Annotated in this window: 194 protein-coding genes (2 of these 194 cut by a window edge); 92 read left to right on the top strand and 102 right to left on the bottom strand. The window is 62.5% G+C overall.

The genetic code is table 11. The features are described from left to right. A protein-coding gene (selD, locus tag U0O11_RS08015; protein WP_324692402.1) for a selenide, water dikinase SelD crosses the window boundary here: on the top strand, positions 1-1,662 show its 3' portion. 702 nt of this gene lie to the left of the window's left edge; 1,662 of the gene's 2,364 nt are visible here — the last part of the coding sequence; its start codon lies off the left edge, out of view; its stop codon occupies positions 1,660-1,662. A 194-nt stretch (positions 1,663-1,856) separates the two neighbouring features. Here selD and U0O11_RS08010 read toward each other — a convergent pair whose 3' ends face one another. After that, positions 1,857-2,579 (bottom strand): DUF3581 family protein, encoded by a 723-nt coding sequence (locus U0O11_RS08010; protein WP_054556084.1) that lies wholly within the window; start codon positions 2,577-2,579, stop codon positions 1,857-1,859. Positions 2,580-2,870: 291 nt separating this feature from the next. Here U0O11_RS08010 and U0O11_RS08005 point away from each other — a divergent pair, with 291 nt between their 5' ends. The 3 genes from U0O11_RS08005 (at position 2,871) to puuE (ending at position 8,682) form a co-directional block, all read left to right on the top strand. After that, positions 2,871-4,757 carry a VRR-NUC domain-containing protein gene (locus U0O11_RS08005; RefSeq protein WP_324692401.1) on the top strand — a complete coding sequence of 629 codons (1,887 nt, stop codon included), beginning with the start codon at positions 2,871-2,873 and terminating at the stop codon, positions 4,755-4,757. Beyond that, positions 4,754-7,603 (top strand): helicase C-terminal domain-containing protein, encoded by a 2,850-nt coding sequence (locus U0O11_RS08000; protein WP_324692400.1) that lies wholly within the window; start codon positions 4,754-4,756, stop codon positions 7,601-7,603. The genes U0O11_RS08005 and U0O11_RS08000 overlap by 4 nt, the downstream gene beginning before the upstream one ends. A gap of 125 nt (positions 7,604-7,728) precedes the next feature. Beyond that, positions 7,729-8,682, top strand: a complete 954-nt coding sequence (gene puuE / locus U0O11_RS07995; RefSeq protein ID WP_324692399.1) for an allantoinase PuuE — start codon at positions 7,729-7,731, stop codon at positions 8,680-8,682. 131 nt (positions 8,683-8,813) lie between these two features. Here puuE and U0O11_RS07990 read toward each other — a convergent pair whose 3' ends face one another. The 6 genes from U0O11_RS07990 to U0O11_RS07965 form a co-directional block, all read right to left on the bottom strand. Continuing rightward, positions 8,814-10,133, bottom strand: coding sequence for an amidase family protein (locus tag U0O11_RS07990; protein ID WP_324692398.1), 1,320 nt, complete (start codon positions 10,131-10,133; stop codon positions 8,814-8,816). A 60-nt stretch (positions 10,134-10,193) separates the two neighbouring features. Continuing rightward, entirely contained in the window at positions 10,194-11,048 is an 855-nt protein-coding gene (locus U0O11_RS07985; RefSeq protein ID WP_324692397.1) for an amino acid ABC transporter ATP-binding protein, read from the bottom strand. Beyond that, positions 11,032-11,685 (bottom strand): amino acid ABC transporter permease, encoded by a 654-nt coding sequence (locus U0O11_RS07980; RefSeq protein ID WP_077376658.1) that lies wholly within the window; start codon positions 11,683-11,685, stop codon positions 11,032-11,034. Before U0O11_RS07980 ends, U0O11_RS07985 begins: the two co-directional genes overlap by 17 nt. Beyond that, positions 11,682-12,407, bottom strand: a complete 726-nt coding sequence (locus U0O11_RS07975; protein ID WP_192838234.1) for an amino acid ABC transporter permease — start codon at positions 12,405-12,407, stop codon at positions 11,682-11,684. The genes U0O11_RS07980 and U0O11_RS07975 overlap by 4 nt, the downstream gene beginning before the upstream one ends. 46 nt (positions 12,408-12,453) lie before the next feature. Beyond that, positions 12,454-13,308 carry a transporter substrate-binding domain-containing protein gene (locus tag U0O11_RS07970; RefSeq protein ID WP_324692396.1) on the bottom strand — a complete coding sequence of 285 codons (855 nt, stop codon included), beginning with the start codon at positions 13,306-13,308 and terminating at the stop codon, positions 12,454-12,456. Positions 13,309-13,914: 606 nt separating this feature from the next. Continuing rightward, positions 13,915-14,916: a MurR/RpiR family transcriptional regulator gene (locus tag U0O11_RS07965; protein WP_324692395.1), complete on the bottom strand. Its 1,002-nt coding sequence runs from the start codon at positions 14,914-14,916 to the stop codon at positions 13,915-13,917. A gap of 361 nt (positions 14,917-15,277) precedes the next feature. Between U0O11_RS07965 and U0O11_RS07960 the strand changes: the two genes are divergently transcribed. Together U0O11_RS07960 and U0O11_RS07955 are read left to right on the top strand one after the other, a co-directional pair. Continuing rightward, positions 15,278-15,709, top strand: a complete 432-nt coding sequence (locus U0O11_RS07960; protein WP_279840108.1) for a hypothetical protein — start codon at positions 15,278-15,280, stop codon at positions 15,707-15,709. After that, positions 15,706-16,311: a hypothetical protein gene (locus tag U0O11_RS07955; protein WP_279840107.1), complete on the top strand. Its 606-nt coding sequence runs from the start codon at positions 15,706-15,708 to the stop codon at positions 16,309-16,311. The genes U0O11_RS07960 and U0O11_RS07955 overlap by 4 nt, the downstream gene beginning before the upstream one ends. Before the next feature lie 232 nt (positions 16,312-16,543). Here the strand turns inward: U0O11_RS07955 and U0O11_RS07950 are convergent, their stop codons facing one another. After that, positions 16,544-17,227, bottom strand: a complete 684-nt coding sequence (locus U0O11_RS07950) for a TetR family transcriptional regulator C-terminal domain-containing protein (protein ID WP_054556074.1) — start codon at positions 17,225-17,227, stop codon at positions 16,544-16,546. 405 nt (positions 17,228-17,632) lie between these two features. Here U0O11_RS07950 and U0O11_RS07945 point away from each other — a divergent pair, with 405 nt between their 5' ends. The 9 genes from U0O11_RS07945 (at position 17,633) to U0O11_RS07905 (ending at position 30,016) form a co-directional block, all read left to right on the top strand. Continuing rightward, entirely contained in the window at positions 17,633-19,162 is a 1,530-nt protein-coding gene (locus U0O11_RS07945) for a xanthine dehydrogenase small subunit (RefSeq protein WP_324692394.1), read from the top strand. Continuing rightward, positions 19,140-21,554 carry a xanthine dehydrogenase molybdopterin binding subunit gene (xdhB, locus tag U0O11_RS07940; RefSeq protein WP_324692393.1) on the top strand — a complete coding sequence of 805 codons (2,415 nt, stop codon included), beginning with the start codon at positions 19,140-19,142 and terminating at the stop codon, positions 21,552-21,554. The genes U0O11_RS07945 and xdhB overlap by 23 nt, the downstream gene beginning before the upstream one ends. After that, positions 21,551-22,600, top strand: coding sequence for a xanthine dehydrogenase accessory protein XdhC (xdhC, locus tag U0O11_RS07935; protein WP_324692392.1), 1,050 nt, complete (start codon positions 21,551-21,553; stop codon positions 22,598-22,600). The genes xdhB and xdhC overlap by 4 nt, the downstream gene beginning before the upstream one ends. Further along, on the top strand, positions 22,600-24,207 hold the full coding sequence (gene guaD / locus U0O11_RS07930; RefSeq protein ID WP_324692391.1) for a guanine deaminase: 1,608 nt from the start codon (positions 22,600-22,602) through the stop codon (positions 24,205-24,207). The genes xdhC and guaD overlap by 1 nt, the downstream gene beginning before the upstream one ends. A gap of 187 nt (positions 24,208-24,394) precedes the next feature. After that, positions 24,395-25,054: an oxygen-insensitive NAD(P)H-dependent nitroreductase NfsB gene (locus tag U0O11_RS07925; RefSeq protein ID WP_043333519.1), complete on the top strand. Its 660-nt coding sequence runs from the start codon at positions 24,395-24,397 to the stop codon at positions 25,052-25,054. Positions 25,055-25,360: 306 nt separating this feature from the next. Further along, positions 25,361-25,669 (top strand): putative quinol monooxygenase, encoded by a 309-nt coding sequence (locus tag U0O11_RS07920; protein WP_052384416.1) that lies wholly within the window; start codon positions 25,361-25,363, stop codon positions 25,667-25,669. A 307-nt stretch (positions 25,670-25,976) separates the two neighbouring features. Then, complete coding sequence (locus U0O11_RS07915) at positions 25,977-27,407, top strand: uracil-xanthine permease family protein (protein WP_324692390.1); 1,431 nt, start codon at positions 25,977-25,979, stop codon at positions 27,405-27,407. A gap of 263 nt (positions 27,408-27,670) precedes the next feature. Next, positions 27,671-29,386 (top strand): bifunctional UDP-sugar hydrolase/5'-nucleotidase UshA, encoded by a 1,716-nt coding sequence (ushA, locus tag U0O11_RS07910; RefSeq protein ID WP_279836512.1) that lies wholly within the window; start codon positions 27,671-27,673, stop codon positions 29,384-29,386. Positions 29,387-29,563: 177 nt separating this feature from the next. Further along, on the top strand, positions 29,564-30,016 hold the full coding sequence (locus U0O11_RS07905; RefSeq protein ID WP_043332694.1) for an Lrp/AsnC family transcriptional regulator: 453 nt from the start codon (positions 29,564-29,566) through the stop codon (positions 30,014-30,016). A gap of 138 nt (positions 30,017-30,154) precedes the next feature. On the opposite strand, the gene U0O11_RS07900 is transcribed toward U0O11_RS07905, so the two are convergent. Further along, entirely contained in the window at positions 30,155-30,973 is an 819-nt protein-coding gene (locus U0O11_RS07900) for a hypothetical protein (protein WP_153635703.1), read from the bottom strand. A gap of 803 nt (positions 30,974-31,776) precedes the next feature. Here U0O11_RS07900 and U0O11_RS07895 point away from each other — a divergent pair. From U0O11_RS07895 to U0O11_RS07870, 6 genes are all read left to right on the top strand, one after another. Beyond that, positions 31,777-32,868: a TRAP transporter substrate-binding protein gene (locus U0O11_RS07895; RefSeq protein ID WP_324692389.1), complete on the top strand. Its 1,092-nt coding sequence runs from the start codon at positions 31,777-31,779 to the stop codon at positions 32,866-32,868. Positions 32,869-33,077: 209 nt separating this feature from the next. Continuing rightward, positions 33,078-33,608 carry a TRAP transporter small permease subunit gene (locus U0O11_RS07890; RefSeq protein ID WP_054556072.1) on the top strand — a complete coding sequence of 177 codons (531 nt, stop codon included), beginning with the start codon at positions 33,078-33,080 and terminating at the stop codon, positions 33,606-33,608. Next, positions 33,605-34,933: a TRAP transporter large permease gene (locus tag U0O11_RS07885; protein WP_131431987.1), complete on the top strand. Its 1,329-nt coding sequence runs from the start codon at positions 33,605-33,607 to the stop codon at positions 34,931-34,933. The genes U0O11_RS07890 and U0O11_RS07885 overlap by 4 nt, the downstream gene beginning before the upstream one ends. 239 nt (positions 34,934-35,172) lie before the next feature. Further along, positions 35,173-36,012, top strand: coding sequence for a sulfite exporter TauE/SafE family protein (locus U0O11_RS07880; RefSeq protein ID WP_324692388.1), 840 nt, complete (start codon positions 35,173-35,175; stop codon positions 36,010-36,012). Positions 36,013-36,063: 51 nt separating this feature from the next. Continuing rightward, positions 36,064-37,779 (top strand): gamma-glutamyltransferase family protein, encoded by a 1,716-nt coding sequence (locus tag U0O11_RS07875; protein ID WP_324692387.1) that lies wholly within the window; start codon positions 36,064-36,066, stop codon positions 37,777-37,779. Between the two features lie 249 nt (positions 37,780-38,028). Further along, the gene (locus U0O11_RS07870) at positions 38,029-39,069 is read left to right on the top strand and encodes a type II asparaginase (protein WP_284726118.1); all 1,041 of its coding nucleotides are present in this window, start codon (positions 38,029-38,031) and stop codon (positions 39,067-39,069) included. 113 nt (positions 39,070-39,182) lie between these two features. On the opposite strand, the gene U0O11_RS07865 is transcribed toward U0O11_RS07870, so the two are convergent. Then, a complete protein-coding gene (locus U0O11_RS07865) occupies positions 39,183-39,842 on the bottom strand; it encodes an NADPH-dependent FMN reductase (RefSeq protein WP_242007785.1) in 660 nt (219 codons plus the stop codon). Between the two features lie 841 nt (positions 39,843-40,683). Between U0O11_RS07865 and U0O11_RS07860 the strand changes: the two genes are divergently transcribed. The 5 genes from U0O11_RS07860 (at position 40,684) to U0O11_RS07840 (ending at position 42,992) form a co-directional block, all read left to right on the top strand. After that, positions 40,684-41,262, top strand: a complete 579-nt coding sequence (locus U0O11_RS07860; protein ID WP_324692386.1) for a hypothetical protein — start codon at positions 40,684-40,686, stop codon at positions 41,260-41,262. 217 nt (positions 41,263-41,479) lie between these two features. After that, positions 41,480-41,899 (top strand): tetratricopeptide repeat protein, encoded by a 420-nt coding sequence (locus U0O11_RS07855; RefSeq protein WP_153635698.1) that lies wholly within the window; start codon positions 41,480-41,482, stop codon positions 41,897-41,899. Positions 41,900-41,924: 25 nt separating this feature from the next. Next, a complete protein-coding gene (locus U0O11_RS07850; RefSeq protein WP_153635697.1) occupies positions 41,925-42,134 on the top strand; it encodes a hypothetical protein in 210 nt (69 codons plus the stop codon). Positions 42,135-42,136: 2 nt separating this feature from the next. Then, on the top strand, positions 42,137-42,637 hold the full coding sequence (gene sodN / locus U0O11_RS07845) for a superoxide dismutase, Ni (protein WP_284726119.1): 501 nt from the start codon (positions 42,137-42,139) through the stop codon (positions 42,635-42,637). Between the two features lie 58 nt (positions 42,638-42,695). Next, a complete protein-coding gene (locus tag U0O11_RS07840; protein WP_172978659.1) occupies positions 42,696-42,992 on the top strand; it encodes a S26 family signal peptidase in 297 nt (98 codons plus the stop codon). Positions 42,993-43,067: 75 nt separating this feature from the next. Here U0O11_RS07840 and U0O11_RS07835 read toward each other — a convergent pair whose 3' ends face one another. Then, positions 43,068-45,164 (bottom strand): NADH:flavin oxidoreductase, encoded by a 2,097-nt coding sequence (locus tag U0O11_RS07835; protein ID WP_153635694.1) that lies wholly within the window; start codon positions 45,162-45,164, stop codon positions 43,068-43,070. 229 nt (positions 45,165-45,393) lie between these two features. Here U0O11_RS07835 and U0O11_RS07830 point away from each other — a divergent pair, with 229 nt between their 5' ends. After that, complete coding sequence (locus U0O11_RS07830) at positions 45,394-46,038, top strand: TetR/AcrR family transcriptional regulator (protein ID WP_153635693.1); 645 nt, start codon at positions 45,394-45,396, stop codon at positions 46,036-46,038. A gap of 136 nt (positions 46,039-46,174) precedes the next feature. Here U0O11_RS07830 and U0O11_RS07825 read toward each other — a convergent pair whose 3' ends face one another. The 3 genes from U0O11_RS07825 to uraH all read right to left on the bottom strand — a co-directional run bounded on the left by U0O11_RS07825 (position 46,175) and on the right by uraH (position 50,093). Next, positions 46,175-48,289: a methyl-accepting chemotaxis protein gene (locus tag U0O11_RS07825; protein WP_284726120.1), complete on the bottom strand. Its 2,115-nt coding sequence runs from the start codon at positions 48,287-48,289 to the stop codon at positions 46,175-46,177. 172 nt (positions 48,290-48,461) lie between these two features. Next, positions 48,462-49,730, bottom strand: coding sequence for a urate hydroxylase PuuD (locus U0O11_RS07820; RefSeq protein WP_324692385.1), 1,269 nt, complete (start codon positions 49,728-49,730; stop codon positions 48,462-48,464). A gap of 9 nt (positions 49,731-49,739) precedes the next feature. Beyond that, complete coding sequence (gene uraH, locus U0O11_RS07815; protein WP_153635690.1) at positions 49,740-50,093, bottom strand: hydroxyisourate hydrolase; 354 nt, start codon at positions 50,091-50,093, stop codon at positions 49,740-49,742. A gap of 381 nt (positions 50,094-50,474) precedes the next feature. Here uraH and uraD point away from each other — a divergent pair, with 381 nt between their 5' ends. Then, entirely contained in the window at positions 50,475-51,008 is a 534-nt protein-coding gene (gene uraD / locus U0O11_RS07810; protein WP_153635689.1) for a 2-oxo-4-hydroxy-4-carboxy-5-ureidoimidazoline decarboxylase, read from the top strand. A gap of 64 nt (positions 51,009-51,072) precedes the next feature. Here the strand turns inward: uraD and U0O11_RS07805 are convergent, their stop codons facing one another. Then, positions 51,073-52,410, bottom strand: coding sequence for an allantoate amidohydrolase (locus tag U0O11_RS07805; RefSeq protein WP_153635688.1), 1,338 nt, complete (start codon positions 52,408-52,410; stop codon positions 51,073-51,075). Further along, a complete protein-coding gene (locus tag U0O11_RS07800; protein ID WP_324692384.1) occupies positions 52,407-53,690 on the bottom strand; it encodes a pyridoxal-phosphate-dependent aminotransferase family protein in 1,284 nt (427 codons plus the stop codon). The genes U0O11_RS07805 and U0O11_RS07800 overlap by 4 nt, the downstream gene beginning before the upstream one ends. 471 nt (positions 53,691-54,161) lie before the next feature. Here U0O11_RS07800 and U0O11_RS07795 point away from each other — a divergent pair, with 471 nt between their 5' ends. Continuing rightward, positions 54,162-54,986, top strand: coding sequence for an inositol monophosphatase family protein (locus tag U0O11_RS07795; RefSeq protein ID WP_153635687.1), 825 nt, complete (start codon positions 54,162-54,164; stop codon positions 54,984-54,986). A gap of 174 nt (positions 54,987-55,160) precedes the next feature. Here U0O11_RS07795 and U0O11_RS07790 read toward each other — a convergent pair whose 3' ends face one another. The 3 genes from U0O11_RS07790 to U0O11_RS07780 form a co-directional block, all read right to left on the bottom strand. Continuing rightward, positions 55,161-56,225, bottom strand: a complete 1,065-nt coding sequence (locus U0O11_RS07790; RefSeq protein WP_324692383.1) for a ParA family protein — start codon at positions 56,223-56,225, stop codon at positions 55,161-55,163. 103 nt (positions 56,226-56,328) lie between these two features. Next, positions 56,329-56,994, bottom strand: a complete 666-nt coding sequence (locus tag U0O11_RS07785) for a 7-cyano-7-deazaguanine/7-aminomethyl-7-deazaguanine transporter (protein WP_043332715.1) — start codon at positions 56,992-56,994, stop codon at positions 56,329-56,331. Between the two features lie 365 nt (positions 56,995-57,359). Then, complete coding sequence (locus U0O11_RS07780) at positions 57,360-58,811, bottom strand: alanine/glycine:cation symporter family protein (protein WP_043332717.1); 1,452 nt, start codon at positions 58,809-58,811, stop codon at positions 57,360-57,362. A gap of 507 nt (positions 58,812-59,318) precedes the next feature. Between U0O11_RS07780 and U0O11_RS07775 the strand changes: the two genes are divergently transcribed. Beyond that, positions 59,319-60,920 carry a Na+/H+ antiporter NhaC family protein gene (locus U0O11_RS07775; RefSeq protein WP_287021035.1) on the top strand — a complete coding sequence of 534 codons (1,602 nt, stop codon included), beginning with the start codon at positions 59,319-59,321 and terminating at the stop codon, positions 60,918-60,920. A gap of 115 nt (positions 60,921-61,035) precedes the next feature. Here U0O11_RS07775 and U0O11_RS07770 read toward each other — a convergent pair whose 3' ends face one another. After that, positions 61,036-63,006 carry an acetate--CoA ligase gene (locus U0O11_RS07770; protein WP_324692382.1) on the bottom strand — a complete coding sequence of 657 codons (1,971 nt, stop codon included), beginning with the start codon at positions 63,004-63,006 and terminating at the stop codon, positions 61,036-61,038. A 567-nt stretch (positions 63,007-63,573) separates the two neighbouring features. On the opposite strand from U0O11_RS07770, the gene U0O11_RS07765 reads away from it, so the two are divergent. Next, complete coding sequence (locus U0O11_RS07765) at positions 63,574-63,888, top strand: ArsR/SmtB family transcription factor (protein ID WP_054556050.1); 315 nt, start codon at positions 63,574-63,576, stop codon at positions 63,886-63,888. A 167-nt stretch (positions 63,889-64,055) separates the two neighbouring features. Here the strand turns inward: U0O11_RS07765 and sohB are convergent, their stop codons facing one another. Then, complete coding sequence (sohB, locus tag U0O11_RS07760; protein ID WP_153635683.1) at positions 64,056-65,159, bottom strand: protease SohB; 1,104 nt, start codon at positions 65,157-65,159, stop codon at positions 64,056-64,058. Positions 65,160-65,731: 572 nt separating this feature from the next. On the opposite strand from sohB, the gene U0O11_RS07755 reads away from it, so the two are divergent. Next, positions 65,732-66,049, top strand: coding sequence for an SCP2 sterol-binding domain-containing protein (locus U0O11_RS07755; protein WP_043332726.1), 318 nt, complete (start codon positions 65,732-65,734; stop codon positions 66,047-66,049). 124 nt (positions 66,050-66,173) lie between these two features. On the opposite strand, the gene nudC is transcribed toward U0O11_RS07755, so the two are convergent. From nudC to U0O11_RS07735, 4 genes are all read right to left on the bottom strand, one after another. Continuing rightward, a complete protein-coding gene (gene nudC, locus U0O11_RS07750) occupies positions 66,174-66,947 on the bottom strand; it encodes an NAD(+) diphosphatase (RefSeq protein WP_107334885.1) in 774 nt (257 codons plus the stop codon). Beyond that, positions 66,947-67,768, bottom strand: coding sequence for a DNA polymerase III subunit epsilon (gene dnaQ / locus U0O11_RS07745; RefSeq protein ID WP_153635682.1), 822 nt, complete (start codon positions 67,766-67,768; stop codon positions 66,947-66,949). The genes nudC and dnaQ overlap by 1 nt, the downstream gene beginning before the upstream one ends. A gap of 149 nt (positions 67,769-67,917) precedes the next feature. Further along, on the bottom strand, positions 67,918-68,352 hold the full coding sequence (gene rnhA, locus U0O11_RS07740) for a ribonuclease HI (RefSeq protein ID WP_054556047.1): 435 nt from the start codon (positions 68,350-68,352) through the stop codon (positions 67,918-67,920). 351 nt (positions 68,353-68,703) lie between these two features. Beyond that, complete coding sequence (locus tag U0O11_RS07735) at positions 68,704-69,570, bottom strand: class I SAM-dependent methyltransferase (protein ID WP_172978657.1); 867 nt, start codon at positions 69,568-69,570, stop codon at positions 68,704-68,706. Between the two features lie 775 nt (positions 69,571-70,345). Here U0O11_RS07735 and gloB point away from each other — a divergent pair. The 10 genes from gloB to U0O11_RS07685 all read left to right on the top strand — a co-directional run bounded on the left by gloB (position 70,346) and on the right by U0O11_RS07685 (position 84,957). Beyond that, positions 70,346-71,134: a hydroxyacylglutathione hydrolase gene (gene gloB / locus U0O11_RS07730; protein WP_107334887.1), complete on the top strand. Its 789-nt coding sequence runs from the start codon at positions 70,346-70,348 to the stop codon at positions 71,132-71,134. A gap of 212 nt (positions 71,135-71,346) precedes the next feature. Next, positions 71,347-72,753, top strand: a complete 1,407-nt coding sequence (locus tag U0O11_RS07725; protein WP_242007784.1) for a LysM peptidoglycan-binding domain-containing protein — start codon at positions 71,347-71,349, stop codon at positions 72,751-72,753. 401 nt (positions 72,754-73,154) lie between these two features. Further along, positions 73,155-75,155, top strand: a complete 2,001-nt coding sequence (locus U0O11_RS07720; protein WP_242007783.1) for an extracellular solute-binding protein — start codon at positions 73,155-73,157, stop codon at positions 75,153-75,155. A 185-nt stretch (positions 75,156-75,340) separates the two neighbouring features. Beyond that, on the top strand, positions 75,341-76,429 hold the full coding sequence (locus U0O11_RS07715) for a microcin C ABC transporter permease YejB (protein WP_107334889.1): 1,089 nt from the start codon (positions 75,341-75,343) through the stop codon (positions 76,427-76,429). A gap of 1 nt (position 76,430) precedes the next feature. Then, entirely contained in the window at positions 76,431-77,555 is a 1,125-nt protein-coding gene (locus tag U0O11_RS07710; RefSeq protein WP_153635679.1) for an ABC transporter permease, read from the top strand. Beyond that, positions 77,552-79,189 carry an ABC transporter ATP-binding protein gene (locus tag U0O11_RS07705; RefSeq protein WP_153635678.1) on the top strand — a complete coding sequence of 546 codons (1,638 nt, stop codon included), beginning with the start codon at positions 77,552-77,554 and terminating at the stop codon, positions 79,187-79,189. Before U0O11_RS07710 ends, U0O11_RS07705 begins: the two co-directional genes overlap by 4 nt. A gap of 329 nt (positions 79,190-79,518) precedes the next feature. After that, positions 79,519-80,829, top strand: a complete 1,311-nt coding sequence (locus tag U0O11_RS07700; RefSeq protein ID WP_172978656.1) for an imelysin family protein — start codon at positions 79,519-79,521, stop codon at positions 80,827-80,829. A 204-nt stretch (positions 80,830-81,033) separates the two neighbouring features. Further along, the gene (locus U0O11_RS07695; protein ID WP_153635677.1) at positions 81,034-82,506 is read left to right on the top strand and encodes a di-heme oxidoreductase family protein; all 1,473 of its coding nucleotides are present in this window, start codon (positions 81,034-81,036) and stop codon (positions 82,504-82,506) included. 16 nt (positions 82,507-82,522) lie between these two features. Beyond that, complete coding sequence (locus U0O11_RS07690; RefSeq protein WP_172978655.1) at positions 82,523-83,698, top strand: imelysin family protein; 1,176 nt, start codon at positions 82,523-82,525, stop codon at positions 83,696-83,698. A 92-nt stretch (positions 83,699-83,790) separates the two neighbouring features. Then, a complete protein-coding gene (locus tag U0O11_RS07685) occupies positions 83,791-84,957 on the top strand; it encodes a DUF1513 domain-containing protein (protein WP_172978654.1) in 1,167 nt (388 codons plus the stop codon). 149 nt (positions 84,958-85,106) lie between these two features. Here the strand turns inward: U0O11_RS07685 and U0O11_RS07680 are convergent, their stop codons facing one another. From U0O11_RS07680 to U0O11_RS07670, 3 genes are all read right to left on the bottom strand, one after another. Next, positions 85,107-87,032 (bottom strand): TonB-dependent siderophore receptor, encoded by a 1,926-nt coding sequence (locus U0O11_RS07680; protein WP_240548795.1) that lies wholly within the window; start codon positions 87,030-87,032, stop codon positions 85,107-85,109. A 579-nt stretch (positions 87,033-87,611) separates the two neighbouring features. Continuing rightward, on the bottom strand, positions 87,612-89,369 hold the full coding sequence (locus tag U0O11_RS07675) for a multidrug ABC transporter permease/ATP-binding protein (protein ID WP_153635673.1): 1,758 nt from the start codon (positions 89,367-89,369) through the stop codon (positions 87,612-87,614). Positions 89,370-89,602: 233 nt separating this feature from the next. Beyond that, on the bottom strand, positions 89,603-92,050 hold the full coding sequence (locus tag U0O11_RS07670; RefSeq protein ID WP_317291920.1) for a DNA polymerase II: 2,448 nt from the start codon (positions 92,048-92,050) through the stop codon (positions 89,603-89,605). A 216-nt stretch (positions 92,051-92,266) separates the two neighbouring features. Between U0O11_RS07670 and U0O11_RS07665 the strand changes: the two genes are divergently transcribed. From U0O11_RS07665 to U0O11_RS07655, 3 genes are all read left to right on the top strand, one after another. Further along, positions 92,267-93,658: a sensor domain-containing diguanylate cyclase gene (locus U0O11_RS07665; protein WP_317291919.1), complete on the top strand. Its 1,392-nt coding sequence runs from the start codon at positions 92,267-92,269 to the stop codon at positions 93,656-93,658. A 238-nt stretch (positions 93,659-93,896) separates the two neighbouring features. Continuing rightward, the gene (locus U0O11_RS07660; RefSeq protein ID WP_242007781.1) at positions 93,897-94,988 is read left to right on the top strand and encodes a GlxA family transcriptional regulator; all 1,092 of its coding nucleotides are present in this window, start codon (positions 93,897-93,899) and stop codon (positions 94,986-94,988) included. Positions 94,989-95,116: 128 nt separating this feature from the next. Beyond that, entirely contained in the window at positions 95,117-96,343 is a 1,227-nt protein-coding gene (locus tag U0O11_RS07655) for a TauD/TfdA family dioxygenase (protein ID WP_153635670.1), read from the top strand. 87 nt (positions 96,344-96,430) lie between these two features. On the opposite strand, the gene U0O11_RS07650 is transcribed toward U0O11_RS07655, so the two are convergent. The 7 genes from U0O11_RS07650 to U0O11_RS07620 all read right to left on the bottom strand — a co-directional run bounded on the left by U0O11_RS07650 (position 96,431) and on the right by U0O11_RS07620 (position 103,353). Next, a complete protein-coding gene (locus U0O11_RS07650) occupies positions 96,431-96,877 on the bottom strand; it encodes a hypothetical protein (protein WP_153635669.1) in 447 nt (148 codons plus the stop codon). Between the two features lie 109 nt (positions 96,878-96,986). Next, entirely contained in the window at positions 96,987-97,718 is a 732-nt protein-coding gene (locus U0O11_RS07645) for a c-type cytochrome (protein WP_153635668.1), read from the bottom strand. Between the two features lie 200 nt (positions 97,719-97,918). Next, on the bottom strand, positions 97,919-98,329 hold the full coding sequence (locus tag U0O11_RS07640; protein ID WP_153635667.1) for a hypothetical protein: 411 nt from the start codon (positions 98,327-98,329) through the stop codon (positions 97,919-97,921). A 208-nt stretch (positions 98,330-98,537) separates the two neighbouring features. Continuing rightward, entirely contained in the window at positions 98,538-99,320 is a 783-nt protein-coding gene (locus U0O11_RS07635) for a copper resistance protein B (RefSeq protein ID WP_084589316.1), read from the bottom strand. Positions 99,321-99,329: 9 nt separating this feature from the next. Beyond that, entirely contained in the window at positions 99,330-101,282 is a 1,953-nt protein-coding gene (locus U0O11_RS07630) for a copper resistance system multicopper oxidase (RefSeq protein ID WP_153635666.1), read from the bottom strand. A gap of 84 nt (positions 101,283-101,366) precedes the next feature. Beyond that, entirely contained in the window at positions 101,367-102,701 is a 1,335-nt protein-coding gene (locus U0O11_RS07625) for an ATP-binding protein (protein WP_242007780.1), read from the bottom strand. Beyond that, entirely contained in the window at positions 102,679-103,353 is a 675-nt protein-coding gene (locus tag U0O11_RS07620; protein WP_153635664.1) for a response regulator, read from the bottom strand. Before U0O11_RS07620 ends, U0O11_RS07625 begins: the two co-directional genes overlap by 23 nt. 306 nt (positions 103,354-103,659) lie before the next feature. On the opposite strand from U0O11_RS07620, the gene U0O11_RS07615 reads away from it, so the two are divergent. After that, a complete protein-coding gene (locus U0O11_RS07615) occupies positions 103,660-104,466 on the top strand; it encodes a sulfite exporter TauE/SafE family protein (RefSeq protein ID WP_153635663.1) in 807 nt (268 codons plus the stop codon). A gap of 263 nt (positions 104,467-104,729) precedes the next feature. Here the strand turns inward: U0O11_RS07615 and U0O11_RS07610 are convergent, their stop codons facing one another. Then, the gene (locus U0O11_RS07610; protein ID WP_153635662.1) at positions 104,730-106,196 is read right to left on the bottom strand and encodes an aldehyde dehydrogenase family protein; all 1,467 of its coding nucleotides are present in this window, start codon (positions 106,194-106,196) and stop codon (positions 104,730-104,732) included. A gap of 135 nt (positions 106,197-106,331) precedes the next feature. Between U0O11_RS07610 and U0O11_RS07605 the strand changes: the two genes are divergently transcribed. Further along, positions 106,332-106,544, top strand: a complete 213-nt coding sequence (locus tag U0O11_RS07605) for a DUF3820 family protein (protein WP_052384432.1) — start codon at positions 106,332-106,334, stop codon at positions 106,542-106,544. A 78-nt stretch (positions 106,545-106,622) separates the two neighbouring features. On the opposite strand, the gene U0O11_RS07600 is transcribed toward U0O11_RS07605, so the two are convergent. Then, positions 106,623-107,711 carry an NAD-dependent epimerase/dehydratase family protein gene (locus tag U0O11_RS07600; protein WP_153635660.1) on the bottom strand — a complete coding sequence of 363 codons (1,089 nt, stop codon included), beginning with the start codon at positions 107,709-107,711 and terminating at the stop codon, positions 106,623-106,625. A gap of 61 nt (positions 107,712-107,772) precedes the next feature. After that, positions 107,773-108,156, bottom strand: a complete 384-nt coding sequence (locus U0O11_RS07595; RefSeq protein WP_043332759.1) for a hypothetical protein — start codon at positions 108,154-108,156, stop codon at positions 107,773-107,775. Positions 108,157-108,332: 176 nt separating this feature from the next. Between U0O11_RS07595 and U0O11_RS07590 the strand changes: the two genes are divergently transcribed. The 4 genes from U0O11_RS07590 (at position 108,333) to U0O11_RS07575 (ending at position 111,337) form a co-directional block, all read left to right on the top strand. Then, positions 108,333-108,737: an ArsR/SmtB family transcription factor gene (locus U0O11_RS07590; protein ID WP_052384434.1), complete on the top strand. Its 405-nt coding sequence runs from the start codon at positions 108,333-108,335 to the stop codon at positions 108,735-108,737. After that, positions 108,730-109,161: an arsenate reductase (glutaredoxin) gene (gene arsC, locus U0O11_RS07585; protein WP_153635659.1), complete on the top strand. Its 432-nt coding sequence runs from the start codon at positions 108,730-108,732 to the stop codon at positions 109,159-109,161. The genes U0O11_RS07590 and arsC overlap by 8 nt, the downstream gene beginning before the upstream one ends. A gap of 51 nt (positions 109,162-109,212) precedes the next feature. Continuing rightward, complete coding sequence (gene arsH, locus U0O11_RS07580; RefSeq protein WP_242007779.1) at positions 109,213-109,962, top strand: arsenical resistance protein ArsH; 750 nt, start codon at positions 109,213-109,215, stop codon at positions 109,960-109,962. A gap of 61 nt (positions 109,963-110,023) precedes the next feature. Then, positions 110,024-111,337: an arsenic transporter gene (locus U0O11_RS07575; RefSeq protein WP_153635658.1), complete on the top strand. Its 1,314-nt coding sequence runs from the start codon at positions 110,024-110,026 to the stop codon at positions 111,335-111,337. A 135-nt stretch (positions 111,338-111,472) separates the two neighbouring features. Here the strand turns inward: U0O11_RS07575 and U0O11_RS07570 are convergent, their stop codons facing one another. Then, a complete protein-coding gene (locus U0O11_RS07570; protein WP_192838180.1) occupies positions 111,473-112,405 on the bottom strand; it encodes a LysR substrate-binding domain-containing protein in 933 nt (310 codons plus the stop codon). Positions 112,406-112,722: 317 nt separating this feature from the next. Here U0O11_RS07570 and putP point away from each other — a divergent pair, with 317 nt between their 5' ends. Together putP and U0O11_RS07560 are read left to right on the top strand one after the other, a co-directional pair. Then, positions 112,723-114,207 carry a sodium/proline symporter PutP gene (gene putP, locus U0O11_RS07565; RefSeq protein WP_153635656.1) on the top strand — a complete coding sequence of 495 codons (1,485 nt, stop codon included), beginning with the start codon at positions 112,723-112,725 and terminating at the stop codon, positions 114,205-114,207. A gap of 163 nt (positions 114,208-114,370) precedes the next feature. Continuing rightward, positions 114,371-115,240 (top strand): urea carboxylase-associated family protein, encoded by an 870-nt coding sequence (locus tag U0O11_RS07560; RefSeq protein WP_054556025.1) that lies wholly within the window; start codon positions 114,371-114,373, stop codon positions 115,238-115,240. Between the two features lie 108 nt (positions 115,241-115,348). Here U0O11_RS07560 and U0O11_RS07555 read toward each other — a convergent pair whose 3' ends face one another. The 3 genes from U0O11_RS07555 to U0O11_RS07545 all read right to left on the bottom strand — a co-directional run bounded on the left by U0O11_RS07555 (position 115,349) and on the right by U0O11_RS07545 (position 119,937). Next, positions 115,349-116,050, bottom strand: coding sequence for an HD-GYP domain-containing protein (locus tag U0O11_RS07555; RefSeq protein WP_054556024.1), 702 nt, complete (start codon positions 116,048-116,050; stop codon positions 115,349-115,351). A gap of 367 nt (positions 116,051-116,417) precedes the next feature. After that, the gene (locus U0O11_RS07550) at positions 116,418-117,311 is read right to left on the bottom strand and encodes a LysR family transcriptional regulator (RefSeq protein WP_153635655.1); all 894 of its coding nucleotides are present in this window, start codon (positions 117,309-117,311) and stop codon (positions 116,418-116,420) included. Between the two features lie 475 nt (positions 117,312-117,786). After that, positions 117,787-119,937, bottom strand: a complete 2,151-nt coding sequence (locus U0O11_RS07545; RefSeq protein WP_324692380.1) for a TonB-dependent siderophore receptor — start codon at positions 119,935-119,937, stop codon at positions 117,787-117,789. 384 nt (positions 119,938-120,321) lie between these two features. Here U0O11_RS07545 and U0O11_RS07540 point away from each other — a divergent pair, with 384 nt between their 5' ends. Together U0O11_RS07540 and U0O11_RS07535 are read left to right on the top strand one after the other, a co-directional pair. Further along, positions 120,322-120,843, top strand: a complete 522-nt coding sequence (locus U0O11_RS07540) for a TetR/AcrR family transcriptional regulator (RefSeq protein WP_153635654.1) — start codon at positions 120,322-120,324, stop codon at positions 120,841-120,843. A gap of 26 nt (positions 120,844-120,869) precedes the next feature. After that, positions 120,870-121,904, top strand: a complete 1,035-nt coding sequence (locus U0O11_RS07535) for an alcohol dehydrogenase family protein (protein ID WP_242007777.1) — start codon at positions 120,870-120,872, stop codon at positions 121,902-121,904. A 172-nt stretch (positions 121,905-122,076) separates the two neighbouring features. Here U0O11_RS07535 and yghU read toward each other — a convergent pair whose 3' ends face one another. Continuing rightward, positions 122,077-122,940, bottom strand: a complete 864-nt coding sequence (gene yghU, locus U0O11_RS07530) for a glutathione-dependent disulfide-bond oxidoreductase (RefSeq protein ID WP_153635652.1) — start codon at positions 122,938-122,940, stop codon at positions 122,077-122,079. Positions 122,941-123,324: 384 nt separating this feature from the next. Between yghU and U0O11_RS07525 the strand changes: the two genes are divergently transcribed. The 3 genes from U0O11_RS07525 (at position 123,325) to U0O11_RS07515 (ending at position 125,479) form a co-directional block, all read left to right on the top strand. Next, complete coding sequence (locus U0O11_RS07525) at positions 123,325-123,894, top strand: manganese efflux pump MntP (RefSeq protein WP_153635651.1); 570 nt, start codon at positions 123,325-123,327, stop codon at positions 123,892-123,894. 237 nt (positions 123,895-124,131) lie between these two features. Beyond that, a complete protein-coding gene (locus U0O11_RS07520; RefSeq protein WP_153635650.1) occupies positions 124,132-124,671 on the top strand; it encodes a redoxin domain-containing protein in 540 nt (179 codons plus the stop codon). Between the two features lie 292 nt (positions 124,672-124,963). Then, the gene (locus U0O11_RS07515) at positions 124,964-125,479 is read left to right on the top strand and encodes a DUF3455 domain-containing protein (protein WP_054556016.1); all 516 of its coding nucleotides are present in this window, start codon (positions 124,964-124,966) and stop codon (positions 125,477-125,479) included. A 307-nt stretch (positions 125,480-125,786) separates the two neighbouring features. On the opposite strand, the gene U0O11_RS07510 is transcribed toward U0O11_RS07515, so the two are convergent. The 3 genes from U0O11_RS07510 to U0O11_RS07500 all read right to left on the bottom strand — a co-directional run bounded on the left by U0O11_RS07510 (position 125,787) and on the right by U0O11_RS07500 (position 129,757). After that, positions 125,787-126,824 carry a hypothetical protein gene (locus U0O11_RS07510; protein ID WP_153635649.1) on the bottom strand — a complete coding sequence of 346 codons (1,038 nt, stop codon included), beginning with the start codon at positions 126,822-126,824 and terminating at the stop codon, positions 125,787-125,789. Positions 126,825-127,081: 257 nt separating this feature from the next. Next, on the bottom strand, positions 127,082-128,545 hold the full coding sequence (locus U0O11_RS07505; protein ID WP_153635648.1) for a Na+/H+ antiporter NhaC family protein: 1,464 nt from the start codon (positions 128,543-128,545) through the stop codon (positions 127,082-127,084). 639 nt (positions 128,546-129,184) lie between these two features. Next, positions 129,185-129,757 (bottom strand): helix-turn-helix domain-containing protein, encoded by a 573-nt coding sequence (locus U0O11_RS07500; RefSeq protein WP_153635647.1) that lies wholly within the window; start codon positions 129,755-129,757, stop codon positions 129,185-129,187. Between the two features lie 147 nt (positions 129,758-129,904). Between U0O11_RS07500 and rhtA the strand changes: the two genes are divergently transcribed. Both rhtA and U0O11_RS07490 read left to right on the top strand, forming a co-directional pair. Then, complete coding sequence (gene rhtA / locus U0O11_RS07495; protein WP_153635646.1) at positions 129,905-130,798, top strand: threonine/homoserine exporter RhtA; 894 nt, start codon at positions 129,905-129,907, stop codon at positions 130,796-130,798. 181 nt (positions 130,799-130,979) lie between these two features. Continuing rightward, a complete protein-coding gene (locus U0O11_RS07490; RefSeq protein ID WP_240548752.1) occupies positions 130,980-131,519 on the top strand; it encodes a TspO/MBR family protein in 540 nt (179 codons plus the stop codon). Between the two features lie 216 nt (positions 131,520-131,735). On the opposite strand, the gene U0O11_RS07485 is transcribed toward U0O11_RS07490, so the two are convergent. Genes U0O11_RS07485 through U0O11_RS07470 form a run of 4 tightly spaced genes read right to left on the bottom strand, consistent with a single transcriptional unit; the run spans position 131,736 to position 136,709 of the window. Next, positions 131,736-133,253: an ABC transporter ATP-binding protein gene (locus U0O11_RS07485; protein WP_242007776.1), complete on the bottom strand. Its 1,518-nt coding sequence runs from the start codon at positions 133,251-133,253 to the stop codon at positions 131,736-131,738. Further along, complete coding sequence (locus U0O11_RS07480) at positions 133,250-134,167, bottom strand: ABC transporter permease (RefSeq protein WP_197738734.1); 918 nt, start codon at positions 134,165-134,167, stop codon at positions 133,250-133,252. Before U0O11_RS07480 ends, U0O11_RS07485 begins: the two co-directional genes overlap by 4 nt. Next, entirely contained in the window at positions 134,164-135,090 is a 927-nt protein-coding gene (locus tag U0O11_RS07475) for an ABC transporter permease (protein ID WP_054556011.1), read from the bottom strand. Before U0O11_RS07475 ends, U0O11_RS07480 begins: the two co-directional genes overlap by 4 nt. Beyond that, positions 135,087-136,709 (bottom strand): ABC transporter substrate-binding protein, encoded by a 1,623-nt coding sequence (locus tag U0O11_RS07470; protein ID WP_064503250.1) that lies wholly within the window; start codon positions 136,707-136,709, stop codon positions 135,087-135,089. Before U0O11_RS07470 ends, U0O11_RS07475 begins: the two co-directional genes overlap by 4 nt. A 339-nt stretch (positions 136,710-137,048) precedes the next feature. Here U0O11_RS07470 and U0O11_RS07465 point away from each other — a divergent pair, with 339 nt between their 5' ends. Next, positions 137,049-137,747: a GNAT family N-acetyltransferase gene (locus tag U0O11_RS07465; protein WP_176676950.1), complete on the top strand. Its 699-nt coding sequence runs from the start codon at positions 137,049-137,051 to the stop codon at positions 137,745-137,747. Between the two features lie 127 nt (positions 137,748-137,874). On the opposite strand, the gene U0O11_RS07460 is transcribed toward U0O11_RS07465, so the two are convergent. Beyond that, on the bottom strand, positions 137,875-138,717 hold the full coding sequence (locus tag U0O11_RS07460; protein WP_225996418.1) for an alpha/beta fold hydrolase: 843 nt from the start codon (positions 138,715-138,717) through the stop codon (positions 137,875-137,877). A 177-nt stretch (positions 138,718-138,894) separates the two neighbouring features. On the opposite strand from U0O11_RS07460, the gene U0O11_RS07455 reads away from it, so the two are divergent. After that, positions 138,895-139,200, top strand: a complete 306-nt coding sequence (locus tag U0O11_RS07455) for a hypothetical protein (protein ID WP_043332791.1) — start codon at positions 138,895-138,897, stop codon at positions 139,198-139,200. Between the two features lie 165 nt (positions 139,201-139,365). Here the strand turns inward: U0O11_RS07455 and U0O11_RS07450 are convergent, their stop codons facing one another. Next, positions 139,366-141,276 (bottom strand): bifunctional 2',3'-cyclic-nucleotide 2'-phosphodiesterase/3'-nucleotidase, encoded by a 1,911-nt coding sequence (locus U0O11_RS07450; protein WP_317291914.1) that lies wholly within the window; start codon positions 141,274-141,276, stop codon positions 139,366-139,368. A gap of 191 nt (positions 141,277-141,467) precedes the next feature. Further along, a complete protein-coding gene (locus U0O11_RS07445) occupies positions 141,468-142,724 on the bottom strand; it encodes an MFS transporter (protein ID WP_176676948.1) in 1,257 nt (418 codons plus the stop codon). Positions 142,725-142,880: 156 nt separating this feature from the next. Here U0O11_RS07445 and U0O11_RS07440 point away from each other — a divergent pair, with 156 nt between their 5' ends. Beyond that, positions 142,881-143,759 (top strand): helix-turn-helix domain-containing protein, encoded by an 879-nt coding sequence (locus tag U0O11_RS07440; RefSeq protein ID WP_176676947.1) that lies wholly within the window; start codon positions 142,881-142,883, stop codon positions 143,757-143,759. Positions 143,760-143,768: 9 nt separating this feature from the next. On the opposite strand, the gene U0O11_RS07435 is transcribed toward U0O11_RS07440, so the two are convergent. The 7 genes from U0O11_RS07435 to U0O11_RS07405 all read right to left on the bottom strand — a co-directional run bounded on the left by U0O11_RS07435 (position 143,769) and on the right by U0O11_RS07405 (position 151,422). Then, positions 143,769-144,488, bottom strand: coding sequence for an aspartate/glutamate racemase family protein (locus tag U0O11_RS07435; protein ID WP_176676946.1), 720 nt, complete (start codon positions 144,486-144,488; stop codon positions 143,769-143,771). Positions 144,489-144,660: 172 nt separating this feature from the next. Further along, positions 144,661-145,941 carry a TRAP transporter large permease gene (locus U0O11_RS07430; protein WP_043332797.1) on the bottom strand — a complete coding sequence of 427 codons (1,281 nt, stop codon included), beginning with the start codon at positions 145,939-145,941 and terminating at the stop codon, positions 144,661-144,663. 4 nt (positions 145,942-145,945) lie between these two features. Then, the gene (locus tag U0O11_RS07425) at positions 145,946-146,503 is read right to left on the bottom strand and encodes a TRAP transporter small permease (protein WP_043332799.1); all 558 of its coding nucleotides are present in this window, start codon (positions 146,501-146,503) and stop codon (positions 145,946-145,948) included. Positions 146,504-146,638: 135 nt separating this feature from the next. After that, entirely contained in the window at positions 146,639-147,577 is a 939-nt protein-coding gene (locus tag U0O11_RS07420) for a TRAP transporter substrate-binding protein (protein WP_213114127.1), read from the bottom strand. A gap of 168 nt (positions 147,578-147,745) precedes the next feature. Next, positions 147,746-148,954 (bottom strand): DegT/DnrJ/EryC1/StrS family aminotransferase, encoded by a 1,209-nt coding sequence (locus tag U0O11_RS07415; protein WP_317291913.1) that lies wholly within the window; start codon positions 148,952-148,954, stop codon positions 147,746-147,748. 9 nt (positions 148,955-148,963) lie between these two features. Continuing rightward, entirely contained in the window at positions 148,964-150,280 is a 1,317-nt protein-coding gene (gene hisD / locus U0O11_RS07410) for a histidinol dehydrogenase (RefSeq protein WP_064503251.1), read from the bottom strand. Between the two features lie 128 nt (positions 150,281-150,408). Then, entirely contained in the window at positions 150,409-151,422 is a 1,014-nt protein-coding gene (locus tag U0O11_RS07405; RefSeq protein ID WP_043332804.1) for a D-cysteine desulfhydrase, read from the bottom strand. Between the two features lie 407 nt (positions 151,423-151,829). On the opposite strand from U0O11_RS07405, the gene U0O11_RS07400 reads away from it, so the two are divergent. Both U0O11_RS07400 and U0O11_RS07395 read left to right on the top strand, forming a co-directional pair. Beyond that, positions 151,830-152,735: a LysR family transcriptional regulator gene (locus U0O11_RS07400; RefSeq protein WP_043332806.1), complete on the top strand. Its 906-nt coding sequence runs from the start codon at positions 151,830-151,832 to the stop codon at positions 152,733-152,735. Positions 152,736-152,843: 108 nt separating this feature from the next. Beyond that, positions 152,844-153,062 carry a TIGR02450 family Trp-rich protein gene (locus tag U0O11_RS07395; protein WP_043332808.1) on the top strand — a complete coding sequence of 73 codons (219 nt, stop codon included), beginning with the start codon at positions 152,844-152,846 and terminating at the stop codon, positions 153,060-153,062. 139 nt (positions 153,063-153,201) lie between these two features. On the opposite strand, the gene U0O11_RS07390 is transcribed toward U0O11_RS07395, so the two are convergent. From U0O11_RS07390 to U0O11_RS07325, 14 genes are all read right to left on the bottom strand, one after another. Further along, positions 153,202-154,386: a pyridoxal phosphate-dependent aminotransferase gene (locus U0O11_RS07390; protein ID WP_324692379.1), complete on the bottom strand. Its 1,185-nt coding sequence runs from the start codon at positions 154,384-154,386 to the stop codon at positions 153,202-153,204. 2 nt (positions 154,387-154,388) lie between these two features. After that, positions 154,389-155,063, bottom strand: coding sequence for a TetR/AcrR family transcriptional regulator (locus U0O11_RS07385; RefSeq protein ID WP_317291912.1), 675 nt, complete (start codon positions 155,061-155,063; stop codon positions 154,389-154,391). Between the two features lie 87 nt (positions 155,064-155,150). Beyond that, positions 155,151-155,900 carry a class II aldolase/adducin family protein gene (locus tag U0O11_RS07380; protein WP_197738731.1) on the bottom strand — a complete coding sequence of 250 codons (750 nt, stop codon included), beginning with the start codon at positions 155,898-155,900 and terminating at the stop codon, positions 155,151-155,153. Positions 155,901-156,181: 281 nt separating this feature from the next. Further along, positions 156,182-156,997 carry an NAD(P)-dependent oxidoreductase gene (locus U0O11_RS07375; protein ID WP_324692378.1) on the bottom strand — a complete coding sequence of 272 codons (816 nt, stop codon included), beginning with the start codon at positions 156,995-156,997 and terminating at the stop codon, positions 156,182-156,184. 302 nt (positions 156,998-157,299) lie between these two features. Further along, a complete protein-coding gene (locus U0O11_RS07370; protein WP_209443786.1) occupies positions 157,300-158,172 on the bottom strand; it encodes a DMT family transporter in 873 nt (290 codons plus the stop codon). Positions 158,173-158,606: 434 nt separating this feature from the next. After that, complete coding sequence (locus tag U0O11_RS07365; RefSeq protein WP_043332817.1) at positions 158,607-159,713, bottom strand: NADH:flavin oxidoreductase/NADH oxidase; 1,107 nt, start codon at positions 159,711-159,713, stop codon at positions 158,607-158,609. 215 nt (positions 159,714-159,928) lie between these two features. Next, the gene (gene bla, locus U0O11_RS07360; RefSeq protein ID WP_084589318.1) at positions 159,929-160,906 is read right to left on the bottom strand and encodes a class A beta-lactamase; all 978 of its coding nucleotides are present in this window, start codon (positions 160,904-160,906) and stop codon (positions 159,929-159,931) included. Between the two features lie 167 nt (positions 160,907-161,073). Next, positions 161,074-161,355, bottom strand: a complete 282-nt coding sequence (locus tag U0O11_RS07355) for an amphi-Trp domain-containing protein (RefSeq protein WP_054555998.1) — start codon at positions 161,353-161,355, stop codon at positions 161,074-161,076. Positions 161,356-161,375: 20 nt separating this feature from the next. Continuing rightward, the gene (locus tag U0O11_RS07350) at positions 161,376-162,668 is read right to left on the bottom strand and encodes a metallophosphoesterase (RefSeq protein ID WP_043332104.1); all 1,293 of its coding nucleotides are present in this window, start codon (positions 162,666-162,668) and stop codon (positions 161,376-161,378) included. A 279-nt stretch (positions 162,669-162,947) separates the two neighbouring features. Beyond that, positions 162,948-163,691: a histidine phosphatase family protein gene (locus U0O11_RS07345; protein ID WP_324692377.1), complete on the bottom strand. Its 744-nt coding sequence runs from the start codon at positions 163,689-163,691 to the stop codon at positions 162,948-162,950. A gap of 135 nt (positions 163,692-163,826) precedes the next feature. Further along, entirely contained in the window at positions 163,827-164,819 is a 993-nt protein-coding gene (locus tag U0O11_RS07340) for an NUDIX domain-containing protein (protein ID WP_052384349.1), read from the bottom strand. A gap of 2 nt (positions 164,820-164,821) precedes the next feature. Further along, positions 164,822-166,015, bottom strand: a complete 1,194-nt coding sequence (locus U0O11_RS07335) for an HprK-related kinase B (RefSeq protein ID WP_052384350.1) — start codon at positions 166,013-166,015, stop codon at positions 164,822-164,824. Next, positions 166,012-166,914 (bottom strand): GAK system ATP-grasp enzyme, encoded by a 903-nt coding sequence (locus tag U0O11_RS07330; protein ID WP_043332107.1) that lies wholly within the window; start codon positions 166,912-166,914, stop codon positions 166,012-166,014. The genes U0O11_RS07335 and U0O11_RS07330 overlap by 4 nt, the downstream gene beginning before the upstream one ends. Then, a complete protein-coding gene (locus tag U0O11_RS07325; RefSeq protein WP_324692376.1) occupies positions 166,907-168,706 on the bottom strand; it encodes an aminoglycoside phosphotransferase family protein in 1,800 nt (599 codons plus the stop codon). The genes U0O11_RS07330 and U0O11_RS07325 overlap by 8 nt, the downstream gene beginning before the upstream one ends. A 258-nt stretch (positions 168,707-168,964) precedes the next feature. On the opposite strand from U0O11_RS07325, the gene U0O11_RS07320 reads away from it, so the two are divergent. Then, the gene (locus tag U0O11_RS07320; RefSeq protein ID WP_279836260.1) at positions 168,965-170,191 is read left to right on the top strand and encodes an alpha-hydroxy acid oxidase; all 1,227 of its coding nucleotides are present in this window, start codon (positions 168,965-168,967) and stop codon (positions 170,189-170,191) included. Positions 170,192-170,380: 189 nt separating this feature from the next. On the opposite strand, the gene U0O11_RS07315 is transcribed toward U0O11_RS07320, so the two are convergent. Further along, positions 170,381-171,814, bottom strand: coding sequence for an NAD(P)/FAD-dependent oxidoreductase (locus tag U0O11_RS07315; RefSeq protein ID WP_324692375.1), 1,434 nt, complete (start codon positions 171,812-171,814; stop codon positions 170,381-170,383). 230 nt (positions 171,815-172,044) lie between these two features. Here U0O11_RS07315 and U0O11_RS07310 point away from each other — a divergent pair, with 230 nt between their 5' ends. Together U0O11_RS07310 and U0O11_RS07305 are read left to right on the top strand one after the other, a co-directional pair. Next, on the top strand, positions 172,045-172,881 hold the full coding sequence (locus U0O11_RS07310; RefSeq protein ID WP_225347969.1) for a FadR/GntR family transcriptional regulator: 837 nt from the start codon (positions 172,045-172,047) through the stop codon (positions 172,879-172,881). Between the two features lie 111 nt (positions 172,882-172,992). After that, the gene (locus U0O11_RS07305; protein WP_225347968.1) at positions 172,993-174,270 is read left to right on the top strand and encodes a Zn-dependent hydrolase; all 1,278 of its coding nucleotides are present in this window, start codon (positions 172,993-172,995) and stop codon (positions 174,268-174,270) included. Positions 174,271-174,397: 127 nt separating this feature from the next. On the opposite strand, the gene U0O11_RS07300 is transcribed toward U0O11_RS07305, so the two are convergent. The 6 genes from U0O11_RS07300 to U0O11_RS07275 form a co-directional block, all read right to left on the bottom strand. Continuing rightward, positions 174,398-175,159 carry a M15 family metallopeptidase gene (locus U0O11_RS07300; RefSeq protein ID WP_225347967.1) on the bottom strand — a complete coding sequence of 254 codons (762 nt, stop codon included), beginning with the start codon at positions 175,157-175,159 and terminating at the stop codon, positions 174,398-174,400. A 6-nt stretch (positions 175,160-175,165) separates the two neighbouring features. Next, on the bottom strand, positions 175,166-176,443 hold the full coding sequence (locus U0O11_RS07295; RefSeq protein ID WP_107334940.1) for a TRAP transporter large permease: 1,278 nt from the start codon (positions 176,441-176,443) through the stop codon (positions 175,166-175,168). Further along, complete coding sequence (locus tag U0O11_RS07290; protein WP_215824304.1) at positions 176,440-177,006, bottom strand: TRAP transporter small permease; 567 nt, start codon at positions 177,004-177,006, stop codon at positions 176,440-176,442. Before U0O11_RS07290 ends, U0O11_RS07295 begins: the two co-directional genes overlap by 4 nt. A 201-nt stretch (positions 177,007-177,207) precedes the next feature. Further along, positions 177,208-178,236, bottom strand: a complete 1,029-nt coding sequence (dctP, locus tag U0O11_RS07285) for a TRAP transporter substrate-binding protein DctP (protein WP_054555987.1) — start codon at positions 178,234-178,236, stop codon at positions 177,208-177,210. Between the two features lie 408 nt (positions 178,237-178,644). Further along, complete coding sequence (locus U0O11_RS07280; protein WP_244995109.1) at positions 178,645-179,613, bottom strand: LysR family transcriptional regulator; 969 nt, start codon at positions 179,611-179,613, stop codon at positions 178,645-178,647. 114 nt (positions 179,614-179,727) lie between these two features. Further along, a complete protein-coding gene (locus U0O11_RS07275) occupies positions 179,728-179,919 on the bottom strand; it encodes a hypothetical protein (protein ID WP_043332127.1) in 192 nt (63 codons plus the stop codon). A gap of 132 nt (positions 179,920-180,051) precedes the next feature. On the opposite strand from U0O11_RS07275, the gene U0O11_RS07270 reads away from it, so the two are divergent. From U0O11_RS07270 to U0O11_RS07240, 7 genes are all read left to right on the top strand, one after another. Next, positions 180,052-180,954: a LysR family transcriptional regulator gene (locus tag U0O11_RS07270; protein ID WP_213114108.1), complete on the top strand. Its 903-nt coding sequence runs from the start codon at positions 180,052-180,054 to the stop codon at positions 180,952-180,954. Positions 180,955-181,130: 176 nt separating this feature from the next. Further along, entirely contained in the window at positions 181,131-181,931 is an 801-nt protein-coding gene (locus tag U0O11_RS07265) for a putative hydro-lyase (RefSeq protein ID WP_043332129.1), read from the top strand. A gap of 193 nt (positions 181,932-182,124) precedes the next feature. Then, complete coding sequence (locus U0O11_RS07260) at positions 182,125-183,171, top strand: TRAP transporter substrate-binding protein (protein WP_225347963.1); 1,047 nt, start codon at positions 182,125-182,127, stop codon at positions 183,169-183,171. A gap of 206 nt (positions 183,172-183,377) precedes the next feature. Continuing rightward, a complete protein-coding gene (locus tag U0O11_RS07255; protein WP_054555982.1) occupies positions 183,378-183,983 on the top strand; it encodes a TRAP transporter small permease subunit in 606 nt (201 codons plus the stop codon). After that, positions 183,983-185,263 carry a TRAP transporter large permease gene (locus U0O11_RS07250; RefSeq protein WP_054555981.1) on the top strand — a complete coding sequence of 427 codons (1,281 nt, stop codon included), beginning with the start codon at positions 183,983-183,985 and terminating at the stop codon, positions 185,261-185,263. The genes U0O11_RS07255 and U0O11_RS07250 overlap by 1 nt, the downstream gene beginning before the upstream one ends. Before the next feature lie 114 nt (positions 185,264-185,377). Further along, positions 185,378-186,061, top strand: a complete 684-nt coding sequence (locus U0O11_RS07245; RefSeq protein ID WP_052384353.1) for a DUF2848 domain-containing protein — start codon at positions 185,378-185,380, stop codon at positions 186,059-186,061. Further along, complete coding sequence (locus U0O11_RS07240) at positions 186,058-187,449, top strand: amidase family protein (RefSeq protein ID WP_225347962.1); 1,392 nt, start codon at positions 186,058-186,060, stop codon at positions 187,447-187,449. Before U0O11_RS07245 ends, U0O11_RS07240 begins: the two co-directional genes overlap by 4 nt. A gap of 175 nt (positions 187,450-187,624) precedes the next feature. Here U0O11_RS07240 and U0O11_RS07235 read toward each other — a convergent pair whose 3' ends face one another. The 7 genes from U0O11_RS07235 to U0O11_RS07205 form a co-directional block, all read right to left on the bottom strand. Continuing rightward, entirely contained in the window at positions 187,625-188,053 is a 429-nt protein-coding gene (locus tag U0O11_RS07235; RefSeq protein WP_225347961.1) for an RcnB family protein, read from the bottom strand. 391 nt (positions 188,054-188,444) lie between these two features. Next, on the bottom strand, positions 188,445-188,882 hold the full coding sequence (locus U0O11_RS07230; RefSeq protein WP_225347960.1) for an RcnB family protein: 438 nt from the start codon (positions 188,880-188,882) through the stop codon (positions 188,445-188,447). A 358-nt stretch (positions 188,883-189,240) separates the two neighbouring features. After that, complete coding sequence (locus U0O11_RS07225) at positions 189,241-189,486, bottom strand: VOC family protein (protein WP_324692374.1); 246 nt, start codon at positions 189,484-189,486, stop codon at positions 189,241-189,243. A 157-nt stretch (positions 189,487-189,643) separates the two neighbouring features. Continuing rightward, positions 189,644-190,657, bottom strand: coding sequence for a zinc-binding alcohol dehydrogenase family protein (locus U0O11_RS07220; protein WP_107334950.1), 1,014 nt, complete (start codon positions 190,655-190,657; stop codon positions 189,644-189,646). A gap of 336 nt (positions 190,658-190,993) precedes the next feature. Further along, entirely contained in the window at positions 190,994-192,160 is a 1,167-nt protein-coding gene (locus U0O11_RS07215; protein WP_225347958.1) for a major royal jelly family protein, read from the bottom strand. Positions 192,161-192,284: 124 nt separating this feature from the next. Then, positions 192,285-193,025, bottom strand: a complete 741-nt coding sequence (locus U0O11_RS07210; protein WP_324692373.1) for a glycine betaine ABC transporter substrate-binding protein — start codon at positions 193,023-193,025, stop codon at positions 192,285-192,287. A gap of 100 nt (positions 193,026-193,125) precedes the next feature. Continuing rightward, complete coding sequence (locus U0O11_RS07205) at positions 193,126-193,416, bottom strand: putative quinol monooxygenase (protein ID WP_324692372.1); 291 nt, start codon at positions 193,414-193,416, stop codon at positions 193,126-193,128. Between the two features lie 122 nt (positions 193,417-193,538). On the opposite strand from U0O11_RS07205, the gene U0O11_RS07200 reads away from it, so the two are divergent. Further along, positions 193,539-194,441: a LysR family transcriptional regulator gene (locus U0O11_RS07200; RefSeq protein ID WP_225347956.1), complete on the top strand. Its 903-nt coding sequence runs from the start codon at positions 193,539-193,541 to the stop codon at positions 194,439-194,441. A gap of 175 nt (positions 194,442-194,616) precedes the next feature. Here the strand turns inward: U0O11_RS07200 and U0O11_RS07195 are convergent, their stop codons facing one another. Beyond that, positions 194,617-195,579 (bottom strand): LysR family transcriptional regulator, encoded by a 963-nt coding sequence (locus tag U0O11_RS07195; RefSeq protein WP_225347955.1) that lies wholly within the window; start codon positions 195,577-195,579, stop codon positions 194,617-194,619. 199 nt (positions 195,580-195,778) lie between these two features. Between U0O11_RS07195 and U0O11_RS07190 the strand changes: the two genes are divergently transcribed. The 3 genes from U0O11_RS07190 to U0O11_RS07180 all read left to right on the top strand — a co-directional run bounded on the left by U0O11_RS07190 (position 195,779) and on the right by U0O11_RS07180 (position 199,279). Continuing rightward, positions 195,779-197,128, top strand: a complete 1,350-nt coding sequence (locus U0O11_RS07190; protein WP_043332339.1) for an aspartate aminotransferase family protein — start codon at positions 195,779-195,781, stop codon at positions 197,126-197,128. A gap of 122 nt (positions 197,129-197,250) precedes the next feature. Beyond that, a complete protein-coding gene (locus tag U0O11_RS07185) occupies positions 197,251-198,741 on the top strand; it encodes a CoA-acylating methylmalonate-semialdehyde dehydrogenase (RefSeq protein ID WP_043332153.1) in 1,491 nt (496 codons plus the stop codon). 226 nt (positions 198,742-198,967) lie between these two features. Next, a complete protein-coding gene (locus tag U0O11_RS07180) occupies positions 198,968-199,279 on the top strand; it encodes a putative quinol monooxygenase (protein ID WP_043332154.1) in 312 nt (103 codons plus the stop codon). A 112-nt stretch (positions 199,280-199,391) separates the two neighbouring features. On the opposite strand, the gene U0O11_RS07175 is transcribed toward U0O11_RS07180, so the two are convergent. Then, the gene (locus U0O11_RS07175) at positions 199,392-200,627 is read right to left on the bottom strand and encodes a glutamate carboxypeptidase (protein WP_324692371.1); all 1,236 of its coding nucleotides are present in this window, start codon (positions 200,625-200,627) and stop codon (positions 199,392-199,394) included. A gap of 261 nt (positions 200,628-200,888) precedes the next feature. On the opposite strand from U0O11_RS07175, the gene U0O11_RS07170 reads away from it, so the two are divergent. The 3 genes from U0O11_RS07170 to U0O11_RS07160 all read left to right on the top strand — a co-directional run bounded on the left by U0O11_RS07170 (position 200,889) and on the right by U0O11_RS07160 (position 203,463). After that, positions 200,889-201,350 carry a LexA family protein gene (locus tag U0O11_RS07170; protein ID WP_324692370.1) on the top strand — a complete coding sequence of 154 codons (462 nt, stop codon included), beginning with the start codon at positions 200,889-200,891 and terminating at the stop codon, positions 201,348-201,350. Positions 201,351-201,358: 8 nt separating this feature from the next. Next, on the top strand, positions 201,359-202,633 hold the full coding sequence (locus U0O11_RS07165; protein WP_324692499.1) for a Y-family DNA polymerase: 1,275 nt from the start codon (positions 201,359-201,361) through the stop codon (positions 202,631-202,633). 245 nt (positions 202,634-202,878) lie between these two features. Then, a complete protein-coding gene (locus U0O11_RS07160) occupies positions 202,879-203,463 on the top strand; it encodes an NAD(P)H-dependent oxidoreductase (protein ID WP_225347953.1) in 585 nt (194 codons plus the stop codon). A gap of 147 nt (positions 203,464-203,610) precedes the next feature. On the opposite strand, the gene U0O11_RS07155 is transcribed toward U0O11_RS07160, so the two are convergent. From U0O11_RS07155 to U0O11_RS07140, 4 genes are all read right to left on the bottom strand, one after another. Next, a complete protein-coding gene (locus U0O11_RS07155) occupies positions 203,611-205,758 on the bottom strand; it encodes a TonB-dependent receptor domain-containing protein (protein WP_324692369.1) in 2,148 nt (715 codons plus the stop codon). After that, entirely contained in the window at positions 205,755-207,284 is a 1,530-nt protein-coding gene (locus U0O11_RS07150; protein WP_225347951.1) for a PepSY-associated TM helix domain-containing protein, read from the bottom strand. Before U0O11_RS07150 ends, U0O11_RS07155 begins: the two co-directional genes overlap by 4 nt. Positions 207,285-207,392: 108 nt before the next feature. Then, entirely contained in the window at positions 207,393-207,869 is a 477-nt protein-coding gene (locus U0O11_RS07145) for a hypothetical protein (protein WP_043332172.1), read from the bottom strand. After that, positions 207,866-208,591: an SCO family protein gene (locus U0O11_RS07140; RefSeq protein ID WP_043332173.1), complete on the bottom strand. Its 726-nt coding sequence runs from the start codon at positions 208,589-208,591 to the stop codon at positions 207,866-207,868. The genes U0O11_RS07145 and U0O11_RS07140 overlap by 4 nt, the downstream gene beginning before the upstream one ends. A gap of 278 nt (positions 208,592-208,869) precedes the next feature. Here U0O11_RS07140 and U0O11_RS07135 point away from each other — a divergent pair, with 278 nt between their 5' ends. Then, positions 208,870-209,292, top strand: coding sequence for a hypothetical protein (locus U0O11_RS07135; RefSeq protein ID WP_324692368.1), 423 nt, complete (start codon positions 208,870-208,872; stop codon positions 209,290-209,292). Positions 209,293-209,444: 152 nt separating this feature from the next. Here the strand turns inward: U0O11_RS07135 and U0O11_RS07130 are convergent, their stop codons facing one another. After that, entirely contained in the window at positions 209,445-209,882 is a 438-nt protein-coding gene (locus U0O11_RS07130) for an Sbal_3080 family lipoprotein (protein WP_084589272.1), read from the bottom strand. A gap of 285 nt (positions 209,883-210,167) precedes the next feature. Further along, entirely contained in the window at positions 210,168-210,935 is a 768-nt protein-coding gene (locus U0O11_RS07125) for an extensin-like domain-containing protein (protein ID WP_324692367.1), read from the bottom strand. Between the two features lie 288 nt (positions 210,936-211,223). On the opposite strand from U0O11_RS07125, the gene U0O11_RS07120 reads away from it, so the two are divergent. Next, positions 211,224-212,267 (top strand): LLM class flavin-dependent oxidoreductase, encoded by a 1,044-nt coding sequence (locus U0O11_RS07120; RefSeq protein WP_324692366.1) that lies wholly within the window; start codon positions 211,224-211,226, stop codon positions 212,265-212,267. 182 nt (positions 212,268-212,449) lie between these two features. On the opposite strand, the gene U0O11_RS07115 is transcribed toward U0O11_RS07120, so the two are convergent. Beyond that, positions 212,450-214,081: a BCCT family transporter gene (locus U0O11_RS07115; RefSeq protein WP_043332179.1), complete on the bottom strand. Its 1,632-nt coding sequence runs from the start codon at positions 214,079-214,081 to the stop codon at positions 212,450-212,452. Between the two features lie 576 nt (positions 214,082-214,657). Between U0O11_RS07115 and U0O11_RS07110 the strand changes: the two genes are divergently transcribed. Continuing rightward, positions 214,658-214,969 carry a hypothetical protein gene (locus U0O11_RS07110; protein WP_043332181.1) on the top strand — a complete coding sequence of 104 codons (312 nt, stop codon included), beginning with the start codon at positions 214,658-214,660 and terminating at the stop codon, positions 214,967-214,969. Between the two features lie 172 nt (positions 214,970-215,141). Here U0O11_RS07110 and U0O11_RS07105 read toward each other — a convergent pair whose 3' ends face one another. Further along, complete coding sequence (locus U0O11_RS07105; protein ID WP_324692365.1) at positions 215,142-215,879, bottom strand: HAD family hydrolase; 738 nt, start codon at positions 215,877-215,879, stop codon at positions 215,142-215,144. A gap of 272 nt (positions 215,880-216,151) precedes the next feature. Here U0O11_RS07105 and U0O11_RS07100 point away from each other — a divergent pair, with 272 nt between their 5' ends. After that, the gene (locus tag U0O11_RS07100) at positions 216,152-216,940 is read left to right on the top strand and encodes an OBAP family protein (protein ID WP_324692364.1); all 789 of its coding nucleotides are present in this window, start codon (positions 216,152-216,154) and stop codon (positions 216,938-216,940) included. 119 nt (positions 216,941-217,059) lie between these two features. On the opposite strand, the gene U0O11_RS07095 is transcribed toward U0O11_RS07100, so the two are convergent. After that, a complete protein-coding gene (locus tag U0O11_RS07095) occupies positions 217,060-217,248 on the bottom strand; it encodes a DUF3008 family protein (protein ID WP_324692363.1) in 189 nt (62 codons plus the stop codon). Between the two features lie 218 nt (positions 217,249-217,466). On the opposite strand from U0O11_RS07095, the gene U0O11_RS07090 reads away from it, so the two are divergent. Further along, entirely contained in the window at positions 217,467-218,915 is a 1,449-nt protein-coding gene (locus tag U0O11_RS07090; RefSeq protein WP_324692362.1) for an amidase, read from the top strand. A gap of 214 nt (positions 218,916-219,129) precedes the next feature. Here the strand turns inward: U0O11_RS07090 and U0O11_RS07085 are convergent, their stop codons facing one another. Next, on the bottom strand, positions 219,130-220,971 hold the full coding sequence (locus U0O11_RS07085) for a dipeptidase (RefSeq protein WP_324692361.1): 1,842 nt from the start codon (positions 220,969-220,971) through the stop codon (positions 219,130-219,132). Positions 220,972-221,232: 261 nt separating this feature from the next. Beyond that, positions 221,233-222,123, bottom strand: a complete 891-nt coding sequence (locus U0O11_RS07080) for a LysR family transcriptional regulator (protein WP_253061753.1) — start codon at positions 222,121-222,123, stop codon at positions 221,233-221,235. Between the two features lie 134 nt (positions 222,124-222,257). Between U0O11_RS07080 and U0O11_RS07075 the strand changes: the two genes are divergently transcribed. The 3 genes from U0O11_RS07075 (at position 222,258) to U0O11_RS07065 (ending at position 226,845) form a co-directional block, all read left to right on the top strand. Then, positions 222,258-223,373, top strand: a complete 1,116-nt coding sequence (locus tag U0O11_RS07075) for a 4-oxalomesaconate tautomerase (RefSeq protein ID WP_153635566.1) — start codon at positions 222,258-222,260, stop codon at positions 223,371-223,373. A 183-nt stretch (positions 223,374-223,556) separates the two neighbouring features. Then, positions 223,557-224,690 (top strand): tricarboxylate transporter, encoded by a 1,134-nt coding sequence (locus U0O11_RS07070; RefSeq protein ID WP_324692360.1) that lies wholly within the window; start codon positions 223,557-223,559, stop codon positions 224,688-224,690. Between the two features lie 175 nt (positions 224,691-224,865). Next, positions 224,866-226,845 (top strand): tripartite tricarboxylate transporter permease, encoded by a 1,980-nt coding sequence (locus tag U0O11_RS07065; protein WP_043332191.1) that lies wholly within the window; start codon positions 224,866-224,868, stop codon positions 226,843-226,845. A 125-nt stretch (positions 226,846-226,970) separates the two neighbouring features. Here the strand turns inward: U0O11_RS07065 and U0O11_RS07060 are convergent, their stop codons facing one another. Continuing rightward, the gene (locus U0O11_RS07060; RefSeq protein WP_317291882.1) at positions 226,971-227,918 is read right to left on the bottom strand and encodes a helix-turn-helix transcriptional regulator; all 948 of its coding nucleotides are present in this window, start codon (positions 227,916-227,918) and stop codon (positions 226,971-226,973) included. 509 nt (positions 227,919-228,427) lie between these two features. Between U0O11_RS07060 and U0O11_RS07055 the strand changes: the two genes are divergently transcribed. After that, positions 228,428-229,615 (top strand): CNNM domain-containing protein, encoded by a 1,188-nt coding sequence (locus U0O11_RS07055; protein ID WP_324692359.1) that lies wholly within the window; start codon positions 228,428-228,430, stop codon positions 229,613-229,615. Between the two features lie 252 nt (positions 229,616-229,867). Beyond that, positions 229,868-230,686: the 5' portion of an enoyl-CoA hydratase/isomerase family protein gene (locus U0O11_RS07050; RefSeq protein WP_324692358.1), read on the top strand. It continues 27 nt past the right edge of the window; 819 of the gene's 846 nt are visible here — the first part of the coding sequence; its start codon is at positions 229,868-229,870; the stop codon falls past the right edge of the window.

Below are 230,686 nucleotides of genomic sequence, written 5' to 3'. Positions count from 1 at the left end.
ACCACCCAGCGCCAGCTGATCAGTGCCAGTGGTGCCTGCCATCAGGCGGATGAGGCCATCTGGGTGACACGGGCCGGTGGCGCGCGCTGGCTGGAGAAGACCGGACTGAGCCTGGACGAGGATGGTTTCCTCAAGGTGCGCGATAGCTTGCAGACGCTTGAGGATGACGCCATCTTCGCCGCGGGCGATATCGCGCATCAGCTCAACCATCCCCGCGAGAAGGCCGGGGTGTTCGCCGTGCGTCAGGCGCGGCCACTGGCCGACAATCTGCGACGGGCCGTACGCGGCGAGCCACTCAAGGCGCATATCCCGCAGTCGCGCTGGCTAGCGCTGATCAGCACCGGGGATCGCGACGCCATCGCCTCACGCGGTAGCCTGGGGCTGGTCGCGCCGTGTCTGCGCCCGTGGCTGTGGCGCTGGAAGGACCATATCGACCGTCAGTTCATGGCTCGCTTCAATGAACTGCCCAGCATGCAGGACGCCACGAATACCGGCGGCCTTGCCGGGTTGCACCAGCGTATCAGCGCTGCCTGGCAGGCGCTCAGGGGCAGCGATGGCAAGCTGCATCCGCGCCTGACCGCCGAGCTGGATGAGCAGGAGGCGCATCAGGCCCTGTCCGCACTGGCGATGCGCTGCGGCGGCTGCGGGGCCAAGGTCGGCGCCAGCGTGCTGTCGCGAGCGCTGCAGAGTCTGGCCCCGCGCGAGAACCCGGACGTGCTGGTCGGGCTGCATGCTCCGGATGATGCCGCCATCGTGCGCGTACCCGAAGGACAGGCGCTGGTGCACAGCATCGACTTCTTCCGCGCCTTCATCGATGACCCCTATCTGTTCGGGCGCATCGCCGCCAATCACGCGCTGGGCGATCTCTACGCCATGGGCGCGACGCCGCACACGGCGACGGCGGTGGCCACGGTGCCACAGGGGGTCGAGCGCAAGGTCGAACCGCTGGTGCGCGAGCTGATGCAGGGCTCGACCGAGGTGCTCAACGAGGCGGGCTGCAGTCTGGTCGGCGGCCACACCGGTGAAGGTCAGGAGCTGGCGCTGGGCTTCGCGCTCAATGGTCTGGTGGAGGAGAGTCTGGCCGGCGTCACCTGCAAGGGCGGCATGCAGCCGGGTGATGTGCTGCTGCTTACCAAGGCCATCGGCACCGGCACGCTGTTGGCGGCGCACGCACGCCTGGAAGCCCGCGGCCGCTGGATCGACGCCGCGCTGGACAGCATGCAGCAATCCAGTCAGCGCGCGGCGGATATCCTGCGCGCGCATCAGGCGAGCGCCTCCACCGATGTCACCGGCTTCGGTCTGCTCGGCCATCTGGTCGAGATGACCCGCGCCAGCGGCGTGGATGCCGAGCTTGAGTTCGATGCCCTGCCGGTGCTCGAAGGCGCCGAGGACTGTGTCGCCCGCGGCGTGGTCAGCTCGCTGCAACCGGCCAATCTACGCCTCAAGCGTGCCCTGAAGGATCAGGCCGGCGTCATCGATCATCCGCGTTATCCGCTGCTGTTCGATCCGCAGACGGCCGGTGGCCTGCTGGCCAGTGTGCCAGCCGGGGAAGCCGAGTTCTGCCTGGCCGCGCTCAAGGCCGCCGGCTATCACGCCAGCGCCATCATCGGGCGCATCACGCCCCAGGGCGATGCACTGGCGCCGATCAGCATCAAGCGCTGAGCGCGGTTAGAGGGTCACACGGTGAGCCAGCCAGCCGGCGGTTAATGACAACCGGCGACTCCCAGCGATGCTTCACAAGCGTTGTGGCATTCAGATGGCAAGACGCCCGCCAGAGAATTCTCTGGCGGGCGTCTTCAAGACTGCTGACTCATGCGCGGGGCGACTGGCGACAAGCGTCAGACTGGCCGGCTATCTCAGGCTTCGGCTTCGCGCTTGAGCGCCTCGAAGGACTCCACAAACGCATCCATGGTCTCGGCGCAGTAATCCCGCAGCCCACTGACGACCAGCTTCTTGGAACCACTGCCGATGCACTGCTCGCCATCATGGATGCTGAACTCGAGCAGGGTATCGCCACGCTTGCCGTTGACCTCGAGCGATGACCCCACGAAGTCGAGGTGCAGGTCGGCGATATCCAGGCGCTCGAAACAGAACCCCATGCTGTCGTAGATCACCAGCGGGCGTGCCGGGTTGAACATCACGCCCTTCTCCAGCATCAACGGCTGCAGGAAGTGCGGGAAGTTGCGCCCGGAGAAGGCGATGTACTGGCGGGTGAAATTGGCGACCACTTCCTCGTCATGGGTGGTATCGCCGCTGCGCTCGACCGTCAGATAGACCTTGCCGGCTTCATCGCGTACCAGCAGGGACACGCCATTCTCGTCGGGGGCGTCCAGCGCTTCGAAGATCAAGGGCACATCGTTGCCGACCATGCCGCAGAAACGGATGGTCATGCACTGCGACAGACCGAATTTCGCCAGCAACAGGGAGAACAGCAGGTCGCCGGGCACACAGAAGCGTCGCGCGTCCGGGTCATGAATGGGGTTGTAATCCCCCGCCATCTGCTTGGCGAAACGACTTGCCTGCTCGGCGGTGATCCGCACGCGGCCATCTTCGACCCGGTGAAACTGATCAAGAAACATGGACTGCCTTCCTGCCCTGCTTGAATGATGATCGATGGCCCGTCCTGAACCATCGCGGAAATGCCTCCGAGGGGAGGAATCGCGGTCGACGCGCTGTCACGCCTGCCCACCTGTCGTGTCATGAAGCTTTCAAGACATGCAGATGAAACGATTTTACCACTGGATGACAGTCAGGTGGTGACTCGTGACAGGCTTTGCAAGAGATTGCAGCGCGCCAAATGGCCATATACTGTATATAACCCCATGCTTTCGGGCAAACCGCCGCACTGCCCGCCACTTCGACAGGTCGCCATGCAAGCCGCTCCCCTCGACAATCCGCGCTACTACCTGGCCAACTTCGACACCCTGATCGACTGGGTCTGCCAGTGTCACGCCGATCTGCTGACAGAGGCGGAGCGTGCCACGGTGGACGCCATCACTCGCCTGCCGGATGCGTCGCGGGCCTTGCTGGTGCGACTGCTGATGCGCAAGGGCGATCATTTCGAGCTCTCGCAGCTGCACTATGCCGAGATAGGTACGATCGAGGCCGCAAGCCAGCCATTGATCACACCGCTCGCCGACAGTGCCACGCCTGACGGCCTGTGCCGCCACAATGCCGATCTGAGTCTGGACGAGATGCTGGCGCTGGTGACCTTGCCGCGCCTCCGGGCTGCCTTTGCCGAGCTGCCCAGAAGTACACCCAAGCGCCGCATGCATGATGCCATCAGCGAGCTGCTGGGCGATGTCACGCCACGGCCACTGCCAGCGTGGTTGAACGACCCTGCCGCCGACACCTTGAGTGTCGGGCTGGGTGAGCTGTCGCGACGCCTGAGCCTGATGTTCTTCGGCAACCTGCGCCAGAATCTGTCGGACTTCGTACTCAGCGAGCTGGGCCTGCTGCGTTGCGAGACGGTCGCCCTGTCGCCGGCCTCGCGCGCCTTCACCCATCGCTGGGAGGTGGATCGCTATCTGGCGCTGGAGCAACTGCGTGAGGACTGGCAGCAAGCCAGCGAGCGGCTGGACCGCACGGCGAACGCCGAGCTTGAGTTGCACTGGCAGCGCATCGTCGCGGCGCTGGATGCGACGCCGTCCGCTGCGGTAAACGCGATCCGCAGTGAGCCGTCCACGACTCATCAGCTCACTGACGCTCATGCCACTGACGGGCGTGCTATTGATGATCGTGCCAATGCCTGGCTGGCGCAGCGGCGTGACCGCCTGCGCTTCTCGCTGGCCCGCGACGCCGAGCGTCAGGGCTGGCATCAGGCCGCTGCCCGTCAATACGCCTGTTTCGAGGATTCCGCATATGCCCCGCGTGCCATGCCGCGCCGGGTGAGAGCACTGGAGTTGTCTGGCGATATCAGCGCAGCTCACGCGCTGGCCAGCGAGCGGTTGGCGCGCGCCGAGATCACGCTGGACGAGCAGCTGGCACTCGAACGCGCCCTGCCGCGTCTGTGCCGTGGCCTCGGATTGCCCGCGCCAAGCCGCGTCAAGGCACCGACCACGCCGCAGATCACCCTCACGGTGCCCGACCTTGCCACCTCGGCGGCTGACGGTATCCACGGTGTCGAGCGCGCAGCCGCCCATGCGTTGGCCATGCCCGAGACACCGGTCTTCTATGTCGAGAATGGCCTGATTCCCGCGCTCTTCACCCTGCTGTGCTGGGAGGTGCTGTTCGCCCCCTTGCCGGGGGCCTTCTTCCACGCCTTCCACACCGGCCCGGCGGACCTCTATCGCCCTGACTTCGTCAGCCGTCGCCAGGCCGCTTTCGAGGCCTGCTTCGCGCTTCTGAAGGACGAAAGCTACCGGAAGGTGATTCGTGAACGCCACCAGCAGAAACAGGGCATTCAGGCACCCTTCGTGCACTGGGAGCTATTGAGCGAACAACTGCTGAACCACGCACTGGACTGCATTCCGCCCGCGCATCTGGAAGCCTGTTTCCGCCACCTGCTGGCCAACCCTCGCGAACATCGCGCCGGCCTGCCGGACCTGATCCAGTTCTTCCCCGAGCACAGCAGCGACCGTTATCGGCTGATCGAGGTCAAGGCGCCCACCGACCGTCTGCAGGACAACCAGCGTCAATGGCTGGCCCTGTTCGCACGCCATGCGATTCCGGCGCTGGAATGTCGAGTCGAATGGCTGAGCGCGACCGAGGCCTCAGCGGACGAATGCTCCCGACACAAGGCACCTCCTGCATCATGATCAAGGCGGACGAGACCCACGCTGAGCCCGCACGCTACCGGATCGCAGTACGCGAACTGTGTGCCTTTGCCGCGCGCGAGGGCGATCTGGACCTGCGCTTCACGCCATCGCCTACCGCCCAGCAGGGCATCCGTGGTCATCAGCGTATCGTGCGCCGACGCGGCAAGGACTATGAAAGCGAGATCTCGCTCAGCGGTGACATCGGCAATTTGACCATCCGTGGGCGCGCCGATGGCTATGATCCCAAGCGCAACTGCCTCGAGGAGATCAAGACCCATCGCGGCGACCTCTCCCGCCAGCCCGCGCACCATCGCGCCCTGCATTGGGCCCAGGCACGCGTCTACGGCGCACTGATGTGTCGCAGCCGGGACCTCGAAGGTATCACGCTCGCGCTGGTCTATCTGGACATCGCGGCGGATGCGCCCAGGGGCACCAAGAGCGAGCATGATGAGCAGAACGAGCAGAACGAGCAGACTGACCAGGCTGACCCCAAAAGCCGCAAGGCACAGCCTGATGAGCAGCGTCTGGAAGCCTGGTGGAGCCGTGAGGCGCTGGAGGCGGAGCTGGCACGTCTGGCGGCACGCTTCAGCGAGTTCGCCGCCAATGAGCTGGCCCATCGCAGTGCCCGCGACAGCGCGCTGAGCCGCCTGGCCTTTCCGTGGCCGAGCTGGCGCCCCGGTCAACGCCAACTGGCCGAGCATGCCTACAAGGCGGTGATGACCGGCCGCGAGCTGCTCGCCGAGGCGCCGACCGGTACCGGCAAGACCCTGGCCACGCTGTATCCGGCACTGCGCGCGATGCCCGCAAGCGGCACGGACAGACTCTTCTACCTCACCGCCCGCACCCCGGGCCGCGCGCTGGCACTCGACGCGCTGGCCACCTTGGCACCAGCCGCTGACGACAGCGAGGGGCAGAAAAAGACACCGGCGACACCGCTGCGCATTCTGGAACTGGGCGCGCGCAGCAAGACCTGCGAGCACCCGTCCCTCGCCTGTCATGGCGAGTCCTGCCCGCTGGCGCGCGGGTTCTATGATCGCCTGCCCGCGGCACGCGACGCCGCGCTCGCCGACCAACGCCCCCTGAATCTGGCGACGACACGCCGCCACGCCCTGGCCCACGACATCTGCCCCTACTTTCTCGCCCAGGAGCTCTCGCGCTGGGCGGATGTCATCATCGGCGACCATAACCACTACTTCGACAGTCATGCGCTGCTGTTCGCCCTGAGCCAGGCCAATGATTGGCGCACGGTGGTGCTGGTCGATGAGAGCCACAACCTCATCGAGCGCGCCCGCGGCATGTACAGCACCGAGCTCGACGCCCGCCAGTTCCACTTCCTGCTCAAGCAGTTGAGCCGCAAGGGCCATCCGGCCCCGCTGCGCTCGGCTTCACGCGCACTGGCCCGGCAATGGCGAGCGCTGGAGCAGCTCAAGCAGGGTGCTGACGGCGAGACACAGGCAAGCAAGGTCGATAGCAAGGACGCAGGCCACAAGGCGCAGCGCCTTGCACTGGAGGCGCTACCCGGCGACTTCCTCAAGGCCTTGAGCCAATGGACCGGCGCGATGGGCGACTGGTTGGCGGAGCCTGACAAGGCCGCAAACCCTGCTGCGGCCAGGCAACAGCCAGCGACAGCCACACAAGCCCCCGAACAGCTGGGCCTGATCGCAAGCGATGCCCCCTCTGCTGCTCCGAGTGCTACCGATACAGGCACTGCAACGACAGTCTCCGGCTCGGCCTCTTCCACGGCCAGGCGCCGCGTGGAACCCGATGTCGAGATGATGGAGGCCTACTTTGCGGCACTGACCCTGGCGCGACTCGCCGAAGGCTTTGGCGATCACTCGCTGTTCGAGGTCGAACTCTCCGCCACGCCCCCTGCGCGGCAGGCGTCGCTTGCCAGCGATTCAAGCTCGAGTTCCGGCGCAGCATCGGATGCAGGAACAGAAGCTGACGCGTCAGCCCGGCCACACAAGGCCCGCGGGCGCAGCGTGCGCCAGATCCAGCCGCGACTGCGCTGCGTCAGTCCGGCGCCGTGGCTGGCACCCCGCCTGCGCGCCAGTCACGCCATCCTGTTGTTCTCGGCCACACTCAATCCACCGGCCTATCACCATCGCCTGCTGGGTCTGGCGGACGATGCCGTCTGGCTGAGTGTCGATTCCCCGTTCAGCGCGGCCCAGGTGCAGGTCAGTCGTCATCGGCTATCGACACGCCTGCGGGATCGCGACGCCTCCTACCGGCCGATCGCCGAGTTGATGGCGCGCCAATACCGGCAACGCCCGGGCAACTATCTGGCGTTCTTCTCGAGCTTCGCCTATCTGGAACAGGTCGCCAGCACCCTGCAACAGCTGGCGCCGGAGATTCCCCAATGGCGCCAGACCCGCGCCATGACGGAAGCGGAGCGCACCGGCTTCATTCAGCGCTTCACGCCCGAGGGACAAGGCATCGGCTTCGCGGTGCTGGGTGGCGCCTTCGGCGAAGGGATCGATCTGCCCGGCTCGCGTCTGATCGGGGCCTTCATCGCCACCCTCGGACTGGCCGGTTTCAGTCCCGAGAATGAAGCACTCAAGCAGCGTCTTGCCACGTGGCTCGACAACGACGCACAGCGGCGTAGCCAGCCGCAACAGGCTGAAGGCGACCCACACGACAATACGCGCGCATCGCGCCCGGTCATCCAGCCCTTGAATGCCGATGACTGCACCTATCTGTACCCGGGGCTCACCAGAGTAGTGCAGGCTGCCGGCCGAGTGATTCGCAGCGAGCAGGATCAGGGCGTGATCCACTTGATCGATGACCGCTTCATGCGCCCGGAAGTCGCACGGTTGCTGCCACGCTGGTGGTCACCGACGAATTGATGCGGAATGGAAGCGTGACGCCGCCACCATGCGCCGTGATGGCACAAAGCCTGCACATCAATGGAGAGTGATGGGGTATTCATTTCGCTCTTCATTTCGTTAGCCACCCGCAAGGAAGCCGCACGATGCCAGACACCGACAATGCCCTGTGGGGCGACGACTATCCGCGTGATCTGATCGGTTATGCCGACACGCCACCGCATGCCAACTGGCCGGGTGGCGCGAAGATCGCGGTCCAGTTCGTGCTCAACTACGAGGAAGGCGGCGAGAACTGCCTTCTGCACGGCGATAGCGAGAGCGAGAAGTTTCTCTCCGAGATCATCGGTGCCGAGGCCTACCCCGCGCGGCACATGAGCATGGAGTCGATCTACGAATATGGCTCGCGCAGTGGCGTGTGGCGGATTCTGGATGAATTCAAGCGCCGCGAGTTACCGCTAACGGTCTTCGGGGTCGGTATGGCGCTGGCGCGCCATCCGGATCTGGTAGCGCGTTTCCTGGAGGATGGCCACGAGATCGCCAGTCACGGCTGGCGCTGGATTCATTACCAGCATATGGATGAGGCCCATGAGCGCGCCCATCTGGAACGCGCGGTGGAGAGCTATCGTGAGCTGGTCGGTCATGCGCCACAGGGCTGGTACACCGGGCGCGACAGCCCCAATACCCGCCGACTGGTGGTTGAACACGGCGGCTTCACCTACGACAGCGACTACTACGGCGATGACCTGCCGCTGTGGATGGAGGTGACCACCGCCAATGGTGAGCAGGTGCCGCATCTCGTCGTGCCCTACACCCTGGACACCAATGACATGCGCTTCGCCAGCGCCCAGGGCTTCAATAGCGGCGAGGACTTCTTCCAGTACCTGCGCGATGCCTTCGATGTACTCTATGCCGAGGGCGACACCGCGCCCAAGATGCTCTCCGTCGGGCTGCACTGTCGGATCGCCGGCCGCCCGGGACGCTTCGCGGCACTCAAGCGCTTCCTCGACTACGTCCAATCGCATGACAAGGTATGGATCACGCGACGCATCGATATCGCCGAACACTGGCAGCGCGAACATCCCTATACCCCCGCCAGCTGACGAACCATCCCTTCAAGCGCCATCACCAGAAACGCCGCAGCCCTTTCGGGATGCGGCGTTTCTGGTCAACTCCAGACAATGTCTGCAATCGCACATGCAAGGCAGCGCTGGTCAGTTTTCCAACATGCAGGTCAGTTTTCCAACATGCGGGCCAAGGCCAGCAGGCTCTCATCACGTCCCGGCAGGCCCAGCAATGACACGCCCCAGGGCGGGGGCGCGGATTCCTGTGGCAGGCGTGCCGCCGAGTCGGCAAGCCACGGCAGACTCAGCTGCGGCGCACCGTTCAAGCCCGCCAGCGCGGTGAGTCCCATCAGGCGATGACGATAGGCCTCCATCACCTCAAGGCTTGCGCCCAGCAGCGGTGAGGCGCCCGGCGTGGTGGGCAGCACGAAGACTGCCTCGCTGGTGGCTTCGGCCTGGGCATGAGACGCGCGACTGCCGGACTCCGCTGGCGCCTCGCTGCCTTCCTGATGACTGGCTGCCTGGCTGGCCGGCTGACTGGCCGCCAGCTGCTGGCGATACCAGCGACGAACGGTGTCTGCCTTGGCTTCTGCTGCCTGCTCGTCGGTATCGCTGAGCGTCATGCACCATTTGAGACGCGCCGCGATATCCGGGTTGAGGCGCGGCCAGCGCGATTCGGGCCCCTGCTCCGGCGTACTCAACCACCCCTGGTGAGTGCGACGAATCTCGCAGCCCTGCAGAATCCGGAAGGCTTCACTGGCGCGCGCCATGAAGGCCTGGCTCAACATGAGCCGCTCGCACTGAAAGCCGAGCGACTCAAGACGCCGGGACAGCGGCCCGAGCAGGCGCTGATAAGGCCCCGCGGCCAGCCCTTCCGGCACCAGCAGGATGATACGTGCAGGTAGACGGGTTGCTGTCGCCGCCGGCATCAACACTTCACTGACCTGCGTCAGCGTCGCCAGATCCCGCGTCATCCAGCCTACGGTGTCGAAGCGCGGCGCCAGCGGCTTGAGCCCGGTCATGCTGATACGACCATGGGTCGGTCGCAGCCCATAAAGCCCGCAGTAACTGGACGGCACGCGGATGGAGCCGCCGGTATCGGTGCCCAGCCCGATCTCCGCCTCGCCGCGCGCCACCGCCACCGCAGAGCCCACACTCGAGCCGCCCGGCAACCTCAGCGGCGCACGTGGGTTCTCCGGCGTGCCGAAATGCGCATTGGTGCCGTTGAGGCTGTAGGCCAGCTCATCGGTGGTGGTGCGGGCCCGATAATCGGCCCCTGCCTGCTGAAGCGCCAACACGCTGGGCGCCGTCTGCCGCTCGATGGAGGCGCTGTCCAGCAGGTCAGGATTGCCCTGGCCGATGCGCTCGCCCTTGATCGCGAACAGATCCTTGACCACCAGTCGCTGGCCATCAAGCGGCCCCTGTCCCCGCCGCCCCTGTCCCCGCGGCCCCGAGAAACGCGCCGGCGCTACATAGATACGCTTGTCCACTGGGAGCGACTCCTTTCGACTCATGATGTGGTCCACCGCTGTTCGCTCAAGACGCTGTGCTCATAGCACCGCGCCGAGGAACTGGCGCAGCTCTTCCGTGGCCGGATTGGCGAACAGCGTCGCGGGGTCCCCCGACTCATGCACGCGCCCCTGATGCATGAAGATCACGCGATCGCCCACATCACGGGCAAAATTCATCTCGTGGGTGACCAGAATCAGCGTCATGCCCTCACGTTTGAGCTGTTCCAGTACCTTGAGCACATCGCCGACCAGCTCCGGGTCCAGTGCCGAGGTGATCTCATCGCACAGCAGCACCTTGGGGTGCATCGCCAGAGCGCGCGCGATCGCCACCCGCTGCTGCTGGCCACCGGAGAGCTGACTCGGCCAGGCATCGAATTTCTCCCCCAGTCCGACCTTGGCCAGCATCTCGCGGGCCTCGCGCTCGGCGACATCCCGAGCGATGCCCTTGACCAGCATCGGTGCCAGCATCACGTTCTCGCCGACGCGCTTGTGGGGAAACAGATTGAAGCTCTGGAACACCATGCCGACATCCTGCGCCAGGGCGGCGGCGTCCATCTCGCTACCGTCCAGCAGCTTGCCGGCGACATGAATGGCGCCGCCGTCATGCTGTTCAAGCTGATTGATACAGCGCAGCAAGGTGCTCTTGCCGGAACCGCTGCGACCGATGATCGACACCACCTCACCCGGACGCACCTCGAGATCGATCCCCTTGAGGACCGGCAGGTCGCCGAAGGACTTGGTCAGCGCCGACAGGCTGACCAGCGGTGCCTTGGCGCTCTCGGTGTCAGGGGCGCTGTCGGAGACGGGAGCGCTCTCGGTGACAGCGGCCTTCTCGGAGACAGCGGTGTCGGATGAGGCGCTATCCAGCGCAGAAACTTCAGCGAGCAGTGACATTGAGACGTGCCTCCAGGTGGCGAGCCAGCCGCGACAGCGGATAGCACATGGCGAAATACAGCAACGCGACCAGCGCGAAGACGGTGAAGGGTTCCAGGGTGGCGTTGTTGAGCATGGTGCCGGCCTTGGTCAGCTCGACGAAGCCGATCACCGAGGCAAGCGCGGTGCCCTTGATGATCTGCACCGAGAAGCCGACGGTCGGCGCGATGGCCATGCGCAGCGCCTGCGGCAGGATGATATGACGCATGGTCTTCAGATAGCCGAGCCCCAGCACCCGCGCCCCTTCCCACTGCCCCTTGGGCACCGCCTCGACACAGCCGCGCCAGATGTCGTGCAGGAAAGCACTGCTGAACAGCGTCAGCGCCACGGCCGCCGCCGTCCAGGCCGAGACATCCAGCCCGAAGACCGCCACGCCGAAGAAGGCCAGGAACAGCTGCATCAACAGCGGCGTGCCCTGGAACAGCTCGGTATAGAGACGACAGAAGAGCGCCGCCCCCGGCCAGCGGGTCAGGCGCAGAAAGGTCAGCGCCAGCCCGACCAGACTGCCGCCGATGAAGGCGATCAGGGACAGCGCCAGTGTCCAGCGCGCCGCCAGCAACAGGTTGCGCAGAATGTCCCACAGCGTGAAGTCGATCATGAGTGGGCCTCTTTCAGGACATGGGAAGACAGACGGCTACGCGGGGCCGGCGTCAGGTGGCGAAAGCCGAACAGGCGACGCCCGATGCGGTTGAGCAAGGCGCGCATCGCGATGGCCAACAGCAGGTACATGCCTGCCGTCACCACGTAGCTCTCGAAGCTCAGGAAGGTACGTGACTGTATGAAGTTGGCCGCGAAGGTCAGGTCCGCCACGCTGATCTGGGAGACCACGGCGGAACCCAGCATCACGATCACGCACTGGCTGGTCAGCGCCGGATACATGCGTTCCAGCGCCGGCATCAGCACCACATGGCGATAGCTCTGCCAGCGGGTAAGCCCCAGTGCCCGCCCGGCTTCCCACTGGCCGCGACCGGTGGCATCGACCCCGGCACGCAGGATTTCACTGCTGTAGGCCGCCAGGTTGAGCGTCATCGCGATCACTGCGGCCATCTCGGCGCTGAGTGACAGCCCCAGCGCCGGCAGACCGAAGAAGATGAAGAACAGCTGGACGATGAAGGGCGTGTTGCGCAGCAGCTCCACCAGCATGCCCAGCAGCCGGCTGAAGAGGCTGGTCGGCGCACGATGGCGCTGCCAGACACACATCACCGCGCCGAGTATCCCCAGCGTGGTGGTCAGCGCCGTCAGCCAGACCGTCGTCATCAGCCCGGCCATCAGGTCGGGCAGATACGGCAACAGGCGCGGGAAATCCGGGAGATAGTTCATCGATCAAGCCTCACGGGCAAAGGGATCAGACGTGTGACGTCTCGATTCAGGCATCCAGTGACGGCAGCGGCGCCTTGAACCAGGTCTCGGAGAGCGTATTGAGCGTGCCATCCTCGATCCCCTGGGCGATCAGCTCATTCACGCGCGCCTTGAGCGCCGGCGTGTCATGACGCATGCCCACATAGCAGGGAGAGTTCTTGAGCGGCAGCACGCTGACCGGCACGCGGGCAGGATTGCGTTCGGCGATGGCGGCGGTGACGAGATTGCCGGTGGCGATCATCTCGACCTGGCCTGACAGGAAGGCCGACAAGGTCGTGTTGTTGTCTTCGAAGCGCTTCACGGTGGTCGATTCCGGTGCCACCTTGCTGAGCTCCATGTCTTCCACCGAGCCACGTGTCACGCCGATGGTCTTCTCGCTCAGTCCCTGCGCGGAGTCCACCTCACTGCCCTTCTCGCCGAACACGCCCAGGAAGAACGGCGCATAGGCATCGGAAAAATCGATCGCCTTCTCGCGCTCGGGATTCTTGCCCAGGCTCGAGATCACCAGATCGACCTTGCGGGTCTGCAGATAAGGGATGCGATTGGCCGAGGTGACCGGCACCAGCTCAAGCTTCACCTCCATCTCGTCTGCCAGATAACGCGCCATGTCGATATCGTAGCCACGCGGCTTGAGGTCCGGGCCGACCGAGCCGAAGGGCGGGAAGTCCTGGGGCACCGCCACTTTCAGCACCCCGCTATCTTTGATGTCACTCAGTGCATCCGCGTGTGCGCTCAGGGCGGTGGACGCCAACGTGCCCCACAGGGCCAGCAATATTCCCTTGCGGACCCAGTTGCCAAAACGCTGCTTGTTGCCTGTCTGTGTAGTGCGCTGCTGGGCCTTGCTCTCGTGACGCTTGCTCATCGATCGACTCCGGTATCCGTCAATGCCAGGCGCTGATGCGATAACGACTCGTCATGCACCTGGTGCCTTGCGGCAGTGGATTGTTGTTGGTTGTTGTTGATCGTCCCGCCGTGCTTCTTGCCGAGTGTCTCGCCGAGTCAGATCCAGTGACTCCCTGCCCCATTCGTCTTCAGAACCTGACCAATGAAACAAGTGATTCCCTTATCAATCTTTGCAACAGGTGTGCCAAAGCTTCCGCTTCGTGCTCAATAAGGTGATCGAGTTGCAGGCAGCGCAGAGTCACCTGCGGCTCACACGCCCGAGCAGGGGCCTGAGAACACGCTTGAGCACAGGCATGCAAGCCAAACAGCGAATGGAAAGAAGAAGAAGCGATACACGTCTGCGGGAGCCGAAATCGCGGATGACGCCCTCGCATGACGGCGAGACCAAGGCGCAGATACCAGCGACATGGCAGCAGATGGTGCAGTCAGGGAGGCATATGCGCCCTGCGGGTGCGCAGAGCACGGCGTGTCGAATCGGGCCGCCACACAGATCAGAAGCAAGGCAGGCGGCCCACAGGGAGATAGATAGAGAGGAAGGAAGGCAGGAGCACTTCAAGCTGGACGATCAGCCGTCGCCCAGTTCCTCCAGCGCATCGAAGGTATCGGTCACGCGGCGAATCTGGCTGCGCCCGCCGACGAGGTCGTCATGCAGCAAGCGCGTGGCCAGCAGATTGATCTGGCTCATGGCTGCGGCGTAGCTGTCGAAGGCGCTGACGCTGTCCAACGGGCAGCGCAGAACATGCTCGATACCGGCGGGGATGGTGCTCAGGCTGTCATCGCAGACCAGCAGCACCGTACATGGCGCCTGCCCCAGCCATTCAAGCAATCGGGCCAGCCCCTGCGGTCGCCGGCGCATGGCGAATACCACCACGGCATCATCGGCGCCCAGGCGTGCGACCTCCTCGCCGAGTGATTGGCCGGGTTGCGGCAACACCGCCACCTGCGCGCGCAGCTGCAGCAACTGTTGGCGCAGGTGCAGCGCCAGTGGATAGGCATTGCGAAAGCCGATGATCTGCAGCCGCTCGGCCTTGGCCAGAGCGCCGCTCAAGGCCGCCATATCGAGCATGTCCAGCGCCGCCAGCGCCTGACGCAGGTTGCGACACTCCTGCTCATAGTGACGCTGGTGATGGTCTGCCGTCGGCGCTGCCGCCACCGGAACACCCGATTGACGCAGACTGCGTGCCTGATCCCGCGCCTCACGGAAGTCCTGATAGCCGAGGCGGCGGAACAGGCGGCTGACCGTCGCCTTGGAGACGTCGGTCAGACGTGACAGTTCCGCGGCGTTGTATAGCGCCAGTTCATCCTGATGCGCAAGCAGAAAGCGCGCGATGCGCCGCTCATTCGGGGTGAGTTCCTCAAGCGAACGGGTCAGACGCTGATGCAGGCTCAGGCTCCTGGTGCCCTGCCTTGCGGCATGGCGAGCGAGACTGGTCGCAAGATTGACAGTGGCATCGGCACCGGCATCGGCAACAGGGGGAGGCGCTTCCCCATCCGGGTGCACTGCCCGGGATTCACCGGACACGTCATCCTCGGGGGGCGCGCTGTGATCTATGGGCGCTCGTGGCATGAAGACACACTCCTGAAAAGATTCTGCGTGAGCGCAGAGCAACGATTGCATCAAGACAGTGCAAAGCCTGGGCCAGGTGCTGACTGACAGTGCATAGACGAAAGGCGTAACCCTCGCGATGAGCGCTTTTTCCTCATTCTGGACACCTCTGACGCCCTCAAGCGCTGCACGACGACAATGATCCGCACAGCACCACAGACACAAGCGACTGTTTTTACTGTTCATCACATCAAATCGGCACGCAAGCCGCTTGATCAAGACTAGCCAGCCGACAGGTCATACGCCGCGCAGTAACGCCAACGACCCTTGCCGGACTGCAATATTCCCGATAAAGCGCTCGCGATGCGCAAGGAGCATTCTCATGGCCACCTCAACGATGACTGCCCTCCTCGATACCTGCCGAGCCATGACAGCCAAGGTCACGACACAGACATTCACCCTCTTGCCGCGCTCTGGTAGCGCCACCCAGGATGTCGCCAATGCCCAGTCCGCTCAATTGCTGGGCGTGATGGCGATGGGCTACGAGGCACCGCCGCTGAGCCTGAAGGCAACGGCGGCCCCCACGACGCCTTCACCGGCCCATGACACGCGCAGCCAGGCCGACATTGCCGCCTCGGCCGTGGCGGCCCAGGCCTCAGCCGAGACATCGACTCCGACAGCATCGCCCATCGCGCAACAGAAAGCCGTCTTCAATCCTGACATCAACCACAAGGCTCACGCTGACTGGGAGGCGATGCACCGCCACCACACCCTGCTGCGTCAGAGCATGACGCGTCGAGGAATGCTGGCATGAGCGTCTATACCATCGGCATGGAATGCGGCATGCACATACCGCTGGAGAACAGCATCGCCCTCGCCCCTGCGCCTCGCATCAAGCTGGAACTGACCGCCGGCCAGCATGCTGGTGAGTATCTGAGCATGATGTCAGGAGCCATCCAGCCGCTGACGGATAGCGACGATGCGTTGCTGAAAAGCCTGGAGGCGCAGCTGCCGCGCCGCAGCCTGATCTGGACGGCGCGCGGGATCACCGAAGTCGGGCGTGGCTGGCGTTGGCAGTCATCGCCCGGCCATCCCCAGGCGCCCTGGCTGGACGCCGTGCATCACAGCTGGCCGAGCCATGCGCCGCGCTGGCTACGCAAGGCGCCAGTGGTGGTAGTCACCGCCGATGCGCTGCCGCTGGCCAACCGCACCCGCCACCAACGTGACCTCGCGCGTCTGTGGGCCAGCGCCGATGCCGCGCTGATCTACCTGGCCGACGATGCCCGCGATGGCTGGCAGATGCATCAACACTGTGACCTCTCTCAATTGGAGAAAGCCGAGTTGTCGGGGGCCAAGCAAGAGGAAGAAGCCGTGCTGGATCGCGATGCTGGCATGCCCTTGGAGATGGCAAGCTGATCGCCTGATGGCCTTATCCTTCACATTTCCAGAATGACGCAAGAACGAGCGATGCAATAACGACTCTAGACTCAAGAACCAAAAACCCAGAACCAGCAACCAAAAAGCCCGCCCCGGAATCCGGGGCGGGCTTTTTGCTGTGCGGCGAGGCAGTGACAACAGACAACAGACGACTCACAGAGCGCCGAACCCGCCGGCTCAAGCGCTTAACCGCTCACGCCCCTCACGCCGCTCATGACTGTCGCGGGCACAGACCATCACATAGCGTGCTGGCCACGAAATCCGCCAGCTGCTCCCAGTCTTCATCGCTCTGCGGCGCTCCCCCCAGCTGATCGATCTGGGCGGCGAAATCCGCGTAATGCTGAGTGGTGGACCAGATGAGGTAGATCACCCACATCGGCTCCGCCTCACGCAGCTTGCCCGCGGCCATCCAGGCCTTCATGACATCACAGCGCGCCTGTACCCAGTCACGCAGGTCGCCACTGAGATAATCGCGCAGGAAAGGCGCCCCGCTGATCACCTCCGCCGCGAACAGACGCGAGGCCTGCGGTGCCTGGCGTGCCAGCTTGAGCTTGACGCGCACCAGCGCTTCCAGCACCTCACGCGGCTCGTCATCAGGCGAGATATCCTCGAGCGAGGCATTCCAGCGCGTCAGGGTCTGCTCCAGCAGGTGAACGTAGAGCTTCTCCTTGGAACCGAAGTAATAGAGCAGATTGGCCTTGGGCAACTCAGCCACTTCCGCAATCTGCTTCAAGGTGCTGCCGCGATATCCGTGACAGGCGAATACGCATTCGGCGGCCTCGAGAATACGGCTCTCGGCTTGCTCACGCGGAGAGCTGGCAGGCGGCACGCTCAATTCCGCGCTACGGGTACGACGGACTTCAGCGTAAAGGGAAGAAGGAGAATCCGCGGGCATCGGCATCACTCATCAGGTCAGAAAAAAGCATTCGAGTCTCTTGGCGACAGTCCCCTGTCTGTCTCACTCGCCTGTCAGCAGCGATGTGCGCAAGCAGGAGGCTCTGGTCAAGCGACTATCACGTGGCGTTGGAACAGCAGTGAAAACAGCCCGTTGAGACACCGGCGAACAAAATACCACAACATGGACTGACCATTTGGTCAGATTCTTGCAGGAATCACAATACGACCTGTTACATTGATAGAGACAACAGCCTGTAGACCAACGCTCGTCGCCTGGATAGAACAGGCCCGCTGGCAAGACAGCCCCAGCCCGTCGACAAGGCAGAACAAGGGCTTGAGCGTTGGAAGCACGCTGTACGCAACAAGGCACCACAATGACAATACGACCTGACAGGATGCCCGCATGATCGACTTCACCTTGAATGGGCGCGCGTGCCGACTGCCCTCACCTGCACCGGGAACGAGCGTACTCGAAGTGCTGCGCACCTCACTTGGGCAAGACGGCACCAAGGAAGGCTGTGCCTCCGGCGACTGCGGCGCCTGCACCATTGCCTTGCAGGGGCCGGGCCACAATGTGAGCACCGCCAATGCCTGCCTGATGCCCGCTCACCAGCTGGCCGGCTGCGACTTGATCACCGTCGAGGGGTTGGCGGATGCCAGCCAGACGCCAACCCTCTCGGCGGTGCAGCAGGCATTGGTCAGCACCCATGCCAGTCAATGCGGTTTCTGCACCCCGGGCATCGCCATGAGCCTTGCGGTGCTGCATGCCCGTCATCAGCGCCAGATCGATCAGGGCGAAGTGATCGATGCCAGACAGCGCGACACCATGATCGACCATGCACTGGGCGGCAACCTGTGTCGCTGCACCGGCTATCGCCCGATCCGCGAGGCCGCTCACCGTCTGCTGCAAGGCGAATTCGGGCCAGCCAGCCTGCAGGACGCTGGCGTGAGCACAGCGGAAGCGCACGACACCGCCCCAGATGACGAGCGCGACACCGGGCGTTTCTATCGGCCGATCACCTTGCAGGCCCTGCTGGCGCTGCGCGCCGAGCGCCCGGATGCCGCGCTGATCGCCGGCGGCACGGACCTGATGCTGGAGCACACCCAGCGCCTGCGCGACTTCCCGGCCTTGATCGACACCACCCAGGTCGCGGCGCTTGGCAAGATAGAGGAAGGCGAGCACGCCGGTCAGGCAGGCTGGTGGATCGGGGCCGCGGTCAGCTATCACCAGCTGATGCCGCTGCTGCGGGAACATTACCCGGATGGCGCGGAGTTGCTCACGCGACTGGGCAGTGAACAGATCCGCCATCGTGGCACCCTGGGCGGCAATATCGGCAATGCCTCGCCCATCGGGGACATGCCGCCGCTGCTGATCGCGCTGGACGCCTATATCCAGCTGATGAGCCAGGACAATGAGCGCATCCTGAAGCTCGAGGACTACTTCCTCGACTACAAGCGTACCCAGCTGATGCCGGACGAGATCATCCACTCCATCTTCCTGCCGCGCCCGCTGCCCAACCAGCGGCTGGCGGTGCACAAGCTGTCCAAGCGGCGTGACGACGACATCTCCACCCTGCTCGGCGTCTTCGCCTGGCGGCGTGATGCCAGCGGGCGCGCGCAATACTGGCGGGTGGCCTTCGGCGGCATGGCCGGGGTTCCGGCCCGCGCCCCTCACCTGGAAGCACTGCTGACGCTGCAAGCGCTGGAATCTCTCACGCCCGCCAGACTGACGACGCAGACTCGCCAGCAGATCGAGCAGGCCGTGCAGGCCGATTTCTCACCGCTCAGTGACGTGCGCGGTTCACGCGAATATCGCCTGCTGGCCGCCAGCCATCTGATTCCCCGCGTGGCCCAGCGCATCCTGAATGAGCGCCAGCCCACGACCTCCCTCACGCCACTGGAGAGCCTCGATGCGTACCTTGCACAGCCTTGAGTCCGACGCCAGCGCCGCGCCGGCCGCCCCCATTCTCCAGTCACGTCAGCATGAAAGCGCCCAGCGCCATGTCAGCGGCTCGGCGCGTTATGTGGATGACCTGCCGCTGCCCACCGGCACGCTGCATCTGGCCATCGGCATGAGTGAGGTCGCGCACGCCACTCTGGATGCGCTGGATATCGAAGCGGTACGCCGTGCCCCCGGCGTGGTCTGCGTGCTCAGCGCCGCCGACATCCCCGGTCACAGCGATGTGGGGCCGGTCTTCCCCGGCGACCCACTGCTGGTCAGTGACATCATCAGCCATCATGGTCAGGCACTCTTCGTGGTCGCCGCCGACAGCGAGCGCGCGGCACGTCAGGCCGCGCGACTGGCCAAGGTCGCCACCACGCCCCTGCCGGTGTGCCTGGACCCGCGCGAGGCGGCCAGCCGCGGTGATCTGGTGCGCCCGACCCACACCCAGGCACGGCTTGCCAATGGTCGCGCCGGCGATCTCGACAGCATCAGCACCAAACTCGCCAAATCCGCCTGGCAATTGAGCGGTGAGCTGGAAAGCGGCGGCCAGGAACACTTCTATCTGGAGAGTCAGGCCGCACTGGCCTTGCCAGGCGAAGATGACGAGATGCTGGTGCACAGCTCCTCCCAGCACCCCAGCGAAGTCCAGAAGCTGATCGCCGAAGTGCTCGGCGTGCCCTTCCACGCCATCACGGTGGAGACCCGCCGCATGGGAGGCGGCTTCGGCGGCAAGGAAACCCAGGCCGCGCCGGTGGCCTGTCTGGCCGCGATGATCGCCCGGCGCACGGGCCGCGCGGCACGCCTGCGACCGGCACGCGCAGATGACATGCGCCTGACCGGCAAGCGCCACCCTTTCCACCACCGCTATGAATTCGGCGTCGATGACAGCGGGCGCATCGAGTCCGCCATCATCGAGCTGACCGGCGACTGCGGCCACTCGCCGGATCTTTCGGATGCCATCGTCGATCGCGCCATGTTCCATGCCGACAACGCCTACTACCTGGGCAATGCCCACGTGCGCGGCATTCGCGCACGCACCAATGTGGCGTCCAATACCGCCTTCCGCGGTTTTGGCGGCCCTCAGGGCATGTTGGCGGTCGAGGCCGCGATGGAGGATATCGCCCGGCGTCTGGGGCGTGACCCGCTGGAGATCCGCAAGCGCAATCTCTACTGCGAGGGCCGTGAGACCACGCACTATGGCCAACACGTCAATCAGCACCCGCTGCTGGCGACCCTGATCGATCAGCTCGAGGACAGTGGCCGCTACTGGGCGCGCCGCGCCGAGATACGCGTCTTCAATGCCGCCAATCCGGTGGTCAGGAAGGGGCTGGCACTGACACCGGTCAAGTTCGGCATCTCCTTCACCGCCAAGCACCTCAATCAGGCAGGCGCCCTGGTGCATGTCTACACCGATGGCAGCGTGCAGGTGAATCACGGCGGCACCGAGATGGGCCAGGGCCTGCACACCAAGATCACCCAGGTCGCGGCCCGTGAATTGGGGCTGAGCGTGGACAAGGTACGCATCACCGCCACTCGCACCGACAAGGTGCCCAACACCTCGCCGACGGCGGCAAGCTCCGGGGCGGACCTCAACGGCATGGCGACGCGTGATGCCTGCCTGCGCCTCAAGATGCGCCTGCTCGACTTCGCCGCCGAGCATCTCGCCCAGCCACGCGTCAGCCTGAGCCTCACGGATGGCGAGCTGCATGGCCCGAGCGGTGTGCTGATGACCTGGGGCGAGCTGATCCAGGCGGCGTATCTAGAACGCATCTCACTGTCCGAGAAGGGCTTCTATGCCACCCCGGATATCCATTACGATCGCGCCAGCGGCACCGGCCACCCCTTCTACTACTACGCCTTCGGCGCGGCGCTGTGCGAAGTGGTCGTCGATACGCTGAGTGGTGAATACCGTCTGGAAAGCGCCGAGATCCTGCATGATGTCGGTGATTCGCTCAATCCAGCCATCGACATTGGTCAGATCGAGGGCGGCTTCGTGCAGGGCATGGGCTGGCTGACGACGGAGGAGCTCAAGTGGAACGAGGATGGCCGGCTGCTCACCGATGGCCCGGCGACCTACAAGATTCCGGCGATCTGTGACGTGCCGGCCGGCGCGCTCAAGGTGCGCCTGCTGGAGGGACATCCCAACTCGGCCGCCAGCATCTACCGCTCCAAGGCGGTCGGCGAGCCGCCCTTCATGCTCGCCATCAGCGTGTGGGCGGCGCTGCGCGATGCGCTGGCCTCGCTGACCGACTACCGCCGCGCGGTGCGCCTGGACACCCCGGCCACGCCGGAGCGCGTGATGCTGGCGGCGCGCGAACAGCGTGACTGGCAGGAGCAGCACGACACTGCTGGCGCAGAGCCAACGCAGGTGCCGTCATGAATGTCGACAAGAGTGCCGACAAGAGTGCCGTCATGAATGCAAAGAGTGCCGCGACCGGCCGCTGGTATCAGGCGCTCGCCGAGGCCCAGGCAGCATTGACGGCGCATGCACTGGCCACCGTGGTGACGGTGGCGGGTTCTGCACCGCGTGGTGCCGGCAGCAAGATGCTGATCACCCCTGATACGCTGCACGACAGCCTCGGTGGTGGACGGCTGGAGCAGCTGGTGGTGGAGCGCGCCCGTGAGAGGCTGGCCCAGGGACAGTCTGGCTGCCTGCTCGAGGAAATCGCGCTCGGCCAGCATGCCCAGCAATGCTGCGGCGGCCATGTGCAGGTGCTGATCGAGCTTTACCCGGCGCTTGCGCCACGGCTGGCCCTGTTCGGCGCCGGCCATGTCGGACAAGCGATCGTCACGCTGCTGGCACCTCTGGGCTGGCAGATCGACTGGCGGGACTCACGCCCCGAGCAGCTCACGGCCGCCACGACCCCCGCGGGTTGTGAGGGGCGTGTAGCGCGTCAGGCGTTCAATATCCTGACCGAGCCGCCGACCGCGAAAGCCGCGCCCCCCAGTGAATCACTACCCGTGATGGCGGGCAGCCATGTGCTGGTATTGACCCATGACCATGTCGAGGACCAGGCGCTGATCGCCGCGCTCGCACCACGAGATGACCTGGCGTCGTTGGGGCTGATCGGTTCCAGCAGCAAGTGGGCGCGCTTTCGCCAGCGCCTGCGCGGCGATCTCGCGGAGCATCAGATCGCCCGCGTTCGCTGCCCGATCGGCGTGCCCGGCATTCCCGGCAAACGCCCTGAGGAGATCGCGATTGGCGTCGTCGCGGAACTGCTGCAGATCGAGGCGCGGCGCAGTGACGAAGCGGCCGTGAACTCGTCCGACAAGGCCACCGGCCATGGCGCGTCTCTCCAAGGCACGTCAGCCCAGGGCACGTCACTGGACAGCCATGGACTGACGCGTCAGGGTGCCCGCCAGCTGCGCGCCCATTTTGCTCCTGACGCGATGCACCAGACAGAAACGACACAGAAGGCCGAATGATGACTGACCAAGACACGTCGCACACTGCGGCCTGCCACCTGGATGAGCAGCGCCTGACGGCAGCCCTGCGCGCGGCCGCCAAGGACGCTTCCTGCGTCAGCCTGCTGCGTGGAGCACTGCTGCATTTCGTCGCCGACCCTGAAGACGCCATGCTGAGTGAGGCGGCCTCGAGCGATGGCAACGATAAGGGAGATAGCAATCAGGGAAACAGAGACAGCCGAGCCTCTGACATGGCGGCGACCCTGGCGCGCGCCGTCGAACACTACGCCGATGCGCTGCTGGTGATGCATGCAGGCCATGTGGTCGCCGTGGGGGATCATCGCTCGCTTGCCCGGTATGAGGCCGTGGGCGAGCTGATACGGCTGTCTCCGCCGCGCAATGTCGAAGGCCTGATGATGCCGGGCTTCATCGATACCCATGTGCACTTCCCGCAGCTGGATATCATCGCAAGCTACGGCCACTGCCTGATCGACTGGCTGAACACCTACACCTTCCCCGCCGAGCAGCGCTTCGCCGACCCTGCACATGCCGCCGAGGTCGCCGATGCCTTCCTCGATGCGCTGCTGTGTCATGGCTCGACCAGCGCCCAGGTGTTCGCCACCTCACATGCCAGCAGTGCCGATGCCCTGTTCCGGGCCGCTCAGTCCCGCGGCATGCGCGTGCATGCCGGGCGCGTGATGATGGACCGCAATGCCCCGCCCGAGTTGCTGGACTCCGGGGTCGCCGCGCTCAAGGACGATGAGCGCCTGATCGCCGACTGGCACGGGCGTGACCGCCTCGGCTATGTGCTGACGCCGCGCTTCGCGCCGACCTCCACGCCCGAGCAGCTGAAGGCTGCCGGCCAACTGCTCAAGAGCCAGCCGGACCTGCACCTGCAGACCCACCTGGCCGAGAATCTCGATGAGGTGAAGTGGGTCGCCGAGCTGTTCCCCGACGCTCGGGATTATCTGGCGGTCTATGAGGATGTCGGCCTGAGCCATGAGCGCACCACCTTCGCCCACGGCATCCACCTGGACGATGGCATGCGCCAGCGCATCGCGGATCGTGGCGCCAGCATCGCCTTCTGCCCGACCTCCAACCTGTTTCTCGGCAGCGGGCTCTTCGATCGCGCCAGTGCCCGCGCCATGGGCATGAACATCAGCATCGCCACCGATGTCGGCGGTGGCTCCAGCCTGTGTCAGCTGGAGAGCCTCAAGGCCGCCTATCAGGTCGGCCAGCTTCACGGCGCGGTCGCCCATGATGTGGCGGGGCTTGAGTCACGCGCCAATCAACCGCTGACACCCTGGCAGGGCTTCTATCAACTGACACTGGGCAATGCGCGCGCCATGCGCCTGCAAGACAAGGTCGGCAACCTGCGTCCGGGCATGGAAGCCGATGTCATCGTGCTCGACCCCGCCGCCACGCCCTTGCTGGCACGGCGCACTCGCTGGGGTCAGCCCAGCCAGGTATCGCTGCAGGAGGTGCTGTTCGCGCTGATGATGCTGGGCGACGACCGCGTGATACGCGAAGTCCATGTGGCGGGCCAGTGCCGCAAGCTGCACGGCCTGATGCTGAGTGCCTCTTCTGATACGCCATCCAGAGAGCCTGCCGCAGCATTAATGCCATGAAAGCATCACAGCGATGACAAGTAATTGACATATGGCACCAATTCTCTGGATTGGTGCCATTTTTTCATCTTAAAGATGCGCACAACACGGATACTCAACGCTGAATCCACTCGCTATGATGGCGACATCTTCTTCCAAAAGGTCATGGACGCTCAGCGACTGGCCTGCCACTACGAGGACCATCATCATGACTCCCACCGCCATCATGCAACGTCGTTATTCCACCAAGGCCTTCGATCCGGCACGCAAGATCAGCGCCGCCGACTGGCAGGAACTGGAAAACGTGATGCGCCTGAGCGCCTCCAGCGTCAATTCCCAGCCGTGGCACTTCCTGGTGCTGGAATCCGACGATGCCAAGCAGCGCTTCGCGCGCGCCGGTACCGATGACAAGTACGCCTTCAACTCGCCGAAGATCACCAATGCCTCTCACGTCGTGCTGTTCTGCACTCGCTCCACCCTGGACGACGACTACCTGAACCACCTGCTGGACACCGAAGCCTCTGATGGCCGCTTCAAGAAGGATGACGAGTTCAGCGCGATGATGGACGGCGCGCGTCGACTGTTCATCGACCTGCACCGTCATGACCTCAAGGACCTGCAGCACTGGATGGACAAGCAGGTTTACCTCAACTACGGCAGCCTGCTGTATGCGGCCTCCAGCCTGAACATCGATGCGGTGCCGCTGGAAGGCATCGACCCGGTGGCACTGGATGCGGAATTCGGCCTGCGCGAGAAAGGCTTCAATGCCCTGGTCGCCGTGAGCCTAGGTTACCGCGCCGCTGACGACTTCAATGCCGAGCTGCCCAAGTCCCGTCTGCCGGCAGACGAGATCTTCACTCGCCTGTAAGGCTCGCTCTCAAGGCCGGGCACTCAAGGCCGGGCTCTCAGCAGCTGGCGCTCAAGAGCGGATTCTGAAGATCTGTTCACAGCAACTGTCCGCAAGACATCGACGTGTCCGCCTTGCGGGCCAACGGCGGGCATGGGGGGCAAGTCGCCGCCCGTGCCCGCCGCATTGCATCCCGATGGCGGACATGCCACCTTTTCGAGGCAGGCCAGCGCAGTGCATTCCCGGCGGCGATGTCCGACTTGCGTGCCTGATTCGTTTCGCCCATCTGTTACGTCCACTTCTTACGCCCACGACAGGATTCATGCCATGTCCATCAAGCTTATCGCGACACTGACCTTCCCCGCCGACCAGCAGGACAAGGCACGCGATGCTCTCGCCGAACTGGTCGAGAAGAGCCAGTCCGACAAGGGCTGCCTGCAGTACGAATTCTTCGCGATCGACAAGAACGTCGCGGAAGGTGAGCCGGTACCGGAAGGCGACTTCGTGGTACTGGAAGAATGGTGGGATGAAGACGCCATCGAAGCCCACGTGGCCACCGAGCACTTCCAGGGCTTTTTGAGCACCTTCGGCGAAGGTGAGATCAGCCTCAATATCCAGCGCCTGCTGACGCCCTGAGCCGCTGAGCCGCTGAGCCGCTGAGCCGCTGAGCCGCTGGGCGTACTTTCGCTCAGACAAGGCGCTGCGAGAGCGCAGACAGATCCCCGCCGGGCATCACGCCCGGCGGGGATCTTGCGTTTGTGGCACACGGGCTTGGCCTGCTCATCCGCTGGCCTGGCCGCGGGACACGCAACAAGTGATGGAAAAATCGATACGAGCACTGAACTTGGTTCACATCTTGCTTATAATTGGCTGCCCGCGCTGAACACTCCAGTGCCCGACACCATTTTCGCCATTGCACCGCGAGCAGAACAAGGAGCGTCACATGAGCCAATCCTCTTCCGATTCCAAGGGGATCGACGAACCACTGCTCGGCCTCGAAAGCTGCCCGTCGGTCCCCATCTCGGCACTCGCCGGCGCCCAGCATCTATTGGCCAGTCTGGCCGGTATCATTGCACCGACATTGATCATCACCAGCGCGCTGGGCCTCGATGCCTACACCGCCAGCCTGCTGTCGATGGCACTGGTGGTCTCCGGTGTCGCCACCTGGATCCAGTCCCAACGCATCGGCCCGTTCGGCTCAGGGCTGTTGAGCATCCAGGGCACCAGTTTCAGCTTCGTTTCCGCGCTGATCACCGCCGGATTGATCGCTCGTTCGCAGAATGCCAGTGACGAACAGGTACTGGCGGTGCTGTTCGGCACCTGCCTGGCGGGCAGCCTGATCGAGATGGCGCTGGGCACGGTATTGCCGTGGCTCAAGCGGGTCATCACGCCCGTGGTCACCGGCGTGGTGGTGATGCTGATCGGTCTGAGCCTGATCCAGGTCGGCATGACGGATATCGGCGGCGGCTTCGGCGCCGAGGACTTTGGTGCGCCCGCCAATCTGGCGCTGGCCGGTTGTGTGCTGATCACGGTGCTGGCCTGCCAGGTCTCGCGTCATCCGTGGCTGAGAATCGCCTCCATCTTCATCGGCATGGCCGTCGGCTGCATCATCGCCGCCATCGGTGGCCTCTATGATGCGCCACAGCTGGCCGATGCCGCCCTGCTGGCCCTGCCGCATCCGGCGACCCTGAATACCGGCTTCGATTTCTCGCTGGCCGCCTTCCTGCCGGTAGCCTTCATCTTCATGATCACCGCCATCGAGACGGTCGGTGACCTCACCGGCAGCGCACGCGCCTCGGGGCTCGCCGTGGATGATGAGCTACACCAGAAGCGTCTGCGCGGCGGCGTGCTGGGCGATGGCCTGAATTCCGCACTCGGCGCGCTGGCCGGCACCTTCCCCAATACCACCTTCAGCCAGAACACCGGCGTGATCCAGCTGACCGGCATCGCCAGCCGCCATGTGGGCCGCTATGTGGCGGGCTTCCTGCTGCTGCTGGGTCTGTCGCCCTTCATCGCCACCCTGCTGACCCAGATGCCGCGCCCGGTGCTCGGTGCCACCACCACGCTGATGTTCGCGCTGATCGCGGTGTCCGGCATCCGCATCCTGATGGCGCAGCCCATCGGGCGCCGCGAGATGATGATCATCGCGCTTGCCCTGGGGCTGGGACTTGGCGTCGGCATGGTGCCGGATGTGCTGAACGCCATTCCGGGCACCTTCGCCGATGCGCTGCGCTCGCCGATCACCATGGGCGGCCTGACCGCCATCATCGCCGAGCTGCTGCTGCCGAAGATGGAAGACGCCGAGGTGTTCAATCCCAGAGCGAGTGAGCGTGAATCCACCGACAGCATCAGCGCGGACCAGGAACACGCCTGACCCGCAGGCGCAGCAATGAGACATGAAAAGACCGGCGCATCATTGGCCGGTTTTTTCATGTCGGTCTAGAAAGTTCGCACTTCGGGTGTCGGTCATCCAATTTCCACAGCAATGAGGCAGACTGCATGGGGTTGTTCATGCCGTCCCCACCCTTCAAGCAGTTTTACCATCAACACTCTTGCAATCAGCACCCTGACAATCAGCACTCACAGATTTGAACGCGCCATTGCGCACCGGAGCCAGACACAAGGAACGTATCGCTCATGCTGAATACTCGACTCATCTCATCAAATGCGCCGGGCTTGTGCGCGCCTACCCGCTCGCGCATGGCGCTGAAGGCCCTGCTGGGGGCTGCACTGCTCAGTACGCTGAGTGCCTGTGCCAGCCAGGCGGGCCATGAATGGCAGGCCGACACCACCTATCACCTGACGGTGCTGCACACCAACGACCACCACGGCCGCTTCTGGCAGAGCAGTGATGGCGAATACGGCATGTCGGCGCGCAAGACGCTGGTCGACCGCATCCGCGCCGAGGTGGAATCCGCAGGTGGCAGCGTGCTGCTGTTGTCGGGTGGCGACATCAATACCGGCGTGCCGGAATCCGATCTCCAGCAGGCCGAACCCGACTTCAAGGGCATGAACCGCATCGGCTACGACGCCATGGCGGTGGGCAACCATGAATTCGACAACCCGCTGGCGGTGCTGCTAAAGCAGCGCGACTGGGCCGACTTCCCGATGCTGGCCGCCAATATCTACGACAAGACCAGCGGCGAGCGCCTGTTCGCGCCCTGGAAGATCTTCGATGAGCATGGCATCCAGATCGCGGTGATCGGCCTGACCACCGAAGACACCGTGCGTATCGGCAACCCCGAATACTTCAGCGATCTCGACTTCCGTGACCCCAAGGAAGAGGCGCGCAAGGCCATCGAGGAGCTCAACGAGCATGAGCAGCCGGACCTGATCTTCGCCGTCACCCACATGGGCCACTATCAGAATGCCGAGCATGGCATCAATGCGCCGGGCGATGTCTCGCTGGCGCGCTATCTGCCCTACGGCGAACTGGACATGATCGTCGGTGGCCACTCCCAGGAGCCGGTCTGCATGGAGGGTGCCAACCGGATGGCGGACTTTGCACCCGGCGATGATTGCCAGCCGGACCGCCAGAACGGCACCTACATCGTGCAGGCGCATGAATGGGGCAAGTACGTGGGACGCGCCGATTACGAGTTCCGCAATGGCGAGCTGACCATGGTCAACTATCAGCTGATTCCGGTGAATCTCAAGAAGACCGTCGAGGAGAATGGCGAGCGCAGGAAGGTGCTGGTCGCGGAGGAAATTGCCGAAGACAGCGAGCTGCGCGAATTCCTGCGCCCCTATCAGGAAAAGGGTCAGGCGCAGCTCAACGTCACGGTCGCGCAGAGCAACGGCAAGCTGGAAGGCGATCGCGACGTGGTGCGCTTTGCCCAGACCAACCTGGGACGTCTGATCGCCACCGCCGCCATGCAGGCCGGCAAGGCCGACTTCGGCGTGATGAACTCAGGTGGCGTACGCGCCTCGCTGCCCGCGGGCGAGATCACCTACAAGGATGTGCTGACCGTGCTGCCCTTCGGCAACACCGTGGGGGTCGTGACCATGTCAGGTAGCGAGGTGCTCGAGTATCTCGAGGCGGTGGCCACCCAACCGGTGGACTCCGGCGCCTATGCCCAGTTCGCCGGCGTCAGCCTGCGCGTCAATCGCGCAGAAGGCAGCGTCTCCGACGTGATGATTCAGGGCCAGCCATTGGCCATGGACGCCCAGTATCGCTTCACCGTCCCGAGCTTCAATGCCGCCGGCGGGGATGGCTATCCGAAGGTCACTGACCTGCCGGGTTACCTGGATACCGGCTTCGTCGATGCCGATGTGCTCAAGGCCTATCTTGCCGAGCAGAGCCCGATCGACGTCACGGCATACGCGCCCCAGGGCGAGATCGTCTATCAGTGACGCTTGAGGCTTCTGCTCTAAACATGCACATGACAACGGGACGCCTTGGCGTCCCGTTGTCATTTCCAGAGCCGGAATATCCTCGCCAGGGCTGCAGTCGGACTATACAAGTGCGGATCGCACAGGTTTGATACGACATGCGCACCACTACAACAAAGACCGTCGAGACCCTGGCCCATGAACCTCAACCGCACCGACAGTGAGCTGCTCAACCTGCTGATCAAGGACGGTCGCATGTCCTACGCCGATATCGCCCGCAAGCTCGGCATTTCGCGTGCCCATGCGCGCAGCCGCGTCCAGGCGCTGGTCGAGAGCGGCGTGATCGAACAGTTCACCGCCGTCATCAACCCCGACAAGCTCGGCAAGGGCATCTCCACCTTCGTGGACCTGACCGTCGCTCCCAGCGCCATCGAACGCATCGCCGAGGAGCTTTCCGCCTGCGTCGAGGTGGTCAGCCTCTATATCATGAGCGACCTGAAAAGCCTGCACATCCACACCCTCACCGACAGCTACGAGGCCTTCGATGCCTTCGTGCGCGCGCATATCTTCAATCGCGACGAGATTCTCTCCGTCGACTGCAAGTCGCTGATGACGCGCGTGAAGCATCGGCGTGGTGGCGCGCGGCTATGACATCTCTGTCTCTCTTTGTCTTTGTCTCTGCCTCTGTCTCTGCCTCTGTCTCTGCCTCTGACGCCGCAGCACCGGACGGCGCCGGGGCTGTCATTTCACTCGTCACCTCACATATCACTGCAAGCGTCACTGCAAGCATCACTGCAACCTTGCCAGCCCGCGCAGCAGCCGTAGCGCGACCCACAGAAAGCCCAGCGGGAACAGTACCGTCTGGGTGATGAACAGCATGGTCAGGTCGATCACCTTGTCGGTCATCGCATCAAAGCCCTGGGTGACACTGGTGATCGGCCCGCCGACCCAGCCTTCCATGCTGCCCTTGAACTGCTGCCACCAGCTGCGCTCCTCGTGCGCGCCACCTACCTGCTTGTCGGCGACTTCCGCCAGCTGCTGCTGCGTCACGCTCAACTGCGCCATCTGGGTATCGCGACTGTCATCGAGAAAGGCCTGACCCGCGGCGCCGCTGGCCAGCGCGACACTCAGCACCGCGAAGCGCAGTGCGATGCCCCACAGGGCCACGCGCAGGATAGCCACCTGCCACCAGCGCTGGCGGGGATGCATCCCATCGACCGATTGGCGACTGCCGGTAAGTAGCCCGAGAGCCGCCAGCAGGCAGGCACCGCTGGCGAAGGCCTTGATGATCAGCGAGCCGGAGATGCCCAGCAGCAGCTTCTGTAGCGCCAGCGAGCCGGTCGCCGCGAACATCACCCACGAAAAGCGCTCGATCATGTCATTGGCGGGGTCCAGCGCTTCCCCGGGCGAGACCTGAAAGACCTGCAGATCGATGGTCGAGGACTGCAGTACCGAGATGGTCGCGTTCAGGCCCTTGGCGATGGCGAAGGCACTGAACGCCTGACCCAGAGTGGCGTCGAGGAAATCCAGCGCCCACTGCTGCGGCATCTCCCACCAGGCAAGCACCGCCATCACCACCAGGATGGCGACCAGCAGGATGCGCGGCACCTGAGCCCCTCCTGGTGCCCCGGGCGTGGCGGGCAGGCGAGGCCCGGCAGTCTTCGTCACGCAGGTGGATGCGGCGGCAGGCGAAGACTCCGAGCGGGTGGCGGGCTCTTCAGGCTCATGAGGTGACATCTAACGCTCCATCAGGACAAAGCCGCATGATGCCACCAGCCACTCAGACTGTCGTCTATGGCGCCTCGCATGAAGACTCGATGTGGGCGTACCGAGTCTTATTGACCTGCTCTGATTGACCGATTCTGAGCGCCCCTATCCAGGTGCACCATGATCGATCGCACGCACCATCAGGTCGCGAGCATGACAATTGATCATCCCTACCCCACATTCGTGAGCCAGATGTCACCCTCCCCGTCGCTATCGGTGAACAAATGCCGCGCCAGGCGTCATCTTCTGACATTTGTCAGGCCCTGAACTTTGCCAATCAGCGCTGCCACGGCCTCACTTGGGCAACGCCAGGGGCGCGCTCACGCTCTATCAGCGAAACACAACGCCCAGAATTTCCATGCAATCGATTGAAAATAAAGAATAAATCTCCCTGCGCGCCAAATGGCACACGCCTTGCAATGTCTTCCACGTAGCCCACTGACAAATGGCAGCCTTCTGGCTGACAAATGACAGGCAACGCTACTCAAGAACATGCAGAAACACCTACACAACAAGATCGCCGGCCTCAATGTCGGCATGCCGTACAGGCGCCCCCCTTGAGACAGAAGACTCTTTCACACAGAGCATTCAAAGCAGTCTGTCGCAAGGGCATTACTGGTCATCCGTCCGCAGGAGATCCTCCCATGACATTCGATCGTCGCAAGTTCCTGGGTGCCGCACTGGCAACCTCAACCGCTGGACTCGTGATGGGTGCGCCCGCCATCGTGCGCGCGGAATCCAACAAGACCTATCAATGGAAGATGACCAATGCCTACGGTCCTGGCTCGCCCTTCTATGTCGAGGGCCCGGGCAGTCCGACCGACTTCTGCCGCAAGGTGGAGGCCATGTCGGGCGGGCGCATGAAGATCCAGCACTTCGCGGCCGGTGAGCTGATTCCGGCCCTGGAGGGCTTCAATGCCGTCGCCAGTGGCGTGGTGGAGATGAACGCCGGCAATGCCTACTTCTGGGCCGGCAAGATTCCCGCCGCCCAGTACTTCACTACCGTGCCCTTCGGCATGAATACCCAGGGCATGAATGCCTGGCTGTATCACGGTGGCGGCCTGGAGCTGTGGCATGAGCTCTACGCCCCCAAGGGGCTGATCGCCTTCCCGATGGGCAATACCGGCGTGCAGATGACCGGCTGGTTCCGCAAGCCGATCAATACGGTCGAGGACTTGAAGGGCCTGAAGATGCGTATCCCGGGGCTGGCCGGCAAGGTCTACGCCGAACTGGGCGTGGCCGTGCGTCTGTTGCCCGGCGGAGAGATCTTCCCGGCGCTGGAACGCGGCGTCATCGATGCCGCCGAGTTCGTCGGCCCCTATCAGGATCGCCGTCTGGGGCTGCAGAAGGCCGCCAAGTACTACTACACCACCGGCTGGCACGAGCCGACCAACGTCACCGAGCTGATGATCAACAAGGCGGCCTGGGAGGGCCTGCCCGAAGACCTGCAGGCCATCGTCAAGGCCGCCGCCCAGGCGTGCAACGTCGAGAGCCAGGCCTGGTGCGAATCGGTGAATGCCGAGGAGCTCAATGACCTGGTCGACAACGAAGGCGTCACCGCCCAGCCGCTGCCGGAGGCGGTAGTAGCGCGTCTCAAGGAAGTCACCGAGAAGACGCTGACCGACATGGCGGCGGCCGATCCGGACACCGCGCGCGTCCACGAGTCCTTCATGGCCTTCCGCGACCAGCACAAGGAATGGGCCGCCGTCAGCGAGAAGACCTTCCTGGCGCTCTGACGCCTGGTGTCTCGGGTCTCGCGGCTCGCACCTGTCGACTCACGTCTCACGTCTCGCGTTCAGACCCGTCGCCCGATGAACTCGCCCTTCGCTGCGCTGCGGGGGCGAACTCAAGGTACAAGCCCCGAGCGCAAACGCCTTTTTCCGTCTTGCTGCTTCCCTGTCCAACGCCACGACCTGTCCCGTCGTGGCGTTCATGAGGCCATGCCATGCTGTACGTCATCCATTTTCTCGAGGGCATCATCGAGCGACTGGGCGTCATCGCCCGTTACTCGCTGTTGGCGCTCGTGTTGCTGGTCGCCAGCAACGTGCTGCTGCGTTACTTCTTCAGCATCAGCCCCGTGCCACTCCAGGAATTCGAGTGGCACCTGATTTCTCCCATCGCGCTGCTGGGCATCTCCTACGCCCTCAAGCATCGCGCCGACGTTCGCGTCGATGTCTTCTACGACCGTTTCTCCCTCAAGGGCCGCGCGCTGGTGGATCTGATCGGTGCGCTGATGACCATCGCCATCGGCGCCGCCATCGCCTGGCTGGGCCTGAGCTACACCGAGCAGTCCTGGCAGCTGATGGAAGGCTCGCCCGACCCCGGCGGCCTGCCCTATCGCTATCTGCTGAAGGCCTTCATTCCCCTCGGGTTCGCCGCGCTTGCGCTGCAGGGCGTGGCAGATTGCCTGCGCGCGCTGCTGGTGCTGTCGGGCAAGCCCGTCGACGGTGACCTGGAACGCGAGGTGACGCCATGAGCCCGAACGAGTGGATTGCGCTGGCCATGATCGGCGGTTTTCTGGTCCTGATGCTGATCGGCATTCCGGTCGCGATTTCCCTGGCCGTGGCCGGTTTCGTGGCGGGGCTTGCGGGCTTTGGTCCGCTGCTGTTCAGTCTGATGCCGGCCCGTCTGTATGGCGTGGTCACCAACTACACCCTGCTGGCGATCCCCTTGTTCGTCTTCATGGGGGTCATGCTCGAGAAATCGCGGGTCGCCGAGGACATGCTCGAGACCATCGGGCGCGCCATGGGCGGCGTCAATGGCGGCATGGGCATCGCGATCATCCTGGTCGGCGTGCTGATGGGGGCCTCTACCGGCATCGTCGGCGCGACGGTGGTCACCGTCGGCATGCTGACGCTGCCGACCCTGTTGCGTCGCGGCTATCACCCGGGCGTGGCCTCGGCCACCATCTGCGCCTCCGGCACCCTGGGGCAGATCATTCCGCCGAGTCTGGTGCTGATCCTGCTCTCGGAAATTCTCGGCGAATCCGTCGGCACCCTGTTTGCCGCCGCCTTCGTACCGGGGCTGGCCATCGCCGTCATCTATATCGTCTATCTGCTGGTGCTGGGCTGGTGGAAGCCGGACCTCGTCCCGGCCATCCCGGAAGAGGAGCGCGCCGCCGCCGGTGGCATGAAGGAATTGCTGCGTGACCTGGCGCGTAGCGTGATTCCGCCGCTGATGCTGGTGTTCGCGGTGCTCGGCTCGATTCTGGGTGGCGTGGCCGCTCCCACCGAAGCGGCCTCGATGGGGGCCTTGGGCAGCATGCTGATCGCGCTGCTGGCCCGGCGTCTCAACTTCACCATGCTCAAGGCCTGTCTGCACTCGACCCTGACCATCACCGCCATGGTCTATTTCATCCTGCTGTGCGCGCAGCCCTTCTCGCTGGCCTTCCGCGGCCTTGGCGGCGAGAACATGGTGCATGATCTGTTCAACCTGCTGCCGGGTGGCGAGCTGGGCGCGCTGATCTTCCTGATGGTGATACTGTTCGTGCTCGGCTTTTTCCTCGAGTGGATCGAGATCAGCTATATCGCGCTGCCGATGTTCCTGCCGGTCTTCATCGGCTATGGCACCGACATGGTGTGGCTAGGCGTGCTGGTGGCGATGAATCTGCAGATGTCCTTCCTGACGCCGCCCTTTGGCTGGGCGTTGTTCTTCCTCAAGGGCGTCGCCCCGCCAGAGGTCACCACCCGCCATCTGTATCTCGGTGTGCTGCCCTTCGTGGGCCTGCAGGCTGCGGCAGTCGTGCTGCTGTTCTGCTTCCCGGGGCTCGCTACCTGGCTGCCGGAAGCGATCGGTTGGTAAGCCGGCAATCCATGTACCGGCGCGTTTCGGGACACCTGACGGGGGATTCAGCGCAAAGGCCATTGGAAAGGTAATTCAGCAACGCGTAATGTCTTGTGGCCTGCCCACCGGCTCGCCTCCCTGGAGACAGCACACCCGCCAGCGCTCCAGGGACATGCATCGACTGCCGATGGCGTTCATCGGCAACCTTCATCAGCAATGAACCACCCCGCGCCATACGGGGACGACAAGGAAACACCATGGAACTGTTCTCAGCCTATCCACTGCACTGGATTCTCGGCCTGATCGCCGCACTGATCGTCACCGGCATGATTGCCGGCGTGATGGCCGGCCTGCTGGGGGTCGGCGGCGGCATCGTCATCGTGCCCGTGCTCTTTCACCTCTTCAGCCTGCTGGGCGTCGATGAAGCGGTGCGCATGCACCAGGCCGTCGGCACTTCACTGGCGACCATCATTCCCACCTCGATCATGTCGGCCAGGGCGCATTACGCCAAGGGCAATCTGAACCCGGCGATTCTCAAGCGCCTGCTGCCGGGCGTGATCATCGGCGTCATCATCGGCGGCCTGCTGTCCAATCTGTTCAGCGGTGCGGTACTGATGGGGCTGTTTGCCACCGTGGCCTTCCTGGTCGCGCTCAACATGTTCCGCCGTCAGTCCACCGTGCTGGGCAGTGGCCTGCCGGGCCCGCTGGGCAGCGGCGCACTGGGCACCTTCATCGGTGGCGTCTCGACGCTGATGGGCATCGGCGGCGGCACCCTGAGCGTGCCGACCCTGAGCACCCTGGGCACCCCGATGCACCTGGCCGTCGGCACAGGCGCGGCGCTGGGCCTGGTCATCAGCCTGCCGGGCACCGCCAGCTTCCTGCTCAATGGCATCGGCGAACCGAACCTGCTGCCGGGCTCCATCGGCTACGTCAATCTGCTCGGCTTCGCCGCCATCGTGCCGGCGACAATGCTGTGTGCTCCGATCGGTGCGAAGCTGGCCCACGCGATGGATGCCGCCAAGCTCAAGAAGGTCTTCGCCATCTTCCTGATGTTCACGGCACTGCGCATGTTCTACGACCTGTTCACCGGTAGCTGAGCCGCACTGGACGCGCAATAACAACAACGGAATCCTCAGGAGCAAGACGCCATGATTCATACCCGACGTGGTTTTGGCGGCGCCTGCGCCGCGCCCCATCATCTGGCGGCGCAAGCGGGCCGCGATATTCTGCGCGATGGTGGCAACGCCATCGAGGCGATGGTCGCGATGGCCGCGACCATCGCGGTGGTCTACCCCCACATGAACGGCATCGGCGGTGACGGCTTCTGGCTGATCAAGCGTCCGGGGCTGGCGCCGCTGGCGATCGATGCCTGTGGCCCGGCGGCAGGGCTTGCCAGCCGCGAGTTCTATGCCGAACACGGCCATGGCTTCGCGGCTGACAGTGAGGGGGCTGCTCCCCTGGCCAACGGCAGCAGCATCCCGACCCGTGGGCCGCTGTCGGCCTTGACGGTGGCCGGCACCATCGGCGGCTGGCAGGAGGCGCTGGCCTTCTCTGCCGAGACCTCGGCGGATGAGCGCTCGCCCCTGCCGCTCTCGACATTGTTGAGCCATGCCATCCGGCATGCCAATGATGGCGTGGCCGTCAGCGCCAGTCAGAAGGCACTCAGCGAAAAACACCTGGCCGTGCTCTCGCAGCAGCCCGGCTTCGCTGAGCGCTATCTGGGTCAGAGTGAGTCAGGTGAGCCGATCGCGCTGGAAGAAGGCGCGCGACTGCGTCAGCCGGCGCTGGCCGCAACGCTCTCGCGTCTGGCAGATGCCGGACTCGATGACTTCTATCGTGGTGAACTTGCCACGCGCATGGCGCAGGAGCTGGAAGCCGCCGGCAGCCCGCTGCGCCTGGCAGACCTCAACGGCTATCGCGCCCAGCGCGTCACGCCGCTCAAGGTCCGCCTGCGCGACAGTGAGGTATACAACCTGCCCGCCCCGACCCAGGGCCTCGCGACGCTGATGATTCTGGGGCTCTACGATGCATTGAGCGCGACGCATGGCATCAGCGAAGCGGACGGCAACACCCCGCGTCACCTGCATGCGCTGATCGAAGCCACCAAGCGCGCCTTCCTGGTACGCGACAGCCTGATCACCTCACCGGAATGCATCGAGGGGGCACTCGAGGATAGCCTCGAAGGCAGCATCGCCACGCAACAGGCACAGCTTTCCCCGGAGGCCCTCGCCGGCCAGGCTGAGATGATCGACATGCAGTCCGCGCTGGGCTGGCCGCACGAGCCCGCCGAAGGCGACACCATCTGGATGGGCGCGACGGACAGTGACGGCACCACCGTCAGCTTCATCCAGAGCGTCTATTGGGAATTCGGCAGTGGCATGGTGCTGCCCAGCAGCGGCGTGATGTGGCAGAACCGCGGGCTGGCGTTCGACCTGGCGCCGGACAGACTGCGCAGCCTGGCACCGGGCCGCAAGCCCTTCCATACCCTCAATCCATCACTGGCCTGCTTCGATGATGGCCGCGTGATGGCCTTCGGCACCATGGGCGGTGAAGGCCAGCCGCAGACTCAGGCGGCTGTCTTCACGCGCATCGCCCGCCACGGCATGCCATTGCAGGCCGCAATCAGTGCGCCGCGCTGGCTGCTCGGCCGCACCTGGGGCGATGTCAGCACCAGCCTCAAGCTCGAATCGCGCCTCGCGGGCGAGATGGCTCAGACACTCTCGGCCATGGGCCATGAAGTGGAAGTCCTCGATGAGGCCTTCAGCGACACGCTGGGGCACGCCGGCGCCGTGATGTGCCACCCGGATGGGCAGGTCGAGGCGGCCCACGACCCGCGCAGTGATGGTGGCGCGGCACTGACGTGATGCAAACCGGCCAGTGTCATGTCACGAACTGGCCGGCTTCTTGCTTGATTTGATGGGGGATGAAGCCTTTCGTCTGACTACCGCCTCCACCCCATGCTGAGCATCAATCGCCACACAAAACGACAAGGAGAACTGACCTCTTAAATTTAGATATTCCTTATTCATGAATAATGAAAGATTGAAAAACGACCTTCATTTCCACTCATAACAACGACAGAGCGACTCACCACAATGACAACAGCTGACTTCATGACTCCCCGCCGCCTTGTAGCTGCCATCTCGATCGCCGCCTGTTCCCTGGCCTATGGCATTCAGGCCAACGCCGCGGAACACCCGGGGGTGAAAATCTATGCCACCGGCGGCACGATTGCGGGTAGCTCTGCCTCCTCCACGGACACCACCAACTACAAATCCGGCAGCCTGGGGGTGCAAGCGCTGCTGGACGCCGTACCAGAACTGGCCGATGTCGCCGAGGTGACCGGTGAACAGATCGCCAACACCGGCAGCAGCAATATCGATCAGGAAATCCTGCTCAAGCTGTCGAAGGCGATCAATGAAGAGCTCGCGACGGACGCCACCCACGGCGTGGTCATCACCCACGGTACCGACACGCTGGAGGAGACCGGCTTCTTCCTGGATCTCACCGTCGACAGTGACAAGCCGGTGGTAATGGTCGGCGCCATGCGTCCGGCGACTGCCATCAGTGCCGATGGCCCCTTCAACCTGCTGGAGGCGGTCACCCTGGCAGCCGATGAAGGCGCGGAGGGACGTGGGGCGATGATCGTGCTCAACGACCGCATCGGCTCGGCGTATTACACCACCAAGACCAATGCCATCATGATGGACACCTTCAAGGCGACCGAGCAGGGTTACCTCGGTGCCTTCATCAGCGGCAAGCCGCACTTCTATTACACACCGGCGACACCGACCGACAAGCCTCGCTTTGACGTGACATCCCTCGATGGCCTGCCGAAGGTTGATATCATCTACGCCCACCAGGATATGGACCCGGCGCTGTTCACCGCCGCCCTCGACAACGGTGCCAAAGGCATCGTGATCGCCGGCAGCGGCAATGGCTCGATTCCAGAGACCGTCAAGCCGCTGGTCAAGCAGGCCATGGCGGATGGCATCCCGGTCGTGCGCAGCACCCGTACCGGCAATGGTATCGTCAGTGCCAAGGAAGAAGGCATCGGCAGTGGCGCCCTCAATCCTCAGAAGGCGCGCATTCTACTCTCGCTGGCGCTGACGGAGACCGATGACATGGACAAGGTGCGTGGCTACTTCGAGTGAGCCGGCAGTCACATGACGAAACGTGACTGACTATCAATGCAAAAAGGGACTGCTCAGGCAGTCCCTTTTTGCTGCGTCACCCGTTTATCGAGGCGTGGAATGCTATCGCTCCTTCAAGGCGCGTTGCGCTGCGAGGGGCTGCGCGTGAAGGCGCCGGGGCGCTTCTCACCGTCTTCGCTCTCGTGATAACGCCTGGCGGCATTCGCCCACCAGGCAAGTTGTTCGAAGGCGCGCTCGAGATAGCCGCCCCATTCCTGGGCATCCTGATTCTCGGCGTAGCCGCCATCTTCATTGAGCACTTCCTGCGCCCGAGGCACGTGAATCATCGCCGAGACCGGCAAGCAGCCCAGCTCCGAGAGGAAGGTGCGCATGTTGACTGCTGCGCGTACCCCGCCCCACTGTCCTGCAGAGTAAGTCGCGATCACAGAGGGCTTGTAGGAGTAAAGCGAGCTGCCGAAGTGATTCAGAAGATTGGCCAACGCCGGACTCATGGAATGGTTGTACTCGGGGCTGACCATCACGTAACCATCCGCCGCTTCGATCTGCTGGGCGAGATTGAGCAAGTCCTGAGGGGCATTGCGCTGCGCATAGGAGAACAGCGGCTTGAAGGGGTCTGCCAGATCGTAATCGAGTGGATCGATCAGCACCGCCTCATGGCCACTTTCCTCGAGCTGTGCGACGCAGCACCTGGCAACCCTTTCCCCAAGACGTGCAGGTGCGGGGGGTGTGCTGGTCCGCACCGACCCCAGAAAGACCAGAATCTTCAGTGCCATTGCTCTCTCCTTGTTGCGAGCCACATGAATTGGATTCCTGTGCTCGATATTCACTCTTGCATTGCATCATATCCCGGACTCTGAACACCGGTGCGCTGCATCGCAAGATACTGCATCAATCTTCAGTTTGCGCCTGACACAGATCACGAATGTGCATATCCAGCCATGCATGCCCTTACATGAATTTTCTGCCACGAACTTCTTGCCTGCGGCTTTACCACCTTCCCCATTCTTTCCTTGTTTGCTGCGCCAGCACCCTTCCAATCCCCGCAGGGGCATGACCTGCTGGCATGAACCATATCACCCTCAGTATCTGCAATTGGCGACTGATGCCCCTCTGCGAAGGTAGCGTGTCGGAGTCTTTGGTGTTGCGGCAGCAGACCCGCCATTTCTCATGACAATACCGATCTCGCATCTCGTGGGGCCAAGGCCTCAAGGCCATACACAAGTCAGTCCCAGGCAATGCGGTAAAGCGCAGCTTCATCTCTTTTTGCCTCATGTTAGCCGCCCATATCGAGATTATCGTGACATGCGGACATCATCCGCCACGGCGGTTTCATTTCGTCGGTGCGCTGACAATCCTGCTATCTGGGCCATCTTCGCCATAGCCAACTCCGCGTCATGATGCTGCAACAAACATGCACTAAAACTAATTAAGTGTTAGCTTCGTCATCCCAAGAGCATGAGAAAACTAACCAACCTCATGACACGAGGAGACAGAAAGGGAATGCAAGACACTCAGGACATTGCCGTCATCCAGCAGTTCACCGCTTCTTTTACGCATCAGACCCATCGAGAGACAGTGTCTTTCTTTGGTCACAATCACCCGCTCTTCCGCTAGGTGCGCACGCTACGTGAAGACCACCACAGCGCCTCGAAGGCCTATCTACAGAAGCACCGTGATCACGATGATGTGATCGACAGCAACAGCCAGCATATCTGCCTGATGGACACCCAGCACGACACCCTACTGGGCAGCATTCGCGTCACCCCCGGTAGTCTCGAGTCGCGCACGCTCTTCGATGACAGCGATGCGGTGTCCATCCCGGAGGGCGCCATCTATGAGTTCAGCCGGCTGGTAATGGCCCCGGAGGCCAAGCGATTCGCCCATGGCAATCTGCTGATGGCTGCTGCGGCACGTCATGTCAGATCCCGAAAAGGCGATGGCATTCTGGCCTTGTGCAAACGCGCCAACATGAAGATCTTCAAGCGTTTCGGTCTGGCGCCACTGCACGATGCCACGCTCAGGACTGACAAGAACCTGGGAGAACTCTACATGGTGTATGCCAGCATGGAGACCATCATGCACACGGCGAAACAGCGCTATTCCTCGCCCGAGCAAGCGCCACAGCCAGCGGAACTCTCACCAGACGCTACCTCGCTCTCGCCGGGCCCGGGCCTCGCAAGCCAATCGCTCTGAACCTAGAACGCTCACCAGCACCGCGTCGCCCGCCAGTCTGTGCGCTGACAGTTCGCGTCTGATCTTGCGCGCATTACCCGGGGCCAAGCCGCCTTCCCCCTGATTTACCATCCCCTCTTGCAGTCGCTGAGGCTTTGCACCACTATTGAATGATAATGATTATCATAATCATGGCGATTTGCTTAAAGAAATCGATATCCGGTCACGGGAGGGCCTCATGGACGAATGGAAGCGTGAAACACAGGCAGGCAATGCATTGTTCGAACAGGGCGACTACGCCATGGCAGAGCAGCACTATCTCAGCGCCTGCCATTTTGCCGACATCTTTCTGATGCCCTGTGCAGACCCGGATGGCGGCGTCGCGGCACTGGTCGTGAGCTACCAGAATCTGGCGGAGCTCTACCGCGCCCAGGGCCAACACCCGCAAGCGATGCGCTCCCTCCAGGCTGCTCATGCGCGCCTCTCCCATGCGCTCTCCGCCCCGGGTCTGTGCCATGCCCATCAACAGGCCTTGCTGCGCGGCAGCGGCCAGGTACGCACGGAGATCATGAACACCGTGCAATGGCTCGGCGTTTCCACGCGACGGACTCACCAGGCGAACCCCGCGGGACACTCCACGACGCGGGTCCATCACTGACTCTCACCCTCACAGGAGATACGGCATGAAGAAAACCCTTACCGCGAGCGGACTGCTGTTGCTGACCGCCGCCAATACGGCCCTGGCCCACCCGGGACATGACCACAGTGACTGGAGCAGCCCGCTCGTTCACACCCTGTTCTATGGCGCCATCGCAGCCGTCATCGGTACCGCGTTCTTCGTCATTCGTCAGTCGCGTCACAAGCGCCAGAACACTCAGCAAAAGGAGGATTGAGCATGATTCACGCCCTGCTCCGCGGCATTGACCGCCTGGTATCAGTCCCTGCGGCTTCCGCGCACTGTGATATTCCCTGCAAGATCTACGACCCGTCTGCTGCGCAGATCGCCGCACTCAGCGTGATTCGCTTCATGGATCTCATCAATGAGCTGGGCCAGAAGGACAGCCTGACGCTGGCAGATCAGGCCTTGTTGGCGCGTCTGGTGGAGCAGAAGGAAAGCCACGCCGAGAAAGCCAAGCATGAGATCCGCATCATCTGGGGCGATTACATCAAGCAACCGCAGCGTGATGCCTATCCCAACATCGATGCGCTGGTCCACAGCATCATGCTGGCTGGTTCTGCCTGCAAACAAGGCATCGAACGCGACAAGGGCGAGAAGCTGCTGACCCTCATCAACGAGTTCGCGGCGGCGTTCTGGGATACCAAGGGTGTCACGACCTTTACCGCGACCTGCCCGTATCCGCCATCTGAAGATGTCGCCTATCCGAAGCTGGATTGAGGCAACGACATGATGCGCCTAAGAACTGATGAAGAGTGAATTGATCAAGAGTGAACGGATGCCGATCGGACTCTATCGCATCAATGGACTCAGCATGTCTCCCGGCCTTGCGCCGGGAGATTATGTCGTGACGCTGAAACGCTGGAAATCGCGCTATCGCATCGGCGATATCGTGGTAGCACAGCATCCCCAGTTCGGCCGCATCATCAAGTGCATCCGCGCAATACAACCAGACGGCATGCTCTGGCTGGAAGGCACCCATCCTGACAGTACCTCTACTGACAAGATGGGCTTGATGAGGCGCGAGCGGATCCAGGGGCGAGTGATTCGATCCATTTCTCAAAGCACTATGTGAGACTTTTCACGCCACCCTGTGAGACTTGCCCAGCCCGTGTCATGCCTCTGCAGTGACGCCCCTTATCTCCCCCCCTCACACCACCTTCATCAGCCTCAACGCGTCATGGATCGCCGCATGGGTATTGCGGGTCGCGACGGCGTCGCCGATGCGATAGAGCTGGAAGCTGCCCTCTGCTGCGCGCTCGGTGTGTTCCGGACTCGGGCCGTCCACCGGTTGGGCGAGGCCTGCGATCAGGGCGTCGTAGTCCACTGCCCCGCCATTGCGTGAGTGAGGCTTGAGTTCGAAGTAGAGATCTTCCATCGGGCGGGCGCCGTAGTTGACCACTACCTGATCGACGAGGCGCTGATCCGCGTAGGCACCGGTGCCCTTGCCCTGCGCCACGGCGTCATCCAGATAATCACTGCCGATATGGGCGATCAGCTGGCCCTTCTCACTGCGCGTGACGCTGCCGAGGCGATAGGTCGGCGTGAAGGTGACGGCGAGACGCTGCAGGCTGCGCATGTAGGGCACCAGGTTCATGGCCATGATTTCCGGCGCGAAGGTGCGGTCTGGCGTCATCATCTCGAGCCTGGCACCGGAGTTGGCGATCATCTCGGCGGCCTGTAGCGCAGCGTGGTCACCGGTGTCATCAAACAGCAGCACGTTGCGGCCAGGCATGACATGGCCCGAGAGAATGTCCCAGCTGGAGACGACCAGCTCGCTGCCGACCTGCGGCATGTCTTCCTCGGGATAGCCACCGGTGGCGACGATGACGACATCGGGTTGCTCCGCCAGCACATCCTCGGCCTCGGCGAAGACGTTGTAGCGCATCTCGACGCCGAGCGCCTCACAGCGACTGATGCGCCAATCGATGATGCCGATCATCTCGCGTCGCCGCTCGCTCTGGGCGGTGAGGCGAATCTGGCCACCGGGTTGATCGGCCGCTTCCAGCACTACCACCTGATGCCCACGCTCACCGGCGACGCGTGCGGCCTCGAGCCCTGCCGGGCCCGCGCCAATGATCACGACCTTGCAGGTGACCTCGGCAGGCGTGATGTCATGGGGTTGCTCCAGCTCCCGCCCGGTCGCAGCGTTATGGATGCAGTAGGCGGAGCCACCCTGATAGATGCGATCCAGACAATAGTTGGCCCCGACACAGGGGCGGATGGTCTCCTCCTGCCCGGCCATCAGCTTGCGCACGATGTGCGGGTCCGCCATGTGGGCGCGCGTCATGCCGACCATGTCGACCTTGCCAGTGGCGATGGCGTGACGTGCGGTGGCGATGTCCTGAATCTTGGCGCCGTGGAAGGTCGGGAAATCCATCGCCTCGCGAATCTGTCCGGCGAAGTCGAGATGCGGCGCACTGGCCATGCCCTGGATCGGGATGACATCGGTGAGGCCCGCATCGGTATCGATATGACCGCGTACCACATTGAGAAAATCGACCTGACCGCTATCGCGCAGCAGGCGCGAGACCTCCAGGCCATCGCTGGCATCCAGCCCACCACTCAGACACTCATCTCCGGTGTAGCGGACACCAACGATGAACTCGCTGCCCACCCGTGCGCGAATGGCGCTCAACACTTCCATGGTGAAGCGCAGCCGATTCTCGAGACTGCCGCCGTAGGGGCCCTCCAGGGTATTGGTGAGCGGCGACCAGAACTGATCCATCAAGTGGCCGTAGGCCTGCAACTCGATACCGTCGAGGCCGGCTGCCTGCATGCGCTCGGCGGCGTCGGCGTAGTCCTGGATCAGCCGTGCGATATCCCAGTCCTCGACCCGCTTGGGAAAGGCGCGGTGCGCCGCCTCACGACGATGGGACGCCGAGACCGCCGGCAGCCAGTCGGCCTTGTCCCAACGTGTGCGGCGTCCCAGGTGAGTGAGCTGGATCATCACCGCGGTGCCGTGCTCATGACAGGCATCCGTCAGCTCGCTGAGCCACGGCACCACCTCATCGCGATACGCCAGGATGTTGTTGAACACCGGCGGGCTGTCCTTCGCCACCGAGGCGGAGCCCGCCGTCATGGTCAGGGCGATGCCGGCACGCGCACGCTCCTCGTGATAGGCGCGATAACGCGCCTTGGGCATGCCATCTTCCGGATAGGCAGGCTCGTGGGAGGTCATCATCAAGCGATTCTTGAGGGTCAGATGCTTGAGCGTGAACGGCGTGAGCAGCGGGTCCTGAGCCATGTGGCCTCCTGATGAGCAGACAGCTAGAACAGGGGTGTCTTTATTGCGTACACCTGTGTACATACGCTGACTATAGTCCTAGGCTTCAGGCCATGCGTCACCGGACACGCCGTTCTCGCCCGCCTGACGCAGCCAGACTCGTCGCTGTCGCAAACAGCATGCTCTTGGCGTCATCGCACGATCGACCTCACATGAGCCTCACCATCCCCCGCCTTTCAGGAGACCGCCGATGCCAGAGTCCCCAAGCGTCCCCCCGGCAAGTGACGGCGCCCAGGCTGCCGGGCGCGGCAAGGCCGAGGACTGGCTGGAAGCCGCCTATCAGCAGCTGTTGCTGGGCGGCGTGGATTCGGTGCGCGTCCTGACATTGGCCAAGACGCTGGGCCTGTCACGCACCAGCTTCTACTGGAGCTTCAAGGACCGCGACGCCCTGCTCACCGCGCTGCTCGCACGCTGGGATGCCCACAATACCGCCGGCCTGATCGGGCGCTGCGAGCAATACGCCGCCACGGTGGTGGAAGCCATGCTCAATGTCTTCGACTGCTGGCTGGATGCGTCACTGTTCGATTCACGCTTCGAGCTGGCGATCCGCAACTGGGCCTCTCAGAACGCGGAGGTCGCCGCTGCCGTCGCCCGCGCCGATCAGGCACGCATTCAAGCGCTGACCAGCATGCTGATGCGCTACGGCCAGCCCGAGCAACTCGCCAACGTGCGGGCACGCACCACCTACCTGACCCAGATCGGCTATCTGTCGATGCGCACTCAGGAAAGCGTCAGCGAGCGCATCAGCCGCGTCGCCGAGTATGTCGAGGTCTTCGTCGGCGAGCGCTGCGAGCCTCAGGAGCTGGCACGCTTCGCGGCCCGTCACCCGGCCTGAAAGGACAAAGCCCTCACCGACGGCAGTCGGCAAGGGCTTGGCAGAAACATCAACGGCTAGCTGTCACATTCAATGGCACTCGAGCCAGCTCTTGGCGCAGGATCGAGCTCAGGGGTCAGCTTGGAGTAGAGCGCGCTCAGAAGGCTTCCCACTCCTCCTCTTCACGACGCTGGGAACCGCGCGGGGCGCTTGCCGGCGGCGGGAAAGCCGTCTGCTCGCCATCCGCCATCGGCTGAGTGTTCATGTGCGACATGGACTGATGCGACACGGATTGGCGCGACATGGACGATGTTGCCATGTCCTGAGCGCCCGCCACCTTGAAGCCTGCCATCAGCTGCTCCAGTGCCTGAGCCTGTGCGCTCATGCTGCGCGCCGCGCCACTGACCTGATTGACCAGGGTGGTATTCTGCTGCGTCATCGCATCCAGCTCGCTGACCGCGGTATTCACCTGGCCGACGCCGGCACTCTGTTCACGCGCGCCGGCGCTGATCTCGGCGATCATGTCGTTGACACGCTCGACACTGGAGAGAATCTCGGCCATCGCCTGACTGGCGTCCTTCACCTGCGCCACGCCCTGCTGAGTGTGCGAGATCGACTCATCGATCAAGCCGCGAATCTCGCGGGATGCATCACTCGAGCGCGTCGCCAGGGTGCGCACTTCCTGCGCGACCACCGCAAAGCCACGCCCATGTTCACCGGCCCGCGCCGCTTCCACCGAGGCGTTGAGCGCCAGAATGTTGGTCTGGAAGGCGATGCCATCGATCAGGCTGATGATCTCGCTGATGCGCTCGGCGGAGCGATTGATGTCTTCCATGCTCGCCTGCGCCTTGCGCATGTCGTCATTGCCGCGGCGGGCCTGCTCGGAGGTCGAATTGACCAGCTGACTGGCCTGCTGCGCGGAATCGGCACTGTGCTGCACGGTGGTGGTGATCTCCTCCATCGAGGCCGAGGTTTCCTGCAGGCTGGAGGCGGACTGCTCGGTGCGTGCCGAAAGCTCCTCGTTGCCCTGGGCAATCTCGCCGGCGGCCTGATTGACGGCGCCCGTGGTGCCCCGCACCTGACCGACCACTCTGCTCAAGTCCTCGCCGACGCTGTTCATGGCCGCGGTCAGCTTGCCGATCTCATCCTGACGCTGACTGGTGATGCGCTGGGACAGATCGCCCCGCGCCAGCGCCTGAGCCAGTGACACCAGCGCATCCAGCGGACGACTGATCAGACGCCGCTCGAGGAAGTAGAGGATGCCGGCCACGGCCAGCGCCAACAGCAGTGCCAGCCCGAAGACCTGATTGCGGACCTGCGTGATGCCCGCCGTCACTTCCTGCTTGTCGATCGTGGTCGCCACCACCCAGTCCCAGGCGGGATAGTGCTGGAAGCTGGTGATGCGATCACTGTCTTCACCCGCCAGGCGGTAATCGATCTGACCGCTGTCGGCGGCGAAGAGCGGCGCGAAGGCCGGCTCGCCCTGCGCATTCTTGAAGTCCATCAGCGAGCGGCCCTGCCACTGACCCGTCGTCAGCACCTTGCCCTGCTGGCCCGGCGCCGTGCTCGCCACCAGACTGAAGTCCTTCTCATGCAACTGGATATTGGTGATGGTGGCATACAGCTCATCGATCTGCTCGCCGACATCCACCCCGATGAACGAGGCCCCGATGAGGTTGTCATTGAAGTCGGTGATCGGACGATAGCGCGTCATGTAGTGACGGCCCGCCAGATAGAGCATGCCGGTATAGGGCTGGCCGGCATTCAGCGCATCCTTGACCCCACCACTCAGCGTCAGCCCGAGCAGGCTTGAGCCATCTTCGGTCTTGAGGGTGGTGGCAATGCGCACGAAATCCTCACCATCGCGCACGAAGAAGCTGACCGGCGCACCGGTTCGATTGGCGAAGTCGGCCAGATAACCGGATTGATTGTTGAGCATGAAGCCGGCATTGAGCAGCGCCGGTGCATCACGCTCGCCGATCGGCAGACGTCGGTCCTCGATCAGCGTGAAGTTGTCAGGAATGGTCGCCAGGAAGGCATTGAGCATGCGCGTCACGCTGGACTGCATGGTGGTGTCGAACAGCTCGATGGTGTTGGTGATCTGTTGCTGCTGCTGAGCGAGAGCGCGTTCGGTGCCCTCTTCTACCTGCATCTTGCTGGCCGTCGAGAACACCAGGCCCAGCGCCGTGAAGGCCGCCATCATCAACATCAATACCAGCAAGGCGAGCTTGCTGCCGACACTGGCGCGGGCCAGACGCTTTTTTATTGTCATCACTACGCGATACCCCGATCGATCCATGAGAGAAGTATCACGTCTATCGGCCACCGGACTCAGAACTGTAGCGTTGCTGCTGACGAGTGGGTGCTGACGAGTACTGACGACTGGGCTCAGACCAGCGGCGACTGGAGCGCCGCTGGTCAGTACGCCCGCATTCATGACTCTCTCAGCCATCGCCCCTCAGCGTGTCGCGTGTCGCCTGCCACCAGTCATCCAGCATCTGGCGTTCGGCATCGGTCATCTGGGTCATGTTGGCCAGCGGCATGCTCTTGTCGACCACCGTGCGCTGGTGGATACGCATGGCCTGACGCTGGATGTCATCCCAGCCATTGAAGGCCACGCCGGCTGCCGGAGCCGTCAAGCCGATCAAGTTCGGCGTGTCACTGTGACAGCCGGCGCAGCGTTGCTCGACGATATGACTGACCTTGTCTCGCAAGGCCTGATTCTCCCCCGGGGCCTCATTGTCAGCGGCGCTGCTGGCCGCCACAGTTACTGAAGGCGCGCTTGTCTCGGCAGTTGCAGGCGCCGTCTGTGAGCGCGGCGCGCAGAGCAGGATCACGCCGATCAGCGCCAACACTGCCCCTACGGGTACCCACAGGCGCTTGACGTCCTTGTGGTGATCCACCGTGGCGATGCGGATCAGACCGCCCGTCACCAGCAACAGCAGAATGACGCCCAGGCGATAGTCATTGGCATACAGCAGCGGGTAGTGGTTGCTGATCATCATCAGCACCGCAGGCAGCGTGATGAAGGTGTTGTGCACCGAGCGCTGCTTTGCGCGCTGGCCGTGGATCGGGTCCGGCGTTTCCCCACGCTGGGCAGCAGCCAGCAGAGCCTTCTGACCCGGGATGATCACATTGAAGACGTTGCCCGCCATGATGCTGCCCATCAGCGCGCCCATCAGCAGGAAGGCGGCACGCCCCGAGAACAGTTCGGTCGCCACCCACGCTGCCAGCGTCAGCCACACACCGACGGCGACGAACAGCGCCCCGGCATGGCGCTTGAAGGGGCTGCGACACAGCGCCTCGTAGCCCAGCCAGCCGCCGACGAGCACGCCCAGAGCGCTGCACACGGCGAGCGTGCCGCTCATCTCGAACACGCGCGGGTCGATCAGGTAGGCGTGCGGCTGCAGCAGGTAGATCAGCGTGAAAAGTCCCATCCCGGAAAGCCAGGTGACATAGGCCTCCCACTTGAACCAGTGGATCTCGCTGGGCAGCGTTTCACTGACCCCATCATGGCGAAACAGATGATAGAGACCGCCACCATGCACCGCCCACAGCTCGCCGCCGGGGCGGCCATCTACCGCATGAGCAGCAGGCTTTCGCCGGTTGTCGAGCCAGATGAAGAAGAACGATGCGCCGATCCAGGCGATCCCCGCCATGACATGCAGCCAGCGGGTCAGCAGCATCGCCCAATCGAGAAGATATGCGCTCATGCCGGCTCCTTAGCTGCCGCGGTAGACACTGTAGGCCCACGGAGTGACCAGCAGCGGAATGTGATAATGGCCACTGGCCTCGAGGGTGAACTCGACCGGCACCCGGCCGAGCATGCCCTTGCCCACCGTGCGGCTGGCAAAGTAATCCCCGACCTGAAACGTCAGACGATAGACGCCGGAGAGATCAGCGGAAGCCTCGGTTTCCTCAAGCAGCGGCGCATCGAGACGCCCATCGGCATTGGTCGTGACCTGCGCGATCTCGTGAAAGTGACCCTGCGCATCCTGGCGCTCCAGGGTGATATGCACACCGCTGGCAGCGATGCCTTCGGCCTGATTGAGCACATGCGTCGTCAGTCTGGGCATGGCGATTTCCTGTTCTTGTGTGGATGTGGCGGGTACGACTCGAATCTGGGCAGATGGAAGCTGTACGAATGAAGACTGTGTTCTGTTTTCTGGCCAGGCCTGCTCTGGCCTGCCGTCAGCGGTTGGTGGTATTGCACCCGATGAGTGCATTGCTGCATTCTGACCGATCGGTCAAGGTGCAGGCCGTATCGCCCCATGACAGACGCCGCTCGGCGCCGTCAGGCAGGTCAGTGGCGATACAGCCTTGTCGTCAACCGCTGGCATGGCGATGCAGCGTGTGACACAGCGTTGGTCAGACGCGTTGCCAGCGACGGCATGCGCCTTGCAAGCTGATGATTCCGTGAGCTTTTCAAACCTATCCCCCTCTCTGGAGCAAGGCGCATGCCAATCGAGACCCCGATGCACTATCTGGTGATGCTGGACACGCTCAACGCCCTGCCACCCGAGGCGCTGGCACGACGCTTGAGTGGTCTCTATGAGCACTCGGACTGGGTGGTGGAACGCGCCGCGGCAGAGCGCCCGTTCGCGAGCATGGAAGTCCTGCTGACGGCGTGTGCCAATGCGGTACGCCAGGCCAGTGATGCCGAGCGCCACCAATTGATTCTGGCCCATCCTGAGCTGGCTGCCGGCAAGCTGGAGACCCTGACGCCCGCCTCGCAGGGCGAGCAGCGTGGCGCAGGGCTCGATCAGCTCGATGACGCCACCCGTGAACGCTTCCTGACGGCCAATGCCGACTACCAGGCGCGCCATGGCATTCCGTTCATCATCTGCGTCAAGGGCCACAGCGCCAGCAGCATTCTCGAGGAACTGGAGCGCCGCCTGCCGCAATCCACCGAGGCGGAATACCAGGAGGCTCTGGCCCAGATAAATGCGATCGCCGCAGTGCGCCTGCCGGGGCTGCTCGAGGCTAGTTAGTGACCAGCGCCCCTGCGGCCGCCAATGGGTGCTGTCTTACGCGTTCTGTCTCATGCGTGCTGTCCTACACGTGCCTGACGGCCACGGCCTCGATACTGGCGATCAGTGCCGCCAGGGCCTTGGCGACATCGTCTTCGGTCACCGCCTCCAGCGGGTGGTGGCTGATACCGCGCTCACAGCGCAGGAACAGCATGCCCACCGGACACAGATGACTGACCGCCATGGCGTCATGCCCGGCACCACTCGGCAGCCGGAATGGCGCCTGACCGGTAGCCGCGATACCGGCATCGACGGCCTGCATCAATCCCTCGTCACAGGCCACGGCATCGGCCGCATGCGTCTGCTCGCAGTGGAAGGTGAGGCCCCGTCGCGCCGCGATTCTATGCGCCTCGTTCAAGAGTTCATCCAGCGCACGATCCCGCTGCGCATCGTCCAGCGCGCGGATATCCAGACTCAGTGCCGCCCCCCCGGGGATGACATTCACCGCCCCGGGACGCAGCTCGCAACATCCCACGGTCGCGACCAACGAGTGGTCCGCCATGTCAGCGCGCTTGCCCGCCTGGACATCACACGCCAGCGATTCCACCGCCAGTGTCCACTCCGCCGCCGCACACAGCGCATCCTGACGCAGCGCCATCGGCGTGGTGCCGGCATGCCCCGCCTGGCCGACGAAGTTGACCGCGAAGCGTCGCGCGCCGGCGATGCCGGTCACGGTGCCCAGCGCCAGATTCTCGGCTTCCAGCACCGGGCCCTGCTCGATGTGTACTTCCAGATAACCCAGCGGCGGATTCGCCTGCAGGCTGGCCCTGGCAGCCGTCTGCCCGGAAAGCCCGAAACGTTCGAGCGCGTCGCCAAGCGGGATGCCGTCCTCATCCTCTACCCGCTCCCAGTCCGACTGCCAGCGTCCGGCGATGGCATGGCTGCCGAGCAGGGTCGCACCGAAGCGGGCGCCCTCTTCATCACCGAAACCGACCACTTCCAGCGCGAAGGGCAAGCTCTGCTCGCCGGCATCGGCGCGCTGCCTGAAATGTGTCAAGGCGGCCACCCCGAGCAGGACACCAAGAATGCCGTCATAACGGCCGGCGTCCGGCACACTGTCCAGATGCGAGCCGATCACCAGTCGCGGCACGCCGGCTTCGCTGTCAGCGGCAGCGATGAGAGCGGGTGGACACCAGCGGCCCCAGAGATTGCCGGCGCCATCCTGCCAGCTGCGCAGACCGGCAGCCTTGAGCCAGCCAGCCGTGGTGGCATTGGCGGCGGCGTGTTCCGGCGTCAGATAGCGGCGGTTGATCCCGCTGTCGCTGCTCGAGATCGCCGCCAGGGTGTCGCAGGCGGTCAGCACATCGGCGGCCGTTTCCAGCGGCGCGGTGACGTCCGGGGGTATGGATCCGGCATCACTCATGACTGGCCTCCCGCGCTGGGATTGGCACGGCCATTGGCCGCCTGTCTCTGATGCTCCTGATAGAAGTCCAGCGCGGCGCCAACGCCACCGCCGGCCACTGTCTTGACGCCACCCCGGCGCAGAGTCTGCTCCAGCGCCGCCAACGTGGTCAGTACGGTATCGCGACGCGCGTTGTAGCCCATCACGCCGAGACGCCAGACCTTGCCGTGCAGCGGGCCGAAGCTGGTGCCGATCTCGATGCCGAAGTCCTCCAGCATGCTGCGGCGCAGACCATCGCCATCCAGGCCGTCGGGAATCATCACCGCGCTGACGTTGTTCATGCGGTGGGCCTGATCGCCGAACAGCGCAAGCCCCAGCCCCTTCAAGCCTTCGACCATCGCCTGACCATGCAGCGCATGGCGCGCGATGGCGTTGTCCATGCCTTCATTGACCAGCAGGCGCGCACACTCACGTGCGCCATACAGCATGCTGGTGGCTTCGGTGTGGTGATTGAGGCGCAGCTCTCCCCAGTAGTCGAGCACCATGGAGAGATCGAAATAGTTGGAGCGGATGCGCGCGCCCGGCTCCGCCAGACGATCACTGCCGCTGCTGATGCCCGCCTCGACATGCCGCCGGGCATGCACCACCTCCACCGCATGCGGCGACAGCGTCAACGGCGAGCTGCCTGACGGCCCCGCCAGACACTTCTGCAAGCCTGCGGTGACGGCGTCCAGCCCCCACTCATCGGTCTTGAGCGGATTGCCCGCCAGCGAGGCCGTGGCATCGCTGTAGAACAGCACGCCTTCGCGGCGACAGATGGCGCCGATGTCTTCCAGCGGCTGGCACATGGTGGTCGAGGTATCGCCCTGCACCAGCGCCAGCACACTGGGCTTGACCTCGCGAATGGCGGCTTCGATCTGCTCCGGGCGGAACACCTGGCCCCACTCGCATTCCAGCGTATGCACCTCGGCACCGCAGCGCTCGGCGATCTCGCGCAGCAGATGACCGAAACGGCCGAAGATCGGCACCAGCACACGCTCCCCCGGCTGGATCAGCGAGACCAGCACCGCCTCGATACCGGCACGCGAGGTGCCATCGATCAACAGGGTGGCATCATTGGTGGTCTCGAAGACGCCGCGATAGAGCTGCATCGTCTCGTTCATGTAATACGTCATCGCCGGGTCGTACTGGCCGATCAAGGGAGCGGAAAGCGCTCGCAATACACGCGGGTCCGCATTGATCGGACCGGGGCCCATCAGCAGGCGCTGGGGAGGATGAATCTGGTCAAAGGTCGGGCTCACGGTCGCTCCTCGTGCAGCAGGGCATGGAATGCAGGAAGACTCGCCAACTCGCCGAGCCTCATGCTCAGACTACTGCAACAAGTGCGCCAGAATTTCAGAAATGAAACAAATGTTGAATTTCTGATGTATTCGACGGGCGCCCCCGCCCTGTCATGGCGTGCGCATCGAGGGGCAAAAGGCAACCTGGCAACCGAGTGACAGAAAGCCAGCTCGGCAAAAAACGGCATGCCTGCAAGATAACGCTATAACTCTGGTATCCACACTGACCGGTGTCGCTTTGACAGTGCATCCCTTGCCTGCCAGGCACCATGACGGGGCATGAATGAGCTGAATCGACGCTTTCATTACCTGTTTCATGCGCCGGCGCTCACTGCCCGAGGCTGAACTCGCCACATGAGTCTGTTATACAAGGAGGCATCGGATGAGTGAGGGTTGCCTCATCCGACCTGATCATCGCTGCCGGAGAGCCACATGACGCTGGAACAACGCCTGGAACGAGCAACGGAACTGGCCAGACAGGCTGGTGAACGCATGGTGCAAGCGCGCGAGGAGCAGGGTTTCGCGCACCATTACAAGAAAGGCGATGAGCTGGTCACCGACATCGACGTGGCGATCGATACCTTCCTGGCGGAAGCGCTCAAAGCCGAATTTCCCGAGGATGCGCGCCTTACCGAAGAGCTGTCACCCGAGCGGGATGTGATTGGTACCAAGGGTGGCCTGTGGGTGATCGACCCCATCGACGGTACCGTCAATTTTGCCCATGGTCTGCGCCATGTTGCCGTGTCCATCGCCTGGTGCGAGCGCGGCAAGATCCAGATGGGGGTCGTACATGCGCCCTTCCTCGGCGAGACCTTCACCGCCATCCGCGGCAAGGGAGCCTGGCTCAACGGCGAGAGCATCTCGGTCAGCGAGACCGATGAGATGAGCCGCGCGCTGGTCGCGACCGGCTTCCCCTACAACCGTGACAGCCGTCCGCCGCTGCTCAAGCGTCTCTCGGCCATGCTGCTGGTCTGTCAGGATGTACGCCGCAACGGCAGTGCCGCGCTGGACCTCTGTGATGTGGCGTGCGGACGTATGGATGCCTATTACGAAAGCGTTTCCCCCTGGGACTTTGCGGCGGGCCTTCTGATCGCGCGTGAAGCCGGTGCGCGCACGGGGCACCTGTATCGCTGCCCGGACGGCATTCCCGATGAGCTTTATGGCGAGAATATCGTGGTGGCCTCACCGGCCTTGCATGCCCCGCTCAAGCGCCTGCTGGAAGAGGCCGATGCAAGTTCAGGGCTGCCGGGGCTGTAGTGAAGAACTCACATACAGGACTGTAGTGACGCGGCTGTGATGACATGACTTTCATGACCTGACTTTCATGACATGACTTTCATGACATGAGTTTAATGAAAGACTGCCGCTGCAATACGCAAGAGCCCCGCCAATTGGCGGGGCTCTGTGTTTCTGGCTGGCTGACACTCGGCATCAATCGCCCAGGTTACCGCCCTTCTTCTTGCCCTTGGCGGCCGACTTGCTGGTCGCCTTGCTGCTGTCTTTGCTGGCGTCTTTGCTGGCAGAATCCTTGCTCGCCGGTTTCTTGTCAGTGCTGGGCGCTTTCTTGCTAGAAGCTGCCTTGCCGGCAGGCTTGGCCGCTGGTTTGCTTGATGCTTCCTTGCTGGCTGGCTTGGCGGCGGACTTGCTGGCCGCTTCCCCTTTGGCGCTGGCCTTGCCGGTGGCAGCACCTTGAGGCGCGGTGGCGGTTGATCCAGCCTCAGCAGTCTTGGCAGCGGCTGGCGCCACCGTCGGCTCCTTGAGCAGGCTCAGCCGTTGGCCGATTTCCTGCCACAGGCTGCGATAGCTGACCGCCGGTGAGCTGTTGCGCGAGAAAGTCCCGATGGGCTTGCGCTCGATTCCCATGCGCTCGACCACGCTGGAATACGGGATAAAGCCACTGAGCTGCAACGGATAATCCTGCTTGAGCGATTCCATCACATCCTTGTGCAATGTCTTGCGGCGATCCACCAGAGTGAAGAACGGCCAGACGGGCACATCGAGATCGATCTCGGCCAGATAGGCGTTCAATTGCTCCAGGGTACGCAGCGACAGAACCGTGGGAATGATCGGCACCAGCAGGGTATCGGCAGAGGCGAAGACCTGCTCGGAAAGACTGGAAATGCTCGGCGGACAATCGAGGATGACGAGGTCGTAGTCATCGCGTACCGGCTTGAGGACCTTGCGCAGTCGGGTGCGCTTCTCTTCCTCGAGTATGTGGTCGAGATTGCGGTAGGAGAATTCCGCCGGCAGGACATCCAGGTTCTGATAATCCGTGGAACGGATCACGCGGGACATGTCCTGCTTGCCGCTGATCAGCTTCTCGACCCCGCCCTTGAGCTTGGGCTTGGTACGCACGTAGAAGGTCGCAGCGGCCTGCGGATCAAGATCCCACAGCAACACACGCAGGCCACTGTTGGCGGCACAATGCGCCAGATTGATGGCAGAAGCAGTCTTGCCCACGCCCCCTTTGATGCTGTACACCGCAGCGATTTTCATGGCTCCCTCCCGTCATTCCAGTTTGTGCAACGTTAGCACAATCCGGCGCCATGTCCCTGACTGACAACGGCGAAACGGGAGAAAATGATATGACAGTTTTATGTCAGACAGGCTCTCGCTCATCGACCAGGCCGCGCTTGAGCAACTGGTTCGTGAGGCGATTGAGCAACAATCCGTACATCGGCAGGAACAGCAATATCGAGATGGCCAGCTTGATCGCGTAATCCACCCAGGCGATCTCGATCCAGTGAGCCGCCATGAAAGCATCGGGCCCATTGCGGAACGCCACCGAGAAGAAGGCAAAGGTGTCAGCGAGATTGCCGAACAATGTCGACGCCAACGGCGCGATCCACCAGTGGGCATTGCGACGCAGACGATCGAACACCTGAATGTCGAGCAACTGACCGATCACGTAGGCAATGAAGCTTGCCAGCGCGATACGGGCCACGAACAGGTTGAAGTCAGCCAGTGCCTCTACCCCGGCAAAGCTGCCCGCCTGAAACATCACCGACACCATGTAGCTGACCAACAGCGCCGGCAGCATGACCAGCGCAATGATGCGCCGCGCCTGATGCTTGCCGAACAGACGCACCGTCAGATCCGTTGCCAGGAAGATGAACGGGAAACTGAAGGCGCCCCAGGTGGTATGGAAGCCGAACAGGGTCATCGGCAACTGCACCAGGTAATTGCTGGCGGTGATGATGAGGATGTGAAACAGGGCCAGGGCGACGAGTGCGCGCTGCGTCTGGGCAGACGAGAGGAGTAGCATTGCAGGTCCTTTTTGGATCAAAGCCGTCGTCCAGGGGTGAGGGAACCCTGTCACGAGCGTGTTGAGGTTTGCGTCGTTGATGCTGACATCAGCTGCCATGGCCTGACATCGGCCTTGACGCCTTGTCGCAGCGATTGAGCGCTGCAGGCATGCGTCAGCCGACATGCTTCACTGACAACCGCCGCGAGGCTTGCACATCGCCAGAACGCAAAATGGCCGCGCATCGTATCACGATGCGCGGCCATTGACAGGTACCTGCGGGGAAAATCTGGCCAGATGGTCAGGCCGTCAGTCTCCCCCGGCGCCCCTTACGTTGCAAAGACAGCGATGCAATGAAATCCATGCAATGAAAGCGAGTGTCAGAGTCACTTCTTCCAGATGCTGGCATCGACCTTGCCCTTGAGCTCCGGGAACTGCTCCGGATCAAAGGTCGGCTCCTTGCCGGCCTTATGCTGACGGTCGTAATCCTTGAAGATACGGAAGGCCAACGGCGACAGCAGCAGGATGGCGATCAGGTTGATCAAGGCCATCGCGCCCATCGACAGATCAGCGAAGTTCCAGATGTTCTTCAGGCTGGCGACAGCACCGAGCATGACCATGCCGAGCACGGCGAAGCGGTAGACCATGATGACGGCCTTGGCGTTCTTCTTGCCGGCGATGTACTCGATGTTGGACTCGCCATAGGAGTAGTTCGCCACCAGTGAGGTGAAGGCGAACAGCAGAATGGCGATGGCCACGAAGCCGCCACCCCAGCTACCGACCTGTGAGGACAGCGCTGCCTGGGTGATCTGGATGCCGTCATTGCCGCCATCGTTGCCCAGGGTGCCGCTCATGATGATGATGGCCGCGGTCGCGGTGCAGATGACCAAGGTGTCGATGAACACGCCCAGCATCTGGACGAAGCCCTGGGACGCCGGGTGCTTGGTGGTCGCCATCGCGGCGGCGTTCGGGGCGGAACCCATACCCGCTTCGTTGGAGAACAGCCCCCGCTTGATGCCGTTCATCATCGCTTGGGCAATGGTGTAACCCAGCGCGCCACCTGCGGCCTGCTCAAGACCGAAGGCACTGCGGAAGATGGTGCCCAGCGCCGCCGGCAGCTCGGTGATGTTGATGGCCACGACGAAGATGGCCAGCAGCAGATAGAGCAGCGCCATGAGCGGCACGATCAGCTCGGCGGTACGCGTGATGCGCTTCATGCCACCGAAGATGATCGGCACCATGACCACGACCAGCACCACCCCCATGATCCACGGCGGCACGCTGAAGGCCTGCTCCATGGCCAGTGCGATGGAGTTGGACTGCACTGAGTTGAAGGCCAGACCGAAGGCGATGATCAGACACACGGAGAACAGGATCGCCATCCAGCGCTGACCGAGGCCCTTCTCGATGTAATAGGCCGGGCCACCACGGAAGGTGTTGTCATCGTGGGAGACCTTGTAGGCCTGCGCCAGGGTGGACTCGATGAAGCTGGTGGACATGCCGACCAGCGCCGTCATCCACATCCAGAAGATGGCGCCCGGGCCCCCCAGGGAAATCGCCACGGCAACACCGGCAAGGTTACCGGTACCGACGCGCGCCGCCAGAGAGGTCGCCAGTGCCTGGAAGGAAGAGATGCCGCCTTCGCTGCCCTGACGAGACGTGGCCAGCAGCTTCCACATATGTCCGAAATAACGGAACTGGATACCCTTGGTCATGACCGTGAAGAAGAGACCCGCTCCAATGAGCAGGTAAATCAATACACTGCCCCACAGCAGGCCATTGCCTGCATCGATCAACGCCAGAATCGGCGCTGGAATGATGGACGTTGTTTCCGACATGTCGGTCTCGCTTTGGCGGGTTTTTGGTCTTGTCGACGCTGCCAGGGCAACGGAAAGCCCATGGCTTTCCTGCGACTGACAGCGAGCAACCACTACGATCGGGCTGCTCGACATGCTTTGGTGAGCGCCATTCTTCATATCCCACGGGGATAAGCAAGAAGAGCCCACTGTAAAGCGGACTTCTACGCCCGAATTCTAGGGGAAAAATAGCGCAACGGCGGTGTTTTTCACTGCCACCTAGACTTTAGATGAACACGGTAATGTTTCACGTCTTGTTTGGCTCGGGCATAATGCGCCCCCTTCCGGAAGTCGCCGCCTGCCAGTGGCGGCCCAGGACTTATCGGGCGCAGGCTCGCGACTCATCGATTGCCGTTGCGCAACGGCGATCCCGCGAGTGTGCGCTGCGATCAGGCGGTGCAACTCCCTGACACCCACGCACCATAACCGCCATAACGGCACCCGGTAGCGCGCTTTGTCCCGGCGCCTGCCTTTGATTACAGGTGATACATGGAACTGACCAGCTACGCGGCGTCCCCGCTTTCGCTGCTCGCCCCGATCATAGCCATCGGTCTCGCAATACTGACACGTCGTGTCATGCTCTCCCTCGGGCTGGGTATCGTGTCAGGCGCCCTGCTGCTGAATGATTTCTCGCCGCTCGTCACGCTGCACTATCTCTGGCAGCAGCTGGTGGCCGTCTTCATCGAGATGCCGGACAGCGGTCAGCTTGCCGAGGCCAGCCTCAACAGCTGGAACGTCTATATCCTGCTGTTCCTGCTGGCACTGGGAGCCATGGTCGGCGTGATCACGCTGGCAGGCGGCACCCGTGCCTTCGGCAACTGGGCGCGGGCGCGTGTCACTACCCGCCGTGGCTCGCAGCTGATGACCGTGCTGCTGGGGGTATTCATCTTCATCGATGATTATTTCAATAGTCTGGCAGTGGGCAATATCTGTCGTCCGCTGACCGATCGTCAGGGGCTGTCGCGCGCGCGCCTAGCCTATCTGATCGATTCCACCGCCGCGCCCATCTGCGTGTTGACGCCGATCTCGAGCTGGGGTGCCTACATCATCAGCCTGATCGCCGGAATCCTGGCGACGCACCACATCACGGATGTGAGTCCGTTCGGTGCCTTCCTCGAGCTGTCCGCCCTCAACTACTACGCGATTGCGGCGCTGGTGCTGGTGATCGCCTCGGCGTGGTTCGACATCAACTTCGGTGCCATGCGCCGTCATGCCATCGCGGCGCGCGACGGTGAGCTTTTCGATGCCAAGCGCGGCAATCCGCCGGGCAACACTCACGTGGAAGAATCCGAGCGTGGCCGCCCCATGGACCTGCTGATCCCGATCATCGTGCTGGTCATCGCGACCTTCTTCATGATCGTGCAGACCGGCGCCAGCGCACTGGCCGCCGAGGGTGAGGCCTTCGGCCTGATTCGCGCCTTCGAGCTGACGGATGTCGCCAAGTCGCTGATCATCGGCGGCGCCATCGGCCTGCTGGCCGCGGTAGTGATGCTGCTGCGTCATCGCATGGGCGCTGGTCGCAGCCTGAGCGCCATCGCCCAGGGCGCCAGCTCCATGCTGCCGGCCGTCTATATCCTCGTCTTCGCCTGGTTGCTGACCGGCATCATCGGCTCTCTGGGAACCGGCCAGTACCTGGCCACGCTGGTCGAGGGCGTCGTGTCTCCAACCTGGCTGCCGATGCTGCTGTTCGTGCTCTCCGGCCTGATGGCCTTTGCCACCGGCACCAGCTGGGGCACCTTCGGCATCATGCTGCCCATCGCCGGTGACATGGCGGCCGCCACCGAGCTCGCCATGATGTTGCCGATGATGGGCGCGGTGCTGGCCGGCTCCGTGTTCGGGGATCACTGCTCGCCGATTTCCGACACCACCATCCTGTCCTCGACGGGGGCCAGCTGCCATCACATCGATCACGTGATGACCCAGTTGCCCTACGCCCTGCTGGGTGCCGCTATCTCGCTGATCGCTTACCTGGTGATGGGCCTGACCGACAGTACCCTGTTCGGCTGGTTGAGCCTGGCGGGTCTGCTGGTCATCAGCATTGCCTGGCTTGCACGCCGCGAGATGGCCAATCCGGTCGTGGCACGCACCTGATGCAATAATCGCTGCCTTGCTGAAAAAAAGCCCCCGCCATGTCTCATGGCGGGGGCTTTTTCATTATTGGAGCAGCGCGGGCCGCGTCATGCGTCCGCGATATCACTTCTTCGACTCACGCGCTACGTGCCTCACTCGCCTGACCGACGCCCGCCTCGCTCAGCGCCTCACGCACATCTTCCAGGCTTGAGGGGTCATCTATCGTCGAGGGCACCTGGTATTGCTCGCCCGCGGCGATCTGACGGATCATCTTGCGTAGTATCTTGCCTGAGCGCGTCTTGGGTAGACGCTCGACGATCAGCACCTCCTTGAGCGAGGCAAAGGCCCCGATTTCCTGGCGTATCCGCTGGGCAAGCTCGGCGCACAGGCTGGCTTCATCCCCCTGCCAGCCATCCTTGAGAATCACCAGTCCCAACGGCATCTCGCCCTTGAGCGAATCCTCGATGCCGATCACCGCACATTCCGCGATCGCGGCATGTGCACCGAGCACCTGCTCCATTTCACCCGTCGACAGGCGATGCCCCGCCACGTTGATGACATCGTCAATGCGTCCCATCACGAACAGATAGCCCTGCTCATCGAAGTAGCCGCCATCACCGGACAGGTAATAGCCGGGGTAGGCGGCAAGATAGGCAGCATGGAAGCGTCCGGGGTCCTGATAGAGTCCGGTCAGGCAGCCCGGCGGCAGCGGCTGACGCAGCACGACATTGCCCTGCTCTCCCATGGGCACCTCATCCCCCATGCCATCGAGAATCTGCACATTGAAGCCCGGCAACGGCCAGGTGGCGCTACCGGCACGCGCCTCGGCCGGCGCCTTCACCTCGCGGCTGCCTTCGGTGAACATGTCGAGGCCCAGCAGGTTGCCGGCGATGGGCCAGCCGGTTTCGGTCTGCCACCAGTGATCGACGACCGGCACCGGCAGGAGATCGGCGAGCCAGTGATAGGTCGGCGGGTCCAGTCGCTCTCCGGCCAGGAACAGACTGCGCAGGCTGGAAAGGTCGTAATTGGCCATATGACTGGCTTCCGGGTCTTCCTTCTTCATGGCACGAAACGCCGTCGGCGCAGTGAAGAAGCAGTTGATGCGGTATTCCTCGATCAAGCGCCAGAAGGCTCCGGCATCCGGGGTCTTGACCGGCTTGCCCTCATACATGACGGTACTGGCCCCCATCAGCAGCGGGCCATAGACGATATAGGAGTGCCCGACGACCCAGCCGATGTCCGAGGCCGCCATGAAGGTATCCCCGGGGCGGGTCGCATAGAGAAGCTCCATTGAATAATGCAGCGCCACGGCGTAACCGGCGTGATCACGCATCACTCCCTTGGGCTTGCCGGTGGTGCCGGAGGTATAGAGGACATAGAGAGGTTCGCTGCCCAGCATGCTGACCGCTTCGGTGGCCTGGGCGCTGGCCAGACATTCATGCCAGTCATGATCACGCGGCCCGAGTGTCGCCCGCTGCTGTTCACGCTGCAGGATCAGACAGGCTTGCGGGGTATGCTCGGCAAGCTCGATGGCTTCATCCAGCCAGGGCTTGTAGGGAATGATGCGATCGACTTCCACCCCGCAGGACGCCGCCATGATCACCTTGGGCGCGGCGTCATCGATACGTACCGCCAGCTCCTTGGGGGAAAAGCCGCCGAAGACCACTGAATGCACCGCCCCGAGACGTGCACAGGCCAGCATCGCCATCATGGCCTCGGCGACCATCGGCATGTAGAGCACGACACGGTCGCCCTTCTCCACCCCGAGATTGCGCAATGCCCCCGCCAACAGGGCCACCTCATCACGCAGCTCACGAAACGTGTAATGCCGCTTGCTCTGGGTGACCGGCGAATCCCAGTACAACGCGACCTGATCCGCGCGCCCATTGGCGACATGATGATCCAGCGCGGCATGGCAGATGTTCATCTCGCCATCGATGAACCAGCGTGCATGCTGTTGCTCATCCCAGGCCAGAATGGTCTGCGGCGGGCGAAACCAGGCGATGCGTTGCGCCTGCTCAGCCCAGAAGTCTTCTGGCGTCTCGTTGGCTCTCGCCGTCAGAGCTAGATAACGCTCGCGTGCACAGGAGTGATTGGCGTCGGGCATGGCGTACCTCGTGATCCACGAATGGCTTTGTGGGCATCTCTTGCCTGCCCTGACGCAAGGCCTTGTCTCCGGGGCCCGTTGACCGGACCTCTTTTCATGTCGTCATTGATGTCGCTCGCCAACGGCGATGCGACAGACGACGATGGAGGAAGGACAGGCAGTACAGAGACACCTGAACCGATAGTTACGTTGAAACCTTAGGCCAAAAATCGCCCTTCAAACGTGCTCGGCTCACCGTTTTCAGCGTCTGATGGTCTTATACTCAATCCTTGGTCGCAGACGACCTGACAGCATGAAAGGCGTCATTCGCGCAATAAAACATACGCTTGAACGCGGTCTCACAGCAGATGCGACAAAAAGTCAAAGCCTGAGAACGACAAAGTCGATGATTTATCGTTTAAGATTGTCTTGGACGTAGCACGCGGAGTTATTGATCATTCACTAAAACAAGGTTAGGTCATAACAACATGCCAATGGCCCATTGCGTCCCTCGGGATGCACCAAGATAGACCGACCGGGAGAGACCGCATGAACGCAACACTTTCTACAGCTGCAAGGAATAACCCCATGCCAGTGTCCAGCGATGCCATCACCCTGCACCAGGCCGGTGACCGCGTCATCGAAGAAGCCACTGCCCTGCTCAAGGCGATGGGCAACGAGAACCGCCTGCGCATCCTGTGCCTGCTCAGCGACAGCGAAATGTCGGTGAGCGAGCTCAACTCGCGCCTGGAACTGTCGCAGTCCGCGCTGTCGCAGCATCTGGCGATTCTGCGTCGTGAAGGCATGGTGCGGACGCGCCGCGCTTCGCAGACCATCTACTATTCGCTGCAAGGCCCCAATGCCGCAGGTGTCATTCGTGCCCTGCAGGACCTCTATAACTGAAAAAGGGCGCCAGCCGGTGACTGACGCCCTTTGAGGGGAATGTCGCTGAGTCACGCTGATCGTGACCCGCTAGACATCTGTATCACTCGCCGACTCCAACAAGATCGGGCAGGCCACGGAATGGCCTTCCAAGCCTCTTCTCTTCGCCCGCGACGGCAATCTGTCGCTTATTGCTGATGCCAGCGCGACTCCGCATTGCGCTCCAGCACGCGATCCAGCACACGATCCAGACTCGAAGTCACGCCCTTGCCGAAACGGTCCATCACGCGGCGCGGCTTCTCGAGACTCACCTCGAAGATCTTGACCTCTTCCTTCAGATAGCGTGCCAGCAACGCCTGACTGGTACCGACCTCGTCGATCAGACCGATATCGATGGCCTCACTGCCATACCAGATATCACCCTGGGACACTGCCTCGACGTCCAATTGCGGGCGACGGCTGCCGACATGCTGCTTGAACAGCTCATGGGTGCGCGCCAGGTCCGACAGGAACTTCTCACGCCCTTCTTCACTGTTCTCGCCGAGCATGGTCAAGGTGCGCTTGTAACGCCCCGCCGTCAGAATCTCGACATCCACATCATGCTTCTTGAGCAGACGGTGCACATTGGGCACCTGCGCCACGACACCGATCGAGCCGATGACCGCAAAGGGCGCTGCCACCACGTGGTCCGCCGCACAGGCCATCATGTAGCCGCCACTGGCCGCGACCTTATCGACCGTGATCGTCAGGCGCGCGCCACTGGCACGCAGACGGTCCAGCTGTGCCGCGGCCAAGCCATAGGCATGCACCAGGCCACCACCGGACTCCAGTCGCAGCACGACCTCATCCTGCTGACCCAGCACGCCTTCCAGTGCCGTGATCTGCTCCGCCAGGCTTTCCACACCGCTGGCCTTGATGTCGCCGACGAAGTCGAGCACGAAGACCCGACGCCCACGCGTACTGGCCGGCGCATCGTCCTTGTCCGCATTGTCGCCCTTGTTGGCTTTCGCCTTGGCCTTGAGCGATTTCTTAAGCGCCTTGGCTTCCTGCTTGTGCTTCTTGGCCCGCGCCTTCTCCTTGGCGGCGTACTCGGCCTCTTCCAGGCCGGCGTGGCTCAATTCGCGTTGATAGCCCTTGATGCGCTCATGCCAGGGACGAATCTTCAGCTTGGGCTGGCGCTCCCCCGCTTCCCCCTGTCGTGCACGTGCAATGATGAGCACGATGGCCGCGATCGCGACCACTACGGTGATCGCCTGGGCCAGAAATAGGCCGTACTGTGAAATCCATTGCATGCACTTGCTCCTGAAACATTGAAGAAGGTGTCTGATCTCTCGCCTGCACGTGAGCGGCGAACGCTCGCTCTCGAGTGCATGGTTGTCAGGCAGAAGGTCAAGGCATCTGCCACACGACCAGGACCCCATAACGAAATCACCGGCTAAAGGGCCGGTGCGGGATGGTACTCGATATGGGGGCAAGCTTGCCCGCCTGCAAGGCTGGCAAGCGCTTGGGTAGATTTCATACTACTCGTATTGTCATGGGACTGGCGTACCGCCTGCGCGGGCTCTCAAGGTGGCCTGGATGCCATCCGTACGTTGTCTCTGTACGCTACTTCTGCACATTATCTCTGCACGTTACTTCTACAGGTTCAGAGCTGGGCGCTGAAGCGCGGAACACGCCAGATCGATCACACGACTTGATTGGAACGCTCGTTTGAAATAGTCTGATGTCAGTCTTGAAGGTCAGCAGCGTGATCACTTCATGGTGAGCAAGGTGATGAACGACACCTTCCCCCTTGCCATGCACGTCATCTTTCCCCGTGATCATTGGCCTTTCTCCACCGCTAGCACTGACAAGGAATATCACCATGGCCGACGCCAACGCCGTCATCGACATGCTCAAGAGCCGTTTCAACCCCGAAGCTGCCAAGGGCATGGATGAGGTCTTTCAATTCAACATCACCGACAGCGATGACTACTACATGGTCGTCAAGGACGGCACTCTGGACGTCGGCGAAGGTGAGCACGATGACCCGTCCGTGACCCTGAGCACCGACAGCGATACCCTCAAGGGCGTGATGAAGGGCGAAGTCGACGGCATGCAGGCCTTCATGACAGGCCGCCTGAAAGCCACCGGCAACATCATGCTGGCCACCAAGCTGACGTCTCTGTTCCCGAACAAGTAAGCGTCTGCTTGAGCAGGTGCATCGTTGCGAACAAGCCCGATGGTAAGGTTCGCTTTATGCACCAGCCAAAGAAAACGCCCCGACCAATGGTCGGGGCGCTTTCTTTGGGGAGAGGCGCGCACTATCAGCGGCCCGTCGCGACCGAGCGCAGGAAGTTGTCGATCAAGGCATGCGAGATCGAGAACTTCGGTGGCAGCCCCGGCAAGTCTTCCGGCGTGAACCACTGGGCATCCTCGATCTCGACACCATCGATGGTGATGTCGCCACCGGCATATTCCGCGTAGTAGCCCAGCATGAACGAGTGCGGGAACGGCCACGACTGGCTCTGGAAATAGCTGACTCGCCCGACCTCGACACCGACTTCCTCGTGCACCTCACGCCGCACGGCTTCCTCGGCACTTTCACCGGCTTCGATGAAGCCCGCCAGGGTCGAATACATGCCCGGCCCGAAGCGCGGACTGCGGGCCAGCAACATCTCGCGGCCCCGGGTGATCAGCGTGATGATGCACGGCGAGATACGCGGGTAGCTGCGATGCTGACAACCGGTGCAGTGCATGGCGAATTCATGCTCCAGTCGCTTCATGCGCTTGCCACAACGGCCACAGAATCGATGGTCGCGCAGCCATTTGAGCACCTGCAACGCACTGGAAAGCAGCGGAAACTGATCACGTGGCAGCGTATGCAGCCACTGACGTGCGGCGGGCCAGTCGGCACTGCCATTCTCACCGAACACCGCAATCGGCGCGCCCTGCCATTCCCCGAGGGCCACGGCGCCGCTGGGCCAGTCCGCGATGGGCTGGATGATGCCGCCATCCGGCGCAGGTGCCACGCCATCACGCCCCACGCGAATCAGATAACCATGGCGCTGGGTCACACGCGAGAGATCACGAATCAACATCAGGCGTCGTCTCCGCGGTTGCCTCGGCTGTCCAGACTGGCACCCTCAAGAGTGGCGCCATCAAGACTGGCACTATCAAGACTGCCCAAAGCATCGATCGAGAGGCGATCGAACAGGCACTCATCCGCCTTGCCGCGAATCTCTTCACACCAGGCCGAGTGACGCTCAAGTTCCAGCGCGGAAAGCCCAGGCGTGACCAGACGTGGGCGATCGGCACGCAGGCGACGAACCCCGACGATACCGCCCTCCTCGCCATCGCCTTCCTCTATCACGTCCAGGCCCAGCGCCGTCTGGCCACCGGTCATCGCCAGATAGACATCGCCGAGAATCTCGGCATCCAGCAAGGCGCCGTGCAGCACACGATGCCCGTTGTCGATATCGTAGCGCTTGCACAGCGCATCCAGGTTGTTGCGCTGTCCGGGGTGCTTCTCTCGGGCCAGCTTCAGGGTATCGAGAATGGCGCAGTGATCGGCGACCGGGCCCAACGGGTTGGCACGCCCGGAATTGATCAGCCCGAATTCGTGATCGATGAAGCCCACATCGAAGGGCGCATTGTGGATGACCAGCTGGGCACCCTTGATGAAGTCCCAGAAGGCATCGGCAATCTCGGCGAAGACCGGCTCGTTGGCGACTCGCTCATCGGTGATGCCGTGTACCCCGATCGCCTCTGCATCGATCAAGCGCTCAGGATTGACGTACTGATGGTAGGTGCGTCCGGTCAGGCGGCGGTTGATCATCTCCACCGCGCCGATCTCGATCAGGCGATGGCCTTCCTTCGGATCGATACCTGTCGTTTCGGTATCGAGAATAATCTGACGCATCTCAGACCTCTTGGTAAACAGTGACAGCTCCCTGATCGATCCGCCTCAAGCTTCGGGCCGCGCATCAGGGTGCCTCAATATCGGATCCTGCATGTCCGTGCTCAAACACGACTGGCCACCGTGCTCGGTGTACCTGCCAGCCGAGGCACTCAGCGGCGGCGCTGCATCTCGTCGATGGCCTCGTTGGCCAGCGCATCGGCGCGCTCGTTGCCCTCATCGCCGCTATGCCCCTTGACCCAGCGCCACTCGATATCATGACGCTCACTCTGGGCCAGCAGTGCCTTCCACAGATCTTCATTCTTGACCGGCTGCTTGGCTGCCGTCTTCCAACCGCGCTTGACCCAGCCGTGCACCCACTTGGTGATGCCGTTCTTGACGTATTCGGAGTCGGTCCACAGCACCACCTGACAGCGCTTGGTGAGCGCCGTCAGCGCCTCGACCGCCGCCATCATCTCCATCCGATTGTTGGTCGTCTGGGCCTCGCTGCCATTGAGTTCCTTGCGATGCTTGCCACTGACCAGAATCGCACCCCAGCCACCCGGCCCCGGGTTGCCACGACAGGCACCATCGGTGTGGATGACCACGCGAGTCGGCGCCGCCTTGGATTCGGACGTCGCAGCAGCGGAGGGATTCTGGGGTTCGGACGTGGATGCACTCTGGCTCACAAACGGCACTCTCGACAAAGGAAACGAAGACGGGCAAGTGCGACGGCGCTGGCTGTCACGACAGGGGCAAGCCTGGCTCTCAGAGGCGGGGCTTGGAAACCGCTCCCTGACAATCACTCTCCGGGAGCCCCCGCGGCAACAGCAGGCCTTGCCACAATGAGCGTCATTCTACCCACTCGCATCCAGCATGGCCAAAGTCCCTGTGTTTTTTTACAGCTTCCGTCAGACTGAAGCCTTGAAGAAAAGGGAGCCCTGCAGCGAGCCCTCGAGCTAGCCGCGCTCGGACAGGTCTCTGCGCGACTCACCCTTCACATGCCCCTCCCGGGAATGCACCCGCGTGGCCTGGCCGATGGAGACACCGGGGATAGCGACTCGCGGTCGCTTGGCATTCAAGGGTTGCACGTACCCGACATTGCGCCGCGCCCGTATCAACATCAGGCTGCCCAGCGGCAGGTTGTAGCGGCGCCCCATGCGTTCAAGCCAACCGTGTCGCAGGCGTAGCCCCGGCAGGTGGAAGCCGGCATAGTCGATACGCTCGATCTCGAAATCCACGAAGGCCAGCCAATCGCGCAGAGCCGCCGGCGTTCGCCAGCTTCCCTCCCAGGGAGTGATGTGGCGACGCCGCGGGTCCAGACGCAGCAGCCCCTCGCCAGATAACGGCTGCCAGGCGACGATGACCAGACAGCCACTGGAGCGCAGCACGCGGGCCGCCTCGCGTAGCAGACGGTGCGGCTCCGGCGCGACCTCCAGCAGATGGTGGAGCATCACCAGATCCATGCTCTCGTCCGGCAATGCCAGCTGCGTCAGCGGGCAGATCAAGGTGGAAGGCGACTCGGCAAGCGCCGCCTCGGGGCTCCATTGGATGGCATGGCGGATGGCGGAGAGTGACAGGAGGTCATTGCCGCCCGGCCCCAGGTTCAGGCTGTGAAAACCGAAGCAACGCTCGAACAGCGGCGCCAGCATCTCGCGCTCCGCCGTCAGGATGTCCTGCCCATCCGGGCCCTCGAAAAAGGCACGCATGGCGCGCACATGGGCACTCAATTGGCGCGCATGCTGGCGCTGGCGCTCCTCGGCGGTCAGGGACGCGCTGGCCTTGTCCGCACCGGAGTCATTCACACCAAAGGGGCCTTTCCACATCTTGCATCTCCCGGGCTTCATGCGGGGAGACACTCCCCACGGCATAGACAGGCTTTGACACTTGTCTACATTCTCACACCATAAGAGGTTTGACACTTACCTGCTGGCTCGTCAGGCTTGTTATCCGGAAAATTCAGATTCCCGCCACGAATCAATCCACTGGGCATCATCGTACTGGCTATTGGCCTTGCGATTGATGGCGCTCATGGACTTTGGCACCGGCGGCCAGTCGTGACTTTTCCTGCTGGACTCTTCTTGTTGGGCTTTTCCTGAAAGACACTTCTTGCAGGACTGGGCATCAGCCACCCGGCGCCTGATCGCACACGGCGAGTCTGACCGGGAACGAAATGCCGACAAGCGAGTCTTGAACAGGACTGCGGGCACCGAGCGTCTCGACACGCCCGGCCCGACACTCAGGATAGAGTGAAGCAAGGTGTTGCCCAACATCCTGCGAATGACCCATAAATATGCGTTGTCGATCATAGAGCATACGGAATGCCCCTCCCGCCCACATATGCGGCCAGGGGAGCGGCCAGGAGCACGACCGTCCTGAGCCGTCTCTGAGCATGACTTTATGCTGCTTTCGACAACTAACTCTCAGTAAGGAGTCGATGGAACCGCCTGCCCATCAGCATTGCAGGCGACGATGACATGCCATGTTCATCTGCTTCAGCCTGGCCGATTCCTCGGCGAGGACGTATGGAGCCCCTTTCGCGTCACTGGCCTGTCATTGCTTCGATCGACGACTGCAAGACATCAAGAGCACCTGACCACCATGATGAGCGTAACGCCCATAGCGGCCTTTCAGGACAACTACATCTGGTTGATACAGAGCGACGACAACCCCCGCGTGGCGGTCGTCGACCCCGGTGATGCACGCCCGGTGATGGAGGCCCTAGAGTCCAGAGGCCTGACCCTCGACACCATCCTCATCACCCATCACCACCAGGATCACACCGGCGGCCTGCCGGAGCTGATCGAACGCTATCAGCCTCGCGTGGTTGGCCCGCACAATCCGGCCATCCACGGTATCGACGAGCGTGTCGGCGATGGCGACAGCTTCCGCCTGCAGGGCCGCCTCTTCGAGGTGATGGAAGTGCCGGGCCATACGCTGGATCACATCGCCTTTGTCAGCTCCGGCATGCCGGGACTGCTGTTCTGCGGCGACACCCTGTTCAGTGGCGGTTGCGGTCGCCTGTTTGAGGGCACGCCGGAGCAGATGCATCACTCCTTGTCACGCCTGGCCGCCCTGCCGGAAGAGACACTCGTCTTCCCGGCACACGAATACACGCTGGCCAATCTGGCCTTCGCCAGTGCCGCCGAGCCGAACAACCCGGCGCGAGACACCCTCAACGCAGAATGTGAGCAGCTGCGTTCACTGGGCCGCCCCACGCTGCCCACCCTCATCGGTCGAGAAAAGCAGATCAATCCGTTCCTGCGCAGTGATGAGGTGGCGCTGCAACGCCACCTCGAACAGGAAGGACGCCTCTCGGCACCCTCGGGTCAGGAAGATTCTCCACTGGCGGCCTTCACGGCACTGCGTCAGTGGAAGGACAACTTCTAGCCCTGCTGCCCGCGTGCCATTGCCCCCGTTCCGACGCCCCCCCCCCAGGTGAGCGGTTGGAGCGCGGCGTGAATGGCATTTCGCGTGACAGCGGGTCGAGAACATTCCTGATCTCGATCAGCCCCCGCAGTCACTGATTCGTGCCGGCATGACCGGCCAGCCGAGCCGCTGCTGACCCATCCAGCCGCGGCTCGCCAGAGAGTATTTCGTCAATGCATCAGCAAGACCTCCGTACCGACGGCCAGATGGCCGCCGACACGCCGTGTCGTGTCACTCCGACCCAGGCCCCCTTCCGTCCGGCTCGACTGCGTCACCTGATTCGCCTCGCCTCTCTGGGCGCCACCCTGTGCCTGATGCCGCTGACCGCCAGCGCCAATTCAGCGATGGTGTCCGGGGTCTCGCCCACCAGTGAATATCAGCGCGCCCCGCTGAACTTCATGGAGGCCGTCGACGCCATTCCCGCGCACTACGACGACGTCTGGGAGCGACTGCGCGCCGGCTATCAGCTGCAGCAGGACACCGGTCGCCCACGCGTGCGCAAATGGATCAGCTGGTATCAGGAGCACCCCCACCACGTGGAGCGTATCGCGGAACAGGCCCGCCCCTGGATTCGCTACGTGACACTGCGCACCGAAGCACGCGGCCTGCCGGCAGAGCTGGCACTGCTGCCCTTCATCGAGAGCGCCTACGATCCGGATGCCGCGCATCCGGGCGGTGCGACCGGCATGTGGCAGTTCATGCCGCGCACCGGTGACGCCATGGGGCTGACACGCAACCGCTGGTATGACGGTCGCAAGGACGTGTTGCTGTCCACGGATGCCGCGCTGGATTACCTGGAGACCCAGGGCGAGCGCTGGTATGACGGCGACTGGGAGCTGGCGCTGGCCGCCTACAATGCCGGTGCCGGCACCGTGAATCGTGCACGCCGCCGCGCCGGTGGCGATGAGGATTACTGGAACATCAAGCTGCCCAACGAGACCATGGAATACGTGCCGAAGCTTCTGGCACTGGCCGCGGTGATTCGCGACCCTGAGGAATATGGGCTCTCGCTGCCGAAGATTGACGACAGGCCGGAAATCGCGGCCGTCGAGACGGGCGGACAACTGGACCTGTCCACCGCCGCCAAGCTGGCCGGTATCAGTGAAGATGAGCTGCGCGCTCTGAACCCGGCTTACAAGCGCTGGGCCACCACGCCGGGTGACAGCTCGCTGGTGATTCCCGCCACCGCCCGCGATACCTTCCTCAGCCAGCTGGCCACGCTGCCTGAAAAAGCGCGCCAGAGCTGGGCCAGCTATCGCGTCAAGCGCGGCGACACCCTGTCCGTCATCGCGCGCCGCAGTGGCCTGACGCTGTCCGAGCTGAAGCAGAAGAACCGCCTCTCGGGCAACACCATCCGCATCGGCCAGGCACTGATGGTGCCGGACCGCGGCGCCTCGGTGGCCACCCAGCTGGCCTCGGCCAACGGCGAGAAGAAGGTGCGCGTGAAGAGTGGCGATTCCCTGTCCTTGATCGCCGCCCGTCACAATGTCAGCACTCGCCAGCTCGCGCGCTGGAACAAGCTGTCATCTGCGGACTACCTGCGCCCCGGCCAGATGCTGACCCTTTACAGCGCCAACTGAGTCAGTCGATTCACGCGTCGTTGCACGACGCTTGATAGGCGATTCCTCAACGCCCCTGCCATCTGCGATGGTGGGGGCGTTTGCGATTCAAACGCCGCAGCATGGCCGCTGACAGGGAACTTCGTTACTCTTGGCGGGGTCGATGCAAGGAGACCGGCCGCAGCCCGGCGCGTGGCGTGCACCTGCTGCACCGCTTCCGCAGTTCTCCTGCGGTTCTTCTTCAGCTCACGGCAGCTCACGATAGTGTGTCGACAGCGGTGTCGTCACACTTGTCGACAACCGCTGAGGAGACCCAAGCAAGCAGAGTTGATGGCGAGTCAGGCGCAAACCAGCCGCTGCCCAGATGCCGGTCATTTCATCACGGCCGCGAGGCCCGGGTCATTCAGTCAAGGAAGTCTTCGATGCAGCGTGTTTCTTCACTCACCCAACGTCGCTGGGCTGCGCTACGTGCGCTATGCCTGGGGGCGCTGATGGTGAGCGGCTCGTTCACTGCCACGGCCAACGCGGCTGAGCCCAATGCAGCCGGGCCCAATGCGAATAGCGAGCAATCGGCCGATTCACGCCCCAGCGCCGAGACGGCGTCAGGCACGCAGGCAACCAGCGCGCAGGCAACCAGTATCCCCACCTCGAACGTGCAGACACCGCTGGACGTCCCGACCGTGCATGGCCTGGCCATCTACGGCGAGCCCGCCCACAAGCCCGGCTTCACGCACTTTCCTTACGTCAATCCAGAAGCGCCGGTCGGCGGGCGCATGACGCGCGCCGCCATCGGCAGCTTCGACTCCACCAATCCCTTCATCCTCAAGGGCAATTCGGTGGCGGGACTCAACTACTTCGGGGGACTGATCTACGACACCCTGATGATCCCCTCCGCTGATGAGCCCTTCACCGAATATGGATTGCTGGCCAGCGGCGTCCGCCTGGCCGAGGACCGCAGCGCCATCGAATTCGATATCGACCCTCGGGCGCGTTTCCATGATGGCGTGGCGGTGACTGCCGAAGATGTCGTCTTCACCTATCGCCTGCTCAAGGATGAGGGCCTGCCGTTCTTCAAGAGCTACTACCACGATGTCACCGGCGTCAGCGTGATCGATGCCGACACCGTGCGCTTCGAGATGGCGCCAGGCGCCGCGCGCGAATTGCCGCTGATCATCGGCCAGCTGCCGGTATTGCCGGAGCACTACTGGAAGAGCCGCGACTTCACGCGCGCCACCCTGGAACTCCCGCTGGGTTCCGGACCCTATCGCATGGCATCTCTGGATGCCGGCCGCCAGGTTCGCTATGAGCGTGTCGACAACTACTGGGGCAAGGACCTGCCGGTCAACAAGGGCCGCCACAACATCCAGACGCTGGTCTACGACTACTACCGGGACCAGACCGTGTCGCTGGAAGCCTTCAAGGCCGGCAGCATCGATCTGCACGTCGAAAGCAGCGCCAAGAACTGGGCGACCGCCTACGACACTCCCGCGCTGCACGAGGGGCGCCTGAAGAAGCTGGAAGTCCCGGACAGCAACCCGGCGGGCATGCAGGGCTTCGTGCTCAACGAGCGCCGTGAGCGCTTCCAGGACCCGAGAGTCCGTGAGGCACTGGCGCTGGTCTTCGACTTCGACTGGATCAACCGCAACCTCTTCTACGGTGCCTACCAGCAGACCCACAGCTATTTCGAGAATTCGGACATGGCCGCGGATGGCATGCCCACCGGCAAGGAACTCGCGCTGCTTGAGCCCTTCAAGGATGAGCTGCCCAGCGCGGTCTTCGACAAGCCCCTGCCGATCGATGAGCCACAGGAATTGCGCCCTCGCCTGCGCAAGGCGTTGGGGCTGCTGCGCGAAGCGGGTTATGAAGTGGTCAAGGGCCAGCTGGTCAGCCGCAGCAGCGGCAAGCCGCTGACGCTTGAGGTGCTCAACTACGACACCCAGTTCGAGCGCATCATCCAGCCGTGGATTCGCAATCTGGCGCGCATCGGCATCAAGGCGCGGATTCGCACCGTCGACGTCAATCAGTACATCAACCGCCGTCGCAGCTTCGACTTCGACGTGGTGGTCGGCAGTTATCCGCAATCCAACAGCCCCGGCAGCGAGCAGCGTGAATACTGGACCAGCGACTATGCCGACGTGGCCGGCTCACGCAATCTGATCGGGCTGAAAAGCCCGGTGGTGGACGCGCTCACCGATGCCCTGATTCAGGCGCAGACCCGCGAAGACCTGCTCAGCGCGACACGGGCACTCGACCGCGTACTGCGTTGGGGCTTCCATGTCGTGCCCCAGTGGCACCTGGCGGCGACGCGTATCGCGCTCTGGAACAAGTTCGGCTATCCGCAGCCCTTCCCGGAATACCAGCTGAGCCTGGACAGCTGGTGGATCGAGCCCGACAAGGATGCATCACTCGAACCGGGAGAATGAACCAGGTGAATAAGCCGGGTGAACATGCCTGCTCAGCAAGCCTGAAGAACACGCTCGGCGCATATGCCAGGCATAGACGCCTGGCGGGACTGACGCCTTGCTGATGCGTCCACGACACCAATAACCGATGTCCCTTGCACCGCACATCAGATGCCGGCGATGAGGGGCACGCAGGGAGATTGCCATTGGGTGCCTATATTCTGCGCCGGATTCTGTTGATGATTCCGACGCTGCTCGGAATCCTGTTGCTGAATTTTCTGATCGTTCAGGCCGCCCCCGGTGGCCCGATCGAACAACTGATGTCACGTCTGGACGGCATGAGTGCCGGTGCCAGCACCCGCCTCAACAGTGGCGGCGGTGATGGTGTCACCAGCGGTGGCGGTGGCTCCTCGACCTATCGCGGCGCCTCAGGGGTCGACCCGGCCTTGATCGAGGAGCTGGAGCAGCAGTTCGGCTTCGACAAGCCGGTCTGGGAACGCTTCACCGACATGGTCGTCGACTACGCGCAGTTCGATTTCGGCGACAGCTTCTTCCGTGATCGCCCGGTGATCGACCTGATGCTGGAGCGCCTGCCGGTCTCCATCTCGCTGGGGCTATGGACCACGCTGCTGGTCTATCTGGTCTCGATCCCGCTGGGTATCCGCAAGGCACTGGTGCATGGCTCGCGCTTCGACATCTGGACCTCCGGCGTCGTCATCGTCGGCTACGCCATTCCGGGCTTCCTGTTCGCGATCCTGTTGATCGTGGTGTTCGCCGGCGGCAGCTATCTGGACTGGTTCCCGCTCAGGGGGCTGACCTCGCCGGACTTCGAGGAGCTGTCCACCGCCGGCAAGATTCTGGATTACTTCCATCACATCGCCCTGCCCGTGCTGGCCTCCGCCATCGGCAGCTTCGCGACCCTGACGATGCTGACCAAGAACAGCTTCCTGGACGAGATCCACAAGCAATACGTCCTGACGGCACGCGCCAAGGGGGCCAGCGAGAACCGCATCCTCTACGGGCATGTCTTTCGCAACGCCATGCTGATCATCATCGCCGGGCTGCCCGCGGCGCTGGTAGGCATCTTCTTCACCGGCTCGCTGCTGATCGAGGTGATCTTCTCCCTCGACGGCCTGGGACTGCTCGGCTTCGAGGCTGTCCTGCAGCGCGATTACCCGCTGATCTTCGGCACCCTGTATCTCTATACCCTGATCGGTCTGATCCTGAAGCTGGTCTCTGATCTGATGTATGTGTGGATCGACCCGCGCATCGACTTCGCGACACGGGAGGCCTGATATGCGTCACGAGACAACGCTTCACGAGACACCCGCTCACGACGTAAGCGACGAAAGCCAGCAAGCGAAGCAACGCCCGCGTGCCTCACGCCTGTCGCCCATCACCCGACGGCGCATGGCGGCCTTTCGTGACAACCGTCGCGCCTGGTGGTCGCTGCTGATCTTCGGCGTGCTGTTCGTGCTCTCGCTGGGGGCCGAGCTGATCGCCAATGACCGTCCGCTCCTGGTCGAGTATCAGGGCGAGACCTATCTGCCGATGCTGCACGAGTATCCGGAGACCACCTTCGGCGGATTCCTGCCCACCGCCACCGACTATCGCGACCCCTATGTGATCGAGGCCATCGAGGCGCAGGGCTTCATGCTCAACACCTTGATTCCCTACTCCTACGACACCCTGGATCTGAATCTGGGCTCTCCGGCGCCGTCGGCCCCCAATGGCCGTCATTGGCTGGGCACCGATGATCAGGGCCGTGACGTGCTGGCGCGCGTCATCTATGGCTTCCGGCTGTCGGTGATCTTCGCGCTGGTACTGACGGCGGGCTCGCTGGTGCTGGGGGTGGTGATCGGTGGCGTGCAGGGCTACTTCGGCGGCAAGGTCGACCTGATCGGCCAGCGTCTGATCGAGGTGTGGTCCGGCCTGCCGGTGCTGTTCCTGTTGATCATTCTCGCCAGCATCGTCGAGCCGAACCTGTGGTGGCTGACCGGCATCATGTTGCTGTTCTCGTGGCTGGGCATCGTCGATATCGTGCGCGCCGAATTCCTGCGCGCTCGCAATCTGGAATACGTGCGTGCCGCCCGGGCCATGGGTCTGCCCTCGCGGCTGATCATGTGGCGTCATGTGCTGCCCAACGCGATGGTCGCCACCCTGACCTTCATCCCCTTCCTGTTCACCGGCGCCATCACCACCCTGACCGCGCTGGATTTTCTTGGCTTCGGCCTGCCAGCAGGCTCACCCTCGCTGGGCGAGCTGGTCGCCCAGGGCAAGAACAACCTGCAGGCACCGTGGCTGGGCATGACCGCCTTCCTTAGCCTCGGCATCATGCTGACGCTGTTGGTCTTCATCGGCGAAGGGCTGCGCGATGCCTTCGACCCACGTCATATCAGTGACCGGGAGCAGAACGCATGAGTCATCCCTCTTCACCTGCGGACAACACCGGCACCGCTGCCAGCGTGCTGAGACTCGACGATCTCTGCATCCGCTTCGGCCAGACACCCGTCGTCAGGCATCTTTCCCTTGAGGTCCGACGGGGGGAATGTCTGGCCATCGTCGGCGAGTCCGGGTCGGGCAAGTCCGTCAGCCTGCTGGCGAGTCTTGGCCTGCTGCCGGGGCATGCCCATGTCACCGGGCAGCGCGAATTCACGCGGCCTGACGGCAAGACGCTGGATCTCGCCGCCCTGACGCCACGCCAGTGGCAGCGGGTGCGCGGCGGCCAGATCGGTTTCGTGTTCCAGGAGCCGATGACCTCGCTCAACCCGCTGACGCGTGTCGGCGAACAGATCAGTGAAAGCCTGCGCCTCCAGCAGGGACTGCGCGGCAATGCCGCCCGCCAGCGCGTGCTGGAACTGCTCTGCCAGGTGCAGCTGCCGCGTCCCGAGGAGTTGATCGACGCCTGGCCACACCAGCTCTCCGGCGGGCAACGCCAACGCGTGATGATCGCCATGGCGATGGCCAATCAGCCACCGCTGTTGATCGCCGATGAGCCGACCACGGCGCTGGATGTCACCGTGCAGCAGGAGATACTCCAGCTGCTGGATCGCCTGCGCCGCGACCAGGGCATGGCGATGGTCCTGATCAGCCATGACCTCAATCTGGTGCGCCGTCATGCCGACCGCGTGATCGTGATGCGCGACGGGGAATGCATCGAGCAAGGGCGCGTCGACGAGGTATTCGATGCGCCACAGGCCGATTACACCCGCGAGCTGCTGGCCGCCGAACCCGAAGGCCTCGCCAGCGACTTGAGTGCCGAGGACGCCGCGACACCGGTTCTCGCCGCGCGCAAGCTGGAGGTGCGCTTCGCTCGCAGCAAGAAGCTGTTCCAGAAGCGCCCAGCGGACTTCGTCGCCGTTCATCCGCTGGATCTGACACTGGCCCGCGGCGAGACGCTCGGCGTGGTCGGGGAATCGGGGTCCGGCAAGACGACACTCGCCCTGGCGCTCTTGAAGCTGCAGGCCGCCAAGGGCGAGATCCACCTCGAGAACGAACGCATCGATACGCTGGATCGCAACACGCTGCGCCTGCGTCGCCGTCAGATGCAGATCGTCTTCCAGGATCCATACGGCTCGCTGTCGCCACGCATGCCGGTGGCGGACATCATCAGTGAAGGTCTGCGCTTTCATCATCCAACGCTCAGCGAAGACGAGGTTCGCCAGCGTGTGGCGCAGGTGCTGGAGGAAGTCGAACTGCCCTCGGTATGTGCCGATCGCTATCCCCACGAGTTCTCCGGCGGCCAACGTCAGCGGATTGCCTTGGCGCGCGCCCTGATCCTCGAGCCCAGACTGCTGGTGCTGGATGAGCCGACCTCGGCACTGGACCGCAGCGTGCAGAAACAGCTGATTGCCCTTCTGCGTGAACTCCAGACACGCCGTGGCCTGAGCTATCTGTTCATCAGTCATGACCTGGCGGTGGTACGCGCGCTGTCCCATCGGGTGATGGTGTTGCGTGAAGGACGCCTGGTGGAGACGGGCACGACGGCAGAAGTGCTCGGCAACCCCCGCGAGGACTATACGCGCGCCCTGATACAGGCCGCGGGGCTGGCCTGAAACGCTCTGACACGCTCTGCCATGGCCTGACCAAAGCCGATTGGGCTGACCTGACCTGCTCTATCCTGCTCTGCCATAGCATGCCAATCGCCCTGCTCGGGCAGCCACTGGTGATGAGCAGGGCATTGCCGCATTGCAGCCAGTGCCCCCCCTGCGTTGCAAGACGCACGTTTTGTCGATTGCAAATAATAAAGGTTCTCAATATGATCCAGTGAGATGCGGGCCGACCATCGAGAGATCGTGTAATGACTTCCCGCCCCCTCTCGAGCGGCCCCACGCACTGCCGTTCTGCGCGCACTGCATAACAACAGACCGATCAAGGGATCCACATGACTGCCTCTTTCCGTTTTGCCTCACGCAAGCCGCTGGCAGCTGCCATCGCATTGTCAGCCTCCATGTTCACCGGTGCCGCTCTGGCAGAGCATCATGGCGACGCGCATGACAAGGCGCTGACGGCCGACGCTGTCGTCGCCCAGTACGCCAACGTCGCACATGCCACCTACAGCGATGCCCTGGCCAGTGCCAATGCCCTGCGCGCCGCCAATGCCGCGCTGATCGAGTCGCCGTCCGAAGAGACGCTGGCCGCGGCACGTGCCGCCTGGAAGCAGGCGCGCGTGGCGTATCAGCAGAGTGAAGTGTTCCGCTTCGGCAATGCCATCGTCGATGACTGGGAAGGTCAGCTCAACGCCTGGCCGCTGGATGAAGGGCTGATCGATTACGTCGAAGGCGACGGCTATCAGGCCGAACTGGGTAACCCGGGTGCCAGCGCCAACATCATCGCCAGCGACAGCGTGCAGATCGGTGCCGACAAGATCGACACCACCGAGATCACGCCGGAGCTGCTGGCGTCCCTCAACGAGCTGGGCGGTTTCGAGGCCAACGTGGCCAGCGGCTACCATGCCATCGAATTCCTGCTCTGGGGTCAGGACATGCACGGCTTTGAGGCCGGTGCCGGCGAGCGCCCGGCGACCGACTTCGCCAAGGGCGATGCCTGTACCGCCGACAACTGTGACCGTCGTGGCGCCTACCTGCTGGCCGCCAACGACCTGCTGATCAGTGACCTGGAATACATGGTCGGCCAGTGGGCGCAGGGCGAGAAGGACAACTACCGCGCGGAACTGACCTCGCTGCCGGCCGGTGAAGGCCTCGAGAAGATGCTGTTCGGCATGGGCTCCCTGTCACTGGGGGAGCTAGCCGGTGAGCGCATGAAGGTCGCGCTGGAAGCCAACTCCTATGAAGACGAGCATGACTGCTTCTCCGACAACACCCACTACTCGCACTTCTACAATGCCAAGGGCATCCAGAACGTCTACGAAGGCAAGTACGTGACCCTAGACGGTCGCACCTTCGAAGGCCCGTCACTGCATGCACTCGTCGCCCAGAATGATCCGGAACTGGCCAAGAAGATGCACGAGGCACTGGACACCACCATGGGCCAGCTGCAGGTGATGGTCGACACGGCAGAAGCCGAGGGCGGCATGAAGTTTGACCAGATGATCGCCCCGGGCAATGCCGAAGGCGCCGAGATCATCAATGCCAGCATTCAGGATCTGGTCGCCCAGACCCGCCTGATCGAAGAGATCGCCGGCGATGTCGGCATCAGCGGCATGAAGGCCGATACCGCGGACCATGAGTTCTAAGCACACGCTCGAGATTGCCAGTCCATGGGGTGACGATTGATCCTCCCCATGCAGCGCAGCCCCACGCCCGAACCCGTCTACGCACAGGTTCGGGCGTTGATGCTTTTCGCGCCAGCATTTGATGCGCGTCTGCTGATTCTTTCAGGCTGCTGCGCAGCACCGGAAGAACCTGCAGCCTGACCGCGCAAGCCAGGACCTACATTGATGCCACACGTCGTCCCGAAACACCCCACACTCCACGCGTTGTCTCTCGCCATCACGCTTGCCGCCCTGCCGCTGGGCGTAGCACAGGCCGCCCAGCCAGCGCTGACCGTGAGCGCGTATCTGGCCGAACTGCCATTGCAGGTCACCGACAGAAGCGGTGGCGACGGCAGCGTGCCCAAGCACGACACCAATGCCTACTCCCTGCCGGCCAAGAACCTGAGCTTCGATCAGCGCCTGTCCTTCAGTGTCGGCAACAGCTTCTTCAAGAGCCCCTGGGTGATCGCGCCCGCCAGCACCACCGCGCGCGATGGCCTCGGCCCGCTGTTCAACACCAACGCCTGCCAGAACTGCCACGTCAAGGATGGCCGCGGCAGCCTGCCGGCCGAGGGCGATCCCTCGGTGGGCCTTTTCCTGCGCCTGGGTCTGCCGGACAGCCACGAGGACAGCTGGAGCGATGAGGAGCGAGAATTCCGGCGTATCGCCGGGGTGATGCCGCATCCTGTCTATGGCACCCAGCTGCAGAATGCCGCCGTGCCCGGCATCGAGCGCGAAGGCCGCATGCAGGTGGATTACGAGGATGTGACGGTGACTCTGGCGGACGGGGAAGTCATCGCGTTGCGCAAGCCGCGCTATTCCATCGTCGAACCCGGCTTCGGTGACCCGGGCGCCATCGCGCTCTCCCCACGTCTCGCCCCCGGCATGGTGGGGCTGGGGCTGCTCGAGGCGGTCAGCGACGAGAACTTGCTCGAGTGGGCCGACCCGCAGGATGCGGATGGCGACGGCATCAGCGGGCGCGCCAATACTGTCTGGTCACTCGCCGAGCAACGCGAGGTCATGGGCCGTTTCGGCTGGAAGGCCGGTCAGCCCGATGTGCGACAGCAGAGCGCCAAGGCCTTCGCCGGTGACATGGGGCTGACCTCCCATCTGGTCAGCTCCACCGACTGCACCCCGCTCCAGAAGTGCAAGACATTGCCCGATGGGGGGGAGATCGAGGTCGACGACAACGTGATGGACAACGTGGCCTTCTACTCGCGCAATCTGGCCGTGCCCACCCGACGTGATATCGATGACCCGACGGTGCGCCAAGGCGAGCAACTGTTCCGCGAGCTTGAATGCGCCAGCTGCCACCGTCCTCGCCTGACCACCCAGTCCGGCGGCGTGGCGGAACAACTGGCCGAGCAGACGATCTGGCCCTACAGCGACATGCTGCTGCATGACATGGGCGAAGGACTGGCGGATGATCGCCGCGAATTCGAGGCCAGCGGCCAGGAATGGCGCACGCCGCCCTTGTGGGGCATCGGCCTGGCCCAGACGGTCAACCCTGCCACGGGCTTCTTGCATGATGGCCGTGCACGCACCCTGCTCGAGGCCGTGCTCTGGCATGGCGGCGAAGCCCAGCCAAGCCGCGATGCCGTCGTGGCCCTGCCGACTGACCAGCGTGAAGCCCTGTTGCGCTTCCTCGAGACTCTCTGACAAGGAATACCCGTTCATGCCCCGCGCCACCTTCACCCCAGCTGCAACCCCGATGAAACCTGCCCTGCGCAAGACCTCGCCCCTGGCCCTGATGGCCTGTGGCATGACACTGCTGGGCGCCGCGCTATTGCCTACGAGCACACTGGCGGCGACGGACTCTTCTGCTGCCAACACAGACGCCGCCACAGACACCAACAGCGCAGCGGCCGTCAGCCAGTTTGCCGCTGACACGCTGAGCGAGGCGCACCAGCTACTTGCCAGCCGCCTGCAACAGCTCGCGCAGCATACTCAGGCGTTCTGCTCCGCCGAGGGTGACGTCAGCCTCGACACCCTCAAGCAGGACTGGCGCAGCGCCATGCTGGGGCTGAATCAGGTCAACTGGGTGGAAATGGGCCCGATCCTGCAGAACTCGCGTCAGTGGCAGCTGTATTTCTGGCCGGACAAGAAGGATCTGGTCGCGCGCAAGACCCGCGCCCTGCTCGCCGGTGATGTCCCGATCACGGTCGAGAGTCTGGCGGAGCAATCCATCGTCATGCAGGGGCTGGGCAGCGTGGAGTATCAGCTGTTCGATGCCCGCTATGCCGACTCGCCCCTGACGGCCGACTCGCGCCGCTGCGAGTTGATGACGGCCAACACCGCCTACGCCGCCAATACCGGCAAGACGCTGCGTGATGAGTGGCAGCAGTTCGCACCGCAACTGGCCGAAGGCACTGGCGCCTTCAGCGATTCTCGTGACGCCGTGCTGTCTCTGGTTCGCGCGCTGACCGTGCAGCTGGAAGCCATCAAGGACCGCAAACTGCGCCGGCCGATCGGCCTCGACAACGGCGGCACGGCCAACCCCTATGCGGCTGAGTCCTGGCGCGGCGGCATGGGGCTTGCCAACATCGCGGCGACCCTGGCAATGATGGAACGCCTCTGGCTCGGCAATGACGAGGCCGCTGGCATTCAAGGCTACCTGAATGGCCAGGTCGACCCGCGCATGGTGGCCTCCACCACCAGCGATTTCGTCGATGCCCGCCAGGCCTTCGCCGCCCTGCCGGATGACCTCGCCGGCATACTGCGCGATGACCCGCGCAATGGTGAGCTGCAGCAGGCCATGATCCATGTCGAGACCCTGCAGGCCGGTTTTGCCGACACGCTCAACCCGGCGCTTGGCCTGTCACTGGGCTTCAACAGCACCGATGGCGACTGATCAGGGCGGGGAATTGTGAATGGCAGTGGCGAATGGTGAATTGAGAGCGGCGAATGACAACTGACAAGGGGCCAGGCGAGATGCCTCACGGCATGACAGACACACACGCAGCCGACGCCCGCCAGCGACGTCAGCTGCTCAAGGCGTTGGCCTGCACGCCCCTGATGGGCATGCCCGGCGGCATGGCCGTGGCGGGCGGCAACAACGCCGCCAGTGCCCAGGGGCGCGAGCCACTCGGTGTGGCCATCTCGGCATGTGACGATGACACAGGGCAGCACTTTGCCAGCTGCACCAGTTATCAGGGAGTGGAGCGCTGGCGCCAGCCGATACGCCAGCGCGCCCACGGCGCCACCCGACATCCTCACAAGCCGTGGGCGCTGATCTTCTCACGGCGTCCGGGGACGGAAATCAATGTCTTCGACCTCGATAGCGGTGAGCGGATCGCACGCATCGAAGCCGCACCGGACCGCCACTTCTATGGGCATGGCGTATTCAGCCCGGATGGCGGCCTGCTCTACACCACCGAGAATGCCATCGCGCCCGGAGAAGGCCGCATCGGCATCTACGACGTGAATCGCGACTTCGCGCGGATCGGCGAGTTCGCCAGTGGCGGGATCGGCCCGCATGAAATTCGCCTGCATCCGGATGGACAGCAGCTGATTATCGCCAATGGCGGGATCCTGACGCGGCCTGACACCGGTCGGGTCAAGCTCAACCTGGACAGCATGCAGTCGAATCTGACCTTGCTCGACCGTGTCTCGGGTGAGGTACGATGGCAAGGCGAGCCCTCCCATCACCAGCTGTCATTGCGCCACCTGGACGTCAGCCGTGAGGGCACCATCGTCGCGGGCTATCAGTACCAGGGCCCCGCGGCGGACCACCGCCCGCTGGTGGTGATGAAGCATCCCGGCAGTGACCGCTTGCAGGAACTGCCGTTGCCGCGGGAATACGTCCCACAATTCAAGCAGTACATCGCCAGCATCGCCGTCTCCCCCGATGGGCGACTGGCCGTGGCGACCGCCCCGCGCGGCAATCTGATCACGCTCTGGAATCTCGCGACGGGAGAGCTGGACACGACTCTGGACTTTGCTGACTGTGCAGGCGTTCTGGCCGTGCCGGCCACGCAGCAGACGCCGGCAGGCTTCGTGGTCAGCAATGGTCGTGGCGAGTGGCTGCTGATCGATGAGGAGGGGCTGCCGGCGCTTGGCCCGGTGCGGCTGGCGAATACCCACTGGGACAATCACTTGGCGCTGATGTAGCAAGCGGTAACCATGCCCCAAACGCGCATGTCTCAAGATGACAATGCCTCAGGAACGACAAGGCCTCGCAGGTAGCTGCCTGCGAGGCCTTGTCGTTGATAGATTGCCATGCTCTCACGAGCATCAGCACTCAAAAGCAGCCAGCTGCCTCAGAAGTGATAGGTCAGACTCCCGATGATGCTGCGAGACTCTCCGTAATAGCACCAATAACTGCAACTGGCGACATACTCCTTGTCGGTGAGATTGCTGACATTGACCTGCGCACTCAACTCGCGAGTGAAGTCATAGCCGACCATCGCATCGAACAGCAGATAGTCGGACACGGTGGCATCGCCATCCACTGATTCGCCGACATAACGGGCACCCGCCCCCAGACGCAGCCCCTCCAGGGCACCACGCTCGAAGGCGTAATCCAGCCAGCTGGAGGCCTGATGGCGCGGTATCAGCGGGGCACGCACATCGTTTTCCAAGCGTGCATCGGTATAAGTGTACGCTGAAGTCAGTTTGAGATGGTCCGTCAGATAACCGACCATCTCCAGCTCGAAGCCACGCGACTGGCGTTCCCCTTCCTGAACCTGAAAACCTCCGGTGGTGACAAGAGTATTGTCCTCGGTGAGTTCAAAGACGGCAGCCGTAAGATACCCATCCCAGCCCGCAGGCTGGTACTTGGCGCCCAGCTCCCACTGACGACCTTCGCGAGGCTCATAGAGCGAACCGCGATCATCGGTCGCGCTGATCGGCTCGAAGGATTCGGTATAGCTCAGATAAGGGTTGAGGCCGAAGTCACTCAGGTACATCACCCCGCCCGACCAGCTGATCTCGTCATCATCGGAGCGCTCACGAGACCCCGTCGTCTGATTGACGTTCTCGGTCTCGGCCTGGTCGTAGCGCACCCCCGCCAGCAGTACCCACTTGTCGTCGATGCGCAGCTGATCCTGCACGTAGAGACCGATCTGCTCCTTGTCGATATCGCGCCGCGTGATCTGTTCATCGCTCAATGCGGTGTAATTGCCGTATTGCGGATCAAACAGATCGATCGGGTCGCCGAAGGCATAGTCATCCGCTTCCTTGCCCGACAGGCTCAGATTCTGATAATCCACGCCCAGCAGCAAGGTGTTCTCGGTGCGCTCGCCATACCATTTGCCGATGGCCCGGTTGTCGACGGTATAGCTGTCGATGGTGCCCTCGCGGTACAGAAGCCCCCGCTGACCTTCGCGCGCCGAGGACTGATAGAGGATGTAGCTGCTGATCAGGTCGAGATCCAGCTGGCTATAGCGGAAATCCTGCTCCAGCGCCCAGGTGTCGTTCACTTGATGGCGCAACTCATAGCCCAGGGATGTCTGGGTACGCTCATCCTTGTCATACCCCGGTTCACTGTAATTGGTCTGCGGGTCCACCTTGCCGAACGGCGTATCATCATTGGTGCCATAGGCCAGCTTGAAAGCGTTGGTAGGTACGCCATCATCCTTCTGGAGGCTGGCGAGTAGCGTCAGCTGGGTCGCATCCGAAATGTCCCAGGTCAGGCTCGGTGCGAAGTAGTAGCGCTCGTTCTCAGTATGATCCAGATCCCCATCACGTTCGCGATACAGCCCTACCAGACGATAGCGCACATCCCCGTACTCGCTCAGATAACCACTAGTATCGAGCCCCGTCTGGCGAAGACCGCGATTGCCGATCTGCAGCTGCAGTTCCGTCTGGGGCTCATCGGTCGGGCGCTTGCTGATGGCATTGATCAGACCGCCAGGAGGCGCCTCCCCATAGAGGATGGAGGAAGGCCCCTTGAACAGATCGACCCGCTCCAGGCCCCAGGTCTCCGGCAACCACTGATAGAACCCTTCACGGTAGATGCGCAGGCCATCCTGATAGGTGGATTGATCAAAGCCACGCACCTTAAACCAGTCGGTATTGTTATCGGATCCATAATGGCCAGACAGGACGCCGGCACGGTAGCGGAAGGTTTCATCGAGCTGCTGGACGTTACGCGTGTCGAGCTCTTCGCGATTGACCGTCGAGACCGGACGCGGCGTCTCCACCAGCGGCGCATCGACTTTCAGTGCCGTTCCGACCACGACCATGGTGTCATCGGTCTCGGCGGCCAGCACGATGGCGGACTGTGACAGGAGCCATGCCGCGATGCAGAGCCGTATGGTGTGAGACAGTGGGGCTTGTGACAGAGCGGCATATGAATACGGTGCAGGTGCCGGCCGGGCAGCTGCCTGTCGTGATGATAGGTATCTTGGCATGTCGTGTTCCCTTGTAACGATCGTTTATGGTCAATCTCCCCTTCCGTCTCGTGGCGTCTCTCACTGGCACGCTCATATCCAATGCGGAATGGAATTAGGATGATTCGTATTCAACAAATGTAATTTGCGGTGACACACCGTTCTGCATGCACCTGCATGCAATCCCGAGAATGGCGCGTCTTACCGACTGCAACACCCCGAAGGCGATTCACTCTGCAGCCGGACATCATCCCTGACACATCACATGAGACCGTCTCCTGGGCTCACGTCCTGGCGTTGCGACTTCTTGCGCCTGCTACCTGCATCGCGTCTTCCATCTTCGTCCATGTTCTTCTGCCCAGCGCTCAGACGATGCCCAGCCCGTGTGACGTCTTGCAGGGCATCGGCAGGTATGCGCTTTCGTCTTCCCGGTCACGCTTCATCCAGGCGCGCCACAGCGTCCCGACTGATACGATCACGCTGGGCACCCGACAACTCCTGCAACTTGCCGGCGCGCATCTCGAACAATCTATCCGCTTGCCCGAAATAATGATCATCGTGACTGATGGCGAAGACCGTCTTGCCCATCTCGCGCAGACGCGGCAGCAGATCACGATAGAAGATGCGGCGGAATTGCGGGTCCTGATCTGCCGCCCATTCATCCAACAACACGATGTCGCGACGCTCTGCCACTGCCATCAACAGCGCAAGTCGCTTGCGCTGCCCTTGAGACAGCTCGGTATTGATCACACGGTTTTCCTCAAGCACCAGCTTCTCGCGCATCTGCAGGTAGTCGACCCACTGCGCGATCAATGCCGGGTCTGCCGGCCCACCGGTCGGACCCAGCAGGCGATCGAACTGATGGAAATCAGTGAAGACCGCCGAGAACTGCTGACGCCAGGCTTCCCGCTCGTCTTCGCCTATCGGGTGCCCGTCCCGCAAGAGCGTGCCTGAGCTTGGCCGATAGAGGCCGGTCAGAAGCTTGGCCAGGGTCGACTTGCCACTGCCATTGCCACCGATCAGGAAGACCAGCTCTCCGCGCCTGAGGGTAAGATCCAGCGGACCGACGCAGAAGGCCTGCGTGTCATTGTTCGCAATGTCCTGTCCCATATTCTCGCGGCCGGCGTAGCGAAAGCAGACACCCTGTAGACTCAGGGTCTGCCAGTCAGACTCGGCCGAAGTGCCTGCGGTTGAATCATGTCCGCGCGGCTCAGGATGTCGAGGAGACGCGAAATCGGCGTTGACCGGTGCCAATGCCAACTTGCGCAGCTTGGCAAAGGCCACATCAGCCCCCAGCAAGGTGGGCAATGCCCCCACGGCCTGGATCAAGGGCGTGCGCAGAAACAGCAGAGTCAAGGAAAAGGTCGCGGCGACTTCACCACTGGCCCATCCCAGGCCATTGGCCAGATAGAAGACAATACCGATGGCGCCCAGCATCATGATGTTGGAGAAGTTGACGGCGCTCAGGTGGTAGGTGTCCGCGCGCACGACGTGATGGCGATACTCACAGGCATTGACACTGTAGCTGGTGTCGAAATAGTCACGCGCACGTGGACGATTGAGCGCCAGCTCCTTGCGCCCGTCGATGACAGCTTCATAGTCGGCATAAAGGCGACTCTCCGCTTCACGCACCTCGGCCAGGTGGCGATAGACTCGCGTGACCATCCAGCTGCCCCCCATAATGGTCAAGGTCACCCAGATGGCGGTGATCAACATCATGCCGAGAGACAACCAGCCAAGATAGAACACGGCTCCTAGGGTCAGCACGATGCCTTGTACCAGTTCTGGCAGGCGCACGAACGCCAGGGTGATGTTGCGGATGTCACTCGAAAGACTCGCCAGCAGGTTGGCGCTGCCGAGCTGCTCGAGCCGCTCGATATCAGTATCGAGGATCTGCTTGACCAAACGCCCGCGCAGTCCATGCACGAAATGATGCCCCAGCGTCGTCAATGCCAACTGTGCCCCCAGCGTGATCGCAAGCAACAGCAGAATCAGCCCAAGAAACTCCGGAAGCACCCCGACATGGGCCGCAAGCCCCTCGTCCAGGGGGACGGTGGCAGAATGCGCGATGAGTCGCTGGTTGATATAGGCAATGACACCGATGCCTAGCCCTGCACTGACAAGGCTCAGAAAGATCACACCAAGAAAGGACCAGCGATATTGGGTAAGAACCACTTTCAGTAACGTCACACCTGCTCCCGGACATCATGGCAATCAGACCGCCACCAAAAGGCGGCGACGCAGGTCATGTGACTGCGCCGAAAGAGAATCTTACGGCGCGCATACTTTAATGCAAGAAATAATGAGAAATATTATCACTACGGAATAACGACTATAGATGCCGTCGCGCGCCCCCCCCTCTTCTTGCACCACTCCCCGATAGGAACACCCCCGCTCATGGGCCACTCCTGTGGCCGTAAGCCTCACCACAGCATCATCTGACGATCCAGCAGCCGATCGAAATCATCGTCGACGAACGGCAGGATGCCATCGGCGACGGGCTTGAGCTGACGACTCAGGTAGTGCTCGACATCAATGGGCGAGCGCAGATATTCGACGGGTTCCGGGCCGGAGGTGGTCATCACATAGCGAATCCAGCCGCCGCGCTGATAGCGTAACGGCAGGCCCCGCCGGCGGTTCTCGTCATCCGCCAGACGCGCCGCACGGACATGGGGCGGCACGTTGCGCTGATAATCGTCGAGCTTGCGCCGCAGTCGCTTGCGGTAGATCAAGGCCTCGACATCCGTGGTGTCCGCCGCGCCATGGGCATGGCGTTGCAGGTAATCCTGCACGTAGCCTTTCAGATACTCCTGATAGGGGCTGCCTTCGAAGATGCGGCGATAAAGTCCCTGCTGGAAGGTCTTGGCCAGCGGCGTCCAGTCGGAACGCACCGACTCCAACCCCTTGAACACCAGTTCCGTCTGGCCGCTGCAGCCTGTCTGTTGCAGTCCGGCGTAGCGTTTCTTGCTGCCCTCTTCGGCCCCGCGAATGGTCGGCATCACGAAGCGCTGATAGTGGGTCTCGAACTGCAGCTCCAACGCGCTGTCGAGATCGAGACTGTCCTTGAGATGCCGTCGCCACCAGTCGGTGACATGGGCCGCCAGCTCACGGCCGATCCGGCTCGCCTCGGCTTCCTCATGCGCAGCGCCCAGCCACACGAAGGTGGAGTCGGTATCGCCATAGATGACGCGATAGCCCTGCGCCTCGATCAACTCCACCGTCTGCTGGATGATCTGATGGCCACGCCGCGTGATCGAGGACGCCAGCCGTGGATCGAAGAAACGACAGCCGCGTGATCCCAGCACGCCGTAGAAGGCATTCATGATGATCTTGAGCGCCTGGGTCAGCGGGGCGTCACCCGCCGCGCGGGCGGCGTCACGTGCTTGCCAGATCTCGGCGACGATGCCTGGCAGACAATGTCGATCACGCGAGAACCGCGCGCCGAGAAAGCCGGGCACACCGGCCTCAGGGGCATCATCCGAGCTGTTCTCCGACCCACGCAGCCCTTCGATCAGGCCCAGCGGGTCGATCAGGAAAGTGCGGATGATGGAGGGATACAGACTCTTGAAATCCAGCACCAGCACCGAGTCATAAAGCCCGGGCTGGGAATCCATCACGAAGCCGCCGGGGCTGTCCTCCCCCACCACGTCTCCCAGATTGGGCGCGACCTTGCCCAGCCGGTGCAATCTCGGCAGATACAGATGCGTGAAGGCCGCCACCGAACCACCGCTGCGATCTGCCTCAAGCCCCGTGGCTGCCGCCCGCGCGAGCAGAAACTCCATCAGTCGCGTCTTCGTGAAGATGCGCGTGACCAGCTCGCAATCCTTGAGGTTGTAGCGCGCAAGGGAAGGCTTGTCCTCGGCGAACATGCGCAGAATCTCGTCCAGCCGGCCATAGGGGTCATCGATGGCCTTGCCTTCCTGCAACAGCTCACGCGAGACATTCTCGAGGCTGAACGACTCGAAATGCCAGAAGGCTGACTTGAGCGCCTCGATGCCATCCACCACCCAACGCCCGGCGATCTCGGCAAAGAAGTGCTCGGCCTGGCGGGAATGAGAGCGCCACTGCATCACGCTGGCGTCACGCCCCAGTCGCAGTGGCAGACCTTCGGCCTCTGACAGCCGCACCAGCATGCGCAGATCGAACTGGATGACGTTCCAGCCGATGATGACATCCGGATCATGCCTTGCGACCCAGTCCAGCAGGCATTGCAGCAACTCACGCCGGCTATCGCGGTACTCCAGCGAGAAATCGCGGCTGACGTTCTCCTCGCCATTGGGGGGCCCCAGCATGTACACCTGACGCTGTCCGCAGCCCTCGAGCGCGATGGAATACAGATTGCCCCGCGCATCGGTCTCGATATCCAGCGATGCCCAGCGCAGCGGTGGCCGATAGCCCTCAAGCGGTGTCAGGCGCGCATTCTTCACGCTGCCATCAGGCTGGCGCTCGCCGCGTGCCGTGACGCCTGCCGTGATGAAACGCTCCATCAGGTAGCGGTCCGTCGGACGAACATCCGCTTCATAGACGTCGACGCCAATCGCCTTCAAACGGCGCGCCAGCTGGCCCAGGGTGCGATATTCACGACAGTAGAGCCCCACCACCGGGCGATGGTGGAAGTCTTCCAGTGCCAGCGGACGCAGCTCGGCGCCGGCCTCAAAGCTCACCAGTGTCTGAGCCAGTACCTGCTGTTCGGCGGGCAGGAAAGCGACGACTTCCTGGGGTGCACATTCGACACGTACGGCGCCTTCGTCGGTGCGAATCCAGAAGCTGATCACCACCCCCTCGGGCGTGTCCCGCCAATGACGTGTCAGCACGAAGCCATGAAGTTCAACAGGAGCGTGGCGGGAATCTTCGGATGCGGCCTCTGGCACTGCATTACCTTTACGTTGAATATACGAATGCCGGGCAGGATGAGAGCAAGACGCGTCTGCATCCTCATACGATAATATGAATTCTGTATCGTACAACATCCGGCGTGAAGCCTGAGCTTGACGACGGAAATACCGTGCCTTCCCGGCGACAGGATGGATGTCTGCGGCAAGGAATGCCTCTCCCGAGATAGCGGCACCCCACAAGGAGCCTGCGTCATGCAACGCTTTGAGATGATTCAAACCCTGCTGGGCCAGATGCTGGGCCAGATCGACGACATCATCTTGCTTGCAGATGATCAGCGCCACATCACCTACCTGAATGACAGCGCGGTGAAGGCATTCGGCTACCCGCGTGAAGCGTTGATCGGCAAGCAGACACGTATGCTGTATGCCTCCAGCGATGAGTTCGAGCGCCAGGGGCAGAGGCGCTTTCGTGTCGATGCCCCGCCCGAAAAGGAAGGTCGAGTCATTCGCTATCGACGCCAGGATGGCACCTATTTCTATGGGGAGACGCTCGGCGGCCCCATCAAGGACCCCACCAGCGACAACATCTTCATGTTCGGGCTGATCCGCGATGTCTCACGCCGCGTGACGGCGGAACATACCCTCCACAGCCTGCATGCCATCACCTCATCACGAGAACTCAACTTCAATGCTCGCATCGACGAGCTGCTGAAACTGGGCTGCGCCCATTTCGGCCTGCCGATCGGTATCTTCAGCCGCATCAAAGGCGGAGATTATGTCGTCCAGCGTGCCTGTCACCCGGAAGACCTGCTGGAGCCGGGACTTAGTTTCTCGCTCAGCGATACCTATTGCGATCACGTCTACAAGGCCGATAGCGTACAAGCCTTCCATCATGTGGCAAACAGTGAAATCAGAAATCACCCCTGCTACGCCAACTTCAACCTGGAAGCCTACATCGGGGCGCCGGTGATCGTGGATGGTGAACGCTACGGTACCTTCAACTTCTCAAGTCCTGACCCTGTACCGCCCTTCACCGCTCAGGACATCGAGCTGGTACGTCTCATCGCCTTGTGGGCCGGCCACGAAGTCGCGCGTGCCAATGACATCAATGCCTTGAAGGCAGCTCATCAGGCGCTCGAGAAGATCGCGATCACCGATCCGCTGACCGGCCTCTACAATCGCCGTCATGCCCAGCAAGTACTGGATGACAGCATCGCGGCACTGGCCACCGCCGAGGTTGACCACCCCCTGTGCGTGGCACTGCTGGATTTCGACCATTTCAAGAAGATCAACGACAATCATGGCCATGACGCCGGTGATCTTGCCTTGCAACACTTGAGCGTGCTCGCCGAGGAGATTCTGCTGCCCGGCGACACCCTCGCCAGATGGGGGGGCGAGGAATTCCTGGCGATTCTGCCTGACTCGCTGCTCAGTGACTCGGCCACGCGCATCAACCTGCTGCGACAACGCATGAAGGACAGTGTCGTGGAATACGCTGGCCAACGTCTGCCCCTGTCATTGAGCATCGGGATGACCTGCCTGGAACCCGATGACAGTGCCACGCGCGAGCAGTTGATCGCACGCGCCGATGAAGCCATGTACGCGGCCAAGGAAGAAGGACGCAACTGCCTCAGGATGCTGTAACGCAATGATTCGTGAATTGCTCCGTCCTGCCTGTCCTGATCAGGAGCGCCAAGCAGGACGGAGCCCGCTCACCAAAGCCCGCTCACCAAAGCCCTCTCACCGAAGCCCTCGCGCCGAAGCCCTCGCGCCGAAGCCCTCGCGTCATGCCATCCCCCCTCTCGCACTCAGGTAGCGAACACGCTAAGGTCAGGCCCATCCCCTACTGCTGAGCCACCCGACGTCGTCGTTGCCTATCCTCATGCCTTCACACGATTCCAGCGCTACGCCGCCCGATGCGTCCTATGCCTTCGGCCTTCCGGAAGACGGCGTGTTGTCTGACCAGCCCACCAGCATCGCGCCCTTGACCGCCACCCTTGCCTCGCCTGCCCCCGCTGACCGTCACCAACTCGGTATCTTCCTGCTGCCGGGCTTCGCGATGGTCGCGTTGTTCTCGATGATCGAGCCGCTGCGCATCGCCAATCGACTGCGCGGAACACGCCTGTATCAGTGGACACTCGCAAGCCAGGATGGCGCGTCGGTCAAGGCCTCCAACGGCATGGTGCTGCCGGTGGATACCGCACGTGATGACCTCGCCGCAGTGGACAAGCTGGTGGTGTGCACCAGCTTTGCCCCGGAAGCCTATCTGGAAGACCGCACCTTGCACTGGCTACAGGAGCGCTCCCATAGCGGCTGCCAGCTCGGCGGCGTAGACACCGGCTGCTTCGTGCTGGCGCGTGCCGGCCTGCTCACCGGCAAGACGGTGACGCTGCATTGGGAAAGCCTGCCGGAATTCAGCCAGCGCTTCGATGAGGTGGACGCCGTGGAGTCACTGTATGAAATCAGTGACGATGGCTTCTTCTGCGCCGGCGGCAGCGCCCCGCTGGACATGAGCCTGGAGCTGATTCGCCGCCAGCATGGTCAGACGCTCTATCAGGCGGTACGCGAACAACTGATTCTCGATCAGGGCCGCCTGCCGGCCAGCCGCCAGCGCGGCATCAGTCAGCAGACGGCCGATCTGGCCGACCCGCTGCTCAGGCGTGCGATCACGCGCATGGAGAACACCCTGGAGGCCCCGCTCAGCATCGAGGCACTCGCCGAGGAGCTCGGCCTCTCATGGCGCCAGCTGGAGCGCCGCTTTCAGCAAGGGCTCGGCTGCACGCCTCGCGCCTATCATGGGGAGCGTCGCCTGCTGCACGCACGCAGCCTGCTTCACGATACCCGCCATGGCGTCACCGATATCGCCCTGGCCTGCGGTTTCACCTCGCATTCGAGTTTCACCCGCGCCTTTCGCCGTCGCTTCGGCATTACCCCGACCCAGGCACGCCGTCAGCCACCACGTCCTCTGATGTGATCCACGCTCGATACCCGCAACGCGATGTCGAATTGGGCACAGTCGGTGTCGAATTGGGCACAGTAGCGAGCGCCGTGGGCTGCCATTCTGTCGGGGAATCGCTCACCTGACAGAAGGAAGGACTCTCCATGGCGCTCCCGATCACACCCGATTACGACAGCTGGCCAATTGACGAGACTCTCGTGAAGGTCGTTCACGAAGCACGCTATCTGAGCGTGACCTGGAGCGATGGCCGCGTCAGCCGTTTTCATAGTGTCTGGTTGCGCGAGAACGCCGCGGACGATACCACCGTCAATCCGGCGACGCGCGAACGCATTCTGGACCTCTCCCAGATTCCCGCCTGGCCGGAAATCGCCGAGGCCAGCATCGATGAGGACGGCGCACTCAGCGTACTGTTCACGCCAGAAGACCGCCGCCTGCGCTTCCACCCGGGCTTCCTGCGCGCCAATGACTATGACAACCAGGACGCGCTGCCGCCGGAACTGCCGCCGCTGACGCTCTGGCACGGTGAGCAGCTGGAACAGCCGCCGACCATCGATGCCGCCCGCCTGGCCGAGGCCGATCATGGCAGCGCGCAGGAGGCGGAGATTCTGTATCCGACCCTGCACGAACTGCTCGGCAAGGGACTGGTGCGCCTGCGCAACCTGCCGACGGAAGAAGGCGCCATCGAAAAGGTCGCCGAGCGCATCGGCTCGATCCGCACCACCAACTTCGGCCACCTCTTCAATGTCCGCGCAATCCAGAACCCGGATTCGAACGCCTATACCTCCATCGCCTTGCCGCCGCATGTGGACCTGCCGACCCGGGAATATCAGCCGGGCCTGCAATGCCTCTACTGTCTCGAGAACACCGTGGAAGGCGGCATGGCGGTGATGATGGATGGCTTCGCCATCGCGGCGGCGCTGAAGGAAGAACACCCCGAGGCCTACGCGACACTCACCACGGTGCACTGGCGCTACGCCAATACCTCGCGCAATACCGATCATGTCTGGTATTCGCCGATGATCGTGCTGGGTCAGGCAGGAGAACTGCTGGAGGTGCGAATCGCCGACTTCCTGCGCGGGCCGATGATGGCGCCGTTCGAGCAGACCGAGACCGCCTATGAGGCACTGATGACGCTACAGCGCATGTTGCGTGAGCCGCGCTTCGCCATGCGCTTCACCTATGCCCCCGGCGACATGGTCATCTTCGACAATCGCCGCCTGCTGCACGCCCGCGATGCCTTCGAGGGCGACAGCGGCAGCCGCTGGTTGCAAGGCTGCTACCTGGAACGTGACGAGGTGCGCTCTCGCTATCGCATGCTCAAGCGTGCCGAACGCGCCGAGCGGGTCGAGGAAGCTACCCAGACGGCGTGATTCGGCACGGCATGCCTCTGCTCGCGAATTGGCTCACACATCAGCTCACGCCGATGGCCGGCATGAGAATGAGAACGTGCGGGGGAATCAGGGCGTGCGTGGCGTGATGACGAGCGTGAAGCCGGGGTCCTGCGGGATCAGGGGCGGCAGACAACGCACCTCATGACCAGGCAACTGGCGGGCAAGACATCGGGTCAGCGTCGCAGGTTCACAGGCGCTGACCCATGCCGGCCTATCAGGCTTCTCGCCCCGCCAGTGGACGGCATGCATGCCCCATTCCGGCTCCAGCATGTGACGTGACAGGGTCTGCCAGGCCAGTTGATGGCGACCGCTGCCCGACACGATGCGCGTGGACAACGGCAGACGTTCGACATCACAGGCATCGATCACGATTCGCAGGCGTGGATGACGAAGAATCACCTCGACGAGTCTCGCGAGTTGCTCGCCCTGCTGCCAGTTGGCACTGATGCGACAGCTGATCGCCACGCAGGATGCCGGCGTCTCTGCCAGCACATCGAGAATGTCGCCGTGCACCACCTCTTCAAGCTGAGGCCGGCTCTGGCATCGTACGCCTGTCAGGCAGGTCATGTTGTTTGCGGCTGGCCGTGTACGTCACTTCCGATGCCTGATGCTGGCCCTGGCCTCAATGTTGATGCTCTGCATCATGTGATGAGTGAGGATGATCCTCAGCCCGGCCACTGTCCTTCGGCTCATGATTCTCTTTCGGCTCATGACTGCCCTCCGGCTCATGGCTGTCTTGTAAATCAGCAGGCCCATCAGCTTCCCTAGCGTGATGTGGTTGGCGGGTGTCATCGTCATGATGCGATGACGGTGATTGTGCAGTCTCGCCTCCGCCATGTTGATGACCATCACTTGCTGCCACAAGAGCCGTATAACGAGCAGCACTCATGTCCGGTAGCTCTTGCATGAAAGCGACCATCTGCCAGATATATTCATCCTGCATGCTCTTGCCCCATGCCGGCATTCCGCTGGCTTTTATCCCATGCTTGATGACCCAGAAGCGCTCTTCAGGCTCACCATGCATATCCGAAGATACAAAATTCGGTGGACTGGGGTAAAGCCCCTTGCTGAGCTCTGTCTCTTGCATGCCTGGCGCGAGATGGCAGGAGGCACACATCGATGCATAATTGCCGGCCCCCGCCACTTTCATGGCTTCATCATCGAGGGGTGGCGCGGCGATATCACTCGCGTGGCTTTCGATCGAACGTTCACGCGCCGTTTCAAGAATTCCATGGACCCATGACCCATGCGGATCATCTGCCGCGACACTGACGACGCCGGAGTAAATGACTCCGGCCCCTGCTGCCAGCAGCACCATGAATGCCAGACACATCCCCAACAATAATTTCTTCATGTCGCCCCCCTTTTAGACGGCAAGAATAGTCAATGACAAGGCTGTCAACCAAAGCGAAAAAAAAGGCCGACGAATGCCGGCCATCAACACGATCCAGAGTGACGCCTTATTTACAACACAACATCAATGAATAATTTTCAAATATCGCTCAGCAATTTACACTAAACCTATCATTGATCATCTTTCGCCATAACCACCTCTTATTCAAAAGCAACATTTAGAGAATAGCTACGCCCATTTTCGTCAGCCGAACCACTTATTGAATTTCCTGCGACCTCCAATTGGTAATAGCCTTCTTGGACATCCTGCTCCAGTGAAAAATGCCCATTATCATCAGAGGCTGTCGCGACGACATTTCCTTGTGGGTCCCGTAGCACAGCAGTCATCAGGTTGTTCTTACTCGAATCAGCTGCAAAATGTCGACTGCTGATCTTTAGAACTGCATCATGTTCAACGGCTATTTGGAAACGCAATGGCTTTCCAGCCACAAGTCCATATGTTTCTGAAACTCCAGCCGAAAGAGTCGGAAGACGGCTATGCTCATCATTGGCCTGCGTCACAGCGGTAAAAAAAGTCATGGTAGCAGCAAGTAACAGCGTTGATGTTTTCATGAAAATCATCTCTTTATGGGTTCACTTATCATCATGGCAACACAACCTGAAAACATCCTGAAAATGGAATAGATTATCATCACATTGTACAAAACCATAAGACATAGTCTCCCAATCAAAAGGCCATTCTGCATATTCATGTAAAACATGATCACGCAACTACACCACCGCTATTCAATTGAAAAATGTCACTGCCATCCTGACTCCTCTAGAACATCATGCGCACACCGACCACGACAGCCGTATCCTCCACATCCTCACCTTCTTCACGCTGCATATCGGCGGTTTCGCCATACTCTCTCTGCCAGTACATGCCGACGTAAGGCGCTACCCGCCGAGTTATCTCATAGCGTGCACGCAAGCCGATTCGTACTGAGTTGAGGCCCGTCCCAATCCCCTGCTGCCTGGACTCATTGGCAGCGAACACCATTTCACTACGTGGCTGTAGATACCAGCGCTGGGTCAGGCGCACATCATGTTCAAGCTCCAGGCTGGCAGTCACGATACCTTCCTCTCGGTACTGCACTGCGGCATCCGTCTCGATCCGGTAGGGGGCGGTCCCCTGAAAGCCGAAGACCCCATATACGCCTTCATCATGATCATCGTTGAACACACCACCCTGATAGCCAGCTCCAACCTGGAACTCCCAGAAATCGGCAACCAGGCGACTGTAGAGAAGCTCAAGGGATTCAAACTCGGCTTCTTCACCATCGCCTTGGACATTCTCCCCTTCTGACTTGAGATAGACGCGGTGGGTATCTCCGCCATACCAGGCCTGAAAATCCCACACCAGGGAGTCCTCTCCCTTGTCCGGAAGGCTATATTCCAGGCGATCGAAAACTGCGCTCCACTGGAGATGTTCGGCCATGGGCGATGGCCATGACGCCGGGGCATCATATCCATCCTGGGCAAATGCCTGGGAGGCACCAGCACTGGAGAATAGACATACCGTCACGCAGGCAAGACGAAATGAATGCTGACTGATTGACATGATGACTCCTCAGGAAACCTTTACGACACGGAACATACCTGCATCCATGTGGTACAGAAGATGACAATGGAAAGCCCAGCTACCTTCTGCATCGGCAGTGATCAACGCTGAGACGCGCTCACCGGGTTTGACATTCAAGGTGTGCTTGCGAGGGATCAGGTCACCGTGGCCATTCTCGAGCTCCATCCACATCCCATGTAAATGAATGGGATGCTCCATCATGGTGTCATTGATCAAGATGAGACGGAGGCGCTCATCTTTATGAAAATGAATAGGGCCATTGACTTCACTGAACTTCTTGCCATCGAAGGACCACATATAACGTTCCATATTGCCGGTCAGATGCAACTCCATCTCGCGCATGGGCCCACGTCTGTCCGGCCATGGTGAATAGGCCTTGAGATCCTGATAGACCAGTACACGACGCAGCGACTGGTCCAGACCGATTCCTGCCTGGTCATAACGAGCCCCTTGCTGAGCAGCACCCGCCATCAGCATGCCGCCCTGGGCTGCATCGGCTTGCAGGCCAGTCATCTTCGAATGGTCCATACCTGCCATCTGCGAATGGTCCATGCCCGCCATCTGCGAATGGTCCATACCTGCCATCTGCGAATGGTCCATGCCTGCCATCTTCGAATGGTCCATGCCCGCCATCTGCGAATGGTCCATGCCTGCCATCTTCGAATGGTCCATACCTGCCATCTTCGAATGGTCCATGCCCGCCATCTGCGAATGGTCCATGCCCGCCATCTGCGAATGATCCATGCCCGCCATCTGCGAATGATCCATGCCTGCCATCTGCGAATGGTCCATTCCAGCATGAGCGCCCATGGCCTCCATCCCGCGATCAGCGATCTGCCGTCGTTCAGGTACGGGCGCCTCCATTCCGGGGCGGGGTGCCAACGTGGCTCGCGCGTAGCCACTGCGGTCCATGGCTTCGGCGAAGATGGTGTACGCCTTGTCATCTTCCGGTGTCACCAGCACATCGTAGGCTTCCGCCACGGCAATACGGAACTCATCCACTTCAACCGGTTGCACTGGCTGACCATCTGCCGCCACCACGGTCATCTTCAAGCCGGGAATGCGTAAATCGAAGTAGCTCATTGCCGAGCCATTGACGACACGCAGACGCACTGTTTCCCCACGCTTGAATAGCGCGCTCCAGTTTTCTTCTGGTGAATGACCATTGAGAAGATATGTATAGGTACTGCCGGTGACATCGGCAATATCCCGTGAGCTCATGCGCATCTCTGCCCACATGCTGCGCGACTCGATCGTGTCCACCCAACCACCCCGTCGTACATCCGCAAAGAAATCAGCGACGGTGCGCTCCTGGTAGTTATAGTAGCCTTCCATGGTCTTGAGATTGCGAAATACGGACTTGGGGTCTTCGAATGTCCAGTCAGTCAGCAGCAGGACATGCTCACGATCATAGGTGAAGGCTTCGGGTGTTGCGGAGTCGATGATCAATGGACCTGCGTGGCCTTCCTGCTCCTGGAGGCCTGAATGACTGTGATACCAGTAGGTACCGCTCTGAGTGACAGGAAACCGGTAGGTAAAGGTTTCGCCCGGTGCTATCCCTGCGAAGCTGATACCCGGCACGCCGTCCATTTCCGGAGGAAGTATGATGCCATGCCAGTGAATGGAGGTTGGCTCATCGAGCAGGTTTGTCACCTTGATGACAGCATCCTGCCCCTCCTTCAAGCGCACCATGGGCCCGGGACTACTGCCATTGATGCTGATAGGACGAGCGAATTGCCCGGCAATGTCGATGTCTTCACGTCGAATGACAAGAGAGATCTCGGGCCCATGCTCAACCCCTTGGGAGTAACCTGATGTGCGCCCCCAGGGGTTGGCCCAGGCGGGTGCCACGCCTGACACCATTGCGCCCAGCCCCAGGGCAGAACCTCCCTTGAGCAACTGACGACGTGATACAGAAAATTCAGACGGTTTTGGTGCCATGGCCGTTGCTGCTCCCGAGTCATGAATGAAGAGTCATGACATGGATGAAGCCACGGCAAGCTGAAACGAACCTGAATGGAGTGCCTATTTGCGTGTGGGCAGATGCACCTCGGCTCTCAATCCCCCTGCGCCGGCTGTTGAGTAGCTCACGCAACCAGCGTAATGCTTGACGAGATGGGCAAGAATGGAGAGCCCCAACCCATAACCCGGGTGAGTTTCGTCCTGACGCCACCCACGCTCGCCAAGATGGGCCAACTGTGCCTGCGGCACCCCCGGACCATCATCCTCGACGCAGAGCACGATCTGGTCACTCTCTATCGTCAATCGGCATTGCACCTGATTGACAGACCACTTGCCCGCATTATCCAGCAATATGCCGAGCATTTCGGTGAAATCCTGTGTCTCGACATTCACCCAGCTATCCGCATGCTCATTAGATACGCCCAGACACTCCAGCAAGAAGGTACGCTGCGGATAGATCCCCTGGAACATCTCGATCAAGCGCTGGGCCTCTTCAACCGGGCGTGTTGTCTGACCGGCGCGCGGGCCAGCAATGCGGGCTCGCCTGAGTTCTGTCTCCAGCTGGGAATGAATCGTCTCTACACGTTGCAGCATCTTGCCACGACGTACCTCATTGATCGGTCGCTTGCCACGCAGCACCTGTGTCAGTGCCGCCAGAGGTGTCTTGAGCGCATGGGACAGATTCGCCACAGACTCTCGTGAACGAGTCAACCTAAGATCAAACTCATCCAGCAAGGTGTTGAGCTGTGATACCAGCGCATCAAGCTCGGAAGGGGCCTCAAGCTCAATCCGCTTTCGATACCCGGACTGAAGTTCACTCAATTGATGGCGCAGGACACTCAACGGCTTGAGCCCCCGCCTTACCGCCAGCAGATTGAGTGATATCAGAATCCCCCACAACAGGATGGCGCTGGCGGCGATCCACCAATGAACTCGGGTCAAGCCCTGCTCCACTGGCGAGAAATTCTCGGCAATCAACAATTGCACCGCGTCCCCGCGGATATCGAAGACGTGCCGATAGACCAACAGTGGCTGTTGCTGAAACTGATGCATGAATAACGCATCCCCCTTGCCCTCAAGCAAAGGGAGCATCTGCGTCGGCAAGGCAGGCAACGAGGTACTGACCTTCTCCCCGACTCGCAACACATAGAAATGATGAAAGCTCAGAGATTCCTCACGGGCCGCTGCCATGAGCTGGGCAACAGGCCGCTCATCCTTCTTGAGCAAGGTGACGATATGCGATGCCTCATCCTTGAGACGCTCCCCAAGAAAGTCCTTCGCCAGCTCGTGGAGAAAGAAGCCATGCAGATACCAGGCAAACAACACCACCGCGAGGGATGCACCTCCCAGGCGGGTCAGCAGGCGAAAACGAAGGCTACGACGATCGATGTGAAACAAGCAGATACCCCTGTCCGCGGCGGGTCTGTATCAAGTCCTTGCCCAGGCGGCGGCGAAGGCGAGCGATATAGACTTCTACCAGATTGGGCGCCGCGGCGTCCTGCTCCAGGGCATATAGCTGATCCAGCAACTGTGTCTTGGAGTGCACTCTGTCTGGATGATGCATGAGGTACCGTAACAGGCGAAATTCGGTGGCCGTCAAGCTCGCCCACTGCTCTCCATCACAGCACACACGCTGCGCCTCTTCATCCAGCTGAATTCCGCTCACCTGAAGATACCCATGACTTGCCCCTTGACGACGCCGAAGCAGCGCATGAAGACGTGCCAGCAACTCTGCTTCATGAAATGGCTTGGTCAGGTAATCATCTGCCCCGCTGCGCAAACCGACGACCTTGTCTTCCCACGTGTCACGGGCCGTGAGAATCAGTATCGGAATATCCACCTGACCTTGACGCCAGCGCTTGAGCAAATCCAACCCGGAGCCGTCCGGTAGTCCCAGATCCAGAATGGCCAGCGCGTACTGCTCGGTTGCCATGAAGGCTTGCGCATCATTCAAATTGGAGGAGACATCCAGTCGATAACCATTGTCCTCAAGCAGCTCGGCCAGGCTTTCCGCCAGCAGGTCATCATCTTCAAGCAACAACAGCTTCATGCCAGCTTTCTCCTGATCCACAAAACACCCACTGAACACTGCGGCATATGGCTAAACCAACATGCCATGGTAAGCCTCACCATCCTATAGGGGAAAGCTGATCACTGGCTGAAAAGACAGCAACATGCAATCTCTCCACCACGCGAAGCCGCTCGAATCTCCCATGTGCTATTCAGCCACGTACGCTTGGCTGGATAGCGCCTCTTGGTCACGGTAGCCTTGCACGCCTGTCAGGCAGGTCATACGTCATGTCGGCTGCCTGACCCCCTATCCATCTTTATTGGCTATCTCCACAGGATGCCCGCAATGCTCGCCAGTCCCGCCGATTTTCCCTACCTCGCAAGCCTGCTTGAGGGCCTCGCGCAGTATTTCCCACTCTCGTTGCCTATCGTCTGCGCGTTGTTGTTGCTTGCCCTGCTGACGTCAGCCATGTCCGCTGCCGTCGGGGTTGGCGGCGGCACCCTGCTGATCATGTTCATGGCGCAGTTGATGCCTGCCGCTGCCCTGATTCCGGTGCATGGCATGGTGCAGCTGGGCTCCAACGGCGGGCGCATGGCGATGACGTGGCGCCATATCGACATGCGCCGTCTGCTGGCCTTTCTGCCCGGTGTGGCGCTGGGTGCGCTGGTCGCGGCCTGGGTATTGATCCGCTTGCCTGAAGGGGTGCTGGAGCTTTCCATCGCGCTGTTCGTGCTGTTCACCTGCTGGGGGCCGGCACTACCCAAGCGAGCTTTGAGCCGCACGGGCACCTTGATCGCCGGTGCCATCACCACCTTTCTTTCAAGTCTGATCGGTGCCAGCGGCCCACTGGTCGCAAGCTTCATCAAGCAAGGCGGCGGCGCGCGTCACACCAAGGTGGCGACCTTCGCGGCCTGCATGGTCGCGCAACACCTCACCAAGGCGTTCATCTTCGGTATGGCCGGCTTCGTCTTCCAGGAGTGGTTGCCCCTGATCGTGCTGATGATCGGCGCGGGCCTGATCGGCACCCGGCTCGGACTGCGCTTTCTGGATCGCGTCTCCAACCGGCATTTCGACGGCCTGTTCAAATGGGCGCTGTCGTTGCTGGCGCTAAGGCTTGCCTGGCTGGGGAGTGTCTCTCTGATCAGTCATTGATCCGCCGCCAGCCACGCTCTGATCCGCTTCTCGCGCATGGGACATCTGGCGGTTGCGCTGTTGATCATGACCGGTGCGCTGATGATCACAGCTTGCCCCCCTGTCCTCTCGACAGGGATGCCCCGGGTATCACACTCAGCTGGCCTTGTTGCCTGCTCCGCCCATCACGACGCGTCAGCATTACCCACCATCAAAAGCGCCCCGCTCAGGCATCAGGCTGAGCGGGGCGCTGCTTGTCATGCGTCAACTACAGATCAGAGAGATCAGAACGGGTACTGACGAGGTTCGACCTGCACGCTGACCCACTGATCGGTGGTGAACTCCTCGAGCACCCAGTCGCCATTGAAGCGCCCCAGGCCGGAGTTCTTCTCGCCACCGAAGGGTGCGCGCGGATCATCGTTCACCGGCATGTCATTGACGTGCACCATGCCAGACTCGACCTGACGCGCGAAACGCTCGCCACGCGCGATATCTGCGGTGAAGACGGATGCCGAGAGGCCATATTCGGTGCCATTGGCAAGTTCCAGCGCGTGCGCTTCATCACGGGCCTTCTGGATGCCGACCAAGGGCCCGAATATCTCGTTGCGGGCCAGACTCATGTCATTGGTGACATCGATGAACACATGCGGCGGCACCAGCTGGCCTTGTGTCTCACCCTCCAGCATCACCTTGGCACCCTCGGCCTTGGCTGTCTCGATCATCTCGAGCAACCCGTCACGCTGTTTGGCATTGATGATAGGGCCTATGACGGTGTCATCACCTGCGGGATTGCCCATCTTGAGCGCACGGGCGCGACCTACGAAGCGTGCCACGAAGTCATCATGGACCGACTCATCGACGATGATGCGATTGATGGCCATGCAGATCTGCCCCTGATGGAGGAACTTGCCCATCAAGGCTGCACTCACGGCTTGATCGATATCCGCATCATCGAGCACCACGAAGGGGCTGTTACCACCCAGTTCCAGGGCAACATGCTTGAGGTGATCACCACCGACGGCGCGCTTGCCGATGCCCTTGCCTACCTGGGTGGAACCGGTGAAGGAGATCAGCCTCGGCACTTCGTGATCCACGAAGGCATCGCCGATCTCGCTGCCGGAACCGACCACCACGCTCAAGACGCCGGCAGGCAGGCCCGCCTCCTCGAACAATCTGGCCAGCAGCAGGCCACCCGTCAGCGGCGTGTCACTCGCCGGCTTGATGACGACGCTGTTGCCAAGCGCCAGTGCCGGTGCCAGGGAACGCTGGGTCAGATGCAGCGGGAAATTCCACGGGCTGATGATACCGATAACACCCAGCGGCTTGCGAAAGACACGGCTCTCCTTGCCCGGCACCTGAGCCTCCATCGCCATCCCGGCCACGCGGTTGGCCATCGCGGCAGATTCCAGCGTGATCGCGCGAGCCGCGGCCAGCTCCGCCTGCGCCTTGATGCGGGTACTGCCGGACTCACGAATCAACCAGCCGAGCAGCTCCTCGCGTCGCTCATCCATCAGTTCCACCACCTTGTGCATCACGCCCGCGCGCTCGCTTGCCGGCGTCTGGGCCCAGTCAGGCTGAACATCGCGCGCCTTGCGATAGCTGGCGTCGAGATCCTCGGCGTTGGCCATGGAAATAGAGAGCAGAGAGCTCTGATCGAAGGGGTCCACCACCTCGAGCGTCTTGCCGGCTCGTCCGGCACGCCATTCACCGGCGAGAGGTAGCTGCTCCAGGTTCTGGTAATCGCGAGGCATGAGTCTCTCCGTGCTATGGGGTTACAGGAGACATGGCGATAGTGTGGCAAAACCCAACCACCGCAACTCAGCTATGCCAGAATGGCACCGCCAACTGAGAGCATCCCCCTACCGAAACCGAATGAGAGTCAAAGGATGAGCCCTGAAGACCTGCAGAAACTGACGACCCGCCAGATGCCCTATGGCAAGTATGCCGGACGCCTGATTGCCGACCTGCCCGGGGATTATCTGGGCTGGTTTGCGCGCAAGGGGTTTCCGCAGGGCGAGATCGGTCGCCTGCTCGCGCTGATGCACGAGATTGATCACAACGGGTTGAATGCGTTGCTGGAGCCGCTGCGGCGGCGCTGAGGGACTGAGGCGCTGAGGGAGTGAAATACAGAAGAGCTGCGCAAGCCGCAGCGTCGCGGACAAGTCAGCGAGTGGGAATCACGACAGGCGGCCGCTGGCCTCCAGTTGATCGAACATGTCGTGCAGCGTCGCCTCGAGGGGCCGGTAGATCAGACCCAGCTGCTCGCGGCTGCGGGTATTGTCGAAGACGAAGGGATGGCCCACGTTGCGCGCGACGACCTTGCGGGTCACTGCCTTGTTGGCCAGCGGACCCGCCAGCCACACCAGCCATTTGGGCAACTGGCGAGTGGGAATCGCGTACTGCGGGCCGGCGTGACGACGCAACAGGCGTCCCAGTTCGATGAAGCTTGAGGAGTGCCCGGAGACCAGATGACGCCCATTGGCCGTGGGCAGAAATCCTGCCGCCAGATGCGCCTCGGCCACATCCCGCACATCCACCACGCCCATGCCGTAATCCGGCGCGCCTATCCTGAGCGTGCCATCGCATAGCTGGGTCATCAGGCTGAAGGATTCGCCGCGCGTGTCATCGCTGATCGCGGGGCCGAGCACCAGCGAGGGGTTGATCACCACCAGCCGCCAGCGCGACTGCTGCTCGGCGATCTGCCAGGCGGCCTGTTCCGCCAGCGTCTTGGAATGGGAATAGGCCTGATGCTCAAGCGATGCCGTGGTGTTCCAGACACTCTCGTCGAAACAGCCGCGCGGCGTATCCAGCGCATCGGCATTGTCGCTGTAGATGGCGGCACAGCTGCTGGTCAGCACCACCCGTTCGACACTGGCGTGACGATTGGCCTCTTCCAGCACATTGCGCGTGCCCTCCACTGCCGGACGCACCAGATCGCGCTCAGGGTCCAGGACACTGACCACGAAGGGCGAGGCGGTATGAAAGACCACCCCACAGCCTGCCATCGCCTGAGCGTAGGAACCCGGTTTGAGCAGATCGCTGGCGAAGACACGTAGCTCCCCCGGCAAGCGCTCGCACAGTGCCATGAGCGCCGCCAGACGTTCGCTATTGCCGGGATCGCGCACGGCGGCATGCACCGTCAGGCCTTCTTCCAGCAAGCGACGAATCAGCTGCCCCGCCACATAGCCGGTCGCGCCGGTCACCAGTACCGGGCGCGATCGCTCCAGCCCTGCCAACAAGGCTTGCGTAGACGCATTGAGCGGCATGGACGGACTCCCGGAATGCAGTAAATGGCGATCTGACGGCACAGTGTGCGCGGCAATGGCGTCAGGCAGACAGCTTGACGAACCAGGTCCACAGGCCGCCCAGAATCAGCGACTCGGCGGCGAAGCGGAACAGATGGCGCATCTCGATGCCATCCAGCATCAGCCCCATCAGACGGGCCGTCATGATGCCGGCGATACCTGCCACCGCGAGCGTCACCAGCACCGGCAACACACCCAGGCCGATCGGCGGATACATCAACAGATACCCCACCGCGATGACCCAGCCCCAACGAATGCGCCGCGAGATCGCCGCGCCGGTCTCCTTCGGCACTGTCTGCGGCGTGTCGTTCGGGCCCTTGAAGCGGTTGACCAGCTCCGGCACTGCCGCCAGCAGTACCCCTGCGGTCAGCACGAAGCCGCCCAAAATCTGCAATACCATCATCATCGTGCCATCTTCCCTTGTCCGGTAATCAATGGCGCACATGCTACCAATACTGCCGGGCAAATGCCTGACCGGGATGCATCCCCCGGCATCGTCTCGTGCATCTTCCCATCTGCGGCACGCTGATCTATCATCACGCCATCGTCATTTCGACAAGTCTCGACATATGGACAGATCAAATGAATGACTCCGACAGCCTGCCCGACCCGCAGGCCACACTGGACACCTTCGCGGCGCTGTCCCAGGCCACGCGTCTGGACACGTTTCGCCTGCTGGTCCGCCATGAGCCACAAGGCCTGCCCGCCGGCGAGATCGCACGGCGTCTCGAGGTGCCGCACAACACGCTCTCGACCCATCTGGGCGTATTGAGCCGCGCGGGGCTGATCCACTCCCAGCGCGAAGGCCGCTCACTGATCTACCGCGCCAATCTCGAGCACATGCTCGCCACCGTGCAGTTTCTGGTACGTGACTGCTGCGCGGGCTCCTCGGTGGTCTGCGACCCACTGCTGGCCTCGCTCACCGTGCCCGACTGCAGCGCCTCTTCCACCCCCTGTGCTTCTCAGGAGCCTCGCAACGATGACTGATTCCGCCCGTTCTTCCGGCAAGATCACGATGTATCACAACCCGGCCTGCGGTACGTCACGCAATGTGCTGGCCATGCTCAAGGCCTCCGGCGAGACACCGGAGGTGATCGAGTATCTGGTCACGCCGCCGACGCGCGAGACGCTGGAATCCCTGATTGCCGCCATGGGAGGTGGCCCGCGCCCGCTGCTGCGCCGCAAGGGCACGCCCTATGACGAGCTCAATCTGGATGACCCGGCCTTGAGCGATGCGGCATTGATCGACTCCATGATGGCCCACCCGATCCTGATCAATCGCCCCATCGTGGTCACGCCGCAGGCCACGCGTCTGTGCCGCCCGTCGGAGGCGGTACTGGAGCTGCTGGACAACCCGGTCGCGCAATACACCAAGGAAGACGGCGACGTCGTCCACGCCCCCAGGACCTGAATCATGAACGCACACACTCCCGACACGTCGCACCTGCCCACAGGCGACACCATGACCAATGAACTCATGACCGACGAGATGAAAGCGGCACTCGCCGACCTGCCCAATATCGATGCCGAGCACTGGCGACCGCTGGAGATCGATCGCTTGGTCGGGCCGGATGCCCCGCGTCACGCGCCGCGCATTCTGGTGTTGTACGGCTCCCTGCGTGAGCGTTCCTTCTCACGCTTCGCCGCCGAGGAAGCGGCGCGCCTGCTGCGTGCCTTCGGTGCCGAGGTGCGCCTTTACTCGCCAGCCGGCCTGCCATTGCCGGATGACTGCGAGGCCGATCATCCCAAGGTGCAGGAGCTGCGCGAGCTGGCCCAGTGGTCCGAGGGCATGCTGTGGGCAAGCCCGGAGCGCCACGGCGCGATGACCTCGATCATGAAGGCGCAGATCGACTGGATTCCCCTGTCACTGGGCGGCGTGCGCCCCACCCAGGGCAAAACGCTGGCCATCCTGCAGGTCAGTGGTGGTAGCCAGAGCTTCAACAGCGTCAACCAGCTGCGCATTCTGGGCCGCTGGATGCGCATGCTGACCATCCCCAACCAGTCATCCGTGCCCAAGGCCTTCAATGAATTCGACGAGCATGGCCGCATGCGCCTGTCGCCGCTGTATCTGCGCATCGTCGATGTCTGTGAAGAGCTGATGAAGTTCACCTGGATGAACCGCGACCGCAGCGCCTATCTGACCGAGCGCTACTCGGAGCGTGTCGAGAGCGCCGAAGAGGTCTCCCGTCGCGTCAACCAGAGCACGATCTGACGCAATCCGCGGTCGCGCACGCGGCTTCTCACTTACTCTTCACCCTCGACAAGGAGACGTCATGCTTGCCTTGGCAATCTTCGCCATCACGCTGGCACTGGTGATCTGGCAGCCACGCGGGCTGGGCATCGGCACCAGCGCCCTCGGCGGCGCCGTGGTCGCGCTGGCCTGCGGCGTGGTCAATCTGCCGGATGTGCTGGTGGTCTGGGATATCGTCTGGGACGCCACCTTCACCTTCGTGGCGCTGATCATCATCTCGCTGATCCTCGATGAGGCGGGCTTCTTCAGCTGGGCCGCGCTGCATGTCGCGCGCTGGGGCGGCGGCAACGGACGCAAGCTGTTTCCGCTCATCGTGCTGCTGGGCGCGGTGATCGCGGCCTTCTTCGCCAATGATGGCGCCGCCCTGCTGCTGACGCCGATCGTGATCGCGATTCTGGTGCGCCTGGAATTCTCGGCGGCGGCCTCGCTGGCCTTCATCATCGCCACCGGCTTCGTGGCCGACTCCACCAGCCTGCCGCTGGTGATCTCGAATCTGGTCAACATCGTCAGCGCCAACTACTTCGACATCTCCTTCACGCATTACGCCGCCGTGATGGTGCCGGTCGATCTGATCGCGCTGGCCGCCACGCTGATCGTGCTGTGGCTGATGTTCCGCAAGGAGCTGCCCTCGCACTACGCGCTGGAGAAGCTCGAGGCACCATCGAGCGCCATCAAGGACCGCCAGGTATTCCGCGCAGCCTTCCCGCTGCTGGGGGTGCTGCTGGTGTCCTACTTCGTGACCGCGCCGCTGGGCATTCCGCTCGCCGTCGTCACCGGCAGCGCCGCGCTGATTCTGCTGGCCATCGCCGGGCGCTGGCTGGGCAGCGGTGATGCCGTGATCGAACTCGGCCCGGTGCTGCGCGGCGCGCCGTGGCAGATCGTGCTGTTCTCGGTGGGCATGTATCTGGTGGTCTACGGGCTGGGCAATGCCGGCCTGACCGATCACGCCAGCGACATCCTCGCCTGGCTTGCCAGTCAGGGCGAGCTGGTCGCCACCCTCGGCACCGGCGTGCTGGCCGCCGTCACCGCCTCGGTGATGAACAACATGCCTGCCACGCTGATCGGCGCGCTGGCCATCGACCACCTCACCACGCAGCAGGTCAGTGACGCGACGCGTGAGCTGATGGTCTACGCCAACGTGATCGGCAATGATCTGGGGCCCAAGTTCACCCCGATCGGCAGTCTCGCCACACTGCTGTGGCTGCATGTGCTCGATCAGAAAGGCCATCACATCAGCTGGGGGCAGTACATGAAGGTCGGCCTGGTGCTGACGCCGCCGGTGCTGATCGCCACCCTGCTCGGCCTGTGGGCCTGGCTGGGCGTGCTCAACGGCTGAGAATCCCGCCATCTCATGGCCAAGGGCGATGGCTCAGGCCGTCATGATATGAGCACTTGCACAAGAAAGCCCCGCCGAATCCCAGCGGGGCTTTTGCGTTGTGTGCGCCATTGACTGGCAGCGAGATGTCCGCCGTCAGGGCTGGCGGCGGCTGACGATGACCCCGCTGTCGGCCGCTTCTCCCTCGGCGGCGATCTCCGCGCGCATCCAGTCGCAGAATTGCTGCACATGTCTGGCGGGCTGCGGGTGATGGAACAGCCAATAGGCACGCTGGGGATTGGCGGCCATCTCGAACAGGCATTCCAGGGTGCCGTCCTCAAGCTCCTTGCGGATCAGGCGTGGCGGACACAGCGCGACCCCCTGCCCCGCGACCACCGCAGCACTCAGCAGACTGAAGTCCTGATAGAGATCGCCCTTGTCGAGCTGGGAGGGATACAGCCCGCAGTTGTTGAACCAGTCATGCCAGGGTTGGCGCGACTGGTCGTGGATCAGCTCCAGCTTCAACAGGTCTGCCGGCTGGGTCGGGCGGCGGTGATGCTCCAGATACAGCGGACTGGCCACCGGCTGGGTGGCCCCCGAGAACAAGCGGAACGCCTGTGATGCCTTGTCCGGGAGTTCGTCCTGCCAGGTGATCATCACATCGACCTCCGGCAACAATCCCCGCGCACTGATGCCGGCATATTGCAGGCTGACCGCGATATCGGGGCATTGCTCGCGAAAGCTGTTGAGCCTCGGGATTAGCCAGCGCACCGCCACCGAGGGAAGACAGCTGACGCGCAGCTGGCGCCGCTGATGCACCCCTTGTGGGTCGACCTCGAATTCGGCCACCGACTGCTCGATTCTGGCAAAGCCGGCCTGCAGGCCATCGGCCAGTCGGCGTCCGGCGTGTGACAGCACCACGCCGCGTCCAGCCCGCTCCAGCAGACTGACCTCCAGCGTGGCCTCCAGGCGGCGTATCTGGTGACTCACCGCCGACTGGGTGATGTTGAGCTCATCCGCAGCCGCGGTGATGCTTCCCAGGCGTGACACGACCTCGAAGGCATTGAGCGATGACAGACTGGGTCGCATGGGATGTCCTTGATGACTGGCCTGGCCAGGTGCCAGAAACCGGGTGCTGAGCGCCTGTGCCAAGCGCTGGGCTGAGTGCTTGCGAGCAGCGCCCTGATGGAAGAAAGGCGTCAACCAGCATGTGACGGCAACTCATGATATGAAGTCATAGGTTAAACGAAAAATGGTCAGTTTTCTGCAATCCACCTCATGGCTAAAGTGAAGGTGTCAGTGATATTGCCAGCTCCCCGCTGCTTGTTCCGCGCAAGCCTGCTGCAACACGACACCACTGGTGAACAATAACAAGACGCCTCGGCGTCACCATGAGGTCTCCTAGGATGAACTTACCTGTCCTGCTGTCGTTCGGGCTCTATCTGCTGCTGATGCTGGGCATCGGCATCTACTTCTATCGCATCACCCACAATCTGTCGGATTACATACTCGGGGGACGCGGCTTGCCGCCAAGCGTCGCGGCCTTGAGTGCCGGCGCTTCCGATCTCAGCGGCTGGGCCCTGATGGGCCTGCCCGGCGCCATCTTCAGTGGTGGCCTCTCGCAAGCCTGGATCGCGGTCTGGACCCTGGTCGGCGTCTACCTGAACTGGACCCTGGTCGCCGAGCGACTGCGCGTGTTCACCGAAGCGGCCGGCAATGCGCTGACGGTGCCGGATTATCTGGAAGCGCGTTTCGAAGACCGCTCACGCGTGCTGCGTACCCTGTCTTCCGTGGTCATGCTGGTGTTCTTCACCTTCTATGTCTCGGCGGGTCTGGTCGGTGGTGCCGTGCTGTTCGAAGGTCTCTTCGACATCGATTACCGCGTCGCACTGTGGTTGGGCGCGCTGGTCATCGTCGGCTATACCTTCCTCGGTGGCTTCCTCGCCGCCTCATGGACCGACCTCATCCAAGGCCTGATGATGGCCGCCTCGCTGTGTGCCGTGGCTGCCATGACGGCAGTGGCGCTGTTCGGCGATGGCGCAGCCGCCCCGGCAGCGGCGCAGGATGTCGCCCCCATCGGTGGCCTGATGGAAGGCGTGACCTTCCTGGGCATGCTGTCGCTGGCCGGCTGGGCGATCGGCTACTGTGGCCAGCCACACGTCGTGGTGCGTTTCATGGCCGTGCGCAAGCGTGAAGATATCAAGGTGTCGCGGCGTATCGCCCTGCTGTGGTCCGCCATCACCATGGCGGCTGCGGTATCAGTGGGCGTGCTGGGTTACTACTGGTTCGGCGGTGAGCTGGGTGGCGGTCTCACGGACAGCGAGCGTGTCTTCATCTCCCTGAGCCAGATCATGCTCAACCCCTGGGTGGCAGGCTTCATTCTGGCCGGTGTCCTGGCCGCGATCATGAGCACCGTTGATTCCCAGCTGCTGGTCTGCTCCAGCGCCATCGCCGAAGACATCTACCGTGGCCTGATTCGCCCCAAGGCAACGCAGAAGGAGCTGGTCTGGCTGAGCCGTGCCAGCGTGATCGGCATCGCACTGCTCGCCACCGTGATGGGCAGCGAGCGTGACAGCAGCATCCTCGGCCTGGTGTCCTACGCCTGGGGTGGCTTCGGCGCCGCCTTCGGTCCCGTCATCCTGCTGTCACTGTTCTGGCGTGGCATGACCCGCAATGGCGCCATCGCCGGCCTGCTGGTCGGTGCCCTCACCGTCGCGATCTGGAAGCCGCTGAGCGGCGGCCCGCTGGAGATATTCGACATGTTCGAGGTCGTACCCGGCTTCCTGTTCGCCCTGATCGCCGTCGTCATCGTCAGCCGCATGAACGCAGAACCTGCCGCCAGCGCCTGCTTCGACCGTCTGATGAAGCACTGGCGCCGCGAACAGGCATGACCCCGCGCAGGGGGATCAAGAATTTCTCCCTGCGCCCTGCAGATACCGCCACTGCCGGTCATCACACTTGCCGGCAGTGCACGAAAGCCCCCAGCCGGGCAGCGAATTCTAGGCAGTCCGGCCTGGTCATCAGATCCAATTTCGATTTACGAGGAGTCCTGTCATGAGTGATGTACCTGCCGCCTATCAAGCCAGCAAGGGTTCGATTCTGGACGTCGATCGCGACTTCTACGACAGCCTCACCGAAGGCAAGGCCGAGCGCACCCTGGTCGCGACCCATACCGTGCCGCTGCGCGATGGCCTGGCGTGGGAAGTGCCGGCGGGCCACGTGCTGCGCATCAAGATCACCGAAGGTTCACAGGTCGGCGATTTCAACATGTGGAACCTGCACAACCCGCGTGAGCGCATGTGGGCGTCTCGCACCCGCCAGCTGCAGCGCGCGCATGTCAGCACCTATGATCGCCTGTGGTCCACACTGCCCTACCTGCGCCCGATGGCGACCATCATCGATGACACCCTCGCCGACTATGGCGTCGATGCAGAAGGCGGTCGCGTGCATGACCTGCTGGGCACGCGCTGCGACCCCTACGTCAATCGCCTGCTGACCGGCGAGGACTTCGATCACCACTGTCACTCCAACCTGGTGCGTGCAGTGGAGCCCTGGGGCCTGACCGAATTCGATATCCACGATGTGCTCAACATCTTCCAGTGCACCGGCCTCAACAATGAAGACAAGTACTTCATGAAGGCCTGCCCGGCACGCAAGGGTGATTACCTAGAGTTCTTCGCCGAGACGGACCTGCTGTGCGCGATGTCCTGCTGCCCGGGTGGCGATCTGTCAGTGGACCTGTGGGGCCCTGATGCGCGTGACCCGCTCGAGACCTGCAACCCGCTCGGTGTCGAGATCTACCGACTGGAAGGCGATGTTCTCGCAGGCTGGGAGTCGCCCAAGGTCGCGGCTTACGCTGGCAACCACGGCCGCCAGCACCCCACCACCGACTGGGCCGCCATCAAGCGTGAGCGCTGCTGCTGATGCGACTTCTGGTACGCTGACCGCCTTTATCGAATACTGATGTAACAAAGCCCCCTGCCGAGACTCTCGGCAGGGGGCTTTGTCATTTCGTGAATGGACATCGCCGCCTTATCCCCGGCTTGTCTGCTCATACAAACGGCGATGTTCGGCGTGCAGCGATGTCCAGAGCGGCGCCATGCGGGCAATCAGGCGAGGATCAAACTGCTTGCCGGATTCCTCGCTGAACAATCCGACCAGACGCTTCAACGACCAACCCGGCTTGTAGGCGCGCGGCGAGGCCAGGGCATCGAAGACATCCATCATCGCGGCTACCTGACAATGCAGTGGCAAGGCACCCCCGGTGGACCCGGCAGGATAGCCTTGGCCATTCCAACCCTCGTGGTGGGTGATCGCCACCAGGCTGGCCAGCGCTCTCAGGGGGCCGCGCAGCGTAAACAACAGGCGCCCGCCGTGACTGGCATGATCGCGCATCGTGACGCGTTCCTCATCACTGAGCGCACGCGGGGCATTCAGAAGCTCCGTCGAGATCCCGACCTTGCCGATATCATGCAGCAAGGCCGCGCTATGCAGATCATGCAGTGGCACCTTGCGCTGACCGGACGGCAACAGCCTTGCGTAGAGAAATACCGTCAGCCCCGCCACCCGCCAGGAATGCGCCAGGGTATCGCCATGATGACGATGAAGGAGGCGCGCCAAGGCCAGGACCCCGGGTTCGAGCGTCTTCGCCCCGGGCGGCGGCTTGAAGAGGTAATCCGGCAAGGGGGCATCACCGGCGGGCGCGAATCGCGTCGCGCACAGGGCATGTTTCATGGGGGCTCCCTGTTCAATCTGCCTATCAAGGGTCGTGAGTCATCAGGGGGCGCATGATCGATGCACCAGATAGGGTCGCATCAGCCCAAAATGACGAATGCCTATTTGTCGTTCGTTTTTTAGATTTGTGTTTCACATCCGTCTCGCAAGCTCGGGCCTTCATATCCGCTTCGAAGACCAGCTCTTCCAAGACCCTGCACTTGCTAAAAAGGGCTTGCTAAAAAGGACTTGATAGACAGCACGTGATAAAAAGTACCTGGTGAATATTAGGCGATAATAATGACGTGTCTCAATGTTTCCTTCATCAAATCTTTACCTTATTCGTATTGCAGCAATGACGCATACCGCGCTCAGAGACGCGCGCATATCATCTCGCGAACCATTCCAGCAGATGCTCGATCAAGCGCACCGTGCGCAGCGGACGATGGCGCTCACGATGATAGATCAATGACAACGGCACATCCGCCGGCTGCCAGTCACTCAGCAACTCCTGCAGCTCTCCTCTCGCGATGGCTGATTCACAGTAGAGCCTGGGCACGCGAATGATGCCATTGCCGGCGATGGCACCACTGACCAGCACATGCCCGTTGCGGCACTCAAGCTGGCCACCCACGTCCACCTGCAACTCGCGAGACTCTGCCCCGCGCGTGGTGAAGGACCAGCGCGAGACCGAGCCAACCAGGCAGCGGTGATCCACCAGCTCGCCGGGCGTGTTCGGCGCGCCATGGCGAGCGAGATAGTCGGGGCTGGCCACCACCACGTAGGGCAATGTCATCAGCGGACGCGCGATGAAATCGGCATCCTCGAGGGCGCCCATGCGCAGGGCGATATCGAAATCGTCACGAATCAGGTTCACGCGATGACTGCTGAAATCCAGCTCCACCTGCACTTGCGGCCATGTCTGCATGAAGGCATGCACGGCGGGTGCCAGCAGCCGCTCGCCGATCGGCCCGCCGACGCTGTTGATGCGCAGCCTCCCGCGCATGGCATTGCGCTCCTCACGTACCAGCGTCACGATCTGGGTGATGTCACCCAACGCACTGCGACACTGGGCATGCAGCAGATGACCGCTCTCGGTGAGTCGCAACGAGCGTGTCGAACGCTGCATCAGCGACACGCCCAGTGCCTGTTCAAGCGCAGTCACCTGTTTGGAGACCTGCGACCGCGACACGCCCAACTGATCGGCGGCGCGGGTGAAGCTGCCATGATCCGCCGTCATGACGAAGGCACGAATATCGGCCAGAGGAAGCGACTCGAGCATGGGGCTCTCCAGAGGTGTGATGTCGAGAGGGAACACAGAGGCAGGCACGCCAAGACACTCAATCGAAGATACTCGACCGAAGACACGTAATTGAAGACACGGGATCGAAGACAGTCAGTCACGGAGCATCATGCCAGCAGTCTACCAGCCGCATCGACGTCTTCTGTCACAAGGTCTTCAAGACGACAAATGGCGCGTGAAGATCCTTGGCGTTAGATAACGCATACAAAAAGGGGCGCTGATGAGCGCCCCTTTTTATTTCTAGATCACCAGCCCATTACCAGATCACCAGACCATTACCAGATCACCAGTCTATGACCAGGTCACCAGATCACCCGACTTCCGAAACTGGCTTATATCGTCTGTCTTGCCTGTCTGGATGCCGTGACTGTCTATATGTCGTGACTGTCTATATGTCGTGACTATCCTGGCATCTAGCCGTCCCTGGCGAGTCAGCTTGCCAGAGGGAGCCGCATTACCAGCCGACGCTGGCTGACAGGGTGATTTCCATCGGGTCACCCACCAGCACGCGGGTATCGCCGCCGCTGCCGTAGTAGTAACCCGTATCGAACAGGTTCTTCGCATTCAGCTTGAATTCGGTGTCCGGGCCGAAGAAGTCATGACGCCAGCCGACGAAGGCATCTGCCACGGTGTAGGCATCCATCGAGAAGCTGTTGTCGTCATCGCCTTCACGCTCACCGACATAGCGCACGCCACCGCCGACACGCCACTCGCCGTAGGACGGATCGATCGCCAGATCATGTGCCAGATAGAGGCTGGCCGCGTTGAGCGCCGCATTCGGCAGACGATTGCCCTCGGTGCCTTCGGTATCCTCCAGCACTTCGGTATCGGTGTAGGCGTAGCTGAACAGCAAGGAAGTGCGATCCGTCAGGGCCCCTTCGAGGCTGAATTCCAGGCCTTGCGAGCCGGCTTCACCGATGGTGCGAGTCACACCATTGTCAGTGACTGCGACGTTTTCCTTGCGGATCTGGTAAAGCGCCACGGAGGTCGCCAGACGCGGATTCCACTGACGCTTGTAACCGATCTCGTAGCCCTTGCCGAGCTCGGGGTCGAGGCTCTCGCCGCTGTCACTGTCGCTGCCATTCGGCACGAAGGATTCGCTGTAGCTGATGTAGGCGGAGCTGGCATCGTCGATGCGATAGAGCAGGTTCGCGGAGGGCAGGAACAGGTCGTCGCTGTAATCGGGGTCAGACACGAAGTCCTCGCCCTGCCCGCTCTGCTGATCGAACCAAGTGTAGCGCCCGCCAAGGCCCAGAATCCACTTGTCGGTCAGATACCAGCGGTCGCTGACATAGACCCCGATGGCCTGGGTCTCGTCGAGACGATTGCTGCGCGAGGTATTGATGTCGTCGGAGGTCACCTGGGCCAGCTGGCCGTGGTTCACGTTGGTGACGGTGGAAACCGTGACGGAATCGCCGAAATAGCGCTCATCAAGATAGTCGCGAGTGGTCTCGTAGTCCGCCCCGATGACCAGCTGGTGACGCTGGCCCGCGATCTCGACATCGCCCATGGCGTCCAGCGCCGTGTAGTGCTCGCTGCGATCATAGCCCTGGTTCTCTTCGGCGCGCACGGTCACATCGCCGCTGTCGCTGACATCGGTGACATTGGCGCGTGCATCGCTGTACTGACGACGCGTCCAGCCGTAGGTCAGCTTCATATCCCAGTTGTCGGTGACTTCCTGCTTCCACCAGGCATTGACGGACTCGTCATGGTCATAGACGCGGTTCCAGGATTCATCGAAACGCGTGCCACGCGTGACGTTGGCGGCGCTGCCGTTGTAGAAGACGGTGCCACGATCGATATCCAGCTCGTAGTCCTGGTACTCGTAGCTGATCTGGGCACTGCTGTGCTCGCCTTCCCAACGCAGTGACGGGGCGATGGTGGTGCGACGGTCATTGCCGTATTCGCGCCAGGAGTCCTCATCCTCATGGGAGAGGATGAAGCGATAGGCCAGACCGGTGTCCTCGATGGGGCCGGTGGTGTCCAGGGTGGTATTGCCACCGCCGAAGGAGCTGACCTCGCCACTGATCTCGGTGTGCGTCTCGTACTGCGGACGCTTGGTGACCATGTTGATCACGCCGCCGGGGTTCTGCTGGCCCTGGAAGAGCGATGACGGTCCCTTGAGCACCTCGACGCGGTCCACGGTCGCCGTGGTGTAGGTACGGCGCGGCTGACGGATGCCATCGATCAGCATCGAACCATCGCTGTTGCTACCGAAGCCTCGCTTGACGAAGCCGTCTTCGGTGCCCCCCAGGGTGTTGCCCAGCTGGATACCCGCGACCGGCTGCAGCGCCTCTTCCAGATCATCCAGATTAAAATCATGCGTGACCTGCTGGGTCACGACATTGATGGTGCGCGCCTGCTCGAGGAAGTCCACCGACTGCTTGTTGGCCAGGCTCGAGGCCTCGGCGCGGTAGCTGCCCGGCGCCACTTCGCCTTCACGCTCTCCGGTCACCACGATCACCGAATTCGCGACCGGCGACTCGCTTGAGGTGGCGCCCTCTGCCGCCAGCGAAGTGCCCGGCAATGCCATCAGGCTGAAGATCAGGCAGGAGAAATGTCCCTTGTTCGTGCTTGCAGCGCTATCCCGAGAATGATTTGGCACCTGAAAACCCTTTGTACGCGATGCGACAGCGTCCTGCTGAACCACACCTTTCATCAGCTCGATGAGCAGAAAGTGGCCATGACTGACGCCCCCCGCGCCAGTAAATGAGTCGCGAATGCTAATCTTTATCAAATGCTACCGCAACGAAAAGTGCGTGATTTTTCCGCGGAATGACCTGAGCTTTGCCTTATTTAACGCTCAGCAAACCTCTATTTGCGTAATTGTACTGACGTCGAACCGTCACACGCGCAATGCGCGACGTCAGACCATGGGCGCAATGACACAAGGCTTGGGAAACGCCGCATTGACACAGGGAGAATGGGCGCTCTACCCTGCACAGGTAGAACGAACACTCTCCCTCGTTGATTCGACCATGGCACCGACATGATCCAGCACGATATCGCCGCCCGCCTGGAGACGCTCTTCAGCCAGCGCGGCTTCGCAGAACCGAGTGTTGCCGAGCTCAAGGCAGCGTCAGACGTGAGTCTGCGCACCCTCTATCGCCACTTCCCCTCCAAGGAGAGCATGGTGATCGGTGCGCTTCAGCATCGCCACGAGCGCTATATGGCCTTCCTCGAAGAGGGAGTGCCCGAGGATGGCGCTGCGGCGCTCAGCCACCTCTACCAGCGGTTGGGTCACTGGATGGCGTTCGAGGCACCCAACGGCTGCATGTCGGTCAATGCCCTGGCGGCCTTTCCCGACAACCCGCAGGTGCGCGAGGCCGTCGACCGCCACAAGCACGAGATTCTCGAGTGGCTCGGCCAACGCAGCCGCCGCCCAGACCTCGCCACCGAGCTGTTCCTGATCCATGAAGGCGCCTCCTCCGCCTGGCTGGTGCTGGGCGAGAAGGCCATCGAGGCCGCACTTTCCACCACACTGACCCTGTTGGGAGCACCCCACCGATGAGCTCACTTGCCACAAGCAAAGACAGCATGCACGGCGTCTACCTGACCGGGCATGGCGGCCCGGAAGTGCTGGAAGTGCGTGACGACATTCCTCGCCCGACTCCCGGCCCGCGTGACGTGCTGGTGCGGGTCGGCGCGGCTGGCGTCAACAATACCGACCTCAACACGCGGCTGGCCTGGTACTCCAAGGGCGATGGCGAGGCAGAGGATGCCAGCTGGTCCGGGCAGCCGATCCACTTCCCGCGCATCCAGGGGGCCGATATCTGCGGCGAGATCGTCGCGGTCGGCTCAGACGTCAGCCAGGCGCGCCTCGGCGAGCGTGTACTGATCGAGCCCTGCCTGAGGGAGCACGACGGCCAGACGCTGGAGTCCGCCTGGTATATCGGCGCCGAATGCGATGGCGGCTTTGCCGAATACACCCGGGTAGCGGCGCGCCATGCCCTGCGCGTCGAGAGCTCACTCAGCGATGTGGAACTCGCCTCCTTCCCCTGCTCCTACTCCACCGCCGAGAACATGCTGACTCGCGCACAGCTTGCCAAGGGCGAGCGCGTGTTGATCACCGGCGCCTCCGGTGGGGTCGGCTCCGCGGCCGTCCAGCTCGCCAAGGCCCGTGGTGCCCATGTGATTGCCGTCACCAGCGCGGCCAAGGCCGATGCCCTGCGCGATCTCGGAGCCGATGACATCGTGCTGCGCGATCAGCCTCTCGACGAGGCGCTCAAGGGCCACAGTGTCGAGGTGGTCATCGATCTGGTGGGCGGCCCGCAATGGCCGCAACTGCTGGATATCCTGGGCTACAAGGGGCGCTACGCCGTCGCGGGTGCCATCGGTGGCGAGATGGTGGAACTCGACCTGCGCACGCTGTACCTGAAGGACTTGAGCTTCTTCGGCTGCACGGTGCTGGAACCGGAGGTCTTCCCCAATCTCGTGCGCCATATCGAGCAAGGCAACATCAAGCCGCTGGTCGCTGACACCTTCGCGCTGGCCGAGATAGCCACCGCCCAGGAGGTCTTCCAGCAGAAAGGTCACGTGGGCAAGGTCGTGCTCAAGGTCCGTCAGGACTGAAAGCGCCCTGCTCGGACGACTGGCCAGAACGCAAAAGGGCTACCCGATGGGTAGCCCTTCCTGTGACTGAACGCTCATTGCTCGGCAGTCATTACTCGACGGGCATTGCTTGAAGGTCATTACTCGACGGTCACTGCCAGACGATCTCTGTCTAACGATCACGTCGCGATAATCAGTCGCTACGCTTGTCTTCGGTGTTGGTTTCGAAGTCACTCGCCGAGTGGCGCTCGATCAACTGCTCCTGCGGCTCTCCCCAGAAACGATTGACCATGCGACCCCGCTTGACCGCCGGGCGTTCGGCAATCGACTTGGCCCAGCGCTGCACGTGCGTGTAGTCCTGCACGGAGAGGAACTCGGCAGCGTCATAGAGCTTGCCTTCGACAAGTGCGCCATACCAGGCGTAGATGGCGATATCCGCGATGCTGTATTCGTCACCGGCGATGTAGGCATTGTCGGCCAGCTGACGATCCAGCACGTCCAGTTGACGCTTGGTCTCCATCGCGAAGCGGTTGATCGGGTACTCGAGCTTTTCCGGGGCGTAAGCATAGAAGTGGCCAAAACCACCGCCCAGGTACGGCGCAGAGCCCATCTGCCAGAACAGCCAGTTCATGACTTCGACACGCTTGGCGGGGTCTTTGGGGATCAAGGCGCCGAACTTCTCGGCCAGATGCAGCAGGATGGAGCCGGATTCGAACACGCGAATCGGCGTCTCGCCGCTTCTGTCCATCAGCGCGGGAATCTTGGAATTGGGATTGATCGCGACGAAATCACTGCCGAACTGATCGCCCTCGCCGATACGGATCGGCCAGGCATCGTATTCGGCGCCGCTATGCCCGAGCGCCAGCAGCTCCTCGAACATGATGGTGGCCTTCACGCCGTTGGGTGTCGCCATGGAGTAAAGCTGGAAGGGATGCTCACCGACCGGCAGCTCCTTGTCATGCGTCGGGCCCGCGATCGGCCGATTGGTACTGGCGAACTTGCCGCCACTCTCGCTTTCCCATGTCCAGACCTTGGGTGGCTGATAACTGTCGCTCATACCCTTGACTCCTTGGCATCCTGTTGAAGCTTCAAGACTGAAGTTTCAAGACTTCGGTGACGTCAGACACGTCGGCTTGGTGCCGCTCTGACTCGGTAGACAAGTTATGAAGGTCAAGCGCTCGTGACACAAGGGGATGAAATGACAAGATTTTGTTGCTAGTATGCCACCAGTTTTTGGGGAGTAGCCCGCTCTCGTCACCCAACGAGAGTCTCGGATGTCAACATAGTCGGCAGGCATTGCCGTGGCACCGAGGACCCGCCTATCCGATCATGCCCGTGATCAGTCAGGACGAGGTTCGGCGAGACCAATGACAGTCAGACGCTTCCGGCCGGTGGTGTCTTTCTGTTATTGACTCGCAACCGGCCTGGAACATCCTGACTCATGCCTCTGCTACCGACATTTCTGCTCGCCTTCTCCATGTCCTGCGACGCCTTTGCTGCCGCCTTGTGCAAGGGAGCCGCCATACGTCGTCCCTCTCTGAAAGACGCCCTGCGTATCGGCCTCATCTTCGGGGTCATCGAAGCCATCACGCCCATGATCGGCTGGCTGATCGGTCGCTCACTGGCCGTCTACGTCGAACAGTGGGACCACTGGATCGCCTTCGCCCTGCTGCTGCTGCTCGGTCTGCACATGATTCATGAGGGGCTTTCCAAGGACGAGGAAGACGAGGACTGCACCACGCCGCAGTCGTTGCCCCGCCTGATGTTGACCGGCCTTTCCACCAGTATCGATGCCATGGCCGTGGGTGCCGGGCTTGCCTTTGCGGGCGTGAACATCGTCACCACTGCGCTGGCGATCGGCACCGCCACCTTCGTGATGGCCACCACCGGCGTGATGCTGGGCGGAGTGCTGGGCAAGATGGTCGGCAAGCGCGCGGAAATCATCGGTGGCCTGGTGCTGATCGGCATCGGCACGACCATCCTGCTGGATCACACCGGCTACCTGGGTTGATCCTCTGCTGAAAAGCGCCCCGAACGGCCCCGTGGCGGCCCCTGGCGATGAACGCACCCTCGTGTTGCGCCAAGGGGCCCTTGAAAACCCTGACAATGGCGTCATTCAAGGGGGACACATGGCGTATCCTGTCGCTGGTCATTCAAGGCGCTTGATATCCAGACACGTGATATCCGCCGCCTGATCAGCTGTGACATGAAAGTCAACGCCGTGATCTTCCAAAGGGAGCCAGATTGCATGTATACACGCAAGCTTCATCCAGGCAGTGAATTCCCGGCCATCCAGGTCAAACGCAGCGACGGTGAGGCACTGACCCTCGGCAAGCCCCAGGGCGAACATGACTGGCAGCTGGTCGTGGTCTATCGCGGCAAGCATTGCCCGATCTGCACCAAGTTTCTCAACAAGCTGGAGAGCGATCGCGAGCGCTTCAGCGCCCAGGGCATCGATCTGGTCGCCGTGTCTGCCGATGATGAGCAGCAGCTCACGCAGCATCGCGAGTCGCTGGAGGTCAACTTCCCGCTCGCGTATGGGCTGACCCTCGAACAGATGCAATCGCTGGGACTGTTCATCTCGACGCCGCGCAGCGAAAAGGAAACCGATCACGACTTCCCGGAGCCTGCCTTCTTCATCGTCAATGGCGAAGGCAAGATCCAGATTCAGGAGATCGCCAACGCGCCCTTCGTGCGCCCTGATCTGGATACCCTCATAGGTGGCATCGAGTTCATCCGCAAGCCGGATAACGACTACCCGATTCGCGGCACCCGCGATTACGACTGAATCCTTCAGGGTTCACGCCGTCACACAGACGCCCCGCAGCCTCGTGCTGCGGGGCGTCTGTGTGTCTGGGCCTGTTGCTTGCCACCTGGCTTTCACCTTGCCCGCTTTGCGCTTCTGGCCTCTTTTCATGACGCCGCTGATAGGCGCTGAAAACAGGCCACGAAAAAACCACGAAAAAAATCTGATCCCGTGACATCCAGACGAGAAAGGCCAGCGTTATGAACAGTGCAAGGGAGACAACGACACACCTGCAACCGCTAGCTGAACCTTATCTGTCTACGGAGTCGTCAAGATGAAAACAATCGCCTGTATCTCTGGTATTTTCGCTGCCCTCGCATTGAGCCCGCTGGCTCAAGCCATGGAGGTTCCCGAGAGCGTCACGGTGCCAAAAGGCAATGAAGTCGCCATGGAAACCGTCGGTGTCGGCAAGATCAAATGGGCCTGCGAAGCCAAGGACGATGGCACCATGGGCTGGGTCTTCAAGGGTCCGGATGCCGCTCTGAATGATGCCGATGGCAAGCAGGTCGGCAAATACTATGGTCCGCCCGCCACCTGGGAGTCCATGGATGGCTCCAAGATCACCGGCACACAGCTGGCGGTTGAGCCCAACGGCAAGGGCAATATTCCGCTGCAGCTGGTCGAGGCCAATCCGGCCGAAGGTGAAGGGCATATGCAAGGCGTCACCTATGTTCAGCGCCTCAATACCCAGGGCGGTGCCGCACCTGACATGGCCTGCGATGAAGCTCACAAGGACAAGGTCGAAATCGTGATGTACCAGGCCGATTATCTGTTCTACAAGGCCATGTAATCTCAAGCCTTGAATAGAATGGATTCACCACTCGATGTCGTGTAACAAAGCGCATTGACACAGGGAAGGTGAGATCATGAAAAGCCCCGGCATGCACAGGCATGTCGGGGCTTTGTCGTCATCAATCCCGGCGGGGAAATAATGATTCAGCGTGGAGCTCAACCAGCAACGCGCAGGCGATAACAGAAGTGCTAACAGAGAAGATCAGGGAGGCCATCACGAAGACAGTCAGCCCCCCATTTCGGTGCAAAAGCCGTGAGTTTGTTTCCCCGGCCTGTGAACCGATCTCTAATCCAGCGAGCTGCCGTCAGACCAGCGCCAGCATTGTATAGGGCGCTTCACAGGAGTGGCGCTCATCGCGTTCATCCACGCTACCCAGCTCATGGTTGCGATCATTGTCATAGACCACGAACAGCCGTTCGCGATCCAGTACCGCAAGCCCCTCCGCCTTGTGCTCGAACTCCAGCACGCGACCATCCTCATGCGTCACCAGCGTCGGGGATTTGCCTGCATGGAAGTCGGCCAGCGACAGCACCCACAGATAGCCCCCGATCACCTCTTCACTGCCCTGCTCGGTCTCGAAGCTGGTTACCAGATAGAGGCGTGCGTGATAGGGGTCATATTCCAGGCTCGAAAGACCACACTCGTGATTCACGCCCTCATACTCGGCGGGATCAAACGCATAGACGTCGTGAAGGTCCTCGATGAACTCGATATTGTCGCTGTCGGTCATGGCATAGCGCGCCCCGATGACGCGTCGCACGTACGCGAAGTCATCATGCGAGTTGCCTTGTTCGCGCACCCCGAACAGGATCAGCCCATCACCCTTGTCACTCGGAACGACCGCCAGACCTTCGATCTTGTAGTACGGCTGGCCAATGGCCGCCTCCAACTTCTGACGAAATTCCAGTGAGCCCTCGACCCCGTCACGCGGGTCCGGGTCGACCACCTGCACCTTGCCCGGCTCACCCAGCGGCCAGATCAACAGGTGGTTGTAGGCATTCAGGGCATGGCTCTCGCTGTCGATACGATCAAACCCGGTGGTTGCCAACATGTGACGGCCATCGGTGGTCAGCGCGAAGTCTTCATACTTGACCGCCTGACGGATCAACGGCGTGGTCAGATACTCGAGCTGACTGTCATCGGGCCCTTGCGAATCCAGAGGCAAGGAGAAGACCGCCGAGCGTCCCTCGCCCGGAATCGGCTTGTCACTCGCCATCAACAGACGCTCGCCGTCATAGGCCACGGCGGAAATCTCGGCGTTCACCAGCTTGCCCTCCTCATCCTTCAAGCCGGCCGGAAAACAATGGATCGTGCCCTGTTGCGTGATACGTACCTTCGCCATGCATGGCTCCTTGAAATGAAACGTCATGATATTGGGACAGGCCATGCGGGATTGAGTTCGAGGCAATGCACGCCGCCTTGCGATAGCTGGGCCAGTGACAGGGACATACCCAGAAACTGAGACAGAAGCAGAAAAGCGTCTGCCAGACACCACAACGCCCCGCGAGACTCCATCAGTCAGGAGTGTCGCAGGGCGCTGTGTGCATCAAGCCTCAAACGTCAGGGCACTGGCTTGCGTACAGGCTAGCGGTGTGCGGCTCACACTTCCCTGGCCGGCGCCGCCAGCACCGTCTCGTGATTGCCACCTCCAGCGGCTGCGGCCTGCTGTGTGTGAGTGCTCTGCTTGCGAGAGCTGCGCGCACGCCAGGTGATGGAGATGGCCAGCACCACCAGCATCGCCCAGGGGTAAGGCGTGAAGAAGGACGCCATGGCACTCGGCGCCGCGACGCCCGCCTCGGCGGCACTGGCAGCGATCACCTGCTGCCAGACGGCCACCGCGATATGCCAGGGCAGCAGGAAGAAGACCGTGCAGACGGCGCAGTCCATCAGGTTGGCACTGCGCTCCGGCGCGATCCCGAACTTCTCGGCCAGCTTGCGCACCAGCCCGGGGCCGACCAGCAACAGTGCCGGCGCATTGGCGGACAGCGGGATGGACGCCGCGACCGTCACCGCCACGATGCCTGTCTCGGCCCCCGTACGCGACGTGATCAAGCTGTCATTGGCCTTGTCGAGCAGACGACGCATCAGGCCGGCATCCAGAATCACCTGTGTCAGCGCCAGCACCATCAGGGCGAACAGCACGGCGCCGGTCACCGAGGCGATGCCATTCTCGATCAAGCCGGTGCTTTCACCGCGCTGTGCCGGCAGCGCAAAGATATCGTCCAGACTGATGGCGCCGATCACGAGAGCGCAGAGCATGGCGACCAGATTGCCGAAGAACATCGCTTCGATGATATGGCGACGCTTGAGGGCCAAGCCGACCACCACGGCCAGAGGCAACAGCATGACCAGGCCGAGCGCATTGCCTGATGCCAGCGCAGGCACCTCGGTCAGCGCCGTCTCGCTACCACCGGCCACCAGGAAGATCACCACGCAGATGGCCGCCGCGGACAGTGCCAGCGGCAGACGCGTGCGAATGACATCCGCGACCTGCGCCCCCTGGGTGAAGGACGACACGATGGTGGTATCCGAGACTGGCGACAGATTGTCACCGAAGGCAGCGCCCGAGAGCAGCGCCACCGCCAACATCGTCGGGTCCGCGCCCAGCATCACCCCAGCCGGATACAGCACGGGGCCAAGGCCGATGACAGTGCCCACGCTGGTACCCGTACCCAGCGAGAACACCATGCAGATGGCGAAGGCGAGCACCACGAAGACACCTCCGGTGGCGCCCATCGAGGCACCAATCCATTGCAGGCCATCGATGAGCCCACCAGCCATCATCAGCTTGCCGAAGACCCCGGCGAGCAGCCATAGGGCAATGATGGCGGTCGCGGTGTGGTTGCCCATGCCACGCAGCAGGCTCTCGCAGTAGGCCGAGCGGTCACGACACAGAAAGAGCCCGACCCCCATCGCCAGCCAGGCGCAGGCCCAGAAAGGCTGGGTGCCTGCACGCTCGAATACCGAGAGGTAGATCAGCCCCGCCACCAGCACCATCAGCGGCACCAGGGCGCCCACCACACCACCCCGAAACACCAGTTCCTTCGTGTCCTGTTGCTGCATATTCCTGTCCCTCACACGCGAGTCTTGTTATTGGAGTCATCCTTGCCTGGCGGGCCTGCACATGACGGCCCAGGCCCCAGCCAGACAGCCACAGGCTATGCGAGCCACTTGCGTGACGACCAATGCCAAAATCAGTGGCAAGCGATTACTTTTTCACATGACCAAGCAATCTCTCTGCCAAACATTAGAAAATCAGGAATTTCACATACTAAAGCGCTAACAAGCCAGTGATCTGTCAGGGTGCTGCCGCATCAATCAGCGTTGCCGCAAGGCAGTATTGGTGAGAGACAATATTGGCGGGAGAAAGTCTTGGAGAGAGACCATCCTGGCGAGAGGTATCAGCTGCGAAAGCTCGCTGAGCTGGGGCCTTGAGGCAGAACGCGGTTCAACACTCGCCCCTGCAAAGGCTTGCAGGGGCGCATGCGGACAAGTGAAACGCCGGAATGATGATCGTGGGTGAAGGCAGGACTGACGCCAGCGCCGCGCGGGAGCGCAGCTTGTGATCGGCAGATGCGCGATAAAGGGGCACGCATTGATCTTTTGCACCGATCCTCTACACCGACCCCCTGCACCATCTTCATGAATCGAAGAGTCAGCGCAGGAGCCCGGACACATGGCAGTTCACTTCATGCCGGGTGATCAGTGCAGCACGTTGCGGATGAAGCGCAGCATCCCGGTGCCCGTGTTTTGGTAGCGGTAGGCCTGATCACTGGGATAGACATGGAAATCCCCGGCGTGAATGACGATTTCCTCACGTTCCAGCGTAAGGGTCAGCTCGCCTTGCGTGACCACCAGCATCTCATGCCAACCGGCATCATCGGGCGCGGAGTCATAGTGCTCGCCGGGGGCGAGGGTCCAGTCCCATAACTCGACTTCCTGGGTCGCCGGCTTGCTGGCCAGCAGCACCGCGCGACTTTCGGGCGCCTGCCCGACCCACGCCACCTCATTGATGCGTGCCGAGTCTTCGCTTTCCGGGGGCTGCACCAGCGCGTAGAAGAGCACCCCAAGTGCCTCGGCGAGCTTGTCGAGCGTGCCGAGGCTGACATTGACGTCGCCCTTCTCGATGTTCACCAGCATGCGGCGGCTGATCTCGGCCTGATCCGCGAGTGCCTGCTGGCTCAGCTCGGCGGCCAGACGCAGACGGCGAACATTGGCCGCGACATGGACCAGAACATCGGGTCGATCTTTACTGTTGTGCAATATAGTGCGCATCCGTACAATCCCGCTGACGATGAGGGAAGCCGGCATCCCACTGGCCTCAAGCTCCCTTCCCTTGCTACCTCAATGTCCCTGAATCATGCCGCATGTGTTCTTGACTGACCATGCCCGTCATCCACTGGATCGCTCAAGGAGACTTCAATGTCCATTGCCGTCGCCGCCTCCTCTTCTCGTCTGTGGCCCGTCGCCATGCTGCTGGTTGCCATGTGCTCGATCCAGAGCGGTGCTTCGCTGGCCACTTCCCTGTTCCCGATGATCGGCGCGGCGGGCGCGACGGCGATTCGTCTGATCATCGCCTCGATTCTGCTGCTGGCCATTCTGCGCCCGTGGCGCAAGCCGGTGACGCGCAAGGCCTGGAAGTCCATCACCATCTACGGCGTGGCGCTGGGCGTGATGAACCTGCTGTTCTACCAGGCCCTCAAGACGGTACCGCTGGGCATCGCCGTGGCACTGGAATTCACCGGCCCGCTGGCCGTGGCGCTGCTGAGCTCGCGCCGCTGGATCGACCTTGGCTGGGTGGCACTGGCGATCACCGGGCTGGTACTGCTGCTGTTGCTGGGTGAGGACACCGCCGCGCCGATCGACCCCGTCGGTGCCGCCTTCGCCCTCGGCGCTGGCCTCTGCTGGGCGCTGTATATCCTGTTCGGCCAGAAGGCCGGCGCAGGCAATGGCACCCAGAGCGCGGCGCTGGGCATCACGATCGCGGCGGTGGTCGTCGCGCCCGTCGGCCTGATGGAGGCCGGCAGCGCCATGTTTTCGGTCGATATCCTGCCGTTGGCACTGGCCGTCGCGGTGCTCTCGACCGCGCTGCCCTACACCCTCGAGATGGTGGCCTTGCCGCGCCTGCCGACCCACACCTTCGGCACCCTGATGAGTCTGGAACCCGCCATCGGGGCGCTCTCCGGCCTGCTGTTCCTCGGTCAGACGCTGGGCATCTTCCAGTGGCTCGCCATCGGTCTGGTCATCGCCGCCTCGGTGGGCACGACGCTGACCGGTCGCAGCAAGGAAGTCTTCGATGGACCGGTGCCGGATTGAGGATGGCGCTGCCGCCCGCAGCTGAGCCGTTCAGATGTTCCGTTCAGCTGAACCGTGCAGACGTACCTCTCAGCTAAACCGTTCATGTACACCTTTCAGGAAGAACGGGACGGTGAACCAAGACGCAGCGTGGGATATCGTGTCTTTCTCTATCACGCTTTTCGAGACAGGAGACCGCCAGATGACATCGCCACGTTCCGCGTCTTCCTCACCCTCCGCTGCACGCTCCACCGCCCAGATGGTGGTGTGGTTCGGGTTGAGCTTCCTCACTGCCGCCATCGGCGCGCTGGCCTCGGTTGACGCGAAGACCTTCTATGCAAGCCTTACCCAACCGGCCTGGGCCCCGCCGGCGGGGGCCTTCGGGCCGGTGTGGACGGCGCTGTTCGTGATGATGGCGCTCGCCGCCTGGCGTGTCGCGCGCGATGGCTTGCATGCCAGCAATGGCTTCCGTTGGCGCCATCGTCTGGCGCTCGGGCTGTTCGTGGTGCAGCTGGTCGTCAACGGCCTGTGGAGCTGGCTGTTCTTCGCCTGGCATCTCGGTCAGGCGGCGTTCATCGACGTGCTGGTGCTGTGGACGCTGATCGCCGTCACCCTGATCGCCTTCTGGCGTATCAGTCGCCTGGCCGGGCTGTTGATGCTGCCCTATCTGGCGTGGGTGACGCTGGCCAGTGCGCTGACCTGGTCCGTCTGGCAAGCCAATCCGGCCCTGCTGGGCGGCTGAACCCTAAGCGACCGTCCTGACGGCAGATGAGCGGCCAGCACTCGGGCCCCGACGCCAGAACATCCCCCGCAGATACCAAACGCCAACGCCCGGCCGAGACTCCTGCAGAGTCTCGGCCGGGCGTTGGCGTATCAAGCGTCGTCTTTCTAGTGCAATTCTTGCTGTTGCGATGATGCCTTGCGGTCCTCTGGTGCCGCCGTGCGGGCAGGTGAGCGATCAGATCTCCTGACGCGCCTTCAAGCGACCTTCCTCTACTACCAGCACGCGATCCGCGACCTTGCGCAGCAGTGCCGCATCATGACTGACCAGCACCAGCGCCGTGCCCTGCTCGCGCACCATCTTCACCATGCAGGCGATCACCTCCTGCTGGACCAGCGGGTCGAGGCGTGAGGTCGGCTCATCGGCGAACACGAAGCGCGGCTTGATCAGCATCAGACGCAACAGCGCGAAACGCTGCAGCTCGCCACCCGAGACCTGTCCCGGCAGACGCGAGAGCAATTCCGGCGCCAGGCTCAGTTGCTCCATCAGCTGCGGCAGCTGGCTGTCGTCGAGACCATGGCGTGCGCTGAGATCCTTCAACAGCCGCCCCAGTGTCCGGCGTGGCGGGAAGGTCGCCACGGGGTCCTGGTAGAGCTTCTGATATTCCAGGCGTTCGGCATGCTGGACCACGCGTCCTGAATGCGGTGGCAACAGGCCGAGCAGTGCATCGCCCAGCGATGACTTGCCACAGCCTGAAGCGCCCTGGACGCCGATGATCTCACCGCCCTTCACGCTGAGTTCCACGTCACGCAGCAATGTGGTGTCCCCGCGCGCGATGGTCAGATTCTCGGCGCGGATGATGGTCTCGCCTGCCGCCTTGCCATCACGGCTTGCACTGTCGGCTGCCGGCTTGAAGGCGGCCTCCGGCCAGGCCTGCGGCGCGGCATTCACCAGGCGTCGGGTATAGGCATGTGTCGGCGCGGCCAGCACGTCACGCGTAGCGCCCTGCTCGATCACCTGCCCCCTGCGTACCACCATCAGCCGGCCACCGATCTGGTGCGCCAGCGCCATGTCATGGGTGATGACCATCAAACCAGCACGCGGTGTCTCGGCCAATGACTTGAGCAGCAGCTCGCCGATCTCGCTGACGCGGGCGGCGTCCAGCCCCTTGGTCGGCTCGTCGGCGATCAACAGCGGTGCGCCGCCGGCGCGGGCGGCCGCAAAGGCCACACGTTGCGCCATGCCACCGGACAGCTTGCCCGGCAGCTGCTCGCTGGCCGCGGCGACACCCAACTGCTCCAGATCACTGCGCGCGGCCGCGTGGGAGGCCTGTGCCGAACGCCCCGCGACCAGTCGATATGCCTCACCGACCTGACGAATCACCTTCATCAACGGGTCCAGCGCCAGCCAGGGCTCCTGGGGCAATACCGCCAGGCGGCGACCCCAGAGCGGGCGACGATTCTCTGGCGTATGCAGAGGATATGGCTCGCCGTCGAGCCACAGGCTGCCGGAGGCCACAAGCTCCGGGGGCAGCGTGCCCAGCAGTGCCTGAGCCAGCAGACTCTTGCCGGACCCCGTCTCACCGATCACCACCAGCGGCTCTCCCGCCTTGAGCGCAAGCGAGACAGGCTCCAGCAGCGCCGTCTGCGCGCCCTGGACCCGCACGCTCACATCCTCGGCACTTAGCACCACATCATCCGCCGTTGCCCCATCCCGCGTGTGAGAGGCTGGCGTGGTCATTGTCGCGACATTCATGGGCGCGCTCCTTCGAGGGTGTCCGCGGCGGTTGACGTTCTGGCCTTGCTGCCGGACATCAGCAACAGCCCCAGCAACAGCAGGAAGGTAACCAGCACCGGCGTCAGCAGCGCGAATGGCGCTTCACGCCAGTACGGCAACAGCTCGACCATCATGGTGCCCAGCTCCGGCGTGGGCTCCGGAATGCCGACATGCACGAAGCCCAGCGCGGCAATCGCCATCAGGGCGTTGGCCATGCCGAAGGCCATCGCCGTCATCATCACGGGTGCCATTTCCGGCCACAGGTGATGACGAAACCGGTACCAGGCCCCGAAGCCCAGCAGACGGCTGGCCTCCACACCGGGACTCGCCAGCACGCTGCGACCGGTGGCGCGAGCCAGGCGGAAGAATTCCACCCACAGCACCAGCGACAGACCCAACCACAATGCCAGCGGCGTCGACGGCAGGATGACGCTGACCATCAGCACCAGCAGCAGCCCCGGCAATGCCAGCAGGCTGTCTGCCACCAGGCTCAACAGGCGCTCGGCCCAACCACCGCGTCCCGCGGCCAGCAGGCCCAGCGAAATGCCCGAAAAAGCCGCCAGAATCACCGCCCCCGCGGCAATGGAAAGCGACAGCCCGAGCGCCGCCACCAGGCGGTGATAAAGGGAGCGCCCAAGGTGGTCATAGCCCAGCGGGGCGCTGGTGATCACCTCGCCGGCGTCAGAGACACCGACGGCATCCGCGCCCTGCAGTGCACGATAGAGATGCTGCTCCAGCGGGTCTCCCGGTATCACCAGATTGCCCAGCAAGGCCAGCAGCACCAGACTGGCGACCATCGCGGCCCCGATCACCCGGCGCAACGGCCAGTCAAGACGTGGACGACGCACGGCTTCCACGCGCTGCGGCGCAAGCCCTTCCACCACCTGATTCATTTCACACCCCGTGGGTCCAGTTGGCGACCCAGCAGATCGACCAGCAGATTGATCAAGACAAAGCCGACGCCCAGCACCAGGGCGGTGCCCTGCACCATCGGCACATCGCGCGAGAAGATGGCGTGCACCAGCGCATGGCCGATGCCCGGCCAGCCGAAGATGCTCTCGATCACCACCACACCCTCCACCAGGGTCACGAACTGCAGTCCCAGATAGGTCACCAGCGGCAAGGCCACATGGCGCAGGCCGTGACGCCAGAAGGTCTGGGCGTTGCTGAGGCCCTTCCAGCGCGCGAAATCATGAAAGGCCGTCTGGGTGACGGCGGCCATGGCATCACGTGCCAGGCGTGCCGATACCGCTGCCAGCCCGAGCGCCAGCGTCATCGCCGGCAGAATGAAGTGCTGCGGCTCACCGTGACCGGCGGCCGGCAGCAGGCCCATCTCCACCGAGATCAGCAGGATCAGCACCAGCGCCAGCAGGAACTGCGGCGTGGCACGCAGCAGACTGCAGACGGCCAGCAGGCTACGGTCCAGCCAGCCACCGGCACGCAGACCGGCCAGCAGCCCCAGCGGCGGGCCGATCAGCAGCGAGATGCCCAGCGCCGCGCCGGCGAGCGACAGGGAGTTGCCCAGCTGATGACGAATCTCCACCCACACCGATTCACCGGAAATCAGCGAGGTGCCAAGCTCCAGGCGCAGGATATCGCCCAGCCAGTAAAGGAAGTGCAAGCCGCCCTGTGCCTCGAGGCCCAGTTCGGCGCGTACCGAGGCCGCAGCGGCCGCATCCAGCGCATCATAGCCATAGCGGCCGGCCGCGATACGCCAGGCGGCATCGCCGGGCAGACTCTGCATCATCAGATAGCTGGCGCCGCCGACCATCAGCACCACCATCAATAGCTGCAACAGACGTGAAGGGAGATTCATTGTGCCCACCGCAATTCTGAAAGGCCGAAACTACGCTCCCAGGGATCTACCTGAGCGCTTTGCAGTCGATTGGAGATCGCCAGGTTCTGGTAGTACCAGGCGATGGGGATCACGGGCAGCGCCCGCTGGATCACGCCGCTGGCCTGGGCGCGCGGGTCCTGCCCTGCCGGTGTGGGCCCATAGCCCTCGCGTGCCATGCGCTCAAGCTCGGCGGTGAAGTCCGCATCGAACCAGCCCATCGCGCCCCAGTCGCCACCAGGGGCCTCGGGGGTTCCCGCGTAATCGCTCAGCACGTTGCCGATGGGGTCCGGCACCATGGCCAGATTGCGCGCGAACAGCGCCATGTCGAGGCTGCCGTCATGATGGCCGGCCGGAATCGCCGAGAAGTTGGTGATATCCAGACGTGTCTGGATGCCGATGGCGTGGAACTGGCGCTCCAGCACCGTGGCGACCAGCGGCAGCTCCGGACGGTCCGAGAAGGTGATCAGGCTGATCGCGAGGCGCTGGCCATCCTTGTGGCGGATACCCTCCTCGCCGACGGTCCAACCTGCGGCGTCCAGCAGTGCACGCGCCTCGGCGACGTCCTGATGCAGCTCGGGCAGTGCGGGGTCATGCCAGCCTTCCACCATCGGCGGGAACAGCTGGCTGGCGCCACGCGGATAGCGCAGCACGACCTGAGCGATGGCGGTGCGATCGATCGCCAGACTCAATGCACGCCGTACAGCGGGGTCCTGAAAGGCCGGATGATTGGCGTTGACCTTCAACAGCATCGTGCGCGGCGTCGCGGCCGCTGCCAGAGTCACACGCGGCGACTGGGAGAGACGCTGGCGACTGGCGGGGTCCAGCCCATAGGTGAAGTCGGCATCTCCGCTCTCGGCGATCAATGCCCTGCCCTCGGCGCGGCTCACCGCCTGATAGCGCGCCTGGCGCACCTCGGGCTGCGGGCCCCAGTAGTCCTCGAAGGCGGTGACTTCCAGGCTCAAGGGCGGCGTCATGCGCAGCATGCGATAGGGGCCGGTGCCGATGACCTGCTGGGCGGTGCCCGTCTCATCGAAGGCTGCCGGCGCGAGTATCTGCTGGCGATAATCGGCCAGATAGGCGGGCAATGCGGCGAAGGGCTCGCTGAGGGCAATCACCAGCGTCTGGGCATCTTCGGCGACGATCCGCTCGACCGGCACCGACTTCAACAGACCCGGCTTGGCACTTGCGATCTCGAGCACCTGACGCGCCACCTCGGCATCCAGCTGGCTGCCATCATGGAACTGTACGCCGGAGCGGAGCGTGAAGCGCCACTCCAGGCCGTCATCCGAGACCTCCCAATCGGTCGCCAATCCCGGCTGCAGCTCTCCCGTGGCATCCACCTCGACCAGTGTCTCGACGATCTGCATGCGCTGGAAAAGAATGCCGCTGAGCAGCGGGTCCGCCCCCTTAATGTCGAAGGGCGCGACAATCTCCAGACGTCGTGTGTCAGCCGCCGACGCTTGCGCCGCTGAGGCATCTTGCGCATGGCTGGGCTGCACCACGGCCAGGCTCAGCGCGACGCTGGCGACGGCCAGCTGCCTGCGATCGTGAAGGAAGGTTCGGTATTGCCACCGAAGCCTTGAGAGCAATTTGACCATCGATATCGCGAGTCCCGAGCAAGAGCATGGATGCCGACGCGCAACCGCCGCCGACGAACAAAAACGCAATGTTATAGTGTAACTATTACGTTTTGGCAACTCTCGACTCACCTTCTACGACTGGGCAAAGCTGGACGGGCACTTGAGGGGCACTTGAGGGGCGCTTGAAAGGTGCAGGACAAGCACTGGACAGGCATTCACTTGTCAGCGGCAACCCAACATCCGATGATAGATGGCAAACTACATTAGTATGCGCTAACCGACTGGTCCGCTATTCTGGACGAATGGTCATCAGTCCGCGCATCTGTGCCCCTACCCTCAACAATAAGCGACAGGATCATGGATGATCTCAGCATTACCCCTATCAGCGATTCGGCTTGCAGCAGCTATCTGAGCGCCGCGGCTCGGCGACTGTGCTGCGGCAACATGCTCGCGACCTACAAACGGCATGGCATGAGCTGGGACGAGGAGTTGTTCAGCGAGCGCTGGCAGGACAACGAGAACTACGCGATACGTATCAATGGCGAATGGGTCGGCTTCATCAGCCTCAAGGCCCTGCCGGACATCCTGTATCTGCGCGACCTGCAACTGGTGCCACATTGGCAAGGCCGTGGCGTCGGCTCCGCCTGCCTGAACTGGTTGATCCAGCTGGCAACGCAACAGGAGTACGGCCAGTCGCTGATGAAAGACCGCGCCTCCGAGCTCTCCCCGGGCGCTCAGCCCTGCCCGCGCGCGCTGCGCCTGAGAGTCTTCTCCGACAGCCCGGCATTGGCGCTCTACCAGCGCCACGGCTTCACCCTGGTCAATGAGCAGTGCACCCCGACGCGCAGTGGCAGCATCATGGCACTGGAAAGACCCCTCGCCTTCCAGACAGCGCCGACGCTTGCCCCGCGGAGTGATCACGCGCCCCTGCCCCCGGTAGGCAATGCCTCTCTCGACACGATCATCGATGACCTTACCGAGGAAGAGGCCTTGACGATCACCGCCAAGCGCAAGCGACAGTCCCCTCCGGCCGCGCGGAACATCGCGCATCATTAGGCGATTTCCCGTGCGCGATTTCCGCCAGATACGACAATGCCCGGTCATAGGACCGGGCATTGTCGTTCAGGGCTCATTCACCATCAGGGGTGAGATTTTACTGCGCTTATGGCTGATGGGCTCCTCCTCAGCGGGCGAGGAAGTCCAGGATATAGCGCACGGTATCCTGCGGCTTTTCATCCGTCACCCAGTGACCGGCATCCTTCACCCAGATCAGCTCGGCACCCGGAATGGCATCTGCCAGCATCGGGGCGTAATCCGGCTTTTGGAAGTTGTCCTTGTCGCCCCACAGCACCAGAGTCTTGATCTCGATATTCTTGAGCTCACCGGCGATGGCCTGGGTGTATTCCTTGTTGAGACGACGCATGTTGCGGAAGAAAGCCGCCTTGCCTTGCTCGCTGTTCCACTGGGACACATAGCGCTCGACCATCTCTTCGGTCGCGACGGCCGGATCATGCACACCACTGGGCATGAAGCCGCGCATGGTGCTGATGAATTCCTCGACGCTGGTCGCTTCCTCGACGCCCGGCTCCAGCAGCTGCTTGAACTCCGGAATCGGCCAGGAATCGAAGCATACGCTGTCGATCAGTACTTGACGGCGAACACGCTCGGGATGATTGACGGCCATCAGCTGACCGATACCTCCGCCGATATCATGCGAGACGACATCCGCACTCGCCACACCCAGTGAATCCATCAGCTTGATGAAGATGCGTGTCTGGGCATTGATGGAAACGTCAGCATCCACCGGCATGTCCGACTCGCCATAGTTGAGCATGTCCGGTGCGATGACACGATAATGCCTGGCCAATTCCGGCATCACATCACGCCACATCAGCTTGTTGGTCGGAATACCGTGAATCAACAACAGCGGCTGACCTTCACCCATTTCCTTGTAGGCAATGCGGTGACCTTCGATCATCGCATAACGGGTTTCCAGGGCTTCCATTGTCACGTTGTCGTGGCTCATTGCTGACCTCTTCGCTTGATGAATACTCAATCACGGCCTGGCGAAACAGTGCTATATCGCGGTGATGCCGTGAACGTGGGACCACCTTACGGATTCCTGAGCGATCACTCAAGCACGATTTTGATTGATTGCTCAAAATACGCTTTAATGGCCCCATCAAATTCAAGGGAAGCGCCCATGGCCCGTGTCATCAACCGCAGTCTGCTCGATCTTCGTCGCCTGACCATCAACCTGGTGACCTACCCCGAAGGCCACAGCGTGATGCGCCACAACGACCCGATGGGCAGCGGCAGCTACTACAAGCTCAATATCGTGCTCAAGAAGCCCCGCCGGGGCGGTGTCTTCGAGACCGATGGCAGCCTCTTTCGCCTCGCGGACCGCGTGGTGCTGTTTCGCCCCGACCTTCACGAACACAGCGTCAGCCGCATCGAGCGCGGCAAACGCGTGCTGCTGAGCATCGCCTTGCACGCACCTTGGCGCTGACCCGCAATGGGACTGCGCAAAAGAACCTGAGGCAAAAGCGAATAATGAAACAGATAGCGGGTAGCGCCAAGTGACAAAAAAACGCCAGTCAGCAATTGCTGACTGGCGTTTTTTCCCACCTGAATCCAGGCCAGGAACGACGTGCTCGACAATGTGCTGCCTTGGCTATTCCATCCGGTCCAGCCCGACGCGATAACGGGCAAAGCCCATCTCGTCCTGATCCACCAACGTCATCGGGTAGACCGCCTGGGCATCAATGAACTGCTGCGCATCCTCGCCGGGGGCGGTGGTGAAGCGAATGTCCAGCGGGGTATCGGTGTCGATCGCGGCCAGCCGCCAGTTGTGATCCGCCGCGGGGTCCACCGCGCCCTGCTGCTGCGTCTGGCGCGAGATGTACTGGGCCAGAATGCTGCGATTTTCATCCGGTGACGCGAAAGCGATATGCGACTCTCCGGTGCCGGGGAAGTCCTCGCCGTAGGCGCGATAGTTGTTGGTCGCGAGCAGGAAGACCTCGTCGTCCTTGACCGGCTCGCCCTGGTAGGCGAGTCCCTGAATACGGTGGGCATCGGCGTCGATCAGCGCGCAATTGCCGTCGTAACGCGCCGGCTGCGTGACATCCACCCGGTACTCGACGCCATCGATCACGTCGAAGTTGTAGCTGCGGAAACCTTCCCAGTTGATCAAGGGCTGGGGCGTGGCGAGATCCGGATCAATGCGATGGAACTGGCCGGCGCTGCACTCGAGCCATTCCCGCACTTCCCTGCCGGTGACCTTGAGCGCCACCAGCGTATTCGGATAGAGATAGAGATCGGCGGCATTGCGGAAGCTCAGCTCGCCCGCCTCCATCTCGGTGAACTGGGTCGGATCATTGTGACGGCCGCCGACCTTGAACGGCGCGGCTGCCGAGAGAATCGGCAAGCCTTCCAGGTCCGGGTCGCCTTCGACGAAGCGTTTGACGTAATCGGCCTGGGCGCGATTGACGATCTGGATCGTCGGGTCGTCCTGCACCAGCGCCAGATAGCTCTTCATCGCCGCACTGGCGCGTCCGATGCTGCGATTGACGTACTCGCGCGTGGCGTCGTGCTCATGATCGACCAGCGCCGCCAGTTCGGCATCTTCCGCCACTTGCGCCTCGCCCCCTACCTGAATAGGGCGGGCTTCTGTCTGGCCGCTCACTACCCGCCACTGGCCCGAGGCATTGCTCAGTTCGAGATCCATCACGCCCACATGGCTGCCCCAGTGCCCCGGCATCATCGCCGGCACGCCATTGAGGGTGCCCCTGGCGATATCGGCCCCCGGTACCTCGGCGAATTCCTCGCTGGGGAAGACGGCATGGGCATGCCCGAAGGCGATGCCATCGATGCCCTCGACCTGCGAGAGGTAATACACCGAATTCTCGGCCATCACCCGGTAGGGGTCGGTCGAGATGCCGGAGTGCGGGATGGCGATCACCACATCCGCGCCCGCCCGGCGCATCTCGGGCACCCAGCGCCTGGCGCTCTCGGTGATGTCCTCGGCCGTCAGGCGGCCCTGGAGGTGCTTGCGGTCCCAGGTCATCACCTGCGGCGGTGCGAAGCCGATATAGCCGATCTTCAATGTCTGAGCGTTGCCCTCACTGTCGGTGAAGGCATGGGCGGTGATCTGGTAGGGCGTGAAGTACGGCTCGCCTGTCGTGGCGTCCAGCAGGTTGGCGTTCACATAGGGGAACTGCGCGCCGGACAGCGCCCGTTCGAGATACTCGAGCCCGTAATTGAATTCATGATTGCCGATATTGCCGACATCGTAATCCAGCTGATTCATGACCTTGTAGGCCGGGAAGACATCACCCTCCTCGAGACCTTCTGCCGCCATGTAATCGCCCATCGGGCTGCCCTGGATGAGGTCGCCATTGTCCAGCAGCACGCTGTTGGCTACCTCGGCACGCGCCTGCTTGATCAGACCTGCCGCGCGTACCAGGCCGATGCGCACGCTGGGCCGGTCCTTGTAATAGTCGTAATCCATCACGTTGGCGTGGATGTCGGTGGTCTCGATCACGCGCAGTGACAGCGTCGCGGCATTGGCTGGCTGAACGATCATGAAGATACCTCCGAGACTGGCCAGGCCAAGGATGGCTGCCCGCAAAGGCGGCTTGCGCCGACGTCCGGGGTGCTGCGCAACAGCTGGCGAGTCAGACGCCCGTTGATCTTCGCTAGCCGATGAAGCATTCGCCATCTCTCACTTCCTTGTCATGGGGGGATGTGCCAGTGCCCCTTGGGGGCAGCGCTCCATTATTCAGATGCCGACGCCTCAGGCAACTGGCGGTCTCTGCCCGCCAGCCAGCCGACACCTGCCATCAGCACACTGAGGACGGCGCAGACCATCAGTGCCAGCTGCCAATTGCCCTGCATATCGTAGAGCGCGCCGATCAGCGGCGGCCCCATGGCCGCGAGCAGATAGCCCAGCGTCTGCGCCATGCTCGACAGTGAAGCCGACTGCATGGCATCACGCGCCCGCAGCCCCATGAATGACAAGGCGAGAATGAAGCTGGCCCCGGAGCCCGCGCCCAGCAACAGCACCCACACCAGTGCCCACTTTGGCATCAGCCATAGCCCGATGAATCCCGCCAGCGACATGCAGGGCGTCGCGAAGGCGATCAGGCGTTGATCCTTCAGGCGCGGCATCAGGGGCACCAGAATCAATCCCGGCAAGGCCGAAGCCAGCTGGAGTAGACCATGCAACGAGCCCGCCTTCTCGGCTGAGAAGCCATTGTCCGCCAGCATGCTCGGCAGCCAGCTGTTGACGGTATAGAACAGCAGCGAATTGATGCCCATGAAGAGCGTCACCTGCCAGGCCAGTGGCGAATGCCACACGGCTGCCTGACGCACCGGCCGCGCGGCACCCTTCTCGACGTCCTTCTCGGCACCCTTCTCGGCTTCCTTCGCCGCCGCCGGCAGGGAGCGACGTGACAACTGCGGCCACCACACCCCCATCGTCACCAATGGCAAAACGACCACTATGAGCATCGCGTACTGCCAGCCAGCGCTGCTGCCCTGTGCCAACGGCACCATCAGCGCCGAGGCGATGGCGGCCATGATGCCCATGGTCAGCACATAGCAGGAGGTCAGCAGCGCGACATGCTGCGCAAAGCTGCGTTTGACCAGACTGGGCAGCAGCACATTGCCCACGGCAATGCCCGCCCCGATCAGGCCGATACCCAGATAGAGGGCCAGCATGCTGCCCTGCACCCGCAGCACGATGCCCGCGGCGATCGTCACCAAGGCGAGGAAGAGACTGCGTTCAAGCCCGAGACCTCTGGCGAGGCGCGGCACCCAGGGCGAGACGACGACGAAGGCCAGCAGCGGCAGAATCATCAACAGGCCAGCCGCCGTGGCATTGAAGCCCAGCGCCGCCTGCAGGCGCTCCAGCAGTGGCGCGATACTGGTGAAGGGCGCACGCAGGTTCATGGCGATCAACAGGATACCGGCGATCAATACGGCCGGATGGCTCAGTCGCCGGACAGGAGATGAGTGGCAGAGTTCAGTCATGAGGCGCTCGCAGCGATCGTGAAACGGGGTAATGGCGGGACGACACCCAAGAGATGAGTCCGCACACAGAGTGAGGCTAGCTTAATCCCCTCGCCCACTGCAGAATTGAGCCATCATGACATCAGATCACTGAAATCAGACAATCTGCGAGCCGCTATGTCAGTGACCACACCCGTTCTACCGCCATCGCCCGGGGTCAGCACCCGCGGCCCCGATCAGGTGCCCTTCTCCAGCAGCGTCTGCGAGCACGACCCGGACATCTACGAGATTCCGGCCAGCGCCCTGCATGTCGAGACCGGCCAGCAGGTGATGGAGGTGCCGATCCACCAGCATCGCAAGGGACAGCTGGTGATCGCCCTGCATGGCGTGGTGACCAGTCGCGTACCGGAAGGTCTGTGGATGGTGCCGCCGCACAGCGGGGTCTGGATTCCCGGCAACCTGCCCCACAGCAATCATCTGACCCGTGGCGGCCGCGTCTGCCACCTGTTCATCGAGCCCGGTGCGCTCGAGATGCCAAGCCACAGCTGCACGCTGTCGATCTCGCCCCTGCTGCGTGAGCTGGTGCTGCGTCTGGCGGAGCTACCCCAGCCATATCCTGAACAGGGGCCGACAGCGCGGCTGGTCGGCGTGCTGATGGAAGAGCTGGCCTGCATGCCAAGCGAACGTCTGCACCTGCCCTTGCCCGAAGACCCGCGGCTGACCCGCATCAGCGATGCCCTGATCAAGACCCCGGACGACCGACGCACCCTGGCCGAGTGGGCGAGCGAACTGGCGATGAGCGAACGCACCCTCGCCCGGCTTATCCAGCGTGACACCGGCCTGAGCTTCAGCCGCTGGCGTCAGCAACTGCACCTGGTGGTGGCGATTCGCCTGCTGGCCGAAGGCATGAGCGTGCAGCGCGTCTCGGAAGACGTCGGCTATCAGTCCGTCAACGCCTTCATCAGCATGTTCAAGAAGCTGCTCGGCACTACACCCGCCCGCTACCTGCAGGAACGCGAGCAACGCCGCTCGGGCAGTGGCATGGGCGGCGCGTGACGGCGACGCTTACTGAGTGGCCGCCTGTGCCACGCTGACGGCCAGCGCTTCGACGGAATCCACGATCGGCAGCCGGTCATCGAGCAGATGGCTGATAATGGAGAGCTCGGTGCAGGCCAGCACCAGCACATCGGCTTCCTGCGCCACCAGGTCAGCGGCGGCCTGACGGAAGGCTCCCCCGACGGCGTCATCACTCACCTGGCCTTTCTTGACGCTGCGGATCACCTCCAGCATCGCGTCCTCATCCTGGGGATAGGCCAGCGACAGACCACGCGACTCGATGAAGCCTTCGTAAAGGCCAATCTTGCGCAGCGCCGGGGAACACAGCATGCCGACACGTGCGCCCGGCCACTGCGCCGCCACCCAGTCCAGGGTGCGCTCGACGATATGCCACACCGGAATCGAGACGGCGTCCTGCGCATCCTGCCAGTAGTAGTGGGCCGTGTTGCAGGGCATGACCAGAAAATCACACCCGGACTGCTCCAGTCGCTGGGCCATTTCCGCGATGGCAGGCCCCGGAGAGACATCGCCCCCTTCCAGCAGAGCCTTGATGCGCGACGGCACCTTGGGATTGTTGTCGACCACCATGTGTACATGATTGATGTCGTCCTCGGCCGGTGTGGCCTGGATCACCTGCTGCATGAAGGCCACCGTGGCATCCGGCCCCATGCCGCCCAACACGCCCACGACGATATGTTCTGCGCCCGAGGCGTCATGCGAGCTTCTCATTGGTCGTTCTCCGACAAAACTCTCACTGAAGATCAAGGCTCGAGAGGATGGCGACGTGGCCGGCATCCTCTCGAGAAACTGTTTCATGAGGCACTGTTCACGAAGGGCTGTGTTTACGAGCCACTGTGTTGACGAAAACAGTGATGACGAGCCACTGCCCTCCGCTGGGCCGCTAGAAGCCCATCATGTCCGGCAGCCACATTGTCAGCTGCGGCACGAAGGCCAGCAGCAAGGCGATCAGCACCATGGTGCCGACCAGCGGCAGCGCCCGCACCGAGATTTTCTCGATGGACACGTTGGCGATGCTGGAGCTGATGAACATGTTCTCGCCCAGTGGCGGGGTCGAGAAGCCGATCCCGAGACTCACCACCAGCACGATCCCGAAGTGCACCGGGTCGACGCCCAGCTCCACCATGACCGGCAGCAACACCGGCGTGACGATCATGATGGTGGCCAGAATCTCGATGAACATGCCGACGATCAGCAGGAAGGCGATCACCAGCACCCACACCAGCCACAGGCTGTCGGTGATGTTGAGGATGCCCTGGGCGATCATGGCCGGAATGTGATGCTCCACCAGGATGCGACCGAAGGCGGTAGCGGTGAACATGATGATCAGCACGCGACCGGTCAGCCAAGTCGTGTTCTGGAAGGCTTCATTCAAGCCCAGCAGCGAGGACTCCTTGTGAATGAAGACACCGACGAACAGCGCATAGAAGATCGAGACGACGGCGGCTTCGGTCGGTGTGAAAAGACCGCTGTAGATGCCGCCGAGGATGACCACCGGTGCCATCAGTGACCAGAAGCCCTCCTTGAGTACCTTGAAGACACGCGCCTTGTCGTACGGCTCGCCCTGGGCCTGATAGCCGTTGCGCTTGGCGGTGATGTAGTTGGCGATCATCAGGGCCGCCCCCAGCATGATGCCCGGGATGACACCCGCCATGAACAGCGCCGAGATCGACTCGTTGGCGGTCACCCCGTAGATGACCAACGGCATGCTGGGCGGAATCACGACGCCCAGTCCGCCAGCGGTGGCGGTAATCGCCGCCGGATAGCTGCGGCCGTAGCCACGTTCGATCATCGCCGGAATCACCAGCATGCCCACGGCCGCCGTGGTCGCCGGCCCCGAGCCGGAGATGGCGCCGAAGAACATGCAGGCCATCACCGCTGCCGCCCCCAGGCCACCTGCGGCCGGGCCCGCCAGCTCTTCGGCGATACGAATCAGACGCCGCGCGATGCCGGCGTCGCCCATCAGGGCGCCCGCCAGAATGAAGGATGGCAGTGCCATCAGCGGGAAGGAGTTGATCGCCGAGAACGCCAGCTCCACCAGCGAGGTGATGTCATCACCACTGACGACATAGACCGCCATGGACGCCACCCCAAGGGCAACGACGATGGGTGAGCCCAGAAACAGCAGTGCACCGAACAGAGAGAACAGAATAGTCGCGGCCATGGCATCAGCCTCCCATCTTGGCGGTGCGGGTGTCATCGGCGGCATCCGGGGCCGCTTCCGTGATGCGCTTCACTTCCTCGTCGTCCACGTTGCCGGGCTCGATGCCTCTGACCAGCTTGAGGAACTGCACCTGCAATACGCGAAAGGCCATCAAGGTGAAGGCCACGGGGAAGATGTAATAGACATAGGCGAGCGACCAGCCGAGCGCTGGGGACTCATAGGGAAACTCGGTGAGAAGCCCGATCAGATCCAGGCTCTTGTAGGCGATGATCAGGCTGAAGAGCGCCCAGATAAGGTCGACAAACAGCAGGATGGCGTTGGCCACCTTGCGCGGCAGCAGATTGATATGGGTCTGCAGCCGATTGTGGGCACTCAGGTGAGCCGCGTGTGCAGCCCCCAGGAAGACGAACCAGACGAAGGCGTAGCGTGCCAGCTCTTCCATCCATGCCATGCCGATACCGAACACGACACGCAATACCACTTGGGAAAACAGCAGGAGTACGAAGACCGCGAGTAGAAAGCGGCAGGCGTAATCCTCGAGATTGTTCAATCTGGCCAACATGCGAGCCTCCTTCACGATGAACTGTGAGAGGGATACCAGCACTGTCTGGTATCCCTGCTCGATAGCATTGAACGCAGCGGGGGTCGCTCAGGCGTCATTCACGCTGACGCCGCGAGCGACCCCGCCCACTCGGGCTCAGTGGCCCAATGCTTTCTGCAATTCGTCGAAGGATTCCTTGCCGCCGATCTCTTCATAGAACTGCGGCCAGACTTCTTCCTTGGCAATGCTGATCCACTTGTCCTCGTCGGTCAGCTGGGCGGACTGCACCCCTTCAGCTTCCATGGCAGCACGCGCCTGAGAGGCCTCGGTCAGCTGGAATTGAAGCGCATAGAGCTGGGCTTCCAGGCCGGCGCGATCGATGATCTCGCGCTCCTCGTCAGAGAGCTTGTTGTAGGTACGCACCCCCATGACGATCGGCTGCAGGGAGTACTGGTAGTGGACCTCGGTCAGATACTTCTGCACTTCCTGGAACTTCATCGTGTAGTTGACGATGTCCGGGTTGTCCTGGCCATCGATCACGCCCTGCTGCAGACCGGTGAAGACTTCCGGCCACGACATGCTGATCGGGCTGGCGCCCCAGGCCTGATAGGTGGCGAGCATGATCTTGTTCTGCGGCACACGGATCTTCATGCCTTCAAGGTCTTCCAGCGACGTCACCGGACGCTTGGAGTTGGTCAGATAACGGAAGTTGGAATACAGCCAGCTGACGATGTGGACGCCGGCCTGTTTCTCGGCGATCTGGTTCCATTCATCCGCCAGCGGGCCGGTGGTGGCCTTGACGGCATCCGCATGGCTACGCAGTGCATAGGGCATGGTGAGCGCGCCGAGGCGCGGCGCGTAGGGCGTCAGATTGCCGACGCCGATCAGCGCGAAGTCCAGCTTGCCGATGCGCGTGTCCTGGATCATGCCGGTCTCGGAGCCCAGCTGACCGCCCGGGAACAACTCCACCTGCATCTCGCCATCGGAAAGGTCCTCGACCAGTTCCTCGAAGCGCTGTGCAAGCGCGCCCTGATCCGAATCCATCGGATCGCCCATGCCGACCTTGAAGGTCTTCGCCTGAGCGGTCGCTGACATCGCCAACATCACTGCGGTTGCCAAGAGAGCTTTATTGAACATTGTTATTACTCCACTGGTTGCGGGTCCGCATGGCCTGTCATCAGGACATGCGGATTGAAGATCATGTGGCTTTCAAAGCGTTATCGTTATGGGTTCATCCCCGTCACGTGCTGCCGCCGGGCATAGTCACGCGACGGTCGAGACAGGTCGTGCACTGTGCAGAGCGTCCAGGATCAAGTCCGCGATGACCTCACAGTCCTGCACGTCAAAGGTCAGCGGGAGACGCAGATCACACAGCGTCGCCAGCACCCGGTCGGCATTGGGCACTGCACGATGGCTGCCCAGATAGGCCCAGCTGTCGTAGCGGCTGGTGTAATCCTCCGGCAGCGGCTTGCCGTACCATTTCACCGGCAGCCCACGCGCTTCACAGCCTGTGATGAAGGCGGCGATCTGCTCGTGGGAGCACTGCGCCAGCGTGAACTGGATGGAGCTTCCGACGTAGCCTTCCAGCGGGCCACGCAGGATGGGCGTGACGCCCTCCATGGCCGCGAGCCGGTCCTGCATGCGGGCATAGAGGGCATTCCAGCGCTCACGACGCTCTGCCAGCTCCCCCAGTTGCGGGCGCAGGATGGCGGCACGCAGATTGTCCATGCGACCACTCATGTTGGGGGTCTGCAGGCGCGTCTCGGCGAAGCTCTCCGCGGCCGGTGCCGCCAGGTGGCGGTCGTACAGCATGTAGGAGCCCGACAGGATGATGGCGCGTCGCATCACCTCATCATCGGCGGTCGCCAGCAGGCCACCTTCACCGGAATTGACGTGCTTGTAGGTCTGGGTGCTGTAGCAGCCGACCTTGCCGAAGGTGCCGCTGGGCTTGCCGTCGTAGCTCGCACCCATGGTATGCGCGCAATCCTCGATCACCGTGATGCCGCGGCTGTCGCAGGCCTGCATGATCGCGTGCATGTCGCCGATATGGCCGCGCATGTGCGAGAGCATGAAGAAGCGGGCCCCGCTCTGATCTGCCGCACGCGCCAGATCCTCCGGATCGACCGTGGTGTCCTCGAGGATGTCCACCAGCACCGGCTCGCCACCGGCGGCGACGATGCTGCCGGGCACCGGGGACAGGGTGAAGGCGTTGCACAGCACCTTGTCACCGGCCTCGAGTCCGCAGGCGCGCAGCGCCAGTTGCAGGGCATAGCCGCCGGAGGCACAGGCCAGCGCATGGGGAATGCCCAGACTCGCCGCGAATTCCTGCTCCAGCAGCGCCGTTTCGCCCTGCTCGCCTTCCGCCAGGTTGTAGCGATGCAGGCGACCACTGCGCATCACGGCGACGGCAGCCTCGATGGCGGTGTCGGAGATGGCTTCCTGTTGGGTGAATGACTTGGCAAAACGACGCATGTGGCCTCCTCAATACCGCTTCTGGGCATAGACGGGGAAATCCCAATCCTGCTCGGGGAAGTATTTGGTGAGGCGCCAGTCACAGGCACGCGCATGGCCTTCCATCCCTTCGGTGCGCGAGATGCGCGAACCGATGGCACTGAACTTGAGATTGGCTTCAACACTGAGCTGTTGGGTGGTCAGTACCTTCATGAACTTGTGGACATTCAGACCGCCGGAGTAGCGACCGGCGCGCTTGGTCGGCAGGATGTGGTTGGTGCCGGAACACTTGTCACCGTGGGTGACGGTGCTGCCTTCGCCGAGGAACAGAGAGCCGTAGTTGCTGAGATTCTGCTTCCACCACTCCAGGTCCTCACACAGCACCTGCAGGTGTTCGCAGGCGTACTGATCACTGATCTGGACCACTTCTTCGCGGGTGTCGCACAGGATGACTTCGCCGTAGTCGCGCCAGGCGGCGTGGATGACCTCGGCGTTGGGCATGTCGTTGCCGACCAGCGGCACCAGCTCGATGACGCGGCGCGCGACCTCTTCACTGGTGGTGAACAGCCAGACCGGCGAGTTCGGGCCGTGCTCCGCCTGGGAGACGAGATCCACCGCGATGGTCATCGGGTCTGCCGTGTGATCGGCGATCACCGCCGATTCGGTGGGGCCGGCGAAGACGTCGATGCCGACCTGCCCGAACAGCAGGCGCTTGGCTTCGGCCACGAAGGCGTTGCCCGGGCCGACGAGGATGTCGGCTTCGCGCCCGCCGAACAGGCCGAAGGCCATGCTGGCGACCGCGTGAACGCCGCCCATCTCCAGGATGCGGTCGGCACCGGCCACATGCATGGCGTAGGCCACCGCCGGATTGATGCTGTCACCGCGCGGTGGCGAACAGGCCGTGATGTACTTGACGCCGGCGGCCTTGGCCGTGGCGACGCTCATCAGCGCCGAGGCGGCATGCGCGTAGCGTCCGCCCGGCACGTAGCAACCCGCGGCATCGATGGGCAGCACGCGCTGCCCCAGCACGACACCCGGCTCGGTCTCTATCTCGAAGGACGTCAGGCTGTCGCGCTGCGCTTCGGCGAAACGACGGATCTGGCGATGGGCGAAATCGATATCGTCCTTGACGCTCTGCGGCACGCTTTCGATCAGCGTGGCCAGCTTTTCCTCGCTGAGGACGAAATCGCCGCTCCAGTTGTCGAACTTCTCGGCATACATGCGCACGGCATCTTCACCACGCGAGCGAATGTCCTGCAGCATGTCCTGGACGATGGCCGTGGTGCGCTGATCTTCCTCTGCCACGCCGTCGGCTGCTTCAGCCAGCTTGAGGTGTCTGATTGTCATTGTGATTCCCCGAAAACTGCTGTGATCATCACGCTCCCTTGCCAGCTGGGCCGGGGAGCGTGTCGTTACGGGATGCGTCAGTCACGCCGCTGTCGTCAGGCGGGACGCATCACTGGCCGCAAACGCTATCAGGCCTGGTAATCCGCGAAGTTGAAGGCATCCGGGTAGCCGAACAGGGCCACGGCACCGCCGGTGTGCAGGAAAACCACGTTCTCGCCTTCCTTGAAGTGCCCCTTGCGTACCAGGTCGATCAGACCGGCCATGCCCTTGCCGGAGTAGACCGGGTCCAGCAGGATGCCTTCCTGCTGAGCCAGCAGCGTGACGGCCTCGATCATGCTTTCGGTCGGAATGCCGTAGCCGTCACCGACGTAATCGCAGTTGGCGACGACATCTTCACGCTTGACCACGTCAGACAGGCCCAGCTTGGCTTCGGTCTTCTGTGCCAGCGCGAAGACATTGCCTTCCTGCTTGTCCTTCGGGGCCCGCACGCCGATGCCGAGTACCGGAATGCCGGAGTTGCAGGCGGTCAGGCCCGTCACCAGACCCGCCTGGGTCCCGGCGCTGCCGGTGGCGTGCACGAGGTGATCGATCTTGAGGCCCATGTCGTTGGCCTGGGACAGCAGTTCGAGGGCGGCATTCACGTAACCCAGCGCGCCGATCTCGTTGGAACCACCCCCCGGGATGATGTAGGGCTTCTTGCCCTTGCCGATCAGCTTGTCGGCCAGCGCTTCCATCTCGGCGGCCATGTCGGCACCGCCTTCACGCTTGGCGACCGTCGCGCCATGCAACTGGTCGAGGAAGACGTTGCCGTTGTAGTTGTAGCTGCGGTCGTCGCTGCCGGTACGGTCTTCCAGCAGGATGTGGCACTCAAGACCCAGCTTGCAGGCAGCGGCAGCGGTCTGACGCGCGTGGTTGGACTGGGTAGCGCCCTGGGTGATGATGGTGTCGGCGCCCTGCTCCAGCGCGTCTGCCATCAGGAATTCCAGCTTGCGAGTCTTGTTGCCACCGGTGGAAAGCCCGGTGCAGTCATCACGTTTGATCCAGAGACGCGGCCCACCCAACAGCTTGCTCAGGTTGTCCATCGGCTCCAGCGGAGTCGAGAGGTGACCAAGGCGAACACGGGGAAAACGGGACAGATGCATACGAGCCTCCAGGCGAGTCATTGTTGTCATAGGGGGTTACTCTCATAACGACGTTCGTCGAATGTGTGACATCACTCCGGCACGCCGCCGAGCGGTCTTCTCAACAGTAAGCCGCGATTCTCGCCAGTCCCAATGCCATGTTTCTCAAAGTTTGTTACTTTTCTGCATGACCAGCTCTTTGCTCTTGTCCGACTCAGGCATCCAGAAGATCGTCATGCCCGCGACGCCGACCGGCAGTCATATCCATTGCCTGTGGCCTGTGGCCCCTGGCCCTTCGGCGCTGCCCTACCATTGACGAACCATGGATGGTTCATGCTCCGGGGGTGTGCTTGCGGTCTTCACCCCAACAAGCACTCGGTGCATGATGGCCGACCTCCAACAACAACCGACATCTCCTCAGGCGACGCATGAAGATCGAATGGATCGAAGACTTTCTCGCATTGATCGAGGCCGGAACCTTCTCGCTGGCAGCCGAGAGACGCAACGTGACGCAACCCGCCTTCTCGCGCCGGATACGGCAGCTGGAAGAGTGGCTGGGCGTCGAGCTGGTCTATCGTCAGTCGCAGCGCATGATCCTCACCGAGCACGCGCTGGAATATGAGCAGGAAATGCGGGAATGGCTGGCGCGGCTCTACACGTTGCGCAGCCGCCTGCGCAGCGAGGCCCGCCAGGGGCCGAAGGCAATCATCACCACCCAGCACACCCTCACCGTCAGCTATCTGCCGCGGTTGCTGCGCTATTTCCGGCACAACTCCCCCGAAGCCGGACTGCAGGTGAAATCACTGGATCGCAGCGAATGCCTGCAACTGTTCGAGCATGATCAGGCAGACCTGCTGCTGTGCTCAGAACTGCAGGGCGCGCCGATCTTCGATGACAACGGCGACACCCAGCGCATCTCGCTGGGGCTGGAGCGGCTGCTGCCGGTGTGTGCTCCGGACGCCCAGGGGCGCCCCCTGCACCTGCCGCGCAGTGACCAGCGCCTGCCCTTGATCGCCTATGATCCGGAGAGTTTTCTGGGCCAGATTCTGGCCTCGCCCTACCTGATGGACCTGCAGCGCGCCCAGGACATCGACATCATCTGCGAGACGTCCTTTACGCTGGGCATTCGTGAACTGGTGATGGCCGGATTGGGAGTCGGTTGGCTGCCCCACGGCCTGATCGAGGATGATCTGGAGAGCGGCAGACTGGTCTCGCTATTGGATGATCTGGGCGGCCCGACCCTCGAGGTGGCCTGCTATTGTCGCCGTGGCAAGCACAGCGCGGCGACCGAGTCGCTGTGGCAACTGCTCAACGAGAGCCCACCTTCGGTGTAAGCCCACCTGGCGCTCACCTGTCTGCTGGGCTCTGACTTGACCAGCACTGACTTGACTGGCACTGACTCGAGCAGCACGCAGCTGCCAACCGTTTCTTGAGGAACCAGCATGAATCGCATCAACCCCGACAAGCTGTTGCAGAGCAAATGGACCGCCGTGTCGCCCCGGGAGCGTGAGCGCCATTTCATCGTCACACGCTTGATTCGTGATGAGCAGGACGAACATGTGGTCGAGGTCGTGTTGCAGGCGGTGCTGACACGCAGGGATTACACCCTCGCCTGGCGCGAGCTCAAGGCAGATGATGTCTGGCAGATGGGCTGGAAATGACGGGCTGACTTGAGCATCGCTGAACGCAGAAACGCCGCCCGAGGGCGGCGTTTCTGCGTCTACGCAACAGAGGATGAGTCGGGGTGATGCCTGACTTTGGCTGGCCTTGAGACTGACCGCAAGGCGCTGAGAAAAGATCTCAGGCCACGACCTCGGCTTCCAGCTGGTCACACAGCAGCGCCATGCGCTGCACCGCTTCCAGCAGGCTGTCGTCCGGCACGGTCAGGGCGACACGTACCAGCGGCGTACCGCAATCACCGAAGACGCTGCCGGGCATCACCGCCACCTGCTGCTGTTCCAGCAGCCGCCAGGCGAATTGCTCACCGTTCAGGCCGGTGCGTGAGACATCGACCATCAGGAACATGCCGCCCTGGGGCAGGCTGGAGGACAGCTGCGGGATGGCCGCCAGCGCCTCATGCACCAGACGCGCGCGGCGCCCGAGAGAGTCGCGCAGACGCTCGGTGGTATCGAAATCCCCGCGCAGCGCGGCCTCGGTCATGTCGGCGATGAAGGGCTGGTTGCCGAACAGCATGGTTTCCGAGACAGGCAACAGCCGACGACAGAATTCCGCCGAGCCGATGGCCCAGCCACTGCGAAAACCGGTGGCAGCGTGACTCTTGGAGATCGAGGACACCACCACGGTGCGCTCACGCAGTGCCTCGATTTCCAGCGGCGAGACGAATTCGCCCGTGAAGATCAGCGATTCATAGACCTCATCGCAGACGATCCACAGATCATGCTCGCGACATAGCGCACCGATGTGCTCGAGGGTCGCCCGATCCATCACCGCCCCGGTCGGGTTGTGCGGGGTATTGAGCAGCAACACACGGCTCTGCGGCGTGATGGCCGCGGCCAGATCCCGTGGCTGCAACACGAAGCCATGCTCCATGCGCAGCGGTACCGGCTGCAGGTCACCGCCGGCGCCGCGGATCACGCCCTCATAGGTGGCGTAGTAGGGATCGCCGGTCAGTACGCCGGCCCCCTCCTCCACCAGTGCCAGCATCACCGCGAACAGCGCCGTCTGCGTGCCGGGGAAACACAGCACGTTGTCTGCGCTGATCTCGGGCATGCGCGCGGCGTAGCGCTCGGCCAGTGCCGCAACCAGCCCCGGCTCACCACGGCCATCAGAGTAGCGGGTACGGCCAGCGCGCAGCGCCTCGACACAGTGCTCGACCAGGGCCGGATGCGTGGCGATATCCGGCTCGCCGATGGTCAGCTCGATGATCGGCTCGCCGGCCTGGATACGCTGGCGGGCAGCGCTGTGAACGGCCCATTTGTCACCGCCCAGATCACTCAGTCGTTCGGTAATGGTGGCGTAGCGCATGCTCAACTCCTGTGAGGTGGGGGTGATGTCGTGATAGCGACGTGCTCAAGCAAGGTGCCCTGTGGCAGCCGCAGAATGCCCTCTGCCGCCCGCATGGCGATCGCGGGCAGCCGCTCGACCGGATAGAGGTCGTGTTCCAGCCCGCCTTCCAGCCACAGGCCATCGATCAAGCCATTGAGGGCGATCGCCTGCTCCTGACATTCACTCTCGGTGGCGGGCAGCGCGTGGGCACTCAGCACCGGCTTGACCAGCTGTGCGAGCAGGTCGAGAAACTCGCGATAGGTTTCCTGGTGCACCGCCGAATAGCTGGCATCGTGGCGCACCCGGCCGATGAAGGTCGCCCACAGGGAGATCTTGTGGGCGGCCAGGTTGGGCTGCGTGAGACTCGCCGCGATGAAGCGCGCCAGACGACACGCCGGGGATACATCACTGGCCGGGCTGGCATCGGCGATATCGGAGGTCAGCTGGCCCATCATGTAGGCGTAGGCAGCCCGCACCATGTCGTCCTTGGTACCGAAATGGTGGCGAATCAGTCCCGGCGAGACCCCGGCCGCCTCCGCCACACGGCGAACGCTGGCACCGGCCAGACCGTGCTGCGCGACACAGCTCAAGGTGGCTTCCAGCAGGTCGCGACGACGCTGATCCTGGGAAAGCCGCTGGAATGCCTTGCGACTCATCGTGATGTCTCCCGTCCGGTCGCTGTCCCGCGCATCAGGCACTCGATGGCCTCTCGAACGAAGATGCCTTCAACAGCGCGCCTGCTATTAACAACGATAATCACAGCCAAGGCTCTCCAGCAGTCGCAGATGAGACTCCCACTCCAGCGCCAGATCTCCCTCCTCGTGGATGGCCATGTCGTACTGACCGACCACATGCTCACAGATCTCGGGCGAGAGGCGGCGCACCGGCTGGCCCATGGACAGAGTCGCGACCTGGATCTCGCAGCTGCGCTCGAGATAGAACATGTTGTTGAACATCTCGGCGGCAGAGGCGCCGGTGGTCAGCAGGCCATGATTGCGCAGGATCAGTGCCGGATTGTCGCCAAGGCTTGCCACAATGCGCTCGCGCTCATCCAGATCCAGCGCGATACCCTCATAATCGTGGTAGGAGACGCGGCCATGGAACTGCAGGGCGATCTGATTCAGTGGCAAGAGCCCTTCTTCCAGGCTCGACACCGCCACACCGGCGCGGGTATGGGTATGCATGATCCAGCTGGCTGAGTGACTTGCCGCATGAATCGCCGAGTGAATGGTGAAACCGGCCGGATTGACCCGCGCGGCACTGTCATCGACCTTCTGGCCGTTGACGTCGATCTTGACCAACGAGGACGCCGTGATTTCCTCCCAGCGCCAGCCGTAGGGATTGATCAGAAAATGCCCTTCCTCATCCGGTACCCGCGCCGTGATGTGGGTGTAGATCAGGTCGGTCATGCGATAGTGCGCTGCCAACCGATAGCAGGCCGCCAGGTCCAGGCGTGCTTGCCACTCCGCGTCACTCATGGTCGATGCCGGCATGTTGCTGTCTCCTGTGGTCACAATGTCGCTGTCTGGGGTCGAGAAAGGCTCGGCTGAGCCTTGAGAAGCATTGAAGCGTCCACCTTCGGTGTTCAAGCGACGCGGGCCTCAATCGCTGAGGGTTTTAAGCGCTGCGGCCCTCAATAGCCGCGCTGGCGATCCACGCCCAGCATGAGCGGCAGGCCATCGCGCAACTCACGCGCCGTGGCCACCACCTGTTCGGCCACCACCTCGGGGAGCGAGTCACTGGCCACATGCGGCGTGATGCGCAGGCGCGCGTCCTACCACCAGCGGTGAGTGGGCGCCAGCGGCTCCTCGCGGAAGACATCCAGCGTCGCGCCTGCCAGTTGTCCGGCGTCGAGCGCGGCTTCAAGGTCCGCTTCCACCAGGTGCTCGCCGCGGCCGATCTGCACCAGCCAGGCGCCACGGCGCAGCCGGGCGAACAAGGCAGCGTTCAGCACGTTCTCGGTCACCGGGGTCAGCGGCAGGATATTGATCAGATAATCGGCGCCGTCTGCCGCCGCCATGACGGCAGCGTCACCGGTCAGGTAACGCACGCCCGGCACCGGCGCGGCCGGTTCGCTGCGACAGGCGACCGTCACCGAGAACCCCAGGGTCGACAGCGAACTGACCACGGCGCGCCCCATGCTGCCGTGGCCCAGCACGGCCACCTGTGCCTTCTCTGGCGCACGCATTGCCAACGGCTGCCATTCGCCACGCGTGGCATTGTCGGCCATGACGGCAAACTCGCGCTCGCGATGCAGTACCTCGTGAGCGGCGAATCCGGCCATCAGATACGCCTGATGCGGATCGCGCACCCGTGCGACCTGAACCTCGGCCGAGAGCCCCGGATGACTCATCAGGGCATCCACCCCCGCCGCGATCGACATGGCAAGCCGAAGATTCGGGTACGGCGCGAAGGCATCCTCCCCCGGCTGCCAGCAGATGGCGAACCGCACCTCGCTCGGGTCCTCGATCTCATGCGGATGACGCAGCACGACATCGTCGCCCAGCTGGCGCAGTGCTTCACCGTAGACGCTGTCCAGGTCCAGGGACTCACTCAGATAGACACCCAGAATCGGGGCTTGGCTTGGCATTGGCTCTCCTTGTGACACGACTGGCAGCGAGTGGGTTGCCATGGATTTCTCCTCACTATTACACACTCGTATAACTACTGCCAACCGTCACGTGCTCCCCTGCTCCCTCATCGCCTTGCCAATGCCTTGATCGATGGGGTTTTTCCGTCACCGCACTGTTCTGGATGAAACATGCGCGCCACAACGACAAAAGGAGAGGCGCAAGCGCCTCTCCTTTTTCATGTGTTACCTGGTCAATGGTGCAAGCTGGCGTCAGCGGTGATGACAGCCTGACGCTGCCAACCTGATGGCAGCGAAGGAATTCACAACGAGGCCACCTTCGCCACTGGCGGGCGCTGCTTGCCCTGGGTGACGATGTAGATACCGCTTGCGACCACGATGGCGGCGCCCAGCAAGGTCATGGCATCGAGGCTTTCCCCCAGCACCATGACCCCGAGCGCCAAGGCAAACAGGACGCGGGTATAGCGAAATGGCGTGACCACCGAGACCTCGCCCTTGCGCATGGCAATCGTCAAGGCGTTGTAGGCGATGACCCCGAGTATCACGGCACCCACGATCAGCCAGGTCGCCTCGGGCGCATACGCAAGCGGGGTCTGCTGGTAGAGAGCGATCAGCCCCCCCGCCGGAATCAGGGCGAGAAAGCCATAGATGCCGAGCTGGACGTTGGACAACGACGCCGGCGCGCCGCGCGTCGCCAGGTCCCGTCCGGCGAAGCCGATCGTGCTGATCACCGCAAACAGTGAGGTCATGTTGAAGCTGTCGAGGCCTGGGCGCACGATCAGCAGCACGCCAATGAAGCCGACACCGATTGCCAGCCAGCGCTTGCGGCTGACGCGCTCCCCGAAGAACAGTGCCGCCCCGGCCACCACGACCAGCGGCGTCGCCTGCAGGATGGTGGAGGCAGTGGAAAGCGGCATCAGGGTGATGGCGAGGGCGAAGCTGCTGCGGGCGATGATTTCACAGATGACACGCACCAGAATCGGACGCGAGAAGATCGCCGCAGGCATGAGGGACTCACCGCGCAGGCAGGTCAACAGCATGAAGACCAGCATGCCGCCGAGACCGAACAGCATCAGGGTGATACCGGTCGAGGTATGCCCCGCCGCCAACTTGAACAACAGATCCTCCACCGCGAATGCTGCCATCGCGATGACCATGAAAACACTACCACGCATATTGTCCACTCACGCCCCCTTGGTCTTTCAAGTCACATTCACCAGACGGTCTGGCGGCCAGGATCAAGCGCGTATCGCGCTGCAACATCACCCCACGGCAGGCAGCGGGTCCGCTTGATCATCGGTGGCATCGTCCCACCATCACGCCATCAAGTCTTGCACCCTGCGCGTGAGGAGAAACAGGCGCGATTGCCGCAAAGACGCGTTTCAGAACCCCCCATGATGGCGCAAGGCCACGCTATCCGGCACTCGAGTGATGCGCTGGCAGCGCTCTTGTTAGACGAAAGATATGGCGTCAGGCGCCCGGCGCGCTCGAATCTGAACGTCAAGGAAAGCCAGAACTTCACGGCAAGCCTCGCACAGCAAGACGCCCGCGATCAGCGAGCGGGAGCTCGTGAACGCGGGCGTCAATCCTCAATGTCTCTTCACACGGCTCAGTCCTGTTGATTCTCCAGCAGCGACTTCAGGCCATGCGGCTGGCAACGCAGGTACTGGGGCGCAGCCTTGACGGTGTCACCCAGCGCAGCGGCCGCGTGCCACGGCCAGCGCGGGTCGTAGAGGATGCCACGCGCCAGCGCGATGGCATCGGCACGCTCGTTTGCCAGCAGGTCTTCGGCCTGCTGCGGCTCGGTGATCAGGCCAACGGCAATCACCGGCATCTTCACCTGCGCCTTCAGGGCCTCGGCGTGCGGCACCTGATAGTTGGGCGCTACCGGAATCTGCTGCTGCGCGCTGAGCCCGCCACTGGAGACATGCAGATAGTGGCAGCCACGACGGTCCAGCGCCTTGGCAAGTTCGATGCTCTGCTCGAGGTCCCAGCCGCCCTCGACCCAGTCCGTCGCGCTGATCCGGATGCCCAGCATCACGTACTGCGGGATCGCGGCCCGCACGGCGTCAAAGACCTCTAGCGTCAGACGCATGCGGTTCTCGAGTGAGCCACCGTAGTCATCGTCGCGCTGATTGCTCAACGGCGACAGGAATTCGTGCAGCAGATAACCATGCGCCGCATGCAGCTCGATGCCGTCCAGGCCGATGTCGACGGCGCGCTGTGCCGCCGCCACGAAGTCCGCGATGGTGCGGCGGATCTGCTCGCCACTCATCGACTCGGGGAGCGGCCCGCCTTCGCTGAAGGGAATCGCGCTGGGGGCAAGTACCTGCCAGCCATTGTCGTTGCCGGGCGCGATGGCAGCACCGCCCTCCCAGGGCTTCTGGCAGGATGCCTTGCGTCCCGCATGACCGATCTGCACCGCCAGCGGCATCGGTGAATAGCGGCGGATACGCTCGACAACTCCCTGCATGGCTTGCTGGCATGCCTCATCGTAGAGTCCGACATCGCCATGGGTGATGCGCCCTTCCGGGGCAACGGCGCTGGCTTCGAAGATCAGAAGCCCAGCTCCGGACTGGGCGAGATTGCCAAGATGCTGATCATGCCAGGCCTGCATCTGGCCCTCCTCGGCGGAGTACTGACACATGGGCGCGATGATGATGCGATTGTCCAGCGTGAGCGGGCCGAGGGTGAGAGGTGAAAACAGTGTGGACATGGAGTTCCTCTGGAGGCAGACAGGGCGGGTTCGGCAAGGCGCAGGCGCGAACATGGCGAGAAGGTCCGTGCTGCCAAAGCCGATGCAGTGCAAGCACAATGCGGGCACCGGGCAAGCGCCACAAGCGCAAGCTGGCCGTGATGACGGCAACGCTGAGTTGCCCATGCTTCACGCACGCCCTGCCAGCGCCCCACCATCAGCGACTCGCCTCAGCATCAGCGACTCGCCTCATCCTCCAGCACTTCCTTGACCAGCAGACGCCCGACATCGGCAATCGCGGCATTGCGTGCTGCCAGTTCCGCCTCGCTTTCGGTCAGATAGACCGCCACGATCAACGGGGCACGCAACGGCGGCCACAGGATGGCAACGTCATTGTTGGTGCCATACCCCCCGCCGCCGGTCTTGTCCGCGATCTGCCAGTCATCGGGCAAGGCCGCCCGCAGCTTGTCATCACCGGTGGTGTTGGCCAGCATCCAGCCCTGCAGAGCCAGGCGCGATGGCTCGCTCAGCGCATCCCCCACCAGCAGTCGCTGCAGGGTAGCCGCCATCGCGTGCGGCGTGGTGGTATCGCGCGGGTCACCGGGAGTGGCCTCATTGAGCGCCGTTTCACGTCTATCCAGCCGCGTGCTGTCATCGTCCAGGCGCCGCAGATAGGCCGTCAGTGCGGCAGGACCGCCAAGGGTGTCGAGAATCAGGTTGCCCGCGGTATTGTCGCTGGTCGTGATGGTGGCATGGCACAACGCCTCGAGCGTCAGGCCTCCATCCCGGGTGTGGTTCTCGGTGATGGGGGAATAGGTCACGAGGTCCGCCGGGCGAATCTCCACCTTGCGTGACAACGATTCCTGGCCTTCGTCCACCCGGGAGAGCATATGACCACAGGCCAGCACCTTGAAGGTGCTGCTCATGGGGAAGCGCTCATCCCCCCGCCAGCTGAAACGGGTGCCATCGGCGGTATCCAGAACGGTGACACCGATTCGCGCGCCGACCTCTGATTCGATGGCCTGAATGGCCGACGCCGAGAGCGGCTTGTCAGCGGCCTGTGCGCCCAGCGGCAGACAGGCAAGCGCGGCGGCGGCCAGCCACTGTTTCCAGCACCTTGAAGGCCTGACAGCAAGCTTTACCGCAAGGCTGGAAGAGTGCAATGGAGACGAGCGGTGATCGGCACCGCACAGGCGCTGAGGGGATGAAGGCATCAATGACATGTCCTGATCATGGGGAGCGGTCGTGTCGCAGCAGACACAACCAATATGCAGCATGCTACATGTACCATAGCCGCTTAAGCGCGGGTATGCCGGCCATCTCACTACGGGCCGCGGACTGGCAGAGACTTGATCTGGATCAATGCCAGCGCACGCTGCCCTCACTCATCGAGAACCTTGAGCGTCTTGTTGCGCTTGGCGCCGGGCTTGGCATGCCATGACAGGCGAATATCGAGGCGATGATGATCATCCTCTCGCCGCGCCGTGACCTTGAGGGTCATCAGGCCGCGCGGTGCCAGCCGAATCTCGCCGTCCTCATCGCGAAATGACAGCAGCCCCTTGCCCAGCCCCTTGATGATGGCCTTGAGAATGTCCTGAACGCCATCGATGGACTGCAATGATTCATGTCGGAACAGCGACTTGTCCTGCTTGTCGTCTTTCACCTGCCTCTCCTGTGCGTGTTTCAGGGCGCGTAGACCTTGACCTCGGGATGGTCATTGCTGATGCCGACGATGCGTCCACAGGCTTCTATCAGCGTCGCCCCCATGCCCACGCCATCCAGCCCTTCCTTGCGGCGTGAATTACGATCCAGGGTGACGTCGCCCTCGATATGCAGAAGGCCGTGGCGCCAGCCCAGCTGCTGGCCCGCCTGATGATTGACGTGACCATGCATCACGGCACGAATGCCAACCTTGTGCAGGCGCTTGACGCCTGCGGCGCTCAGCACCATGTCGCTCTTGCGATATTTGGTGCGCAGTACATTGGCCAGCTCACCGTAATAGAAGGTGAACGGGTCTTCGCGCAGGATGCGCCGGAATTCCTGATTGACCTGCGAGACCTTCTGGCGGCCGAGTCGTCTGGCGAAGGCATCATCCACGCCTGCATGGACATGCAGGAAGGCGCCACTGCGATAGGCAAGGCGCATCTCGTCGAAGAACCAGGCAAAGCGCCCGCCGGGCTTGAGAAACAGCTCGTGGGCCTTGAGCGCGGCGGCATAGGTCTGGCGCAACGAGAGACCGTGTTTCTCACAGGCATGCTCGAAGCCATCGGCCTTGGCGCTCAGGCGAGTGATCTCCTTCTCCAGCGCCTCCCCCTTGAGCACATGGCCTGCCGATTTGCGAAACTGCTCCGCCCAGTCCGGCCCCGGGTACAGGCGCCGACGACACTCACTTCGCGAGGGAATGCTCTTCATCGCCCGCGGTCTGTCCGCCAGGTAGTGATCGAAGACTTCCTTGAGCAGCGCCAGCCCCTTGGCGCCCATGCGCACGAACAGATGATCAGTACGCGCCGAATCATCATGACTCAGCCGCATCAGCGCCAGCATCAGCCGCATGTCGTGATTGCCCGCCAGCAACTTGAGACGCGCCCCGCTGCGCATCAAGGTGCGCAGGGCTTCCAGCAGCTCCAGATTGCTGGGGCCCTTGTCGAGGCAATCACCGCCGATGACGAAGACGCTGCGCTTGCCCCGCGCCGTCAATACCAGGTGGTCCCGCGAGGTCAGGCGCACACCGCCACTGGCCACCAGAGATGCGATGAAGGCTTCCGCGTCGGCATGCGCATCGGAGATGAAGATGACATCGCGGCGTGGCCAGTCCTTGCTGCCCAGCTTGCGAGCGGCGCGGGACACCTTGTCACCGGCGCGCAGGTGCTGATGTGTCTCGGGCCACTGAGCCGCGTGACTGGGTAGCGCCTTGAGATAACGCGTCGGGCCTCGGTAACGCGGTACGGCGTCGCTCATGGGGGGACTGAGGGTCATTGGGCTATCTCCTTGTGGCATCTGCTTGCCTCGTTGAACTCACCGGCTTGTGGCAAGCAAGCGCCTTGCCGCTCCTTGGGGCCCATCCGGGGGAATGTGGAATGAGGTCACGGGCACAGGGCGACAAGCTTATGACCGTTTGATCACAGAAAGATGACAGGCCCGTATCACGCTGATGCGCTGGCCTGCTTCTCTGCTGTCAATGACTCCGCCCATCCCCTGCTCTCCAGCACCCCGCCCGCTCTCTGCACTTCAGTACCCCGCCGGCTGGCCGCCAACTCAGTCCTGCGCGGGCTCGTGACGCTGGCGCACCTTCCACTCGCCAGCCACATGCCGCCATGACCCAGGCGGAGTTTCCTCGATGACCACCGGCCGCGCATGGTGCATGCTCAGCCCGGCAATCTGGTCGAAGTCCAGCACGCCCAGCAGATGCGCCGCATGGCGCAGCGCTGCGCCATGGCCGACGACCAGCGTCAGCGTGGCGCCCGATGTGGGGGGGGATGTGGGAGCCGAGACAGAAGGTGTTGTTGAGGAAGCCGGTAGCGAAGCAATGAAGTCGGCCACCCGCTGACCGGCCTGCATCAGGGATTCAGCTCCCGGCAGCGGCAGGCGAAAGTGGCTGTTGGATTTCCAGTCGGCCGGCAGGAAATCCACGCGCGGGTCATGACGCACCGCTTCGGCGATCTGTGCCGTGGTCAGATTGGCGGCGCTGCCCAGACTGCGCTCCCACAGGGCATCATGTGCCATGAGCGAGAACTCACGCTCTGTCCTGTCACCCATGACCTCGTTCATCACCTGCGCCGTCTGCCAGGCACGCAACAGGCTGGAGGCATGTACCGTGCTGGCCGGTTGCCAGCCATGTGCCTGACACAGCGTCAGCACTTCCTCGGCTCCCTCACGCGCCTGACGCTCACCGCGACGGGTCAAGGGAAACGGCTGCAGCGCGCTCGGGGTATCAATCTGCTGGTGATAATCGGCATGACGAATCAATGCCACACGTCGAATTGTCGGTTCATCAGTCATCGGCCGTCGCTCTTCCCGTCTTCACTCGGTATTGATTCATGCTGGCGGTCCTCGCCATGCGTCGCCTCGTACGGTGCTAGTGGCGCCAATGGAGCTTATGGAGCTGATGGAGCTAAAGGCGCCAGTCTCCCGCACTCACGTCGCCTGGCGCGACTGCTCAAGCCGTGCCAGCAGCGCCATGGCGGCGTGCCCCATCTCGTGGTTCTTCAACAGGCTCGGCACGACCTCCGCCGCCACCCAGCGCCGACTGCGATGCGGCTCCTCCCGCTCGCTCTCTTCCTGCTCATGCACGACTCTCACGGCGTGCAGACTAGCGGCGACAGGAGCGCCCCACTTCTCGTAACTGAATTCCAGCGCTGCGTGGTCCAGCGCCTCCGCCTCAATGCCCGCTTCCTCGCGGGCTTCCTTGAGCGCGGACTCAAGCGGACTCATGCCCGGCTCGACGATCCCCTTGGGCAGGCTCCAGTGACGATTGGAGGAAGAGCCGATCAGCAGCACCTCCCACTGGGCATCTTCGCCTTCCCCCTGCAGACGACAGGGCAGGACGGCCGATTGACGGTAGTAATAGGCGGGGCGTTCGCGGCGCTCCTCACCGGCCGGGAATGGCCAGGGGAAGCCATCCGGCAAGGCACGCACGCGCTGGATCAGCTCCAGGCTCATCTGACCGGAGCGCAGGTCTTCCCAGCGCCCCTCGAAGGTCAGCTTGACCACCGCCGCCGTCGGCAGCAGCTTGGTCTCCTTGGGCGGACGCGGCCGCTTGCCGGTCAGCCAGACCAGCGCATCTTCCAATGCCGGGTTATGGCCGATGATCATCAGTCGCTGCACGCTGTCCGGGCAGGCGCGCACCGTCTTGAGCAGCGGCGCCTCGTCCTCGCAGTAAAGCGCAGGCTTGAGCTCGATCATGTCGACGCCGAGGCCCATCGACTTCACGCACTTTTCAGCCGTGGCGCGCGCGCGAAGGGCCGGCGAGCTCAGGATGGCATCCGGTACCAGCGCCTCCTGGGCAAGCCAGGCCCCCATGCGCTGGGCGCCGCGCTTGCCGCGCTCCTTGAGGGGTCGATGGAAGTCGTCAGCTGCCACTGACCAGTCCGACTTTCCGTGGCGCATCAACAGCAGTTCACGACGCATGTTCAAGCCTCCAGCAAGGGGGTCAGGTGGTTCTCGACCAGCGCGGCGAAGTCCACGCGCCCGGTCACCTCAAGCACGCGGGTTGCCGCCAGGCGCTCCAGATACGGCGCGGGATCAAGGCTTGCGCCATTGGGCACGAAACGGCCATCCCGCTGCTGGTGGAAGGGCCCCGGTGTCTTCATCACCGCGCGTATCAGCGCTTCGCTGCGGCTGACCTCGACCTCGCGCACCTCGAGTGGCGCCTCGCTGCCGCGCGTCCAGTTGAGTATCACCATGGCTGCAAGCTCGCCACTGGCGCGGATACGCCCGGGGCCGTAGACGTCCTCGATGATCAGATCGTGCTTCTCTTCGAGATCCCACAGCGCTTCTTGCGGCATCGCTTCATAGCCTGCGATACGTGCGGGGTCCAGCAGCGGGCGCAGACGCGGATTGTTGAGCATGGTGCCGGGATTGATGCGTGGCAACTTGGCGACGCCGCGGGCACGCAGCGTTCCCTCCCGCCCGGGGCGGTCCAGGAACAGCCGGTCATTGCTGATGAAGTCGAACTCGGGATTGTCGAGCGCCTTCACCATGGTGGTGGACTTGCCGCCGCCGGAGAAGGCGGCGATGGCCACCGCGCGATCGCCCTTCGACAGCGCCGATGCGTGACAGATCAAGCCGTCATTCTGCTGCAGATGCGACATGTGCAGATTGAGCAGGAAGTTGATCACCTGGCTTTCATTGTCTTCACAGGGCCCGAACGCCAGGTTGTGGTCGTTGCTGCGCAGAAAGGCCATGCCCGTGCGCACCTTGTGAATCAGGCGCCCGTCGGCCAGGTCGATAATGGCGTCCTTGCGGCGTGTCTTGCCGGGCTCCGGCATCCAATCGACGAAGGCCTCGGGCACGATGCCGAGTCTCGCTGCCGCTGGCGTGTCCTTGAGGGCCGGCGCCTCGAGCACATGCACGAGCCTGGCTCCCCTCGGCACATTGTCGAGCGCCACAATGCGCGCGCAATGGCGAAAATATGTCGCCAGACGTTGCAGCAGCCGTGGCATGTCCGTCTTCACGCACAGGCGAAAGTCATCCACCTCGAACAGTAGCGCCTCGCTCAGGCACTGGCGCGACGGCGTCAGCGCCGTGAAGCAGGCGGCGGCCGTCCACTCTGCAAAGGGCAGCGTGGCAAGGCTGGCCGGGCTGTCACAGGTCGTCGCGCTCATGCCAGACACTCCATCACGTGATCGAGATAGGCGGTGGCCGCATCGACACCGGCACCTTCCAGCGCGCCGCGGAAGCCGCCGAAGGCCGAGACTTCGAAGATGATCGGGCCATCGTCGGTCAGCGCGACATCGACGGTGGTGAAATCGAGCTTGAACGGCGCCTGGGCACGCTGCGCCAGCGCGATCAGCTCCTCGGAGGGCTCGAAGGGCGCGTACTTGCCACCGGCGTGGATGGTGGTATTCCAGGCATCGCCCCCACTGACGCGGGCGTAGCTGCACAGATAACGGCCCCCGACGAAGACCATGCCGTAATCCTGCCCCGGCAGGTCGAGGCGCTGCTGCAGATACATCATCGGGTGCTCGGCGGCGAACTCACGCACGGCAGCTTCCAGCGCGGCATCATCGCCGGTGTCCTCGATGATGCACATGCCCCGTGCCTTGGTGGAGAAAAGCGGCTTGAAGACGGCGGCCTTGAAGTGCTTGACGGCCTCGCAGGCCGTCGCCACGTCTTCGGTGACCAGTGTGGCCGGCATCGGGATATCGGCATTGGCCAGCGTGACGGTGCAGCTCAGGCGGTCGATCAGGCGAATCATGCTCTCCGCGCTGCTGAAGACGCGCACGCCCCTGGCTTCGGCGACGCGCAGCAGCTCCAGGCGGTCCAGGCTGCCCGGGGAATATTCCGCGCTGATCTTCTTGACGATCAGGGCATCCAGCTCGGTCAGGTCATGACGCACCCCGGCAGAGTCACGGAATTCGAGGCAGTTGCGGGACAGGTCCAGCGAGACGGCCGCCATGTCGATCACGAGACGAAAGCCCGTCCGTGCTTCGATGGCATCCGCCAGCACCTCGGTCGACCACTTGCCGGGAATACCCACGACGCCAATCTTGAAATCAGTCAACGAACAACTCCTCCAGGGGAATACGGTAATCGGCCGGCCGTTCAGGGTCGGCGCCAAGCACATGCTCGAGTATAAAGCGTGCGCGGTTGAACATGCGCCCTGCCAGCCCGGCATCGAGGATGAAACGTGTCGAGGTGGCAAAGGAGCGCGCCAGGCCAAGTGCCAGACGCCATTCAAAGGTGGTATCGCCCTGCTCATGGGCAAAGCGACGCATCTGCTGACCGAAACTCAGGGCCAGCGCCAGAATACGGGCCCGCAGCGCCGCATCCGTCAATTGCAGACGGTAATGGGACACCATGTGCACGGACACATCCTGCACATAGTCCTGATAGGCCGAGCGGTGAAGATCGATGAAGCGGATGCTCTGCTTCGCCGGATCGAAGAGGATGTTGTCGACATTGAAGTCGCCGTGGATATAGACGGCGAAGGGAGCCTCGAGCGAACGTTCCCTACCTGCGGCCTGCTCGATCAACGCTTCCAGCGAGGGCATCTCGCGCCCACACAGCGAGGCACCGCAGTGGCGAAATTCCGGATGGATCTGATAGACATCACTCAGCCGCTTGAGCAGCTGGCGCATGTGCCCTGCAGTGACCGGCTTGTCGCGGCGGGTGGTGGTCCACACCGAGTGCAGCGTCTCGACCAGCGCCTGCTGGGCGGTACGATTGAGGCGTGACGATTCGTTGATCAACAGATGCTCGAGGGTCATGCCCGGCAGGTGCTCGATCAAGAGTGCCGCGCTGTCGCCCTGCTGATGATGCGAGAGGATGCGGGGGGCGATGCCGGGATAGATGTCGTGCCAGCGCTCGACGCCCTGACGCTCCTCCTCGACCTTGCGCCCCAGGCCATCCTTGAAGATGGCCAGATACTCCGGCGAGGTCAGCGGCAGATCGCCGGTTGGCTTGCGGTCCCTGGATTTGCGGTCCTTGGACTTGCTGCCATTGGACTCGCTCGCCTTGTTCTTGCTGCCCTGTTGCTTGTCGTTGGCCGGCTTGCCCTTGTCACTGACCTTCTCAACAGCCCTCTCACTGGGCTTCTCGCTGGCAATCCCCGAGATCCGGCTGCCGGAGCGTGTCTCGGCCAAAGTGTCGACGCGCATCTCGCCCGCCGTCTGACTGCCATCACCGAGTTCATTGACCAGGTGCGTCAGCGAGGCATAGCGCTCGAAGTTGAGTGACTGACCGAGGGTTGCCGAGATGACCGCCTCACCCAACTGCCCCAGCACCTCGCCCATCTGGCTGATTTCCCGGGCCACGAACAGCAGATGTGTCAGGTCTTCGGCGGGAGCGCGCTTCTTCTTGAGCTGGCCAGTGAGTGCCCGGATGCGGCCTTCACTGTCCCGCTTCAGCTTCTCGCGACTGCGCGCAAGCTTCAGGGCCAGGGACAGGGAGCCGTTCTCCAGCGACATCTCGCTGCGCAGAATGCCGCGACGCACACGGCGCAGCGACTTGACCAGCACGATATCATCGACCAGCTGGACATCATCGACGCGAATCAGCTGCTCCAGACAACTGCGCGCCAGCTCACTGAGCCGTGCCAGACCACTGGCGACCTCGACCAGGCTCTGCTGGAAGCGGGCCCGCGCGTGCGAGCGCTTGTGGTTTCGGGCTTCAGGGCATGCCTGTTCGATACGCTGGCAGAGGTTCTCGGCGTACCCCTGGCGCTCCAGCAGCTTGCGCGCCATGGCCGCCGTCGGCGCGGACACGAACGCCTGCAGCCAGCCATATTGGCTATCCACTTCCGAACACAGAAATCGAAGGTTGTCGCGCGTGCTTTCAGGCCAGGCCTGATCCATGCCATCTCTCCATCCACTCGGAAATCATCCCAATGCCATAGTATTCCACTCAAAGATGACAATCCGCGACACGCGCTGGAGGAATCGACTGTCTTGTGGGTGGTCGGCCGGGCTGAAGCGCGGTTTTTTCATTGAATTCCACCACCCGAACGCCTCCCCCTAGACGTATCGCCTATAGCTGGACAAGACCGGATTCGGTGACAGTAGCGCAAGCGACCCTGCCAGCCCCCGCGCGACCCACCACGGATGGAGACCCGCATGACCATCACCTGCATCAATGACCTGCAACGCCTGGCGAAACGCCGCGTGCCGAAGATGTTCTACGACTATGCCGATTCCGGCTCGTGGACGGAGTCCACCTATCGGGCCAACGAGGCCGATTTCGCCGCGATCGGACTGCGCCAACGGGTGATGGTCGACATGGACAATCGCACTCTGCGCACGAAGATGCTCGGCGAGGAGGTGGCCATGCCGGTGGCGATCGCACCGACTGGCCTGACCGGCATGCAGCATGCCGATGGCGAGATGCTGGCCGCGCGCGCGGCGAGTGACTTCGGTATCCCCTTCACGCTCTCGACCATGAGCATCTGTTCCATCGAGGACGTCGCATCCGTCAGCTCACGGCCCTTCTGGTTCCAGCTTTACGTGATGCGCGACAAGGATTACATCGGACGACTGATCGATCGCGCCAAGGCCGCGGAGTGTTCCGCGCTGGTACTCACCGCTGACCTGCAGATCATCGGCCAGCGCCACAAGGACCTGATCAACGGCCTGAGCGTGCCCCCTCGCCCCACCGTGGCGACCGTGCTCGATCTGGCCACCAAGTGGCGCTGGTGTGCCGGCATGCTCAAGACCAGGCGCCACACCTTCGGCAATATCGCCGGCCACGTGAAGGATGCCGAGAATCTGAGTTCCCTCTCGAAATGGACCGCCAGCCAGTTCGATCCGAGCCTGAGCTGGGACGACATCAAGTGGATCAAGGACCGCTGGGGCGGCAAGCTGATCATCAAGGGCATCATGGAGCCGGAAGATGCCGAGCTGGCCGTGCAGGCAGGCGCCGATGCGGTGATCGTCTCCAACCACGGCGGACGACAGCTGGATGGTGCCGCCTCCTCCATCTCCGCCCTGCCGGACATTCTCGCGGCAGTCGGCGACAGGACAGAGGTCCACATGGACGGGGGTATCCGCTCCGGACAGGATGTGCTCAAGGCGGTGGCGATGGGCGCCAAGGGCGTCTATCTGGGGCGCGCCTTCCTCTATGGGCTCGGCGCCATGGGCGAACAAGGCGTAACCAAGTCCCTGGAGATCATCCACAAGGAACTCGACACCACGCTAGCCCTGTGCGGACTGCGTGATATCCACGACGTGGACACGCGGATTCTCAGGCCCGGCACCTATCCGGTGGCCAGCTCGCAGAGCGAAGCCGAAGCAGCGCGAGAATCACGCCGCCAGGAACCTCATGACGCGCTGGGCGCGACCTCCTGAACACGACGGCGGGGCAATAACGCCCTGAAAAAGCACAAGGCCGACATGCGCCAGTGGAATCCACCACGGCGCATGTCGGCCTGTCATCACTGGGTGGCGACTCTCTCAAGGCTCACTCAAGCGCCTCTCCAGAATCACTCAAGAGCCTCTCAATACCCGCTCAAGGCACACTCAAGATCCGCTCAAGACTCAGTGCACCTTGAGGCGCGGCCCCATGCTTCGGCGCAGCACGTCACTGACCACCTCGGCGGAGCCCTTCAGCGGCCCCAGCAGCAGGAACTGGTGCTGGCGCTGCAGCCCTTGATAGGCGGCGCGCGCGAAGCGTCCTCTCACCTGCAGATCATCATTGCCCTTGTTGCCCTGGGCATTGCCCAGCTTGTCACTCAACTTGCCGCTGAGCTCACCGACGCTGCCGGCACTGGAGAGTGACAGCAAGGTACCGCGGTCCTTGAACTCGAAGGCCTGAGCCGGCTCACCCTGCTGGCGACGCGGCAGTTCATCGGCGAGAAACTCGGCCTGCTCGCTGGCCACCTGAGCGGTGGGCGGCAGCGGTGCCTCATCGATGTTGGCACAATCGCCCAGCGCGAAGATGCTGTCGTGGCCGAGGCATTGCAGCCCGGGCGTCACCGTGAATTGACGCTTCTTGTTGCTTTCCAGGGCATCGATTTCCTCGACGATGGCAGGCCCGACACGCCCTGCTGCCCAGACCACCAGATCCGCGTCCCGCGTCACCGACTCGTCGCCTTCACTGATCTCGACACTGCCGGGGGACACCTTGGCGACCTGACGCGACAGTTCGATCTTGATGCCCTGCTCCTCGAGTCGCTGATGGATCGACTCGCGCAGTTCCTGTGAGACACCGGGCATGAAGGTCTCGGTGGCCTCGAGAATCGTGATCTCGACCTTCGCGCCCTTGGGTGCAGGGGCGTCATGCATGCCACGCGCCTCATGCAGGTAGGCGGCCAGTTCGACACCGGTGGCGCCGGAGCCGACGATCACCACCTGATACGGCCGCCCCGGGGACTCCTTGGCACTATCTTGCGTGCCTCCCTCAGTGCCAACCTGAGCGCCGCCCTGGGTGGCTGACAGGCCAGCATCGCCTGTCGGTGCTCTTTCCATCGCCACATGATTGGCCAGCAGGCCACGCGAGAACTGCTGGGCGATGCGCTCGGCGTCATCAGGGGAATCCAGCAGGCAGGCATGCTCCAGCACACCCTCGACCCCCATGTCCGGCGTCACACCGCCCAGGGCCAGCACCAGCTGACGATAGCCCCTGACGCGCGCCGGCACCTCGGCGCTCGCGTGGTCTTCCCTGCCCGGGATCGCCGCCAGGGTGATCTGGCGCTGTTCAGGGTCCACGCTTTCGAGTGTGCCGCACTCATAGCGGAACCCCCACTGCTCGGCCAGACCGGAATACCCCAGCTCATCGACCTGACGCCGCCCGAGGCCCGCCGCTATCTCATGCAGTCGTGGCTTCCATACGTGACTGGTGTCGCGGTCTATCAGCAAGACGGCCTTGTGGCCTGCCTTGGCAAGGCGAACCGCCAGCTCGAGTCCGCCGGCACCGCCACCGACAATGACGATATCGGCGTCGCGCGTTGGCTGAGGATCATGCGTTTCCATAGAGGCCTCCTTTAGCGGGGTCGAATATAGAAACCTTATGTCAGACCAGGTGCTTTTCAAGACTGACACGCATGACTTCGCCAATGCGCTGCCTTTGATGCGACGCATCATTGGCGTGATCGCCTGCGCAACGCTTGAGGCCACCTTGGGGTTTGACAGCGCTCGAGTCCGCGACTAAAGCTTATTTATACGAATAAATATAACTGACTCGCTGCCGCTCAGGACATCGCATGCCGACATCGCCCTCCCCCCTAGACACTTCACGTGCCAGCACCAGTGCCAACGCCTCCGGCGCCCACCTGCCCAAGCGGCAGAAGCTGGCCGAGCTGATCAGTGATGATCTGAGGCGCAGCATCGTGCTCGATGGATTGAGCGAAGGCGACCGGCTGCCCAATGAGAAGGCGCTGATGGCCCAGTACGGCTGCGCCAAGGGCACGCTGCGCGAAGCCCTCAAGATTCTCGAGGTCGAGGGCTTGATCACCCTGAAGACGGGGCCCAATGGCGGCGCCGTGCTCAATGCGCCGAGCATGGAACCGGCCAGCCGCATGCTGAGGAGCTTCCTGCATTTCAAGACGCTCAATGGCGCTCAGGTCTATCAGCTACGCCGACTGCTGGAAGTCGAGATGGCGGTCTCGGTGGTGGGCCTGCTCAGCGAAGAGGACCTGGTGACGCTCGAGAACAATGTCCATGACTGCAGCTGTCACCAGCCACAGGACGAGGACCAGCGGCGCCAGCGCTTCCTGGAAATCGAATTCCATCAGGTGCTGGCCCGCGCCTGCCCCAACCCACTGCTCAGCTTCATGTGCCAGTTCCTCAACGACATGCTGCATGAGCTGGTCGTCATCAAGAAGGCCTACCTGCCGGAGCGCAAGCAGTTCGACCAGGCCAATCAGCATTACCACTCCGGCCTGATCACGGCGTTTCGCCACGAGGACCATGAGCAGGTCAGACAGCTCATGACAGAACACATGCAGGATGCCGAGCACCACATGACGGCACTCGAGGTGGAAATGGCCGACCAGTTGCTCGTCACCCCCGCGCAGCTGATGGCCGACAGCAGAGCCTGACCCGAAGCCGAAGTCTGGACCGAAACAGGAGCGGAGCCCAAAACAAGAGCGGAATTGATACAAGAGCAGAACCGGAAGCACAACAACAATATCCACGAGAGGATGAAGCCGATGACCACTGCCCAGATGGACACATCGCCCGCGAATACCCTGAGCGAGCTGCGCACCGACAGCGATCGCCTGTGGCAATCACTGATGACCCTGGCCGAGCTGGGCGCCACGCCCAAGGGCGGCGTCAACCGCCAGGCGCTGACCAAGCTGGACCGCCAGGCGCGCGACCTCTTCATTCAGTGGTGCAAGGCCGAGGGTTGCACGATCCGTATCGATGCCATCGGCAACATCTTCGCGCGCCGCGCCGGCACCGATCCGGACGCACCGGCGGTGATGACCGGCAGCCACATCGACACCCAGCCGACCGGCGGCAAGTTCGATGGCTGCTTCGGGGTGATGGCCGGGCTTGAGGTCCTGCGCAGCCTCAACCAGCACGACATCAAGACCCGCTGCCCGGTGGAAGTGGTGGTCTGGACCAATGAAGAAGGCTGTCGCTTCGCGCCCTGCATGATGGGGTCCGGCGTGCATACCGGCCAGTTGTCACTGCACGAGATGCTCGCCCAGAAGGACAGCGACGGCGTGACCGCCGGCGAGGCACTGGATTCCATCGGCTATCGCGGCAGCGATGAGATCCCCCGCGAGAACGTGCGCGCCTTCTTCGAGAGCCACATCGAGCAGGGCCCGATTCTGGAAGATGAAGCGACCACCATCGGCGTGGTGATGGGCGCGCTGGGTCAGCGCTGGTTCGATCTGACCCTCACCGGTCAGGAGGCGCACGCGGGCCCCACGCCCATGTCACTGCGCCAGGACGCCATGCTTGGCGCGGCCGAGATCACCGTCGCCGTCAATCGCATCGCCATCGATCACGCGCCGCATGGCCGCGGTACCGTGGGCGTGATGCAGGTCCACCCGGGCTCGCGCAACGTCATCCCCGGGCAGGTCAACATGACCATCGACCTGCGCTCGCTGGAACCCGACTCCCTCACCGCGATGGTCGCGGAGCTGAAAGAGGTCGTCGAAGCCGTCAGTCAGCGGCATCGCCTGACCTACGAGCTCACCCCCACCGCCGACTTCGTGCCGGAACACTTCGCCGACAACTGCGTGAACGCGGTGCGCAATGCCGCCAGCCAGCTCGGCTACTCGCATCTCGACATCGTCAGCGGCGCCGGCCACGACGCCATCTTCATGGGCCGTATCGCCCCCGCCGGCATGATCTTCGTGCCCTGCGAAGGCGGCATCAGCCACAACGAGATCGAGAACGCCGCGCCCAAGGACCTGCACGCCGGCTGCAACGTGCTCTTCCATGCCATGCTCGATCAGGCCGAGATCGTCAGCTGAGCATCAGGCACGGCCCGCTGAACGCTGATCGCATAAGCTGCTGAAACGAAAGCCCCGCTCGAGTCGCCATCGAGCGGGGCTTTCGTGTCTTGCAGGCCAGCGGCTGTCAGGCATGCCTCTGACACCTTCACGCCAGTGAGCGTTTCCAGAGACTCTCGATGCTGTCCATCTCCGCCGGACCGAACAGCGCCTCGGGTTCGCCGCGGTACCAGGCCCAGAGCTGATCACCGAAATCGAAGTGCCACCATTCGCTGGGCAGATTGGTGAAACCGGCCTCGGTCATGACGTGATAGAGCAGACGCCGATTGTCGCGTGCTTCGGCCTGGGGCGTATCGCCGGCAGGCGGATGACGCTCGAAATGATCCGCGTGGGACTCGGGGGTCGCCTCGTCAAACAGCGTCCCCATCTCGAGCAGCAAGCCATCGGCGTCACACAGGGTGACATCGACGGCGCCGCCGGTGAGATGCGGACTCGGCGCGTCCGGGTCACGGCTGGGCAGCGAGACGAATTCGCGCGTACGCGCCAGCAGCTGGGCCTCATCAAGCTCGGGGTCATGCGTCTTGAGCGACTGATACAGCGTCTCGAACAGATACTGCTGCACCCGCCAGGGACGCCAGCCATCCATCACCACCAACGACAGCCCTTGCGGCAAGGCGCGCGCGGCCTGCAACAGGCGCTGATACACCGCACGCCGCACCAGACATTCATTGACCGCCCCGGGGATACCGAGGCGCGCGTAGGCGGGATAGACCTTCAGACATGACGGCCCGAGGCTGGTCGGCACCAGAGTACTGTCACAGCCCTTGACGGGAATTCGGGTGACCTGGGTCCAGTCCGGCTCATCATGACTCGGGATGGGGGGAATTGGGCGCTTCAATGTTGACGTCATGAGTTGTTATCCAGACAGGGTCGGCAACCACAGGGTAAGAGGCGGGAAGATGATCAGCATCAGCAGCACCGCGACCGCCACCAGCACGAACGGCCAGATGGTGCGAAACAGCGAGGTGATCTCGAGCTTGCTGACCGCGGCGGCCACGAACACGCAGGCGCCCATCGGCGGCGTGATCAGCGCGATGGTGATATTGAGCGTGATGATGACACCCAGGTGCACGGGGTCGATGCCGGCGGCCATGGCCACAGGCACGAAGATTGGCGTCAGCAGCATCAAGGCCGAGACTTCCTCCATGAACATGCCGGTGACGAAGGTGATGGCGCTGAGCAGCAACAGGATCAGGATCGGGCTGTCGATATAAGGCGTCAGCAATGCCACGAACTGATTGGGCACCTGGGCATAGGACAGCAGCCAGCTGACGATGGACGACACCGCCATGATCACGAAGATGGCGCTGGTCAGGCGGGCCGTGTCCTTGATGGCACCCCACACATCGACAAGCTTGAGCGGCCCCTGGCACAAGCCGCAGAGCAGCACATAGGCCACGATCAAGGCGCCGGATTCGGTCGGGGTCACGATGCCCAGCACGATACCGGAGACGATGATCACCGGTGCCACCAGCGCAGGCAGTGCCCCGATGACCGCCGCGATCACTTCGCGACGTGCCGGTGCCTGGCCACGTGCCTGCAGACCATGACGCCGGGCATACCAGGCATTCATCGCCATGAATGCCACCGCCAGCACCAGACCGGGTACGACACCGGCCAGGAACAGGCTGCCCACGGAGGTGTTGGTCAGCGAAGCGTAGAGGATCATGAAGATGCTGGGCGGGATGATCGGCCCGATCAACGAGCTGCCCGCCGTCAGACCTGCGGCAAAGGAAGTCGAATAGCCCTCCTTGCGCATGGCCGGCACCAGTAGCGAGCCCAGCGCGGAAGTATCGGCGACCGCCGAACCATTGACGCCAGCGAAGAACACGCTGGAGACGACATTGACATGGCCCATGCCACCGCGCAGATGTCCGACCATCAGGCGTGCAAGACGCATGAGGCGTTCGGTCAGGCCACTGATGTTCATCAGGTTGCCGGCGAGAATGAACAGCGGAATCGCCATCAGCGAGAAGGCATTGATGCCACCGAAGAACTGCTGTGGCCCGAGGCGCTCCAGCATCGAAATATCGACGAACAGGAAGCCGGTCACGGCGGTGACGAGCAGGGAGAGAAACAGCGGCAGGCCCAGCAGCACGTGCACGACGAAGATGGCCAACATTGCCCAGATCATGTGCGTGGCCCTCCATTCCTGTCATCGTGTGTCGCAGGCTCGTCGACCTCCTCGTCCGGCGCGATCTCAAGCGCCGGGGATGTCAGTGGCCGTGGGCCATGCAGCAGCACCTGGGCCGTGATCAGCGCGAAGCCGATCGGCATCGACAGCATCGGCACGCTGCGGCTGACGCCCAGCCCCATGGTGCGGAACATGCTTGCCGACATGGCGTAGTGCCAGGTCATCCAGGTCGCGCCCGCCATCAGCACGAGCGTCAGCCACCACTGGTAATGGATCAGCGCCGTGGCCATGCGCGGAGGCAGACGCCGTTCCAGCAGCGCCACGCGCATGTGCGCCCCTTCCGCCCAGACGACGCCGATCGCCAGCATGACACTGGCGATGATGAGATAGCGGGTCAGCTCATCGACCCAGATGGGCGCGCCGCCCAGTACATAGCGCATCACCACGCCGTAGAGCATGATCAGCACCGTGGAAGCCAGCAGTACCGCCGCTATCGCCAGTGTCACGCGGCCACAGGCAAGCAGCAGGCCTTCCCGCAGGGAAGGCTGTCGTGAAGGAGTCATGGAAGTCATTTACCGCAATCCACCAGCAAGGAGGGAAATTCAGAGCCTCGATGCCCGGACTATCATTGCCCGGGCACCGGGTACCGCAGCGGGATGCTCGCTGATGCTTGAGCGTCACTCGCCTTTCACCGAGTCAGCGTGTCAGGTCATCGCGACTGGTCATCTCGAAAGACCATCTCAACAGACCATCGCGACAGGCCATCACGAGGACAGGCCGGCATCCTTCATGGCGGTATCAATCAGCTCTGGCGCGATGTCCTGGCTCTTGAGCCACTCGAGATAGGCCGGCTGGCCCTTGCTGCGAAATGCCTCGAGATCAGCTTCGCTCGGGCGGATCACTTGCATGCCCTGCTCTTCCAGCGAGGCGATGCGTGATTCGACCTGGCTCTGGTTGTCCTGACGGGCCTGGGCATTGGCTTCCTGAACCGCCTCGAGAAGTGCCGTGCGCTCCTCATCCGACAGGCTCTCGAGCAGCTGACCATTGGCGACCAGGAACTGATCGGAATACTGGATGTTGGCCAGTGTCAGGTACTTCTGCACTTCCTGCAGACTGCCCAGCAGGATGTACATCGGCGGGTTCATCTGACCATCCGCCACCCCCGTGCGCAGCGCCATGTAGACCTCCGTCCACGGAATCGGCGTGCCCGAGGCACCGAAGGCCTCGTAGAGCGCTACCTGGCTTGGGTCCATCGCGCGAAAGCGCAGGCCTTCGAAATCGTCAGGGCTGGTGATCGGGCGCTTGTCGTTGGTGAAGGCCAGAAAGCCCCCTTCCTCCACGACGGCCAGAATCTCGGCGCCATTGGTGCGCTCGCTGAATAGCTGCTGCACCTGCTGCCAGTACTGCCCCTCATCGAAGAAACGGCGCGCCTCATCAAAGCCGTCGAACATGAACGGCGTCGCGCTGACATAGACTTCCGGCACGATGGGCGCCATGCCCGCGAAGGAGGCGATATTCAGATTCGGGGCGCTGATCACCTGCTCCATGCGCTCCTGCTCCTCGCCCAGCATGCTGTTGGGATAGAGCTTGAGCTCCAGCTCGCCGTCGGTCTTCTCTTCCACCAGGGTCTTCAGATTGCTGGCAAAGACATGCACCGCGTTCTTGTCGGCATCCGGTGCACCGTTGTAGCTGAGGTTGATGGTCTGGGCCTGCACGCTGGCCGCCAGCAGGCTGAGCGCCAGAGTGGAACCGGTGAGCGTCTTGCGCAGCAGAGATGTCTTGGACAAGGACATGTGGATTCCCTTTTGTTGTTGTAAATATTCGTTGTATGCGGCGGGAGTGACGCCGCCTTTGTCAGTGCGGCCCTGCGGCCAGTCAAGGTGAGGGACTTTCGCCTTCACACCTCGAAAGTAGCGTTGCCGCTGTAGACTAATCAATCGCCTGAGTGTTGTTTTTTCGTCCACACCTGAAAAAGCGCCTGAATAGTGCCCTGCCTGACGACGACTGCCCCGCCAGCATGAGCTGTACGGGGCAGTCGGGAAGTTCTGTGACATGCTGCACTGAGCGAGAGAATGGCCAGTGCAAGGGGACAGCCGTGTGAGGAGATAGAGCTGAACAAGCGCCCGTCAGCACCGATACCCTGGCCTGTGCGTCAAGCGATGCTGCTTGAATGTCACGCGGCGAATGGCACTGGTCGAACGTCACTTGCCCAGCAATCGTGGCGCATCCGCGGTAAAGAATCGCAGGCCCTGCTGAAGATGGGTGACGCAGGCCTCGACGGCGACAGTCATCTCGCGCCCACGCCGCGTACACATCTGCGCACGGGTCGTCGCCAGCGCGGGGTGCTGCATCGGCAGCAGGCAGATATCACCGCGCCGCAGCTCCTCCACCACGCTCAACTCCGGCATGAAGGTCACGCCGATCCCCGAACGCACGAAATTCTTGAGCACCGACACGGAATTGGTGCGCAACTGCGCGCGCAGCGAGACTCGCTCCTGCTGCGCCGCCTGATTGACCATCTGACGCATGCCGGTGCATTCATCGATCAGTGCCAGCGGCCACTGCGCCACCTGCGAAAGCGTCAACGGCTCTGCGATCTCGAGTAGTGGATGCTCCGCCGGCACGATCAGATCCAGCGGCTGGCAGGTCTCCACATGACAGCAAAGAATCGGATCGACGGGCGGGGCGTAGAGCAGCGCGATATCCACCTCGAAGTCGCGCAACAGCTCAGTCGCCTCATTCACCCCCGCCATGCGCACCACGACCTCGATGCCGGGATGACGTGCCATGAAGCTCTGCAACGGCAGCGAGATCAGATCGGCAATGAAGCCTTCGCCCACCGCGATTCTCACCTCACCGCTGCGCAGGCCCTGCAAGGCGCTCAGCTGTGAGAGCGCTGCCGCCTCCGCCGCCTGCTGGCGATGAAAGTGATCCAGCAGCAACACCCCGGCTTGGGTGGCGCGCATACCCGTCTCGCTGCGCTCGCACAGCGCGACACCCACCTCTTCTTCCAGCTGCTTGATCTGGCGGCTCACCGCTGAAGGGTCGAGATTCAGATGTCGCGCCGCTCGGCGCAGTGAGCCCCGGCGGATGATTTCATTCAGCGCCGTCAGCGCCTTGGGATTGAGCATGGAGACAGTACCCGCCAGCAGCAGTGGAGGAAGAGGCAAGACTCGGATCACGCAGGATATCCTTGCAGACCGAGCGACTCCAGAGGCCCATATCGGGAAGCGATCGACAACGAAAAAGGAGCCGCATGAGCGGCTCCTTCTGGTTCGACGTGATCAGCAGTTACCTTTCTTGGCCTGCCCCGGCGGGCAGAAGTCACCGCCTCCACGCTTGTGGTCATGGTGTCCATCACCGATCTCGATGATTGGCTCGGCATCGATCCGCGCCGGTGTATAACTGCACCCTGCCACGAAAAGGGCACTCAGCATCACCAGGCTGACAACTCGCACGCTAGACTTCATCATCATTCCTTTTCATGAAAATACGCATTTCTCGATGCTCCATATCGTACCGGAATGTACGCCATCGAGAACGCAATTTCTCAACGAGTGGTAATGTGAGCCTCAAGCTTGCGGCATCAATCACGACAGGATCTGGCCATGTTCGATTTCAAGGAAGTGGAAGCCTTCGTGTGGATCACGCGCCTGGGGTCGTTCCGACTGGCCGCCCAGCACCTGCATCTGACCCAGCCCTCGATCTCCGAACGCATCAACAAGCTGGAAACCACGCTGGAGACCCGCCTGCTGGAGCGCACTCGCCGACCGGTACAGCCGACGCTCAAGGGGCGCGAATTCTATCGCCACGCCGAGGCACTGCTGGAAGCGCGCCAGAAAGCGCTATCCATGATGGAATTGAATACGCCCTTCCAGGGCGTGCTGCGACTGGGCGTCGTCGAGACCGTCGCGCATAGCTGGCTGCCCGGTTTTCTGGCCGAACTGGCGCGCCGCTATCCAGACCTCACGCTGGAACTCGAGGTCGACAGCTCCCCGGGACTTGCCGCCATGCTCACCGCCGGCGATATCGACCTCGCCTTTCTGATGGGGCCGGTGACGGCTGAGAGTGTGCTCAATCGTTTTCTCTGCAACTACACGATGGGCTTCGTGATCAGCCCCGCGCTGGGCTTTACCGAAGACAACTTCTCGTTGCGGCGCCTGAATCATCTGCCGCTGATCTCGTTTGCCCGCAACAGTCGGCCGCACCATGAACTTGGCTCCATGCTCCATCAGATGGGGCTGGATGACGTGAAGCTGCATTGCTCAAGCTCCTTGTGGACCATCGTGCGCATGACGCTGGATGGCCTGGGCGTCGGCGCCATCCCGCCACGTATCGTTGCCGAGGAAATCCGCCAGGGCACCCTGCTCAGCCTGCCCTGCGACCTGCCCGAACTGACCTTCACCGCCTCCTGGCCGACCCATATGGAAAGCGCCCTCGCCGAAGGCGTGTGTGAACTCGCCATCGAGATCGCCCGCCAGGATCAGGAGGCGCATTCACGAATCGCCTGATCTTATCGGGCTTTCATACCCTGCATAGCGTCCCTTTCGGCCATGATGTTTCTACTGACCCGCGCCACATGAAAGGAATTTCCGATGGCTTAACTCGATAAAAATCGATTGGATTTATCTGAGTGCGCTTCTTATGGTGAAGACAGACAACAACAACTTCACAAGAAGCTCCAACGATGCCCCAGACACTTCTCAGTGCCGCGTCGTCCCCCCGCGAGGCGCGCGAGCAGATCCGCAGCGGTCATTGGGCCAGCCACACCAGCGGTATCGCTGCCGGCTACGCCCAGACCAACCTGATCATCCTGCCAGCCGAGGCTGCCGGCGAATTCCTGCAATTCTGCCAGGCCAACCCCAAGGCCTGCCCGTTGCTGGATGTCACGGCCGTCGGTTCTCCCGCCCCGACAGGGCTCGGTGAGAACATCGACCTGCGCCACGACCTGCCGGCCTACCACATCTATCGTCACGGCAAGCTTGAGGAAACGCGCGAGGATATCGCCGCCCTGTGGCAGGACGATTTCGTGGCGTTTTCCATCGGCTGCTCGTTCTCGTTCGAAGAGGCACTGCTCAACGAGGGTGTCGAGGTTCGCCATGCGCGCCTGAAGCGCAACGTGCCGATGTATCGCACCAATATTCCGCTGATCAGTGCCGGTCGTTTCCACGGCAACCTGGTGGTATCCCTGCGCCCGATGTCGGCGGCGCACGCCATTCGCGCGATCCAGATCACCACCGACATGCCTCGTGTGCACGGTGCCCCCGTCCATCTGGGCGACCCCGCCTTGATCGGTATTTCCGATATCGAAAGCCCCGACTTCGGCGATGCGCCTACGCTTGAGACAGGTGACATGCCGGTATTCTGGGCCTGTGGCGTCACACCACAACTGGCGCTGGAGAATGCCCGACTGCCATTGGCGATCGCGCATAGCCCGGGGCACATGCTGATTACCGACATTCCCAATCATCGCCTCAAGTACGGATGACCTGCTGCCAGGCGTACTGCCGGGCATGAGAGAAATCCGCACTCATCACGCCCGGCGCAGTGCAGGGACGCACCGCGAATCGAAACACAGCACAGCAACGCACAGGACAGCAGCGGGAAAGACACACCCCGCAAAGATGCAGCCAACAAGCTTTTCCGATAACACCAGATGCACAACAACAATGGTGATTCCCATGAAGACACGTTTTGCCCTCTCCGCCCTTGGTCTCGCACTCGCCGCCGCCGGTAGCGCCAATGCTGCCGATACCCTCAACGTGGTAGGCAGCTGGAGCAGCCTGGAGCTCAACCGTCAGTTCGAGAAGCCGTTCTGGAGCGAGACCCTCCCGGCCGCCAGCAACGGTGAACTCAGCACCCAGGTGACCACCTTCGACCAGATGGGCATCCCCGGCTCCGACGTCTATCGCTATCTGGGCGATGGTGTCTTCGATGTCGGCATGACCGTGGCCGACTACACCGTGTCCGATGCGCCGGAACTCGAAGGGCTGGACCTGCCGATGATGGCCCCCACTGCCGAGGAAGCGCAGCAGGTCGCCGAGGCCTTCCGCCCCCTGGCGGAGTCCACCATGAACAAGCGCTTCAACAGCCACGTGCTGGCCATCGTGCCGTATCCGGCTCAGGTGCTGTTCTGCAACACCCCGATCGAAGGGCTCGATGGCCTGCAGGACAAGAAGGTGCGTGCCAGCGGCCGCTCCACCGGTGAGTTCATCGAGGCGCTGGGCGCACAGAGCCTCAACATCGCCTTCAACGAGGTGCCCGGCTCCCTGGAGCGTGGCGTCATCGACTGCGCCGTCACCGGTTCGCTCTCCGGCTACAGCGCCGGCTGGCATGAAGTGTCCAGCCACCTGATGCCGCTGCCGCTGGGTGGCTGGGATTACGTGATCACCGCCATCAATCAGGACAAGTGGCAGGGCCTGGGCGCCGAGACCCAGACTCTGATCCAGCAACAGGTGGATAGCGAGTTCACCGCGCCGGTGTGGGAAAACGCGCGTGGCGAGACCGCGCGTGGCGTGGCCTGCCTGACCGGTGAAGGCGATTGCCCGCTGGGCAAGAGCGCCGACATGACGCTGGTCGACTTCAGCGACGACGACGCCAAGCGCGCACGTGCGGCGCTCGAAGACACCGTCCTGCCTGCCTGGGCGGCGCGTGTCGATGCCGAGACGCGCAAGACCTGGAACGAGAGCGTCGGCAAGGTCGTCGGCCTGACCGCCAGCGCGGAGTGATCCAGCGGCACCTGCTCACCGAAGCCTGTTCGCGAGCAGGTGCCGATAGCCCCGCCCTGTCCCGACGTGGCAGACATGTTCCCCAGAGACGTAGCGCTGAACGACTCGCGCCTGTGTATTCAAGCGCAAGCTTTCAAAAGCAGGCTTCATAAGCAGGCTTTCTCGAGAAAGCGGCCTTCGTTCAGCGCCCCAGCAGGACCCGACTCATGAACTCCTTCCTTCACGCACTCGATGTCCTCGTGTCACTGACACGCGCGATATCACGCCACGCCGCACGCCTGATGGGCCTGTTGTTGCTGGCCGTCGTGGTCTTCATCGGCGCCGAGATCCTGATGCGCCAACTGTTCAATCATCCGCTGCCCGGCGTGCACGAATATGCCGGGTATGTGCTGGCGATGCTCTCGGCGTGGGGCCTTTCCCACACCCTGATGGAGCGCGCCCACATCCGTATCGATGTCGTGCACGGCAAGCTGCCGGCCTTCTCGCGCCACACCCTTGATATCCTCGCGATGCTGGCGCTGAACCTGGTGGCCTGGGTGATTCTGATCAATGCCTGGCCGGTGCTCGGCAAGTCGTTGAGCAACGGCTCCACCGCCAACACCCCGCTGGCGACACCGCTGTGGATTCCGCAGCTGCTGTGGCTGTCCGGTTATGCCTGGTTCGCGATCACCACCAGCGTGCTGGGACTGCGCGTTCTCGTTGCCGCCTGTCTGCGTGATACCACCACGCTCGAGACACTGGCCGGCCCCGATCACGGAGAAAGCGAAGGGGCTCTGGCCCAGGCTGCCTCCACGACCAAGGAGACTCGCTGATGTTGGGCTTTCTTTCGGTGGGTATCCTCACCCTGCTGCTGGCCGGCATTCCCGTTGCGGTCACCCTCTTCCTGCTCGCCTTCGGGATCGACCAGTTCTATTCCTTCTTCCCGCTGACCAAGGCGCTGGGCCAGAACCTGTGGTCTGCCGCGGACTCCTTCCTGCTGATCGCGATTCCGCTGTTCGTGCTGATGGGCGAGATCATCGTGCGCGCCGGCATCGCCGAGAAGGCCTACCGCGCCATGGACCACTGGCTGTCGTGGCTGCCAGGCGGCCTGCTGCACGCCAACATCACCACCTCGGCGCTGTTCTCGGCGACCTCCGGCTCCTCGGTGGCCACGGCGGCCACGGTCTCGACCGTGGCACTTCCCCAGGGCAAGAAGCTCGGTTATGACGCCAAGCTGTTCTGCGGCAGCATCGCCGCGGGCGGCACCCTGGGCATCCTGATTCCGCCGTCGATCAACCTGATCGTCTATGGCTTCCTGACCGAGACCTCCATCCCGAAGCTGTTCATGGCCGGCCTGGTGCCGGGCCTCGGCCTGGCGGCGCTGTTCATGCTGGCCTCGCTGCTGCTATGTGTCTGGAAGCCGTCACTGGGCGGCCCGCGTCAGAGCGCCAGCTGGAGCACACGCATCAAGAGCCTGTCATTCCTGCTGCCGTTGCTGGTGCTGTTCATCGTCATCGTCGGCTCCATCTATCTGGGCTGGGCGACGCCGACCGAAGCCGCCGCCATCGGCGTGCTGGCCTCGCTGGGCCTCGCCGCCATCAACCGCTCGCTGAATCTGTCGATGATCAGCCGCGCGCTGGATGGCACCGTCAAGACCACCTCGATGATCCTGTTCATCATCATGGCGGCCTCCTTCCTCAACTTCGCGCTGGCCTCCTCCGGCATGGTCCAGCAGGTCACCGGCCTGCTCGAGGCCTATGACCTGGGGCCCTTCGCGCTGCTGATGGCGGTGATCGCACTGTTCATCGTGCTCGGTTTCTTCATCGAGACCCTGTCGCTGATGGTCATCACCATCCCCATCGTCACTCCGCTGATCGCGGCGGCCGGTTACGACAAAGTGTGGTTCGGCATCGTGATGATCCTGTTCGTCGAGCTGGCACTGATCACCCCGCCAGTCGGCCTGAACCTCTACATCGTGCAGGCCTCACGGCGTGGCGAAGCCTTCGCCGACGTCATCATCGGCACCCTGCCGTATCTGGGCGCGATGCTGGTGATGGCCGCGCTGCTGGTGGCCTTCCCGCAGATCGCGCTGTGGCTGCCTTCGGCGCTGTAAATCCACTTTTGCGAGGCACCTGCTGGCAAGCCGGCAGGTGTCATTGGCGCAACACCGTTCACTCAAGACTTCCTGCACAGAACAACGACAACCCCCGATAACGGAGCGATTCCCATGCTGACCTTTACCCATGACAACGGCGAATTCACCCTTGATGTCCAGCGCGTCGCGATTGCCGGCTGGGCCGGACGCGACCAGGCGGGCGTGCAGCACCATATCGACGAGCTCAAGCTGCTGGGCGTGGCGCCGCCCTCCCAGACCCCGCTGTTCTACCGCGTGACCCGCGAGACCCTGACCCAGGCCTCACAGGTCGCGATGCTCGGCGGCGAAGGCTCCGGTGAGGTCGAGACCTGTCTGGTCAGCGACGCCGAGGGCACCCTGTGGGTGACGATCGCCTCGGACCACACCGACCGCAAGCTCGAAGCCGTCGGCGTCGCCGAATCCAAGCAGCTGTGCGCCAAGCCGATTGCCCGCCACGCCTGGAAGCTCAGTGAGGTCATCGACCACTGGGACAGCCTCGAGATCGAAAGCGAGATCGAAGACGCCGGCAAGACCGTGCGCTATCAGCAGGGCACTCTCGCTGAGCTGCTGCCGGTCGCCACCCTGATGGAGCGCCTGCCGGCCGGTATCGCCAAGGACGGCAGCCTGGCCCCCAACAGCGTGCTGCTGTGCGGCACCGTGCCGGCGATCGGTGGCATCCGCCCCAGCCCGAGCTTTACCATGCGCCTGATCGACCCGCAGACCGGTCGTCGCATCGAGCACCGTTATGAGGTGGAAGAACTTGAGGTGGTGGCATGAGTGATGAGCACAAGCGCCTTGAGCAGGCGCGTGAATTCTGGGCGCGCTCGCCCCGCCAGCGCACGTTGACGCAGTTGCTGGCCGCCTATCAGACAGGCAGTTTCGGCCCCGAGCAGACCGCCACGGTGCTTGCCGAGCGCCATCAGGCCCTGGGCGAGAGCGCCAGCCACAGCATCATCAGCCGCGATGATGCTGGCATGAGTGTGCAGGCCGCCGCTCAGCAGCAACTCAAGGCGGCGGCGACGTCGTTGCCGCTGGGGGGTGTTCCGGTCTCGATCAAGGACCTCTTCGACGAGACCGACATGACGACGCTGGCAGGCTCGCGGGCACTGGCAGCAAGCCAACCAGCCGATCAGGACGCTGTGGCGCTGAGCCGCCTGAAAGCCGCCGGTATCCTGCATGCCGGCCGCACCAGCATGAGCGAGTTCGCGTTCTCTGGCCTGGGCCTGAACCCGCATGTCGGCACGCCGCCCAACCCCTTCGATGGCGAGCGCATCACCGGCGGCTCGACCTCCGGCGGCGCCGCCTCCGTCGCCTTCGGGCTGGCAGCTGCGACCCTGGGCAGCGATACCGGCGGCTCGCTGCGGATTCCGGCGGCCTTCTGTGGCCTGACGGGCTTCAAGCCGTCACAGGCCAGCGTGCCGGGAGATGGCGCCTTCCCGCTGTCACCCAGCCTGGACTGCATCGGCCCCATCGCGCCCAGCGTCGCCTGCTGTCGCCTCCTGTGGGAAGTCCTGAGCGGTGAGGTCGCTGACCCGACGCCGCTCACTCGACCGCTGACGCTGCTGGTGCCGGAGAGCGAGCTGGTCAGTGAAGTGGATGCCGATGTGGCCGCCGACTTCGCCGCCCTGCTGGAACGGCTCGAGGGTCTGGGGGTTCGCCTCCAGCGTGCGCCGGTCGAAGCCATCGAGGCCGCTTACGCCATCAATCAGCGCGGCGGGCTGGTCATTCCGGAAGCGGCCGCCGTGCATCACGAACTGCTGGCCGCCCACGAAGCCCAGTATGATCCGCTGATCGCCGAACGCCTGAACGGCGGGCGCGACATCACCTCCAGCGAGTATCTGGCGCGCCTGTGGCCGCGCACCGCCATCCAGCAACGCTTCGCTCAGCAGGTGCAGGATGTCGATGCGGTGCTGATGCCGACCGTTGCCATGCGTGCCCCGCGTCGTGACCTGCTGGAGCAGGATGGCGCGCTCTTCGCCCAGCTCAACAAGCGCGCGCTGCGCAACACCAGCGTCTTCAACTACCTGGATGCCAGCTCGATCTCGATTCCGGCACCAGCAGCGGTGAACGAAGAGCCGCTGGGCCTGATGCTGTCGCGCCCTCAGGGTCAGGATGTGGCGCTGCTGCGCGTCGCCCAGGCGCTGGAGACACTGCTCGCGCAATAGTGCTGTGCTGCGAATCGCAACAACGGCTGCCGCAGCAACGGCTGACCGCAGCAATGGCTGCCACAGCAACGGCTGACCGCAGCAATGGCTTAGCTCAGCAGCGGCCGAGCGCAAAACGCAAAAGGGGCCTCCATCTGGAGGCCCCTTTTTCATGACGCGGACAGTCTGACTGTCCTCAATGATTGAGAATGATCGCGCTAATGGCACCGCCCGCCACGGCCGCCAGCACATAGCGACCATCGATGTTCAACCAGCGATGCCCCTGCGGCGGCGCAGACAGCTTGTGAGCACGCCAGTCACTCACCCAGTAACGCTTGTTGGAGTAGTAGCTGCGCGGCACATGGTCACCGCGACGCCAGTTGTGTGACTTCTGACCTTGATGCCTGGCCTGCGCCTGATGCTTTTGCTGATCATGGCGCTGAGACTGGTCGTGACGCGCCTGCTGCTTTTTCTTCTGATGCCCGTTGCCGTGGCTGTTGTGCTGGTTGCCTTGGCTGTTGTGTGGACCGCCACGATCATCGCGGTCGTTGGGCGATGCCTGCGCCAGCGACGCGGTCATCAGGGTGAAGATCATCATCATTACGGTCAGGGTGCGATTGCGCATGTCTGGCCTCCTCGTCGTACTCGGCATCAAGGGATGCCGAGGCTGTGAATCAGGGTCATGAAACTGGGTCATGAGACAGAGTTAGGAAACAGTGTTAATAAACGGTATGAGAGAACACTATCGCCTCGTGTTCGCCACGGCAAGCCAGCGCGCCAACCTCCACTTTTGCGCACAATTCGCAACGACTTGTCGCCAGTTGACGCATCCTTGTTGCGCAATGACGACATCGAGAAGCAGATATTCGTAATGGCTGATATGGCGCGCCATGGCGCGTGGCAAGCATTGGTGCCTGCGTATTCCATGGTCGCAAGGGGGTGGGTGCCCCATCAGAGCGTCGCCAGATGAGGACAGCCTGCATCAGTGATAGGTAATGTCATCGCTACCCGCGGCATCACTGCTCGAGCACGATCTCATCGATGACATGGCTTTCGGTATTCATCAGCACGAAGGCATTCTTGAGCTGCAGCCAGCGCTGGTTGGCGCCGGGTTCCGAGAGCTTGTGCTGCTGCCAGTTCTCGACCCGAAGACCATCATCCCGGGCGACAGTGTCCGGCACCTTGCCGCCCCGCTTCCAGACATGAGCCGGCGAAGCCTCTGCCACTGATTTCTTCTCAGCCAACTTTTCCTGGTGCTGGATCTTCTTCAATTCCCGCATCTGTTGCGCCTGAACGCGCTGCGCCTTTACCTGACCTTCCAGATCATGATGCTTCTGGCGCAGACGCTCCTCGTCCTTGTCATCATTGCCATCACCCGCCGAGTCAGCCTGCACGAGGCCAGCACCCAGCAACGACAACATCAGGGTCAGTACCGCAAATGACCGCTTCGCCATGTTGGCCTCCTCGGCAGATTGCGTATGCGTGCGATGTGCTGAGTCCAGCTCAGGCCATCCTGCTGACGGCTGGACACCCTGGGTTCCAGATCGCCATTCCCTACCATCAGCTTATCGCGTCAGCGGCGCAATTTGCGGTTGGATAACGCACGATCTACACGCTTTCCTCAAGTCTGGCAGCCACTTGGCGCCAGATATGACCTCCAAGAGCCAGATCAGGCCACGGCGCTGCAGGGTGCGGTGGCAAAATCGAGATGCAGATGATTGCCGTCCGGATCTCGCATGTGCAGTTGCACGAGCCCGCGAGCGCGATACGCTGATAGTGCGTACGGGACGCCGCCAGGCGCGCCTCGAATGCCTAGATATCCGTGGCGGCAAGCGAGAAATGCTCAAGCCGGAGACTGGCATCACTGCTGATCGCTGGCAGGCAACCGATGTCGATGAGATGGATGACTGCCACGTCCCCGGCGTAAAGCCAGGCACCGGCGAAGGGGAAATCGGGACGCGGCCCGCTGTGCAGCCCCAGCACATCGCCATACCACTGGAGCATGGCACTCAGCTGTCCGGTTCGCAGGTTCACATGATCAAGGCGCTGTATGCCCATGACAGGGTTCCATCATTGTATCAGCCACCCGGCACTCCCCAGCAGACAAGGCGGCTTGTGAGTGCCGGGTGGCAATGAGAGTGTCTTTCACGAAAAGGAGTGCGACCGGTTGCCCGGCCGCACTCCTTTCACATCACCGCCTCGACAGTGGCTTCGATCAGAAGCCTTCGAGGACGATCTTGCCCTTGGCCTTGCCGCTTTCCAGCAAGGCATGCGCGCGCTTGAGGTTCTCGGCGTTGATGGTGCCGAAGGTTTCCGTCGCGGTGGAGGTGATTCTGCCAGTGTCCAGCAGACCCGCCACCTTGGTGAGAATCTCGCCCTGACGCGTGATATCGGCGGTGGTGAACAGTGAGCGAGTGAACATCAGCTCCCAATGGATGGAAACGGCCTTGGGCTTGAACGGCACCACATCGAGGGTCTCCGGGTCATCGATCATGCCGAAACGGCCCTGCGGCGCGATCAATTCGGCGACCTGCGGCGCGTAGTGCTCGGAGAAGTTGGTCGAGAACACGAAGGCCGGGGCACCGATGCCCAGCGCCTCGATCTGGGCCGGCAGCGGCTGGCTGTGGTCGATGACGTGATGCGCGCCCAGTGACTTCACCCACTCGCGGGTCTGGGGACGTGACGCCGTGGCGATGATGGTCAGGTCAGTCAGCTCACGCAGCAGCTGGATGGTGATGGAGCCCACGCCACCGGCCCCGCCGATGATCAGGATGGCACGTGCAGCACCCGGCACCGGCTCGGTGACACGCAGACGATCGAACAGCATCTCGAAGCCGGTCAGCGTGGTCAGCGGCAGCGCAGCCGCCTCATGGGCCGCCACGGATTTGGGCGCATGGCCGACGATACGCTCATCCACCAGGTGGAATTCGCTGTTGGTGCCGGCGCGGGTGAGATCACCGGCATACCAGACCTTGTCGCCCGGGGCGAAGGCCGTGACCTTGTCACCGATGGCGACGACTTCGCCCACGGCGTCCCACCCGATGACGGCAGCTTCGCCGGCGGCCGGCTCGCGGCTCTCACGAATCTTGTAATCCACCGGATTCACAGACACCGCGGCAACCTTGACCAGCAGGTCGTGACCGGTGGCGACCGGTGTCTCGAGTTCGATATCGACCAGGGCGTCGTCACGATCAACGGAACCGGCAGCGTAGTAACCAATGGCTTTCATCAGAGTCTCTCCTAAAGATCATGTCAGTCACGGCAGCACTGAAAGGCCGTGCCGTGATGCGATGACAGCATGTTAACTCTCTGGCCTTGGCGTAAAAACAGCCCTCACCCGCAAGGTTAATCCGGATAAAGCGGATAATGTATGGCGAGTTTGCGTGTTGCGTGCAGGGAGACGCCGACGGGTCATCGGCTTGCGATGCGAGATGCGCCGGCCAGACACAAAAACGACAACGCAGGACGGTCGTGAGACACGTCCTGCGCAGATCACAGGCTAGCGAGAAAGCCATGGCGCCAAGGCAATGAGTTGCCCGAGGACCAAGCCCCAAGGGAGCAAGGGTCAGTTGGCGGGTGTCAGCTTGAGCAGGTAGTAATGCTTGTCACTGCCATCCACACCCTGATTGAGTGCCGGGTGGGCGTTCAGCTGGTTGGTGGTGAGGTAGAGACTGCCATCCGGCGCGAAGGCGAAGCCATCCGGCCAGCGCAGACGCTCGTCATCCTGGGCGATCACCGACATGCCCTCCGGCGATGAGAAGGTCAGTGCGTTGTGCTCCGCGTCACCGGCGATGATGCCGCTGCGGCGGCCATCGAAGATGAATCCATCATTGGGGCGCTTGGGGGCGTAAGGCGTGATGGCGCGAGCCAGTTCCGCCTCAGTGGCAGTGTCATCGGCCAGCTCAGCCGCCGGCAGGCGATAGATCTCACTGCCGTTCACGCCACCGAAATAGACGACGTCGTCCGCCGGATCGAAGGCGATGGCATTCAAGCCCAGGTACCAGGGCTTCGGCTCACCATTCTTGTCGCCCTTGGCCGCCATCAGATGGCCATTGATGACCATGTCGTGTTCCACCGGCATCAGCCTTTCATCGCTCTGCAGCACGCGACGCGTCTTGCCGCTGGCGATATCCACCACCACGAAGGCCGGTTTCATGCTGGAGGCCGGCGCGGTAAAGGTCATGTCAGCGATATAGATCTTGCCGCGCTGCTCATCGATGACGAAATCCTGCAGGAAGGAGATCGGCAGCACGCTGTCACCGGCAAGCGAAATCACCTTCTTGAGCGAATCACTGCGGGTATCCCAGCCCACCAGCTTGGGCGCACTGTCCTGGCTGCCCATGTCGAGCATCCACACCACACCCTGACTGTCGGAGTGCACGCCGATGATCGAGGCGATCCCGACCTCGCCCTTTTCCGGGCCATCGGCCCAGTCCAGGTTCGGGAACGGCACACGCTTGCCGTCCTGGGTGATCTCGACCACGCGCAGTGCCGGTGCATCGAGAGGCTGCTGGGACATGATCAAGCGGCCATCCGGCGTGAAGGTGATGTTGCCGGGGCGGGTGTCCGAATATTCGGCGACGGTGGTCAGCGTGCCGTCACGCAGGGAGGCGACTTGCGCATTCTGGGGGTTAACAGCCGTGCTGTCAGCGGCCGCCTGAGTGGCGCCGGCGACAGTGGCAACGCCCAGCGAGGCGATGAGAATGGCAGTCTTGAGGCGAGAAAATGGCATGGGGACTCCTTGCCCGCCGGTTGGCGCTGTGCGCTGCACCGGCAGGGTCGATGATGATGAGATGAAGAGACTGGGCGGTGACGTGGCCATCGCCCGGGATTTGTCGAGATTCAGGCGAGATAAATCAGGTGCGATAAATCAGGCGGCGACGCAGGTCGTCTTCCAGTTCGCTCAAGCGAGGATTGCCGATGTAGAGCTGAGAGAGGTCCTTGAGGGCCGCGGCGCCGATGCGCAGGCGAGCCTCCTTGCGCACCACCAGCGTGGCGTCATCCCGAGTACCCAGAAGCCCCTTGGGCTCCTTGAGGGCGCGAATCCGGTAGCGGTGATGCAGAAACTGCGGATGCCACAGCGGCACCACGACCCAACGTCCCTGCGCCACCGCCGCTTCGTAACGATCGAAGCAGTCCGCTTCGCTGCCGGTGCGGAAGACATACCCGGCAGCGTCCAGACCATATTGCTTGATCATCTCGGCCGAGAAGCGACTGATGCCGGCCCCCGGATTGATGCCCTGGATGATCAGCTCCATCTTGCTGAGCGCCGGTTCCCGCAGCAGGTCCGTGACGCTTGCCACCGCGCTTTGTGGCACGTAATCCGGCACTCCCCAGATGCAATACGGCTCATAGATGACGGCGATCTTGTCGACGTCCTCCAGCATGGGGGCCAGGTAGGTCTCATGACTCGACGGCAACCAGGCGGAGGCCAGAATGTCGACCTCCCCTCGCCCCAGCATCGCGAAGGCCTCTTCGTGGGGAGCAGAGGCGAAGGTCACCTCATGACCGTGGCTCTCCAGAACACGCGCCACTTCCCGAGCACTGGCCTCATGGAAGGACAACGCGATATGGCCGATACGGATGGGGTCTGTCATGACTGCCTCGAGTGGGTTGTTTGAAGGAGAAAGAAAGCGAGCAGGCCTGCATGGCCGCGGTGGTAAGCCAGGGCCCATATCCAGGGCCCAGGCCCGCCTCTCAGTCGAAGGCGGTCATTTCATGCAGGGTGAATTCGCTGACCGCGCCTTCGGTCGCTGCCACATACTCTTCCAGGTGCGGGGCCTGCATGTGCTGCTGCCAGAGTTCCCGCGAGGCCCAATTCTCATGAAAGGTGAAATGCGCCGGGTTATCGTTGTTCTGGTGCAGGGTGTAGCCAAGGCAGCCTTCCTCGGCACGGGTGATGGGCACCAGTGCCAGAAGCGCTGCCTTGACCTGCTCGATCTGGTCCGGCTTGGCATGGATATTGGCGATGACGGTCAGCTGGGTCATGAAAGGGACTCCGTGGCGTGATCGGGAAGCTTGAGTTGCGCAAGCGATGTGGTCATCCTGGCCACAAGCCTCATCCGTATAAACATCCAACTTACGCAAAGATAATTCGGAAAAACCGTACAATGCTGCTGGATAACATCGCCCTGTTCCTGACCATCATCGAGAAAGGCAGCCTGACCGCCGCAGGACGCGAGACGGGGCTGTCGCCCACCACCGTGTCCGAGCGCCTCGCCGCGCTGGAAGCCCATTACGGGGTAGTGCTGCTCAACCGCACCACGCGCGCCATCAGCCTGACCGAAGAAGGCCGGACACTGATGGAAGAAGCTCGCGGCCTGCTCGACAGCGTGTCGGAACTGGAGACCCGCATCCGCCTGGGCGCCCAGACCCTCACCGGCCGCATTCGCGTCAGTGCGCCGAGCGACCTGGGCCGCAATGCCCTGTCACGCGCCATCACCGAATTCCAGCATCTGCACCCCACCATCGAGATAGAACTGCTGCTGTCGGACAGCTACGTGGATATCGTCGGCCAGGGGATCGATCTTGCCCTGCGCTTCGGCACCATCATGGACAGCACGCTGCGCGTGCGGCATCTGGGCCAGAAACGCCGCCTGATATGCGCCTCCCCCGCCTATCTGGCGCAGCATCCTGCGCCGCTGACGCCGGTGGACCTCAAGCACCACAACTGCCTGGTGATGCGCTTCGGCAAGAGCCTCGACAACGAATGGCGCTTCGGCAGTCACAAGGTGCCGCAGATCGTCACCGTCAGTGGCAACCGGATCGCCAATGACGGCGAACTGGTGCGCCAGTGGTGCCTGGAAGGGTTGGGCATCGCCCTGAAATCGGAAGTCGATGTGAAGGAGGATCTGCGTGCGGGTCGCCTGATCGAACTGCTGCCGGAACATGCCGCGCCGCCCTCGCCGCTGCAGCTGCTGTTTCCGCCGGCGCGCGCCCAACCTCGTCGCGTGCAGGCATTTGCCCAGCACCTGGTCGAGACCTTCAGCGAATCACTATCGCATCCGCAATAGCCTGAAACGCAAAAGCCCCCGGCAACCAAAGGCTGCGGGGGGAGCTTTCATCATCCGGCACCCTACACTAGCCACCGTCTCCTTAAGAGCGTATAGCTGCTTCCACCCGCCAGCTGGGCGACTTCTCTGACCCCGACACGCTTGGACTTGTTCGTAGCTTACTCTCCCTCGCCGACTACACTCTTCGAGCTGGTTTCGCTTGGCGCAGGGTATCCAGCTCCTTCAGATAACGCTCCAGCACCAGATTGGGTGGGCGGCTCTTGCGCGTGATGGCGCTGTAATAGGTGACATAGGAGTTGGCCACCGGGCTGAGCGCCTGCATCTGGCCATCGCGCACCCAGCGCTCGGCATAGTGGGTGGGCAGATAGCCGAGATAGCGCCCGGAAAGCACCAGGAAGGCGATGCCCTCGCGGTCAGTCGCGGTGGCGGCGGCCTTGAGCGGCTCATGCAGCGCCTTGATCGCAGGCGTCTGGGCGTAGGCCGGCAGCACCGCATCATGCTGGCGAATCTCTTCCTCGCCCACCGGACGTCCCCGCGCGAGGGTATCGCCCGCGCGGGGTTCACGAAACAGCACATGGCCCCGTGCGCAGTAAAGGCAGGAGGTTTCCTCGTAGAGCGAGCGATACTCGAGCCCCGGCAGCGTCTTGAGCGTCGGGATCACCCCGGTATGCAGACGGCCATCCAGCACGGCGCGCTCGATCTCGTTGGGGGGAATCATGCGGATGTTGATCATCACCTCCGGGCCGTGACCCTTCAGCGCACTCAGCGCATCCGTGATGTGCATCTCGGGCATGGTGACCAGATTGTCGGTGATGCCGATGTTCAGCTCACCCTTGAGCCAGGCATGCAGACCATTGATGCGTGTGCGAAAGCCCTCTGCCGCCGCCAGCATCTGCATCGCGGCCTCGTGGACTTCCCGCCCCTCATTGGTGAGAGCAAACCCGCTGCGCCCGCGCTGACAGAGCTTGAGGCCCAGCCGCGTCTCCAGGTCACTCATCGCCATGCTGATGGCGGAGCGACTGATGTTGAGCTCGATCTCGGCCGCTGAGAAGCCACCACACTCCACCACCTTGCGAAAGATACGCAGCAGACGCAGGTCGGTATCGCCGAGCTGCCCCCGCATGACCTCGCCTCGCATAGGCCCGCGCCTCCTGTTATTGAACGGTTCCGCGACAGACGGCGCCTGACTGCGCCGAGATGGCGTAGCGAACGCCAGCGGAAAGTTAAGTAAATGCTTTCCTGAAGGTAAAGACAATGGCATTTATCTTACCAAAAGGACTTCCTAATCTAGTTGGACAGGAGCCGAGAACCAACAACAACACTCTGTGGGAGACATCATGACCGCCTTCGATACATCCCCTTCCGCCCAGGCAGGCTTGAGCCAGGAGCAGCTCGATGCCTACTGGATGCCCTACACGGCCAACCGTCAGTTCAAGCAGGACCCGCGCATCATCACCAAGGCGCAGGGGGCCTACTTCACGGACTCCCAGGGCCGTCAGATCTTCGATGGCCTGTCGGGTCTCTGGACCTGCGGTGCCGGCCATTGCCGCCCGGAAATCGCCGAGGCGGTCAGTGCGCAGCTGCGCGAGCTGGATTACGCGCCCGCCTTCCAGTACGGCCATCCCAAGGCCTTCGAGCTGGCGCATCGCATCAAGACGCTGATGCCTGAGGGGCTGGATCACGTCTTCTTCACCGGCTCCGGCTCCGAGAGTGCCGACACCTCACTGAAAATCGCGCGTGCCTACTGGCGCAAGAAAGGCAAGCCGACCAAGACCAAGCTGATCGGACGCAGCAAGGGCTATCACGGCGTCAACTTCGGGGGCTTCAGTGTCGGTGGCATCGGGGCCAACCGCTCGCTCTACGGTCAGGGGGTCGATGCCGATCACCTGCCGCATACCCTGCTCAAGGAAAATGTCTTCACGCCCGGCATGCCCAGGACCGGTGCCGAGCGCGCCGATGAGCTGCTGGAGCTGATCGCGCTGCATGATGCCTCCAATATCGCCGCCGTCATCGTCGAGCCGATGGCAGGCTCCGCCGGCGTGCTGCCACCGCCAGTAGGCTATCTCAAGCGCCTTCGCGAGATATGCGACCAGCACGACATCCTGTTGATCTTCGATGAGGTCATCACCGGCTTCGGACGCATGGGCGCCATGAGTGGCGCCGAGGAATTCGGGGTCACGCCGGACATCCTCAACGTCGCCAAGCAGATCACCAATGGCGCGGTGCCGATGGGCGCCGTGGTCGTCAAGGGCGACATCTACCAGACCTTCATGGACAACGGCGGCCCCGACTACATGATGGAGATTCCCCACGGCTACACCTACTCCGGTCACCCGGTGGCGTGTGCCGCGGCGCTGGCAGCCCTCGACGTGCTCGAGAACGACCAGCTCATCTCCCGTGTCCGCGAGCTGAGTCCGGTGTTCGAGAAGAAGCTGCACGAGCTCAAGGGCACGCGCTACATCAGCGACATCCGCAACTACGGTCTGGCCGGTGCCCTGCAGGTCGAGGCCTATCCCGGCGAGCCGGCGCGGCGCCCGTATGAGATTGCCATGCACTGCTGGAAGGCCGGTTTCTATGTCCGTTACGGCGGCGACACCATCCAGCTGGGCCTGCCGTTCATCACCGAACACGACGAGCTGGACCGTCTGATCAATGCCCTCGGCGATGCCTTCGCCGCCCAGGACTGACGCTCGAAGCTCAAGGCTGACGGTCGACGCTCAAGGCTGACCATCAACATTCAGAACTGACGATCAACACCACTTCATTCATCGCCATTCATTTCACAAGTCATCTCAGGGAGACCCACCCAATGAAGACGCTCGGACACCTCATCAACGGCAACATCGATCACAGCGAAGGCCGTACCCAGGACATCTTCAATCCCTCCACCGGCGAAGTCGGCGGTCAGGTGCGCCTGGCCAGCAAGGCGACGGTCGAGGAAGCCATCGCGGCCGCCGAGGCCGCCTTCCCGGAGTGGCGCAACACGCCGCCGATCAAGCGCGCCCGAGTGATGTTCCGCTTCAAGCAGCTGCTGGAAGAACATGCCGACGAGATCGCCCGCCTGATCGGTCAGGAGCACGGCAAGATCTGTCACGATGCGCTGGGCGAATTGCAGCGCGGCATCGAGAATGTCGAATATGCCTGCAGCGCCCCGGAACTGCTCAAGGGCGAGCACAGCCGCAATACCGGCCCGGGCATCGATTCCTGGAGTGAATTCCAGCCGCTGGGCGTGGTTGCCGGCATCACGCCGTTCAACTTCCCGGCCATGGTGCCGCTGTGGATGTACCCGATGGCGATCGCCTGCGGCAATACCTTCGTCCTCAAGCCCTCCGAGCGCGACCCGACCTCCACGCTGTTCATCGCCGAGCTGCTGATGGAGGCCGGTCTGCCGGCCGGCGTCATGAATGTCGTCAATGGCGACAAGGAAGCCGTCGATACGCTGCTGGACGACCCGCGCATTCAGGCGGTCAGCTTCGTCGGCTCCACCCCGATCGCTGAATACATCTACAGCCGCGCCGCAGCCAACGGCAAGCGCTGTCAGGCCCTCGGTGGCGCCAAGAACCACGCCATCGTGATGCCGGACGCCGACATGGAATACGTGGCCAACTCACTGAATGGCGCCGCCTTCGGCTCCTCCGGTGAGCGCTGCATGGCACTGTCCGTCGCGGTGGCCGTGGGCGATGACGCCGCCGACAAGCTGATCGCGCAGATGAAGCAGCAGATGGAAGGCCTCAAGGTCGGCATCTACAGCGACAAGGGCAATGATTTCGGCCCGCTGATCACCGCGGCCCATCGTGACAAGGTGGTCGGCTACATCGACAGCGCCGAGCAGCAAGGCGCGACGGTGGTGGTCGATGGCCGCAATCCGCAGGTCGAAGGCGGCGAGAACGGCTTCTTCGTCGGCGGCACCCTGATCGATGGCGTCACCCCGGAGATGACCTGCTACCAGGAAGAGATCTTCGGCCCGGTGCTGCTGGTCGTGCGCGCCGATTCGATGGAAGCCGCCATGCAGCTGATCAATGATCACGAATACGGCAACGGCACCTGCATCTACACCCGTGATGGCGAAGCCGCCCGCTACTTCAGTGATCACATCCAGGTCGGCATGGTCGGCATCAACGTGCCGCTGCCGGTACCGGTTGCCTATCACAGCTTCGGCGGCTGGAAGCGCTCGCTGTTCGGCGATCTGTCCGCCTACGGCCCGGATGCGGTGCGCTTCTACACTCGCCGCAAGACCATCACCCAGCGCTGGCCTTCCGCCGGTCTGCGTGAAGGCGCCCAGTTCGCCTTCCCGTCCTGATCCATCGCCTTCGCTTTCTGATCCATCACGAACGCGGATCATCGTCTGATGACAACTGCGCCGGACAGCCCTGCTGTCCGGCGCTTTCATGTGCTAATCATGCAGGGTCATGCCGGCAGTCAGCCCCTGCCCCTTGCAGTGGCCAGAAACGGCTCCACATAGTCAGGACATCTCATCACGAGAATCCCGACAACATCGGCGGTCAGCACCGTCACAAGGAGCCAAGATGATCTGGGTAATCGCCACCGTTACCGCCAAGGAAGGCCACGTTCAGGATGTCTTCAATGAACTCTGCGCCGTCGCGCCCACCGTGCGCGAGGAAGATGGCTGCCACGCCTACCACCCGTGCCTGGACTCCGAACGCGCCGCCGACAAGGACAACGACCCACGCCCCGACACCATCACCGTGGTGGAAGCCTGGGAATCCCACGATGCGCTGCAGGCCCACCGTGAGACCGAACACATGCAGCGCTTCCGCGACAACGCCGGTGACTGGATCGCCGATGGCGATATCCGCATCCTGAGCCCGGCGGGCTGATAGACAGAACAGCATTGGGAAAGACCCAAAAAAGCCCGACCTCCAGGAGGCCGGGCTTTTTTATCGGGCTTGCTGTCATGACGGCATATCATTTACCGCTACAACCCCGGTTTCACTCCTGCGGCTGATCCTCGGACAATTGCATGATCATGCGCGTCGTCAGGTAAAGGCGTGGCACGACGCTATCGACCAGCACGAACTCCTGATCGCTGTGATAGCCGCCGCCGACGAGACCCAGGGATTCGAGCACTGCCGGTTTATCGGAATCTGCATGATAGGCGTAGGCCGCATCGGTGCCGCCACCGATCTCGACCGCTTGCAGTGTCTGCCCCAACTCCTGATAGATCTTCTGGGCCTGCTCGGCCAGCTGCTGACTCTGCGGGTTGTCAGGCAGCGGCGGACGCCCCTTCTCTAGGTGAAACTCCACTTCGGTATCATCGATCAACTGGTTCTTCGTGATGGCCTGCGCTTCTTCCAGGACACGCTGATACTCGCTGCTATCGAAGTAGCGCATATCACCTTCCGCCCTGGCATGCTCCGGAATCACGTTGCGCTTGACGCCACCCTCGACGATCGTCCAGTTGAGCGTCGTCTCCTTGTCCGCATCATCAAGCTCATTCAACTGCAGCAGCTGATGAGACAGCTCCATGATGGCGTTGCGCCCTTCCTCTGGTGCGCCACCGGCATGGGAGGCACGGCCCTTCACCTCGAGAAACGCATAGTTGATGCCCTTGGTGACGACGGTGACGGCATCGACTCCCGGGTCAGCGAAGGTAGGCTCGAATACCAGCACGGCATCCTGATCTGCCGATAGCTCATGAATCAGGTCATGCGAGCCCGGCGAGCCCTTCTCCTCATCAGGATTGAAGACAACCGTCACCTGGCCATAGTCATCAAACCCGAGCGACTTCAGCGCCTCGAGACTGTGCAGAATAACAGCTGCGCCACCCTTGGCATCGCCCACGCCCGGGCCATAGGCACGCCCATCCTCGATACGGAAGGCACGCTTCGTGGCGGCGCCTTCATCGAAGACGGTGTCGTAGTGAATCATCAACATGATCTTGCGACTGCCATCTCCCTGCAGGCGACCGACAATCGTATTGCCGCCATAGGTCTTGGCAGGGTGCGTTTCCACCTGTGCGCCAAGCGCTTCGAGATGCTGGGTCAGCATTGCCTCAACGTCATTCAAGCCTTCACGGTAGCCCGTTCCCGAATCCACGTTGACCAGTGTTTCCAGCGTCTCCAGCAGAGGCGCTCGCTGTTGCTCGACGGCATCCTGCACATCCTGATAGTCCGCCGCTTGCGCACCGGCACTGCACATACCGCATGCCAAACCCACCGCCAACATCGGAAGCCGCATTTCCCACCTCTAATATTGTTATATAAGGAATAACGAAGGTAAGGCGGATATCAGGCAAACGCAAACGCGAGGCCTACCGAGAAATTTTTTCCGCTAGCAGCTTTACCTGCCGCCCACCATTGAACACAGGTGCACCTCATCTGATCTGCGTCTCGTGAATGTGCAGCACTCGCAGGGATTATCGGTTGCCTGAGGGCTTCTCAGCGCCGATACTGTATATGAATACAGTATCGAAAGGAGACCCCACCCATGACCGCATCTGCCGTTCAACCGTCCCACGCCTCGCTGGCTCGCCCTCATCCAGCGCCGGAACCCTGTGCGCTGCCGCACCCTCACATCACGGGGCGCGCTGGCATTTCCGGCTTCCCCTCGCCGGCCGAGGATTACGCGGGGCGCACGCTGGACCTCAACGAGCGGCTGATCAAGCGTCCGGCAGCGACCTTCTTCATGACGGTGGCGGGTGACAGCATGGAAGGCTTCGGCATCTATGAGGGCGACACCCTGGTGGTAGACCGCTCCATCGATGCCCGTCCCGGGCATATCGTGGTGGCGCTGATCGAGGGTGAGGTGGTGGTCAAGCGTTATGAACTGATCGGTCAGCGCCCCTACCTGAGTTCCGGCAATGCTCTGTATCCGCCGGTCGCGATCTTCGACCTCGAATGCCAGGTCTGGGGGGTGGTGCGTTCCGTCATCCACGAATACGCGGTATGAATACGCCGATGATCGGACTGGTGGACTGCAACAACTTCTACGCCAGCTGCGAGCGAGTGTTCGACCCGCGCCTGGAGGGCCGCCCTGTCGGCGTGATGTCCAATAATGACGGCTGCGTGATCGCGCGCTCCAACGAACTCAAGGCGCTGGGCGTGGAGATGGGCACCCCCGCCTTCCAGCTACAGCCACTCGTCCGTGAGGGGCGCATCCACCTGCTCTCCTCCAACTATGAGTTGTATGGCGACATGTCGGCGCGCGTGCGTGAGGTGCTGGAGGAATATTCCGCCGGGGTCGAGCCCTACTCCATCGATGAGATGTTCGTGCGTTTCGATGGCTTTGATCGCAACTCGATGCTGACATTGAGCCGCACCCTGCACCGCAATGTCCGCAAGTTCACCGGCATTCCCGTGTGTGTCGGGGTCGCACCAACTCGAACGCTGGCCAAGTTGGCCAATCGCGCTGCCAAGAAGCGTCCGGAATTCGGCGGTGTCTGCGTGCTGGAACCCGATGAAGTCGGCACCCAGCGCCTGCTGGCCGATACGCCACTGGGCGATGTCTGGGGCGTGGGCCGACGACTGGTCGAACGCCTGGCACTGCAAGGCCTGCACACTGCCTGGGACCTGCGCTGCGCCGACCCGCGCGCCATCGGCCAGCGGTATTCCGTGGTACTGGAACGCACCGCGCGCGAACTGCAAGGCACGCCCTGCTTCGAGATGAATGATGCCGATGACGCTCGCCAGCGCATCATGACCTCGCGCTCCTTCGGGCGCATGACCGGTGACTTGAATGAACTCAGGGATGCCATCCGCCAGCATGCCCAACGCGGCGCCGAGAAGCTGCGCCATCAAGGCAGCCTGACACGCGCCGTGCTGGTCTTCCTCAAGAGCAATCGCCACCGACCCGACCTGCCACAATACTCACCCAGCACCATCGTCGAGCTGCCCGCCCCCACCAATGACAGCCGCGAGATACTCGCCGCCGCGCAACAGGCGCTGGAGCATATCTACCTGCGCGGCTATCGCTTCATGAAGGCTGGCGTGATGCTGCTCGATCTCATCGACCAGCCACGCGAGCAACTCTCGTTGCTCGACAACGAAGCGGACATCGCCAGGCGCGAACGCAGTCAGCAGCTGATGGCGACACTAGACGCCATGAATCAGAAGATGGGCCGCGGCACCGTGCGTCTGGGCGTCGCACGCCCCGACGCCGCCTGGCAACTGCGCTGCGCCCACCGCAGCGCCCGCTACACCACCAACTGGCAGGAATTGAAGCGGTTGCGTTAGTGAGCTTGGCCGAAAGCTCTGAGCGCAATTCCGAGTGCCCCAACCATCAGCAATACAATCCCTTTCCTGGGCGCTCATACCGCAGAAGGCATGAAGGGAGTGAATGCGTAGATATCGCGCGCAACCTGATCGGATTGTTGCACCTACAGCAAAGGTGTTTTACGCCAGTGCCGCTTTATCAATGACTTGCGAACGCTCATGCTGTGCGCCATTGCTGAAAAGCCAACAGTTGTGGAGTACCCGGCATGAAGATTCTACTGATCAACGGCGGCAAGGCCTTTGCCCATTCCAATGGCGAGCTGAACGCGACGCTGCATGAGCTGGCGCGCGGTGAGCTGGCCGAGCTGGGTCATGAAGTGCGTGAAACCGTCATCGAGGAAGGCTTCGAGGCCAAAGCGGACATCGAGAAGCAGCTGTGGGCGGACCTGATCATCTATCAGACCCCAGGTTGGTGGATGGGTCTGCCGTGGACCGTGAAGAAGTATCTCGATGACATCCTGACTGAGGGCCACGGCTCTCTGTATGCCAGCGATGGTCGTCATCGCACCAGCCCGACCCAGGGCTACGGCACTGGCGGCTTGATGCAGGGTCGCCAGTACATGCTGTCACTGACCTGGAATGCGCCACTTGAGGCCTTTGATGAAGAAGGCAACTTCTTCGAGGGCAAGGGCATCGATGGCGTCTACTTCCCGGTGCACAAGGCGATGGAATTCCTCGGTATGACGGCCCTGCCGACCTACCTGGCCACTGATGTGATCAAGAATCCTGACCTGGCAGCCTACACCCAGGCCTACCGCACGCACCTACGCGAGCACGTCGGCCGCGCCTGAAGGTTCGAGAGGTGAGTTGCGAGCGCTGAAAGCACTCGAGCCCGCTCGTAAAAAAGAAGTCCGCCACCGGTGACATGACCAATGGCGGGCTTCTTGCGTTCTAACGAATAGCGGCGACCAGCGCTCACTATTGAGAGGGTACAGGTCTCAGAAGCTCCAGCTGGCGTGCGTCCAGAAGATACGCCCCGGCTCATTGACCTGTACATCGCCCTGCAACGGATCGTCGTAGAAGCGATTGACGTGGTAGGCGTAGGCCTTGTCGAACAGGTTGGAGATGCCGGCGCTCAACTCGATGGCGTCAGTGACATGGTACCCGCCCTCCAAGCCGACGATGCCGAAGCCTGCCGTCGCGTCTTCACTGTCGGAAATACGCGACTGACGTGCGGCCGCATCGAATCGGGCACCTGCCCACCAACGATCCGCGTCATAGCGTGTCGCCAGATAGCCATTGAAGGGGGCGACCTGTGACAGGGGCGTCCCATCGCTCAGGTTGGTGCCGTGCGTGGCGGCAACGCCTGCGGAATGCCGCCAGCCGTGTTGCCGCCAACTGGCTTCCAGCTCGATACCGTAGATCTCGGCCTCGACATTGTCGTAGGTGGTCAGCGAGTCGCCTTCGGTCAGCTCGATCCAGTCATGCACCCGGTTGTAGTAGGTGTCCGCCGAATAACGCCAGGCGCCCTGCCTGACCGCCACCCCAAGCTCGAGCTGCTGATGGATCTCGGGATCAAGCTCTGGATTACCCAACCAACCATCGGAGTCGGACTGGCGGTTGTAATAGCGCTCACTGGCCGTCGGGAAGCGTACGCTGCGACTGAGCGCCGCATAGCCTTTCACCGCCTCATTGACGCGATGCTCCAGACGCGCCAGTGCACTGAGTTCGCCATCACGCTGTTTGGCGTCAACATCATCGCCATACTGGGCACGCCAGGCGGAGATGGCCGAGGCATTGCTACCCACCACCTCATTGGCATCTCGCGCATCACTGATGGAGACGTCATAGCGCGCACCGGTCACGAGTCGGTTGTCGGCATCAAGGATGGTATCCAGTTCCGCGAATACCCCACCGCGCGTCCGCACGACATCCGGCCAGGTCTGGCTATCCGACAGGCTATCCAGTGACATGCCCATCCGGGAGTTGGTATTGCTCTCGAGCCGTTCGGCATCGGCACCCAGCGTCAATATCGCGTCATGTCCGCCGACAGTCAGCGGAATATCGCCCTGGGTGCTGGCATACCAGGTCTCGGTGGTCGCGCTGGAGAACATGGCCATGTCGCTCATGTCCATATCTGAGCTCATATCCATGCCCGAGCTCATGTCCATGCTCATCGAGTTGGCGCTGGAATCATCAAAGTCACGCAGGGTGACGTTATCCATGTCGTGCACGACGCGAGCATGGTTGACCTGTGTCTCGGTGTGCGAGAACGGCCCGACGTTGTCGATGGTCAGCTTGAGATACTGGCGGTCCATATCGCTGCGTGGCGCATCCATGGTGGGATACAGGGCATCATCGATGCGCACCACGGCGACACCCGCCTCGATGGCGACATCCTCGGTGGCGAAGGCGCCAATGCGGATACTGCCATTGTCGCTGCGATACGCGCCTGACTGAGTATCGCCATTGCCATCCTCGTAGTTGTTGCGCTCGGAATGCTCGAAGTCCAGTGCGGCCCAGAAATCGCCCTGCTTGGCGGTCAGTGACAGAGTCTCGCTGGTGGCGTCATCATTGCTGCGCCAGCCAGCCCCCAAGGTACCCTGGACGCCATCATCATCGCTGCGCGAGGGCGTCTGACGCGTCACCTCGATGCTGCCCGCGGCAAAGTTGGGGCCGCGACTGACGGTCTGCGCGCCCTTGTAAAGCGTGAGGTCCGACTGACTGCCGGCAGTGGCGTAACCCAGTGTGGTGTCCATGCCCCCCGGACAGGCGGGATAAAGCGATGCGCCATCCACCTCCTGGATGAGGCGCTCACCGCCCTGCGCACGGAAGATGGCCGAAACACCGTGACTACCCAAGCGCGAGCCACTGACACCATTGACCTCGCGCAGCTGTTCGCCAAGGTCCATGTCGCCCTTGGCATGCCCCGCATGCACGTCGTGGACGGGGCTGGCCATGGGCGCCTGAGCCTCGATACGGATCAACGGCAATACGCTGGTGGTGTCAGCATCGGCGTAAACCGGCAGCGTGCCACTACCCGCGATCGCGGCGGCAATGGCCATTGGCAGACGACCACGCGATGCGCTCACTGGCGATGACAAACGACGCGCACGAATCGGGAAATTGGCGAGAGACAGTGTCATGCGCTGGCCTCCTGCAGGTCATCCCCTCGCTTGTGCGTGGCGCGAATCCACAGCCAATCCAGCAGCCCCATCACGATCAGCGAGAGGCCGACCAGCGGGAAGATGACACCGATGATCATCATCAAGCCCCAGACACCGGCGATTCGCTTGCGCTCCTTGGGCAGCGGCGGGATACCGATACCGCCCACCGGACGACGCTTCCACCACATCACGCCCGCACCGACGCTCATCATCACCATCGCGATACAGGCCAGTACCAGCACCAGCTGGTTGATCAGCCCGTACTGCTGCCCCAGGTGAACATTGATGCCCCACTCCAGCGCTCGACCCAGCGGGCCATAATCGGCGTAATGCATGTCCAGCAGCACATCGCCGGAATAGCGATCCACATGCACCACCTGCTGGCGCTCCAGCGCATCCGGATAGATGGAGCCGGTGTAGACGCCCTGCGGCGAGCCCGGCAGGTTGATGGCATAGCCCGGTGCCAGGCCTTCGCGAGCGAAGATGCGCTCAGCCTGATCGAGGCCGATATCGGCATGGGCAATCGCGGCGGCGCTCAGCGGCACGGCCGCAGCGCCGGATGACTTATCGACACCAGACTTGGTGCTACCACCGCCATGCCCGGCATGCTCTCCCTCGTCCACGACATGGCTTGTCGCTGCAGCCGGCAAGGAAGATAACGGGATAACGGCCTGTTCGAGCGACCAGGTCGTCCGCTCCTGGTCCACCAGACGGGTATCCGACATCGGCGTATTCACGCGCACGCCATCGGGATACCCGAAGTTATGCCCGTTGGCCAACTCGTTGACCTTGGCACCCCACACCATTGACCACGGCATGCCAGTCACGGCGAGAAACAGGATGAAACCAGCGGCGAAGATGCCACACACGGCATGCAGGTCACGCCACCACAGACGACGCGCAGGCGTGGTACGCAGCGTGACGACGCCACCCTTCTGGCCCCGCGGCCACCACAGATACAGGCCGCTGAGTACCAGCAGGATGCTCCAGCCGGCAGCGATCTCGATCGCGGCATTGCCGATGGGGCCGGTGATGGCGAGGCTGTGCAGATTGCGCACCGTCCACATGATGCTGTCACGGTAGGCCATCTGCCCCTGCACTTCACCGCTGTAGGGATTGACGTAGACCGCCTGCTTGCCACTGCCATCGGCTGCCACGATATCGACTTCCGTGGTCAAGTCACTAGCCGCAGGCGGCACGACACGCACGGCCTTGCCGGGCAGACTTTGCACGGCGACACGCACCTGCTCGCTCAGCGGGACACTCGCCTGTGCCTGGCCATTGGCCTGTTGCACCACCGGCGTGTTGACCTTCATCAGGTCGGCATGCACGAAGTGGTCGATCTCTTCACGGAACAGATAGAGACCGCCGGTGACAGCCAGCAAGGTCAGGAAAGGCAGCACCAGCAGGCCGGCATAGAAATGCCAGCGCCACACGGCACGGTAGATATCGCTGAAACCGCGAGCGGCGCGACCCGCGGAGTCGGTATTGGTTGTTGAACTCATCTCGATTACCCATCGACAGGTGCCACGACGCGCGACGGATGCTTTGTCCGCCGGTCAACGCGAGGTCACCAAACACTATGGAGAGCCACCGCGAGGTGGCCCAGCAATTCATGGCGCGAGGGAATCGTGGGGTGGCGCGCGCCCGGGCGGACGCAGATAGACATTGATGTCGCGAAACGCGACAAGGCAGGGACGCGGGGCCGCGTCGCGAGACAACCGCCCCAACGCCAGCAACAGGGCAACGGCGACCAATGCCAGCGTGAAGGCCGCCATGCTGGCCAACGGACAATCCGAGGCAGCGGAACTGTGGGTGATCTGCGCCTGCGAACCGCTTTCGCGAGCGGCGCGGATTATCCAGTCGCTATCGGCACTCACCCAACGCCCGGTACCAACGCTCTCGAAGACGGCATGGTCGTTGACCATCACCACTCGTGGGGCCGCCAGCGGCATGACCAGCATGGCGGCCAACGCGATCAGCATCACGAAGACGACATGCCCATTGGCTGCGGTCAGGCGTGACAGGGCGCGATGATAGGAGACGGATTGACGCCTGGCGTGGCGAGTCGAGGGGCAAGTCGCGGTCATGCGCCCCCCGTGACCGGCACGTTAGCGTTTTCGCTCGTGTTGACGGCCGCAACACTGTCAGAAGACGGCGCTGCGGCCACGGACTGGAGCAGGAACGTCAGACGATCAGCAAGCTGCTCAGGCGTCTGACTGAGCGGCAGGGTGTCACGCAGCCGGCCCTGCTCATCGATCACGAAGATCGCCACGCTGTGGTCGATCATGTAATCGGCCTCACCGGCCGACGCCTGCGCTTGCGCGTGTTCAGGAGGATGACTCTGCTCGGGTTCTCGCCGCTGAAACTGGATACCGAGCCGCTGAGTGAATTCCTCCAGACGCGTGTCGTCCTGTGACGGGAGGCGAAGGCCGGTCACCGGCAGGCTGAAGGCAGACAGATAACGTGACAGCACGGGCAGGGTGTCGCGCGCCGGATCCAGCGTCAGAAACATCGGATGCAGATGCGCACGTGAAGTCTCGTCAAGGCGTTGCCAGGCCATCTGCAGCCGGGCAAGCGACAACGGGCAGATGTCCGGGCAATGCGTAAAGCCGGGAATCAGCACGCTCAGGTGACCCGCTTCCCCCCGAGACAGGGTGTCCGCGTGCAGCAGTCCCCGCGTGGAAGGCAGCTCGAGCGTCGTCGGCCACGCATCACGCGGTTGATGCGAGGCAGAAAGCCCCGTGATCAACGCGATAACGACGAGGGCAAAAGCACTGAGTCCCATCAGGATCAGCTTGCGCGGCGACATGAACACTCCAGCGTGGCGTGCAGAGAAGGTAAAGGCAGCAGGGTCGATGACAGGGATGCTAACCATTCACACCCGTGAAACCACTAATGCGACAAGTTGCCACAGCGATTGCCTCGGGCCTTCGCGAGCGCGACAAGCCCCCAGATAGCGTAAAGCCATCACCACCATCATCAGATTCAAAGTGCGTCTCACCCGGACGGGCACGACACTGTCTCCATGCTCACGCAATTGAGCCAGTCCCCCAACCCCTTCTTCCCCTCACGCCATGAGGCTTCGCCATGATTCAGCGCCTTTCCCTGCACCCAGCCATCCTTGAAGTGCGCGACCTCGATGCCGCTTGCCGTTTCTTCACCGAAACACTCGCCCTGCCCATCCTGTTGCGCAACGCCACCAGCGCGACCCTGGAGCTGAACCATCGCCGAGACAAGCAGACCAGCGTATTGCTGTTGCAGCGCAGTGCCGAGCAACCCGACAGCCGCCAGCTGACGCTTGAGATCGAGCGAACGGATTTTGCCCGCTTCCGCGAACAATGGCAGGCCCAGGGAGCGCATCTGATCGAGAGTCACGGCAGCAGCGCCCCCAGCTGTGCCTGGCAGGTGCTCGATTGCGTGCTCCCCGATGGGCATCGCCTACGCGTGGTCAGCATCAACCCCGAGCGCTGCGCCCCGACGATCAGCCGAGGCATGGGCATGGCACCCTGAGATTCCAGCACACCAGATGGCTCGAGAGTCTCCGCTGGGCCGGCGCAAGACACAAGCGCCGGCCCCGCTATCAAGTGCGCCATCATGGCGAGAAATGACGTACCGGTGAGGCGTACAAGAAGATGGCTTGAATGCCCATAACGGCTGAGGCGTCAGTAGTTGACCAGCAAGTCATCGATGACCGGGTTCATCTTGGTTTCGACCCCGGCAAACTTGGAGAACGTCAGACCACCCTTTGCGACAAGATGATATTGCGCATAGGCGATTTCATCGCCATATGGATCATTGAGCCAGAGTTCTGCGTGTGACAGATAGGTCGTGAAATCCCATGAGCGCAAAGCGGTATACGTCAATATCACTTCACAATGGCCAGGGACCGGAGCGTCATAGACTCGCGTATTCAAGCCATTGCGACTGAAGCCCCGTTTGATCACACTCAGGAAGCCGGGCACGATCACGGCCTCATTGCGCTCGATGCACACGGTATCCAGATAGGACATGCGCTCCAGAGGCTGAACCTGCACCGAGGTACAGCCGGCCATCACGAAGGTGATGGAAGCTGCCAATAACGCCTTCGTCATCCCTGTCATTCTTGACTCCCTGTCATTGAACAAGAGGCTTTATCGCGAGATATGCCATGGAAGGCATGCTTGTCCGCAGGGTATTAGTGAAAACAAATAAATGCGAGGAATCTGCCCGTGATCAGGCGTAATTCCCCCATGCAAGCGCGAGTCTCCTACAGAGACACCGACAAATGATGACAAGCGTGGCAAACATGAGTCCCCTTTATCACGCCGAGCCAATAATGCCCCACTGACAGCGTGCGCGGATGTCCGCATTGCCGCACTCTTGCCCGACGCAGCATTAAGTATTGCTCAGCGACAGAATCGCCAGCCCCGCGTGCCGAGGTGGAAGTGATCACGATGGGCGGCGTTGTAATCCGGCCCCAGCACGGTACCGAAACTCTCACAGGCGGCGTCCTGCACGGCACGCAGGAAGCGGCCCGGGGCATCTTCATCCTCGGGCGCCGTCCAGTCGCGCGGCAGGCGAACCTGACGGCCGTCCGCCAGCGTGAAGCCTGTGACATCCAGCGCATCCGCAGTGGCATGTTCACTGCGGCGTGCGTTCTCTCGTCCGTAGATGTTGCGACAGGCGTAGCTGCCAACATGGAACACTTGCGTCACCTCGCTCCCCATGACCTTTTGCGCCGCTGACCTGAGCCCATGACGCTCGAAGCGCAGCCAGCTCACCGCCAGCGGGCAGCTGGCAATGAAGGACTGATTGAAGCGAACACCCTGCTCACCACTCGCGCCTGACGCCGAATGCATGCGTACGCTATTGATGAGGTCACAGCCGTTGTTGCTGGGGCGGTCCGGCAGGAAGGTCACCCGTTGCGGGGCTTCCCGCGCGAGAAATGCGCGACAGGCGGCCGGGTTCTCGTTCAAGCGTGAGAGCTTCCAGCCGGTCACCATGCCGGGCGGGTCCTCCAATTGCAGTGGCGCCCACGGGAGATAGTGAGCGGGTATCCAGCGCTCCAGCACGATGATATCGCGCTGGACCGCAAAGCCCAGGCCGATGAGCACCAGGCATATCAATGTGAGCCCCATGCCTTTGCGGCGCTGCTTGTGCTGCAAACCGTTCATGTCCGCCTCCTGTACACGTTGCAGGCCCTCACCTGCCCCGGGCTTCGCCTGCATTGGACTTCACCTGCCCTGGGCTTCACCTGCCCCAGGGTGACTGACCACCGTGAATGGCATGACGTATCGACCGCCTCATATATGCCATATCAGAAACAGTGAAATGAAGGGGCGAGGCGCTGTCAGAGACGCGGTTGTCCACTATGCTGGACGCCATTCAGCAGACCAGCCACATGCCTATAGGGGCCACGCCCCAGCTGCTCTCTGCACGCCAATCCGCTATCAGGAGCGCACATGACGACAGCCCCTACCTCACGCCTGGGCACGATCCCGCTCTCGGTGCTGGACCTTGCCCCCATCCGCGATACCGGCAGTGTTGCTGAAACCTTCCACAATAGCGTCAGTCTCGCCCAGCATGTCGAAGCGCTGGGCTTTCATCGCCTGTGGCTGGCCGAGCATCACAACATCGATGGCATCGCCAGTGCCGCCACCTCGGTGCTGATCGGCCATGTGGCGGGCAAGACCTCCCGCCTGCGGGTCGGCTCGGGCGGCATCATGCTGCCCAATCATCCCCCGCTGGTGGTGGCGGAACAGTTCGGCACCCTGGCCACGCTCTACCCGGACAGGATCGATCTCGGACTTGGCCGCGCGCCGGGCTCCGATGGCATCACCATGCAGGCGATGCGCCGCGACCCTTCCGCCGGCGTGAATGACTTCCCCCAGCGGCTGGCCGAACTCGAGCAGTATCTGGGCGAGGCTTCACCCGGTCAGCGCATCAAGGCCATGCCGGGGCAAGGCACTCATGTCCCCCTGTGGCTATTGGGTTCCAGCGACTACAGCGCACGTCTGGCAGCGAAAAAAGGTCTGCCCTTCGCCTTCGCCGGTCAGTTCGCTCCCGGCTACATGCTGGAGGCCATCAAGCTCTATCGCGAGAACTTCACGCCCTCCGAGGAGCTGGATGCGCCCTACGTGATGCTCGGACTGCCCCTGATCGCCGCCGACAACGATGAACGCGCCCGTTTCCTGGCCAGCACCCAGCAACAGAAATTCCTCAATCTGATCCGCGGCAAGAGCACGCGTGCCCTTCCCCCACGCGAGACACTGGACTGGTCAGCACGCGAGGAAGCCATGGTCGGCCAGAATCTGGCTGCTGCCATCATCGGCGGGCCAGAGCGCATTCGCAGCGAACTCGAGCATCTGCTGGAGGTGACCCAGGCCGACGAATTGATGTTCAACTCGGATTTCTATGAGCATGCCGACCGCCTGAAGAGCTACGAGATACTCGCCGAGGTCGCCGGCCGCCGGACGCCAGACGCCAGACGCCAGTCAATGACGTGAGCCACTTCACGCTGACTGGCTTGCCAAGACAAGACGCCGCTCACATGTCCTGTGAGCGGCGTCTTGTCGTTCTGAGCCTGCCATGAGGCCACGCATTGACGTCATGAGCTGAAGGCGATGATCTTAAAACGATAAACTCAAGGCGATGAGTTCATGACGATAAGTTCATGCCTCGAGCCGGCTCAATGATGATCGCGCGGGTTCACGCGACGATTCTTGACGTCCGGCGCACGGCGGATGCGATCTTCCTCCGCCAGGCTGTCAGCCTCGAAGATATCCGCACCGACCGGTGTCTCACCATGACGGCGATACAGCTGACTGAGCATCTGGCGACGATCAGCCCGCAGCTCTTTCACCAGTACCACGATCATGCCGTAGATGATGAAGGTGAAGGGCAAGGCCGAGAGTACCGAGGCTGACTGCAAGCCCTTGAGACCGCCCGTCGAGATCAGCGTCAGGCAGATGGCCGCGATCAGCACGCCCCAGGCGATACGCTTGTAGAGCGGCGGATTGATCGAGCCACCGTCGGTCATCTGCGCCACGATATAGGACGCCGAATCGGCTGAGGTCACCAGGAAGATGAAGATCAGCATGATCGCGACCACCGACAGCACGCTGCTGAAGGGCATCAGGTCGAACATCTCGAACAAGGCAGACGTGATGTTGGCATCCGTCGCGGCCGCCAGACCGACATCACTGGCCAGCTCCATGTTGATCGCCGCGCCACCGAAGACACCGATCCACAGGCACGCCAGCAGCGGCGGCACGATCAGCACGCCCACCACATACTCCTTGATGGTGCGGCCACGCGAGACACGCGCGACGAAGGTGCCGACGAACGGCGACCAGGCGATCACCCATGCCCAATAGAAGACGGTCCAGGAGCTGTTCCAGTCATTGCCGTCATAGGGCGACATGCGCAGGCTCATGCCGATGAAGTTCTGCAGATAATCGCCGATGCCCAGGGTGATCGTCTTGAGAATGTCCAGCGTCGGGCCAGTGAACAGCACATACAGCATCAGCGCGATGCAGATGCTCATGTTGAGGTTGGACAGGCGCTTGATGCCCTTGTCGAGCCCGGACCAGGTCGAGGCCATGTAGGCACAGAACATCACGCCCATGATGATGAACTGCCATTGCCAGCCTTCTTCCACGCCGAAGACGAAGTGCAGCCCCCCATTCATCTGCAACACGCCCAGGCCCAGCGATGTCGCGACCCCCATCACGGTCGCCACCACCGCAAAGACATCCAGAATCGGGCCGTAGCGGCGCGCCTTGGGATGCTTGGCCGTCACGGAAGACAGCACCGAGGACACCAGCCCCGCCTGTCCCTTGCGGAACTGGAAATAGGCAATGATCAGGCCGACCACCGAGAAGGCAGCCCACTGATGGACGCCCCAGTTGAAGAAGGCATATTGAATGGCATAGCGCGCAGACTCGGGGGTCTCGCCCGGCATATCGGCAAACGGCGGCTTCAGATAGTGCTGCATGGGTTCCGCCATGCCATAGAACACCAGCCCGACGCCAAACCCTGCTGCCAACAGCATGCTGACCCAGGAAAAGAAGGTATAGGAAGGCCGGCTATCCTGCGGCCCGAGCCGGATCTTGCCGTACTTGCTCAGCGCGAGACTGATGAGAAAGATCACGAAACCAAAGACGGATATCAGATAGAACCAGCCGAACATGCTGGTCACGGCGCCGAGCGCCTGATCTGCCAATTCACCGAAACGGGTGGGGAATCCTGCCCCCAATGCGACCAGCCCCAGAATGATGATGACCGACGCGCTGAATACGCGCTTTCCTCCAGATGTCATAAATCGCTACTCCCTGTGAGCTGTGACAGCGGTGAGGTGGATCGCGCACCAGCGAGAAACGAGTAGCGTATCGCCAACGAATATTCGCAGTGCCTTCTAGACATGAACCTGATTCCCCAGAACTTCAAGGGCAGACGACGCCAGCAGCACAGGAAAATTTGTCACTGTCTGTACAGGTAGGCGTTTGTCCCAACCAGGCCACAGCCTCCGCGTGGGAGGAGAAAGCCGGTTTTGAAAAGTCAGTGCAGGCTTTGAAAGGACAGTGCAGACCTTGGAGGGACAGTGCAGGCCCTGGAAGGACAGTGACAAGGGAGCAGGAAGACGGGAAGTCCCGGGCAAGCTGGCCAGCCACGATGGCGAGATCGCCAGATAACCTCTACATTACTTGTACGATAGTTATAAAACGCGATTCACCGCCGACATGACATCCCACTGAGGGTATTCCCGATGCCTGCACATACCACTGCAACACACCCGCCACGCACCGCTGTGCCCCCCACCCACGCGTCGCCTGCTACCCCACTACCCCCAAGCCAGCTCGCCGATCAGCCGCTCGCCCACCAGGACGAGACCAGCATGACACTCGAGTCGCTGGCACGCGCACTGCAGCACGGCATGGTGCCGGTGGTCGAGGTCATGTCACTGGATGGCATCTACAAAGTGAGAATCCATCATTGCCACGGCATCTCGGACCTGACGCGCAACGATCACAGCGCGCTCTGGTTCAAGGGCACCGGTGAGATACGCGACTTGATGGGCGCACGCGGCATCAGCCACGGCGTGCTGACCTGGGCGGATCAATGGGGGGATGAAATGATCGGGGTCGAATCGCGCAGCCTCAATCAGGAAGAACTGCTCGCCTGGGGCACGCGCATCTGTTTCAAGTGATACCCGAGAGATGTCCCCCCGAGGATGTCAGCCCAGACACATAAAAGCCGCCCCTGCCGAGGGCGGCTTTTATGTGCTGCTGTGCCATATCCAAGATCATCCATCCGGCCAGCTCTCAGCAGAATGTGCCTGGCTCAAGCTCTGTCGAGAATGCGAAGGGATTGGAGGCACCTCAGTGACTGACGGCTTCTTCATTGGCCACGAAACCGGCATCAGCGCACAGGCGGCTGAATTCATCCCAGTGCTTCATGACCTGCCAGGCGCCTGTGGTCCGCAGCACCTCGGCGTGGCCCGGCGGGATGTGGCTGGCGCCCAGATGGCCGACGACCTTGAGACCCGCGCCCACAGCAGCCTGCATTCCCGTGCGGCTGTCTTCCACCACCAGACATTCCTCGGCAGAGCGTCCCAGCGTCTTGAGGGCGAGCAGATAAAGGTCAGGCGCCGGCTTGGGATTCATGACCTCATCGGAAGTGAAGATCGGCAGCTGCTCGTCGCCATTGGCCGCGGCAATCTCATCGAGAATGCCACGCAGCCCCGAACTCTCGAGATTGATCTTCATGCGCTGCTCAGAGCTGTTGGACACGATCGCCAACGGCAGACGCTGATCGCGAATCCACTCCAGCGTCTTGCGCACCCCGGGCATGGCCTTGAGCGAGTCGGCCAGGCGGGCATCGACGAGATGGCGTACCTGGTCGAGCGCATCCACGGGCAGTGTGTGCTGACTGCGGGCTTCCAGGTCCAGCAGAATATCGCGCGTCATCATGCCCAGACAGCGGTCCAGCTCATGCTCGATCTGCTCTGCACTCCCCAGGTCTGGCAGCCAGACGGGAAGTTTTTCCTTGAGCACGCCATCAGCGATGATCTCGCTATCCACCAATACACCGTCACAATCAAAGATAAGTTGCTTCATGCGAGCTCCAATTCGAGAAAAGATGGCCGAAACACGTGATGAACAAGACACCTTGTCGCGCAAGGCATTGAGCGGCCACAAGAAGTGATATCCTTTATTGATGAGGGCAGAAAACTGAAAAGCAATCCCGACATTCTAAAGCAGACCTGGGCGAGGATTTTTCGAGGCCAGGCTGTCGGTAGGTGACTTGACGCGCTCAAGGGTAATGCACTGCAATGGCAACGTCATGACAGGAATTCTTGCCTTATCAAGACACCCATGCAGGAGGAAGTATGCGGCATCGCCATTCCCGCACATGTTCACATCCCTCACACTCATCCGGCTTCGGCACGGGCCTTCTGGCCGGCGCCGCCGCGGCGACTGCCTTCTTTCTGGGCCGGCGCCTCAACAGTGCTCGCAAGGTCAGTAGCGGCCATCCGCTGAAGCATCAGGTGCTCGATGCAGCCTCGCAGGTCATGCAGCGCAAGTATCCGCTGGAAGCGATGAGTACCTACCTCAACGGCTTCCACCATTACGCCGATGACATGGGGCGTCAGGTGGAGGCCAGCCACTTCTGCATCCACCTGGAACATGATCTGCACCAATGCGTGATCTTCGATTCCAATCGCAGTGATGCCCGCTTGATCGGGATCGAATACATCATCAGCGCCGAGCGCTACGAGCAGCTGCCCGAGGAAGAGAAGCCGCTCTGGCACAGCCATCACTATGAAGTGAAGTCCGGCATCCTGGTGGCCCCGGGGATTCCGGAACTGGCGGAGCGCAGCTACTTCGAGGACCTCGTCACCACCTACGGCAAGACCTTCCACACCTGGCAGATCGACCGCGACGACTTCCCCTACGGTATCCCGCAGCTGATGATGGCCTTCACCCGTGATGGCCAGATCGACGAGGAGCTGATGAAGCGCCGTGATGAGCGCCTGGGCATCAGCACCGAGGAGCGCCGCCGGAAGCGCGCCGAGATTCCGCTGCCCGATGTCAGCCCCAAGGCCAACGGTGGCCCGACCCCGCCCGACAGCGAGTCCCACCAGCCGCCGCATGAGAGCCTGAACGACAGCCGCTGAGGCCAGCGTCGCATCAGCGACACAAACCACGACATGCAGCTACGACAAGGCGCTTGGCAATCATTTGCCAGGCGCCTTGTCGTTTCAGCTATCGCGCCGCAATGGGCATCCCGCAGGGCTCAGCTCTGATCGTCGTGTCGTGGCTTGTCTTCACGTGATGTCGAGGCCATCTTCTCGAGCTCCTCTTCACTCATGGAGTCATACATCGAGCGAGCGGCCCCATCCAGTTCGCTGACCTTCTGCTCGCCGCGACGTGCTGACAGTGCTGCCCCGGCTGCCATCTGCTGTGCCTTGGACTTGGCTGGCATGATTGTCCTCCCTCTGGGCGAATATCGTGAACCATGGTCGGCTGCCATGAGCTCGACCATGCCGCTTGCTGCCACTCTCCATAGGCCATGCGGCCCGCCTTCGCCCTTTTCAAGCCTCGCCATGCCTTGAGTTTCCCCTCTCTGACCCAAGGCCATGCAGGAGAGACAGATGACTGTCCTCAACAAGAATATCGCCATCCAGCAACAGGAGAGCCGCCATGCGTGACGTCGAATTTCCTCAACATCTTTCGCCCCATACAGCCAAGGATGACCTGACGGCGCTGGACGCCGAGCAACTGGCATGCGGGTATCAACGCGGTGAGTTCGACCCGCTACAGGTGACCCGAGCGGTACTCGATCGTATCGAGCGACTCAACCCGCTCGTCAATGCCTATGTGCATGTCGCGCATGACACGGCGCTGAAGGAGGCGCGTGAATCCACGCAGCGCTGGCAGGCCGGCAAGCCATTGAGTCCGCTCGATGGCATTCCGACCTCACTGAAAGGCCTGACCGATGTTGCCGGCATGCCAGCGAGAGCAGGCTCCCTGATCACGACGGCCGCGCCATGCCAGCAGGATGCGCCGCCGGTCAGGCGCTTGCGTGAGGCAGGCGCGATTCTACTGGGCAAGACCAACACCCCCGAGTTCGGCTGGAAGGCCGTCACCGACAACCTCGTGCATGGCACCACCAGCAATGCCTGGAATACCGAACTGACACCCGGTGGCTCTTCCGGTGGCGCGGCTACCGCCGCCGCCCTCAATCTGGGCGTGCTGCATCAGGGCGGTGACTCCGGCGGGTCGATCCGTATTCCTGCCGCCTTCAGTGGCATCTTCGGCTTCAAGCCCACCTTCGGCTGGACACCGCAGTGGCCGCCCTCCAAGGCTGCCTTTCTGTCCAGCATCGGGCCCATGACCCGCAGCCCCCGTGACGCCGCCGCCATGCTCAATGTCATCGGCCGTCACGATGCCCAGGACCCTTACGCCAATCGCGGCCAACCCGAGGATTGGGGAGCGGATATCGGCAAGCCGCTGGCAGGACTGCGCATCGCCTACTCGCCATGTTTCGGGTCTGTCGAGGTCGACCCCGAGATCGCAAGTCTAGTGGAGCGCGCCGCACAACGTCTGGCGAACCTTGGCGCGGACATCGTGACGGTCGATCCCCCGGTCGAGACAAGCCTCGAGACGTTTCGCAAGATCTGGTTCACCGCCTCGCTGGGGCTCTGGGATGACTGCGATGCCCAACAGCGCGAACTGCTCGACCCCGGGCTGGTCGAGAATGCCATGTGTGCACGCGAATGGTCGTCGCTGGATCTCTTCAAGGCGCTTGAGGAGCGCTACCGGATCACCCAGGCGCTGGAGCAATTCAATCAGGATTACCACCTGTTGCTGACACCCAGCGTCGCCGTCACCCCCTTCGCACTGAATCACCAGGTACCCCCGGATAGCCAGATGCATGACTGGGAGGAATGGGCGCCGTTCTCCTATCCCTTCAACCTGAGCGGCCAACCTGCGGCGTCAGTGCCCTGTGGCTTCACGTCTCAGGGGCTGCCCGTCGGCTTTCAGCTGGCAGGCGGCAAGCACGATGATGTGCGACTGCTGCGGGCAGCCGCTGCCTATATGGATGCCTACCCTACCGCGCATCCCGCCGAGCCCTACCGTCCGAGATGAGGCCGCGGCCGCACTGGCTGACCGACCGGCCTGCACATACGACAACGCCCGCCACTGCCCCTTCATCAGGGCGGTGGCGGGCGTTGGCTGTGATGCCTGTCGTCCAGGCAAGAGGCTATTTCAAGGGCTGTCTCAAAAGGCTATTTCACAGGGCTATTTCAATACGCCATGCAAAAGACGATTCACATGAACCCAGCCCCGTGAACCACCCCTGTTACTTGAGCGAGTCCTGATTGCCGATACGCGCCATCATCTCGGTGAACATCTGGATGTCGAGCATCAGGTTATCGACCCGCTTGAACTCCTCGGAGGTATGCCCGGTATAGGTCTCGCCCGGCATGGACGGGCCGAAGTTGATCGCATTGGGCAACAGCTTGGCGGTAGTGCTGCCCGCGGAGGAGCGCGGCTCGGCCTTCATGCCGGTGGTATCCCCGAAGATATTGAGCAGCGTCTGCAGCCAGGCACCGCTGGGGTCACGCAGCATCCAGTCGCGAATCTCGACGTTCAGCGTCATGTCCATGCCCTGCTCGCTGGCATAGGCGTTCAGCTTGTTCTGAATCGTCCGGCTCAATTCCTCAGGTGATTTCTCGCCGGCAGGCGCACGCACATTGACCGCGACCCGCAGCGCATCGTCCTCCCTGGCGAAGAAGGTCGGCGTCACCTTGAGCGGCCCCATGAAATCATGGGAATACGCGATGCCCAGCTGCTTGCCGTGATAGTCCAGCCCGTAGTTGTCGTTCAGGTAATGGATGGCATCTTCATAAGCATTGTCATGGAAATCGATGCCAGAGGTGGCGAGCAGGCCCGCAAGCCGAGTGACAGGATTGACGCCGTTGGCCGGCGCCGAGGAGTGGGCCGACTTGCCGGTCACCGTCACGCTGACCTCTTCGCCTTCCACCTCACTGGCGACGCTGAAGTCCTGGCCATGCTCCTTGACGTAGCGGCTGCCGAGCGTCTCAAGCTTGTGGCTGAGCGCCTTGGCGCCCGCTGCGTCAGCCGCGTGCAGCGTGGCAGTGGAGCGCTCCGGAATCTGGTTGGTCGCCAGGCCACCCTGGAAGTTGGTGATCGTCGGCAGAGCGTCGACTGCCTGATCAGATGACGCCTCGCCCGCCTTGGGCGTCAAGGGGAAATGCGCATCGATGGTGCCGAAACCATTCTCGGCCGTGATCGCCGGATAACCGCTATCGAGCACGATGTTGTATTCCGGCAGGTCATTTCTGGCCTTGTAGTACTTGAAGCCATCACCGCCGGTCTCTTCCGTGGTCTCGATCATCAGGCGAATGGTGCGCTTGAGCGGCACCTCATTCTCCTTGAGCGACTTCATGGCATACAGCGCCGCGGCGATAGAGGCCTTGTCATCTTCGGTGCCGCGCCCGTAGAGCTTGCCGTCGATCTCGGTCATCGCGAACGGGTCAAGATGGGTGCCGTCGTCGAGTGTCCAGCCCTCCTCGCCTGCCGGCACCACATCGCCGTGGGTCAGAATGCCGAACACGTCATCGCCAGTTCCCTCGAGCTCAACCTCGAAGACGCGATTGTCGACGTTACGGAATGTCAGGCCAAACGCCTCGGCGCGCGCCTTGATCAACTCACCGAAGCGCGCGATTTCCGGGTTCTCGAATTGCGGCTTCTCCCCCACCTTGGCGGTCGGGATCGCGACCATTTCCTTGAGCAGCGCCTGGACATCATCGCCATACTGCAGACGGTTGTAGACCCCCAGCAGACGATAGATGTTGACGAAGGCATCGCCCTCAAGCGTCTCACCGGCCTGATACTGCTCGATGGCAGCCCTGACGGCCGTGTCCTGGGAATTGCGTTCGGCAACCTGGGTCAGAAAGCCATTGAAGTCCGGCGCCAGCTCCTGCCGGCCCTGTTCGATCAAGCTGACCAGCTGGGCACGCTTGAGCGTATGTTCACCCTGCGGCGCGCGCTTGCCCGTATCATCGGCCGCCATCGGCTCGTCTGCGCTGACAGTCAGCGCGCTGCCGAGCCCGAGTGCCAGGCCCAGCGCGAGGGCCGTCTGACGAGAGGTAGCGTGAGTGGCTGTGCGGGTACTCATGGGCATGTACATCCTTGTGTTAGGCAAGACGCCACGTCGTCAATGGCCGCAGAGACAAGCGATGAAGAGAAGACCCTCACCGCCACCCGACGGCAGCTGACCACGCGACATCAAGACGGTTTCATCGGCCTTGCCGTGAAACATGAATATCTTATACACAACCATCTTATGTACTAGGCCACGCCACGCCAACCCTGGCGAGAGGTACCTGCCACTCTGCTCTCCATTGTGGCCTTGGCCCCCTCACCCCAGACGAGCGACTCAGTTCCAGCGCTTGAGCAGAATCTCGATGAACAGTTCCGCGATCGGCGACAGGGATTCACCGCGCCGCCGCAGCAGGCCAATGGTGCGGTCAATGCGCGGTTCGGGCAGTTCACGCTGACACAGCACCTCGTGTTCCGGCCCCGGCATGGCCATCGACGGCAGGATGGCGACGCCCAGCCCGCTCTCGACCAGACCCAGTGACGTCGAAAGATGCTGCACTTCGTAGAAGCCATCCAGATGCAGGCCGGCGGACAGCAGGGTGTTGTCGAGCAGAATGCGGTTGCCGCTGTCACGCGAGACCGTGATCAGGCGCACATCATCCAGGTCGCTCCATTCCACGTGCTGTTTCTGTGCAAGAGGATGGTCTCGACGCAGGGCCAGCACGAAGGGATCACGATAGATGGAAGTGAAATCCACCGCCGGATGGTGGGCACTGACCATGTTGATACCAAAGTCTGCCTCTCCCGAAACCACCCTTTCGACCCCTTCATTGGCGCTGACATCCAGGATGCGAATCCGGATACCGGGATAGGCGGTATTGAATTCGCGCACCACGCTGGGCAGGAAGTAGAAGGCTGCCGTGGGCAGGCAGGCGATGGTCAGCACCCCCTTGCGGTGGGTGGCAAGCTCGCGGACGCCGACCAGCGACGACTCATAATCTTCGAGCAACTTGCGGGCTTTTGGCAGGAAATCACGCCCAACGGGCGTCAAACGACTTCTTCGCGTGGTGCGCTCGAGCACCTTGGCGCCCAGAATTTCCTCCAGTTTCTGGATGCGGCGCGACAACGCCGGCTGCGAAATATGCAGCCGTTCTGCCGCCTCATTGAAGGAATGATTCTCGGCGACCTCGACGAACGCCGACAGATCCAGAAACTCCAATCTATGCATGCAACTACCTTATTGTTTCAGTTTTCGGATTAATGCGCACAATGATGACAGTATAGGTTTTATTTGCATTTGATGCATAGATCGTCGGCTGTGATGCTTCAGGAAGGCGCAAACAGACAGGAGCGCGTTCCAACATGATGCATTCACTTCCTTGCATGATCCTACGTGGCGGCACCTCTCGGGGTCCCTTCCTGCGTCTGGATCACCTCCCCGCCGATGACGAAGGGCGTCGCGAAGTTCTGCGTCAGGTCATGGGCTCCGGCCACGTACTGCAGATCGATGGCCTGGGCGGCGGCAATTCGTTGACCAGCAAGGTCGCCCTCGTCGGGCCGCCCAGTCATCCTGAAGCTGATGTCGATTACCTGTTCGCTCAGGTCGACGTAGAAGGCGACAAGGTCGACTTCTCGCCCAACTGCGGCAACATGCTGGCCGCCGTCGGCCCCTACGCCATCGAGACCGGCATGATTGCGCCGCAGGGCGACCTGACGCGTCTGCGGATCCACAACCTCAACACCCGCACGCTGATCGACAGCCAGGTGCCAACGCCCGGCGGCGCGGTGGCCTACCAGGGTGACACGCGCATCAGTGGCGTGCCCGGCGCCGGCAGCGCCATCAAGCTGGGCTTCCTCGGCGCGGTGGGCGCCAAGACCGGCAAGATGCTGCCCAGCGGCCAGGTCATCGACGTGATTGATGGCGTCGAGGTGACCTGTCTCGACTCCGCCACGCCGGTGGTGCTGATCGAAGCGGCAAGTCTGGGCTGGGCGGGCAACGAAGCGCCGGCCGAGATGGATGCCAACCGCGAGGCGATGGCACGTCTCGAGCAGATTCGCCTCAAGGCGGGAGAATTGATGGGCATGGGCGACGTCAGCGGCTCGGTGCTGCCCAAGCCGGTGATTCTCTCCGCCCCGCGCACCCAGGACGGCACTCTATGCGCCCGTTACTTCGTACCGCATCGCTGCCATGGCGCCCTGGCCGTCACGGGGGCCATCACGCTGGCCGTTGCGACCAGCATCCCGGGCACCTTGGCCAATCGTGTGGCACTCGCAGCCGGCACTCTTGCACCGGATAGCCTGGCGGCAAACGTTCATCTGGAACATCCCGCCGGATTTCTGGATGTCGAGGTCGAGCATGCCAATGCCGACCCGATGACCCCCAGCCGCGTGTCTCTGCTGCGCACGGCACGCAAGATCATGAGTGGCGAGGTGTTCTTGAACCTCCCCGACTCGGTGGAAATGCCTGGGCGTGCATGACACGCCAGACGACCGCACTGGCAAGCGCCATAGGCGGAGACATCGTCGACAGGCAACGAGCTGGTACTGCAGTATATTGATTTACAATGAATTTTCGCTAAACGAAATAGCCTGACTGCGCCGCCATGCAGATAGCGCATCACTGATCGAAAACGCATTCCAACAATAATCAGGAGTCAGACCATGTCCATCATCGTGTCTACCCCCAAGCGCCAGACCCTCAAGCGTCATGCCCGTACCACCGCATTGGCCTTCATGCTGCCCGTCATGGCCCTGATGCCACTGTCCTCAGCCGTTCACGCCGCGGCGGAAGTCCCTGACACCCTGACCTGGACCGTCCCGTTCGGTGTCGGGGGCGGCACGGACGTCTGGGCACGCTTCATGTCCAACTGGGTGACCAAGGACCTGCCGGGCAACCCGGCTGTCGTCATCGACAACGTCCCGGGCGGTGGTTCCATCACCGGCGTCAACCTGTTCAGCAAGCGTGCCGGCGATGACGGCGACGAGATGGTCGTCACCTCCGCCTCTACCCAGTATCCGGCCATGCTGCGCGACCGTCGCGTGCGCTATGACTATGCCGACTGGGAGCCGATCTTCGCCGCACCGACAGGAGGTGTCGTCTACGCCTCAAGCTCGCTGGGCAAGGACAGCGCCAGTGCGCTTGAGGCCCTCGCCTCCCAGGAAGTGAAGTTCGCCGGCCAGAACCCGACCGGGCTCGAGATGCCGGTGCTGATGGCCTTCGATCTGCTCGATTTCCAGGTCGACCCGGTCTTCGGCATGAAGAGCCGTGGTGAAGGCCGTCTGGCCTTCGAACGTGGCGAAGTCGCCCTCGACTTCCAGACCACCTCCGCCTACAAGAGCAACGTCACGCCGCTGGTCGACGCCGGCCAGGCCGTACCGCTGTTCAGCCTTGGCGTGATGGATGACGAAGGCCATATCGAGCGCGATCCGTCCTTCCCGGACCTGCCGACCTTCTCCGAGCTGTATCTGGCCCAGAAAGGCCATTCACGTGACGACGAGGCCTACCAGATCTTCCACAAGTTCTTCGCCTCCGGTTACGCCATGCAGAAAATGCTGCTGGTGCCGAAGGACGTGGACCCGGAACTGCTGGAGCTTTACCGCCAGGCCGCGCGTGATCTGGCCAAGGACCCCGAGTTCCTCAAGGAGGCCGCCGAGAAGGTCGGGCCCTATGGCCTGATGGTCGGCAAGGCCGCCGCGACCCAGCTTCAGGAAGCCATGCAGCTGAGCGAAGCCGAGCACGAATGGGTCAAGAACTGGCTGATGGAACGCCACAATATCCGCCTGCAATCTCGTTGAGGCGCGCAATCACACCCGTAACGGCCTGATCCCCGGGTGTGATGGGGACCCACTCACGGGGCTGCCGACCAGCAGCCCCGTGAGCCTTTCACTCCCTGCCTCACCATGCTCTCCCCGGCACCGCCTCTGAGTGTTAGAGAAGCATCTAGAGAAGAACAAGAGGTTGAGTAACGCCATGATCGACACTCTCCTGTCCAGCATTGGACACGTCTTCACGCTGACGCATCTGCTGTTCATGATGATCGGCATCTTCGTCGGCCTGCTGGTCGGTATCATTCCCGGCTTGGGCGGCATCGCCGGCATGGCCCTGCTGCTGCCCTTCCTTTATGGACTGGACCCGGGCTACGCCCTGGGCATGCTGATGGGCATGGTCGCGGTCATTCCTACCGGTGATACCTTCGCCTCTGTCCTGATGGGCATTCCCGGTTCCAGCGCGTCGCAAGCCACGGTGCTGGATGGCTTCCCGCTGGCCAAGAAGGGCCAGGCAGCCCGCGCGCTGACCAGTGCCTTCCTGTCTTCTCTGTGTGGTGGCGTGATCGGCGCCATCATCCTGACCGGCTTCATCCTCGTCGCACGCCCCCTCGTACTGGCCTTCTCGTCAGCCGAATTGTTCGTGTTGACCTTGCTGGGCCTGACGATGGTGGCGGTGTTGTCCGGCAAGAACCTGTTCAAGGGCACCGCAGCCTGCGGCCTCGGCCTGCTGGTCGGTGCCATCGGCGCCGCACCGGCGACCGGCGAGTACCGCATGAACCTGGATATCGACTATCTGTACGACGGCGTGCCACTGATCGTGCTGGGTCTGGGCATCTTCGCCCTGCCGGAAATCGTCGAGCTGCTGCTGGGACGTGGCAGTATCGCCAAGAACGGGAACACCGACCTGGGCAAGGGCTGGTCTGCCGGCATCAAGGATGTGGTCAAGAACAAGTGGCTGGTCGCGCGCTGTGCCGGTATCGGCAGCCTGATCGGGACCATTCCGGGTCTGGCGGGTTCCGTGGTCGACTGGATCACCTACGGCTTCGCGGTCAAGACCGCCAAGGACCCGAGCCAGTTCGGCAAGGGTGACATCCGCGGCGTCATCGCGCCGGAATCCGCCAACAATGCCTGCGCCTGCGGTGCCATGGTGCCGACACTGCTGTTCGGGGTGCCAGGCTCCGGCACGGCGGCGGTCTTCCTGGGTGGGCTGTTGCTGCTGGGTCTGGAACCCGGTGTGTCGATGATCACCACCAATCTGGACATGACCTACACCATCATCTGGTCACTGGCGCTGGCCAATATCCTGGGCGCGGGCCTGTGTCTGATGCTGGCGCGTCCGGTCGCGCAGCTGACGCGTGTGCCCTTCGCCATTCTGGCCCCTGCCATCACCGTGCTGATCCTGTTCGCTGCCTATCAGGCCAGCCGCTCGCTGGGTGACTGGGCCGCGCTGGGCATGATCGGCATGATCGGTGTGCTGTTCAAGAGTGCTGGCTGGTCGCGTCCGGCCTTCCTGATCGGCTTCGTGCTGGCACCGGGTGCCGAGAACTACTTCTACCAGAGCATGCAGTTCCACGGCGCCGAAGCCTTCCTGCGTCCGGGCGTACTGATCATCCTCGGCCTGATCCTGCTGGCCTTCTTCCTGCCGGTGATCCGCAAGGCGATCATGCGTCGTCGCCAGACCCATGAAGTGGTCGAGACTGCGCCGTCGCCGGAAGAGGATGTGCTGGAATCGCGTGGCTTCGGTGGCGTCGACTTCCTGCTGCTGTTGATGATGGGCGCAGCCGCCCTGTGGGCGCTCTACGACGTCAGGGACCTGATGCCGCTGGGCAAGGCCTTCCCGACGCTGGCCGCCTTCATCACGCTGCTCTCGGTGATCGCCGTGGTCTTCAACGGCTGGCGTCGCGGCATGATTCGCGTCAAGCAACCGGCCTTCAAGGCAGTGGGTGTGGTTCTTGGCTTCTTCGTGCTGATAGGCGTCAGTGCGCTGCTGGGCTTCGTCTCTACCGCCGTGCTGTTCTGCCTGGGCTTCCAGCTCACCATCGCGCGCAAGTCGCCTCTGTTCGCAGGGCTCTTCGCGCTGGGCGTGGCAGTCTTCCTGCTCGGCATGCAGGCGGCGATGAACCTGCACTACCCGACGGGTCTGCTGGATGACGTGGTGCTGCCGATGATTCCCTTCCTGTAAGGCCAGCGGGCATCACCAGCACTCGACTCTCGAGTACGATATACGCAAGCGGGCACCCATTGGGTGCCCGCTTGCGTATTGTGACAACCCCAAACCCATTGTCAGATGCTCGCCACCATCACGGTTCAATCGACGCGATGAAACCTGGCTCGTGCCGCCTGTGGCGACACCCCGAAATGACGCCGGTAGGCCGTGGCGAAGTTGCAGGCGTGGGCATACCCCACCTGATGCGCCACCTGCTGAATGCTCACCCCGCGCCGCAGGGCCTGCTCGGCACACCGCATGCGACATTCACGCTGATAACTGCCCAGTGACTGCCCGAAGGCCTGGCGAAACTTGTGGCGCAAGCCGGAGGGGCTCATGCAGGCCAGCCGCGCCAGCTCCTCCAGCGAGTGTGCGCCATGCGGCACGGCGGCAAGACGCTGGCGCACCGCCTCCAGATGTCGACAGGCGCCGTGGGGTCGCGATGGGGGCGCCAATGGCGATGCAGGGGGTGCAGGAGCTGCGGAGAACGCCGAAACCTCCTGTGCCTCACCAGCGCGGCGCTTGAGTGCCGCCCCCAGCAACTGCAGCGCGATCCCCTGCCACTCCAGCATCTCACCCTCGCAGGCGGGGGGCGCGGGGGTCTCGCACTCTCCTCGTGGGCCCTCACCATCAGGGACTCTGACACGCTCATCCAGTTGCTGATGAAGCCAGCGCCCCGGCGTCCAACCCAACGGGCTGGAATGACGCGCGCACGGCAATGCATCCCAGTTCGCCAGCCCCCGCCGTACCTGCAGGGACTGGCTGGCCTCGCCCTCCAGATGCAAGCTGATACAGCGCAGGCGGCCTTGAGGGTGATAGCTCTTCAGCGTCGGCGGCGCAGACTGCGTTCTCGCCGGGCGAAAGATCCCCCCTTGCCCCGCGGACAAGTCGATCCCCGCGCCGTCCAGGCCTGATAGCGTCAGTCGCCCTTCCAGCACCAAGCAGAGATAGAGACCCTCATGAAACTGATGCTGGCCGTGATAGGCGCGTGACACCTCTAGATCACACAGCGTCAGATGCGCGTCCCGCCAGGGATGCAGGTTCCGCACCTGCCCCTCGCAATGCGGATATTTCGCTGCTCGCCAGCCTCGCCGCTCGCTGAGCGATGAAGGGCGCTGTTGAGGTGGGGCCATGACGCGGCGTGTAATCCGACTGTCGGCTATGTCTCCAAGCGGCTGTGACATGTCGCTGCAAATCCCTGCAATGTGAATCCTGGTGAAGGCCTACCGCCTGCTGCGGGTCGCACTGACGGCTGAAGGGTCGAACGGTGCCACTCAGCGGCCATGCCAGGCCGTGGCTTGCGAATACGGCTGGCGCCCACAAAATACAATGATTACCGAAAGCAAAACAATCTCATTACCATATAAGTATTGCATCTTGTCTCATGTAAAGCCCTTTTCCCTCTTGCAGCCCTCTTGCATCCCTCGAGTCAACGGCACTTTGTGGCACAGGCTGGCAAGCTTGGCCAGCAGGCTGAAAACTCTGCGAGAATTCACGGGTTTGACAGTGCTGCGCCTTATGTCACTAATGGATGCCTTTCCCCCAAGGAGCACGCCTCATGTTTCTGTTGATCCTGTTTGCTGCCATCGCGATTGGCATCTCATTCATCTGCTCCGTGCTCGAGGCGGCGCTGCTGTCGCTCTCCCCCAGCTATGTGGCAAGCCTGAGAGACCAGCACCCCAAGCGCCACGCCGCACTGGCCAAGCTCAAGGACAATATCGACAAGCCGCTGGCCGCCATCCTGACGCTCAACACCATCGCGCATACCGTCGGTGCCACGGGGGTGGGCGCGCAGGTATCGGTCGTCTTCGGGGAAGCCTGGGTCGGCGTGGCCTCGGCGGTGATGACGCTGCTGATCCTGGTGGCCTCGGAAATCATCCCCAAGACCATCGGTGCCACCTACTGGCGTCAGCTGTCGCCGATGCTGCCCGGCGTGCTCAATGCCATGGTCATCGCGCTCAAGCCACTGATCTGGCTGTCGGAGTTGATCACCTCGCGCATCGGCAAGGATGCCCATGACATCGATGTGCGTGGCGAGATCAAGGCACTGGCCCAGATGGGGCTCGACAAGAAAGCCCTGGAAAATGATGAACAGCGCGTCATCACCAACATCCTCAATCTGCATGAGATGAAGGTGCGTGACGTGCTGACGCCGCGCCCTGTCTGCCAGACGGTCAGTCCCGAGATGAGCGTGGCCGAATTCAATGACCAGCTGACGGTCTGGCCCTTCAGCCGCTACCCGGTGATGACCGACGATGAGCGAACGCTGGGCATGATCCATCGGGCCGATGCCCATCAGGCAGAGCCCACCACGCCGCTCAAGGACCTGATGCGCCCGATCAGCGAGCTGCACGCCGAAGACAACGTCGAACATGCCTTTGGGCTCATGCAGCGCGAACGACAGCATCTGTGCGTGGTCTACGACAACCTCGGCAACTGGCTGGGTGTCATCACGCTGGAAGACGTGATGGAGACGATTCTGGGCGAGGACATCATCGACGAGACGGACAACGTGGCCAATCTGCGCCGCTTTGCCCGCCAGCGCTGGACCAAGCGTATCGGTGCCAACACCTCAAGCACCCAGCCTTCCGCTGCAACGGCGACTGGTGAAGGTGCTGTCTCGGACGATGAAGCTGGCTCTGGTGAAGGTGCTTTACCCGTCTACGAGCACACCGAGAAAGATGCGGGCTCAGCCAATAACTCTGCCAAAGGGCCTGCCAAGAGCGCCGATGACAGCAAGGGCTAGGCTCGTCCCTCCACGCGTATGACCCGCTCGAAGGCAAAAGTCCCGTGAAAGTCGTTGCCAGATACGACTATCGCGGGACTTTTTTTATTGGCGGCTGTTGATACCGCCTGATAACCCATTGATTCCTCTTGCGAACCCCGACTCTCAATCAATCGAATAATTTCTTTCTTCCAATCTCTCGGTAATCAATCCCCGGACTCGGTGCTAACGTTAATCACACACGACGAGCAGTGAACGAACCGAGATAACATAATGATATACAAGAAATTTACGACGTTCCGCACTGAACAGAAAGGCGCCATTCTGTATGTGACCTTCGATTATCCGCCGGTCAATATTCAGGACATTCCCATGCTGGCCGACCTGACCATGCTGTCGCAGAAGCTCGAGCGTGACAGCGACACCAAGGTGGTGGTCTTCCAGTCAGCCCATCCCGAGATCTTTGTCGCCCATGCCGACGTGGACTTCCTCAAGGACATGTCGACTCATGCGGTCCACCAGGGTGAGGTCAAGCTGCTGGACCTGCAGGTGGTCCTCGAGCGCGTAAGCCGCCTGCCCCAGGCGACCATCGCCAAGATTGAAGGTTTTGCCCGCGGCGGTGGCCACAAATTTGCCCTGGCCTGTGACATGCGCTTCGCCGCACGTGGCAAGGCCCGTTTCATGCAGATGGAAGTCGCGATGGGCATTCTGCCCTGCGGGGGTGGTGCCTCACGCATGGCACGTCAGGCAGGCCTTGGCCGAGCGCTGGAAATCATCCTCAGCGCCAAGGACTTCGATGCCGATCAGGCCGCCGAATACGGCACCATCAATCGTGCGCTGGACCCGCAGGAGATCGGTCCCTTCGTCGACTCGCTGGCCGAGCGAATCTCCTTGTGGCCATCAGCCGCCATCAACGCCTGCAAACAGGCCGTCTACGCCTCCATCGACAAGCCCATCGAAGACGCCTTGAAGGAAGAGGCCTATTGGCTCTATCAGGCCACCAGCCAGACCGCCGCCATCAAGCGCTTCCAGAATGCCTATGACAGCGATGTCGAAAACGACATGACCGCCCAGCGCAACTGGGACCAGATC

Origin of the sequence: Cobetia sp. D5, from assembly GCF_035666195.1 — a bacterium.
GTDB lineage: Bacteria > Pseudomonadota > Gammaproteobacteria > Pseudomonadales > Halomonadaceae > Cobetia > Cobetia amphilecti.
This window is presented reverse-complemented; position numbering and strand designations above follow the sequence as displayed.

Coding starts and splice junctions, on each gene's coding strand:
- U0O11_RS07555 (WP_054556024.1), bottom strand. CDS start 116,050: ATGAAACATGCCCTGTGCGCGACGCGATTCGCGCCCGCCGGTGATGCC.
- U0O11_RS07315 (WP_324692375.1), bottom strand. CDS start 171,814: ATGGAAACGCATGATCCTCAGCCAACGCGCGACGCCGATATCGTCATT.
- sodN (WP_284726119.1), top strand. CDS start 42,137: ATGATTCACGCCCTGCTCCGCGGCATTGACCGCCTGGTATCAGTCCCT.
- U0O11_RS07255 (WP_054555982.1), top strand. CDS start 183,378: ATGAACTCCTTCCTTCACGCACTCGATGTCCTCGTGTCACTGACACGC.
- U0O11_RS07395 (WP_043332808.1), top strand. CDS start 152,844: ATGAATCGCATCAACCCCGACAAGCTGTTGCAGAGCAAATGGACCGCC.
- U0O11_RS07615 (WP_153635663.1), top strand. CDS start 103,660: ATGCTCGCCAGTCCCGCCGATTTTCCCTACCTCGCAAGCCTGCTTGAG.
- U0O11_RS07965 (WP_324692395.1), bottom strand. CDS start 14,916: ATGCCACGAGCGCCCATAGATCACAGCGCGCCCCCCGAGGATGACGTG.
- U0O11_RS07640 (WP_153635667.1), bottom strand. CDS start 98,329: ATGAAAACATCAACGCTGTTACTTGCTGCTACCATGACTTTTTTTACC.
- U0O11_RS07240 (WP_225347962.1), top strand. CDS start 186,058: ATGAGTGATGAGCACAAGCGCCTTGAGCAGGCGCGTGAATTCTGGGCG.
- U0O11_RS07435 (WP_176676946.1), bottom strand. CDS start 144,488: ATGAGAAGCTCGCATGACGCCTCGGGCGCAGAACATATCGTCGTGGGC.
- U0O11_RS07245 (WP_052384353.1), top strand. CDS start 185,378: ATGCTGACCTTTACCCATGACAACGGCGAATTCACCCTTGATGTCCAG.
- U0O11_RS07380 (WP_197738731.1), bottom strand. CDS start 155,900: ATGCCGGCATCGACCATGAGTGACGCGGAGTGGCAAGCACGCCTGGAC.
- U0O11_RS07660 (WP_242007781.1), top strand. CDS start 93,897: ATGCCTTCACACGATTCCAGCGCTACGCCGCCCGATGCGTCCTATGCC.
- U0O11_RS07195 (WP_225347955.1), bottom strand. CDS start 195,579: ATGCGAGGCGAGGTCATGCGGGGGCAGCTCGGCGATACCGACCTGCGT.
- U0O11_RS07610 (WP_153635662.1), bottom strand. CDS start 106,196: ATGCCTCGCGATTACCAGAACCTGGAGCAGCTACCTCTCGCCGGTGAA.
- U0O11_RS07720 (WP_242007783.1), top strand. CDS start 73,155: ATGCAGCGTGTTTCTTCACTCACCCAACGTCGCTGGGCTGCGCTACGT.
- U0O11_RS07955 (WP_279840107.1), top strand. CDS start 15,706: ATGAGCGTCTATACCATCGGCATGGAATGCGGCATGCACATACCGCTG.
- U0O11_RS07165 (WP_324692499.1), top strand. CDS start 201,359: ATGATCGGACTGGTGGACTGCAACAACTTCTACGCCAGCTGCGAGCGA.
- U0O11_RS07235 (WP_225347961.1), bottom strand. CDS start 188,053: ATGCGCAATCGCACCCTGACCGTAATGATGATGATCTTCACCCTGATG.
- U0O11_RS07570 (WP_192838180.1), bottom strand. CDS start 112,405: ATGCGACCCAGTCTGTCATCGCTCAATGCCTTCGAGGTCGTGTCACGC.
- U0O11_RS07265 (WP_043332129.1), top strand. CDS start 181,131: ATGCCCCAGACACTTCTCAGTGCCGCGTCGTCCCCCCGCGAGGCGCGC.
- U0O11_RS07055 (WP_324692359.1), top strand. CDS start 228,428: ATGTTTCTGTTGATCCTGTTTGCTGCCATCGCGATTGGCATCTCATTC.
- U0O11_RS07375 (WP_324692378.1), bottom strand. CDS start 156,997: ATGCCAAGCCAAGCCCCGATTCTGGGTGTCTATCTGAGTGAGTCCCTG.
- U0O11_RS07220 (WP_107334950.1), bottom strand. CDS start 190,657: ATGAAAGCCATTGGTTACTACGCTGCCGGTTCCGTTGATCGTGACGAC.
- U0O11_RS07795 (WP_153635687.1), top strand. CDS start 54,162: ATGACGCTGGAACAACGCCTGGAACGAGCAACGGAACTGGCCAGACAG.
- U0O11_RS07920 (WP_052384416.1), top strand. CDS start 25,361: ATGTCCATCAAGCTTATCGCGACACTGACCTTCCCCGCCGACCAGCAG.
- U0O11_RS07980 (WP_077376658.1), bottom strand. CDS start 11,685: ATGATCGACTTCACGCTGTGGGACATTCTGCGCAACCTGTTGCTGGCG.
- U0O11_RS07340 (WP_052384349.1), bottom strand. CDS start 164,819: ATGCGTCGTGAACTGCTGTTGATGCGCCACGGAAAGTCGGACTGGTCA.
- U0O11_RS07865 (WP_242007785.1), bottom strand. CDS start 39,842: ATGGCACTGAAGATTCTGGTCTTTCTGGGGTCGGTGCGGACCAGCACA.
- U0O11_RS07120 (WP_324692366.1), top strand. CDS start 211,224: ATGACGACAGCCCCTACCTCACGCCTGGGCACGATCCCGCTCTCGGTG.
- U0O11_RS07200 (WP_225347956.1), top strand. CDS start 193,539: ATGCTGCTGGATAACATCGCCCTGTTCCTGACCATCATCGAGAAAGGC.
- U0O11_RS07575 (WP_153635658.1), top strand. CDS start 110,024: ATGCTTGCCTTGGCAATCTTCGCCATCACGCTGGCACTGGTGATCTGG.
- U0O11_RS07455 (WP_043332791.1), top strand. CDS start 138,895: ATGGCCCGTGTCATCAACCGCAGTCTGCTCGATCTTCGTCGCCTGACC.
- U0O11_RS07335 (WP_052384350.1), bottom strand. CDS start 166,015: ATGAGCGCGACGACCTGTGACAGCCCGGCCAGCCTTGCCACGCTGCCC.
- U0O11_RS07885 (WP_131431987.1), top strand. CDS start 33,605: ATGAGCCCGAACGAGTGGATTGCGCTGGCCATGATCGGCGGTTTTCTG.
- U0O11_RS07925 (WP_043333519.1), top strand. CDS start 24,395: ATGACTCCCACCGCCATCATGCAACGTCGTTATTCCACCAAGGCCTTC.
- U0O11_RS07090 (WP_324692362.1), top strand. CDS start 217,467: ATGCGTGACGTCGAATTTCCTCAACATCTTTCGCCCCATACAGCCAAG.
- U0O11_RS07905 (WP_043332694.1), top strand. CDS start 29,564: ATGAACCTCAACCGCACCGACAGTGAGCTGCTCAACCTGCTGATCAAG.
- U0O11_RS07430 (WP_043332797.1), bottom strand. CDS start 145,941: ATGGCCGCGACTATTCTGTTCTCTCTGTTCGGTGCACTGCTGTTTCTG.
- U0O11_RS07190 (WP_043332339.1), top strand. CDS start 195,779: ATGACCGCCTTCGATACATCCCCTTCCGCCCAGGCAGGCTTGAGCCAG.
- U0O11_RS07525 (WP_153635651.1), top strand. CDS start 123,325: ATGCCTCTGCTACCGACATTTCTGCTCGCCTTCTCCATGTCCTGCGAC.
- U0O11_RS07535 (WP_242007777.1), top strand. CDS start 120,870: ATGCACGGCGTCTACCTGACCGGGCATGGCGGCCCGGAAGTGCTGGAA.
- U0O11_RS07100 (WP_324692364.1), top strand. CDS start 216,152: ATGCGGCATCGCCATTCCCGCACATGTTCACATCCCTCACACTCATCC.
- U0O11_RS07135 (WP_324692368.1), top strand. CDS start 208,870: ATGATTCAGCGCCTTTCCCTGCACCCAGCCATCCTTGAAGTGCGCGAC.
- uraH (WP_153635690.1), bottom strand. CDS start 50,093: ATGCCCAGACTGACGACGCATGTGCTCAATCAGGCCGAAGGCATCGCT.
- U0O11_RS07415 (WP_317291913.1), bottom strand. CDS start 148,954: ATGCGTCGTTTTGCCAAGTCATTCACCCAACAGGAAGCCATCTCCGAC.
- putP (WP_153635656.1), top strand. CDS start 112,723: ATGAACTTACCTGTCCTGCTGTCGTTCGGGCTCTATCTGCTGCTGATG.
- U0O11_RS07505 (WP_153635648.1), bottom strand. CDS start 128,545: ATGCAGCAACAGGACACGAAGGAACTGGTGTTTCGGGGTGGTGTGGTG.
- U0O11_RS07645 (WP_153635668.1), bottom strand. CDS start 97,718: ATGAAGAAATTATTGTTGGGGATGTGTCTGGCATTCATGGTGCTGCTG.
- U0O11_RS07490 (WP_240548752.1), top strand. CDS start 130,980: ATGACATCGCCACGTTCCGCGTCTTCCTCACCCTCCGCTGCACGCTCC.
- U0O11_RS07320 (WP_279836260.1), top strand. CDS start 168,965: ATGACCATCACCTGCATCAATGACCTGCAACGCCTGGCGAAACGCCGC.
- U0O11_RS07385 (WP_317291912.1), bottom strand. CDS start 155,063: ATGAGTCGCAAGGCATTCCAGCGGCTTTCCCAGGATCAGCGTCGTCGC.
- yghU (WP_153635652.1), bottom strand. CDS start 122,940: ATGAGCGACAGTTATCAGCCACCCAAGGTCTGGACATGGGAAAGCGAG.
- U0O11_RS07840 (WP_172978659.1), top strand. CDS start 42,696: ATGCCGATCGGACTCTATCGCATCAATGGACTCAGCATGTCTCCCGGC.
- U0O11_RS07605 (WP_052384432.1), top strand. CDS start 106,332: ATGAGCCCTGAAGACCTGCAGAAACTGACGACCCGCCAGATGCCCTAT.
- arsC (WP_153635659.1), top strand. CDS start 108,730: ATGACTGATTCCGCCCGTTCTTCCGGCAAGATCACGATGTATCACAAC.
- U0O11_RS07690 (WP_172978655.1), top strand. CDS start 82,523: ATGCCCCGCGCCACCTTCACCCCAGCTGCAACCCCGATGAAACCTGCC.
- U0O11_RS07185 (WP_043332153.1), top strand. CDS start 197,251: ATGAAGACGCTCGGACACCTCATCAACGGCAACATCGATCACAGCGAA.
- U0O11_RS07215 (WP_225347958.1), bottom strand. CDS start 192,160: ATGCCATTTTCTCGCCTCAAGACTGCCATTCTCATCGCCTCGCTGGGC.
- U0O11_RS07515 (WP_054556016.1), top strand. CDS start 124,964: ATGAAAACAATCGCCTGTATCTCTGGTATTTTCGCTGCCCTCGCATTG.
- arsH (WP_242007779.1), top strand. CDS start 109,213: ATGACCAATGAACTCATGACCGACGAGATGAAAGCGGCACTCGCCGAC.
- U0O11_RS07070 (WP_324692360.1), top strand. CDS start 223,557: ATGTCCATCATCGTGTCTACCCCCAAGCGCCAGACCCTCAAGCGTCAT.
- nudC (WP_107334885.1), bottom strand. CDS start 66,947: ATGTTGATTCGTGATCTCTCGCGTGTGACCCAGCGCCATGGTTATCTG.
- U0O11_RS07825 (WP_284726120.1), bottom strand. CDS start 48,289: ATGACAATAAAAAAGCGTCTGGCCCGCGCCAGTGTCGGCAGCAAGCTC.
- U0O11_RS07475 (WP_054556011.1), bottom strand. CDS start 135,090: ATGAATCTCCCTTCACGTCTGTTGCAGCTATTGATGGTGGTGCTGATG.
- U0O11_RS07175 (WP_324692371.1), bottom strand. CDS start 200,627: ATGTTGGCGGTGGGTTTGGCATGCGGTATGTGCAGTGCCGGTGCGCAA.
- U0O11_RS07705 (WP_153635678.1), top strand. CDS start 77,552: ATGAGTCATCCCTCTTCACCTGCGGACAACACCGGCACCGCTGCCAGC.
- U0O11_RS07635 (WP_084589316.1), bottom strand. CDS start 99,320: ATGTCAATCAGTCAGCATTCATTTCGTCTTGCCTGCGTGACGGTATGT.
- guaD (WP_324692391.1), top strand. CDS start 22,600: ATGACTGACCAAGACACGTCGCACACTGCGGCCTGCCACCTGGATGAG.
- U0O11_RS07870 (WP_284726118.1), top strand. CDS start 38,029: ATGACTCCCCGCCGCCTTGTAGCTGCCATCTCGATCGCCGCCTGTTCC.
- U0O11_RS07325 (WP_324692376.1), bottom strand. CDS start 168,706: ATGGATCAGGCCTGGCCTGAAAGCACGCGCGACAACCTTCGATTTCTG.
- uraD (WP_153635689.1), top strand. CDS start 50,475: ATGCCAATCGAGACCCCGATGCACTATCTGGTGATGCTGGACACGCTC.
- U0O11_RS07440 (WP_176676947.1), top strand. CDS start 142,881: ATGTCAGTGACCACACCCGTTCTACCGCCATCGCCCGGGGTCAGCACC.
- U0O11_RS07725 (WP_242007784.1), top strand. CDS start 71,347: ATGCATCAGCAAGACCTCCGTACCGACGGCCAGATGGCCGCCGACACG.
- U0O11_RS08005 (WP_324692401.1), top strand. CDS start 2,871: ATGCAAGCCGCTCCCCTCGACAATCCGCGCTACTACCTGGCCAACTTC.
- U0O11_RS07785 (WP_043332715.1), bottom strand. CDS start 56,994: ATGCTACTCCTCTCGTCTGCCCAGACGCAGCGCGCACTCGTCGCCCTG.
- U0O11_RS07155 (WP_324692369.1), bottom strand. CDS start 205,758: ATGACACTGTCTCTCGCCAATTTCCCGATTCGTGCGCGTCGTTTGTCA.
- U0O11_RS07510 (WP_153635649.1), bottom strand. CDS start 126,824: ATGGCGAAGGTACGTATCACGCAACAGGGCACGATCCATTGTTTTCCG.
- U0O11_RS07400 (WP_043332806.1), top strand. CDS start 151,830: ATGAAGATCGAATGGATCGAAGACTTTCTCGCATTGATCGAGGCCGGA.
- gloB (WP_107334887.1), top strand. CDS start 70,346: ATGATGAGCGTAACGCCCATAGCGGCCTTTCAGGACAACTACATCTGG.
- U0O11_RS07830 (WP_153635693.1), top strand. CDS start 45,394: ATGCCAGAGTCCCCAAGCGTCCCCCCGGCAAGTGACGGCGCCCAGGCT.
- U0O11_RS07105 (WP_324692365.1), bottom strand. CDS start 215,879: ATGAAGCAACTTATCTTTGATTGTGACGGTGTATTGGTGGATAGCGAG.
- U0O11_RS07780 (WP_043332717.1), bottom strand. CDS start 58,811: ATGTCGGAAACAACGTCCATCATTCCAGCGCCGATTCTGGCGTTGATC.
- U0O11_RS07775 (WP_287021035.1), top strand. CDS start 59,319: ATGGAACTGACCAGCTACGCGGCGTCCCCGCTTTCGCTGCTCGCCCCG.
- U0O11_RS07695 (WP_153635677.1), top strand. CDS start 81,034: ATGCCACACGTCGTCCCGAAACACCCCACACTCCACGCGTTGTCTCTC.
- U0O11_RS07425 (WP_043332799.1), bottom strand. CDS start 146,503: ATGTTGGCCAGATTGAACAATCTCGAGGATTACGCCTGCCGCTTTCTA.
- U0O11_RS07950 (WP_054556074.1), bottom strand. CDS start 17,227: ATGCCCGCGGATTCTCCTTCTTCCCTTTACGCTGAAGTCCGTCGTACC.
- U0O11_RS07915 (WP_324692390.1), top strand. CDS start 25,977: ATGAGCCAATCCTCTTCCGATTCCAAGGGGATCGACGAACCACTGCTC.
- hisD (WP_064503251.1), bottom strand. CDS start 150,280: ATGACAATCAGACACCTCAAGCTGGCTGAAGCAGCCGACGGCGTGGCA.
- U0O11_RS07600 (WP_153635660.1), bottom strand. CDS start 107,711: ATGCCGCTCAATGCGTCTACGCAAGCCTTGTTGGCAGGGCTGGAGCGA.
- U0O11_RS07665 (WP_317291919.1), top strand. CDS start 92,267: ATGCAACGCTTTGAGATGATTCAAACCCTGCTGGGCCAGATGCTGGGC.
- U0O11_RS07560 (WP_054556025.1), top strand. CDS start 114,371: ATGAGTGATGTACCTGCCGCCTATCAAGCCAGCAAGGGTTCGATTCTG.
- U0O11_RS07145 (WP_043332172.1), bottom strand. CDS start 207,869: ATGACCGCGACTTGCCCCTCGACTCGCCACGCCAGGCGTCAATCCGTC.
- U0O11_RS07595 (WP_043332759.1), bottom strand. CDS start 108,156: ATGATGATGGTATTGCAGATTTTGGGCGGCTTCGTGCTGACCGCAGGG.
- U0O11_RS07205 (WP_324692372.1), bottom strand. CDS start 193,416: ATGACCCAGCTGACCGTCATCGCCAATATCCATGCCAAGCCGGACCAG.
- U0O11_RS07160 (WP_225347953.1), top strand. CDS start 202,879: ATGAAGATTCTACTGATCAACGGCGGCAAGGCCTTTGCCCATTCCAAT.
- U0O11_RS07445 (WP_176676948.1), bottom strand. CDS start 142,724: ATGACTGAACTCTGCCACTCATCTCCTGTCCGGCGACTGAGCCATCCG.
- U0O11_RS07405 (WP_043332804.1), bottom strand. CDS start 151,422: ATGCATCTGTCCCGTTTTCCCCGTGTTCGCCTTGGTCACCTCTCGACT.
- U0O11_RS07700 (WP_172978656.1), top strand. CDS start 79,519: ATGACTGCCTCTTTCCGTTTTGCCTCACGCAAGCCGCTGGCAGCTGCC.
- U0O11_RS07855 (WP_153635698.1), top strand. CDS start 41,480: ATGGACGAATGGAAGCGTGAAACACAGGCAGGCAATGCATTGTTCGAA.
- U0O11_RS07125 (WP_324692367.1), bottom strand. CDS start 210,935: ATGAACGGTTTGCAGCACAAGCAGCGCCGCAAAGGCATGGGGCTCACA.
- U0O11_RS07115 (WP_043332179.1), bottom strand. CDS start 214,081: ATGACATCTGGAGGAAAGCGCGTATTCAGCGCGTCGGTCATCATCATT.
- U0O11_RS07820 (WP_324692385.1), bottom strand. CDS start 49,730: ATGAGCGCATATCTTCTCGATTGGGCGATGCTGCTGACCCGCTGGCTG.
- U0O11_RS07150 (WP_225347951.1), bottom strand. CDS start 207,284: ATGAGTTCAACAACCAATACCGACTCCGCGGGTCGCGCCGCTCGCGGT.
- U0O11_RS07710 (WP_153635679.1), top strand. CDS start 76,431: ATGCGTCACGAGACAACGCTTCACGAGACACCCGCTCACGACGTAAGC.
- U0O11_RS07110 (WP_043332181.1), top strand. CDS start 214,658: ATGACACTCGAGTCGCTGGCACGCGCACTGCAGCACGGCATGGTGCCG.
- U0O11_RS08000 (WP_324692400.1), top strand. CDS start 4,754: ATGATCAAGGCGGACGAGACCCACGCTGAGCCCGCACGCTACCGGATC.
- U0O11_RS07390 (WP_324692379.1), bottom strand. CDS start 154,386: ATGCGCTACGCCACCATTACCGAACGACTGAGTGATCTGGGCGGTGAC.
- U0O11_RS07140 (WP_043332173.1), bottom strand. CDS start 208,591: ATGTCGCCGCGCAAGCTGATCCTGATGGGACTCAGTGCTTTTGCCCTC.
- U0O11_RS07085 (WP_324692361.1), bottom strand. CDS start 220,971: ATGAGTACCCGCACAGCCACTCACGCTACCTCTCGTCAGACGGCCCTC.
- U0O11_RS07520 (WP_153635650.1), top strand. CDS start 124,132: ATGTATACACGCAAGCTTCATCCAGGCAGTGAATTCCCGGCCATCCAG.
- U0O11_RS07875 (WP_324692387.1), top strand. CDS start 36,064: ATGATTCATACCCGACGTGGTTTTGGCGGCGCCTGCGCCGCGCCCCAT.
- U0O11_RS07350 (WP_043332104.1), bottom strand. CDS start 162,668: ATGACCCTCAGTCCCCCCATGAGCGACGCCGTACCGCGTTACCGAGGC.
- U0O11_RS07210 (WP_324692373.1), bottom strand. CDS start 193,025: ATGACAGACCCCATCCGTATCGGCCATATCGCGTTGTCCTTCCATGAG.
- U0O11_RS07180 (WP_043332154.1), top strand. CDS start 198,968: ATGATCTGGGTAATCGCCACCGTTACCGCCAAGGAAGGCCACGTTCAG.
- U0O11_RS07685 (WP_172978654.1), top strand. CDS start 83,791: ATGACAGACACACACGCAGCCGACGCCCGCCAGCGACGTCAGCTGCTC.
- U0O11_RS07295 (WP_107334940.1), bottom strand. CDS start 176,443: ATGATCTGGGCAATGTTGGCCATCTTCGTCGTGCACGTGCTGCTGGGC.
- xdhB (WP_324692393.1), top strand. CDS start 19,140: ATGCGTACCTTGCACAGCCTTGAGTCCGACGCCAGCGCCGCGCCGGCC.
- U0O11_RS07305 (WP_225347968.1), top strand. CDS start 172,993: ATGACCACTGCCCAGATGGACACATCGCCCGCGAATACCCTGAGCGAG.
- U0O11_RS07755 (WP_043332726.1), top strand. CDS start 65,732: ATGGCCGACGCCAACGCCGTCATCGACATGCTCAAGAGCCGTTTCAAC.
- U0O11_RS07170 (WP_324692370.1), top strand. CDS start 200,889: ATGACCGCATCTGCCGTTCAACCGTCCCACGCCTCGCTGGCTCGCCCT.
- U0O11_RS07080 (WP_253061753.1), bottom strand. CDS start 222,123: ATGCATAGATTGGAGTTTCTGGATCTGTCGGCGTTCGTCGAGGTCGCC.
- U0O11_RS07345 (WP_324692377.1), bottom strand. CDS start 163,691: ATGACTGATGAACCGACAATTCGACGTGTGGCATTGATTCGTCATGCC.
- U0O11_RS07880 (WP_324692388.1), top strand. CDS start 35,173: ATGGAACTGTTCTCAGCCTATCCACTGCACTGGATTCTCGGCCTGATC.
- U0O11_RS07130 (WP_084589272.1), bottom strand. CDS start 209,882: ATGACAGGGATGACGAAGGCGTTATTGGCAGCTTCCATCACCTTCGTG.
- bla (WP_084589318.1), bottom strand. CDS start 160,906: ATGCCTTCATCCCCTCAGCGCCTGTGCGGTGCCGATCACCGCTCGTCT.
- U0O11_RS07805 (WP_153635688.1), bottom strand. CDS start 52,410: ATGAGTGATGCCGGATCCATACCCCCGGACGTCACCGCGCCGCTGGAA.
- U0O11_RS08010 (WP_054556084.1), bottom strand. CDS start 2,579: ATGTTTCTTGATCAGTTTCACCGGGTCGAAGATGGCCGCGTGCGGATC.
- U0O11_RS07630 (WP_153635666.1), bottom strand. CDS start 101,282: ATGGCACCAAAACCGTCTGAATTTTCTGTATCACGTCGTCAGTTGCTC.
- U0O11_RS07735 (WP_172978657.1), bottom strand. CDS start 69,570: ATGTGGAAAGGCCCCTTTGGTGTGAATGACTCCGGTGCGGACAAGGCC.
- U0O11_RS07540 (WP_153635654.1), top strand. CDS start 120,322: ATGATCCAGCACGATATCGCCGCCCGCCTGGAGACGCTCTTCAGCCAG.
- U0O11_RS07465 (WP_176676950.1), top strand. CDS start 137,049: ATGGATGATCTCAGCATTACCCCTATCAGCGATTCGGCTTGCAGCAGC.
- U0O11_RS07310 (WP_225347969.1), top strand. CDS start 172,045: ATGCCGACATCGCCCTCCCCCCTAGACACTTCACGTGCCAGCACCAGT.
- U0O11_RS07485 (WP_242007776.1), bottom strand. CDS start 133,253: ATGAATGTCGCGACAATGACCACGCCAGCCTCTCACACGCGGGATGGG.
- U0O11_RS07960 (WP_279840108.1), top strand. CDS start 15,278: ATGGCCACCTCAACGATGACTGCCCTCCTCGATACCTGCCGAGCCATG.
- dnaQ (WP_153635682.1), bottom strand. CDS start 67,768: ATGCGTCAGATTATTCTCGATACCGAAACGACAGGTATCGATCCGAAG.
- puuE (WP_324692399.1), top strand. CDS start 7,729: ATGCCAGACACCGACAATGCCCTGTGGGGCGACGACTATCCGCGTGAT.
- U0O11_RS07275 (WP_043332127.1), bottom strand. CDS start 179,919: ATGATGATGAAGTCTAGCGTGCGAGTTGTCAGCCTGGTGATGCTGAGT.
- U0O11_RS07835 (WP_153635694.1), bottom strand. CDS start 45,164: ATGGCTCAGGACCCGCTGCTCACGCCGTTCACGCTCAAGCATCTGACC.
- U0O11_RS07365 (WP_043332817.1), bottom strand. CDS start 159,713: ATGTCCACACTGTTTTCACCTCTCACCCTCGGCCCGCTCACGCTGGAC.
- U0O11_RS07480 (WP_197738734.1), bottom strand. CDS start 134,167: ATGAATCAGGTGGTGGAAGGGCTTGCGCCGCAGCGCGTGGAAGCCGTG.
- U0O11_RS07550 (WP_153635655.1), bottom strand. CDS start 117,311: ATGCTCGAGTCGCTTCCTCTGGCCGATATTCGTGCCTTCGTCATGACG.
- xdhC (WP_324692392.1), top strand. CDS start 21,551: ATGAATGTCGACAAGAGTGCCGACAAGAGTGCCGTCATGAATGCAAAG.
- U0O11_RS07370 (WP_209443786.1), bottom strand. CDS start 158,172: ATGCGTGGTAGTGTTTTCATGGTCATCGCGATGGCAGCATTCGCGGTG.
- U0O11_RS07985 (WP_324692397.1), bottom strand. CDS start 11,048: ATGTCACTGCTCGCTGAAGTTTCTGCGCTGGATAGCGCCTCATCCGAC.
- rhtA (WP_153635646.1), top strand. CDS start 129,905: ATGTCCATTGCCGTCGCCGCCTCCTCTTCTCGTCTGTGGCCCGTCGCC.
- dctP (WP_054555987.1), bottom strand. CDS start 178,236: ATGTCCTTGTCCAAGACATCTCTGCTGCGCAAGACGCTCACCGGTTCC.
- U0O11_RS07460 (WP_225996418.1), bottom strand. CDS start 138,717: ATGAGCCACGACAACGTGACAATGGAAGCCCTGGAAACCCGTTATGCG.
- U0O11_RS07270 (WP_213114108.1), top strand. CDS start 180,052: ATGTTCGATTTCAAGGAAGTGGAAGCCTTCGTGTGGATCACGCGCCTG.
- U0O11_RS07975 (WP_192838234.1), bottom strand. CDS start 12,407: ATGAACTATCTCCCGGATTTCCCGCGCCTGTTGCCGTATCTGCCCGAC.
- U0O11_RS07590 (WP_052384434.1), top strand. CDS start 108,333: ATGAATGACTCCGACAGCCTGCCCGACCCGCAGGCCACACTGGACACC.
- ushA (WP_279836512.1), top strand. CDS start 27,671: ATGCTGAATACTCGACTCATCTCATCAAATGCGCCGGGCTTGTGCGCG.
- U0O11_RS07945 (WP_324692394.1), top strand. CDS start 17,633: ATGATCGACTTCACCTTGAATGGGCGCGCGTGCCGACTGCCCTCACCT.
- U0O11_RS07680 (WP_240548795.1), bottom strand. CDS start 87,032: ATGGTCGTGGTCGGAACGGCACTGAAAGTCGATGCGCCGCTGGTGGAG.
- U0O11_RS07655 (WP_153635670.1), top strand. CDS start 95,117: ATGGCGCTCCCGATCACACCCGATTACGACAGCTGGCCAATTGACGAG.
- U0O11_RS07895 (WP_324692389.1), top strand. CDS start 31,777: ATGACATTCGATCGTCGCAAGTTCCTGGGTGCCGCACTGGCAACCTCA.
- U0O11_RS07420 (WP_213114127.1), bottom strand. CDS start 147,577: ATGTCAGCGACCGCTCAGGCGAAGACCTTCAAGGTCGGCATGGGCGAT.
- U0O11_RS07075 (WP_153635566.1), top strand. CDS start 222,258: ATGATGCATTCACTTCCTTGCATGATCCTACGTGGCGGCACCTCTCGG.
- sohB (WP_153635683.1), bottom strand. CDS start 65,159: ATGCAATGGATTTCACAGTACGGCCTATTTCTGGCCCAGGCGATCACC.
- U0O11_RS07790 (WP_324692383.1), bottom strand. CDS start 56,225: ATGAAAATCGCTGCGGTGTACAGCATCAAAGGGGGCGTGGGCAAGACT.
- U0O11_RS07260 (WP_225347963.1), top strand. CDS start 182,125: ATGAAGACACGTTTTGCCCTCTCCGCCCTTGGTCTCGCACTCGCCGCC.
- U0O11_RS07225 (WP_324692374.1), bottom strand. CDS start 189,486: ATGGGCATACAGCGCCTTGATCATGTGAACCTGCGAACCGGACAGCTG.
- U0O11_RS07970 (WP_324692396.1), bottom strand. CDS start 13,308: ATGAGCAAGCGTCACGAGAGCAAGGCCCAGCAGCGCACTACACAGACA.
- U0O11_RS07230 (WP_225347960.1), bottom strand. CDS start 188,882: ATGGCGAAGCGGTCATTTGCGGTACTGACCCTGATGTTGTCGTTGCTG.
- U0O11_RS07300 (WP_225347967.1), bottom strand. CDS start 175,159: ATGACGTCAACATTGAAGCGCCCAATTCCCCCCATCCCGAGTCATGAT.
- U0O11_RS07850 (WP_153635697.1), top strand. CDS start 41,925: ATGAAGAAAACCCTTACCGCGAGCGGACTGCTGTTGCTGACCGCCGCC.
- U0O11_RS07765 (WP_054556050.1), top strand. CDS start 63,574: ATGCCAGTGTCCAGCGATGCCATCACCCTGCACCAGGCCGGTGACCGC.
- U0O11_RS07770 (WP_324692382.1), bottom strand. CDS start 63,006: ATGCCCGACGCCAATCACTCCTGTGCACGCGAGCGTTATCTAGCTCTG.
- U0O11_RS07065 (WP_043332191.1), top strand. CDS start 224,866: ATGATCGACACTCTCCTGTCCAGCATTGGACACGTCTTCACGCTGACG.
- U0O11_RS07095 (WP_324692363.1), bottom strand. CDS start 217,248: ATGCCAGCCAAGTCCAAGGCACAGCAGATGGCAGCCGGGGCAGCACTG.
- U0O11_RS07500 (WP_153635647.1), bottom strand. CDS start 129,757: ATGCGCACTATATTGCACAACAGTAAAGATCGACCCGATGTTCTGGTC.
- U0O11_RS07290 (WP_215824304.1), bottom strand. CDS start 177,006: ATGACTCCTTCACGACAGCCTTCCCTGCGGGAAGGCCTGCTGCTTGCC.
- U0O11_RS07450 (WP_317291914.1), bottom strand. CDS start 141,276: ATGATCGTTCAGCCAGCCAATGCCGCGACGCTGTCACTGCGCGTGATC.
- U0O11_RS07890 (WP_054556072.1), top strand. CDS start 33,078: ATGCTGTACGTCATCCATTTTCTCGAGGGCATCATCGAGCGACTGGGC.
- U0O11_RS07470 (WP_064503250.1), bottom strand. CDS start 136,709: ATGGTCAAATTGCTCTCAAGGCTTCGGTGGCAATACCGAACCTTCCTT.
- U0O11_RS07620 (WP_153635664.1), bottom strand. CDS start 103,353: ATGAAGCTGTTGTTGCTTGAAGATGATGACCTGCTGGCGGAAAGCCTG.
- U0O11_RS07250 (WP_054555981.1), top strand. CDS start 183,983: ATGTTGGGCTTTCTTTCGGTGGGTATCCTCACCCTGCTGCTGGCCGGC.